Annotated in this window: 199 protein-coding genes, 3 tRNA genes, 1 other RNA gene, 4 pseudogenes and 1 riboswitch (1 of these 208 only partly in view); of the genes and pseudogenes, 134 read left to right on the top strand and 73 right to left on the bottom strand. The window is 72.5% G+C overall.

Annotation, left to right across the window (positions count from 1 at the left end; genetic code table 11):
* Positions 1-652, top strand: partial view of a PTS ascorbate transporter subunit IIC gene (locus ABZ840_RS04125; protein WP_361552966.1) — the end only. 911 nt of this gene lie to the left of the window's left edge; the window shows 652 of its 1,563 coding nt (coding positions 912-1,563); its start codon lies beyond the left edge, outside the window; it ends in the stop codon at positions 650-652.
* 102 nt (positions 653-754) lie between these two features.
* On the opposite strand, the gene ABZ840_RS04120 is transcribed toward ABZ840_RS04125, so the two are convergent.
* The 4 genes from ABZ840_RS04120 to ABZ840_RS04105 form a co-directional block, all read right to left on the bottom strand.
* A complete protein-coding gene (locus ABZ840_RS04120; RefSeq protein ID WP_361552963.1) occupies positions 755-1,765 on the bottom strand; it encodes a PP2C family protein-serine/threonine phosphatase in 1,011 nt (336 codons plus the stop codon).
* A gap of 250 nt (positions 1,766-2,015) precedes the next feature.
* Positions 2,016-3,059: a hypothetical protein gene (locus tag ABZ840_RS04115; protein WP_361552960.1), complete on the bottom strand. Its 1,044-nt coding sequence runs from the start codon at positions 3,057-3,059 to the stop codon at positions 2,016-2,018.
* Between the two features lie 109 nt (positions 3,060-3,168).
* A complete protein-coding gene (locus tag ABZ840_RS04110; protein ID WP_361552957.1) occupies positions 3,169-3,753 on the bottom strand; it encodes a GNAT family N-acetyltransferase in 585 nt (194 codons plus the stop codon).
* 22 nt (positions 3,754-3,775) lie between these two features.
* Positions 3,776-5,269 carry an alpha/beta fold hydrolase gene (locus ABZ840_RS04105; RefSeq protein WP_361552954.1) on the bottom strand — a complete coding sequence of 498 codons (1,494 nt, stop codon included), beginning with the start codon at positions 5,267-5,269 and terminating at the stop codon, positions 3,776-3,778.
* A gap of 159 nt (positions 5,270-5,428) precedes the next feature.
* Here ABZ840_RS04105 and ABZ840_RS04100 point away from each other — a divergent pair, with 159 nt between their 5' ends.
* The 10 genes from ABZ840_RS04100 (at position 5,429) to ABZ840_RS04055 (ending at position 17,107) form a co-directional block, all read left to right on the top strand.
* Entirely contained in the window at positions 5,429-6,685 is a 1,257-nt protein-coding gene (locus tag ABZ840_RS04100; RefSeq protein ID WP_361552951.1) for an ATP-grasp domain-containing protein, read from the top strand.
* Positions 6,682-7,560 (top strand): DUF364 domain-containing protein, encoded by an 879-nt coding sequence (locus tag ABZ840_RS04095; RefSeq protein ID WP_361552948.1) that lies wholly within the window; start codon positions 6,682-6,684, stop codon positions 7,558-7,560. Before ABZ840_RS04100 ends, ABZ840_RS04095 begins: the two co-directional genes overlap by 4 nt.
* A complete protein-coding gene (locus ABZ840_RS04090; protein ID WP_361552945.1) occupies positions 7,557-8,663 on the top strand; it encodes a pyridoxal-phosphate dependent enzyme in 1,107 nt (368 codons plus the stop codon). The genes ABZ840_RS04095 and ABZ840_RS04090 overlap by 4 nt, the downstream gene beginning before the upstream one ends.
* Positions 8,660-9,760, top strand: a complete 1,101-nt coding sequence (locus ABZ840_RS04085; protein WP_361552942.1) for a dipeptide epimerase — start codon at positions 8,660-8,662, stop codon at positions 9,758-9,760. The genes ABZ840_RS04090 and ABZ840_RS04085 overlap by 4 nt, the downstream gene beginning before the upstream one ends.
* A gap of 17 nt (positions 9,761-9,777) precedes the next feature.
* Entirely contained in the window at positions 9,778-11,025 is a 1,248-nt protein-coding gene (locus ABZ840_RS04080) for an MFS transporter (protein ID WP_361553893.1), read from the top strand.
* Between the two features lie 20 nt (positions 11,026-11,045).
* A complete protein-coding gene (locus ABZ840_RS04075; RefSeq protein ID WP_361552939.1) occupies positions 11,046-11,867 on the top strand; it encodes a class I SAM-dependent methyltransferase in 822 nt (273 codons plus the stop codon).
* An 89-nt stretch (positions 11,868-11,956) separates the two neighbouring features.
* Positions 11,957-13,549: an ABC transporter substrate-binding protein gene (locus ABZ840_RS04070; protein ID WP_361552936.1), complete on the top strand. Its 1,593-nt coding sequence runs from the start codon at positions 11,957-11,959 to the stop codon at positions 13,547-13,549.
* Positions 13,546-14,550 carry an ABC transporter permease gene (locus ABZ840_RS04065; RefSeq protein ID WP_361552933.1) on the top strand — a complete coding sequence of 335 codons (1,005 nt, stop codon included), beginning with the start codon at positions 13,546-13,548 and terminating at the stop codon, positions 14,548-14,550. Before ABZ840_RS04070 ends, ABZ840_RS04065 begins: the two co-directional genes overlap by 4 nt.
* Positions 14,547-15,431 (top strand): ABC transporter permease subunit, encoded by an 885-nt coding sequence (locus ABZ840_RS04060; protein WP_361552930.1) that lies wholly within the window; start codon positions 14,547-14,549, stop codon positions 15,429-15,431. The genes ABZ840_RS04065 and ABZ840_RS04060 overlap by 4 nt, the downstream gene beginning before the upstream one ends.
* Positions 15,428-17,107: an ATP-binding cassette domain-containing protein gene (locus ABZ840_RS04055; RefSeq protein WP_361552927.1), complete on the top strand. Its 1,680-nt coding sequence runs from the start codon at positions 15,428-15,430 to the stop codon at positions 17,105-17,107. The genes ABZ840_RS04060 and ABZ840_RS04055 overlap by 4 nt, the downstream gene beginning before the upstream one ends.
* Before the next feature lie 75 nt (positions 17,108-17,182).
* On the opposite strand, the gene ABZ840_RS04050 is transcribed toward ABZ840_RS04055, so the two are convergent.
* Positions 17,183-17,449, bottom strand: coding sequence for a hypothetical protein (locus tag ABZ840_RS04050; RefSeq protein WP_361552924.1), 267 nt, complete (start codon positions 17,447-17,449; stop codon positions 17,183-17,185).
* A 465-nt stretch (positions 17,450-17,914) separates the two neighbouring features.
* Positions 17,915-18,526, bottom strand: a complete 612-nt coding sequence (locus ABZ840_RS04045; RefSeq protein ID WP_361552921.1) for a DUF4232 domain-containing protein — start codon at positions 18,524-18,526, stop codon at positions 17,915-17,917.
* 136 nt (positions 18,527-18,662) lie between these two features.
* Between ABZ840_RS04045 and ABZ840_RS04040 the strand changes: the two genes are divergently transcribed.
* Positions 18,663-20,051: a tryptophan dimethylallyltransferase family protein gene (locus ABZ840_RS04040; RefSeq protein ID WP_361552918.1), complete on the top strand. Its 1,389-nt coding sequence runs from the start codon at positions 18,663-18,665 to the stop codon at positions 20,049-20,051.
* 5 nt (positions 20,052-20,056) lie between these two features.
* Positions 20,057-21,364, top strand: coding sequence for a pyridoxal phosphate-dependent aminotransferase (locus tag ABZ840_RS04035; RefSeq protein WP_361552915.1), 1,308 nt, complete (start codon positions 20,057-20,059; stop codon positions 21,362-21,364).
* Here ABZ840_RS04035 and ABZ840_RS04030 read toward each other — a convergent pair.
* The 6 genes from ABZ840_RS04030 to ABZ840_RS04005 form a co-directional block, all read right to left on the bottom strand.
* Positions 21,353-22,849: a cytochrome P450 gene (locus ABZ840_RS04030; protein WP_361552912.1), complete on the bottom strand. Its 1,497-nt coding sequence runs from the start codon at positions 22,847-22,849 to the stop codon at positions 21,353-21,355. The two genes, ABZ840_RS04035 and ABZ840_RS04030, sit on opposite strands and share 12 nt — an antisense overlap.
* A complete protein-coding gene (locus tag ABZ840_RS04025; protein WP_361552909.1) occupies positions 22,846-23,469 on the bottom strand; it encodes an ATP/GTP-binding protein in 624 nt (207 codons plus the stop codon). Before ABZ840_RS04025 ends, ABZ840_RS04030 begins: the two co-directional genes overlap by 4 nt.
* Positions 23,450-23,824, bottom strand: coding sequence for a DUF742 domain-containing protein (locus ABZ840_RS04020; protein ID WP_361552907.1), 375 nt, complete (start codon positions 23,822-23,824; stop codon positions 23,450-23,452). Before ABZ840_RS04020 ends, ABZ840_RS04025 begins: the two co-directional genes overlap by 20 nt.
* Entirely contained in the window at positions 23,821-24,207 is a 387-nt protein-coding gene (locus tag ABZ840_RS04015; protein ID WP_361553890.1) for a roadblock/LC7 domain-containing protein, read from the bottom strand. Before ABZ840_RS04015 ends, ABZ840_RS04020 begins: the two co-directional genes overlap by 4 nt.
* Positions 24,208-24,261: 54 nt before the next feature.
* Complete coding sequence (locus tag ABZ840_RS04010; protein WP_361552904.1) at positions 24,262-25,764, bottom strand: ATP-binding protein; 1,503 nt, start codon at positions 25,762-25,764, stop codon at positions 24,262-24,264.
* A 617-nt stretch (positions 25,765-26,381) separates the two neighbouring features.
* Positions 26,382-26,469: transfer RNA gene (locus ABZ840_RS04005), tRNA-Ser, on the bottom strand.
* Positions 26,470-26,588: 119 nt separating this feature from the next.
* Here ABZ840_RS04005 and ffs point away from each other — a divergent pair.
* The 10 genes from ffs to ABZ840_RS03955 all read left to right on the top strand — a co-directional run bounded on the left by ffs (position 26,589) and on the right by ABZ840_RS03955 (position 38,018).
* An RNA gene (ffs, locus tag ABZ840_RS04000) (signal recognition particle sRNA small type) lies at positions 26,589-26,687 on the top strand.
* 174 nt (positions 26,688-26,861) lie between these two features.
* On the top strand, positions 26,862-29,552 hold the full coding sequence (locus ABZ840_RS03995) for a DNA polymerase III subunit gamma and tau (protein ID WP_361552901.1): 2,691 nt from the start codon (positions 26,862-26,864) through the stop codon (positions 29,550-29,552).
* A 250-nt stretch (positions 29,553-29,802) separates the two neighbouring features.
* The gene (locus ABZ840_RS03990) at positions 29,803-30,162 is read left to right on the top strand and encodes a YbaB/EbfC family nucleoid-associated protein (protein ID WP_361552898.1); all 360 of its coding nucleotides are present in this window, start codon (positions 29,803-29,805) and stop codon (positions 30,160-30,162) included.
* Positions 30,163-30,363: 201 nt separating this feature from the next.
* Positions 30,364-30,963 (top strand): recombination mediator RecR, encoded by a 600-nt coding sequence (recR, locus tag ABZ840_RS03985; protein WP_030615727.1) that lies wholly within the window; start codon positions 30,364-30,366, stop codon positions 30,961-30,963.
* A complete protein-coding gene (locus ABZ840_RS03980; RefSeq protein WP_361552894.1) occupies positions 30,956-31,615 on the top strand; it encodes a DUF5063 domain-containing protein in 660 nt (219 codons plus the stop codon). The genes recR and ABZ840_RS03980 overlap by 8 nt, the downstream gene beginning before the upstream one ends.
* A 454-nt stretch (positions 31,616-32,069) precedes the next feature.
* The gene (locus ABZ840_RS03975) at positions 32,070-33,341 is read left to right on the top strand and encodes an aspartate kinase (RefSeq protein WP_361552891.1); all 1,272 of its coding nucleotides are present in this window, start codon (positions 32,070-32,072) and stop codon (positions 33,339-33,341) included.
* Between the two features lie 17 nt (positions 33,342-33,358).
* Entirely contained in the window at positions 33,359-34,453 is a 1,095-nt protein-coding gene (locus tag ABZ840_RS03970; RefSeq protein WP_361552887.1) for an aspartate-semialdehyde dehydrogenase, read from the top strand.
* A gap of 593 nt (positions 34,454-35,046) precedes the next feature.
* Entirely contained in the window at positions 35,047-35,622 is a 576-nt protein-coding gene (locus tag ABZ840_RS03965; protein ID WP_361553887.1) for a SigE family RNA polymerase sigma factor, read from the top strand.
* Positions 35,619-36,920 carry a hypothetical protein gene (locus ABZ840_RS03960; RefSeq protein ID WP_361552884.1) on the top strand — a complete coding sequence of 434 codons (1,302 nt, stop codon included), beginning with the start codon at positions 35,619-35,621 and terminating at the stop codon, positions 36,918-36,920. The genes ABZ840_RS03965 and ABZ840_RS03960 overlap by 4 nt, the downstream gene beginning before the upstream one ends.
* A gap of 189 nt (positions 36,921-37,109) precedes the next feature.
* Positions 37,110-38,018 carry an SURF1 family protein gene (locus ABZ840_RS03955; RefSeq protein WP_361552881.1) on the top strand — a complete coding sequence of 303 codons (909 nt, stop codon included), beginning with the start codon at positions 37,110-37,112 and terminating at the stop codon, positions 38,016-38,018.
* Positions 38,019-38,333: 315 nt separating this feature from the next.
* Here the strand turns inward: ABZ840_RS03955 and ABZ840_RS03950 are convergent, their stop codons facing one another.
* A complete protein-coding gene (locus ABZ840_RS03950; protein WP_361552878.1) occupies positions 38,334-40,136 on the bottom strand; it encodes a prolyl oligopeptidase family serine peptidase in 1,803 nt (600 codons plus the stop codon).
* Between the two features lie 279 nt (positions 40,137-40,415).
* Here ABZ840_RS03950 and cbiE point away from each other — a divergent pair, with 279 nt between their 5' ends.
* Both cbiE and cobM read left to right on the top strand, forming a co-directional pair.
* Positions 40,416-41,660, top strand: coding sequence for a precorrin-6y C5,15-methyltransferase (decarboxylating) subunit CbiE (gene cbiE, locus ABZ840_RS03945; protein ID WP_361552875.1), 1,245 nt, complete (start codon positions 40,416-40,418; stop codon positions 41,658-41,660).
* Positions 41,657-42,406 (top strand): precorrin-4 C(11)-methyltransferase, encoded by a 750-nt coding sequence (cobM, locus tag ABZ840_RS03940; protein ID WP_361552872.1) that lies wholly within the window; start codon positions 41,657-41,659, stop codon positions 42,404-42,406. The genes cbiE and cobM overlap by 4 nt, the downstream gene beginning before the upstream one ends.
* A 93-nt stretch (positions 42,407-42,499) precedes the next feature.
* On the opposite strand, the gene ABZ840_RS03935 is transcribed toward cobM, so the two are convergent.
* Positions 42,500-43,696 (bottom strand): cobalt-precorrin-5B (C(1))-methyltransferase, encoded by a 1,197-nt coding sequence (locus ABZ840_RS03935; protein ID WP_361552869.1) that lies wholly within the window; start codon positions 43,694-43,696, stop codon positions 42,500-42,502.
* 11 nt (positions 43,697-43,707) lie between these two features.
* Between ABZ840_RS03935 and ABZ840_RS03930 the strand changes: the two genes are divergently transcribed.
* Positions 43,708-44,487, top strand: coding sequence for a cobalt-precorrin-6A reductase (locus ABZ840_RS03930; protein WP_361552866.1), 780 nt, complete (start codon positions 43,708-43,710; stop codon positions 44,485-44,487).
* 138 nt (positions 44,488-44,625) lie between these two features.
* On the opposite strand, the gene ABZ840_RS03925 is transcribed toward ABZ840_RS03930, so the two are convergent.
* From ABZ840_RS03925 to cobG, 3 genes are all read right to left on the bottom strand, one after another.
* A complete protein-coding gene (locus tag ABZ840_RS03925; RefSeq protein ID WP_361552863.1) occupies positions 44,626-46,173 on the bottom strand; it encodes a precorrin-2 C(20)-methyltransferase in 1,548 nt (515 codons plus the stop codon).
* Entirely contained in the window at positions 46,170-46,817 is a 648-nt protein-coding gene (locus tag ABZ840_RS03920) for a precorrin-8X methylmutase (RefSeq protein WP_361552860.1), read from the bottom strand. Before ABZ840_RS03920 ends, ABZ840_RS03925 begins: the two co-directional genes overlap by 4 nt.
* A 67-nt stretch (positions 46,818-46,884) precedes the next feature.
* Positions 46,885-48,501, bottom strand: coding sequence for a precorrin-3B synthase (cobG, locus tag ABZ840_RS03915; protein ID WP_361552857.1), 1,617 nt, complete (start codon positions 48,499-48,501; stop codon positions 46,885-46,887).
* A gap of 103 nt (positions 48,502-48,604) precedes the next feature.
* A riboswitch (cobalamin riboswitch) is annotated at positions 48,605-48,680 on the top strand.
* 88 nt (positions 48,681-48,768) lie between these two features.
* On the opposite strand from cobG, the gene cobN reads away from it, so the two are divergent.
* Positions 48,769-52,485: a cobaltochelatase subunit CobN gene (cobN, locus tag ABZ840_RS03910; protein WP_361552854.1), complete on the top strand. Its 3,717-nt coding sequence runs from the start codon at positions 48,769-48,771 to the stop codon at positions 52,483-52,485.
* A gap of 35 nt (positions 52,486-52,520) precedes the next feature.
* Here cobN and ABZ840_RS03905 read toward each other — a convergent pair whose 3' ends face one another.
* Positions 52,521-53,912 carry an MFS transporter gene (locus ABZ840_RS03905; RefSeq protein ID WP_361552851.1) on the bottom strand — a complete coding sequence of 464 codons (1,392 nt, stop codon included), beginning with the start codon at positions 53,910-53,912 and terminating at the stop codon, positions 52,521-52,523.
* Positions 53,913-54,013: 101 nt separating this feature from the next.
* Between ABZ840_RS03905 and ABZ840_RS03900 the strand changes: the two genes are divergently transcribed.
* Both ABZ840_RS03900 and ABZ840_RS03895 read left to right on the top strand, forming a co-directional pair.
* Positions 54,014-54,934, top strand: a complete 921-nt coding sequence (locus ABZ840_RS03900) for a LysR family transcriptional regulator (RefSeq protein ID WP_361552848.1) — start codon at positions 54,014-54,016, stop codon at positions 54,932-54,934.
* A gap of 85 nt (positions 54,935-55,019) precedes the next feature.
* On the top strand, positions 55,020-55,664 hold the full coding sequence (locus tag ABZ840_RS03895) for a TlpA disulfide reductase family protein (RefSeq protein WP_361552845.1): 645 nt from the start codon (positions 55,020-55,022) through the stop codon (positions 55,662-55,664).
* Between the two features lie 330 nt (positions 55,665-55,994).
* On the opposite strand, the gene ABZ840_RS03890 is transcribed toward ABZ840_RS03895, so the two are convergent.
* From ABZ840_RS03890 to ABZ840_RS03880, 3 genes are all read right to left on the bottom strand, one after another.
* Positions 55,995-56,068, bottom strand: a tRNA-Pro gene (locus ABZ840_RS03890).
* Between the two features lie 12 nt (positions 56,069-56,080).
* Entirely contained in the window at positions 56,081-56,866 is a 786-nt protein-coding gene (locus ABZ840_RS03885; protein WP_361552842.1) for a Pr6Pr family membrane protein, read from the bottom strand.
* A gap of 191 nt (positions 56,867-57,057) precedes the next feature.
* Complete coding sequence (locus ABZ840_RS03880; RefSeq protein ID WP_361552839.1) at positions 57,058-57,984, bottom strand: metallophosphoesterase; 927 nt, start codon at positions 57,982-57,984, stop codon at positions 57,058-57,060.
* Between the two features lie 268 nt (positions 57,985-58,252).
* On the opposite strand from ABZ840_RS03880, the gene ABZ840_RS03875 reads away from it, so the two are divergent.
* Positions 58,253-58,717, top strand: a complete 465-nt coding sequence (locus ABZ840_RS03875) for a GatB/YqeY domain-containing protein (RefSeq protein WP_361552836.1) — start codon at positions 58,253-58,255, stop codon at positions 58,715-58,717.
* Between the two features lie 92 nt (positions 58,718-58,809).
* Here the strand turns inward: ABZ840_RS03875 and ABZ840_RS03870 are convergent, their stop codons facing one another.
* Positions 58,810-61,029 carry a transglycosylase domain-containing protein gene (locus ABZ840_RS03870; protein ID WP_361552833.1) on the bottom strand — a complete coding sequence of 740 codons (2,220 nt, stop codon included), beginning with the start codon at positions 61,027-61,029 and terminating at the stop codon, positions 58,810-58,812.
* Positions 61,030-61,628: 599 nt separating this feature from the next.
* Here ABZ840_RS03870 and ABZ840_RS03865 point away from each other — a divergent pair.
* Positions 61,629-61,970, top strand: coding sequence for a WhiB family transcriptional regulator (locus ABZ840_RS03865; protein WP_361552830.1), 342 nt, complete (start codon positions 61,629-61,631; stop codon positions 61,968-61,970).
* A gap of 627 nt (positions 61,971-62,597) precedes the next feature.
* On the opposite strand, the gene ABZ840_RS03860 is transcribed toward ABZ840_RS03865, so the two are convergent.
* Complete coding sequence (locus tag ABZ840_RS03860) at positions 62,598-63,986, bottom strand: ArsA family ATPase (RefSeq protein ID WP_361552827.1); 1,389 nt, start codon at positions 63,984-63,986, stop codon at positions 62,598-62,600.
* Entirely contained in the window at positions 63,983-64,960 is a 978-nt protein-coding gene (locus ABZ840_RS03855; protein WP_361552824.1) for an ArsA-related P-loop ATPase, read from the bottom strand. The genes ABZ840_RS03860 and ABZ840_RS03855 overlap by 4 nt, the downstream gene beginning before the upstream one ends.
* A 160-nt stretch (positions 64,961-65,120) precedes the next feature.
* Between ABZ840_RS03855 and ABZ840_RS03850 the strand changes: the two genes are divergently transcribed.
* From ABZ840_RS03850 to ABZ840_RS03835, 4 genes are all read left to right on the top strand, one after another.
* On the top strand, positions 65,121-65,282 hold the full coding sequence (locus tag ABZ840_RS03850; protein ID WP_003975360.1) for a DUF4177 domain-containing protein: 162 nt from the start codon (positions 65,121-65,123) through the stop codon (positions 65,280-65,282).
* Positions 65,279-65,743 (top strand): RidA family protein, encoded by a 465-nt coding sequence (locus ABZ840_RS03845; RefSeq protein ID WP_361552821.1) that lies wholly within the window; start codon positions 65,279-65,281, stop codon positions 65,741-65,743. Before ABZ840_RS03850 ends, ABZ840_RS03845 begins: the two co-directional genes overlap by 4 nt.
* Positions 65,744-66,046: 303 nt before the next feature.
* Entirely contained in the window at positions 66,047-66,964 is a 918-nt protein-coding gene (locus ABZ840_RS03840; RefSeq protein ID WP_361552818.1) for an NUDIX hydrolase, read from the top strand.
* Positions 66,961-67,791 carry an MBL fold metallo-hydrolase gene (locus ABZ840_RS03835; protein ID WP_361552815.1) on the top strand — a complete coding sequence of 277 codons (831 nt, stop codon included), beginning with the start codon at positions 66,961-66,963 and terminating at the stop codon, positions 67,789-67,791. Before ABZ840_RS03840 ends, ABZ840_RS03835 begins: the two co-directional genes overlap by 4 nt.
* Positions 67,792-67,903: 112 nt before the next feature.
* Here ABZ840_RS03835 and ABZ840_RS03830 read toward each other — a convergent pair whose 3' ends face one another.
* Entirely contained in the window at positions 67,904-68,578 is a 675-nt protein-coding gene (locus ABZ840_RS03830; protein WP_030260115.1) for a Crp/Fnr family transcriptional regulator, read from the bottom strand.
* Between the two features lie 476 nt (positions 68,579-69,054).
* Here ABZ840_RS03830 and nth point away from each other — a divergent pair, with 476 nt between their 5' ends.
* The 3 genes from nth (at position 69,055) to ABZ840_RS03815 (ending at position 72,198) form a co-directional block, all read left to right on the top strand.
* Positions 69,055-70,143, top strand: a complete 1,089-nt coding sequence (nth, locus tag ABZ840_RS03825; protein ID WP_361552812.1) for an endonuclease III — start codon at positions 69,055-69,057, stop codon at positions 70,141-70,143.
* Positions 70,144-70,205: 62 nt separating this feature from the next.
* Entirely contained in the window at positions 70,206-70,985 is a 780-nt protein-coding gene (locus ABZ840_RS03820) for a CoA pyrophosphatase (protein ID WP_361552810.1), read from the top strand.
* 13 nt (positions 70,986-70,998) lie between these two features.
* A complete protein-coding gene (locus ABZ840_RS03815) occupies positions 70,999-72,198 on the top strand; it encodes a MarP family serine protease (RefSeq protein ID WP_361552807.1) in 1,200 nt (399 codons plus the stop codon).
* A gap of 117 nt (positions 72,199-72,315) precedes the next feature.
* On the opposite strand, the gene ABZ840_RS03810 is transcribed toward ABZ840_RS03815, so the two are convergent.
* From ABZ840_RS03810 to ABZ840_RS03780, 7 genes are all read right to left on the bottom strand, one after another.
* Complete coding sequence (locus ABZ840_RS03810; RefSeq protein WP_110944252.1) at positions 72,316-72,513, bottom strand: hypothetical protein; 198 nt, start codon at positions 72,511-72,513, stop codon at positions 72,316-72,318.
* A gap of 161 nt (positions 72,514-72,674) precedes the next feature.
* Complete coding sequence (locus tag ABZ840_RS03805) at positions 72,675-73,628, bottom strand: alpha/beta hydrolase (RefSeq protein WP_361552804.1); 954 nt, start codon at positions 73,626-73,628, stop codon at positions 72,675-72,677.
* On the bottom strand, positions 73,625-74,095 hold the full coding sequence (locus tag ABZ840_RS03800) for a phage holin family protein (protein ID WP_361552801.1): 471 nt from the start codon (positions 74,093-74,095) through the stop codon (positions 73,625-73,627). Before ABZ840_RS03800 ends, ABZ840_RS03805 begins: the two co-directional genes overlap by 4 nt.
* Before the next feature lie 42 nt (positions 74,096-74,137).
* A complete protein-coding gene (gene nhaA, locus ABZ840_RS03795; protein WP_361552798.1) occupies positions 74,138-75,535 on the bottom strand; it encodes a Na+/H+ antiporter NhaA in 1,398 nt (465 codons plus the stop codon).
* Positions 75,536-75,840: 305 nt separating this feature from the next.
* Complete coding sequence (gene acs, locus ABZ840_RS03790) at positions 75,841-77,802, bottom strand: acetate--CoA ligase (protein ID WP_361552796.1); 1,962 nt, start codon at positions 77,800-77,802, stop codon at positions 75,841-75,843.
* Positions 77,803-78,005: 203 nt separating this feature from the next.
* Positions 78,006-80,348 carry a SulP family inorganic anion transporter gene (locus ABZ840_RS03785; protein WP_361552793.1) on the bottom strand — a complete coding sequence of 781 codons (2,343 nt, stop codon included), beginning with the start codon at positions 80,346-80,348 and terminating at the stop codon, positions 78,006-78,008.
* A 383-nt stretch (positions 80,349-80,731) separates the two neighbouring features.
* Complete coding sequence (locus ABZ840_RS03780; protein WP_361552790.1) at positions 80,732-81,724, bottom strand: ATP-binding protein; 993 nt, start codon at positions 81,722-81,724, stop codon at positions 80,732-80,734.
* 101 nt (positions 81,725-81,825) lie between these two features.
* Here ABZ840_RS03780 and ABZ840_RS03775 point away from each other — a divergent pair, with 101 nt between their 5' ends.
* Complete coding sequence (locus ABZ840_RS03775; RefSeq protein ID WP_361552787.1) at positions 81,826-82,647, top strand: oxidoreductase; 822 nt, start codon at positions 81,826-81,828, stop codon at positions 82,645-82,647.
* A 403-nt stretch (positions 82,648-83,050) separates the two neighbouring features.
* Here ABZ840_RS03775 and ABZ840_RS03770 read toward each other — a convergent pair whose 3' ends face one another.
* Positions 83,051-83,908: an HAD-IB family hydrolase gene (locus ABZ840_RS03770; protein WP_361552784.1), complete on the bottom strand. Its 858-nt coding sequence runs from the start codon at positions 83,906-83,908 to the stop codon at positions 83,051-83,053.
* A gap of 464 nt (positions 83,909-84,372) precedes the next feature.
* On the opposite strand from ABZ840_RS03770, the gene ssd reads away from it, so the two are divergent.
* The 7 genes and pseudogenes from ssd to ABZ840_RS03735 all read left to right on the top strand — a co-directional run.
* Complete coding sequence (ssd, locus tag ABZ840_RS03765; RefSeq protein ID WP_361552781.1) at positions 84,373-85,551, top strand: septum site-determining protein Ssd; 1,179 nt, start codon at positions 84,373-84,375, stop codon at positions 85,549-85,551.
* 137 nt (positions 85,552-85,688) lie between these two features.
* Positions 85,689-86,888, top strand: a complete 1,200-nt coding sequence (locus ABZ840_RS03760; protein WP_361552779.1) for a TadA family conjugal transfer-associated ATPase — start codon at positions 85,689-85,691, stop codon at positions 86,886-86,888.
* Positions 86,885-87,886, top strand: coding sequence for a type II secretion system F family protein (locus tag ABZ840_RS03755; protein ID WP_361552776.1), 1,002 nt, complete (start codon positions 86,885-86,887; stop codon positions 87,884-87,886). Before ABZ840_RS03760 ends, ABZ840_RS03755 begins: the two co-directional genes overlap by 4 nt.
* Before the next feature lie 268 nt (positions 87,887-88,154).
* Entirely contained in the window at positions 88,155-88,736 is a 582-nt protein-coding gene (locus ABZ840_RS03750) for a type II secretion system F family protein (protein WP_361552773.1), read from the top strand.
* Between the two features lie 474 nt (positions 88,737-89,210).
* Positions 89,211-89,375, top strand: coding sequence for a DUF4244 domain-containing protein (locus tag ABZ840_RS03745; RefSeq protein ID WP_361552770.1), 165 nt, complete (start codon positions 89,211-89,213; stop codon positions 89,373-89,375).
* A 79-nt stretch (positions 89,376-89,454) separates the two neighbouring features.
* Entirely contained in the window at positions 89,455-89,781 is a 327-nt protein-coding gene (locus ABZ840_RS03740) for a TadE family type IV pilus minor pilin (protein ID WP_361553884.1), read from the top strand.
* Positions 89,756-90,100 (top strand): annotated as a pseudogene (locus tag ABZ840_RS03735) (Rv3654c family TadE-like protein); the annotation flags it as partial. The gene ABZ840_RS03740 and the pseudogene ABZ840_RS03735, both read left to right, overlap by 26 nt.
* Before the next feature lie 47 nt (positions 90,101-90,147).
* On the opposite strand, the gene ABZ840_RS03730 reads toward ABZ840_RS03735, so the two are convergent.
* Complete coding sequence (locus tag ABZ840_RS03730) at positions 90,148-92,640, bottom strand: DEAD/DEAH box helicase (RefSeq protein WP_361552767.1); 2,493 nt, start codon at positions 92,638-92,640, stop codon at positions 90,148-90,150.
* 55 nt (positions 92,641-92,695) lie between these two features.
* Between ABZ840_RS03730 and bldG the strand changes: the two genes are divergently transcribed.
* From bldG to ABZ840_RS03700, 6 genes are all read left to right on the top strand, one after another.
* Complete coding sequence (gene bldG, locus ABZ840_RS03725; RefSeq protein WP_052866070.1) at positions 92,696-93,037, top strand: anti-sigma factor antagonist BldG; 342 nt, start codon at positions 92,696-92,698, stop codon at positions 93,035-93,037.
* Positions 93,038-93,147: 110 nt separating this feature from the next.
* Entirely contained in the window at positions 93,148-93,606 is a 459-nt protein-coding gene (locus ABZ840_RS03720; protein WP_361552763.1) for an ATP-binding protein, read from the top strand.
* A gap of 877 nt (positions 93,607-94,483) precedes the next feature.
* Positions 94,484-96,880: a sodium-translocating pyrophosphatase gene (locus ABZ840_RS03715; protein ID WP_361552760.1), complete on the top strand. Its 2,397-nt coding sequence runs from the start codon at positions 94,484-94,486 to the stop codon at positions 96,878-96,880.
* 213 nt (positions 96,881-97,093) lie between these two features.
* Positions 97,094-97,666 (top strand): small secreted protein, encoded by a 573-nt coding sequence (locus ABZ840_RS03710; protein ID WP_361552757.1) that lies wholly within the window; start codon positions 97,094-97,096, stop codon positions 97,664-97,666.
* 121 nt (positions 97,667-97,787) lie between these two features.
* Positions 97,788-99,380, top strand: coding sequence for a methyltransferase (locus ABZ840_RS03705; RefSeq protein ID WP_361552754.1), 1,593 nt, complete (start codon positions 97,788-97,790; stop codon positions 99,378-99,380).
* A gap of 127 nt (positions 99,381-99,507) precedes the next feature.
* The gene (locus tag ABZ840_RS03700; RefSeq protein ID WP_361552751.1) at positions 99,508-99,705 is read left to right on the top strand and encodes a hypothetical protein; all 198 of its coding nucleotides are present in this window, start codon (positions 99,508-99,510) and stop codon (positions 99,703-99,705) included.
* Between the two features lie 35 nt (positions 99,706-99,740).
* Here the strand turns inward: ABZ840_RS03700 and ABZ840_RS03695 are convergent.
* Positions 99,741-100,061, bottom strand: a pseudogene (locus ABZ840_RS03695) (DUF2752 domain-containing protein); the annotation flags it as partial.
* An 857-nt stretch (positions 100,062-100,918) separates the two neighbouring features.
* On the opposite strand from ABZ840_RS03695, the gene topA reads away from it, so the two are divergent.
* The 7 genes from topA (at position 100,919) to ABZ840_RS03660 (ending at position 112,994) form a co-directional block, all read left to right on the top strand.
* Positions 100,919-103,741 carry a type I DNA topoisomerase gene (gene topA / locus ABZ840_RS03690; protein ID WP_361552748.1) on the top strand — a complete coding sequence of 941 codons (2,823 nt, stop codon included), beginning with the start codon at positions 100,919-100,921 and terminating at the stop codon, positions 103,739-103,741.
* A 101-nt stretch (positions 103,742-103,842) separates the two neighbouring features.
* Entirely contained in the window at positions 103,843-107,238 is a 3,396-nt protein-coding gene (gene tmk / locus ABZ840_RS03685) for a dTMP kinase (protein WP_361552745.1), read from the top strand.
* Between the two features lie 277 nt (positions 107,239-107,515).
* Positions 107,516-108,748: a DNA polymerase III subunit delta' gene (locus ABZ840_RS03680; protein ID WP_361552742.1), complete on the top strand. Its 1,233-nt coding sequence runs from the start codon at positions 107,516-107,518 to the stop codon at positions 108,746-108,748.
* 275 nt (positions 108,749-109,023) lie between these two features.
* Positions 109,024-110,616, top strand: coding sequence for an alpha/beta hydrolase (locus ABZ840_RS03675; RefSeq protein ID WP_361552739.1), 1,593 nt, complete (start codon positions 109,024-109,026; stop codon positions 110,614-110,616).
* Between the two features lie 70 nt (positions 110,617-110,686).
* Positions 110,687-110,760: transfer RNA gene (locus ABZ840_RS03670), tRNA-Thr, on the top strand.
* A 471-nt stretch (positions 110,761-111,231) separates the two neighbouring features.
* On the top strand, positions 111,232-112,116 hold the full coding sequence (locus tag ABZ840_RS03665; protein ID WP_361552736.1) for a PRC and DUF2382 domain-containing protein: 885 nt from the start codon (positions 111,232-111,234) through the stop codon (positions 112,114-112,116).
* Between the two features lie 653 nt (positions 112,117-112,769).
* Positions 112,770-112,994, top strand: a complete 225-nt coding sequence (locus ABZ840_RS03660) for a hypothetical protein (protein WP_361552733.1) — start codon at positions 112,770-112,772, stop codon at positions 112,992-112,994.
* 92 nt (positions 112,995-113,086) lie between these two features.
* Here the strand turns inward: ABZ840_RS03660 and ABZ840_RS03655 are convergent, their stop codons facing one another.
* Positions 113,087-113,326 (bottom strand): chaplin, encoded by a 240-nt coding sequence (locus ABZ840_RS03655; RefSeq protein WP_361552730.1) that lies wholly within the window; start codon positions 113,324-113,326, stop codon positions 113,087-113,089.
* A gap of 357 nt (positions 113,327-113,683) precedes the next feature.
* Here ABZ840_RS03655 and ABZ840_RS03650 point away from each other — a divergent pair, with 357 nt between their 5' ends.
* The 5 genes from ABZ840_RS03650 to ABZ840_RS03630 all read left to right on the top strand — a co-directional run bounded on the left by ABZ840_RS03650 (position 113,684) and on the right by ABZ840_RS03630 (position 116,566).
* Entirely contained in the window at positions 113,684-113,929 is a 246-nt protein-coding gene (locus ABZ840_RS03650) for a chaplin (protein WP_361552727.1), read from the top strand.
* 206 nt (positions 113,930-114,135) lie between these two features.
* Complete coding sequence (locus ABZ840_RS03645; RefSeq protein ID WP_361552724.1) at positions 114,136-114,546, top strand: rodlin; 411 nt, start codon at positions 114,136-114,138, stop codon at positions 114,544-114,546.
* A gap of 329 nt (positions 114,547-114,875) precedes the next feature.
* The gene (locus tag ABZ840_RS03640) at positions 114,876-115,109 is read left to right on the top strand and encodes a chaplin (RefSeq protein ID WP_361552721.1); all 234 of its coding nucleotides are present in this window, start codon (positions 114,876-114,878) and stop codon (positions 115,107-115,109) included.
* Between the two features lie 135 nt (positions 115,110-115,244).
* On the top strand, positions 115,245-115,949 hold the full coding sequence (locus tag ABZ840_RS03635) for a chaplin (protein WP_361552718.1): 705 nt from the start codon (positions 115,245-115,247) through the stop codon (positions 115,947-115,949).
* Between the two features lie 329 nt (positions 115,950-116,278).
* Positions 116,279-116,566 carry a hypothetical protein gene (locus ABZ840_RS03630; protein WP_361552715.1) on the top strand — a complete coding sequence of 96 codons (288 nt, stop codon included), beginning with the start codon at positions 116,279-116,281 and terminating at the stop codon, positions 116,564-116,566.
* A 38-nt stretch (positions 116,567-116,604) separates the two neighbouring features.
* Here ABZ840_RS03630 and ABZ840_RS03625 read toward each other — a convergent pair whose 3' ends face one another.
* Positions 116,605-116,835, bottom strand: a complete 231-nt coding sequence (locus ABZ840_RS03625) for a hypothetical protein (RefSeq protein WP_361552712.1) — start codon at positions 116,833-116,835, stop codon at positions 116,605-116,607.
* 154 nt (positions 116,836-116,989) lie between these two features.
* On the opposite strand from ABZ840_RS03625, the gene ABZ840_RS03620 reads away from it, so the two are divergent.
* Positions 116,990-117,400 (top strand): rodlin, encoded by a 411-nt coding sequence (locus ABZ840_RS03620; protein ID WP_361552709.1) that lies wholly within the window; start codon positions 116,990-116,992, stop codon positions 117,398-117,400.
* A gap of 181 nt (positions 117,401-117,581) precedes the next feature.
* Here the strand turns inward: ABZ840_RS03620 and ABZ840_RS03615 are convergent, their stop codons facing one another.
* Both ABZ840_RS03615 and ABZ840_RS03610 read right to left on the bottom strand, forming a co-directional pair.
* Positions 117,582-117,851: a hypothetical protein gene (locus tag ABZ840_RS03615; RefSeq protein ID WP_361552706.1), complete on the bottom strand. Its 270-nt coding sequence runs from the start codon at positions 117,849-117,851 to the stop codon at positions 117,582-117,584.
* Positions 117,852-117,943: 92 nt separating this feature from the next.
* Complete coding sequence (locus ABZ840_RS03610) at positions 117,944-118,660, bottom strand: hypothetical protein (RefSeq protein ID WP_361552704.1); 717 nt, start codon at positions 118,658-118,660, stop codon at positions 117,944-117,946.
* A 603-nt stretch (positions 118,661-119,263) separates the two neighbouring features.
* On the opposite strand from ABZ840_RS03610, the gene ABZ840_RS03605 reads away from it, so the two are divergent.
* On the top strand, positions 119,264-119,668 hold the full coding sequence (locus ABZ840_RS03605; RefSeq protein ID WP_361552702.1) for a hypothetical protein: 405 nt from the start codon (positions 119,264-119,266) through the stop codon (positions 119,666-119,668).
* Positions 119,669-119,754: 86 nt separating this feature from the next.
* On the opposite strand, the gene ABZ840_RS03600 is transcribed toward ABZ840_RS03605, so the two are convergent.
* Entirely contained in the window at positions 119,755-120,057 is a 303-nt protein-coding gene (locus ABZ840_RS03600; protein WP_361552699.1) for a hypothetical protein, read from the bottom strand.
* 260 nt (positions 120,058-120,317) lie between these two features.
* Between ABZ840_RS03600 and ABZ840_RS03595 the strand changes: the two genes are divergently transcribed.
* From ABZ840_RS03595 to ABZ840_RS03580, 4 genes are all read left to right on the top strand, one after another.
* Positions 120,318-123,494 (top strand): BTAD domain-containing putative transcriptional regulator, encoded by a 3,177-nt coding sequence (locus tag ABZ840_RS03595; RefSeq protein WP_361552696.1) that lies wholly within the window; start codon positions 120,318-120,320, stop codon positions 123,492-123,494.
* 239 nt (positions 123,495-123,733) lie between these two features.
* Entirely contained in the window at positions 123,734-124,624 is an 891-nt protein-coding gene (locus ABZ840_RS03590) for a glycerophosphodiester phosphodiesterase family protein (RefSeq protein ID WP_361552693.1), read from the top strand.
* A gap of 180 nt (positions 124,625-124,804) precedes the next feature.
* Complete coding sequence (locus ABZ840_RS03585; protein ID WP_361552690.1) at positions 124,805-125,983, top strand: acyltransferase family protein; 1,179 nt, start codon at positions 124,805-124,807, stop codon at positions 125,981-125,983.
* A gap of 86 nt (positions 125,984-126,069) precedes the next feature.
* Positions 126,070-126,912, top strand: a complete 843-nt coding sequence (locus tag ABZ840_RS03580; protein WP_361552688.1) for an arylamine N-acetyltransferase — start codon at positions 126,070-126,072, stop codon at positions 126,910-126,912.
* A gap of 34 nt (positions 126,913-126,946) precedes the next feature.
* On the opposite strand, the gene ABZ840_RS03575 is transcribed toward ABZ840_RS03580, so the two are convergent.
* The 4 genes from ABZ840_RS03575 to ABZ840_RS03560 all read right to left on the bottom strand — a co-directional run bounded on the left by ABZ840_RS03575 (position 126,947) and on the right by ABZ840_RS03560 (position 131,298).
* Positions 126,947-127,348 carry a RidA family protein gene (locus tag ABZ840_RS03575; RefSeq protein ID WP_361552685.1) on the bottom strand — a complete coding sequence of 134 codons (402 nt, stop codon included), beginning with the start codon at positions 127,346-127,348 and terminating at the stop codon, positions 126,947-126,949.
* Positions 127,349-127,392: 44 nt separating this feature from the next.
* The gene (locus ABZ840_RS03570) at positions 127,393-128,253 is read right to left on the bottom strand and encodes a DeoR/GlpR family DNA-binding transcription regulator (protein ID WP_361552682.1); all 861 of its coding nucleotides are present in this window, start codon (positions 128,251-128,253) and stop codon (positions 127,393-127,395) included.
* A gap of 158 nt (positions 128,254-128,411) precedes the next feature.
* The gene (locus ABZ840_RS03565) at positions 128,412-130,088 is read right to left on the bottom strand and encodes a bifunctional 3'-5' exonuclease/DNA polymerase (protein ID WP_361552680.1); all 1,677 of its coding nucleotides are present in this window, start codon (positions 130,086-130,088) and stop codon (positions 128,412-128,414) included.
* Positions 130,089-130,155: 67 nt separating this feature from the next.
* Positions 130,156-131,298 carry a winged helix DNA-binding domain-containing protein gene (locus ABZ840_RS03560; protein WP_361552677.1) on the bottom strand — a complete coding sequence of 381 codons (1,143 nt, stop codon included), beginning with the start codon at positions 131,296-131,298 and terminating at the stop codon, positions 130,156-130,158.
* A gap of 158 nt (positions 131,299-131,456) precedes the next feature.
* Between ABZ840_RS03560 and ABZ840_RS03555 the strand changes: the two genes are divergently transcribed.
* Positions 131,457-132,230: an alpha/beta hydrolase gene (locus tag ABZ840_RS03555; protein WP_361552674.1), complete on the top strand. Its 774-nt coding sequence runs from the start codon at positions 131,457-131,459 to the stop codon at positions 132,228-132,230.
* A 46-nt stretch (positions 132,231-132,276) separates the two neighbouring features.
* Here the strand turns inward: ABZ840_RS03555 and tatA are convergent, their stop codons facing one another.
* The 3 genes from tatA to rpmB form a co-directional block, all read right to left on the bottom strand.
* Positions 132,277-132,504 (bottom strand): Sec-independent protein translocase subunit TatA, encoded by a 228-nt coding sequence (gene tatA, locus ABZ840_RS03550; protein WP_361552671.1) that lies wholly within the window; start codon positions 132,502-132,504, stop codon positions 132,277-132,279.
* A gap of 170 nt (positions 132,505-132,674) precedes the next feature.
* Complete coding sequence (gene rpsN / locus ABZ840_RS03545) at positions 132,675-132,980, bottom strand: 30S ribosomal protein S14 (protein ID WP_361552668.1); 306 nt, start codon at positions 132,978-132,980, stop codon at positions 132,675-132,677.
* 1 nt (position 132,981) lies between these two features.
* Positions 132,982-133,218: a 50S ribosomal protein L28 gene (rpmB, locus tag ABZ840_RS03540; RefSeq protein WP_361552665.1), complete on the bottom strand. Its 237-nt coding sequence runs from the start codon at positions 133,216-133,218 to the stop codon at positions 132,982-132,984.
* A 62-nt stretch (positions 133,219-133,280) separates the two neighbouring features.
* Between rpmB and rpmG the strand changes: the two genes are divergently transcribed.
* The 5 genes from rpmG (at position 133,281) to ABZ840_RS03515 (ending at position 135,651) form a co-directional block, all read left to right on the top strand.
* Positions 133,281-133,445 carry a 50S ribosomal protein L33 gene (rpmG, locus tag ABZ840_RS03535; RefSeq protein WP_030260286.1) on the top strand — a complete coding sequence of 55 codons (165 nt, stop codon included), beginning with the start codon at positions 133,281-133,283 and terminating at the stop codon, positions 133,443-133,445.
* 8 nt (positions 133,446-133,453) lie between these two features.
* Positions 133,454-133,744, top strand: coding sequence for a type B 50S ribosomal protein L31 (locus ABZ840_RS03530; RefSeq protein ID WP_361552662.1), 291 nt, complete (start codon positions 133,454-133,456; stop codon positions 133,742-133,744).
* A complete protein-coding gene (locus ABZ840_RS03525) occupies positions 133,744-134,898 on the top strand; it encodes a GTP-binding protein (RefSeq protein WP_361552659.1) in 1,155 nt (384 codons plus the stop codon). The genes ABZ840_RS03530 and ABZ840_RS03525 overlap by 1 nt, the downstream gene beginning before the upstream one ends.
* Before the next feature lie 94 nt (positions 134,899-134,992).
* Positions 134,993-135,229, top strand: coding sequence for a 30S ribosomal protein S18 (gene rpsR / locus ABZ840_RS03520; protein ID WP_031058550.1), 237 nt, complete (start codon positions 134,993-134,995; stop codon positions 135,227-135,229).
* 182 nt (positions 135,230-135,411) lie between these two features.
* Positions 135,412-135,651, top strand: a complete 240-nt coding sequence (locus ABZ840_RS03515; protein WP_361552655.1) for a DUF397 domain-containing protein — start codon at positions 135,412-135,414, stop codon at positions 135,649-135,651.
* 148 nt (positions 135,652-135,799) lie between these two features.
* Here the strand turns inward: ABZ840_RS03515 and ABZ840_RS03510 are convergent, their stop codons facing one another.
* Positions 135,800-136,351 carry an ATP-binding protein gene (locus ABZ840_RS03510; RefSeq protein ID WP_361552652.1) on the bottom strand — a complete coding sequence of 184 codons (552 nt, stop codon included), beginning with the start codon at positions 136,349-136,351 and terminating at the stop codon, positions 135,800-135,802.
* A 324-nt stretch (positions 136,352-136,675) separates the two neighbouring features.
* Here ABZ840_RS03510 and ABZ840_RS03505 point away from each other — a divergent pair, with 324 nt between their 5' ends.
* The 4 genes from ABZ840_RS03505 to ABZ840_RS03490 all read left to right on the top strand — a co-directional run bounded on the left by ABZ840_RS03505 (position 136,676) and on the right by ABZ840_RS03490 (position 140,468).
* Positions 136,676-137,539 carry a helix-turn-helix transcriptional regulator gene (locus ABZ840_RS03505; RefSeq protein WP_110944247.1) on the top strand — a complete coding sequence of 288 codons (864 nt, stop codon included), beginning with the start codon at positions 136,676-136,678 and terminating at the stop codon, positions 137,537-137,539.
* A 63-nt stretch (positions 137,540-137,602) separates the two neighbouring features.
* Positions 137,603-139,060 (top strand): aldehyde dehydrogenase family protein, encoded by a 1,458-nt coding sequence (locus ABZ840_RS03500; RefSeq protein WP_361552649.1) that lies wholly within the window; start codon positions 137,603-137,605, stop codon positions 139,058-139,060.
* A 128-nt stretch (positions 139,061-139,188) separates the two neighbouring features.
* Positions 139,189-139,770, top strand: coding sequence for a DinB family protein (locus tag ABZ840_RS03495; protein ID WP_361552646.1), 582 nt, complete (start codon positions 139,189-139,191; stop codon positions 139,768-139,770).
* A 47-nt stretch (positions 139,771-139,817) separates the two neighbouring features.
* Positions 139,818-140,468, top strand: coding sequence for a PadR family transcriptional regulator (locus tag ABZ840_RS03490; protein ID WP_361552643.1), 651 nt, complete (start codon positions 139,818-139,820; stop codon positions 140,466-140,468).
* A 16-nt stretch (positions 140,469-140,484) separates the two neighbouring features.
* Here the strand turns inward: ABZ840_RS03490 and leuE are convergent, their stop codons facing one another.
* The gene (gene leuE / locus ABZ840_RS03485) at positions 140,485-141,147 is read right to left on the bottom strand and encodes a leucine efflux protein LeuE (RefSeq protein ID WP_361552640.1); all 663 of its coding nucleotides are present in this window, start codon (positions 141,145-141,147) and stop codon (positions 140,485-140,487) included.
* A gap of 202 nt (positions 141,148-141,349) precedes the next feature.
* Here leuE and ABZ840_RS03480 point away from each other — a divergent pair.
* From ABZ840_RS03480 to ABZ840_RS03470, 3 genes and pseudogenes are all read left to right on the top strand, one after another.
* Positions 141,350-141,598 (top strand): annotated as a pseudogene (locus tag ABZ840_RS03480) (TipAS antibiotic-recognition domain-containing protein); the annotation flags it as partial.
* A gap of 180 nt (positions 141,599-141,778) precedes the next feature.
* Positions 141,779-143,044 (top strand): VTT domain-containing protein, encoded by a 1,266-nt coding sequence (locus ABZ840_RS03475; RefSeq protein WP_361552637.1) that lies wholly within the window; start codon positions 141,779-141,781, stop codon positions 143,042-143,044.
* 220 nt (positions 143,045-143,264) lie between these two features.
* Complete coding sequence (locus tag ABZ840_RS03470; protein WP_361552635.1) at positions 143,265-144,956, top strand: threonine/serine exporter family protein; 1,692 nt, start codon at positions 143,265-143,267, stop codon at positions 144,954-144,956.
* A gap of 144 nt (positions 144,957-145,100) precedes the next feature.
* Here the strand turns inward: ABZ840_RS03470 and ABZ840_RS03465 are convergent, their stop codons facing one another.
* Positions 145,101-145,595, bottom strand: a complete 495-nt coding sequence (locus ABZ840_RS03465) for an inorganic diphosphatase (RefSeq protein ID WP_030260327.1) — start codon at positions 145,593-145,595, stop codon at positions 145,101-145,103.
* An 86-nt stretch (positions 145,596-145,681) separates the two neighbouring features.
* On the opposite strand from ABZ840_RS03465, the gene dacB reads away from it, so the two are divergent.
* From dacB to folE, 6 genes are all read left to right on the top strand, one after another.
* A complete protein-coding gene (gene dacB / locus ABZ840_RS03460; RefSeq protein ID WP_361552633.1) occupies positions 145,682-147,280 on the top strand; it encodes a D-alanyl-D-alanine carboxypeptidase/D-alanyl-D-alanine-endopeptidase in 1,599 nt (532 codons plus the stop codon).
* A gap of 88 nt (positions 147,281-147,368) precedes the next feature.
* Complete coding sequence (locus ABZ840_RS03455) at positions 147,369-148,511, top strand: zinc-dependent metalloprotease (RefSeq protein WP_361552630.1); 1,143 nt, start codon at positions 147,369-147,371, stop codon at positions 148,509-148,511.
* 260 nt (positions 148,512-148,771) lie between these two features.
* On the top strand, positions 148,772-149,785 hold the full coding sequence (gene tilS / locus ABZ840_RS03450; RefSeq protein ID WP_361552627.1) for a tRNA lysidine(34) synthetase TilS: 1,014 nt from the start codon (positions 148,772-148,774) through the stop codon (positions 149,783-149,785).
* A gap of 77 nt (positions 149,786-149,862) precedes the next feature.
* Positions 149,863-150,402 (top strand): hypoxanthine phosphoribosyltransferase, encoded by a 540-nt coding sequence (hpt, locus tag ABZ840_RS03445; RefSeq protein WP_031058519.1) that lies wholly within the window; start codon positions 149,863-149,865, stop codon positions 150,400-150,402.
* 278 nt (positions 150,403-150,680) lie between these two features.
* Positions 150,681-152,705 (top strand): ATP-dependent zinc metalloprotease FtsH, encoded by a 2,025-nt coding sequence (ftsH, locus tag ABZ840_RS03440; RefSeq protein WP_361552625.1) that lies wholly within the window; start codon positions 150,681-150,683, stop codon positions 152,703-152,705.
* 169 nt (positions 152,706-152,874) lie between these two features.
* Positions 152,875-153,480 carry a GTP cyclohydrolase I FolE gene (gene folE, locus ABZ840_RS03435; protein WP_361552622.1) on the top strand — a complete coding sequence of 202 codons (606 nt, stop codon included), beginning with the start codon at positions 152,875-152,877 and terminating at the stop codon, positions 153,478-153,480.
* Positions 153,481-153,672: 192 nt separating this feature from the next.
* On the opposite strand, the gene ABZ840_RS03430 is transcribed toward folE, so the two are convergent.
* Entirely contained in the window at positions 153,673-154,770 is a 1,098-nt protein-coding gene (locus ABZ840_RS03430) for an alpha/beta hydrolase-fold protein (protein ID WP_361552619.1), read from the bottom strand.
* A gap of 147 nt (positions 154,771-154,917) precedes the next feature.
* Between ABZ840_RS03430 and ABZ840_RS03425 the strand changes: the two genes are divergently transcribed.
* From ABZ840_RS03425 to ABZ840_RS03400, 6 genes are all read left to right on the top strand, one after another.
* A complete protein-coding gene (locus ABZ840_RS03425) occupies positions 154,918-156,765 on the top strand; it encodes a phosphatidylglycerol lysyltransferase domain-containing protein (RefSeq protein ID WP_361552616.1) in 1,848 nt (615 codons plus the stop codon).
* Between the two features lie 165 nt (positions 156,766-156,930).
* Positions 156,931-157,812 (top strand): dihydropteroate synthase, encoded by an 882-nt coding sequence (gene folP / locus ABZ840_RS03420; protein WP_361552613.1) that lies wholly within the window; start codon positions 156,931-156,933, stop codon positions 157,810-157,812.
* Positions 157,813-157,949: 137 nt separating this feature from the next.
* Positions 157,950-158,438, top strand: coding sequence for a nuclear transport factor 2 family protein (locus ABZ840_RS03415; RefSeq protein WP_030260354.1), 489 nt, complete (start codon positions 157,950-157,952; stop codon positions 158,436-158,438).
* 285 nt (positions 158,439-158,723) lie between these two features.
* Positions 158,724-159,083, top strand: a complete 360-nt coding sequence (folB, locus tag ABZ840_RS03410; protein WP_030260356.1) for a dihydroneopterin aldolase — start codon at positions 158,724-158,726, stop codon at positions 159,081-159,083.
* The gene (folK, locus tag ABZ840_RS03405) at positions 159,080-159,673 is read left to right on the top strand and encodes a 2-amino-4-hydroxy-6-hydroxymethyldihydropteridine diphosphokinase (protein WP_361552610.1); all 594 of its coding nucleotides are present in this window, start codon (positions 159,080-159,082) and stop codon (positions 159,671-159,673) included. The genes folB and folK overlap by 4 nt, the downstream gene beginning before the upstream one ends.
* A gap of 116 nt (positions 159,674-159,789) precedes the next feature.
* Positions 159,790-160,272, top strand: a complete 483-nt coding sequence (locus ABZ840_RS03400; RefSeq protein WP_361552607.1) for a DUF3180 domain-containing protein — start codon at positions 159,790-159,792, stop codon at positions 160,270-160,272.
* Between the two features lie 205 nt (positions 160,273-160,477).
* Here the strand turns inward: ABZ840_RS03400 and ABZ840_RS03395 are convergent, their stop codons facing one another.
* Positions 160,478-161,641, bottom strand: a complete 1,164-nt coding sequence (locus ABZ840_RS03395) for a betaine/proline/choline family ABC transporter ATP-binding protein (RefSeq protein WP_361552604.1) — start codon at positions 161,639-161,641, stop codon at positions 160,478-160,480.
* A gap of 183 nt (positions 161,642-161,824) precedes the next feature.
* Here ABZ840_RS03395 and ABZ840_RS03390 point away from each other — a divergent pair, with 183 nt between their 5' ends.
* From ABZ840_RS03390 to ABZ840_RS03370, 5 genes are all read left to right on the top strand, one after another.
* Complete coding sequence (locus ABZ840_RS03390; RefSeq protein ID WP_361552601.1) at positions 161,825-162,619, top strand: ABC transporter permease; 795 nt, start codon at positions 161,825-161,827, stop codon at positions 162,617-162,619.
* Positions 162,620-162,622: 3 nt separating this feature from the next.
* Entirely contained in the window at positions 162,623-163,348 is a 726-nt protein-coding gene (locus tag ABZ840_RS03385; RefSeq protein ID WP_361552598.1) for an ABC transporter permease, read from the top strand.
* A gap of 96 nt (positions 163,349-163,444) precedes the next feature.
* Entirely contained in the window at positions 163,445-163,603 is a 159-nt protein-coding gene (locus ABZ840_RS03380; protein WP_361552595.1) for a hypothetical protein, read from the top strand.
* Positions 163,604-163,631: 28 nt separating this feature from the next.
* Complete coding sequence (locus ABZ840_RS03375; RefSeq protein ID WP_361552592.1) at positions 163,632-164,594, top strand: ABC transporter substrate-binding protein; 963 nt, start codon at positions 163,632-163,634, stop codon at positions 164,592-164,594.
* 163 nt (positions 164,595-164,757) lie between these two features.
* The gene (locus ABZ840_RS03370) at positions 164,758-166,074 is read left to right on the top strand and encodes a hypothetical protein (RefSeq protein ID WP_361552589.1); all 1,317 of its coding nucleotides are present in this window, start codon (positions 164,758-164,760) and stop codon (positions 166,072-166,074) included.
* Between the two features lie 248 nt (positions 166,075-166,322).
* On the opposite strand, the gene ABZ840_RS03365 is transcribed toward ABZ840_RS03370, so the two are convergent.
* Entirely contained in the window at positions 166,323-167,465 is a 1,143-nt protein-coding gene (locus ABZ840_RS03365; RefSeq protein ID WP_361552586.1) for an NADH-quinone oxidoreductase subunit D, read from the bottom strand.
* Complete coding sequence (locus ABZ840_RS03360) at positions 167,462-168,571, bottom strand: SAM-dependent methyltransferase (protein ID WP_361552584.1); 1,110 nt, start codon at positions 168,569-168,571, stop codon at positions 167,462-167,464. The genes ABZ840_RS03365 and ABZ840_RS03360 overlap by 4 nt, the downstream gene beginning before the upstream one ends.
* A gap of 121 nt (positions 168,572-168,692) precedes the next feature.
* Between ABZ840_RS03360 and ABZ840_RS03355 the strand changes: the two genes are divergently transcribed.
* The 3 genes from ABZ840_RS03355 to ABZ840_RS03345 all read left to right on the top strand — a co-directional run bounded on the left by ABZ840_RS03355 (position 168,693) and on the right by ABZ840_RS03345 (position 171,119).
* Positions 168,693-169,898, top strand: coding sequence for a sensor histidine kinase (locus tag ABZ840_RS03355; protein ID WP_361552581.1), 1,206 nt, complete (start codon positions 168,693-168,695; stop codon positions 169,896-169,898).
* Positions 169,899-169,973: 75 nt separating this feature from the next.
* On the top strand, positions 169,974-170,657 hold the full coding sequence (locus ABZ840_RS03350; protein ID WP_361552578.1) for a response regulator transcription factor: 684 nt from the start codon (positions 169,974-169,976) through the stop codon (positions 170,655-170,657).
* Between the two features lie 36 nt (positions 170,658-170,693).
* Positions 170,694-171,119 carry a DUF1992 domain-containing protein gene (locus ABZ840_RS03345; RefSeq protein WP_361552575.1) on the top strand — a complete coding sequence of 142 codons (426 nt, stop codon included), beginning with the start codon at positions 170,694-170,696 and terminating at the stop codon, positions 171,117-171,119.
* 37 nt (positions 171,120-171,156) lie between these two features.
* On the opposite strand, the gene ABZ840_RS03340 is transcribed toward ABZ840_RS03345, so the two are convergent.
* On the bottom strand, positions 171,157-172,269 hold the full coding sequence (locus tag ABZ840_RS03340) for a DUF5937 family protein (RefSeq protein ID WP_361553880.1): 1,113 nt from the start codon (positions 172,267-172,269) through the stop codon (positions 171,157-171,159).
* Between the two features lie 146 nt (positions 172,270-172,415).
* Between ABZ840_RS03340 and ABZ840_RS03335 the strand changes: the two genes are divergently transcribed.
* Positions 172,416-172,718 (top strand): hypothetical protein, encoded by a 303-nt coding sequence (locus ABZ840_RS03335; protein WP_361552572.1) that lies wholly within the window; start codon positions 172,416-172,418, stop codon positions 172,716-172,718.
* Here ABZ840_RS03335 and ABZ840_RS03330 read toward each other — a convergent pair.
* A complete protein-coding gene (locus ABZ840_RS03330) occupies positions 172,629-173,783 on the bottom strand; it encodes a beta-eliminating lyase-related protein (protein ID WP_361552569.1) in 1,155 nt (384 codons plus the stop codon). The two genes, ABZ840_RS03335 and ABZ840_RS03330, sit on opposite strands and share 90 nt — an antisense overlap.
* 210 nt (positions 173,784-173,993) lie before the next feature.
* On the opposite strand from ABZ840_RS03330, the gene ABZ840_RS03325 reads away from it, so the two are divergent.
* The 10 genes from ABZ840_RS03325 to ABZ840_RS03280 all read left to right on the top strand — a co-directional run bounded on the left by ABZ840_RS03325 (position 173,994) and on the right by ABZ840_RS03280 (position 182,335).
* A complete protein-coding gene (locus ABZ840_RS03325; protein ID WP_361552566.1) occupies positions 173,994-174,923 on the top strand; it encodes a DUF2520 domain-containing protein in 930 nt (309 codons plus the stop codon).
* Positions 174,920-176,068: a pantoate--beta-alanine ligase gene (gene panC, locus ABZ840_RS03320; protein ID WP_361552563.1), complete on the top strand. Its 1,149-nt coding sequence runs from the start codon at positions 174,920-174,922 to the stop codon at positions 176,066-176,068. The genes ABZ840_RS03325 and panC overlap by 4 nt, the downstream gene beginning before the upstream one ends.
* Before the next feature lie 16 nt (positions 176,069-176,084).
* A complete protein-coding gene (locus tag ABZ840_RS03315) occupies positions 176,085-177,797 on the top strand; it encodes an L-aspartate oxidase (protein ID WP_361552560.1) in 1,713 nt (570 codons plus the stop codon).
* Positions 177,794-178,837 carry a carboxylating nicotinate-nucleotide diphosphorylase gene (nadC, locus tag ABZ840_RS03310; RefSeq protein ID WP_361552557.1) on the top strand — a complete coding sequence of 348 codons (1,044 nt, stop codon included), beginning with the start codon at positions 177,794-177,796 and terminating at the stop codon, positions 178,835-178,837. The genes ABZ840_RS03315 and nadC overlap by 4 nt, the downstream gene beginning before the upstream one ends.
* Positions 178,838-178,940: 103 nt before the next feature.
* Positions 178,941-179,738 carry a type III pantothenate kinase gene (locus ABZ840_RS03305; protein WP_030621709.1) on the top strand — a complete coding sequence of 266 codons (798 nt, stop codon included), beginning with the start codon at positions 178,941-178,943 and terminating at the stop codon, positions 179,736-179,738.
* A gap of 113 nt (positions 179,739-179,851) precedes the next feature.
* A complete protein-coding gene (locus ABZ840_RS03300; RefSeq protein ID WP_361552554.1) occupies positions 179,852-180,511 on the top strand; it encodes a hypothetical protein in 660 nt (219 codons plus the stop codon).
* A 47-nt stretch (positions 180,512-180,558) separates the two neighbouring features.
* Positions 180,559-180,738 carry a hypothetical protein gene (locus ABZ840_RS03295; RefSeq protein ID WP_361552551.1) on the top strand — a complete coding sequence of 60 codons (180 nt, stop codon included), beginning with the start codon at positions 180,559-180,561 and terminating at the stop codon, positions 180,736-180,738.
* A gap of 166 nt (positions 180,739-180,904) precedes the next feature.
* Positions 180,905-181,318, top strand: coding sequence for a BlaI/MecI/CopY family transcriptional regulator (locus tag ABZ840_RS03290; protein WP_361552548.1), 414 nt, complete (start codon positions 180,905-180,907; stop codon positions 181,316-181,318).
* A gap of 9 nt (positions 181,319-181,327) precedes the next feature.
* Entirely contained in the window at positions 181,328-181,846 is a 519-nt protein-coding gene (locus ABZ840_RS03285) for an amino-acid N-acetyltransferase (protein WP_361552545.1), read from the top strand.
* A 156-nt stretch (positions 181,847-182,002) separates the two neighbouring features.
* On the top strand, positions 182,003-182,335 hold the full coding sequence (locus ABZ840_RS03280; RefSeq protein WP_030621700.1) for an Lsr2 family protein: 333 nt from the start codon (positions 182,003-182,005) through the stop codon (positions 182,333-182,335).
* Here ABZ840_RS03280 and ABZ840_RS03275 read toward each other — a convergent pair.
* On the bottom strand, positions 182,266-183,033 hold the full coding sequence (locus ABZ840_RS03275; RefSeq protein ID WP_361552541.1) for an SCO3374 family protein: 768 nt from the start codon (positions 183,031-183,033) through the stop codon (positions 182,266-182,268). The genes ABZ840_RS03280 and ABZ840_RS03275 overlap by 70 nt on opposite strands.
* Positions 183,034-183,521: 488 nt before the next feature.
* On the opposite strand from ABZ840_RS03275, the gene ABZ840_RS03270 reads away from it, so the two are divergent.
* Positions 183,522-186,047, top strand: a complete 2,526-nt coding sequence (locus ABZ840_RS03270; RefSeq protein WP_361552538.1) for an ATP-dependent Clp protease ATP-binding subunit — start codon at positions 183,522-183,524, stop codon at positions 186,045-186,047.
* 105 nt (positions 186,048-186,152) lie between these two features.
* Here the strand turns inward: ABZ840_RS03270 and ABZ840_RS03265 are convergent, their stop codons facing one another.
* Together ABZ840_RS03265 and ABZ840_RS03260 are read right to left on the bottom strand one after the other, a co-directional pair.
* Positions 186,153-188,801: an NACHT domain-containing protein gene (locus ABZ840_RS03265; RefSeq protein ID WP_361552535.1), complete on the bottom strand. Its 2,649-nt coding sequence runs from the start codon at positions 188,799-188,801 to the stop codon at positions 186,153-186,155.
* Between the two features lie 49 nt (positions 188,802-188,850).
* Positions 188,851-191,997 carry an NACHT domain-containing protein gene (locus ABZ840_RS03260; protein WP_361552532.1) on the bottom strand — a complete coding sequence of 1,049 codons (3,147 nt, stop codon included), beginning with the start codon at positions 191,995-191,997 and terminating at the stop codon, positions 188,851-188,853.
* A 497-nt stretch (positions 191,998-192,494) separates the two neighbouring features.
* Between ABZ840_RS03260 and ABZ840_RS03255 the strand changes: the two genes are divergently transcribed.
* Complete coding sequence (locus ABZ840_RS03255) at positions 192,495-193,205, top strand: M23 family metallopeptidase (protein WP_361552529.1); 711 nt, start codon at positions 192,495-192,497, stop codon at positions 193,203-193,205.
* Between the two features lie 19 nt (positions 193,206-193,224).
* On the opposite strand, the gene ABZ840_RS03250 is transcribed toward ABZ840_RS03255, so the two are convergent.
* Positions 193,225-193,803, bottom strand: a complete 579-nt coding sequence (locus ABZ840_RS03250; RefSeq protein ID WP_361552526.1) for a helix-turn-helix domain-containing protein — start codon at positions 193,801-193,803, stop codon at positions 193,225-193,227.
* 156 nt (positions 193,804-193,959) lie between these two features.
* Between ABZ840_RS03250 and ABZ840_RS03245 the strand changes: the two genes are divergently transcribed.
* The 3 genes from ABZ840_RS03245 (at position 193,960) to ABZ840_RS03235 (ending at position 196,692) form a co-directional block, all read left to right on the top strand.
* Positions 193,960-195,555, top strand: coding sequence for an MDR family MFS transporter (locus ABZ840_RS03245; protein ID WP_361552523.1), 1,596 nt, complete (start codon positions 193,960-193,962; stop codon positions 195,553-195,555).
* Positions 195,556-195,702: 147 nt separating this feature from the next.
* Positions 195,703-196,098, top strand: a complete 396-nt coding sequence (locus tag ABZ840_RS03240) for a helix-turn-helix transcriptional regulator (RefSeq protein ID WP_361553877.1) — start codon at positions 195,703-195,705, stop codon at positions 196,096-196,098.
* Positions 196,099-196,230: 132 nt separating this feature from the next.
* Complete coding sequence (locus tag ABZ840_RS03235) at positions 196,231-196,692, top strand: VOC family protein (protein ID WP_361552521.1); 462 nt, start codon at positions 196,231-196,233, stop codon at positions 196,690-196,692.
* A gap of 16 nt (positions 196,693-196,708) precedes the next feature.
* On the opposite strand, the gene cseC is transcribed toward ABZ840_RS03235, so the two are convergent.
* The 5 genes from cseC to ABZ840_RS03210 form a co-directional block, all read right to left on the bottom strand.
* Complete coding sequence (gene cseC, locus ABZ840_RS03230; protein WP_361552518.1) at positions 196,709-198,016, bottom strand: two-component system sensor histidine kinase CseC; 1,308 nt, start codon at positions 198,014-198,016, stop codon at positions 196,709-196,711.
* Between the two features lie 7 nt (positions 198,017-198,023).
* Positions 198,024-198,737 (bottom strand): two-component system response regulator CseB, encoded by a 714-nt coding sequence (gene cseB / locus ABZ840_RS03225; protein WP_361552515.1) that lies wholly within the window; start codon positions 198,735-198,737, stop codon positions 198,024-198,026.
* Positions 198,738-198,745: 8 nt separating this feature from the next.
* Positions 198,746-199,453: a hypothetical protein gene (locus ABZ840_RS03220; RefSeq protein ID WP_361552512.1), complete on the bottom strand. Its 708-nt coding sequence runs from the start codon at positions 199,451-199,453 to the stop codon at positions 198,746-198,748.
* 66 nt (positions 199,454-199,519) lie between these two features.
* A complete protein-coding gene (locus ABZ840_RS03215; protein ID WP_361552509.1) occupies positions 199,520-200,071 on the bottom strand; it encodes a SigE family RNA polymerase sigma factor in 552 nt (183 codons plus the stop codon).
* 518 nt (positions 200,072-200,589) lie between these two features.
* Positions 200,590-201,639, bottom strand: a complete 1,050-nt coding sequence (locus tag ABZ840_RS03210; protein WP_361552506.1) for an A/G-specific adenine glycosylase — start codon at positions 201,637-201,639, stop codon at positions 200,590-200,592.
* A gap of 293 nt (positions 201,640-201,932) precedes the next feature.
* On the opposite strand from ABZ840_RS03210, the gene ABZ840_RS03205 reads away from it, so the two are divergent.
* The 3 genes from ABZ840_RS03205 to ABZ840_RS03195 all read left to right on the top strand — a co-directional run bounded on the left by ABZ840_RS03205 (position 201,933) and on the right by ABZ840_RS03195 (position 205,506).
* Positions 201,933-202,430, top strand: coding sequence for a pyridoxamine 5'-phosphate oxidase family protein (locus tag ABZ840_RS03205; RefSeq protein ID WP_361552503.1), 498 nt, complete (start codon positions 201,933-201,935; stop codon positions 202,428-202,430).
* A 116-nt stretch (positions 202,431-202,546) separates the two neighbouring features.
* Positions 202,547-204,562, top strand: a complete 2,016-nt coding sequence (locus tag ABZ840_RS03200; RefSeq protein WP_361552500.1) for an aconitate hydratase — start codon at positions 202,547-202,549, stop codon at positions 204,560-204,562.
* A 125-nt stretch (positions 204,563-204,687) separates the two neighbouring features.
* Positions 204,688-205,506, top strand: coding sequence for a hypothetical protein (locus ABZ840_RS03195; protein ID WP_361552497.1), 819 nt, complete (start codon positions 204,688-204,690; stop codon positions 205,504-205,506).
* Positions 205,507-205,581: 75 nt separating this feature from the next.
* Here the strand turns inward: ABZ840_RS03195 and disA are convergent, their stop codons facing one another.
* Both disA and radA read right to left on the bottom strand, forming a co-directional pair.
* A complete protein-coding gene (gene disA, locus ABZ840_RS03190; RefSeq protein WP_361552494.1) occupies positions 205,582-206,706 on the bottom strand; it encodes a DNA integrity scanning diadenylate cyclase DisA in 1,125 nt (374 codons plus the stop codon).
* 213 nt (positions 206,707-206,919) lie between these two features.
* A complete protein-coding gene (gene radA / locus ABZ840_RS03185) occupies positions 206,920-208,362 on the bottom strand; it encodes a DNA repair protein RadA (RefSeq protein ID WP_361552491.1) in 1,443 nt (480 codons plus the stop codon).
* A 245-nt stretch (positions 208,363-208,607) separates the two neighbouring features.
* On the opposite strand from radA, the gene ABZ840_RS03180 reads away from it, so the two are divergent.
* A complete protein-coding gene (locus ABZ840_RS03180) occupies positions 208,608-210,374 on the top strand; it encodes a sigma-70 family RNA polymerase sigma factor (protein WP_361552488.1) in 1,767 nt (588 codons plus the stop codon).
* A gap of 55 nt (positions 210,375-210,429) precedes the next feature.
* Here the strand turns inward: ABZ840_RS03180 and ABZ840_RS03175 are convergent, their stop codons facing one another.
* Positions 210,430-211,293 carry a hypothetical protein gene (locus tag ABZ840_RS03175; RefSeq protein ID WP_361552486.1) on the bottom strand — a complete coding sequence of 288 codons (864 nt, stop codon included), beginning with the start codon at positions 211,291-211,293 and terminating at the stop codon, positions 210,430-210,432.
* 45 nt (positions 211,294-211,338) lie between these two features.
* On the opposite strand from ABZ840_RS03175, the gene ABZ840_RS03170 reads away from it, so the two are divergent.
* From ABZ840_RS03170 to ilvD, 4 genes are all read left to right on the top strand, one after another.
* A complete protein-coding gene (locus tag ABZ840_RS03170) occupies positions 211,339-212,280 on the top strand; it encodes a Ppx/GppA phosphatase family protein (protein ID WP_361552483.1) in 942 nt (313 codons plus the stop codon).
* Positions 212,281-212,405: 125 nt separating this feature from the next.
* Positions 212,406-213,230 carry a sugar phosphate isomerase/epimerase gene (locus tag ABZ840_RS03165; protein ID WP_361552480.1) on the top strand — a complete coding sequence of 275 codons (825 nt, stop codon included), beginning with the start codon at positions 212,406-212,408 and terminating at the stop codon, positions 213,228-213,230.
* A 71-nt stretch (positions 213,231-213,301) separates the two neighbouring features.
* Positions 213,302-213,859 carry a TetR family transcriptional regulator gene (locus ABZ840_RS03160; protein WP_361553874.1) on the top strand — a complete coding sequence of 186 codons (558 nt, stop codon included), beginning with the start codon at positions 213,302-213,304 and terminating at the stop codon, positions 213,857-213,859.
* Between the two features lie 234 nt (positions 213,860-214,093).
* Positions 214,094-215,947: a dihydroxy-acid dehydratase gene (gene ilvD, locus ABZ840_RS03155; protein WP_361552477.1), complete on the top strand. Its 1,854-nt coding sequence runs from the start codon at positions 214,094-214,096 to the stop codon at positions 215,945-215,947.
* 66 nt (positions 215,948-216,013) lie between these two features.
* Here ilvD and ABZ840_RS03150 read toward each other — a convergent pair whose 3' ends face one another.
* A complete protein-coding gene (locus ABZ840_RS03150) occupies positions 216,014-218,392 on the bottom strand; it encodes a serine/threonine-protein kinase (RefSeq protein WP_361552474.1) in 2,379 nt (792 codons plus the stop codon).
* Between the two features lie 196 nt (positions 218,393-218,588).
* Here ABZ840_RS03150 and ABZ840_RS03145 point away from each other — a divergent pair, with 196 nt between their 5' ends.
* From ABZ840_RS03145 to ABZ840_RS03130, 4 genes are all read left to right on the top strand, one after another.
* On the top strand, positions 218,589-218,900 hold the full coding sequence (locus ABZ840_RS03145) for an SH3 domain-containing protein (protein ID WP_361552471.1): 312 nt from the start codon (positions 218,589-218,591) through the stop codon (positions 218,898-218,900).
* 61 nt (positions 218,901-218,961) lie between these two features.
* The gene (locus ABZ840_RS03140) at positions 218,962-219,522 is read left to right on the top strand and encodes a hypothetical protein (RefSeq protein ID WP_361552468.1); all 561 of its coding nucleotides are present in this window, start codon (positions 218,962-218,964) and stop codon (positions 219,520-219,522) included.
* A gap of 91 nt (positions 219,523-219,613) precedes the next feature.
* The gene (sigJ, locus tag ABZ840_RS03135) at positions 219,614-220,513 is read left to right on the top strand and encodes an RNA polymerase sigma factor SigJ (protein ID WP_361552465.1); all 900 of its coding nucleotides are present in this window, start codon (positions 219,614-219,616) and stop codon (positions 220,511-220,513) included.
* 91 nt (positions 220,514-220,604) lie between these two features.
* Positions 220,605-221,702, top strand: a complete 1,098-nt coding sequence (locus tag ABZ840_RS03130) for an FAD-dependent oxidoreductase (protein WP_361552462.1) — start codon at positions 220,605-220,607, stop codon at positions 221,700-221,702.
* A 17-nt stretch (positions 221,703-221,719) separates the two neighbouring features.
* On the opposite strand, the gene ABZ840_RS03125 is transcribed toward ABZ840_RS03130, so the two are convergent.
* The 3 genes from ABZ840_RS03125 to ABZ840_RS03115 form a co-directional block, all read right to left on the bottom strand.
* The gene (locus ABZ840_RS03125) at positions 221,720-223,141 is read right to left on the bottom strand and encodes a M1 family metallopeptidase (protein ID WP_361552459.1); all 1,422 of its coding nucleotides are present in this window, start codon (positions 223,139-223,141) and stop codon (positions 221,720-221,722) included.
* A gap of 145 nt (positions 223,142-223,286) precedes the next feature.
* Positions 223,287-224,957, bottom strand: coding sequence for a SulP family inorganic anion transporter (locus ABZ840_RS03120; RefSeq protein ID WP_361552456.1), 1,671 nt, complete (start codon positions 224,955-224,957; stop codon positions 223,287-223,289).
* Between the two features lie 268 nt (positions 224,958-225,225).
* Complete coding sequence (locus tag ABZ840_RS03115; protein WP_361552453.1) at positions 225,226-225,633, bottom strand: hypothetical protein; 408 nt, start codon at positions 225,631-225,633, stop codon at positions 225,226-225,228.
* Positions 225,634-225,950: 317 nt separating this feature from the next.
* Here ABZ840_RS03115 and ABZ840_RS03110 point away from each other — a divergent pair.
* The 3 genes and pseudogenes from ABZ840_RS03110 to proC all read left to right on the top strand — a co-directional run.
* A pseudogene (locus tag ABZ840_RS03110) lies at positions 225,951-226,661 on the top strand (ABC transporter ATP-binding protein); the annotation flags it as partial.
* 249 nt (positions 226,662-226,910) lie between these two features.
* Positions 226,911-227,648 carry an ABC transporter permease gene (locus tag ABZ840_RS03105; RefSeq protein WP_361553871.1) on the top strand — a complete coding sequence of 246 codons (738 nt, stop codon included), beginning with the start codon at positions 226,911-226,913 and terminating at the stop codon, positions 227,646-227,648.
* 147 nt (positions 227,649-227,795) lie between these two features.
* Positions 227,796-228,605, top strand: a complete 810-nt coding sequence (gene proC / locus ABZ840_RS03100; RefSeq protein WP_361552450.1) for a pyrroline-5-carboxylate reductase — start codon at positions 227,796-227,798, stop codon at positions 228,603-228,605.
* Positions 228,606-228,650: 45 nt separating this feature from the next.
* On the opposite strand, the gene trpS is transcribed toward proC, so the two are convergent.
* Positions 228,651-229,643: a tryptophan--tRNA ligase gene (gene trpS, locus ABZ840_RS03095; RefSeq protein ID WP_361552447.1), complete on the bottom strand. Its 993-nt coding sequence runs from the start codon at positions 229,641-229,643 to the stop codon at positions 228,651-228,653.
* Positions 229,644-230,055 lie beyond the last annotated feature (412 nt).

The following is a 230,055-nucleotide window of genomic DNA, read 5'->3' as shown; positions in this document are numbered from 1 at the left end:
GTTCCAGGGCATCGCCAAGAAGGTCGTGCCCGGCGCGCTGCCCTCGCTGGACGCGCCGATCGTCTTCCCGTACGCGCAGAACGCCGTCCTCATCGGCTTCCTGTGCAGCTTCCTCGGCGGCCTGGTCAGCCTCGCGCTGCTGTCCGCGCTCTTCCACCCGTGGTTCGGTCTTGCGCTCGTCCTGCCGGGCCTGGTGCCGCACTTCTTCACCGGCGGTGCGGCCGGCGTCTACGGCAACGCGACGGGCGGCCGGCGCGGCGCGGCCCTCGGCGCCTTCGTCAACGGCGTCCTCATCACCTTCCTGCCCGCGCTGCTCCTGAAGGTGCTGGGCGCGTTCGGCGAGGAGAACACCACCTTCGGCGACGCCGACTTCGGCTGGTTCGGCTCGCTGATCGGCAACGCGGCGAAGGTGGGCGGCGCGGGCGCGGTCGTCCTGATGCTGGCCATCGGCGCGGTGGTGCTGGCCGGCGCCGTGGTGGTGCAGAAGCGGGTGGTGGAGACCGGCTGGGACCCGGGTGCCCGCCGGGACGCCGTACTGCCGCGGACCGAGGCGCCCGCAGCGGCGGCCCCGGCCACCACCACGACCGGGTACGCGAAGATCGCCCCGCCGGCCGGCGCGCCCACCCCGCCCCCGCCGCCGGAGTCCGACTGAACGACCGAGGCAGGACGGCCGACCGGCAGTCCGGCGCCCGGCTGAACGGCCGGCGTCGGGCCGCCCGTCCGCCAGCCCGCACGGGCGTTCGCTGTCCGCGGTTCAGCCGGTGTGCTGTTGCTGCAGCGGGCGCATCAGGAGCAGCATCGCGTCGTCGCGGCCGCGGGAGTCCCGGTGGCGCGCCAGGTCCGCTTCGAGCGCGTCCAGGACGACGGTCGGTTCGTGGCCACAGAGCGAGGTGAGGCGCTCGGCCAGGGGGTAGAACTCCCCGTCCTGGTTCCGGCATTCGGCCACCCCGTCCGTGCAGAGCAGCAGCCAGTCGCCGGGCGCCGGGCGCACCACCGTGGTCGGGCAGCGGTCCGCCACCATCCGCATCAGGCCGAGCGGGGCCGTCGCGTCCAGGCCGTCGAGCCACTGCGCCCGGCCGGCGCGGATCAGCAGGGGCGGCGGGTGGCCGCAGTTCAGCAGCTCGATCCGGCCGTCGTCGTGCACGTTGATGAGCAGCGCGGTCACGAAGCCGTCGTGGTGGTGGATGCGGGTGACGGAGGTGTCCATCCGCAGCGCGATGCCCGCCAGGCTGGGCTCGTGGTGGGCGAGCTCCCGCCAGATGTGCAGCGTCTCGGCGGCCGTCGCGACCACGTCCAGGCCCTTGCCGGACACGTCGCCGATGAGCAGCCGTACGCCGAAGGGGGTGCGCTCGGCGCCGCAGATGTCGCCGCCGACCGTGGCGCCGGGGGTGGCCGCGAGGTAGCGCGCCTCCAGCCGGACCCCGCCGACCCATTCGGGCGGCCGGGGCAGCACCGCCGCCTGGGTCACCTGGGCGAGCCGGCCGAGGCAGGCGATCTTGGTCTCCTGGCGGCGGCCGCGGCGGGCGGCGGCCCGGACCAGCGCGGTCACCGAGAGGACGCCCGCCAGCGCCACGGCGACGTTCAGCGGCCGGGCGCCCCAGCCCAGCGCCGCCACGCCCGCGAGCGCGGCGGCGCCCGCCCACAGCACCGACCGCCCGCTCGGCCGTCCGATGGCGGGCAGCGCGGCGACGGCGGGCATCAGCGGGAGGAAGAGCGGGGCGAGGTCCAGGGTGCGGCCCAGTGCGACGCAGAGCGCCGCAAGCAACAGCGGAAACGTTCCTCGAACCAGCCTCACGGGTCTTCCGGGCGGCGGTGCGGCCGGAACGCAGGACGGGACGCGTTCGGCCGGCGGAAGCTTCGGCATGAGGACCTGCCCGCTGAACGGCTGAAGCTCCTCAGCTTAGCCAGCGCACGATGCACAGGTTGTGCATATCGTTGAATTCGCAGGTGAGAGCGGTGTGTGAAGATCCCTTAGGAGTCGGGGCGCGCGCTGCGCGGGGCAGGAGCCGCAGGCCTCAGGAGTGATTCACCGCCCACGCCAGGAAACGGTTGGTGACCGCGCGCTCCTCATCCGACCGGGCCAACTGCTGCCGTCCGTACGCCCGGGTCACGCGCCGCATCCGGAAGACGGTGGTCTCGGCGTCGTCCGGCACCGGCTCGATCAGCGACTGCCACGTCAGGCCCGTGAAGGCCGCGGCGAGCGGGCCGGGCGGGAGCCGGTGGTCGCCGCACACCTCCAGCACGTGGGACAGCTCGAAGCCGCCGGGGAAGACGCTGCACCGCGCCCAGAGCAGCTGCTCCTGCGCCGTGCAGAGGCGGCGGCTCCAGCCGAGGGAGTCGCGCAGCGTCCGGTGGCGGCCGGGCAGGCCGGGTGCCGAGGCCGGCAGGTCGAGGGCGTCCTCGGGCCGGGCGAGGCGGGAGAGGACGTCGTCCGCCGAGTGGTGCCCGAGCTGGTCCGCCGCGATGAGGACGGCCAGCGGCAGGCCCTCCACCAGCGCGCAGATGCGCCGGACCGTGTCGGGCGCCGGCTCGGCGCCCAGCCGCCGCGCGTGCGCCTCGAACAGCCCGGCCGCCTCCTCCGGCGGGAGGGGCGGCAGCGCGTACAGCCCCGGCGTCTTCAGCGGGGTGCGGCTGGTGGCCAGGATGTGCAGGCCGGGGCAGGCGTCGACGAGTTCGGTGAAGACCTCCGTGCCCGGCGCGGCCAGGTGCTCGCAGGTGTCCACGACCAGCAGGGCCGGGCAGTCGCCCAGCGCTTCGGCGAGCGCGGTCAGTTGGGGCTTCCCGGGACAGCCGTCGAGGCGCAGCGCCCGGGCCAGCCGGTGCGGCACCAGGCCGGGATCGCCGAGCGAGGCCAGGTCGGTACGGCCGACCACCGCCTCCGGGGCGAGGGCCGACCGCCGGGCCACCGCGCCGGCGAGTGCGCTCTTGCCCACGCCGCCGGGCCCGGTCAGGGTCACCAGGCGGGTGTGCCGGAGCAGTTCCTCGACCTCTGCCAGTTCCCTGTGCCGCCCGGCGAACGTGCGCGGGCCGCTGTACTCCGAGTACTCCGATTCCTGCATGGGTCCCGCCTCCGAAGGTGACCTTCCGGAGGCCCGTCTCCGGAAGAGGGGCCCAGCCTTTCCGGTGGGGCGGGCTACCGGCATCGGTGACCGGCCGGTGTAGGTATACCTAAGGCGTCCGCCGCGGCATCGGGATCTCGAAGTGGACCGTCTCGACGCCCGGGCCGTGTTCGCCCGTCGCGCGGGCGTCGAAGACCTCCGTGGCCAGGCTGCGCCAGAAGGCGCCGCTGCCCTCGACCTTGACGTTGGTGTGCAGATAGATCCGGGCGTAGCCGGGGGTGCCGGCCACGAAGTCGCAGGCGTGCCGGACCATCGTGCGGGCCAGGCCGTGGCGCCGGTGGGCCGGGTCGACGTAGACGCGGACGAGCTGGGCCGTGGAGCCGGACGGGTAGCGGTCGGCGAGCCAGCGGGGGTGCGGCGGGTGGGCGGGGCCCGCCGACCGGATGCCGGTGGTGCCCACCACCTCGCCGTTCTGCACGGCGACGAGCAGCAGGTGGCGCGGGTCGTCGAGGTAGGTGCCGGGGATGTCGACGATGTCCTGGTGCCACTGCGGCACATAGCCGTAGTCGAACTCCCGGTAGAGCGTGTCGAGCATGACGCGGCGTGCGCCGGGCACGTCGGCGGGGGTGGCGGCCCGGACGGTGTACGCGGGAGTGCCGGGGGTCGCTGCGTGCGGGGTGACGGTGAGAGTCATGGTGCTCCGTGCTTTCCGGTGGTCAGGGGGTCGGCAGGCCGGGGCCGGTGCAGTGCAGGTCGGCCGACGGTACGGTCCCGGCGTCCAGGTACGCGGCCGCCGCGCCGTCCACGCAGGCGTTGCCCCGGCTGGCGAACACCCCATGGGAGTAGTCGTCGTGCAGGGTCACCAGCCGGGAGCCGGGCAGCCGCCGCTGCAGCGCGCGGGCGCCCGCGATCGGGGTGACGGGGTCGTGCTCGGAGGCGATCAGGAGGACGGGCGGCGCGGCGGGGCTGCCGAGCGCGGTGCGGTGGGCCGGCCGGTGGTGCCAGTACGCGCACACCGGGGCCTCCATGCCGGTGAGCACCGGCTGCGGGTCCAGGCGGCGCATCCGCCGCAGGTCGGCGATCACCCGGGCGGGCGTGGGCCCCGGCCCGTCCGCGCACTTGACGGTGCGGTTGGCGGCCTCGTACGTGCGCGATGCGGCGCCGTCGAAGGGGTCGGCCGGGCGGAGCCCCTCGACGCTCCGGTTCCGCAGGTACGCGCGGATGCCGTCGGCGAGGCCCGCCCAGCGTTCGGTGCGGCCGAGCGCCCGGTACACGGTCCGGTCGAATTCCGCGGCGCCGAAGCCGGCCACGGGCCCGGCGGCGAGGCCGTCGCGGGCGCGCAGGTAGGCGGCGCGGACCTCGGTGGCGCTGCCGCCCAGCCCGAAGCGCTTATCGTGCGCGGCGGCCCAGCCGAAGAAGGTGTCGCGCTGGCGCAGCAGGGCCCGGCTCTGCCGGAGGTCGAAGTCGTACCAGTCCTCCGGGCCGACGACGCTGTCCAGCACCATCCGGCTTGTTCGATGGGGGAATTGCGCGGCGTAGGCGGCGCCCAGGTACGTGCCGTACGACACGCCGAGGTAGGCGATGCGCCGCTCGCCGAGGGCCGCGCGGATCGCGTCCATGTCGCGCGCCGTCTCGGTGGTGGAGAGGTGCGGGAGGGCGGCGCCGACGCCGGTGGCGCAGTCGTCGGCGGTGCGGCGGAGGGAGTCGAGGTAGCCGTGCTCGGCGGCGGGGGTCAGCGGCACGGGGTCCTGCCCCGGCGCGTCGAAGAGGCCGCCCATCGGGCCGCAGTCGGCGGGTGCGCTGCGCCCCGTGCCGCGCGGGTCGAACCCGATCACGTCGTACGAACGCCGCACGCTCTCGGGGAGTTTGGCGCGTTTGGTGACAGCGTACGGGAGGCCGGAGCCGCCGGGGCCGCCCGGGTTCACTAGCAGGACGCCGCGCCGCTCGTCGGCCGGCCCCGAGGCCGGTACGCGCGAGACGGCGATGCGTATGTGCCGGCCCTCGGGGCGGTCGTGGTCCAGCGGGACGCTCAGCTCGCCGCACTCGACGCGGTCGGGGGCCGGCGGGTCCGGCACGGAGTCGGGGCAGGCGCCGAAGTGCAGGCCGGCTGCCCGGGGGGCGGCGGCGTGCGCGGGGGCGGCGGGCAGCAGCGCGGCGGCGGTGGCCGCGAGGGCGCACAGCAGGCCGGAGCGGTGGACGGCGGTGGTCACAGGTCTCGCATTCAGGGCAGTGGCGGGGGCATCGTCCCTTCGGGGATGACTTGAAAATGATTATCGTTTACAGTGTGGGGCGGTCAAGCCGGACGGCTCCGTCAGGACGCGTCCCCGGCTCGGCCGACGACCGCAACACACCGCCGGAGAAGGGGAATCGTGGCTCATCTGCTGATGGTCGAGAGCTGGGTCGGAGCGATGAGCAGGCTGCTGCCGCGCGCGATCCGCGAGGGCGGGCACGAGTTCACCTTCCTCACCCGCGACCTGCACCACTACCTGCGGAGCGCGCCCGAGGGCGCCGCCCATCCGCTGCTCGGCGCCCGCAACGTGCTGACCGCCGACACCAACGACCTGGACACGCTGCTGCCGTACGCCGAGCGGCTGCACGCCGCGCTCGGCTTCGACGGCGTGCTCACCTCCTGCGACTACTACCTGCCCACCGTCGCCCGGATCGCCGGGCACCTGGGCCTGCCGGGCCCGGCGCCGGAAGCGGTCGAGAGCGCCTGCCGCAAGGACGCCACCCGCCGGGTGCTCGCGGACGCCGGGCTGCCCCAGCCGCGCTTCGCCGTCTGCGCCGACCGGTCCGAGGCGGCCGCCGCCGCGGCGGAGATCGGCTACCCGCTGGTCCTCAAGCCGGTGGACCTCTGCGCCGGGATGTTCGTACGGGAGGTCGCGGACGAGGCGGAGCTGCAGCGCGCCTACCGTGCCGTCGAGGACTTCCCCGTCAACGCGCGCGGCCAGCGCCGGGCGCCCGTCGTCCTGCTCGAAGAGCTGCTCATCGGCCCCGAAGTCAGCGTCGAGACCGTGACGCACGCCGGCAGCACGCACGTCATCGGGGTGACCGACAAGAGCGTGGGCGGCGCGCCGGCCTTCATCGAGACCGGGCACATGTTCCCCGCGGCGCTCCCCGTCGCCGACGCGGCGGCCGCCGCCGACACCGCCGTACAGGCCCTCAAGGCGCTCGGCCTGGACGACGTCGTCGGGCACACCGAGATCAAGCTGACGCCCGGCGGGCCGCGCGTCGTCGAGGTCAATCCGCGCCCCGCCGGCAACCGCATCACCGAGCTGATCCGCCACGTCACCGGCATCGACGTGGCCGCCGCCTGCGTGGACGTCGCGCTCGGCCGGCGGCCCGACGCGACCGTACGGGACACCGGGCTGCGCAGCGCCGCGATCGGCTTCCTCGTGCCCCGGGAGGCGGGCGTACTGACCGGCATCGACGGCGGTGACACCGTGCGCGAGGCGGACGGCGTACTGGAACTCCAGCTCGCCGAGGCGGGCAAGGACGTCAAGGCGGCCGGCAGCAACAACGAGTACCTCGGCCACGTCATGGCCGGCGACCCGGACGGGCCGGGCGCCCGCGCCCGCGTCGAGGGCCTGCTGTCCGCGCTGCGCCCGCGGGTGGCGGCCCGATGAGCCCCGCAGCCGACGGCCCCTGTACCGACGGGACCTCCTACGACGACCTGGTGGCCCGCGTCCTGGCGGGCGCGTACGGCCCCGACCCGGCCGGCCTGCGGATCTCCGTCGCCTTCAGCACCCGGCAGGCGGTACGCCACGCCGGACGCAGCGGCGGCTACCGCAACGAAGTGCTCAGCCTGCGGCTGGGCGCGGCGGTCGGCTCGTGCGCGGTGGAGCCCGGCGCCCTGACCGACGCGGCCGTCGAGGCGTGCGTCGGCGCGGACATCGCGGGGCTGCTGGCGCACGAGCTGCTGCCCGTACGGATCGCCGCCCTGGACGCGTACCTGATGCACGTCCTGCCCCACGAAGCGGCGCCCGGCGCCCGGCCCTTCCCGCTGCCCGCCGGCAGCTCGCTGGAGAAGTCCCGGGCCCGCGCCCGGGCCGTCGTCGAGCTGCTCGACGTGGCGCCCGGCGCCCGGGTGCTGGTCGTCGGCGTCGTCAACTCGCTGCTGGAGGCGCTGCGCGAGCGCGGCCTCACGTACGTGCCGTGCGACCTCAAGGGCGGGACGACCGAGTGGGACGAGCCGGTCGCCACCGACGCGCTCGCCGAACTGGACCGCTGCGACGCGGTGCTGGCGTCCGGCATGACGCTGGGCAACGGCACCTTCGAGGCGCTGCGCGCGCACGCCGCCGCGCACGGCACCCCGCTGGTGATGTTCGCGCAGACCGGCAGCGCCGTACTGCCGCGGTTCCTCGGGGCCGGGGTGAGCGCGGTGTGCGCCGAGCCGTACCCGTTCTTCTGGCTGGACGGCGGGCCGGGCACCGTCCACCGGTACCGCGACGCCGGGACCGCCGCTGCTTCCGGCCGCCGTACCGCCGGGGCCGCCGCATGACCGCGGCCGTCCTGCACCCCACCGCCAACCCGCAGCTGCTCGGCCTGCTGGGCCGCTCCCCGCTGGCCCGGATCACCGCGGACCTGCCCTGCCCGCACCCCGGCTTCTGGGCCAAGCTCGAAGGGCTCGCCCCGGGCGGCATGAAGGCGCGGGCCGCCGTGTCCATGCTGCTGGGCGCCAAGGAGCGCGGCGAACTCCGGCCCGGCGCACCCGTCGTGGAGTCCACCTCCGGCACGCTCGGCGTCGGCCTGGCCTTCGCCGGACAGGCCCTCGGCCACCCCGTGGTCCTCGTCGGGGACACCGAACTGGAGCCGTCCATGAGGCAGTTGCTGCGCACGTACGGCGTCCGGCTGGAGCTGGTGGACCGCCCGGCGGCCGAGGGCGGCTGGCAGGCCGCGCGCCTCGCCAGGCTGCGGGCACTGCGCGCCGAACTGCCCGACGCGTACTGGCCCGACCAGTACAACAACCCCGACAACATCGCCGGATACGCCTCGCTCGCCGCCGAGATCGCCGCCGACCTGGACCACCTCGACGTCCTGGTCTGCAGCGTCGGCACCGGCGGCCACAGCGCGGGCATCATCGGCCCGCTGCGCCGGCACTGGCCCGGCCTGCGGCTGATCGGCGTCGACGCCACCGGCTCCACGATCTTCGGGCAGCCCGCCCGGCCACGGCTGATGCGCGGCCTGGGCAGCAGCATCCACCCGCGCAACGTCGCCTACGACGCGTTCGACGAGGTGCACTGGGTCGGCCCCGCCGAGTCCGCCGACACCTGTCGCCGGCTGGCCGCGGGGAACTTCGTCAGCGGCGGCTGGAGCACCGGCGCCGTCGCCCTGGTCGCGGCCTGGGCGGCCCGCGTCCACCCCGGCGCGGTCGTCGCCACCGTCTTCCCCGACGGGCCGCAGCGGTACCTCGGCACCGTCTTCGACGACGACTTCGCCGCCGCGCACGGGCTCGACCCTGCCACCGCCGCCACCCGCCCCGTCGAGATCCCGCACCCGCGGGCCGCCGAGGCCACGGGGTGGACGCGCTGCCGGGCGGTCGCCGGCCCGCTCGCCGCCCCGCTCCCCGCCATCCGACCCGCTCCCTGGGAAGGGACCCCGTGAAGTTCAGCCAGCGCACCGTACGGCTCCGGCTCACCGAGCCGCTGCGCATCTCCCGCTCGACGATGGCGGCCCGCGACGCCGTCTGGCTCGCCGTCGAACACCAAGGTCAGCGCGGCTACGGCGAGGCCGTGGCCAGCGTCTACTACGGCCTGGACGCCGCCACCATCGGCCGGCTGTTCCGCGAGACCGCCCTGGAACTCGCCCGCTTCGACGGCCCCGAAGCGGCGCTCGACGCGCTCCGCGCCGGGGAGCTGCCTGCACCGGGCACCCCGCCCGCCGTGACCGCCGCCGTCGAGTCGGCCCTGCTGGACCTCATGGGCAAGCGCGCCGACGTCCCCGTGCACCGGCTCCTCGGGGCCCAGGAGCCGCCCCGGGCCGCGACGGCGCGTACCCTCGGCATCGGCTCCCGTCGGCAGGCGGCGGAGGAGGCCGGCCGGCTGGCCCGGCACGGCTTCTCCGTCCTCAAGATCAAGGCCGGCTCGCCCGACCCGGAGGACGACCTGGAACGGGTACGCGCGGTGCGCGAGGCAGCGCCGTACGCCCGGCTGCTGCTCGACCCCAACGGCGCCTGGACCGCCGAACAGGCCCGCGCCCTGCTGCCCCGGTACGCCGACCTCGGCGTCGAGGCCGTCGAGCAGCCGCTCGCGCCCGGCGATCCCGAGGCGCTGGCCCGGCTCGCCGAGCGCTCCCCGCTGCCCGTCATCGCCGACGAGGACGCGGTCTCCTTCGAGGACGCCCGGCGGCTGGCCGGCCGGGTGCACGGCATCAACGTCAAGCTCGCCAAGTGCGGCGGCGTGCACGCAGCGCTGCGCATCGCGGGCCTGATCGAGGGCAGCGGCACCGACCTGATGCTCGGCTGCCTGACCGCCAGTTCCCTCGGGCTCGCCCCCGCCGTCCACCTCGCCGACCGCGCCCGCTGGACCGACCTCGACGGCCACCTGCTGCTCTCCCACGACCCCTGGACCGGACTCGGCGGCACGGACGGCACCGTACGCGCCGGCCGCGGCCCCGGCCTGGGCGTCCGCCCGGTACCCGGCGCCGACCTGCCGCGCCCGGACCCCGATCCGGCCGGCCTGCTCACGGAGGTGCCCCGGTGACGAAGATCTGGCACGAGATGCGCGGCTTCCCGCTCGCCATCCGCCTCCTGCTGGTCAACCAGCTCGGCGTCAACACCGGCTTCTACCTGCTCATCCCGTACCTCGCCGTGCACCTGGGCGAGGACCTGGGGATGTCGGCCGCCGTCGTCGGCATCGTGCTCGGCGTCCGCAACCTCAGCCAGCAGGGCCTGTTCCTCATCGGCGGCTCGGCCGCCGACCGGCTCGGCGCCCGCGGCGTCATCATCGCGGGCTGCGCCCTGCGCACCGTCGGCTTCGCGCTCTTCGCGCTCGGCGACGGACTGGCCGTGCTGCTCGCCGCCTCCGTGCTGAGCGGACTGGCCGGCGCGCTGTTCAACCCGGCCGTGCGCGCCTACCTCGCGCAGGAGGCGGGGGAGCGCAAGGCGGAGGCGTTCGCGCTGTTCAACGTGTTCGCGACCACCGGCGCGCTGGTCGGCCCGCTGCTCGGCTCCGCCCTGCTGCTGGTGGACTTCCGGGCCTCCGCGCTCACCGCCGCCGCGATCTTCGCCGTACTGACCGCTGCCCAGGCGGCCGTCCTGCCCGCCCGCTCCGTCGTCCCCACGAAGAACTCCGTCCTCGGCGACTGGCGCGAGGTCGTCGGCAACCGCACCTTCCTGGCCTTCGCGCTCGCCATGGTCGGCATGTTCACCATGGAGAACCAGCTGTACCTGCTGCTGCCCGACGGGGCCCGCCGGGCCACCGGCTTCGACGGCGCCGCCGGCATCGTCTTCCTCGTCGGCACCGTCGCCAACCTCAGCCTCCAACTGCGCCTGACCCGCGTCCTGAAGGAGCGCGGCAGCCGCGCCCGCTGGATCGCCGCCGGGCTCGGCCTGATGGGCCTGGCGTTCGTTCCGCCGATGGCCGTCGCGGGGCTGTCCGGGCCGCCCGGCTCCCTCGGTGCCGCCGCGCTGCGCGCCCTGCCCGTCCTGCTCGGCGCCCTGCTGCTCTACCTCGGTGTCATGGTCGCCCAGCCGTTCGTGATGGAGCTGATCCCCGACTTCGGCCGCGCCGAGCTGACCGGCACCTACTTCGGCCTGTTCTACGTCGTCTCCGGCATCGCGGCCGCCGCCGGCAACGCCGTCGTCGGCTGGGCCATGGACACCGGCGGGCGTACCGGGGCCGACTGGCTGCCCTGGGCCTGCTGCCTGGCGTTCGGGCTGCTCTCCGCCGCAGGGGTGGCCTGGCTGCACCGGCTGCGCGGACTGCCCGCCCGTACGCCCGCCGAACCCGTGGCGGTGGCCGCGTGACCACCCTGGAAGGAACCACCGTGAGCACCGGCATACCGGTGGCCGACGCCCCGTCGGCCCGCAATCTCCTGACCGACAACCCGGAGCTGTACGAAGCCCGGTTCCCCGACGACGAGCGGCTGGCCGGCCGCTGGACCGAGGACTGCCTGCTCCGCCACGGGGCGGGCCCGCGCGTCCTGGACATCGGCTGCGGCACCGGACGCGACGCCGCGCACCTGTACCGGGTCGGGCGGTCGGTCGTCGGCGCCGACCTCTCCGAGGCGATGCTGGCGTACGCCCGTACGCACCACCCCGGGCCCTCCTACGTACGGGCCGACCTGCGCCGCTTCCGTTTCCCCGCGCGCTCCTTCGACGCCGTGGTCTGCCTGGACAGCGCCCTGCTGTACTGCCACACCAACGACGACCTCGACGGCTTCCTCGCCTCCTGCCGGCGGAGCCTGGCGCCGGGCGGCCTGCTCGTCGCGGAGATGCGCAACGGCGCGTTCTTCCTCGGCCGCACCGAACTCCTCGATGCCCCGGCCACGACCGGCTTCACCTGGCAGGGCACCACCTGGACCGCGACCACCACCCTCACCGTCGACCGCGCCGCACAGCTGCTGCGCCGCACCCGCGTGTGGACCGCCGACGACGGCACCCCGCCGCACGAGCAGCGCTCCGCGTGGCGGCTGCTCTTCCCCCAGGAGCTGCGCCACCTCCTCGCCGCGCACGGCTTCGAGGTTCTGGCCCTGCACGACGGGCCGGGGCCGCGCACCGAACCCGCCTGGCTGGAGGGCGACGGGCCGGGGCGGCGCCTGGACGCGGACCGGCTGCACGTCGTCGCCCGCCTGACGCAACCCGTCTGATGCGCCCCGTCCGCTGATGCCCACCGCCTGACCGCATCCGCTCGTACCCGTACGCCGTACCGCGCACCTCGTACCCGAAGGACACCGTCATGCCCCCTGCTCCCCTCGACGACTCCCGCTTCCCCGGCCTGCGCCGCCGCGGATTCCTCGCAGCCGCCGGCGGCGCGGCCGGGCTCGGCGCGCTCGCGCTGGCGGGCTGCGGCGGCCCCGGCGGCTCCGGTGCCGCCGCGGGCGGCGACGGCAAGCCCCGGCGCGGCGGCACGCTGCGGGCCGCGTTCGCCGGCGGCGGCGCGAGCGAGACCCTCGACCCGCACCGCACCAACCTCTTCGCCGACGCCGCCAGGGCCAAGGCCCTCTTCGACAAGCTCGCCGACTACGGCAACGACCTCTCGGCACAGCCGCGCCTGGCCGCCTCCTGGGAACCCAACGACGGCCTGGACCGCTGGCGCGTGAAGCTGCGCAAGGCCACCTTCCACGACGGCAGACCGGTGACCGCCGACGACGTCCTCTACAGCTACCGCCGCATCGCCGACCCGAAGGAGGGCTTCCGCGCCAAGGCGTCCCTGGAGCCCATCGACCTCAAGGCGAGCCGGGCCGTCGACCGCCGCACGGTCGAGTTCGTCCTGAAGCGGCCCACCGCCGAATTCCCCAACGTGCTGGCCGCGTTCGGCGCGTACATCGTCCCCGACGGCGCGACCGAATTCGACAGGAAGCCGGTGGGCAGCGGCCCGTTCCGCTTCGTCTCCTTCACGCCCGGCCGCTCCACCGTCGTCGAGCGGTACGACGACCACTGGGACGGCGCGCCGCACCTGGACCGGCTGGAGTTCCTCGTCGCCAACGAGGAGTCGGCCCGCGTCAACTCCCTGCTGGGCGGACAGGTCGAGTACGCCCACGAACTGACCCCGACCACCGCCCGCGCCCACGAGGGCAAGGGACAGATCGAGATCATCAGGCTGCGCAACAGCGCCATGCAGGCGTTCGCCATGAAGACCGACCGCGCCCCGTTCGACGACAAGCGGGTCCGCGAGGCGTTCTTCCTGATCGCCGACCGCAAGGAACTGGTCGAGGGCGCCCTGTCCGGCGCCGGCGAGATCGGCAACGACCTGTTCGGCAAGGGGTACGAGTACTACGCCGACGGCCTGCCGCAGCGCACCCAGGACCTCGACAAGGCCCGCCACCTGCTCAAGAAGGCGGGCGCCGAAGGGCTGAAGGTCACCCTGGACACCTCCGACGTCGCCTCGGGCTTCACCGAGGCCGCGTCCGTCTTCCGCGACCAGGCCGCCAAGGCCGGGGTGCACGTGAAGGTGCGCACGGGCAGCAAGGACACCTTCTGGGCCGACACCCTGGACTCCGGGACGCTCGCCAGCTACCGCTCCGGCGCCATGCCCATCGAGTCCCACTTCTCCCAGCGCCTGCTCACCGACTCCACCACCAACGCCACCCAGTGGCACCACAAGGACTTCGACGCCCTCTACCAGCAGGCCCAGTCGACCAAGGACAAGAAGGAACGGGCCGCCGTCTACGGACGCATGCAGCGCCGCCTGTACGCCGAGGGCGGCTTCCTGGTCTGGGGCTTCGCCGACTGGATCCTCGGCACGGCGAAGAACGTCCGGGGCGTCACGCACGAAGCGCCCGCCAACACCCTGGACTGGGCCCGCTTCGACAAGGTGTGGCTGGCGTGACCGCCACCGGAGCCCCGAGGGCCGCGCGCCTCGCCAAGGGAGCGCGCGGCAGCGGCCTGCGGGCCTGGGTCGTCCGCAGGCTGCTGCTCGGCGCCGGCCAGACCGTCGCCGTCGTCCTGCTGGTCTTCGCCCTCACCGAGGCGCTGCCGGGCGACGCGGCCGTGGCCCTCGCCGGCGACCAGCCCGACCCGGCGCGCATCGCCGCGATCCGCGAGGCCCTGCACCTGGACCGGCCCGCGCACGAACGCCTCGCCGCCTGGGCCACCGGCCTCCTGCACGGCGACTTCGGCACCTCGCTCACCTCGGGGCGCCCGGTCGCCACGTACCTCGCGAACGGCGTCGGCCCGACCGTGCTGCTCGCCGGCCTCACCGTCGCCCTGCTCGTACCGCTCTCCCTCGGCCTGGGCGTCCTCGCGGCCCGCCACGAGGGCCGGTTCGCCGACCGCGTCATCAGCGCGGTGACGCTGGGCATCTACGCCGTACCGGAGTTCGCCTTCGGCGTCCTCCTCGTCACGGTCTTCGCGCTGCGCCTGGGCTGGCTCCCGCCGACCGCCGTCGGCTACGGCAGCGACCTGCTCGCCCACCCCGCCGCCCTCGTCCTGCCGGTGCTGGTCCTGCTCGCCCGGCCGGTCTGCTCGCTGGTCCGGCTGGTCCGCGCCGGCATGATCGACGCGCTGGCGTCGCCGTACGCCGCACAGGCCCGCCGGTACGGCATCGCCGGCGCGCGCATCCGGTACACGCACGCCCTGCCCAACGCCGTCGCGCCCGCCGCCCAGCAGCTCGCCCGCACCATCGACTGGCTGCTGTGCGGCGTCATCGTCGTGGAGGCCCTCTTCGTGATCCCCGGGCTCGGCACGGTCCTGATGAACGCCGTCGCCGAGCGCGACGTCCCGGTCATCCAGGGCCTGGCGGTGGTCTTCGGCCTCACCGCCGTCGTCCTGAACCTCGGCGCGGACCTGGTGGCCCGCCGGTTCGCGCCCCGGGCGGGGGTGGCCGCGTGAGGACGCCCGTACTTCGCCGCGCTGCCGGGCGGACCGCACGTCGCCTCCGCCCGGGCCGCTTCCTCCTCGGCCTGCTCCTCGTCGCCGTCCCCCTGCTCCTCGCCCTCCTCGGCCCGCTGCTCGCGGGCGAACCGGGTCCCCGCGCCGCCTCCTTCACCCTCGGCGGCGGGCACTGGGCGGGCACCGACTTCGTCGGCCGGGACGTCTGGCGGCAGGTGTTGCTCGGCGGCCGCACCGTCGTCCTCACCGCGCTCTGCGCGACGGCACTGGCGTACGCGGTGGCCCTGCCGCTCGGCCTCGCCGCCGCGCTGACCCACCGCAGTCGGCTCGAAGACCTCCTGATGCGCCCGCTGGACGTGCTCCTCGCGATCCCGTCCCTGCTGCTGATCCTGCTGGTCGCGGCCGTCTTCTCGCCCGGCGCCGTGGGCCTCGCGCTGCTCGTCGCGCTGGTCAACATCCCGGACGCCGCGCGCATCATCCGCGCCACCGCGGCGGAGGCGGCCGCCCGCCCGGCGGTCGAGGCGCTGCGGATGCAGGGCGAGAGCTGGTGGCGGATGGCCGTGGGCTACGTCGGCCGCTCGGCCCTGCGTACGCTCGCCGCCGACGCCGGCACCCGGCTGACCGGCGTCCTCTACCTCGTGGCCACCGCCGCCTTCCTCGGCGTCGGCGTGGCCCCGGACGCCGCGGACTGGGCGGTCATGGTCGACCGCAACCGCACGGGCCTGTTCGTCCAGCCCTGGGCCGTCGTCCTGCCCGCCGTACTGATCGTCGCCCTGACCATGGGCACCAACCTGCTCTTCGACGCGGCACTGACGGGCCGGGCCCGACGCCGGACACCTCTCCGCGCGCTGCCGCGGCCCCGGAAGGAGAAGCACGCGTGAACGGCACCGAGCCCACCTCCCTGTACGCCGCGGCCACCCCGGTCGCGGAGATCGTGGACCTGCGGGTGGCGATGCCGGAGAGCGGCAGGGCCGACGAGTACGTGCCCGCGGCCACGGGAGACGGCAGCTCCGTGCCCTCGACTCCCTCCGCCCGCCCCCTCGTCGACGGCGTCTCCCTCCGCCTCCACGCCGGCCGGATCACCGCGCTGGTCGGCGCCTCCGGCAGCGGCAAGACGACCACCGGGCTGGCGCTCCTGGGCGAGTACCCGGCGGGCGCGCAGGTGACCGGCGAAGTCCGCGTACCGGACGGCCTCGTCGGCTACGTCCCCCAGCACCCGGCCGCCGCCCTCAACCCCGCCCGCCGGGTCGACGCCCTCCTCCGGGACATCGCCCGCGCGCAGGTGCGCGACCTGCCCCGCCGCGACCGCCGCGCGGCCGTCACCGAACGGGTCCTGCGCGCCTGCGCCGACGCCCAACTGACGGACGCCGAAGACCTGTTGTCCCGCTACCCGCACCAGCTCTCCGGCGGCCAGCAGCAGCGCGTCGTCCTCGCCCAGGCACTCCTCACCGGGGCCCGGGTGGTGATCGCCGACGAACCGACCACCGGCCAGGACGCGCTCACCAAGCGCCGCATCGTCGATCAGCTCGCCGCGGTGGCCCGCCGGGGGATCGCCGTACTCCTCCTCAGCCACGACCTGGACGTCGTTCGCGCCCTGGCCGACGACCTCCACGTCCTGCGCGCGGGCCGCATCCTCGAATCCGGCCCGACGGACCGGCTGTGGCAGGCCCCTCAGCACCCCTGGACCCGCGAACTCCTCGCCTCCGAAGCCACTCCGCCCGGCACCTCGGCGGAAGCCTCGGCGGGATGCCCCTCCGACGCGACCTCAGAGGTCCTCCCAGCTCCCGAAGCCCCCCTCCTCCACATCCCCTCACTCACCGCCCACCACCACCGCACCCCCGTCCTCAGCCTCTCCGGCCTCTCCCTCCGCGCCGGTGAGTGCCTGGCCGTGGTCGGCAGGTCGGGCAGTGGCAAGACGACCCTCGGCCGCTGCATGGCCGGCCTGCACCGCACCTACGACGGCGAGATCCGGCTCGACGGCGAGGTCCTGCCGCGCAGCCTCCGCGCCCGCACCCCCGCCCAACTGGCCGCCGTCCAGTACGTCTTCCAGGACGCCCGAGCCGCCTTCGACGAACACCGCCCCGTACTGGACCAGGTCGCCCGCACCGCCGTCCGGCTGCGTGGCGTCCCCACCGCCGCAGCCCTGACCGAGGCGGACGACACCCTCGCCGCCCTCGGCCTCCCCGCCGACCTCGTCCGCCGCCACCCCCAGCGGCTCTCCGGCGGCGAACTGCAGCGCGCCGCCCTGGCCCGCGCACTCCTGGCCCGCCCCCGCGTCCTCATCTGCGACGAGATCACCTCGGGCCTGGACACCCTCACCCGCCGCTCCCTGCTGGCCCACCTCACCGGCCTGCTCCGCACCCGCCCCGACCTGGCCCTGGTACTGATCACCCACGACCGCGACACCGCCGCCCTCGCCCACCGCACCGCCGTCCTCGACAACGGCCGCCTGGCCGAACACGGCCCCACCCCCCACCTCCTCGACTCCCCCACCCACCCCACCACAGCAGCCCTCCTCCAACCCCCGGACACCTGGGCGCCGGGGGTGTCCGTCTGACCGTCCCGCCGCCCGCCCATGACGAGGGGCCCGCACCTCGTGGTGCGGGCCCCTCGCCACGAGCAGAGCAGGCCGCTACGTGCTCGCGGGCTCCTGCTCCTGTGCGTGTTGGTTGGGGCCGGCGGCCTTTTCCTGGGAACGGAGCATCTGTGCCAGTGCCTCAAGGCTTTGCGCTGCGGCTGTGCCGCCACCGCAGGTCAACGAGGCGATGAGGTTGCCGAGCAGGCCTGCCCGGTCGGCGACTATGCGTACCTGGCCGATTTCGACGACGAGGCCCAGCAGGTTCAGTCGCAGTCCCTGCGGGATGTTGAGTACGACGCACTCTTGAGGCGGTGTTGTCATCCGAGTCTCCCCCTCTGAAGGACCAACCGCGCTCCGGTACCCCTCGCGGGACACCCCATACGCGCCCGCACGCCTGCTTCTCAGGCCTCTTCGGGTGCCGGTGACTCGCGCCGGACCGGTGGGGGCGCGCGGCGTGACAGGGGGCCGTTCCCGCGGTATGGAGGCCGGTGTCCGGGGGAGCTGCCTGCGGGTTCGGCGGGTGGCTGTCGCACGGGGCCGTACGCCGGTCGCGGGCATGTGGAGCTGCGCGGGCCGGGCGTACCGGGGAGGGGCGGGCATTGCGGGGGAGGGGGCGTACGCGGTGCCGACCGGGCTTTTCGGCGGGTACGTCCAGGCGGGCATGGGGCGGAGGGCCGAGGGAGCGTGGGCGGGGTGGGCCGGGGTTCGGAGTGCGTCGGGGCGAGGCCCGGTACGGCGAAGGCCCCGACGTGGTCCGCCGGGGCCCGGGGGCCGTTGCTGGTGCCGTTACTTGCCGGCGCCGACCGGGTCGACCGTGATGGCCGGCGTGGCGCTGTCGGAGGCCGGGACGTTGATGGTGAGGGGCAGGGAGTGCGAGTGGGTCTCACCGGGCGGGGTGACGATGAGGGACGTGAAGGTCACGCCGCTGCCGCCGGAGTCGTTCATCGGGTGGTGAAGGGTGAAGCGGGTCTCCTCGCCGGGCGCGACGTCGACCTTCGTCGGGCCGATCTTGCTGCGGGTGGCGCTGGTCGTGCCGTCCTTGCCCTTCAGGTCCACGCCGGGGAAGCCCTGGAGGCTGCAGGTGGCGGACCCGGTGTTCTTGAGGTTGATGAGCGTCGTGCCCTCGCTCATGCCGTGGGAACTGCTGAAGTCGAGCTGCGAGGTCTTGCAGGAGCCGGAGCCCGATGCGCCGCTCTCGCCGGAGCCGCCGCCGCTCGAACCGGACTCCGAGCCGGTCGCGTTGTCGTCCGCGGGCGCGCTGCTGCCCCCGGAACCCTGCGACGCGGAGCTGTCGTTGCCGCTGCCGCTCGCTGAGGTGCTGTCCCCGCCCTGGCAGGCGGTGAGCGAGAGGCCGGCGGCGACCGCCACGGCCAGGAGGGACAGCTTCTGCGCGCGCATTGTTTCTCCTTGGGGGGATGTGTGGGGGAGTGCCCACTCCTCGCGAGTGAGCCTTGCCGGTCTCTGGGACCCGGCCGACGCCGGAGGCGTTGCGCATGATCATCTCTTAATACGTGGTCGTGACAAACAATTCCGGATGGTGAGACCAGCCCCGTCCCTCTGGGTGACAGCGTGCACATTCGTCCGACATGGGCGCGTGGCACTGTCGGTGGACACCCACGCGAGCCCCCCGCGCGCCGCTGTTGAGGCGGAAGAAGCTTCGTTATTTGTGAAGGGGCCCCGGATTTCAGGGAAACGGCGACAGTCGTCGCTCCCCGAGTCATGCGGCATTCAGGGGTATCCAACCCTCTTGGTACTGGCCGATCGGCCGGCGAAGCAAGCGCACGGTACGGCGAAACCCGGTGAGCGGAGGAATTTCGTGGTGGTACTGCGTACGGAATCGAGGGCGCCTTCCGGCGCGTCATTCATGGATTACGGGGTTTCCACCCTCGCGCGTCTTCTGGACAGCGCGGGGATGGATGTCGAGTACGGCACAAGGGTACTGCGCGGGATGCTCACGCCATGGGGCGGAGAGCGGATAGGCGAGCGACCACATTGGCATTCCGACGTATGCGCCGACGGGTCGCCGATCGAGTTCTCCGCAGCCTTTTCGAGGCACTGCCGAGAGGTCCGCGTGCTGGTCGAGGCCCTTCCGGATCGGCTGACCACACCGGCCGCACAGGAATCGGCGACCGAGCTCACCCGGATACTCGTCCAGGACTTCGGCGCGGACGGCGACCGGCTGGCGAAAATAACGGACCTGTTCCTCCCGGACGAGGAACCGACAGGGTTCGCCATGATGCACGCAGTGGTCTTCACGCCCACCGGGCAACCCGAGTTCAAGGTCTATCTGAATCCGAACGCTTCCCGCAGCATGTCCGCCGTCGAGCGGACGCACGAGGCGCTGGACCGGCTGGGATTCGGAAAGGCATGGACGGCCATCGCCGACTATGCCGACCGGGGATTCGACCTCGACCGGATCGTCTACGTCAGTCTCGACCTGGCCGACGGGCCCGAGTCGCGCGTGAAGGTGTATTTCCGGCACTACGACGTCACCCCGGAATACCTCGACACCCGCATGGAGATATCGGCTCAGCACGAGAAGGGATTCCTCGGGGAATTCTGCCGCCAGGTGACCGGCCGGACGGGAGAGGTGCGGAACCAGCCGCTCGTCAGCAACCTGACCTTCGCCGCCGCCGGCGGGCATCTCCCGGTGTCCGCGACGCTGTACGTCCCCCTGTGGGTGCACGCCGAGAGCGACCTGACCGTACGCGACCGCATCAGCGCGGTCATGGCCGGCCTGGGCCTCCCCGACAGCGGCTACCGGGCCCTGCTGGACCATGTGGCACGCCGTCCGCTCCCGGACGGGCGGGGAATCCACACGTACGCCTCGGCACGGGTGCAGCACGGCCTTCCCCGCGTGACCACGTACTGGTCCTCGGAGCTGTACGACCGGTATCCGCCCGCCCGTTACCAGCGGGGCTGAGCGCCATGCCGCTCTACGAGGTGGAGCATGCGGCGCGCCACGAGGCGGCGCGCGACGAGACGCACGGTACGACGCGCGAGGCGATGGGCTCGCTTTTCGACGACGCGCACGTCCGGCCCGGTCTGCTCCGGAACCGTTCGCACATACGGTGGGGCGCCTATCCGCCCGATGTCATTCCGCTGACCGCAGCCGAACCGGATTTCCCCGGCCCGCAGGTGGTCACCGACGCCATGATCTCTGCGCTGGCCGACGGCTACTTTCCCTATGCGTCACCGGAGGGACTCGACGAACTCCGGGAGACGTTCGCCGAGGTGGCCGAGGAACGTTACGGGATAAGCGCACACCCCGACCGCGTGGTGCCGGCGCCCGGCACGGCCGCCGCACTCTGGGGCGTGGTGCATCTGCTCTGCGGGCAGGGCGACGAATGCATATTGCTGGATCCGGTGGACCTGCTCTTCGGCCAGGCCATAGACGCCGCGGGGGCCCGCCGTGTCCATTACCCCGTCGACAAGAGGACGGGGCAGCTCGACCCGGACCGGCTCGCCTCCCTGATCACCCCGCGCACCGCACTGATCTGTATGTGCAACCCGCACAACCCCCTGGGCACGGTCTTCCCCGCGGAAACCCTCCGAGCGGTGGCGGAAACGGCGGGCCGGCACGGCATCCCGGTCCTTTCCGACGAGGTCTGGAACGAAATCGTGTACCCGCCCGGCGCGCACGTCAGCATGGCGAGCCTGGACACGGAGACCGGCCCGCGCATCCACACGGTGACCGGACTCTCCAAGACCTTTGCCCTGCCCGGCCTTCGGATGGGATTCGTGATCGCCCCGAATGCGCGCGAGGCGAACGGCCTCCAGCGCATCTTCCAGCGACTCGGCGCCGCGTACAGCCTGACGCCTTTCACCCAGGCCGGCGCGCTGGCCGCGCTGCGCCACGGCTGGCCCTGGCGGAACGCGTTCCTGGCCCATCTGCGGGAGACCCGGGACTACTGCGTGGCACGGCTGAACGCGATTCCGGGAATGTCGTGCGGCCGCCCGGACGGCACATTCGTGCTCTTTCCCGATGTATCAGCCACCGGCCTGAACAGTCGCGCGATGGGCGAATTCCTCCTGGCGGAAGCCCGGGTGGCGGTGGTGGCCGGTACGACGGAGTGGTTCGGCCCCGGCGCCGAAGGCAACATCCGCATCAGCTACGCCACGTCCCGGGCGGTGATGGAAGAGGCGCTGAATCGCGTGGAAAAGGCCGTGACCGGGCTTTCCGTACCCGCGCGGCCCCTCCCACCACGAGCCCTCCGGACCTCCTCATCCCCGTAGCCATGCCTTCAGCGAGCCCCACCAGGACCTGCGACGCCGGGGGACCGGCACCGGCGGGGGCGGGAACGGGGGAGCGGGGTGAACCGGGAGACCGGCGGCGGGCCTCGGGCCGGTCACCGCCGACGCGCCCCCGGCGTCACCCACGGTCCCGCCGGGCGCCGGCACGCTCCCCGCCGCATCGTCTGGCAGGGCGGGGGAGCGCCGCCGGGCCGCGGTGAACGTCACCGGCAGACTGGCCAGATGGCGCGTCATCCAGCCCGACGTCCAGCGCAGGTCCTCCTCGGGGATGCTGAGCCGGATGTCGGGCAGCCGCGCCAGCAGCGCGTCGATGCCGGTGTCGGCGATGGCGCGCCCGATGTTCTGGCCGGGGCACTCCTGCGGGCCGCTGCTGAACGCCAGATGGCCGCGGTTCCCGTGCAGCGGGGTCGAGGGGTCCGGCCGGACGGCCGGGTCGTAGTTACCGGCGGCCAGCCCGAGCAGCAGCATGTCGCCCGCCGCCACCTTCTGACCGCCGACCTCCGTGTCCACGGCGGCCCAGCGGCCGGGGATGGTCATCAGCGGCGGCTCGCTCCAGAGCACCTGCTCCACCACGTCCGGCAGGGTCATCTGCCCGCCGGCCAGCGACGCGTGGCAGCGGGGGTCGGTCAGCACCATCCGCAGCGTGCTCTTGAGCAGGTTGACCGTGGTCTCGTTCGCCGCGATGAGGATGACCCGCAGGTGGTTCCACACCTCCTCGTCGGTCAGCCCGGAGGAGTGCTCGATCAGCCAGGACGTGATGTCGTGGCCGCGGTCCTTGCGTTTGCGCCGTACGAGATCCGCGAGCGTCTCCACGATGAACTCGTTGCTGGCCACGGACGTCTCGGTGCCCGCCACCATGTCCCGGCTGGCCGCGACCAGCCGCGGCCCGAACTCGTCGGACATGCCCAGGAGCTGCGTCAGGACGAGCATGGGCAGCTGTTCGGCGAACTCGCCGGCCAGATCGGCCTCCCCCCGCTCCGCGAAGCCGTCGGCCAGCTGGTGCGTGAAGCGGGTGATGTGCCGCCGGATACCGCGCCGGTTGAAGCGCTCCAGGCTGTCGGTGACCGCCAGCCGCAGCCGGTCGCGCTCCGCCCCGTCCAGGAACAGGCAGACCGGCTGCCAGGCGATCATCGGGAGCAGCGGGGAGTCCGGCGGGACCTTCCCCTCCTTGAACCAGCGCCACGTACGGGAGTCGCGGCTGAACCGGCCCGGCGTACCGGCGACCTCCAGGATCTCCCGGTAGCCGAGCACGATCCACGCCGGCAGATCGCCGTCGAGCAGGACGGGCGCGACGGGGCCGTGCTCGGCGCGCAGGCGCTCGTACAGGCCCATGGGGTCCGCGGCCGCCTCGGGGCCGAAGAGCCGCGCCAGCCCATCGGCACTCCCGGACCCGGCGTGCGCCGGACACTCCGGAGGCGGCCCGGGCAGCGACGTGAGGCGGGTCTGGTCGGGGGAGGAGGAGGTCACCGTGGCTCCGTGGTCGTGGTGGTGAGGGCGTGCAGATAGCGCACGAGGGACAGCAGGCCGTCGCGGCTGGAGGTGCGTTCGCGGGCGTCGCAATCGATCACCGGCACCGCGTCGGGGATGTCCAGGGCCTCCCGGAGGTCGGACACCGGGTAGGAGGGCGCGTCCGGGAAGGAGTTGATGGCGACGATGAAGGGCACCCCGCGCTCCTCGAGCCGGCCCATTACGTCGAAGCTGTCCTCCAGCCGCCGGGCGTCGACCAGGACCACGGCGCCGAGCGCGCCTTCGAAGAGGCCGTCCCACAGGAACCAGAAGCGCTGCTGTCCGGGGGTGCCGAAGACGTACAGGACCAGTTCGTCGCTGAGGGTGATCCGGCCGAAGTCCATCGCCACGGTCGTCTCGCTCTTGCGCTCGACGCCGGCGATGTCGTCCACCCCGGCCCCGGCCTGCGTCATGGTCTCCTCGGTGGTCAGCGGTCTGATCTCGCTGACCGATCCGACGAGGGTGGTCTTCCCGACGCCGAAGCCGCCGACGACGACGACCTTCACCGCCGTGGTGACCGATTCCGGCAGGACGTCTTCGGACCGAGGACCGACGACGGGCTCAGAGATTCTGTAGTCCATGCATCACCGCCTCCAAGAGTTCGACATCGGGCATCGACTTGGCGGGGATCGACGCCCGGGCTTCCACGTGGCCGCTCTCCAGCAGGCCCGTGAGCAGAACGGTGACCACGCTGACCGGCAGCTTGAGATACGCGGAGATCTCGGCGACGGAGAGCGGGTAATCGCAGATGCCGACGATGGCGGCGCGTTCGGGCTGCATGCCCGAGCCGGCTTCGCTGCGGCTCACGATCAGCGTGACCACGTCCAGGGGGACGCGCTTCTCGGGCGGATTCCGGTCGGCGGACGCGAGGATGTAGAGCCGCTCGGGTCCGCCCTCTTCCCAGGGCCGGAGTTCCGCCTGTTCCGGGTCCTTCATGGCAGCTGCCGGTCGGACCGCGGTGGGCTGGTGAGGTGCTGTCCGATCCGGGCGACCAGGTCCCGCATGCGCTGCCCCATGAGTCCGGCGTCCACGTCGTCGTCGGCCAGTACCGCCAGATATGCCCCGGCGCCGGCCGCCATCAAATAGAAGAAACCACCGTCGACCTCGACCACGACGAGTTTCATGCGCCCGTCGCCGTGCGGGAATTCCGCCGCGATGGCCGCCGAAAGGCTCTGCAGTCCGGCGCAGGCGGCGGCGAGGCGATCAGCCGCGTCGCCGTCCGTACCGAATTGCGCCATGCACAGGCCGTCCGAGGACAGCACCACGATATTTCGGGTCTGCGGGACACTGGAAGCCAATTCCTCCAGCATCCAGTCCATATTGAGCCACTGCTTTGTCGCCACGTGCTTACTCATCCTTACCTCATGGCTCTGTTACTGCTCGGACTCTTCATCGCTCGGGCCATCGGGACGAGACGCGGGGGAATCGGCTCGGGATTCGCCGGAGACACCTTCGAGGAAGGCGGACATCCACAACCCGGCCTGCGGTGGCCCGCCGGCCGACGCCGAGGACCGGGAGTCGGCGGTGGAGGCCGCCTGCTGCGGCGGCCGCTGATGGGGGGAGAGGGCGCGGGTACGCCGCCTGCGCTGCGGGAGGCCATTGGCGGTGCGCCGGGCGTTGCTGGGCGACGGCTCCTGGAGGGCCGCCTGGGAAACGGGCTTGCGGCCGTAGCTGGAGGGCTCGCGGGGCGGCGGCAGGCTGGGTGCCTTGGCCAGGGCCCCGCCGGGCACCGGAGTCACGGTGACCAGGTCGGGCGGGACGATCAGTACGACGCGTACGCCGCCGTACGCGGAGACCCGCAGGGACACCTTGAAGTGGTTCGTGTGCGACAGCCGGCCGACCACCGCCAGGCCGAGCCGCGGCGACTCGCCCAGGTCGTCCAGGTCCAGCCCGCTGGCGGCGTCCTGGGCCAGGGCGTGCTCGGCGCGGATCCGGGCCTCGTCGGTCAGCCCGAGTCCGGCGTCCTCGATCTCGACGGCCACGCCGGACTGCACCTCGGACGCGGTCAGATGGACCCGGGTCTGCGGCGGGGAGTAGCGGGTGGCGTTGTCCAGGAGCTCGGCCACGGCGTGGATCAGGGGCTCGGCGGCGCGGCCGAGAATGCCGACGTCCGCCACCGAGTGCAGGTCCACCCGGCGGTAGTCGGTGATCCGGGACATGGCGCCGCGCAACACGTTGAACAGCGGGATGTCCTTCTGCCACTGACGCCCCGGCCGCGCCCCGCCCAGTACGGCGATGCTGTCCGCGAGCCGGCCGATCAGCGCGGTCCTGTGGTCGAGGTGCAGCAGGTCGTTGAAGACCTCGGGGTCCTGACCGTGCTTGTCCTCCATCTCCCGCAGTTCCAGAGCCTGTTGGTGAACGATGGCCTGGACACGGCGGGCGATGTTGACGAAGGCCCGCTGGGCGGAGTCGCGCAGGTCCTCCTCGGCCTCCACGGTCTGGAGGACGTAGCGCAGGACACCGTGGTGCGCGGCCTCGAAGCGGGGACTGACGCGGGACACCGTGCTGGTGGTGCGCAGTACGTCCTCGACCGAGTTGCCCTTCTGCAGCCGGGCCATGGCCGCGGGCAGCGTCTCCTTGGCCATCCGTACGGTCTCGGTCTCCTGCTCGGCCAGCTGCCGTTGCAGGAACTCCTCTCGCGCGGCGTACTGCCGGCGGAGTTCGTCGATGGTGCGGCCCCGGCGGGCCGCCGACGCGGCCGCGACGGCCACCGCCGCCGTCGCGACGATGCCGATCCAGACGGCGTAGGGGCGGGCCGTCGGGGGCACCGACGAGGCGGCCACGGCCGTACATATGGCCAGTAGTGCGGGCGGCAGCAGCCACATCGTGGTGGCGGCGGGCCCCGGCCTTCCGGGTGACGCATCAGCACGGACCATCGGCATCCTCAGAGCACTAAGGGAAGGAATTGGGCGTCATGCACGGCATTCACGGGCCCGGGAAAAGGGCTGGGAACAACAGAAGACCGTCGGGCCACGCGCACCGGAAATCGGTCGCAGCACATGACTAATCGGCATTCCGCGCGGAGCTGGGTCCCCAGGACGCCCGAGCCCTCGTGCGGTGGGCGGCATCACCGCAGCCAGCAGCGACGCGTTGTTTCCGTCGCAACTCGCTGCGCGGCAATGAGCATAGCGGTGTGGGATTAGCTCCGTGGGGCGAGTGCATATAACACATGAATGCACTCACGTACGAAATTCAGCAGAATCGTTTGGTGCTGGCCATTCGCTGAAATCTTCCGGTCCCTTATTCACGGCCGGCGACCGGCGCAAAGGGACGGGTGCACGATTATGTCCGAGTCACGCGGCTTGCACGCCATATGGCGCGAAGACGCAGCAAACCGGTCGCCTTGTCGGAGTGCCCCCTGGTCGAGGGGGGCTTGAGTGAGCGGGCTCACAACAGCCGGTGGGTGAGGCGGAAGCGCCGCCACCGTCACAAGAACGTCGAAGGGCCCCACCGCGAACGGTGGGGCCCTTCGACATCGTGCCCGGTGAGGCACTGGCGGAGGATACGAGATTCGAACTCGTGAGGGGTTGCCCCCAACACGCTTTCCAAGCGTGCGCCCTAGGCCTCTAGGCGAATCCTCCGCTGGAGACATTACATGACGTGGGGGAGTGCTCGCGAACTCGATCCCCGGGTGGGATCCACCCGGGTCGGGGGGTGGGGGTGAGGGTCGTTTCGGGGGCGCTGGATCAGGTACTGTGGGCGCAGCCCCTCACGTGGCGCTATCTGACTGAACTCCCCCAGGGCCGGAAGGCAGCAAGGGTAGGTCGGCTCTGGCGGGTGCGTGGGGGGCGTTTGCGTTCCCGGGGCCCGGCGGGCGGGCGTGCCCGCAGGAAGGGCAGCCGTAGGAAGGCAGCCCGTAGGGCGGGCGGTCGGGTCGGCCGGAGGCGCGGGGCCGGGCGCCTTCGCTCCGGGGGTGGCCGCGGGACATCGTCGGCGGGGCCGGTTGTCGGTGCGGGCCGATATCGTCGTATGCGTGTCATCCCTTGCGCTGTACCGCCGCTACCGCCCCGAGACCTTCGCCGAGGTCATCGGGCAAGAGCACGTGACCGACCCGCTGCAGCAGGCCCTGCGGAACAACCGCGTCAACCACGCGTATCTCTTCAGCGGACCCCGCGGCTGCGGCAAGACGACCAGCGCGCGGATCCTGGCGCGCTGCCTCAACTGTGAGCAAGGTCCCACTCCGAACCCCTGCGGGGAGTGCCAGAGCTGTGTCGACCTCGCGCGCAACGGCCGCGGATCGATCGACGTCATCGAGATCGACGCCGCGTCGCACGGTGGTGTGGACGACGCGCGCGAGCTGCGCGAGAAGGCCTTCTTCGGGCCCGCCAGCAGCCGGTACAAGATCTACATCATCGACGAGGCACACATGGTCACCTCGGCGGGCTTCAACGCCCTGCTGAAGGTGGTCGAGGAGCCGCCGGAGCATCTGAAGTTCATCTTCGCGACCACCGAGCCCGAGAAGGTCATCGGGACGATCCGGTCGCGTACGCACCACTATCCGTTCCGGCTCGTGCCGCCCGGCACCCTGCGCGAGTACCTGCACGAGGTGTGCGGCCGGGAGGAGATCCCGGTCGACGAGGGCGTGCTGCCGCTGGTCGTACGGGCCGGCGCCGGCTCCGTGCGTGACTCGATGTCGGTGATGGACCAGCTGCTGGCCGGCGCCGGTGCCGACGGTGTGACATACGCCATGGCCACGGCCCTGCTGGGGTACACGGACGGGTCGCTGCTGGACTCGATCGTGGAGGCGTTCGCCTCCGGGGACGGCGCGGCGGCCTTCGAGGTCGTGGAGCGGGTGATCGAGGGCGGCAACGACCCCCGGCGGTTCGTCGCGGACCTGCTGGAGCGGCTGCGCGACCTGGTGATCCTGGCGGCCGTGCCGGACGCGGCGGAGAAGGGGCTGATCGACGCCCCGGCCGACGTCGTGGAGCGGATGGAGGCCCAGGCGTCCGTCTTCGGCGCCGCGGAGCTCAGCCGCGCCGCCGACCTGGTCAACTCCGGTCTGACGGAAATGCGCGGGGCCACCTCGCCGCGGCTGCAGCTGGAACTGATCTGCGCGCGGGTACTGCTGCCCGCCGCGTACGACGACGAGCGCTCGATGCAGGCCCGGCTGGACCGCCTGGAGCGCGGGGTCGGCGTCGCGGCCCTCGGCGGCGGCATGCCGGGCGGCGCACCGACCGCGGCCGGGATGCCGGTCATGCAGCCCGGCGGCGAGCCGGCCGCGGGGTACGTGCCCGGGCCCGACACCCATGCGGCGCCGGGCGCGCCGGCGGGGCCGAGCGGCCCCGCGGCGGCACGGGCCGCGGTGCGCGGCGCCATGGGCGGCCCGGGCGGCGGCGCCGGAGGCGGTACGGGGAACGGTCCGGCGGCCGGAGCGGCAGCCGCACCGGTCGGTGGTCAGGCAGGTGGTCCTGCGGGCGGCGGTGCCGGGGAGGCGCCCGGTGCGGGGAGCGCGCCGGGGGATGGCTCCGGCGCGGCGCCCGTACCCGGCGGCAGCGGTGGCGCCCCGGCGGGCGCGTGGCCTTCGGGCGCGCAGCAGCCGGGCCGTACGCCGGGTGACGGCGGGCAGCCCGCGGGGGCCGGCGAGGAGGCCGGTGCCGGGGAGCGCCGGCCGGGCGCCTGGCCGGGCAGCGCGAGCGGGCCCGGCGGTGCGGGCGGCCCCGGTGGCGCCGGTGAGGAGTCCGGGCAGCGGCCCGGGGCCTGGCCGTCGGCCGGCGGTGCCGGACCGCAGGGCGGATCTCAGGGCGGACCGGCGGCGGGTGGTGCCGAGGGGGGCGCGGCCGGTGGCCGGCGGCCCGGCGGCTGGCCGACAGCGGCCGCGCCCGGGAGCCAGCCGGGCGGCGGCCAGGGCGGCGCCCCCGTACAGCAGTCCGGCGGGCAGCCGTCGTACGCCCCTCAGCCGTCCGCACCGCAGCCTGCGGCCCCGCAGCAGCCCGCGGCCCAGCAGGGCGGGGGCGCGCCGGGGGCCGGTGGGCAGAGCAATGCCCAGGGGACTCAGCAGGTACGGCAGATGTGGCCGGACATCCTGGAGGCGGTGAAGGGCAAGCGGCGCTTCACCTGGATCCTGCTCAGCCAGAACGCCCAGGTGGCCGGGTTCGACGGCACGACGCTGCAGGTCGGCTTCCCCAATGCCGGCGCGCGCGACAGCTTCGCGAACGGCGGCAGTGAGGACGTGCTGCGGGAGGCGCTGGCCGAGCGGTTCGGCGTGCAGTGGCGGGTCGAGGCGATCATCGACCCGTCGGGCGGCGCCAACCCGCCGAGCGGCGGCCCGGCCCCGCGCGGCGGCGGCTTCGGCGGCAGCGGTGCGAGCGGTGGCGGCTTCGGCGGAGGCGGCGGTGGTTTTGGTGGCGGCGCCCCGGCCGGGCCGCCGCAGCCCGCGGCGGCGCCCGCACCGCCCGCGCAGGGCGGGCCCGACCGGAGCGCCGGCGCGGGCGGCGGCCAGGGCGCGCAGCGGGCGCGGCAGGCCGTGGCCTCGACCGGAGCCACGCAGGCGCCGGGGCCGGCCGCCGAGCCGGCGTACCGCGAGCCGGAGCCCTCGCCCATGTCGATCGAGGAGGACATGCCGGCGGAGGACGACGCCGACCTCGTCGACTCGGCGCTGAGCGGCTACGACCTCATCGTCCGCGAGCTGGGCGCGACGGTCATAGAGGAGTACAACAACGAGTGACCTCGTAGGACAGCAACGAGGGACCTCGTACGAGGGCCCGGTATGGCGGCGACGAGTGACCTCGTGCGACAGCGACGAGTGAACGAGTGACTGCGTCGCTTTTTGTCGCTTTCCGTCATCGCCGCAGGCGCGCCGCTGCCCGGTGCAGGCGCACATCCGTGCTCCTCCCCGCGACGTAGGGCGTCACGCCCCCGGAGCACGTAGGCTCGGGCTACCGCACCCATTTGTAGTCGTACGGCAGGAGTCCGCAGTGATCCCCGGTGGTCAGCCCGATATGCAGCAGCTGCTCCAGCAGGCCCAGAAGATGCAGCAGGACCTCGCGGCGGCCCAGCAGGAGCTGGCGCAGACGCCCGTGTCGGGGTCTGCGGGCGGTGGTCTCGTCAAGGCGACGGTGAACGGCGCCGGCGAGCTGAAGGGCCTGGAGATCGACCCCAAGGCGGTGGACCCGGAGGCGGCGATGCCCGAGGAGACGGCCGAGACCCTCGCGGATCTCGTCATCGCCGCGGTCCAGGACGCCAACGCCGCGGCCGCCAAGCTCCAGCAGGACAAGCTGGGCCCGCTCGCGCAGGGTCTCGGCGGCGGCAGCGGCATCCCCGGCCTCCCCTTCTGAGGCCGCCCTTTCCGACGGGAGCCGGTCCGGTTCCGTAAGGGGCCGGGCCGACCGGGTTCCCGCGGGGAAGAACAGAAGAAGACCGGACGGCCGGCAGGCCAAGAGTTCCGGCAGGTTCCCTCTTCAGGGGGCCGAGACCTCCCTTTCGGACGGGAGGGCAACTAGCGTACGGAGCAGGGCGGACAAGGGAGAGAGCGTTCCGTGTACGAAGGCGTGGTCCAGGACCTGATCGACGAGCTGGGGCGGCTGCCCGGCGTCGGTCCCAAGAGCGCGCAGCGGATCGCCTTCCATGTCCTCCAGGCCGAGCCGACCGACGTCCGTCGGCTGGCGAACGCGCTGATGGAGGTCAAGGCGAAGGTCCGGTTCTGTGCCGTGTGCGGCAATGTCGCGCAGGACGAGCAGTGCCAGGTCTGCCGTGACCCGCGCCGGGACCCCTCGGTCATCTGCGTGGTCGAGGAGCCCAAGGACGTCGTCGCCATCGAGCGGACACGGGAGTTCCGCGGCCGGTACCACGTACTGGGCGGGGCGATCAGCCCCATCGAGGGCGTGGGCCCGGACGATCTGCGGATCAGGGAGCTGCTGGCCCGGCTCGCCGACGGCACCGTCGGCGAGCTGATCCTGGCCACCGACCCGAACCTGGAAGGCGAGGCCACCGCCACGTACCTCGCGCGCATGATCAAGCCCATGGGACTGAAGGTGACGCGCCTGGCCAGCGGCCTGCCGGTCGGGGGCGATCTGGAGTATGCCGACGAGGTCACGCTCGGGCGGGCCTTCGAAGGACGGAGACTTCTCGATGTCTGATCCCACGCTGCACAACGCGACGCAGAACCCGGACGACTTCGCGGTACAGGTCGCCGACTCCATCGACAGCTTCATCGTCGCGGTCACGGAAGTGGCCCGCGGCGACGAGCCGGACAGCGCCGTGCCCTTCCTGCTCCTGGAGATCTCCCAGCTGCTGCTCACCGGCGGCCGGCTGGGCGCCCACGAGGACATCGTCCCGGACGAGCGGTACGAGCCGGACATCGGTCCCGAGCCGGACGTGGACGAGCTGCGGGAGCGGTTCGCGACGCTGCTGGACCCGGTGGACGTCTACAACGAGCTGTTCGACCCGTACGTCCCGCGCAGCGCGCCGGTGGCCTGCCGGATCTCCGACGACCTCGCCGACATCATCACCGACCTGCGGCACGGCCTCGCGCACTACCGGGCCGGGCGGATCACCGAGGCCCTGTGGTGGTGGCAGTTCTCGTACCTGTCGAACTGGGGCCCCACCGCGAGCGCCGCGCTGCGCGCCCTGCAGTCGCTGGTCGCGCACGTACGCCTGGACCAGCCGCTGGACGAGCTGGACGGCCTGGACACCGACACGGGCGCCGACGGCAGTGGCGACCTGGAGGAAGAGGCCGGGAAGGTGATGGCGGCGGAGATCGCCGGCCCGCTCGGCCTGCGCCAGGGCTGAGCGCCGGGGACGAGCGCCGGGCGCTGGGGCGCGCGGGCAAGGCTCGGCGTGCCCTTGGGCGCCGTCGCGTAACACCGCGCGCCTTGTGAGCTGGCTTACGTTTCCGGGTGGTTTCCGTGTGCTCTTGGCCGGAGCGGGCAGGTGGCCTGCCGAGCGGGCGCGACGGAGCGCCACGCCGGCCGTTTCGGGAGATACTCGGAAAGAAAGACACGGGACGGCTCGTACCGGGTCAGGGCGGTGGGTGCGGCGGTCGGACGCGACCGGCATGCCGACCGTTTCGATCAGGTTGCGAGCAATGTGTCTCACGATGTGGTATTGGCGAGGCGGATTCCGCCTGCTCGATAGACTGAGCCGACCGCATGGCCCCTGAACCCGGGGGTCCGGAAACAACCGCAGACCTGCGGAATCCGCAGGCCACGGGGATCCGACAGACAGTTGCGAGGAGCGAGCACACGTGGGCCTTGTCGTGCAGAAGTACGGCGGCTCATCCGTTGCGGATGCCGAGGGCATCAAGCGCGTTGCCAAGCGAATCGTCGAGGCCAAGAAGAACGGCAACCAAGTTGTCGTAGTGGTCTCCGCGATGGGCGACACGACGGACGAGCTGATCGATCTCGCGGAGGAAGTTTCCCCGATTCCTTCGGGCCGCGAGTTCGACATGCTGCTGACCGCCGGAGAGCGGATCTCCATGGCCCTGCTGGCGATGGCGATCAAAAACCTCGGACACGAGGCGCAGTCCTTCACGGGCAGCCAGGCCGGTGTCATAACGGACTCCGTGCACAACAAGGCACGGATCATCGATGTCACGCCGGGCAGGATCAAGACGTCCGTCGACGAGGGCAACATCGCGATCGTCGCCGGCTTCCAGGGTGTGTCCCAGGACAAGAAGGACATCACCACCCTGGGCCGCGGTGGCTCGGACACGACCGCCGTCGCGCTGGCCGCCGCGCTGGACGCGGACGTCTGTGAGATCTACACCGACGTCGACGGTGTCTTCACCGCCGACCCGCGGGTCGTGAAGAAGGCCCGCAAGATCGACTGGATCTCCTTCGAGGACATGCTGGAGCTGGCCAGCTCCGGTTCCAAGGTGCTGCTGCACCGCTGCGTCGAGTACGCACGCCGTTACAACATCCCGATCCACGTCCGGTCCTCTTTCTCGGGGCTTCGGGGTACGTGGGTCAGCAACGAACCGCAAGGGGACGAGCCGATGGAGCAGGCGATCATCTCGGGTGTCGCGCACGACACCTCCGAGGCGAAGGTCACGGTCGTCGGCGTACCGGACAAGCCGGGCGAGGCCGCGACGATCTTCCGGGCGATCGCGGATGCCGAGATCAACATCGACATGGTCGTGCAGAACGTCTCGGCCGCCTCCACCGGTCTGACCGACATCTCCTTCACGCTGCCGAAGACCGAGGGCCGCAAGGCCATCGCGGCGCTGGAGAAGACCAAGCCGTCCGTCGGCTTCGACTCGCTCCGCTACGACGACCAGATCGCCAAGATCTCCCTGGTCGGCGCCGGCATGAAGACCAACCCCGGCGTCACCGCCGGCTTCTTCGAGGCGCTGTCCAACGCGGGCGTGAACATCGAGCTCATCTCGACCTCCGAGATCCGCATCTCGGTCGTCACCCGCGCCGATGACGTCAACGAGGCCGTCCAGGCCGTCCACAGCGCGTTCGGTCTCGACACCGATTCCGACGAGGCCGTGGTCTATGGCGGCACCGGCCGATGACATCGGCTGATGGGCCGATGTCATCGGCCCAGGCGGGGCGCGCGGACGACCGCGCGCCCCGTAAGCCGAACCTCGCCGTCGTCGGCGCCACCGGCGCCGTCGGCGGCGTACTGCTCGGCATCCTCTCCGAGCGTGCCGACATCTGGGGCGAGGTACGGCTGATCGCCTCCCCCCGCTCGGCGGGGCGCAAGCTGACCGTGCGCGGCGCGGAGACCGAGGTGCTGGCGCTCGCCGAAGAGGCCTTCGACGACATCGACATCGCGCTCTTCGACGTGCCGGACGAGGTCTCGGCTAAGTGGGCGCCGATCGCCGCCGCCAAGGGCGCGGTGGTCGTCGACAACTCCGCCGCCTTCCGGATGGACCCGGACGTGCCGCTGGTCGTACCGGAGGTCAACGCGCACGCCGCCCGCGCCCGGCCGCGCGGCATCATCGCCAACCCGAACTGCACGACGCTCTCGATGATCGTCGCGCTGGGTGCGCTGCATGCCGAGTACGGGCTGAGCGAGCTGATCGTCTCCTCGTACCAGGCCGTCTCCGGCGCGGGCAGGGCCGGCGTCGACGTCCTGCGCAGCCAGCTCTCCGAGGTGTCCGGCACTGAGCTGGGCACGACGCCCGGCGACGTACGGCGGGCCGTCGGGGACGACCTCGGGCCGTTCCCCGCGCCGATGGCGCTGAACGTCGTGCCGTGGGCCGGTTCCCTGCAGGAGGACGGCTGGTCCTCCGAGGAGCTGAAGGTCCGCGACGAGTCCCGCAAGATCCTCGGGCTGCCGGACCTCCGGGTCACCGCGACCTGCGTCCGGGTACCGGTGATCACCACGCATTCCCTGACCGTGCACGCGCGCTTCGAGCGCGAGGTCACGGTGGCGGGGGCGCACGAGATCCTGGCCGCCGCGCCCGGTGTGGTGCTGTGCGACGACCCCGGGGAGGGCGAGTTCCCGACGCCCGCCGATGTGGTCGGTACGGACCCGACCTGGGTCGGCCGGGTACGCAGGTCCCTGGACGACCCGCTCGCGCTGGAACTCTTCGTCTGCGGCGACAACCTCCGCAAGGGCGCGGCCCTGAACACCGCGCAGATCGGCGAGCTGGTCGCGGCGGAGCTGACGGGGCGCTGAGTCGCCGGGCGCCGGCGGAGAGCGAGCGGGGCCGTGGGCGGCCGGCGCTTCCTGGTGGTGGGTGGCCGGCGCTTCCGGGACGTGGGTGGCCCTGATTGCTTGAACGTCGAAGAAACCCACTCCCCAAGATGTTCCCCGGTGGGTAATAATTCGAGGACTACTTGTGAAAGTCCTGTGAGCGGACGATCGACCCCGGTCGCTTGAGCTGGGTCGATGGCCCGTTCGACTATTCGCTCCCCGCCGAGCTGCAACCGCAGCCGCGCGGGGAGCGTCTTTGTCGCCGCCCTTCCTGGGCGTTCGGCACGGCACGGTTCGGCGACGCGCCCTCACGGCGCACGGCGAAGGCCCCACAAGGGCCGCGGTAAGTGCGCAATACCGCCCATAGGGGCACGGGCAATATGGGGCATCAAGGAAGAGCTGGTACGCATGAGGGCATTCAACGCATCGCCAAAAACGGTGCCTTGCGCGTACAACCCTGACGGGGGGAAGCGTGTCCAACAGGCGTGGCAGAGGTACTCGGCATCGCGATCGGCCCGGCGGGCGCAGGCGGCACAGCTGTGGCGCGGCCGCCGCGTACTCGCATCCCCGGTGGCATGCCGGTGATCGCGCCCTGGCCTGCCGCGCGTCCCTCGCAGGCACCGTCCCCGCACGGGAACGCTGACGAGGCGATGGCAGCGGGCACCACAGTCGACCACCTCACCGAGACCTACAGAGCGCACTACCGCTCCCTCCTCGGTCTCGCCGCGCTGCTCCTGGACGACACCGCGTCCTGCGAGGACGTCGTCCAGGAAGCGTTCATCCGTGTGCACTCCGCGCGCAACCGTGTGCGCGACCCCGAGAAGACCCTCGCCTATCTCCGGCAGACGGTCGTCAACCTCTCCCGCTCCGCGCTGCGCCGCCGCATCCTCGGACTGAAGCTGCTGTCCAAGCCGATGCCCGACATGGCGAGCGCCGAAGAAGGCGCGTACGAACAGCTGGAACGGGACCAATTGATCAAGGCGATGCGCGGTCTGCAACGGCGCCAGCGCGAAGTCCTCGTGCTGCGTTACTTCGCCGACATGACCGAGGCGCAGGTCGCCGAGACGCTGGGCATATCGCTCGGCTCGGTAAAGGCGTACGGCTCACGGGGTATCGCGGCGCTGCGCGTCGCCATGGAGGCTCCGGCATGACCAGCAAGCGGTACGGCCCGCACGAGCCCGACTCCGAAGGCTCGACGGGCCGGCACGAAACGGCGCGCCCGGAGGGCGGGGCGCCGGAGGGCGAGATGCGCCCCGAGGGCGAGATGCGCCCGGAGACCGGGCCGCCGGAGGGCGGCACGCGTCCGGGTGCGCGTACGCCGGATGACAACGATGACAACGGTGCCATGGGCGGCGGCCCCGGTGGCTTCGACGGCCCCGGTGACCCCGGTGACCTCGGTGGTCTCGGTGGCCGTGATGGTCTCGACGGTCGCGGTGGTGAGGAGGAGCTGCGGAACCTCCTCCAGTCCGCCGTCCGCGACCTGGAACCGTCCCCCGACTCCCTCGACCACCTCCGCCGCGCGGTACCGGCCCGGCGCAGGCGCCGCCGGCACGCCGTGGCAGGCGCCGCCGCCGTACTGCTCTTCGGCGGTACGGCCATGCCCGCCATGCTGCACGTCGCCAACGGCGGGGGCGACGACGCCGACCGCCAGGCCAACGCCGCCAGCAGCTCCCGGGCGCACGTCACGACCGGCGGCACGCACGGCGGGCCCGCCGGGCACCACACCGACCGCCCGGCCGGCAAGGACGGCAAGAAGGGCGACAAGGACGACGAGAAGACCGACAAGGACAAGGGCCGGAGCGAGGGCGGCAGCACCGAGCAGCCAGGCGACCCCGCCGCCGACCCGGCCGCCACGATGGACGTCACCTCCCCGGCCTGCCTGCGCGCACAGCTCGGCAACGGCAGCGCCAGCGTCGCCGCCCCCGACGCCGAAGGCCGCGTCTACGGCGCCCTCAAGGTCGTCAACGTCTCCACCACGGCCTGCTCCGTCGACGGCGGCGGCAGCGTCGTCGCGGTGGCCCAGGGGAGTGCCGACCCGAGCCGCGTCCAGGTCGTCGACCACACGTCGGGCGACGCCGCGCCCGGACTGCCGGACCCCGCAGCGGCGCCCGGTCAGCTCGTGCTCAAGCCCGGCGAGGCGTACGAGGTGAAGTTCGCCTGGATCCCGGCGCAGGGCGGCGGCCCCTCGGGCTGTGCCACAACCGGTACGCCGACGCCCGGCACGTCGGAGGGGGCGGGCGGCGGCGAGCCGGCCAACACCTCCTCCGCCGAGGGCAACGGCGACGAGGCCGGCGGCGGCAGCGAAGGCCCCGGGGACGGCGGTACGCAGGCGGCGAGCATCGCGGTCAGCCACACCCCGGAGGCCGGTGAGCCGTCCGCTGCCTCCACCACGCTCAACGAGGCGTGCGCGGGCACGGTCTACCGCACGGGCGCACTGCCGGCGCAGTAGCGACCCCGAGGTGTTCCAGTCGACGGGGTCTTCTGGTCGGCAAGGTGTTCCAGTCGACGGGGTCTTCTGGTCGACGAGGTGTTCTGGTCGGCGAGGTGTTCTGGTCGACTCGGGCCACCGAGGCGCTGCGGGCCGGCGGATACGGGCCCGCCGTCCGGGTACGAGGCACGTGCCCGTACCTTTGATGGTGTGTACCGGTTCCTGCTCACCCCGCGATGGTGGGGAATCAACGTCTTCGTCCTGCTGGCGATCCCCGTGTGCATCTTCATGGGCAGCTGGCAGCTGAGCCGCTTCGAGGACCGCGTCGACAGCCACCAGCAGCAGGAACACCGGGCGGCCGACGCCAAGGCCGCGGCCGCCCGCCCGGTGACCCAGTTGCTGCCCGTCGACCAGAACACCTCGGGCCGGAGCGCCACCGCGACCGGGCACTACGACACCGGTCACCAGATGCTCGTCCCCGGCCGGAAGCTCGGCGAGCGGACCGGCTTCTACGTGCTGACCATGCTGCGTACGGACGGCGGCAGGGCGCTGCCCGTCGTACGCGGCTGGCTGCCGGGCGACGCGGACTCCAAGGCCGCCACGGCGAAGGTGCCGGCGCCGCCGGGGGGCAAGGTCACCGTCACCGGCGCCCTCCAGGCCTCGGAGAGCCAGGGCACGCAGGGCGTCCAGACCGGCGGCGGCCTGCCGCAGGGCCAGCTCGGCATGATCAGTGCGGCGTCGCTGGTCAACATCGTGCCGTACGACGTGTACGACGCCTGGATCACCGTCTCCGACGCACAGGCCCCCCTGAAGGCCGTACCGCCGGCCGCGGCCGAGGGCAGCGGACTGGACCTGAAGGCGTTCCAGAACCTCGGCTACACCGGCGAGTGGTTCGTCTTCGCGGGCTTCGTGATCTTCATGTGGTTCCGCCTCTTCCGCCGCGAATCCGAAGCAGCCAGGGACGCGGCGCTGGGGATCCCTACGGATGAGCTGGGCGGCCCGGCGGGGGGCCCGGGTGCTCCGACGCCGGGGTCGGACCTTCCGCCGTCGGGTCCGGACACTGCACCGGAAGGGGAGTCGGCGGGGGCGGGCGAGGCGAAAATCACCTCACGGTCCTGAGACGCAAGGGGGGCCTCCCCCCCCGCCCCCCGCCCCCACCCCACCCCTCCCCGCCTCGAACTCAGCTTGGATCTCGGGCTCGGCCCAAGGCTTGAGCACGGCCCAGGCCTCGGGCTCGCGTCAGGCCTCGGGCTCGGCCCAGGGCTCGGGCTCGCGTCAGGCCTCGGGCTTGGCCCCGCACCCGTGCCACCAGTCCCGGCCCTGCTCCGGCCCTGGTCGTTCGCCAGCCCCGGCCGCTCCGTCCCCCTCCCCCCCCGGCGGCCATGGCGTCCCAGGCCGCAGGGGGAGCGGGCTCTTTGTCACCTCAGGTGTTGGTCAGCCGACCTCCAGGTGGCGGCGGGCGAAGTCGAGTTCCAGGCGGAGCTGCTTGATGCGCTCCTCCACTACGAGGGAGCCGTGGCCCGCGTCGTAGCGGTAGACCTCGTGCGGGTGGGCGCGGGCCTTGAGGCGGTCGACGTAGTTCTCCACCTGACGGATGGGGCAGCGCGGGTCGTTGACGCCTGCGGAGATGTACACCGGGGCGCGGACGGCGTCCACGTACGTCAGGGGGGAGGACGCCTCGAAGCGCTCCGGGACCTCCTCCGGCGTGCCGCCGAGGAGCGTGCGGTCCATCGCCTTCAGGGCCTCCATCTCGTCGTGGTACGCCGTGACGTAGTCCGCGACGGGGACGGCGGCCAGGCCGAGGGCCCAGGACTCGGGCTGGGTGCCGAGGCCGAGGAGGGTCAGGTAACCGCCCCAGGAGCCGCCGGAGAGAACGAGCTTGTCCGGGTCGGCGAGGCCGGACTCCACCGCCCAGTCGCGGACGGCGGCGATGTCCTCCAGCTCGATCAGGCCGACGCGGTGCTTGAGCGCGTCCGTCCACTCGCGGCCGTATCCCGTCGAGCCGCGGTAGTTGACCCGTACGACGGCGAAGCCGTGGTCCACCCAGGCGGCCGGCGCCGAGGCGAAGGCGTCGCTGTCGTGCCAGGTCGGGCCGCCGTGGATGTCGAAGACGGTCGGGAAGGGGCCGTCTCCGGCGGGCGTCTGGACCAGGGCGTGGATGCGGCCGCCGGGGCCCTCGACCCAGGTGTCCGTCACGGGGACGGAGCCCGGGGCCTTCATGCCGGGCGGGTCGAGGACGACCGCGCCGCTCGTGGAGCGGACCTCCGGGGGCTGGGCGGCGGAGGACCAGAGGAACTCCACGGTGCCGTCGGGCCGGGCGGTGGCGCCCGAGACCGTGCCCGTCGGGGTCTCGACGCGGGTCAGCTCGCCGTCGGCGGGGGCGTACCGCCACAGCTCGCCGCGGGCCTGGAACTCGTGCTCCACCAGCAGCGCCGAACCGTCGGGGTACCAGTCGGCGCCGACGTCGCCGGGCAGGTCGATGGCGAGCGCGGTCTCCTCGCCGGTCAGCGGATCCCAGATCATCGGCTCCCAGCGGCCGCGGCGCTGGTGGCCCACCAGCAGCCGGGTGTCGCCGTCGACCGGCGCGAAGCCCATCACGGACAGGCCCAGCTCCTCGGTGCCGCCCTTGGTGTCGTCCAGCTCGGCGACGGTGGAGCCGTCGGCGCGGACGACGCGGATCGCGGAGTGCATCGCGTCACCGTGCTCGGTGTGCTCGATGGCGATCAGGGAGCCGTCGTGGGAGAGGGCGCCGACGCCGGCCGACTCGCGGTGGCGGTAGATCTCCACCGGGGCCTGGCCGGGCCGGACGACGTGGACGGTCGAGCCCTCCTCGTCGGTGGAGCGGCCGATGACGGCCGAGCCGTCACGGCCGAGGGCGAGCCCGCCCGGGTAGGAGGGGGCGAGGCCGGGCGCGGCCGGCTCGTCCTCGCCGCCGCCGAACGGCTGGCGCATCCAGACGCCGAACTCGTCGCCGTCGGTGTCGGAGAACCACCAGATCCACTCGCCGTCGGGGGTGAGCGTCCCGTCCGTCGTGCCGTTCGGCCGGTCCGTGACCTGGCGCTGCGCACCGCCGGCCCGGTCCCACGCGTACAGCTCGAAGGTGCCGGTGGCGTTCGACACGAACAGGGAGCGCTCGGGGGCGTCCTCCGCCCACTCGGGCAGCCCGACGCGGGGGGCCCGGAAGCGCTTCTCCCAGTCCGGGATGGACTCGGTGGTGGCAGTGGTCTCGTCAGTCATGGGACCCATTCTGCGCCCGGCGCGGGAGATCTCGTCGGGCCGTCCGTTCGCCTGTGGAAAACTCTCGGCAGGGGCATGTCAGGCGTCGGCCGGGCCGGGCCGGGGCAGGGGCCCGGGAGGCGGCCAGCGGCCTGCCGTCTGCGGCCAGTAGAGTGCGGCTCCGAACCCGCTCGAACTCCGAGGTAGCCGGCTGTGACCCCCGCCACGTCCCCACCCCCCACACCACCGGCCGTGACCGTCGTCGGGATCGGAGCCGACGGGTGGGCGGGGATCCCGGCCATGTCGCAGTACGTGCTGCGGGACGCGGACGTCCTCATCGGCGGGCCGCGCCAGCTGGACCTGCTGCCCGCGGAGTGCACGGGGCGCCGGGTGTCCTGGCCGTCCCCGCTGCGGCCCGCGGTGCCCGCACTGCTGGCGGCGCACGCCGGCCGCAAGGTCGCCGTGCTGGCCAGCGGCGACCCGATGTTCTACGGCATCGGGCGGACGCTCACCGAGGTGCTCGGCGACGGGGCGGTCGGCACCGACGCGCTGCGCATCCTGCCGCACCCCTCCTCCGTCTCCTACGCCTGTGCCCGGCTGGGCTGGCCGGTGGAGGAGACCGAGGTCGTCACGCTCGTCGGCCGGCCGCCCGCGCAGCTGTCCGTCGCCCTGCACGAGGGGCGTCGGCTGCTGGTCCTCAGCGCGGGCCCGGGCACGCCGGCCGAGGTCGCCCGGCTGCTGGGTGAACAGGGCTTCGGGCCGACGCGGATGCGGGTGCTCGAACAGCTCGGGGGCGAGCGGGAGCGCGTCCTGACCGGTACCGCCGAGGACTGGCCGCACCCGCCCGGGGACGCGCTGAACGTCATCGCCCTGGAGTGCCGCCGGTCACCGGACGCGCTGCCGCTGGGCGCCGTGCCCGGACTGCCCGACGCCGCGTACGAGCACGACGGTCAGCTGACGAAGCGTCATGTGCGGGCGGCCACGCTGGGCGCGCTGGCTCCGGAGCCGGGCGAGCTGCTGTGGGACATCGGCGGCGGCTCGGGCTCCATCGCCATCGAGTGGATGCGGACCCACCGTTCGTGCCGCGCCGTCTGCGTCGAGCGCGACCCCGTACGGGCCGAGCGCATCGGGCGCAACGCCGACCGGCTGGGCGTACCGGCCCTTCGGGTGGTCACCGGTCCGGCCCCCGAAGCGCTGGCCGAACTGCGCTCCCCGGACGCCGTCTTCATCGGCGGCGGGCTGACCACCCCCGGCCTGCTCGCGGCCTGCTGGGCCGCGCTGCCGCCCGGCGGCCGGCTGGTCGCCAACACCGTGACGCTGGAGTCCGAGGCGCTGCTCGCCGACTGGTACCGGAGGCACGGCGGCGAACTGGTGAGGCTGGCCGTCTCGCACGCCGTACCGGTGGGCGGGTTCACCGGCTGGCGGCAGGCGATGCCGGTCACGCAGTGGGCCGTACGCAAGGACCCCGGCCGGCCGGGAGACGGGCCCGGCCACGGGCCCGAAGGTGACGACGACTACGAAGCACTTCCAGGAGACGACAGATGACCGTGTACTTCATCGGCGCGGGCCCCGGTGCGGCCGACCTGATCACGGTGCGCGGTGCCCGTACGCTCGCCGGCTGCCGGGTCTGCCTGTACGCGGGCAGCCTCGTGCCGCGTGAACTGCTCGCCGAGTGCCCGCCGGACGCGCGTCTGGTGGACACCGCGCAGCTGAACCTGGACGAGATCATCGCCGAGGTGCTGCGGGCGCACGAGGCCGGGCACGACGTGGCCCGGCTGCACTCCGGCGACCCGTCGGTGTTCTCCGCGGTCGCCGAGCAGATGCGGCGGCTGGACGCGGCGGGCGTGCCGTACGAGGTGGTGCCCGGCGTCCCGGCGTTCGCGGCGGCCGCAGCCGCGCTCAAGCGGGAGCTGACCGTGCCGACGGTCGGCCAGACGGTGATCCTCACCCGTATCGCGCAGCAGGCCACCGCGATGCCCGAGGGCGAGGACCTGGCCACCCTCGGGCGCAGCGGCGCCCTTATGGTGCTGCATCTGGCCGCCCGGTACGCGGACCGTGTCGTGGCGGAACTGCTGCCGCACTACGGGGCCGACTGCCCGGCCGCGGTCGTCGCGATGGCCAGCCGGCCCGACGAGGTCGTGCTGCGCGGCACGCTGGAGGACATCGCGGACCAGGTGAAGGCGGCCGGGATCGTCCGCACGGCGGTCATCATCGTGGGCCGCACGCTGGCCGCCGAGCAGTTCCGCGACAGCCACCTGTATTCGGCGGAGCGCGACCGTCACGTGTGCTGAGACGGAGCGCGACCGCCACGTCTGCTGAGACGGGGCGCCTCGTGTGCTGAGACGGGCGGCTCTTCGTGCGGTGGGCCGAGGCCAAGAGGGTGGCTAGCGAGGGCTGCTGCGCCCCACCACGTTGCCCGCGCGGTCGATGCAGATGACGTCGACGGCCACGGGGGCGCCGCGCAGCACCTCAAGGGCCTGGTCCCGGGCGGTGGCCGCCACGAGGTCGCCCAGCGGGACCCCGGCCGCCGTGCACAACTGAAGTGCCGCGAGCCCGGTGTTGGCCTCCGCCACCTCCGCCGCCAGCGCCTCGTCCGCGCCGCCGCGGCGCGCCAGGCCGGCGAGGAAGCCCTTGTCGACCTGGGAGCGGGCGGAGTGCAGGTCCAGGTGGCCGGCGGCCAGCTTGGAGAGCTTGGCGAAGCCCCCGCAGACCGTCAGCCGGCCCACGGGGTGGCGGCGGATGTACTTCAGTACCGCGCCCGCGAAGTCGCCCATGTCCAGCAGCGCGTCCTCGGGCAGCCCGTACTCGGCCACCACCGTCTTCTCCGACGTCGAGCCGGTGCAGCCGGCCACGTGTGTACGCCCGGCCGCGCGGGCCACATCCACGCCGCGCCGGATGGAGTCGATCCACGCCGAGCACGAGTACGGCACCACGACGCCGGTCGTCCCGAGGATCGACAGCCCGCCCAGGATGCCGAGCCGCGGGTTCCACGTGGAGCGGGCGATCTCCTCGCCGTGGTCCACCGAGACGGTCAGCTCGACGTCCGCCGCGCCGCCCCCGTGGCGCGCGGCGACCTGCGCCAGATGGTCCCGCATCAGCCGGCGCGGTACCGGGTTGATGGCCGGCTCGCCAACATCGAGGGGGAGGCCCGGGCGGGTCACCGTCCCCACTCCGGGGCCGGCCTTGAAGACCACCCCGGAGCCGGGCGGCAGGGCCCGTACGGTGACGCGGACGAGCGCGCCGTGCGTGACGTCCGGGTCGTCCCCCGCGTCCTTGACCACCCCTGCCGTAGCGCGCCTCCCGGCGGGCTCTCCAGGCCCGCCCTCGGCCCCGGCCCCGGCCCCGGCCTGGGTCCCGGCCCCGGTGCCGGTCCCGGCTTCGGACAGCTCCTCGACCGCGAGCGCGAATGCCGGGGTCTGCCCCTTGGGCAGGGTGATCGTCACCGGGTCGGGGAAGTCGCCGGTCAGCAGCGCCGTGTACGCGGCGGTGGCCGCAGCGGTGGCACAGGCACCGGTCGTCCAGCCGGGCCGCAGACCGGTGTGCTTGAGTTGGGCGCTGCGCCCGCCGCTCGCCTCAGTCATGGAAGGACCCGATGCACGCCACGCACGTACTGATCCTCGGCGGGACCACGGAGGCCCGCCGCCTCGCCACGGCGCTGGCCGACGGCCCGCTCGCCGGCGGTGTACGCGTGACGACCTCGCTCGCGGGCCGCGTCGCCCGTCCCGTGCTGCCGCCGGGCGAGGTACGCATCGGCGGCTTCGGCGGCGCCCAGGGGCTGGCCCAGTGGCTGCGCGCGCACCAGGTGGACGTGCTCATCGACGCCACCCATCCTTTCGCCGGAAAGATCAGTTTCAACGCGGCGACGGCCGCGGGCATGGCCCATGTTCCCCTGCTGGCGCTGCGCCGGCCCGGCTGGGTCCCCGGCGCGGGCGACGACTGGCACCCGGCCGGCTCCCTGCAGGAGGCCGCCGCGCTCCTTCCGGAGCTGGGCCGCCGGGTCTTCCTCACCACCGGCCGGATGGGCCTGTCCGCCTTCGCGGACCTGACGGACCTGTGGTTCCTCATGCGGTCCGTGGACGCGCCCGAAGGACCGTGTCCACCGCACATGGAGGTGCTGCTCGACCGCGGCCCGTTCACCCTGGAGGGCGAGCGGGCGCTGCTGCACGAGCACCGGATCGACGTCGTGGTCACGAAGGACAGCGGGGGAGCGGCCACCGCCCCGAAGCTCACTGCCGCCCGTGAGGCCGGCGTCCCGGTGGTCGTCGTCCGCCGCCCGGCGGCCCCGGCCGGCGTCCCCGTCGCGGACGGCCCCGAACAGGCCGTCCGCTGGCTGACGGACCACCTGGGCGAGGCCCTCCGTACGGAGGCGTGACCCCGGAGGCATGACCCCGGAGACGTGCCCCCCCGGAGGCGCGCCCCGGGGCCACACCCCCGTCAGCCCTCCAAGTACCGCCGCGGCATCAGCCCTCCGGGTACCGCCGGCATCAGCCCTCCAAATACCGCCGCGGCATCAGTCCTCCGGATACCGCCGAGGTGTCCAGACGATCTGCTCGTCGTTGCCCCGCCGTACCGCCTGTGTCTGGGAGGAGCCGACGATCAGGAGGGTGCGCATGTCGACCTCGGACGGGTCCAGGTCGGCCAGCCGCACGATGCGGACGCTCTCCTCGGGGCCGCCGATGTCGCGGCCGAGCACCACCGGGGTGTCCGGCGCGCGGTGTTCGAGGAGCAGCTCGCGGGCCTTGCCGACCTGCCAGGTACGGCTGCGCGAACCGGGGTTGTAGAGCGCCAGCACCAGGTCGGCCGCGGCCGCGGCGCGCAGCCGTTCGGCGATGACCTCCCAGGGCTTGAGCCGGTCGGACAGCGAGATCGTGGCGTAGTCGTGGCCGAGCGGGGCGCCCGCGCGGGCCGCGGCCGCGTTCGCCGCCGTCACGCCCGGCAGCACCCGTACGGGCACCTCCGCGTACTCCGGCTGCGCGGCCGCCTCCAGGACCGCCGTGGCCATCGCGAAGACGCCGGGGTCGCCGCCGGAGACGACTGCCACCCGCCGCCCGCGGCGCGCCAGGTCCAGGGCGAACTCGGCGCGCTCGGACTCGACCTTGTTGTCCGACCCGTGCCGGAGCTGTCCGGCCCGTACCGGCACCCGGTCCAGGTACGTCGTGTAGCCGACCAGGTCGGTGGCGTTGTCCAGGGCGCCGCGCGACTCGGGCGTCAGCCACGGTGCCCCGGCGGGCCCCGTACCGACGACGGTCACCTCGCCGCGCTCCGGGGACGCGGGGCCGCTGTCCACTCGGGACGGCAGCACGGCCACCGAGAAGTACGGCACCGACTCCGGGTCCACGTCCGCCAGCGCCGCCGTGCGCTCGCCCTCCATGTAGGCCCGCTCCACGTACCGCGCGTCCGCCAGCCGGCCCGCGCGCTCCAGGGCGCGGCGCACGGTCGGGAACGTACGGCCGAGCTTCATCACGACCGCCGAGTCGGCGGCGGCGAGCCGGGCCGTCAGCTCGTCCTCCGGCAGCGTGCCGGGCACGATCGTCAGGGTTTCCTCGGCCTCGACGAGCGGGGCGCCCAGCCGGGCGGCAGAGGCGCTGACCGAGGTGATCCCGGGGACGACCTCGGTGGGGAAACGGTGCGCGAGCCGCTTGTGCATGTGCTGGTACGAGCCGTAGAAGAGCGGGTCGCCCTCGGCGAGGACGGCGACCGTGCGGCCCGCTTCGAGGTGCGCCGCCAGCCGGGCCGAGGCCTCCTCGTAGAAGTCGTTGAGCGCGCCCCGGTAGCCGCCGGGGTGGTCCGTCGTCTCGACCGTGACCGGGTAGCGCAGCAGCTCCTCGATGTGGTCGGGGCGCAGGTACCGCTCGGCGATCGCCCGGGCGCGGGACCGGCCGTGCCGGGCGCTGTGGTACGCGACGACGTCCGCCTCGCCGATGGCCTCGACGGCCCGCAGGGTCAGCAGGGACGGGTCGCCGGGCCCCAGCCCGACCCCGTACAGCTTCCCGGTGTTCCCGGCCTTCTCGGGGCCGCCTGCGCCCTCGGCGGCGCCGCTCTGCGTGATGGTGCTCATTCCGCGGTGCTCGCAATCGCGTTGACGGCGGCCGCGGCCATCGCGCTGCCGCCGCGCCGGCCCCGCACCACCAGGTAGTCCAGGCCCAGCGCGTTGGCCGCCAGGGCGTCCTTCGACTCGGCCGCGCCGATGAAGCCCACCGGTATGCCGAGCACGGCCGCCGGGCGCGGCGCGCCCTCCGCGACCATCTCCAGCAGGCGGAACAGGGCGGTCGGCGCGTTGCCCACGGCCACCACCGAGCCCTCCAGCAGGCCCCGGTCGCGCCACAGTTCCAGCGCGGCGGCGCTGCGCGTGGTGTCGAGCTTCGCGGCCAGCTCCGGTACGCCCGGCTCCGACAGGGTGCACACCACGTCGTTGTCCGCGGGCAGCCGCTTGCGGGTGACGCCGCTCGCGACCATCTGCGCGTCGCACAGCACCGGCGCGCCCGACTCCAGCGCGGCGCGGGCCCGGCCGATCACCTCCGGGCTGAAGGCGAGGTCGCGGACGAGGTCGGTCATCCCGCAGGCGTGGATCATCCGGACCGCGACCTGGGCGACGTCCGCGGGCAGCCCCGCGAGGTCCGCCTCCGCGCGGATGGTGGCAAAGGACTGGCGGTAGATCTCCGCCCCGTCCTTCTCGTAGTCGAACACTCTGCTCTCGCTCATCTCGTCGCTGTGGTCGCGGTGGTTGCGGTGGTGTCGCGGTGATTGCGGTGGTCGGGGACCGCTGTGGTCACGTGGTGGCCGGGGCCGCTGCGCTCGTACGTGCTGCCGCCACGGCGACGGCAAGGTCCGCCGGTGTCCGCCCGTCCGCGGGCCCGGGAGCACCCGCGGGCCCGGGAGCGCCCGTGGGTGCGGGCACGTCCGTGGACTCGCTCACATCAGATACATCTGAAGACCCGTTCATGTCTGCGGTGTCGGTCACGACAGTACGCAGGCGATCGCCGTGCTCCGTGACCCGGTACCCGTCGACCTCGTAGCCCTCGGGGGTGGCGACCACGTCCACCCAGTCGCCCTGCGGGTGGCCGCAGCGGCGCGCGCAGCCCGACCAGTACACGGGCAGCCCGCCGCCCGCGCCGAGGGCGGTGGCCGCGTCCGCCCGTACGTCGGCCAGCGACTTGGCGCAGCCGGGGCGGCCGATGCAGGCGCCCACGCCGTGCCAGGGGGAGGCCGGGTCGGTGATCAAGCCGGCTGCGGCCAACTCCCGCAGCCGGGCGTCGGCCGACTCCTGGCACAGCCCGGGGACGACCACGCCGCGCCATGGGGTGAGCCGCAGTTCGCCGGCGCCGTCCTTACGGGCCACGTCGGTGAGCAGCCTCCACTGCGCGGCGGTCAGCGTCCCCAGAGGGGCGAGGACGGACAGCGCCCGAAGGCCGCCGGGGCCCTCGATGATCCCGGGGGCGGGCGGCGCAGCTCCCGTGGGCGGCGAGGTCCGCTCCGTATCCGTAGCCGTAGCCGTGGCGGCATCCGTAGCCGTGGCGGTCTCCGCATACGCGCAGGGAATGCCCGCCGCGTCCAGCCGTCGGGCCGTCTCGCGTACCAACACGTCCGCGCCGTCCGGCAGATCGCGTACCCGCCAGGTGCGGGGCCGGCTCTCCACCGCAGCGCTCGACCGGCTCTCCACCGCAGCGTTCGACCGGCTTTCCGTCGCAGCGTTCGACCGGCTTTCCGCCGCCGTGTTCGACCGGCTCTCCGCCGCCGCGTCCAGGAAGACCTCGGCGGCTGTCAGCGCGGCCCGGGGGCCGTCGGCGGCGCGCACCCGAAGAGCGCCGTCCGCCGCACCCACGTGCAGCAGGGCACCTCCGTCCAGGGCATCACCGCCGCCGAGGGCGATCAATGTCACATCCGCGCCCAGCGCCGCCACGTCCGCGCGCCCGTCGTCCAGCGCGAACAGGAAGCGCCCCGAGAGTGCCGTCGCCGCGTCGCTCGCGCACAGCAGCCCGTCGAGGCCGCGCAGCCAGTCCCGTACGTCCGCGTGGCCGGCGCCGTCCAGCCCGGACAGCGGCGAGGCGACGATGTTCCGTACCCGTTCGTGCCGGTACGACGGCAGCAGTCCGGCCGCGTCGAGCAGGCCCGCGAGGGCTGCGCCGCAGTCGCCGTCCAGGCCGCGCAATTGCACATTCCCGCGCGAGGTGAGATGCAGCGAACCGTCCCCGAGCCGGAGCGCCGCATCGGCCAGCGCGTCCGCCTGAGCGGCGGTCAGTACGCCGCCGGGCACCCGGACGCGGGCCAGGGCACCGTCGTCCGCGCTGTGCAGCCGCAAAGTGCCCGGGCAGGCGTCGAGGCGAACCGGTATGGGAGGTTCGTCCCGGGGTGGTGGGTTGGTCGCCGTGGGCATGGCGGCGAGCATACCGATCCCGCCCCGGCCGTCCGCCCCGCGCCGGGGAGGTGGCCCTTACTATGACCACGGCGGACCACCCGGTCCGTCACCATCGCCGGCGACGGCGACAGGGGAGGAAGCCCGGTGCGAATCCGGCGCGGTCCCGCCACTGTGAGCCCGGCCCCTGCGGCCGGGTGAGTCAGGAACTCCCTTTCCTCCGCTCTCGGCTCTGCCGGAGCAGGGGAGATCCATTCCGACACCGCCCGGGGCGCGGACCCCGAGGAAGGCCGACGCCGCATGCTGCCCACGTCCGGTGAGCCCACCCCGCAGCCGGGGAACCTCCAGTCCGAGGACCCGCAGTCCGGGGAGACCCCCCAGTCCGGGGAGAACGCCCCCCGTCAGATCCTGCTCCTGTCGACCTCCGACACCGATCTGCTCAGCGCCCGCGCGGCCGGCGGCCCGGTCGGTTACCGCTTCGCCAACCCCTCCCGGCTGGACCTCGAAGAGCTGCCCGCCCTGCTGGACGGCTGCGACCTGGTCGTCGTACGCCTCCTCGGCGGCATCCGCGCCTGGCAGGAGGGCCTGGACCAGCTGCTCGCCGACGGCCGCCCGGTCGTCGTGCTCACCGGTGAACAGGCCCCCGACGCCCAGCTGATGGCCGCCTCGACCGTGCCGGTCGGCATCGCCGCCGAGGCGCACGCCTACCTCGCGCACGGCGGCCCGGCCAACCTGGAGCAGCTGGCCCGCTTCCTCTCCGACACCGTGCTGCTCACCGGCCACGGCTTCGAGCCGCCCGCCGCGGCGCCCTCCTGGGGCCCGCTGGAGCGCACCCCCCGTACGGTCGCCGCGGCGAGCCACGATGCGCCGACCGTCGCGGTGCTCTACTACCGCGCCCACCACATGAGCGGCAACACCGCCTTCGTGGACGCTCTGTGCGGCGCCGTCGAGGACGCCGGCGGCCGTCCGATGCCGCGGTACGTCGCCTCGCTGCGCGCGCCCGAGCCGGAGCTGATCGACGAACTGCGTGCCGCCGACGTGATCATCACCACCGTGCTGGCGGCGGGCGGCACCAAGCCGGCCACCGCCTCGGCCGGCGGCGACGACGAGTCCTGGGACGCGGGCGCCCTCACCGGCCTCGACGTACCGGTCCTCCAGGCACTCTGCCTGACCTCCTCGCGCGCCGACTGGGAGGAGAACGACGAGGGCGTCTCGCCGCTGGACGCGGCCAGCCAGATCGCCGTGCCCGAGTTCGACGGCCGCCTGATCACCGTCCCGTTCTCCTTCAAGGAGATCGACAAGGACGGCCTCCCGGCGTACGTCGCCGACCCCGAGCGCGCCGCGCGGGTCGCCGGCACCGCCGTACGCCACGCCCGGCTGCGCCACATCGAGCCCGCCGACAAGCGCGTCGCGCTGGTGCTCTCCGCGTACCCGACCAAGCACTCCCGCATCGGCAACGCGGTCGGCCTGGACACCCCGGCCTCCGCCGTCGAACTGCTGCGCCGGCTCCGCGCCGAGGGCTACGACTTCGGGCCCGAGGAGGAGATCCCCGGCCTGGTCTCCGGCGACGGCGACGAGCTGATCCGCGCGCTCATCGAGGCCGGCGGCCACGACCAGGACTGGCTCACCGAGGAGCAGCTGGCCCGCAACCCCGTCCGTATCCCGGCGGCCGACTACAAGCGCTGGTACGCCACGCTGCCGGAGGAGCTGCGCTCCGCGGTCGAGGAGCACTGGGGCCCGGCCCCCGGCGAGATGTTCCTGGACCGCAGCCGCAATCCGGAGGGCGACATCGTGCTGGCGGCCCTGCGCCGCGGCAACCTGCTCATCCTCATCCAGCCGCCGCGCGGCTTCGGCGAGAACCCGATCGCGATCTACCACGACCCCGATCTGCCGCCCTCGCACCACTACTTGGCGGCCTACCGCTGGATCGCCGCCGCGCAGTCCGACGGCGGATTCGGCGCCGACGCGATGATCCACCTGGGCAAGCACGGCAACCTGGAGTGGCTGCCCGGCAAGAACGCCGGCCTCTCCGCCGCCTGCGGCCCGGACGCCGCCCTCGGCGACCTGCCGCTGATCTACCCGTTCCTGGTCAACGACCCGGGCGAGGGCACCCAGGCCAAGCGCCGCGTGCACGCCACCCTCGTGGACCACCTCGTCCCGCCGATGGCCCGCGCCGACTCCTACGGCGACATCGCGCGCCTGGAGCAGCTGCTCGACGAGTACGCGCAGATCTCCTCCATGGACCCGGCCAAGCTGCCCGCGATCCGCGCGCAGATCTGGACGCTCATCCAGGCCGCCAAGCTCGACCACGACCTGGGCATGGAGGACCGCCCGGACGACGACGGCTTCGACGACTTCCTGCTGCACGTCGACGGCTGGCTGTGCGAGGTCAAGGACGCACAGATCCGCGACGGCCTGCACGTACTCGGCGGCGCGCCGACCGGCGCCACCCGCGTCGACCTGGTCCTCGCCATCCTCCGTGCCCGGCAGATCTGGGGCGGTACGTCAGCGCTGCCCGGCCTGCGCGAGGCGCTCGGCCTGGACGAGTCCGCGGCGACCCGCACCACCGCCGACGCCGCCGAGGAGCAGGCCCGCGCCCTGGTCCAGGCGATGGAGGACGCGGACTGGGACCCGGCGGCGGTGGCGTCCGTCGCCGAGGGCCGCTCGCAGCAGGTCGCCGACATCCTCGACTTCGCCGCCCGCGAGGTCGTCCCGCGCCTGGCCGGCACGACGGCCGAGCTGGACCACGTCGTGCACGCCCTGAAGGGCGGCTTCGTACCGGCCGGCCCCTCGGGATCGCCCCTCCGCGGCCTGGTCAACGTCCTGCCGACCGGCCGGAACTTCTACTCCGTCGACCCGAAGGCGGTCCCGTCCCGCCTCGCGTGGGAGACCGGACAGGCGCTCGCCGACTCCCTCCTGGAGCGGTACAGGACCGACAACGGCGACTGGCCCACCTCCGTCGGCCTGTCCCTGTGGGGCACGAGCGCGATGCGCACCGCCGGTGACGACGTCGCCGAGGCCCTCGCGCTGCTCGGCGTCCGCCCCGTGTGGGACGACGCCTCGCGCCGAGTAACGGGACTCGAACCCGTTGGTCTGGAGGAGCTGGGCCGCCCCCGTATCGACGTCACGCTCCGCATCTCCGGCTTCTTCCGGGACGCCTTCCCGCACACCATCGGCCTGCTGGACGACGCGGTCCGCCTGGTCGCGGGCCTCGAGGAGCCCGCCGAGCAGAACTTCGTACGGGCCCACGCGCAGGCCGATCTCGCCGAGCACGGCGACGAACGCCGCGCCACCACCCGCATCTTCGGCTCCCGCCCGGGGACGTACGGCGCGGGCCTGCTCCAGCTGATCGACTCCCGCGACTGGCGCACCGACGCCGACCTCGCCGAGGTCTACACGGTCTGGGGCGGCTACGCGTACGGCCGCGGTCTCGACGGCTGTTCGGCCCGCGAGGAGATGGAGACGGCGTACAAGCGCATCGCCGTCGCCGCGAAGAACACCGACACCCGCGAGCACGACATCGCGGACTCGGACGACTACTTCCAGTACCACGGCGGCATGGTCGCCACCGTACGGGCGCTGCGGGGCACGGCCCCCGAGGCGTACATCGGCGACTCCACCCGCCCCGAGACGATCCGCACCCGCACCCTCGTGGAGGAGACCTCGCGCGTCTTCAGGGCGCGCGTCGTGAACCCCAAGTGGATCGAGGCGATGCGCCGCCACGGCTACAAGGGCGCCTTCGAGCTCGCCGCCACGGTCGACTACCTCTTCGGGTACGACGCCACCACCGGCGTGGTCGCCGACTGGATGTACGACAAGCTCACCGAGACCTACGTCCTGGACCCGGAGAACCGCGCGTTCCTCCAGGAGGCCAACCCCTGGGCCCTGCACGGCATCGCCGAGCGCCTCCTGGAGGCCGAGTCCCGCGGCATGTGGGCCAAGCCCGACCCCGCGGCCCTCGAAGCGCTCCGCGAGATCTTCCTGGAGACCGAGGGCGATCTGGAGGGCGAGGACTGAGCGTCGCCTGACGCCCGACGGCTCCCGGGACCCGGCTACCGCGCCGGGACCCGGGAGCCGTTCGCGCGATTGAGGAAGGCGAGCAGGGCGCAGCACAGCACCGCCAGTGCCGCCGCCGCGGCCAGCAGCCGGGTCATCGGGACGGCGGCGCCCAGCGCGCTGAGCAGCAGGGGAGCGAACATCCCCAGGTAGGCGAGGCTCCAGAAGTACGACGTGAGGCGGGCGAGCGCGGCCGGGGTCGCGAGGGCCGCGGTGGTGGCGAGGCCGTAGGTGAGGGCGAGCCCGTATCCGGCGCCCAGCACCGCCCCGGCGAGCAGTGCGAGCACCGGCTGCCGGTACGCGACGGCCGGTACGGCGAGCGCGAAGCCCGCGGCCATCACCAGCAGGCCGACGGCCCCGGTGAGCAGCCGGCTGCGACCGCTCAGCCGCCGGGCCAGCGGCTGCACCGCCACCCCCGAGCCGGGCACGACCGCGGTCGCCACCCCCGCGTACACCACCTGCCAGCCGGTGAGACCGCCGTCCACCAGCCCCGGCAGGGTGGCGAACCCGACCGTCGGCGCGGCGAAGACCCAGGGGGCCAGGGGCAGCACGGCACGCCGGAATCCGGCGGTACGGGCGGTGGCGCGGGATCCGGCGGTACGAGCGGTGGCGCAGGGATCTTCGGTTCGACTGGTGGCGCGGGGTCCGGCGGTACGGTCAGCGGCGCGGGGATCGCCGGTACGGCCGGTGGCGGCGCGTCCGCCGACGGGCCGGTGCTCAGGGATACGGGTAGCCGCGGCGGCGCCGCGCGCGCCGGTGGGCCGGGTCTCCGGGCCGCCCAGGGCGAGGCAGCCGGCGAGCAGCGCCAGTGCCACGTGGGGCAGGTACGCCAGGACCATCGGCCAGGGCGCCCACTGCGCGATCAGCGAGGCCGACAGCCCGCCCGAGGCGAAGCCGAGCGAGACGAAGATCCCCGAGCGCCGAGCGGCCACCGTCTCCGTACCCGTGGGCGCGTACGGCGGCGAGGAGAGCTCCTTCACCCACGCGCCACCGGCCGCCAGCAGCGCACCGGCGCTGATCCCGGTGAGCAGCCGGCCGGGCGCCAGCCAGAACGTCGTACCGGCGCCGAGCATCAGCAGCAGCGTGGCGGCCAGATTGAGGGCCAGCGCGGTGAACGCCACGGGGCGCCGGCCGTAGCGGTCGGCGAGCGGCGCTGCGGCGAGCAGCCCGGGTATCAGCCCCACCGCGTACACCGCGAGCAGCGCGTTCACCGCGGCGTCCGGGAGTCCGGCGGCGCGGTAGGCGCCGAGCAGCGCGGCGAACTGGTTGGCGCTCCAGCCGGAGGCGGTCATCATCAGCGCTGTCCGCAGGCCGTACCGGCGCGGGGCGGGCGGTGTGCGGGGCGTGGGGGAGGGACGGGTCGGCAGCAGTCCGGCGGTGTCGGTCACCAACCCGTTGTACGGGCCACAGGCCCCTCCCCGCCGCCCGCATTCACGATTCGTTAACGGACATACGCGCAGATAGCGGCTGCGTCGTACGCTGGACAACCATGGACCTCCGGCTGCTCCCGTCATTCCTGGCCGTGGTCGAAGAACAGCACTTCGGCCGTGCGGCGGCCCGCCTCTTCCTCACCCCGCCGGCGGTCACCCAGCACATCCGCCGGCTGGAGAGCGAGCTCGGTACCCCGTTGCTGCACCGGAACCCGGTACGGCCGACCGCCGCCGGGGCACGCCTCGCCGAGCACGCCCGCGCCCTCCTGGCCGCGGCGGACGCGGCGGTCGAGGACGTGCACGAGGTGGTGCGCCGGGACCGGGAGCGGACCACGCGCCCGCTGCGCATCGGGATCATGGGCCACGGCTCGGCGGAGATCACCCCGGCCGCGGTGAACGCCTACCGCAGGGCGCGCCCCGAGACGCCCGTCGAAGTGATCCAGCTCAACTTCACCGAACACGTCACCGCGCTGGTCGAGGGCCGGGTGGACCTGGCCTTCATCCGGCCGATGCCCGACGACGACCGGCTGGTCGGCGACGTGCTCCTCACCGAGCAGCGCATCGTGGTCGTCCCCGAGTCCGACCGGCTCGCCGATGCCCGTACCGAGGGCGTGCACGTCGCCGACCTCGCCGACCTGCCGATCTTCCGGGTGCCGGACCACACGCCGTCGATATTCAAGGACTACCTCTACTTCCACAACGAGGCCGCCCGCCGCGGCCGCAGCGTCGCCCTCTTCCCGCAGGAGGTGCTCACCGGCGTCCTCACCGGCCACGGCGCCGGCTCCGGCCTCCGCTCCTTCGCCCGCTACTACAACTGGCCCGGCGCGGTCTTCGTCCCGGTCCTGGACGCCCCCCTGGAGTCCAGCCACCTGGCGGCACGCGCCGGCGACACCGACCCCGAGGTCGCCATATTCCGCGCCCTGGCCACCACCCTCGCCCGCGAACTCGCCCCGCGCATCAACGCCATGCCCCTGCCCTGACCCGGCAACGGGCCACGCGGGGGGGAAGAGAACGAGTACGAGTACCGACCGGAGCAGCGCCCAAGTCCCGTGCGAAACTCCCAAGATGACCTTCAGGAGCCGCCCCGGTACCGGTACCGGGACCCGCCCGGCCGCCCGCAGAACTGCGGCACTCCTCGCCGTACTGCTGTCCGCCTGCGCCGCCGCATCGGTCCTCAGCGGCTGCACGGACGAGGACTCGGACTCCGCCGGGAACGCCCGTCCCGGATTCGTCAGCGGCAAGAACGGCTTCGACACGGTCCCCGTCTCCGACCGCGAGCCGGCCCCCGACATCAGAGGCCGGACAACACACGGCAAGAAGCTCGACATTGACGACTACAAAGGCAAGGTCGTCGTGCTCAACATCTGGGGCTCCTGGTGCGGGCCGTGCGATGCCGAGGCGCCCGACTTCGCCAAGGTCGCCGGGGAGAGCCGGGCCAAGGGCGTGCGGTTCGTCGGCATCAACACCCGCGACAGCAACACCGCACAGGCCCGCACCTTCGAAGAGCAGCACAAGATGCCGTACCCCAGCCTGTTCGACCCGGCCGGCAAGCTCCTGCTGCGCTTCCCCAAGGGCAGCATCAACCCGCAGTTCATCCCGTCCACCGTCGTCATCGACCGCCAGGGCCGCCTCGCCGCCCGCGCCATCGGCCCGGTCGGCGCGGAGCAACTACGCAAGATGCTCAAGCCCCTGACCACAGAGAGCCTTTGACCCCGCAGACAGCCTCCGATCTCGCAGATGATGCGAGGCCAGGGAATGCTCAGTCGCGCAACCAGCGGGCGACGACCGTTGCCCCCGGGGCCTCCGCGGCCCGCCCGGCGCTCGGCACTCGATGCGGGCCGCGATGTGTCCTACCTCACGCATGTCCACACTGGATGATCTCTGCGGAAGCGCCTGACGGGGCGTCGGCAGCGGATCGCCGGGAGACGGATTCGAAGATGTCGAAGATCTTCTCCCAGGCGTCTCCCAATAGGACCCCAGAAACCACTCAGCCCTGGTCTTCCTTACCGGAAGACCAGGGCTGACCTGGTGTTTCTTCAGTCGGGGTGGCGGGATTTGAACCCACGACCTCTTCGTCCCGAACGAAGCGCGCTGCCAAGCTGCGCTACACCCCGAAGCAACGAGCTCTACTTTAGCGGACCGATCCGCGAACGTGAAATCCGGTATCCGGGGCGCGGGGGAGCGGGCCTGAACTGGTCGATTGCGAGGAGAGCCAGGGCGAGGGCGAAGAACGCCAGACCGTAGAGGAGGGCGTTGACCAGGACACCCGCGTACCCGTGGATCTCGACGTCCAGGAAGGGGTACGGGTAGCGGCCGGCCGTGCCGGGAGTGATCAGGGCGCCGCGGACCAGGGCGAAGGCCAGGTAGAGGAGCGGGTACGCCAGCCACTGCCAGGTGTGGCGCAGCCGGAAGTGGCGCGGGGTGGTCAGGAAGAGCCAGTCCAGCACGGCGGCCAGGGGCGTCACGGTGTGCAGGAGGTGGTTGGCGACCGTGCCGGTGGTGCCGCGCGCCGCGGCGCCGGTCATGGCGAAGTGGGTCGCGTCGCCGGCCAGGACGAGGTGGTACACGAGGCCGGTGATCACCATGTAGAGCACCACGGCGCCGGTGATCCGGGGCGAGACGGGTCGGCGGCCGGTGGCGGTCCGGTAGGCCGACCACGCGGCGCAGACGGCCAGCACCGCGTTGCTCTGGATCGTGAAATAGGACGCCAGTCGGGGCAGGTCCGTGGAGAGGGAGATCTCCAGGGCGATGCCGGTGGCGGCGGCCGCGGCGATCAGCAGCCGGAGGACGGCGGCGAGCGGGCGGGGGCCGTGCGGCGCTACCGCCGAGGACGGGGTGAGCGCCGAGGCGCCGGCCGGGCCGGTCGCGTAGTGCGAGGAACGGGTGGGGTCGGACCGGGTCGGGTCGATCATCCCTCCACGCTAGACGGGATGCGTGGGGATCGGGGGCGGATCGGGGCGGCACTGGGCTTGAAGCGGAATCTGAGGTTTCCGAGAAGGCAGAGGTCGAGGGGGAGCCCGGAGCGGATGCCGGGGAACCCGGGGCCTGCGCGCGCCGGTGAGTGGCGCGCGCAGACCCCGGATTCGGAACCGGTCGGCGGCCGCTAGGCGCGTTCCGTCAGGGTCAGCAGGGTTGCCTCGGGCGGGCAGGCGAAGCGGACGGGGGTGTAGCGGTTGGTGCCGCAGCCCGCGGAGACGTGCAGATACGAGGTGTGCTCGCCGGCGGTGTGGGTGGAGAGGCCCTTCACGCGGCCGGTGTCCAGGTCGCAGTTGGTGACCAGGGCGCCGTAGAAGGGGATGCACAGCTGGCCGCCGTGGGTGTGCCCGGCGAGGATCAGCGGGTAGCCGTCGGCGGTGAAGGCGTCCAGCGAGCGCAGGTACGGGGCGTGCACGACGGCGAGCGAGAGATCGGCGCCGTCCTCGGGGCCGCCGGCCACCTCGGCGTACCGGTCGCGCTTGATGTGCGGGTCGTCCAGACCGGTCAGCGCGATCTCGAAACCGTCGAGCTTCAGCCGGCCGCGGGTGTTGGAGAGGCCGACCCAGCCCGCCGTGTCGAAGGCGTCCCGCAGCTCTTCCCACGGGTTGTGGATGGCGCCGACGACGGGCGCGTTGCCGTTGAGGCCGTGCCGGCCCTGGACCTTCTCGATCAGGTAGCGGGCGGGATTGCGCAGCTTCGGCCCGTAGTAGTCGTTCGAGCCGAACACGTACGTACCGGGGAACTCCATCAGCGGGCCCAGCGCGTCCAGCACCTCCGGCACCCCTTCGGGGTCGGAGAGGTTGTCACCGGTGTTGACGACGAAGTCGGGGCGGAGGCCGGCCAGGGACTGCAGCCAGCGCCGCTTCTTGTGCTGCCCGCTGACCATGTGGATGTCCGACACCTGCAGCACCCGCAACGGCCGCATGCCGCGCGGCAGTACGGGGATCGTCACCCGGCGGAGCCGGAAGGACCGGGCCTCGATGCCGGCGGCGTAGGCGATGCCGGCCGCGCCGACCGCCGTGAGGGAAAGGGGTACTCCGTATCGCGCGCGCATGGCCCCATCGTGGCAGAGAGCGGGGCGCGGAGGCATCACGGGGAGGGATGATCATGCTGTCGTACGGGTGTCGCGCCGAGCGCGGGCCGGGTACGCATCGGGCGCGGGCCGGGTACGCGTCTGCCGTCGGACGGGTACGTATCGGGCGTCGAACGGGTACGCGCCGGGCGTTCGCCGGGTTCCGGCGGCCGGGCTCACGGGGGCCGGGGAAGCCGTTCCGGCCCGATAACTCCGCGCGGTAGCGGGCGGGCCCTGGCAAACTTGGGTCATGACCACGCTCAAGACGAAGCTGCAGGACGACCTCACCGCAGCGATCAAGGCGCGCGACGAGCTGCGCTCCTCCACCCTCCGCCTCACGATCACCGCGATCCAGAAGGAGGAGGTCGCGGGGACCGAGGCCCGCGAACTGTCGGACGGCGAGGTCGAGAAGATCATCGCGCGCGAGGCGAAGAAGCGACGCGAGGCCGCCGAGGCGTTCGACAAGGGCGGCCGGGCCGAGCAGGCCGCGCGGGAGAAGGCCGAGGGCGAGGTGCTCGCCGACTACCTCCCCAAGCAGCTCACCGACGCGGAGCTGGAGAACATCGTCGCCGAGGCGGTGGCGGAGGCCGTCGGCAGCGGCGCCGAGGGCCCGAGGGCCATGGGCGCGGTCATGAAGATCGTGAACCCGAAGGTCGCGGGCCGCGCAGAGGGCGGCCGGGTGGCCGCCACGGTGAAGAAGCTGCTGGCGGGCTGATTCCGCGTACTGACGCACTGACGCGTGAAGGGGCGCCTCCCTGAGGGGAGGCGCCCCTTTCGCCATGCTTCACGCGGTCCGGCGCGCCGCGCTCACCCGTTGTGCCCCCGGCCGTTCCCGCCGCCCGGCCAGTTCCAGCCGCCGTCGCCGCCCCCTATGACGTCGGGCAGGTCCGGCAGGTCGGGGAGGTCGACGCCGCCTCCGCCGGGCTTGTTGTCGTCCGTGCGGGCCGGCGGCTTGGCGCGGTTCTTCTTCTTGCTCTTCGGGTCGCGGATCGGCACCGTGTGGAAGCCCGGCGCGGGCTTGCCCGCGAGCGCCCCGGCCATCGCGTCCCGCCAGATCGGGCCCGGTACCTCGCCACCGAAGACCTTGTCGTGCGGGTGGCCGCCGATGGTGATGTCGACCATCCGCCGCTTGTGCTCGGGGTCGCCGACCCACACCGCGCCCGCCATGTTCGGGGTGTAGCCCACGAACCAGGCGGCGTAACGGCCGTCCGTCGTACCGGTCTTGCCCGCGCTCGGCCGGCTGTTGAGCCCGGCCTCCTTGCCGGTGCCGTCCTCGACGACGCCCTGCAGGAGGGTGTTTATGGTGTCGGCCGTCTTCTCCGACATGGCCCGGCGGCAGCTGGTCTGCGGGACCTTCATCGCCTTGCCGTTCGGGCCGGTGATCGACTCGATGGCGACCGGCGGGCAGTACTCGCCGCGGTTGGCGAACGCGGCGTACCCCGCGGCCATGGTCAGCGGCGACATCTCCTGGGTGCCCAGGGTGATCGACGGGACCTGGTCGATGTCCTTGCCGTCGGCGCGCTTGATGCCCATCTTGTCGGCCATCTTCGTGACCGGGCAGATGCCGACGTCGCTGATCAGCGACACGAAGTAGGTGTTGACCGACTTCGCGGTCGCCTCCTTCATGCCGTACGGGCCCTTCTCGCTGCGGTTCTCGTTCTCCACCGGAGCGCTGCCGTTCCACATGCCCTTGCAGGTGGAGACCGGGCTCGGGTACTGCATGCGGTACGGGGAGGGGTAGACCTTGTTCGGGCTGACGCCCTGCTCCAGCGCGGCCGCCGCGATCACCGGCTTGAAGGTCGAGCCGGGCTGGTAACCGGCGCCGCCGCCCATGTCGCCGTCCACCGACAGGTTCATCTGGGTCTGGTGCGCCTTGAAGCCGTACGGCCGGGACTGGCCCATGCCGCGGATCTTGCCGCTGCCCGGCTCGACCAGCGCCGCCGCGGTGGCGACCGGGTCCGAGTCGTACACGTGATCGCTCACCGACTTCTGCACGGCCTTCTGGGCCTGCGGGTCCAGCGTCGTACGGATCGTCATGCCGCCGCGCTGCCAGCGGGCCAGCCGGGCCTTGGCCGTCTTGCCGAAGACCGGGTCGTTCAGGAACGCCTCGCGGACGTAGTCGCAGAAGAAGCCGGCCCCGTCGACGGCGGTGATGCAGCCGTTGCGCGGGGTGCTGACGTGCAGCTCGATCGGCTTCTTCGCGGCCGCGGCGGCCTGCGCCCGGGTGATGTCGTGGACGTCGGCCATCCGCTGGAGCACGGTGTTGCGCCGCTTGGTGGCCTCTTCGGGGTCGTTGACCGGGTCGTACCGGCTCGGCGACTGGACGATGCCGGCCAGCAGCGCGGACTCGGCGAGGTCGAGGTCCTTGGCGGGCTTGCTGAAGTAGCGCTGGGCCGCGGCCTCGACGCCGTACGCCTGCTGTCCGAAGAAGGTGATGTTCAGGTAGTTCTGCAGGATCTTCTTCTTGCCCAGCTCCTTCTCGACCTGGATCGCGTACTTCAGTTCGCGGACCTTGCGGCCGATGGTCTGCTGGGTGGCCTCCGCGACCTTGTCCTGGTCGTTGCCCGCCTCCTCGACGAAGACGTTCTTCACGTACTGCTGCGTCAGCGTCGAGGCGCCCTGGGAGACCCCGCCGGACTGCGCGTTCTTGTTGACCGCGCGCAGGATGCCCTTCATGTCGACCGCGCCGTGCTGATAGAAGCGCGAGTCCTCGATGGCGACGATCGCCTTCTGCATGTACGGGGAGACGTCCTTCAGGTCCACCACCGTGCGGTTGCGGAAGTAGACCTTGGCGATCTCGCCGCCGTTGGCGTCCAGGATCGTCGTCCGCTGACTCAGCGGTGGCGTCTTCATATTGGACGGGATGTCGTCGAACCCCTCGACCGTCCCCTTGGCGGCGAGGCCCAGCGCGCCGGCGGCGGGGAGTGCCAGGCCCGCCAGTACGGCTCCGGCCAGGACGCTCACGCCGAGGAACTTCGCGGCCTGCTGGGTTGCGGTGAGGCCGCCACCGTCGCGCTTCTTACCCATGAAAGCACCCTAATCCGTTGGCAAGGACGTTCCGAGGCAGCGGGTGCCTCCCGGGATGTTCGAGTACCGGATCGTGACATCGGGGGCGTCCGGGTGGGCTATGCCATAAGGAGTAACGGTGGGCCGTCCCGGGCCGAGGAGGAACTGTTCGACGGTGAGGGGGGACGGCTTCATCGTGCGGGCAGTTCGTCGTGGTGCCCCGGCAACGTGAGGCGCGTAGGTTCTCAATCACCGGACAGGGGCGCATCTGTTCGCATACTCTGTTCACGCCTGTCACTCGAACGTGGTTCCGCACCAGCACATCGCCGCTTTCCGCCGCGAGGCCGGTGACCGGATTGCCCGTACGCGTCGTCCGCGCTCGTTCGTGGCTCGTGTGAAACACCCTGAACTGTCCTGGCCTGCCAGAAAAGCGACGTATGCCCTGCGCTCACTCCGTTGGGTGATCTGCCGCATACGCATAGTCCGTTCGGACCATTCAAGATTGGGCCCGAAGGGGGTGTTGCGCCCTGCCTGCCTTCCGTAACGTCCTCAACTGGCAACGGTGAATATGCCGCTTGCCGCCGTGGGGGAGCCTCGATTCGGGAGAGGACGGCGCCAGCATGAGCTGGGTAACCGACTGGAGTGCACAGGCAGCCTGCCGCACGACCGATCCGGATGAGCTGTTCGTTCAAGGGGCAGCCCAGAACCGCGCCAAGGCGGTCTGCACCGGATGCCCCGTGCGAACCGAGTGCCTTGCCGATGCCTTGGACAACCGCGTCGAATTCGGCGTATGGGGCGGGATGACGGAGCGGGAGCGGAGGGCGTTGCTGCGCCGCCGCCCGACCGTCACCTCGTGGCGTCGGCTGCTGGAGACGGCTCGTACGGAATACGAACGCAGCGCGGGAATCCTCGTGGACTGCGAAGAAGAAGTGGAGTACGACAACTTCGCCGCGGTCGGCTGAGCCGGCCGGTGGTGCCCGGCGTCGGCCGGGGAAGGAACACCCGGTGCAGGACCGGCCGGGCAGGGTGAGCGCTGACTGCGGCATGGCCGCCGGCGCTTGGGTCGGTGCGCGATCGCCGCGTGCATGAGCGCGGTGGAAGTGCGGCACGTGACGGTGGCTTCGGCCGCCGTCGTGCACCGTCCCACGGAGGTCGGCGCGGGATGCGCCGCTTTGCGCCACGCCGCCCGTGCCCGAGTCGATGCCGTGCCGGGTTGCGCTGCCGTGTCGGCTCTCGACTCTCTGCGTGCGCCTACGCGAGGTCTCCCTGCTCGTCTCCCCGTCGGCCCATCGGCATGACCTGCAGCCGTACAGCTACCGCCGTACCGCTGCCACCACCCCGCCTGGTCTCCCATGCCTCCGCGACGTTCCGCGTGGCCTTCGCGACGGTTCCGCGCGTCGGCAGGCGATCGGTCCGTGCCGACGGGTGCCCGGGATGCTCAGCCCCATGCCCGTTGGGGCCGAGGAGCGTGCCCGAGCGGGCGCACGCCCGGACAGGCACGCGCCCGAAGGGGCAGGCCCGTGTAGTCACGGACGGAGCCGGCGTACGTCAGGCCGTCCGCATCGTGCGGCGTGCAGGCAGGCGCGCTGTCAGCTCGCGCCCTCGGACGCGTCGTCGTGCGCCTCGTCCGTGTGCCCGGACGCGAGGCGGTCGGCGATCTCGCGCAGTCCCGAGACGTCATGGACGTCACCGGGCAGCGCGGCGATCTCGGCCACCGGTACTTCCGGGTGCAGCGCGGTGAAGCGGTCGCGGGTGCGCCGCTCGCGCGCCAGAACCTGCATCCGTTCGGCGTGCAGGGTCAGCAGGCCTGCGGCCAGACGGGCCGATCGGGCCTCGGGGGACTGCTTCGATTCGGGAGTTACGGAGGGGTCTTGCCGGTGCAGCGCCGGCGCAGCGGGGGAGGAAGCGTCGGCGGTACGTGATCCAGCCTTCCCGCCTCCGAGATCCACAATTCCGTCCTCGCCAAGATTTTCGGCGTCTTCCTCGTCCACCGAACCGGAGTTCCCGGCTCCGGCCAGGTCGGTCAGCGCTTCGGCCGCCGCCAGCGCCCGCTCGGCGCTCAACTGGTCGGCCCCGCTGCCGTGTACGCGGTTCAGCACCAGGCCGGCCAGCGGCATCTGCTCGGCGGCCAGCCGCTCCACGAAGTACGCCGCCTCGCGCAGCGCGTCCCGCTCCGGCGCGGCCACCACCAGGAAGGCCGTACCGGGCGCCTGGAGCAGCCGGTACGTGGCGTCGGCGCGGGTGCGGAAGCCGCCGAACATGGTGTCCATGGCGGCCACGAACGTCTGGACGTCCTTGAGCAGCTGGCCGCCCATCAGCTTGCTGAGCGTGCCGGTCATCATCGACATGCCGACGTTGAGGAACTTCATCCCGGCCCGGCCGCCGACCTTCGCGGGCGCCATCAGGACCCGGATGAACTTGCCGTCCAGGAAGGACCCCAGCCGCTTGGGCGCGTCCAGGAAGTCCAGCGCGGACCGGCTCGGCGGGGTGTCGACGATGATCAGGTCCCACTCGTCGCGGGAGCGCAGCTGGCCCAGCTTCTCCATCGCCATGTACTCCTGCGTGCCGGCGAACCCGGCCGACAGGGACTGGTAGAAGGGGTTCTCCAGGATCGCCCTGGCCCGCTCCTTGTCCGCGTGCGCCTCGACGATCTCGTCGAACGTGCGCTTCATGTCCAGCATCATCGCGTACAGCTCGCCCCGGCCTTCGGGGCCGCTGACGTCCTTGACCTGCCGCGGGACGTTGTCCAGTTCGGAAATGCCCATCGACTGCGCGAGCCGGCGGGCCGGGTCGATGGTGAGGACGACGGCCCTCCGGCCGCGCTCCGCCGCACGGACGCCGATCGCGGCCGCCGTGGTGGTCTTCCCGACGCCGCCCGCGCCGCAGCACACGATGATGCGGGTCTGCGGGTCGTCGAGCAGCGTGTCCACGTCCAGATGCGGAGCCGAAGCGTCCAAGGTCGTGTACTCCGATGTCATATCGGTCCCTGTGTCCGCAGGTCCCGGGCCAGCCGGTAGAGCCCCGCGAGGTCGACTCCCTCGGGGAGCTGTTCCAGTTCGTACGTGGGCAGCCCGAGGCCGGTGATCTCGGTGTGTTCCGCGCGCTCCAGCGCGACCCGCTCGGCGTGCTCGCGGGCCTGTTCCAGGAGCGGGTCGATGAGCCGCTCGGCGCGGCCGCCGCGGCGCGCTCCGCCGAGCCCCGCGCTGGAGAGTGCCGCGGCGATGCCCGCACGGGCGCCGTTCGCGGCCAGGTCCACCTCGTCGGGGTCGAGGACGGGCGGCCGGAGCATGTTGATGACCACGCCGCCCACCGGGAGACCGGCGGCGCGCAGTTCGGCGACGCCGTCCACGGTCTCCTGTACCGGCATCTCCTCCAGCAGCGTCACCAGATGGACGGCCGTCTCGGGCGACTTCAGTACCCGCATGACGGCCTGCGCCTGATTGTGGATCGGCCCGATCTTCGCGAGCCCCGCGACCTCGTCGTTGACGTTCAGGAAGCGGGTGATGCGGCCCGTGGGCGGCGCGTCCATGACGACCGCGTCGTACACGAAGCGCCCGTGCTTGTCCTTGCGGCGGACGGCCTCGCAGGCCTTGCCGGTCAGCAGGACGTCCCGCAGTCCCGGCGCGATGGTCGTGGCGAAGTCGATCGCGCCGAGCTTCTTCAGGGCGCGGCCGGCACCGCCGAGTTTGTAGAACATCTGGAGGTAGTCCAGCAGCGCGCGCTCGGCATCGATGGCCAGCGCGTGCACCTCGCCGCCCCCTGGGGATACAGCGATCTTGCGCTCTTCATAGGGAAGCGCCTCGGTCTCGAACACTTGGGCAATGCCCTGCCGGCCCTCGACCTCGACCAGGAGGGTGCGCCGCCCCTCGGTGGCCAGGGCGAGGGCGAGGGCGGCGGCGACCGTGGTCTTTCCGGTACCGCCCTTGCCGCTGACGACATGGAGCCTGCTCACGCCATGGAGCCTAACCAGTCCGCCTCCCGGCTACGCACGAGACGCCGGTCCTGTCGCGTATGCCTCGGTCGGCGGCGCGCCCACGGGCCCCTGGAGGCGCGTACGGGGGCGCCGAGGACGCGCGTCCTCGGCCACCCTGTACAGGCATTACGCTCGCCCCATGACGAAGTGGGAATACGCGACCGTGCCGCTGCTGGTGCACGCGACGAAGCAGATTCTGGACACCTGGGGCGAGGACGGCTGGGAGCTGGTCCAGGTCGTGCCCGGCCCGAACAACCCCGAGCAGCTGGTTGCCTACCTGAAGCGGGAGAAGCAGGCATGAGCCAGGTCGAGGACAAGATCGAGTCGCTCGGCCTGAAGCTCCCCGCTCTCGTGCCGCCGCTGGCCGCGTACCAGCCGGCCGTGCGTACCGGGAACTACGTGTACACCTCCGGTCAGCTGCCGATGGTGGACGGCTCGCTGCCGGCCACCGGCAAGGTCGGCGCCGAGGTCGGTGCCGACCAGGCCAAGGAGCTGGCCGCCGTCTGCGCGCTGAACGCGCTGGCCGCCGTGAAGTCCGTGACCGGCGACCTGGACAAGATCGTCCGGGTCGTGAAGGTCGTCGGCTTCGTGGCCTCCGCGCCGGACTTCACCGGGCAGCCCGGCGTCATCAACGGTGCGAGCGAGCTGCTCGGCGAGATCCTCGGCGACAAGGGCGTGCACGCCCGCTCCGCCGTGGGCGTGGCCGTGCTGCCGGTCGACGCGCCGGTCGAGGTCGAGATCCAGGTCGAGATCGCGGACTGAGCGTCCGGCCGGACGGCATCATCCGAGGGGCGGTACGGTCCGCGGCACGCGCTGCGCATCCGTACCGCCCTTCGCGTCTTCGGGGGCGGCGACCGCTGCCCCTGGGGCGCTCGTCCCCGCTGCCCTTCGCGTCTGCGGGCCTTTGCGGCGCTCGCGGCTGCGGGCCCTCGTGTCCGCCGTCCCTCGCGTCTTCGGACCTCGTGCTCGCCGCCCCTCGTGTGCCCCTGCGTGCGGCCTCTCCGAGGGGCGTGAGGGGGCCGGGGCCCCCTCGAACATCCGCGCGTGAGCGCATAGCATCCGGCCATGTCGACGACGACCAATGGCCAGTGGTACCCGCCCGAGTGGCCGGACCGGATCCGGGCGCTCGCCAGTGGGGAGCTGACGCCGGTCACGCCCCGTAGAGCGGCGACCGTCATGCTCCTGCGCGACTCCGGCCAGGGACCGGCCGTCCACATGCTGCGTCGACGCGCCTCCATGGCCTTCGCGGCCGGCGCTTACGCGTACCCGGGCGGCTCCGTCGACCCGCGGGACGAGCGGCCGGTCGCCTGGGCCGGGCCCTCGCGCGCAGAGTGGGCCGCCCGGCTGGGCGTCGAGGAGGCCGTGGCGCAGGCGGTGGTCTGCGCGGCGGTCCGCGAGACCTTCGAGGAGGCGGGCGTGCTGCTCGCCGGGCCGTCGGCCGGCACCGTCGTCGCCGACACCACCGGGGACGACTGGGAGGCCGACCGTGCCGCCCTGGTGGCCCGTGAGCTGTCGTTCGCCGACTTCCTGGAGCGCCGGGGCCTGGCGCTGCGGAGCGACCTGCTGGGGGCCTGGGCGCGCTGGATCACCCCCGAGTTCGAGCCGCGGCGCTACGACACGTGGTTCTTCGTGGCCGCCCTCCCCGAGGGCCAGCGCACGCGCAACGCGTCCACGGAGGCCGACCGTACGGTGTGGACCCGGCCAGCCGAGGCGGCGGCCGGCTACGACCGCGGCGAGCTGCTGATGATGCCGCCGACCATCGCCACGCTGCGCACCTTGGCGCCGTACGGCACCGCCGCCGACGCGCTCGCCGCGGCGGCCCGGCAGGACCTCACCCCCGTACTGGCGCGCGCCGAGCTCGTCGAGGGGGAGATCGTGCTCAGCTGGCCGGGCCACGAAGAGTTCACCAAACACATCCCCTCGGGCGCGGCGGCCGGCCACGACGGCACCGCGTCCGGCTCCCCCGAAGGGCCTGCCGCATGACCGACGCAGCCGCACTCCCCGGCCAGCCGCGCGGCGGTGTCCTCTCCGGCGCCGCGACCGCCCGCGCGTACTGCGTCCTGGCACCGAACCCGTCCGCGATGACCCTGGACGGCACCAACACCTGGATCGTCGCCGAGCCGGACTCCGACCGCGCCGTGGTCATCGACCCCGGGCCGCTGGACGAGAGCCACCTGAAGACGGTCCTCGACACCGTCGAGCGGGCCGGCCGGCGTGTCGCGCTCACCCTGCTCACCCACGGGCACCCCGACCACGCCGAGGGCGCCGCCCGCTTCGCCGAGCTGACCCGTACGCCGGTACGGGCCCTGGACCCCGCGCTGCGCCTCGGGGACGAGGGCCTGGCCGCAGGGGACGTGATCACGACGGGAGGCCTGGAGCTGCGCGTCGTGCCCACTCCGGGGCACACCGCCGACTCGCTCTCGTTCCACCTGCCGGCCGACGCGGCCGTGCTGACCGGGGACACGATCCTCGGGCGCGGCACGACGGTGGTGGCGCACCCGGACGGCCGGCTCGGCGACTACCTGGACTCGCTGCGGCTGCTGCGCTCCCTGACGGTCGACGACGGCGTGACCACGGTCCTGCCGGGCCACGGGCCGGTGCTGAACGACGCGCAGGGCGCCGTGGAGTTCTACCTCGCGCACCGGGCCAAGCGGCTCGCCCAGGTGGAGACGGCCGTCGAGGCGGGCCACCGTACGGCCGCCGACGTCGTCGCCCACGTGTACCGCGACGTCGACCGCTCCCTGTGGCCGGCGGCTGAGCTGTCCGTGCGGGCGCAGCTGGACTACCTGGGCGAGCACGGGCTGGTCTAGCCGAAGAACAGCCCGTCCGGCGTTCGAGGACCCGGGGGCCGGGGCGGAGCCCCCACGCGAAAGGCCCCGCACGGATGCGGGGCCTTTCGGTACGCGCGCTGACGCGCAGTGGTCAGCGCGACCGCTTCGCGAGGCGCTCGACGTCCAGGAGGATCACCGCGCGGGCCTCCAGACGCAGCCAGCCACGGCCGGCGAAGTCCGCGAGCGCCTTGTTGACCGTCTCACGGGAGGCGCCGACCAGCTGGGCCAGCTCTTCCTGGGTGAGGTCGTGGACGACGTGGATGCCTTCCTCGGACTGCACGCCGAAGCGGCGCGAGAGGTCCAGGAGGGCGCGCGCCACACGACCGGGCACGTCCGAGAAGACCAGGTCGGACATCTGGTCGTTGGTCTTGCGCAGCCGTCGGGCGACGGCGCGCAGCAGGGCCGTGGCCACCTCCGGGCGGGCGTTCAGCCAGGGCTGGAGGTCGCCATGTCCCAGACCCAGCAGCTTCACCTCGGTGAGCGCGGTGCCCGTGGCCGTGCGCGGGCCCGGGTCGAAGAGGGACAGCTCACCGATCAACTCACCCGGGCCGAGGACGGCGAGCATGTTCTCGCGGCCATCGGGGGAGGTGCGGTGCAGCTTCACCTTGCCGTCGGTGACCACGTACAGGCGGTCGCCCGGGTCCCCTTCGTGGAACAGGGCGTCACCACGGGCAAGCGTGACCTCGGTCATCGAGGCACGCAGCTCGGCAGCCTGCTCGTCATCGAGCGCCGCGAAGAGCGGTGCGCGCCGCAGAACGTCGTCCACGAGTTCTCTCCTTGTCGACATGCTCCGGGTGACGTAGGTCCCCATCATGCCGGAATGCAAAACAGTGCGATCAATCACAAGGATGCCGGACAGGTGTCCGCCGCCATAAGGCAGGGGGCCGATTGGGGGCGCGATTCCTGGCGATCGGGCCGGATGTCGGTGGGTGGCCGTAGTCTGGCCGAGTGTCCAATACGCCGGTGAGAGCACAGGACAAGGGGGCCGGACGAGTGAGCGCAGGCCGCGATTCTGCTGTGGGCGAACAGGCGGGCGCGAATGCCGCGAAGCCCTCGAAAGCGGACTCGGAGCTGGTGGGGTCCGTTACCGCCAAAAGGGCTCCTGCGGCGGAGAAGGCCGGGGTGACGGAGGTGTCGGACGCCTCCGCGCCAACCACCGCCGACCCGGATTCGGGCAGGGCACGTACCCGTAGGAAACCGGCCACCACGAGGCAGCCGGCGGCGACCGCGGAGAAGAGCACGGTGACGGCGAAGAAGAGCACGTCAGAGGCGAAGAAGGCCGAGCGGGCCGGGCAGCGGACGGCCGCGGCGGCGAAGAAGTCGGCCGCCCCCGGGAAGGCCTCCGGAAGCACCTCCGAAAAGACCGCGAACGCGAAAAAAACCACCGCGGCGGAGAAGACCGCGGCCGGGAAAAGCGCGGCGAAGAAGACCACCGCGAAGAAGACCACCGCGAAGAAGACCGCCGCAGTGAAGAAGACCGCGGCGAACAAGAGCACGGCGAAGAAGACCGCAGCGAAAAAGACCGCCGCACCCGAGACGCCCGCCGTCCGTAAGGCCGAGTCCCGCGTCGCCCTGGTCCGCCGGGCCCGCCGGATGAACCGCGAGCTCGCCGAGGTCTATCCGTACGCCCACCCCGAGCTGGACTTCCGCAACCCCTTCGAGCTGCTGGTCGCCACGGTCCTGTCGGCGCAGACCACCGACCTGCGGGTCAACCAGACCACCCCGGCCCTCTTCGCCGCGTATCCGACGCCCGAGGACATGGCCGCCGCCGACCCCGAGGCGCTGGAGGAGCTGATCCGCCCGACCGGCTTCTTCCGGGCGAAGGCGAAGTCCCTGCTCGGCCTGTCGGCCGCGCTGCGCGACCGGTTCGGCGGCGAGGTCCCCGGCCGGCTGGAGGACCTGGTCACGCTGCCCGGCGTGGGCCGCAAGACCGCCAACGTGGTGCTGGGCAACGCCTTCGGCGTCCCGGGCCTCACCGTCGACACGCACTTCGGGCGGCTGGTCCGCCGCTTCGGGTGGACCACGCAGCAGGACCCGGAGAAGGTCGAGGCGGAGATCGCCGAGATCTTCCCCAAGAGCGAGTGGACGATGCTCTCGCACCGCCTGATCTTCCACGGCCGCCGCGTCTGCCACTCCCGCAAGCCCGCCTGCGGGGCCTGCCCCGTCGCGCCGCTGTGCCCGTCGTACGGCGAGGGCGAGACCGACCCGGAGAAGGCGAAGAAGCTGCTCAAGTACGAGATGGGCGGCAAGCCGGGGCAGCGGCTGCGGCCCCCGGCCGGCTTCCCCGGCGAGCCCGCGCCGCCCCTGGCGGCCCGCGTGACGGCCGGATGACGGAGGGCGGCCCCGGAGCCGGGACGTCGTGACCATCGCAGCGAGGGCCTGAGGGGGCGCGTATGACGAGAGCACAGGAGACGGCACGAGGGGCGTACGACCAGGACGCCCACGGACGGCGGACGGACGGGCGGACGGTGTACGGACAGCAGGTGGCCGGCGCGGGGGCGGCCGCCGGGGACGTGCGCGTCACGACCGAGGGGCTGCCGGCGTGGCTGCGCCCGGTGGCCGACGCGGCGGCGACGGTCGAGCCGCACCAGCTGAGCCGCTTCCTGCCGCCCGCGACCGGCGGCCGGCAGTCCGCCGTGCTGATCCTCTTCGGCGAGGGCGCCCGCGGCCCCGAGCTGCTCCTCATGGAGCGCGCCGGGACCCTGCGCTCGCACGCGGGCCAGCCCTCCTTCCCGGGCGGCTCGCTGGACCCGGAGGACGGCGATCCGGACGGCGACGGTCCGCTGCGCGCGGCGCTGCGCGAGGCCCGGGAGGAGACCGGCCTGGACCCGGCCGGTGTGCAGCTCTTCGGTGTGCTGCCCCGGCTCTACATCCCGGTGAGCGGCTTCGTGGTGACGCCGGTGCTCGGCTGGTGGCACGAGCCCAGTCCGGTCGGCGCGGTCGACCAGGCGGAGACGGCCCGGGTGTTCACGGTTCCCGTGGCCGATCTCACGGACCCCGCCCACCGTGTGACGTCCCGCCATCCGAGTGGCCACGTCGGCCCGGCCTTCACGGTCGAAGGGGCCCTGGTCTGGGGTTTCACCGCCGGTCTCATCGATCGGATCCTGCATTACGCGGGGTGGGAAGTGCCCTGGGACCGGGACAAGCAGGTCCCGCTCGACTGGCGCTCGTGAGACGGTGGCGGGCGTGAACGTCCTGGACATCCTGCTGTTGGTCGCCGCCGTGTGGTTCGCCGTCGTCGGTTATCGCCAAGGTTTCGTCGTCGGCATCCTGTCCGTGATCGGCTTCCTCGGCGGCGGACTGATCGCGGTCTACCTGCTGCCCGTGATCTGGAACGAAGTGACCGAGGACGCCACACCGGGCTCCTTCGCCGCCATCGCGGCGGTCGCCATCGTGATCGTGTGCGCCTCCGTGGGGCAGGCGCTCACCACGCATCTGGGCAACAAGCTCCGGAGATACATCACCTGGTCACCGGCGCGCGCCCTGGACGCCACGGGCGGCGCGCTGGTGAACGTCGTGGCGATGCTGCTGGTGGCCTGGCTGATCGGTTCGGCCCTCGCGGGCACCTCCCTGCCGACGCTCGGCAAGGAGGTGCGCAACTCCAAGGTGCTGCTCGGCGTCTCCCGGGTGATTCCGGCGCAGGCCGACACCTGGTTCGCCGACTTCTCCTCCGTCCTCGCGCAGAACGGCTTCCCGCAGGTCTTCACGCCGTTCTCCAACGAGCCGATCCAGGAGGTCGAGCCGCCCGACCCGGCGCTGGCCGGCAGCCCGGTCGCGGCCCGCGCCAAGCAGAGCATCGTGAAGGTCGTCGGCACGGCCACCGGCTGCGCCAAGGTCCTCGAAGGCAGCGGCTTCGTGTTCGCCCCGCACCGCGTCATGACCAACGCGCACGTCGTGGGCGGCGTGACCGAGCCGACCGTACAGATCGGCGGCGAGGGGCAGCGGTACGACGCGAAGGTCGTGCTCTACGACTGGCGGCGCGACATCGCCGTACTGGACGTCCCCGAGCTGCAGGCGCCCGCGCTGCGCTTCACGGACCAGGACGCGCGGAGCGGCAACAGCGCCATCGTCGCGGGCTTCCCCGAGAACGGCGGCTACGACGTCCGCTCGGCCCGTGTCCGCGGCCGTATCCAGGCCAACGGCCCGGACATCTACCACCGCGACACGGTGGCCCGCGATGTGTACTCCCTGTACGCCACGGTCCGGCAGGGCAACTCCGGCGGCCCGCTGCTCACCCCGGACGGCAGGGTCTACGGCGTGGTCTTCGCCAAGTCCCTCGACGACAACAGCACGGGGTACGCCCTGACGGCCGACGAGGTCCGCACCGACATCGAGCGGGGGCGTACGGCCCGGCAACCGGTCGACAGCCAGGGCTGTGCGATGTGAGAAGGGGCCCGGGGCGGCCGCTGCCGCTTCGGGGAGCCCGTACGGGCCGTCCGGGGCATCCGCCGTCCGCCAGCCCTTCCAGCGGGCTCCTGGCGGCGTGACCCCGGCCGTCCGGGGTCAGCTCCGCGGATGGCGGAGCCGCGCGGTCATCCAGCGCGCACGGCGGCGCAGGATGCGCGGAATGCCGAGTGGATCGGCCAGCTCATGAGGTCCGCCCGCCCGGAGGTCCGGGGCGCTCCTCTCCTTGGTGCCCAGCGCAGCGGCGTTGCTGCGGCGGTTGCGTGCCACGTCACGGTAGTCGTGCGTCCAGCCCATACCCTCGTCTCTGCCCGTGCCCCGCGGTCCGTAACCGCACCGGTGTCGGTCAATTGGCGTATGCGCCAGGCAAGTGGCTGTTCGTCAGACGGGCGTTCGTATCCGTTCGGCGGGGCGTCACTTCCGTCACCGGAACCCCGCTGACGAGGGCGTCCGCGAGGTCACCGGTCCGGCTCGGAATCCTTCAGCCAGTTGATGAGCTCGGTGGTGAAGCCGACCGGATCCTCCTCGTGGGGGAAGTGCCCCAGGCCGTCGAAGAGCCGCCAGCGGTAGGGCGCCTCGACGTACTCACCGGAGCCGGCCGCGCTGCGGGTACGCATCACCGGGTCGAGCGAACCGTGGAGGTGCAGCGTCGGCACCCGCACCGGCCACTTCATCCGGCGGTTGAACTGGATCCCGTCCGGTCGCGCCATCGACCGCACCATCCAGCGGTAGGGCTCGATCGAGCAGTGCGCCGTGGACGGGATGGTCATCGCCCGCCGGTACGCCTCGACCGCCTCGTCCTCGGGCAGCCGCGGCCCGGACCAGTCCCGGATCAGCCGTCCGACCAGCGCCGCGTCGTCCGCCACCAGGGCCCGCTCGGGCAGCCACGGCCGCTGGAAGTTCCAGATGTGCGAGGAGCGGCGGCTCTGCTTGACGTCGGCGAGCATGGCCGAGCGCCAGCGCCGCGGATGCGGCATCGAGGACACCACGAGCCGCCGTACGAGCTTCGGCCGCATCACCGCGGCCGTCCAGGCCAGGTAGCCGCCCAGGTCGTGCCCGACGAGCGCGGCGTCCGGCTCGCCCAGCGAACGCACCACGCCGGTGATGTCCAGCGCGAGGTTGGCCGGGTCGTAGCCGCGGGGCGTGCGGTCGCTGCCGCCCACGCCCCGCAGATCCATCGCCACCGCCCGGAAGCCGGCCTCGGCGAGCGCGGGCAGCTGGTACCGCCAGGTCCACCAGAACTGCGGGAAGCCGTGCAGCAGCAGTACCAGCGGCCCGTCGCCCATCTCGGCGATGTGGAAACGCGCGCCATTGGCCGCGACGTCCCGGTGGGTCACCTCCTGGCCGCCGGGCAGGTCGAGCCGTACGACCGAGGCGGGCGAGGGAGCCGGCGAGGATTCGGAAGCCGTCATACGGCCGAGCGTGTCACACTCTCGACCGCCGGGTGCTCCTCCACGGCCGGGCGCGGGTGCGGCTTGACGTTCCCCAGCACGGCCGCGGTCTGCTTGGCCGACGCGACGGTCTTCTGGGGGCCCTTGCCCGCCTTGGCCTTCTTGAAGAACACCAGGGCGATCAGGCCCAGGAATCCGGCGACCAGCACGTTGGCCGCGAAGGAGAGCAGGAAGCAGACCGAGAGGTGCCAGCCGCTCCAGGCCTGGATGCCGTAGGCCAGCGCGAAGCTGAGCATCGGGAGCGAGAACAGCAGCACGATCGCCGCCGCCCCGCCGGCCAGTCCGCCGACGCCGGCCCGCTTCACGTCGTTCCGCAGCTCGGCCTTGGCCAGCGCGATCTCGTCGTGGACCAGCGCGGACACTTCGGTGGTGGCGTGGGCCACGAGCTGCCCGAGGCTGCGGTCCGCGCCGTCGTCTGCTGTGCTCATCGACTGCTCCCGTTCTCTGTCTCCCGGTGATTACCTCTCAGATCATGCCGGACCATCCTGCCCGGAGTCGGAGGCGGCGGCCACATCGGCCCGTCGTCGGTGTTCGGCCGCCTTCGCTTCGAGGAGCGCGGCCATCCGGAGGTGGTAGTCGGCGGTGCCCTCTTCGTAGATGTCCGGGATGCCGTCCCGGTCCTCGTCGCGGTTCTCTTCCTCGTACAGGCGCCGGTACTTGGCGTTGCGGATCTTCAGCAGCACGGTGGCCAGCACGGCGGCGGTCAGGGACCCGGCCAGCACGGCGGCCTTGATCTCGTCGGCGAGCGCCGGGTCCGAGGAGAACGCCAGCTCGCCGATGAGCAGGGAGACCGTGAAGCCGATGCCGGCCAGCGCCGACACGGCGAAGACGTCCGGCCACTTCAGCTCGGGGCTGAGCGAGGCCTTGGTCAGCCGGGTGGTCAGCCAGGTCCCGCCGAAGATGCCGAGCGTCTTGCCGAGGACCAGGCCGAGCACCACACCGAGCGTCTCCGGCTCGGTGAAGACGTCGTGCAGCGCGCCGCCGGAGACGGACACACCAGCCGAGAAGAGGGCGAAGAGCGGGACCGCGAGACCGGCCGACAGGGGGCGTACGAGGTGCTCGATGCGCTCGCCGGGGGAGTGCGACTCGCCCTCGCGCCGGTGGCAGCGGAGCATCAGCCCCATGGCCACGCCCGCGATGGTCGCGTGTACGCCGCTGTTGTACATCAGGCCCCAGATGACCAGCGCGAGCGGTACGTACACGTACCAGCCGCGCACCCCCTTGCGCAGCAGTACGTAGAAGACCGCCAGTCCGGCCGCCGCGCCGCCGAGCGCCCAGAAGTTGATCGTCGAGGTGAAGAAGACCGCGATGATCAGGATCGCGAACAGGTCGTCGACGACGGCCAGGGTCAGCAGGAACGCGCGGAGCGCCGAGGGCAGGGACGTACCGATGACGGCCAGTACCGCCAGCGCGAAGGCGATGTCCGTCGCGGTGGGCACCGCCCAGCCGGCCGGTGAGCCGCCGCCCGTCGTGCTGACCACGGTGTAGACGACCGCGGGCATGGCCATGCCGCACAGCGCCGCGACGACCGGCAGCGCGGCGGCCTTGGGGTCGCGCAGCTCGCCCGCGACCAGCTCGCGCTTGAGCTCGATGCCGGCCACGAAGAAGAAGACCGCCAGCAGGCCGTCGGCCGCCCAGTGCTCGACGGAGAGGTCGAGGCCGAGGGAGGCCGGGCCGAGGTGGAAGCCGCGTACCGTTTCGTAGCTGTCGCCGAGCGGGGTGTTGGCCCAGACGAGCGCGATCACCGCGGCGGCCAGCAGCAGGACGCCGCCCACGGTCTCCGTGCGGAGCAGGTCCGTGAGGTGGTTCCGCTCGGGCAGGGACAGCCGTCCGAAGAGGACGGAGCGGCGGGGAGCGGGCGAATTCACGCGGTGACCTCCGGGCGACGGCAGCTGAGCATGGCTGTGCAGTTGCCGACCAGACTTCCCGGCGCACCCTGAGTGTTTCGCGCTTTTCTTGACGCGTTCTTCACTGTACCCGGGTGGCGCACAAACGATCCAGCGATCTTCGGCGTGCGGACGTAGGGGGCATTACGGGCGTGCCGCGGGGTGCCGCGGGGGCCCGCGAGCCGGGCGCGCCGCGGGGCGGCCGGTCGCTTCCGAGCGCGGCCCCGCGCACGCACAGGGGAGCCCCGCCGGTGTACGGCGGGGCGCCCCTCTGAGGTGCGTACCGGTCAGTCCTCGCTCGGCGCGCTCGACAGCTGGGACTGGATCAGCCCCATGACCGAGGAGTCGGTCAGCGTCGAGACGTCGCCCATGTCACGGTTCTCGGCGACATCGCGCAGCAGTCGGCGCATGATCTTGCCGGAGCGGGTCTTGGGCAGCTCCTGGACCGGCAGGATGCGCTTGGGCTTGGCGATCGGGCCCAGGCTCTGCGCGACATGCGCCCGCAACTCGTTGACCAGCTCCTCGTCCTGCTCGACGCCGCCGCGCAGGATCACGAAGGCGCAGATGGACTGGGTGGTCTGGGGGTCGGTGGCGCCGACGACGGCGGCCTCGGCCACCTTCGGGTGCGAGACCAGCGCGGACTCGACCTCGGTGGTGGAGATGTTGTGGCCGGAGACCAGCATGACGTCGTCCACCCGGCCCAGCAGCCAGATGTCGCCGTCGTCGTCCCGCTTCGCACCGTCGCCCGCGAAGTACTTGCCCTCGAAGCGGGACCAGTACGTGTCGAGGTAGCGCTGGTCGTCGCCCCAGATGGTGCGCAGCATGGACGGCCAGGGCTCGGTCAGGACGAGGTAGCCGCCGGCGCCGTCGGGCACCTCGTTGGCGTCGTCGTCGACCACGGTGGCGGAGATGCCGGGCAGCGGCACCTGCGCGGAGCCGGGCTTCGTCGCCGTGACGCCGGGCAGCGGGCTGAGCATGATGCCGCCGGTCTCGGTCTGCCACCAGGTGTCCACGACCGGGGTCCGGTCGGCACCGATGTTCTTGCGGTACCAGACCCAGGCCTCGGGGTTGATCGGCTCGCCCACCGAACCCAGCACCCGCAGGCTCGACAGGTCGAACTTGGCGGGGATGTCGTCGCCCCACTTCATGCAGGCGCGGATCGCGGTCGGCGCGGTGTAGAGGATCGTCACGCCGTACTTCTGGACGATCTCCCACCAGCGGCCCTGGTGCGGGGTGTCGGGCGTGCCTTCGTAGAGCACCTCGGTCGCGCCGTTGGAGAGCGGGCCGTAGGTGATGTACGAGTGGCCGGTCACCCAGCCGACGTCCGCGGTGCACCAGTAGACGTCGGTCTCCGGCTTGAGGTCGAAGACCGCGTGGTGGGTGTACGAGACCTGGGTGAGGTAGCCGCCCGTGGTGTGCAGGATGCCCTTGGGCTTACCCGTCGTGCCCGAGGTGTACAGGATGAACAGCGGGTGCTCGGCATCGAAGGCCTGCGGGGTGTGCTGGTCGCTCTGCTGCTCGACCAGCTCGTGCCACCAGACGTCGCGGCCCTCCATCCAGGCGGTGTCCTGGCCGGTGCGGCGGACCACGAGGACGTTGCGCACGTTCTCCGTGCCGGGCTTGGTCAGCGCCTCGTCGACGGCGGGCTTGAGCGCGGAGGGCTTGCCGCGGCGGTAGCCGCCGTCGGCGGTGATCACGACGCGGGCGTCCGCGTCGTTGATGCGGGTGGCCAGCGCGTCGGCGGAGAAGCCGCCGAAGACCACCGAATGGGGCGCGCCCAGACGGGCGCACGCCAGCATGGCGATGACCGTCTCCGGGATCATCGGCAGGTAGATCGCGACCCGGTCGCCGGCCTCGACGCCCAGCGACGTCAGCGCGTTGGCGGCCTTGGAGACCTCGCGCTGCAGCTCGGCGTAGGTGATCGAGCGGGTGTCGCCGGGCTCGCCCTCGAAGTGGATGGCCACCCGGTCGCCGTTGCCCGCCTCGACGTGCCGGTCGACGCAGTTGTACGCGACGTTGAGCTGGCCGTCGGCGAACCACTTCGCGAAGGGCGCGTTCGTCCAGTCCAGCGTCTGGGTGGGCTCGGTGGCCCAGGTCAGACGCTTCGCCTGCTCGGCCCAGAAGCCCAGCCGGTCCGCCGCGGCCTGCTCGTACGCCGCAGCCTTGACGTTGGCGTTCGCGGCCAGGTCAGCGGGCGGAGCGAACCGCCGCTCCTCCTTCATCAGGTTGGCCAGGCTCTCGTTGCTCACGGCATCTCCCAGTCTCAGGGCGTCCGGTGTGTACCAAGCCTTAGCTCATCAGCCGATGGGGCGCTCTGACAAGGGCTGTTGATAAAAATTGGTGTAGACCTTTTGGTGTTCTTGGGGACCGGCGGGCGAATCCGGCACGGTCCGCGCGGGACGAGACCGCCGCAGGTCACGGCGGTCCGCCCGGCGATCGGGGGCTTCGGACGCTACGCGGTGACCGGTGCCGCCTCGGGGCGCACGGCCGAGAACCGGTCGGAGCCGTGCTCCAGGACGTACGCCTGTGCCTCACCCACGTGGAAGTACATGCCGTACAGGGCCAGCGAACCCTCGGCCACGCGGCGCGCCACGCACTGATGCGACATCAGGTGGTCGAGCTGCTGCATGACGTTGACGAGCGCCAGCCGCTCCAGATCGTCGGCGACCGGCCGGTCCGCCAGCCGGACGGTCGCGCCTTCCGGCCGCTCCATCCGGTCCAGGCTCGGGTGACCGTGGCGCAGCCACCGCGCGAGCGGGGTCTGCGCCCCGGGCTCGTTGCGGTGCGAGCTGAGCAGCGCCTGCATCGCGCCGCAGCCCGAATGCCCGCACACGGTGAGCGAGCCGACCTTCAGTACCTCGACGGCGTACTCGATGGCGGCGCCCACGGAGTCGCAGGCGGCCTCCGTGCCCGGCGGCGGCATCAGATTGCCGATGTTGCGCACCGTGAAGAGGTCGCCCGGCCCGCTCGACGTGATCATGCTCGTGACGAGCCGGGAGTCGGCGCACGTCAGAAAGAGGTTCGTGGGCCGCTGCCCCTCTCGGGCGAGCCGCGCCAGCTCCTCCCGGACGAGCGGAGCGGTGTTCCGCTGGAAGGCGCTGACCCCGCCGAGCAGCTGGCCGCCGCCCAGCAGCTGGACCTCGTCCGTACCGGTGGGCGGCGCGGGGCGGGTGCAGTGGTGGTTGCGCCACGGCGTCCAGGGGCGGCAGGCGTGTGTGCCGCCCGGCTCGCCGATCGGGCGGCCGCCACGCCCGCCCACGGTGACCTCGCCGCCGCGCGCCCGGTGGGCACTCGACCAGGACCGCAGCGCTTCGTAGGCGGCGTGGTCCATGAACGAGCCGTGCAGCTCGATGACCGCGTGGGCCTCCGCCGGTACCTGTGCCAGCGCCCGGGTCAGCCGCGGTACGGCCAGGAACGTCAACTGGCCGGTGACGCGCACCCGGTGGTGCGTGCCGTCCTCGATGACCGAGACGCGGGTGTGGGTGAGCCGGTGCATCGCCAGGAAGACGGCGACCGCGATACCCAGGCCCACGCCCTGCAGTACCCCGAAGACCACCACGCCGCCCAGCGTGACGGCGTAGACGGGGAACTCGCGGTGCCGCTGCACGTGCCGGATGTGCGCGAAGCTCACCATCCGTACGCCCACGAGCATCACCAGCGCGGCGAGCGCGGCCAGCGGGATCAGCTCCAGCGCCCCGGCGAGCAGTCCGGAGCAGAGCACCACCCACACGCCGTGCAGCACCGTCGACGCGCGGCCCGTCGCGCCGGCCTTCACGTTCGCCGAGCCGCGCATGGCGCCGCCGGCGATCGGCAGGCCGCACAGCATCCCGGAGACCACGTTCGAGACGCCCTGACCGGCCAGCTCACGGTCCAGGTGGGTGCCTCCGGAGCGGGTACCGGGCTGTTCGGCGGCCAGCTTGTCGACCGCGACGGCCGACAGCAGCGACTCCATGCTCGCCACCAGCGTGACCGTCAGCACGGCGGCGATCAGGCCGAGCATCGGCGTGTCCGGGAGGGTGGGCAGCGTCGGCGCGTCCCACGAGGGCAGCTCGACGCGCGGCACTTCGAAGCCCGCGCTCAGGGCGGTGGCCACGGCTACGGCGGGCAGCGGCGCGGGAACCTTGCGCAGCGCGTGACCCGCCCGCCCGGGCAGTCGGGGCCAGCCGGCCAGGAGGGCGACGGTGAGCGCGGCGATCACCACGGAGGCGCCGTGCAGGCCCGCCAGCTGGCCCGGCAGCTCCGCGATGTTGGTCAGTGAGGAGCTGTGCGCGTCGCCGCCGAGCATCACGTGCAGCTGGCCGAGCGCGATGGTCACACCGATGCCGGCGAGCATCCCGTGCACGATGGCGGGGCTGATCGCGAGCGCCGCGCGGGCCACCCGGAGCGCGCCCAGGAGGAGCTGCGCGAGTCCGGCCAGCACGGTGATGGCGCAGGTGGTCCGCCAGCCGTACCGCTGCACGAGGTCGGCGGTGACGACCAGGAGGCCGGTGGCGGCGCCGCTGACCTGGAGCGGGGCGCCGCCGAGCAGGCCCGCCACGAGGCCGCCGACGGCCGCGGCGATGAGGCCGGCCTGCGGCGGCGCGCCGATGGCGAGCGCGATGCCCAGCGAGAGGGGAATGGCGATCAGGAAGATGACGAAGGAAGCGCCCAGATCGCGGCGCCAGTCCTCGCCCGAGGAGCGGCGGAGCGACCGGAACGGTCCCCCGGAGCCCTGCTGTCTGTCGTGGTCCTGCTGCTCGGTACGCGGGTCCTGGGACCCTGGCGTGGCCGGCTCGGATGCGTAAGGCTGCGGCATTCCCGTCTCCTCCGGGGCGACGCGGCCGCGCTCGGGGCGCGGTCGTGGGCGGCGGTGTACTGCGGGGCTGAGCCGGCCGGGATGCGTCGCGGTGGGTGACGGTCCGGTGACTCTTCGGCTTCGGTAAAGAGATCGTAATGACGCGTCAGGTCCCCACGAAGCCGTGACAGGCAAACGGGCTGATTGTTCCGCCCATCAGGTGAACGTCCGCGCCGGCTGTCGGCGTGTGCGTTGCCGCGCGGCCGGGGCGCGGTCGGCCGGGAGCCGCAGTGTCGCGGCGGCCGACGGGGGCCGTGGGTCCGTCGCTGAAGGCGTGGCGGAGGGGTTCTGCCGGCCGGCGGTGCCCCGGTGGGCCGATCCCGGGGCGAGCCGCCGTACGGCCGTCAGGCGGGCTGTGGCGCGGCCGTGGCCGGCGCTTCGGAGAGTACGAAGCCGGGGTCGACCTGGTCCGTCAGATCGGCTCCGGTCTTCCCGTTGCCCCAGCTCTCGGCGTTCTTCAGATGGAAGTGCACCATCTGCCGGGTGTAGCGCTCCCAGTCGCGCCCCTCGTACGCGGCGTCGGCGGTGGTGTGCAGCGTGCGCAGCGCCTCCTGGTTGGCGCCCTCCAGCTCCACGAAGGGTGCCGGCCGGCCCTTCTCCATGGCGCGGACCCAGTCGGACTGGCCGAACGTCACCAGCAGGTCGTCGCCCACCTGGTCGCGCAGGAAGGCGAGGTCGTCCGGGCCCTGCACCTTGTTGCCGACGACCTTCAGCCGGACCCCGAAGTCCCGTGCGTACTCCTTGTACTGGCGGTACACGGCGATGCCCTTACGGGTCGGCTCGGCGACCAGGAAGGTGACGTCGAAGCGGGTGAACATGCCCGAGGCGAACGAGTCCGAGCCCGCCGTCATGTCGACGACCACGTACTCCTCGCGGCCGTCCACGAGGTGGTTCAGGCACAGCTCCACGGCGCCGACCTTGGAGTGGTAGCAGGCCACCCCGAGGTCGGACTCGGTGAACGGGCCGGTGGCCATCAGTCGGACCGCATGGCCGTCGAGGCGTACGTCCCGGGCGCAGGCGGCGTACACGGGGTTGTCCTCGACGACCCGCAGCAGCCGGGAGCCGGCGCCCGGCGGTGTCGTCTTGATCATCGTGTCGGCGGACGCGATGCGCGGGTTGGTGCCGCGCAAGTAGTCCTTGATGAGCGGGAGATGGGCGCCCATCGCGGGGAGCGCGGCGGCCTGGCTCTCGTCCAGGCCGAGCGCGGCCCCCAGGTGCTGGTTGATGTCGGCGTCCACCGCGATCACGGGGACGTCGGTGGTGGCGAGGTGACGGATGAACAGCGAGGACAGCGTGGTCTTGCCACTTCCGCCCTTGCCTACGAAAGCGATCTTCATGTTCACGAAGAGTAATTGCGACATTGCCTTGCGTGAGGGGTTTACGTGAAGAAGACCACTCCAACGAGGGGTCCGTCCTTGCGGTGCGTAGGGTCGTCCTCATGAGTACGACAGCCGACCCGCTCGCGACCCTTGCCTCGCTCCCCGGTGTCGCCGACAGCGTGGACTCCGTACGCAAGAGCATCGACCGGGTCTACGGGCACCGGATCATGCGCCGTCGCAGCAACGAGGTCACCGGTGAGGCCGCGCTGCGCAGTGCGCGCGGTTCGGCGGCCCTGTCCGGTGCCGACTGGGCGCTGGAAGAGGTGCGCAGGCGCACGGACTTCAGTGGCGACGAGGAAGCGCGCATCGTAGGCGCGGCGCTGCGGCTGTCGGCCGAGGCGGGGCAGCTCCTCAGTGTGTGGCGGCAGTCGCCGCTCCGGGTGCTGGCGCGGCTGCACCTGGTGGCGGCGGGCGGCGACGCGCCCGATGAGAGCGTGGGCCGGCCGCGGCTGGCCGGCGAGGCCGTGGACGAGCCGCTGGTCGAGCTGGAGCTGCCGGACGCCGACGAGGTGGCCGGGCGGCTGGACGGGCTGGCGCGCCTGCTGCTCTCGGGGACGCAGGCCCCGGCCCTGGTCACGGCCGCCGTGGTGCACGGTGAGCTGCTCGCGCTGCGGCCCTTCGGGTCCTGCAATGGCCTGGTGGCGCGTACGGCGGAACGTATCGTCCTGGTCGGCAGCGGTCTCGACCCGAAGTCGATCTGTCCCTCGGAGGTCGGCTACGCGGAGCTGGGCCGGGCGGCGTACGTGGCCGCTCTGGAGAACTACGTCTCCGGCACTCCGGAGGGGATGGCGGCCTGGATCGCCCACTGCGGGCGCGCGGTCGAGCTGGGTGCACGGGAGAGTACGGCGGTGTGCGAGGCGCTTCAGAGGGGCGCTGCGTAAGCGCTCACAGAAGTGCCGGGCCGCGCGGGCCCGGACAAAGGGTTGCGGCGGTACCTGGTCCTGCTCGGTACCGCCGCGCTGCACGTTCGTCGGGTTACCAAGCGTGCTCGATAGTTGCCGACAGGTCGGAGTCTTTGTCCGTCACCTGATGCGGCTGGCCCGTAATCGACGGGTCGGCGTCGCGTGGGTGCCTGGCGTTCGTGCGCGGTCCGTGGGCCTTACTGCGTTACAGGTTTTCCTCTCGGAGATCCTTGGTCTCGCGGGCCGTTAATTCCTTTGTACTCCTGCAGCCCGGCAAGCGGAACCCCTCGCTGCACATCTTTACTTTTGCCTTCAAAAGAGGGCGATTCGGGCGCGTGTTCCGGGAGTGCGGTGCCGGGGCTCCCGTGAGGGGCGGCCGCGCTCAGGCCGAGAGGGCGCGCGCCGGCGTACCGCGGCGCCGGCTGGCGTACCAGACCAGACCCGCCGTGGCGGCCGCGGCGCCCACCGCGACGGCGACCAGCGCCGGGCGCGCCGGCATGGCAAGCGACGGGATCCGCTGCTTCAGCCGGACCGGCCGGTTGAAGGTGAGGACCGGCCAGCCGCGGGCGGCGGCCTCCCGGCGCAGCGTCCGGCCGGGGTTGACCGCGTGCGGATGGCCGACCGCCTCCAGCATCGGGACGTCGGTCGCCGAGTCGCTGTACGCGTAGCACCGCGCGAGGTCGTACCCCTCGGACGCGGCCAGCTCCCGGATCGCCTCGGCCTTGGTGGGGCCGTAGGCGTAGTACTCGATCTCGCCCGTGAAGCGGCCGTCCGCGCCGACGACCATGCGCGTGGCCACCACCCGGTCGGCGCCCAGCAGTTCGCCGATCGGCTCGACCACCTCGGCGCCCGAGGAGGAGACGATGACGACGTCGCGGCCGGCGGTGTGGTGCTCCTCGATGAGGGAGGCCGCCTCGTCGTAGATGAGCGGATCGATCAGGTCGTGGAGGGTCTCGGCGACAATCGCCCGTACCTGAGCCACGTCCCACCCACGGCAGAGCGCGGAGAGGTACTCCCGCATCCGCTCCATCTGGTCGTGGTCCGCACCGCCCGCGAGGAAGACGAACTGGGCGTACGCGGTGCGCAGCGCGGCCCTCCGATTGATCAGGCCGCCTTGGTAGAACGACTTGCTGAAGGTCAGCGTGCTCGACTTAGCAATGACGGTCTTGTCCAGGTCGAAGAACGCGGCCGTACGGGGAGCCGAGTGGGGTGCTGAAGGAAGCGAGCTTCGGATTTCCACAAGGTGAGCATAGGGGGGCACCATTCGGCGTAAGGTGTGGCGCGTGGGTTTGCCTGAGAAGGCTCTCGGGTACACCATGGAAGTCACGGATCGTTCGCGACCGTGCTAACCCGGCCCGGCTCCTCCCCCCCCGAGTCGGCCGTGGAGACGACCCCCGCTCTCCCCCCCGGCGGGGGTCGTCGCATGTCCGGACGCATTTCCGGGCCTCGGGGGCCTCTTTTTGATCTTCCTTCGGCGATCGGTCGCCGCGTCTCGTCGCGCACGTCGTTCGTAACTTACCGTAATCATAAGGATGCTCTCAGGAAGTTTTCCATAGTCGCTGGTATAGGTGACCGGGATATTCACAGCCTCAGTAGTTGTCCACAGTTTTCGACCAAGATCCACGAGATTTTCCGGATCGCTGCACCGTGAAAGTCCGCGAAGTTCGCGGATGTGCGAGTTGTGTAGCGACAGGGGGACAGAACGTGGTCGGAAGCAGCGATTGGGGCGGTACGAAGCGGGACGCGCAGGAACCCGGTCCGTTGATCGTCACGGAGGACGAAAACCTCCTCGACGATCTTCTGAGGCTCTGCGCGGCGGCGGGCACGATGCCGACCGTGTCGCACGCCGGGGGAGCCGGCGCGGCCGGCTGGGACACGGCCCCGCTGGTGATCGTCGGAGAGGAGTGTGTCCACCGGCTGCGCGGCGCAGGGCGCCGGCCCGGCGTCGTCCTCATCGGACAGCATCCGGACGACACCCGCGTGTGGCAGCAGGCCGTGGAGATCGGCGCCGAGCGGGTCCTCGGGCTGCCGGGCGGCGAGAGCTGGCTGGTGGACCGCATCGCGGACGCGGTGGAAGGAGACCGGAGCCCGGCCCTGACGGTGGGCGTCCTCGGCGGCCGGGGCGGCTCCGGCGCGAGCACCCTCGCCTGCGCTCTGGCCGTGACGGCAGCGCGGCAGGGCCACCGGACGATACTGATCGACGCCGATCCACTGGGCGGCGGCCTCGATGTCCTGCTCGGCGGCGAGCGGGAGAAGGGGCTGCGCTGGCCCGCCTTCGCCGAGTCCCGCGGCCGGGTCGGCGGCGGTGCCCTGGCCGAGTCCCTGCCGCGGCTGCACGAGCTGCGCGTGCTGAGCTGGGACCGCGGCGAGTCCGTGACGATCCCGCCGCAGGCCATGCGCGCGGTGATGGCGGCGGCACGCAGGCGCGGCGGCGTCGTCGTGGTCGACCTGCCGCGCCGCCTCGACGGAGCCGTCGCGGAAGCGCTCACCCAGATCGACGTGGGGCTGCTGCTGGTCCCTGCCGAACTGCGTGCGACGGTCGCGGCCGAGCGCGTCGCCGCCTCGGCCCGGACTCTCCTGCGCGACCTGCGCGTCGTGGCCCGCGAGGTGCCGGGGCCCGGCCTGCCGGACGGCGAACCGGCCCGGCTGCTCTCCCTGCCCCCGGTCGGCACCCTGCCCTGGGACCCGCAGCTCGCGGATGCCCTCGGCCGCGGCATCCCACCGGGAGCACATCCACGGTCACCGCTGAGCCGCTTCTGTACGGAGTTCTGGGCGCGGGTGCTGGACGGACGAGAGGCGGCGAGCCCCCGCTCCGAGGGGCGTGACGTACTGGGTGCGGGCGCCGGCCGCCGCTCCCGGCACGAAGAGGGCGGCCTCTCATGAACGGCCTCGGCACTCGGCTCAGGGGCCCGGGGGCGCCCCGGAGGGCGACGCCGACCGCCACCACGCAACGCTCCGCGGAGCTTTCCCGCGGCGCGACCGAGGCCGGCATCAGCAGCGCCGTGCGGGACGGGAGGCCTGTGGAGCAGGCCGCGACCACTTCCGGCGGCACAGGACAACAGCTCCTGGAAGCCGTGCGGCTGCGGCTCGCCAGGGCCGGTGCCGAACCGACGCCCGCCCGCGTGGCCGTGGCGCTGCGCGAGGAAGGACGGCTGCTCGGGGACGCCGAGGTGCTCGGCGTCGTGACGGCGCTGCGCTCCGAAATGACCGGCAGCGGCCCCTTGGAGCCACTGCTCGCCGCACCGGAGGTGACGGACGTACTGGTCACCGCGCCCGACGAGGTGTGGGTGGACCGCGGCGGCGGACTCCACCGCGCCGACGTGCGCTTCCCCGATGCCGCGGCCGTCCGCAGGCTCGCCCAGCGGCTGGCGGCGGTGGCGGGCCGGCGACTGGACGACGCGCACCCATGGGTGGACGCGCGCCTGCCCGACGGGACCCGCCTGCACGCTGTGCTCCCGCCGGTGGCCGTCGGCTCGACCTGCCTCTCGCTGCGTGTGCTGCGCCCGAAGGCGTTCACGCTGGACGAGCTGGTCGCGGCGGGCACGGTCCCGCCCGGCGGCGACCGCCTGCTCCGTTCGGTCCTCGCCGCCCGGCTGTCCTTCCTGATCAGCGGCGGCACCGGGAGCGGCAAGACCACGCTGCTCAGTGCCCTGCTGGGCCTGGTGGGCACGGAGGAGCGGATCGTCCTCGCCGAGGACTCCGCCGAGCTGCGTCCCGACCACCCGCACGTCGTACGGCTGGAGACCCGCCCGGCCAACCAGGAAGGCGCAGGTCTCGTCACACTCCGGGATCTGGTGCGCCAGGCGCTGCGCATGCGACCGGACCGGCTGGTCGTGGGCGAGGTCCGCGGCCCGGAGGTCACCGACCTGCTGGCCGCGCTCAACACCGGCCATGAGGGCGGCTGCGGCACGGTGCACGCCAATGCCGCCGCCGATGTGCCGGCCCGTCTGGAGGCGCTCGGCTCGACCGCCGGGCTGGACCGGGCGGCCCTGCACAGCCAGTTGGCCGCCGCGCTCTCCGTCGTGCTCCACCTCGTACGCGACCGTACGGGCCATCGCCGCATCGCCGAGATCCATGTCCTCGACCGCGCCCCCTCGGGCCTGGTCACCACCACACCCGCCGCGGTCTGGCATCCGGCCGGCTTCCGCCGGGCCGAAGGCTGGCCCCGCCTCGCCGAACTCTGCGACCGGGGGAACGCGCAGAACGGGGGAGCGCCATGACCGCGCAGCTCACGACGGACGCGATGACACCGGTGTGCGCGGCGCTGCTGTGCGCGGGGGCGGGCCTCTGGAGGATCGGCGGCCGGGACAGCTCCGTACGCCGCGCCCGTCTGCTGTTGGCAGGCGGCGAGACGTCCGGCCCCGGGTTCGCGGTACAGCAGTGGGGCGCCGGGGACGGGCCTCGGAGTGGTGCCGGGGGCCGGCCTCGTCGCGGCCGACTTCGGGCGTACGGGGAACGCACGGTCCTGAGGTGCCGATCCTGGACGGCCCGCCTGGTGCGACTGGGCCACGCGTGGTGGTGCCTCCCGCTAGGTGCCGGACTGGCGCTGCTGGGCCAGTCGTTGCTGCCGCTGATTCTCGGGGCGCTGGCTGTGCCGGTCGTCCACCGCCGACTGTGCGCTCGCGCGGCCCAGCGGGAGCGTCACCGACGTCGCGACCACGTGATCGCGCTCTGCGCCGCGCTCGCCGCCGAACTGCGCTCGGGGCGGCAACCGGGACAGGCGCTGCTGCTCGCCGGTACGGAGGCGGCGTCGGACGCGGGCCCGGAGGGGCTGGGGGAGCCGGGGGCCGCGGTGCTGGCAGCGGCGCGGTACGGCGGGGACGTGCCGGCCGCGCTGCGGGAGGCGGCGCGCTTACCGGGTGCCGAGGGGCTGACCGGTGTGGCCGCCTGCTGGCAGGTCGCGGTCGAGGGCGGTGTGGGACTCGCGGCGGGCGTCGAACGCGTCACGGCGGGACTTCGGGCGCAGCGGCATCAACAGGCAGACCTGAACGCCCAGTTGACGGGCGCCCGGACGACCGCCCTGATGCTCGCGCTCCTCCCGGCGTTCGGACTGCTGATGGGCAGCGCGCTGGGAGCGGACCCGCTCCACGTGCTTCTGCACACTCCGGTCGGCTGGGGGCTGCTCGCGGTCGGCGGACTGCTGGAGTGGGCCGGCGTGCTCTGGACGGTCCGTATCGTCCGCGCGGCCGAGGGACGGCGGGCCGATGGTGACCGCTGAAGTTATCCACAGCCTGGGGATTGTTTTCTCGCCCGCCACTACCGTGATCTGTCTCGCCACTCCTGCGATCTGTACGGCGATCGGCACGACCTCGGCCCTTCGGCAGGCCGTCCACGCGCGTGCTGTCCGGCGGCGCGCGACCCGTATCTTCTCAGCCGCGAACCCGGAAGCTGTCTTCTCGGCGAGGCGCGGTGCGTCTTACCGAGGGCCGGAGGGGCGGGTCCGTGCCGAGCGGCGGACCGCGGCCGTTCGGGAGTGGACCGTGGTTGTGGCCGCTGCCGTTACCGGCTTCGTCCTGGTCGGCGGGGCGGTCGGCGCCGCACTGGGAGTCGTGGCCGCGTACGCCACGCGACGCCGACGGCGTCAGGTGCGCGCCCGGTCCGCCGCCCGTGCGGTGGAGGCGGCCGTACGCGAACAACTGGCTTCCGCGGCCGATTTGCTGGCCGGCTGCCTCGCGGCGGGTGCGAGTCCCGGCGAGGCGGCGGCCGCGGTGGGCGAGTCTTTAGGCGGCCCGGTCGGCGAACGCCTGCGGCACACCGCTGCGGAACTCCGCCTCGGGGGCGAAGGGGCGGCGAGCTGGGGGCGGTTCGCGGAGCTGCCCGGCGCACGGGAGCTGGGGCGTTGCCTGGCGCGCGCGGACATATCCGGTGCGCCGGCGGTCGAGTCGGTCGCGCGCATCGCGGCGGACCTGCGGTCCGAGTGGGGTCGCACGGCGACCGAAGCGGCGCGCAAGGCGGGGGTGCTGGTCACCCTGCCGCTGGCGGTGTGCTTCCTGCCGGCCTTCCTGACGCTCGGGGTCGCCCCGGTGCTCGTGGGGCTGGCCCAGGGGCTGCTGAGCCCGACGAACTGAACACCCGTCACCACGTATCAAAACATCCATCACCACACATCAACGGCATTGCCTACAGGGGCCTACAGGGGCCTACAGGGGGATCTCATGACGACAGCAGCGTGGAAGCAGCCCGGAGCGACGGCAGAGGAAGTGACGCACGGGACATCGAGCGAATCAACGGGCGAGACAACGAGCGGGACAACGAACGGGACAACGAGCGAGAGGGCGAAGGGGGGCGCGACGGGAGTGGCGGAAGTGCCGCATACGGCTGTGCCCGAGTGGGCGGCTGCGGCCGGTGGTGTCGCACGTAGGGCGCGGGCAGCGCGGGCAGTGGCTGTGGCCGGGGGCCAGGAGCAGGTGACCGTCGCGGGAGGGCCCGCCGGCTGGGCCGCATGGGCCGTCGCTCGCCTCACCTTCGGGAGGGTGACGCGACGGCTGGCGAGGAGGCGCCGGGCGGCGCGTAACGGGAGCGAGTGCAGCCGGCGGTGGGCGGTGCTGCGGAAGCGTGCGGATCGCGGGATGACGACGGCCGAGTACGCCATGGGCACGTTGGCGGCCTGTGCGTTCGCCGCGGTGCTCTTCAAGGTCGTGACGAGCGGGTCGGTGAGTTCGGCCCTGAGTTCATTGATCGGCAGGGCACTCCATGCTCCGGTCTGACACGGCCGTCTTCGTGAGAGCGAACGTCGTCCCCGCGAGGGCGAGAGCCGTCTCGGCGAAGGCGTCGGCGGACCGGGGGATGGTGACGGCCGAGGCGGCGGCGGTGATTCCGACGCTGGTGCTGCTCGTGGCGATGCTCCTGTGGGGGCTGATGGCGGCGTGCGCGCAGATCCAGTGCGTGGACGCCGCCCGCGCCGGGGCCCGGGCGGCGGCGCGAGCGGAGGCCGAGGACAGCACGCTGGCGGCCGCCCGTGCGATCGCCCCGCGGGGAGCGCGGGTCGCGCTCGAACGGGAGGGCGACCTGGTCCGCGTACGGGTTGCGGCGGCGGTGCCGGCGCTGGGGCCGCTGAACATGACGCTCAGAGGGGAGGCGGTCGCTCTTGCTGAGGAGACGGCGGGGCGGTGAGCCGCGGGGGCGCAGAGGTGATGAAGGGGCTGCGACGGTCTGCGCGGCGGTGAGTGCGATGGCGCTGTGCGCGGTGTTCGCCGTAGTGCTCACCCTCGGGCAGGCGGCGATCGCCCGTCACCGGGCGGGCGCGGCGGCCGATCTGGCGGCACTCGCCGCCGCGGGGCGGAGCCTGTACGGGGAGGCCGAGGCGTGCGAAGCGGCCCGGCAGGTCGCGGCGGCGCAGCACGCACAGCTGGTGCGGTGCTCCGTGCGGGCCGAGATCGCCGACGTGGCGGCGGAGTCCCGCGCGGGACCGTTCGCCCCGAGGATCCGCTCCCGAGCGGGCCCCTCGGACGCCCCCTCACAGGTCCGCCCCGTGCCGGTTCACCCCGCCTCTCCGGCGGCCTCGGGCGACCCCGCGGGCCGGGGGTTCGACTCCGCCGCGTCCGCTCCTCGCAGCAGTTCGGTCAGCAGGCGGATGGCGCCTCGCTTGTGGAGTGGTTCGTTGCCGTTGCCGCACTTGGGGGACTGGATGCAGGACGGGCAGCCGGCGTCGCACTCGCAGGAGGCGATGGCCTTGCGGGTGGCGGCGAGCCAGTCGGCGGCGGTGTGGAAGGCGCGTTCCGCGAAGCCCGCGCCGCCCGGGTGGCCGTCGTAGACGAAGACCGTCGGAAGGAGGGTGTCCGGATGCAGGGGCACGGAGACGCCGCCGATGTCCCAGCGGTCGCAGGTGGCGAAGAGCGGAAGGATGCCGATGGAGGCGTGTTCGGCGGCGTGCAGGGCGCCGCCCAGCTGTTCCGGATTGACCCGGGCCGCGTCGAGCTGGTCCTCGGTCATGGTCCACCACACGGCGCGGGTGCGCAGCGTACGCGGCGGGAGGTCGAGTTTGGTCTCGCCGAGCACCTCACCGGTGATCAGTTTGCGGCGCAGGAAGGAGACGACCTGGTTGGTGACTTCGACGGAGCCGAAGCACAGGCGCCCGTCGCCCCACGGCACCTCGGTGTCGGTCTCCAGGACGGAGATGGCGGTGGTGTCCCGGGCGGCCGTGGAGTAGGGCGGCGTGGCCTCCTCGACCAGGGCGACGCTGTCCTCCAGGTCCAGGTGCTTCACCACGTACGTGCGGCCCTGGTGCAGGTGGACGGCGCCCTCGTGGACGGTGGAGTGCGACGCGGCCTCGTCGACCGTGCCCAGGAGCCGGCCCGTGGCGGCCTCCACGACCTGGACGGGGGAGCCGCCCTGGCCGCGGATGTCGGTGAGGTCGGCGGCGCGTTCGCGGCGGGTCCAGTACCAGGACCTGCCGCGGCGGCGCAGCAGCCGGCGGCGCTCCAGGCCCGCGAGGACGTCCGGAGCCTCCGGGCCGAAGAGGGCCAGGTCCTCGGGGCCGAGCGGGATCTCCGCGGCGGCGGCGCACAGGTGGGGCCAGAGCACGTACGGGTTGTCGGGGTCGAGGACGGTCGACTCGACCGGCTGGTCGAAGAGGGCTTCGGGATGGTGGACGAGGTAGGTGTCCAGGGGGTCGTCGCGGGCGACCAGCACGGCGAGGGCGCCCTGCCCGGCGCGCCCGGCGCGGCCGGCCTGCTGCCACAGGGACGCGCGGGTGCCGGGGTAACCGGAGATGAGGACGGCGTCCAGGCCGGAGACGTCGATACCCAGTTCCAGTGCCGTGGTGGCGGCGAGGCCGAGCAGATCACCGGTGTGCAGGGCGCGCTCCAGGGCGCGGCGTTCTTCGGGGAGATAGCCGCCCCGGTACGCCGCGACCCGGCCGGGGAGGGAGCGGTCGATCTCGCTCAACCGCTCCTGGGCGATGAGGGCGATCAGCTCGGCGCCGCGCCGGGAGCGGACGAAGGCGACGCTGCGGACGCCCTGTACGGCGAGGTCGGTGAGGAGGTCGGCGGTCTCGGCGGTGGCGGTGCGGCGTACGGGCGCGCCGTGCTCGCCGTGCAGTTCGGTGAGCGGCGGCTCCCACAGCGCGAAGACGACCTCACCGCGTGGCGAGGTGTCCTCGGTGATCTGCACGACCGGCGCGCCGATGAGCCGCCCGGCCGACTCGGCCGGCTCGGCGGAGGTGGCGGAGGCGAGCAGGAAGACCGGCTCGGAGCCGTAGCGCGCGCAGACCCGGCGCAGCCGGCGTATGACCTGGGCGACGTGCGACCCGAAGACACCGCGGTAGGTGTGGCACTCGTCGATGACCACGTAGCGCAGCGCGCGCAGGAAGGAGGACCAGCGGGGGTGGGCCGGGAGGATGCCGCGGTGCAGCATGTCGGGGTTGGTGAGGACGTAATTGCCGTACTGGCGCACCCATTCGCGTTCTTCGACCGGCGTGTCGCCGTCGTACACGGCCGGGCGGATCGCGGTGCCCAGCGGGGCGGCCAGATTGCGGACGGCGCGCCGCTGGTCGGCGGCGAGGGCCTTGGTGGGGGCGAGGTACAGGGCGGTGGCGCCCCGGCCGTTGGGGGCCTCGGAACCGTCCAGCAGTCCGGACAGCACGGGGGCGAGGTACGCCAGCGATTTTCCCGAGGCGGTGCCGGTCGCGACGATGACCGATTCGCCGTGCAACGCGTGTTCCGCCACACGGGCTTGGTGCTTCCAGGGGCGCTCGATGCCCGTGGTACGGATGGCGTCGATCACTTCCGTACGGATAGATGCGGGCCAGTCGGCATGGCTGCCGATCCGCGGGGGCAAGTGCTCCGTATGAGTGATGCGCGTAGCGCGGATCTCTCCCCTGGCGAGACGGTCGAGGACCATGCCCGGGGAGGGGCGCGCACCCGCATCCGGCGGAGGTTGATTGGAGGCCATCGGCACCGAGTGTGTCACCGGTGTGACGGACAATGCTCTTAAGGCGTCGTGCGCGCCTGCTGGTAAGTGATTGAATGCCATCGCGGCTGCCGATCCATGGGGGGCGACCGCTCGATAGCAAGGTGCTGGAGGATCCGTGGACCTGTCCCTGTCGACCCGTACCGTTGGCGACCGTACGGTCGTCGACGTCGGTGGCGAGATTGATGTATACACCGCGCCCAAGCTGCGGGAGCAGCTGGTCGAGCTCGTGAATGACGGCAGCTACCACCTCGTGGTGGACATGGAGCGCGTCGACTTCCTCGACTCCACCGGGCTCGGCGTTCTGGTGGGTGGCCTGAAGCGGGTGCGTGCCCACGAGGGCTCGCTGCGCCTGGTCTGCAACCAGGAGCGCATTCTCAAGATCTTCCGTATTACCGGACTGACGAAGGTGTTCCCGATTCACACCTCGGTCGACGAGGCCGTCTCGGCCACCGACTGACAGCTGTCCGGTGCCCCGCGCCGCGTGCGCGGGGGCAGGAAGCAGTGGGGGGTACCGGGCGACGCGTCCGGCCCCCTGCCTAGCACGCCCGCATACCGAGGGGGATGGCAATGGCCACCGTCGAACTTCGTTTCAGTGCCCTTCCCGAGCACGTCCGGACCGCGCGCCTGGTCGCGGCCGCCGTGGCACGACGGGCCGGGGTGGACGAGGCGGTGCTCGACGAGGTGCGCCTCGCCGTCGGTGAGGCGTGCAGTCGTGCCGTCGGTCTGCACCGCAGCAATGACGTCGCCGCGCCGATCACGGTCATGCTGATCGAGGACGAGAAGAAGTTCTCCATCGAGGTCGGCGACGAGGTACCGGGGTCGGCCGCGAGTTCCGTGCCGGGTGTGCAGCACGCGGCGGACGGTGATCCCGACGGCGCCGAGTCCGCGGCCGTCGACGAGGCCGAGGACGAGATGGGCCTCGCGGTGATCAGTGGTCTGGTCGACGACGTCGAGGTGTCCTCCAGCGACAACGGCGGCGTCATCCGGATGAGCTGGCCGACGGTTCCGGACCCGGTCCTGCCGTAACGAGCGCGTCCGCCGGTCCGAGAACGAGCGCGTCTCTGCCGGTCCGAGCGCCGGCCGATCACGCCGCCCCGCCGCCACCCGGCGAGCCCCGGCCGACCGAGCCCCGGCCGACCGAGCCTCGGCCGATCCCCGCGGCTCCGCTGCGCCATGCCCACTCGGCGCCTTGGTCGATCCCTCGCGGCGGCCGCTGTTGCCGTGCGCGCGCCTGGGCTCCCGCCCGCGCGCACCCGCCGCCACGCGCCGATCGAGCCCCGAGCGGCCCGTTCACGCCACAATCCCCGCCGTAGCCCGTACCGGGACCTCCCGCCCGCAACCTCGGCCTGAGGGCCGCGTCGTGGCCCCCGAGACCCGACCATCCGCGCCGCAGGCCCCCCGCCTGACCCCGGCGGCCTCCACCCGGCCCTGCCCGGTCTCTCCCCGCCCCCGCCCCCTCCTACCGTCGCCGTACCGTCCCGCACGCTGTTCGGCCGGGACCGGGGGTGGGGGCGGGTGTACCGGTGGGGCTACGCCTACGCCTACATGTTCGTACGCGTACGCACACGCGGGTCGTTCCGTCAGCGCCGCGCGCCGCAGCGGAGGGTGCGGCTCCGCGGCGTGCCCCGTACCGCCTGCGCGAAAAGGATCTCGCGCTCGCCTCTGAGCAGCGGCGTTCAATAGGACAGCGAGATCATCCGTGCGCGGTCAGCGAATTTGCTGCATTCCGTCGTACGGGCGAATTCTCGGAGCGATCACCTATTGATCTTCGCGGCTGCAGGCGAATTCCCTTTGACGCGTACTGTTTTGATCTAGTGCGGCTCCCTACAATCCGTCCACATCTTTGCTCAGGACGCCTGAGCGTGCATTCGCGCGCCCATGTGCCAAACGTCAAGGAGGACGAATGGCGGGGCCTTACACCCCTCAGATGCTCGACACCCCCACATACCTGGCCGAGCCATCACTGACGAGCGGCAACCGCGGCATCGTGCTGGTGATCGCCGTCGTGGCCCTGGCGGCGCTCGCCGTCGCGGCCGTGCTGGTACGGCAAGTGCTCGCGGCCGGCGAGGGCACCGACAGTATGAAGAAGATCGCCGCTGCCGTGCAGGAAGGCGCGAATGCCTATCTCGCGCGGCAGCTGCGCACCCTCGGCGTATTCGCCGTCGTGGTGTTCTTCCTGCTCATGCTGCTGCCCGCGGACACGTGGACGCAGCGCATCGGGCGCAGCGTGTTCTTCTTGATCGGCGCGGGATTCTCCGCGGCCACCGGCTATATCGGCATGTGGCTCGCGGTGCGCAGCAATGTGCGCGTGGCCGCGGCCGCCCGGGAAGCCACCCCGGCCGAAGGCGATACGGCGCCCCGTGATCTGACGGCCGTTTCGCACAAGGCGATGAAGATCGCTTTCCGCACGGGCGGGGTCGTCGGCATGTTCACGGTGGGCCTCGGCCTGCTGGGCGCCTCCTGCGTCGTCCTGGTCTACGCGGTCGACGCGCCGAAGGTGCTGGAGGGCTTCGGCCTCGGCGCCGCGCTGATCGCCATGTTCATGCGAGTCGGCGGCGGCATCTTCACCAAGGCGGCCGACGTCGGCGCCGACCTCGTCGGCAAGGTGGAGCAGGGCATCCCCGAGGACGACCCGCGCAACGCCGCGACCATCGCGGACAACGTGGGCGACAACGTCGGCGACTGCGCCGGCATGGCGGCCGACCTGTTCGAGTCGTACGCCGTCACCCTGGTCGCCGCGCTGATCCTCGGCATGGCCGCCTTCGGTGACTCGGGCCTCGCCTTCCCGCTGCTCGTACCGGCCATCGGCGTGGTCACGGCGATGATCGGCATCTTCGTCGTCGCGCCCCGGCGTTCCGACCGCAGCGGCATGACCGCCATCAACCGCGGCTTCTTCATCTCCGCCGCCATCTCGCTGGTCCTGGTGGCGATCGCCGCCTTCACGTACCTGCCGTCCACCTACGCGGGCCTGACCGGCGTCACCGACGAGGCGATCACCGGCCGGGCGGGCGACCCGCGCATCCTGGCCCTGGTCGCGGTCGCCATCGGCATCGTGCTCGCCGCGCTCATCCAGCAGCTGACGGGCTACTTCACCGAGACCAACCGGCGCCCCGTACGGGACATCGGCAAGACCTCGCTGACCGGCCCCGCGACCGTCGTGCTGTCCGGCATCTCCATCGGTCTGGAGTCGGCGGTCTACTCGGCCGTGCTGATCGGCCTGGCCGTGTACGGCGCGTTCCTGCTGGGCGGCACGTCCATCATGCTGGCGCTGTTCGCCGTCGCGCTCGCCGGTACGGGCCTGCTCACCACGGTCGGCGTCATCGTCGCCATGGACACCTTCGGGCCGGTCTCCGACAACGCGCAGGGCATCGCCGAGATGTCCGGTGACGTGACGGGCGACGGCGCGCAGGTCCTCACCGACCTGGACGCCGTCGGCAACACCACGAAGGCCATCACCAAGGGCATCGCCATCGCGACGGCGGTGCTCGCGGCGGCCGCGCTGTTCGGTTCGTACCGCGACGCGATCGCCAAGGCCGTGGGGGAGGTGGGTGACGCCGCCACGGGCATGGGGCTGAGCCTGGACATCTCGCAGCCGAACAACCTGGTCGGGCTGGTCCTGGGCGCCGCGGTGGTCTTCCTCTTCTCCGGACTGGCCATCAATGCCGTGTCCCGCTCGGCGGGTTCGGTGGTCTTCGAGGTGCGCCGGCAGTTCCGGGAGAAGCCCGGGATCATGGACTACACCGAGAAGCCGGAGTACGGCCGGGTCGTCGACATCTGCACCAAGGACGCGCTCCGCGAGCTGGCCACCCCCGGCCTGCTGGCGGTGCTCACGCCCATCGCGGTCGGCTTCTCGCTCGGCGTCGGCGCGCTCGGCTCCTTCCTGGCGGGCGCGATCGGCACCGGCACTCTGATGGCGGTGTTCCTCGCCAACTCCGGCGGTGCCTGGGACAACGCCAAGAAGCTGGTCGAGGACGGCCACCACGGCGGCAAGGGGAGCGAGGCGCACGCGGCCACCGTCATCGGTGACACCGTGGGCGACCCCTTCAAGGACACCGCGGGCCCGGCCATCAACCCGCTGCTGAAGGTGATGAACCTGGTGGCGCTGCTCATCGCGCCCGCCGTGGTCAAGTTCAGCTACGGCAACGACGCGAACATGGGCGTACGGGTCACGGCCGCGGTCCTCGCGCTGCTCATCATCGTGGTCGCGGTGTACCTCTCCAAGCGCCGCGGAATCGCCGTGGGTGACGAAGACAACTCCGGCAAGGTCGCTCAGACGGCCGACCCGGCGGTCGTTTCCTAGCGGACGGCGGCACAGCCCCTCAACGGGCGGGTGGTCGAGGCGTTTTGTGCGCCTCGGCCACCCGCCCGTCCGTATGCCGGGAGCGAGAGGTATCGGTCACCGTCCCTTGGTGCAAATGGCTTCAATGCGGGTCGTACGGGATGCTCGTCTCATGGTCAAAGCCTGTTGGGCGTGTATGTTCCGGGGCCGAGAGCCATGGAAGGGACCAATCCGGTGAACAAGAAGCTTGCGGCTGCACTGTCCGGCGGTGCGGCACTGGTGCTCGCGCTGACCGGCTGCAGCGACGACAGCAACAAGAAGCTCGATGACTGGGCCAAGCGTTTCTGCGATCCGGCGCAGGCTCAGTTCAAGCAGATCCAGGACGCCAACGCGTCGATGCAGACCGCGGACGACGGGACGACCGACTCCAAGAAGGTCCAGCAGACCGACTCGCAGGCGTTCCAGCGCATCTCGGACGCTTACGGCTCGCTGGCCAAGTCGCTGAGCAAGGCGGGCGCCCCGCCGGTCGACGGCGGCGCCGCGGACCAGAAGAACGCGGTCAAGGAGCTGAAGGGCCTCTCCTCGGGCTACGCGGACCTCAAGAAGGAGGTCGACGGCCTGGACACCAAGGACAAGCAGAAGTTCGCCGACGGGCTGCGCTCGCTGTCGGACGGCATCAACAAGCTCAACAAGAAGAGCGAGGCCGCCTTCAAGAAGCTGGAGTCCGGCGACGTCGGCAAGGCGATGTCGGGTCAGAAGGGCTGCCAGACCCAGAAGGCGTCGACCTCGCCGCAGAAGGGCTCCTGAGCGGTAGCCGTACGCACGGCGGCGGCCCGGCCCTCCTGACGGTTCGTCCGTACGGGACCGGCCGGGCCGCTGCCGTCGTGCCGGTGGTTCGCCGTCGGCGGTTGCCCTGACAATGGGGAGTGTGAGTACGCACCTCCCCGTCGCAGACGACCGAGACCCCCAGTCCGCCGCCCGCACCGCCCGGCTGCGGGAGGCGCTGCTGGCCGCCGGCTTCACCGCCGACGGCCTGCTGGAGCTGCTCGGTGCCACCGCCTACGCCGCGCTGGCCCGCAGCGAGACCGTGCCGGCCCTGCGCGCCACCAGAGGCGAGGGCCCGCTGCCGGCTTTGGTGCGGCTCTTCCTGCTCCAGCAGCCGGTGCAGGCAGCCCGCGCGGGCGCCGCGCTGCCTCTGGACGACTGCCTCGCCGACGGCTGGCTCGTCCGGGACGGCGACGAGGTACGCGCGACCGTGGACGTACGCCCGTACGGCGGCCCCGAGGGCCAGGACTGGTGGATCGTCTCCGACCTGGGCTGCGCGGTCGGCGGCGCGGGCGGCATCGGCCGCGGCCCGGCCGGCGTGGACCGCGGCGAGCTGGTGCTCGGCGTGGGCGGCGCGTCCACCACGCTCGCGGGCCTCATGCTGCGCCCCCAGGCCGGCGCGCCGGCCGCCGGGCCGCACTTCGACTCCGTCCTCGACCTCGGCACGGGCTCCGGCGTCCAGGCGCTGCACGCCGCCGAGTACGCGACCCGCGTCACCGCGACGGACCTGAACCCGCGGGCGCTGCGCATCGCAGCCCTCACCCTCGCGCTCTCCGGTGCCCGGCCCGCCGACCTCCGGGAGGGCTCGCTGTTCGAGCCGGTCGGCGAGGAGAGGTACGACCTGATCGTCTCGAACCCGCCCTTCGTGATCTCCCCGGGCGCCCGGCTCACGTACCGCGACGGCGGCATGGGCGGCGACGACCTGTGCCGCACGCTGGTGCAGCAGTCGGCCGGCCACCTGAACGACGGCGGGTACTGCCAGCTGCTGGCGAACTGGCAGCACGTCGAGGGCGAGGACTGGAAGGACCGGGTGCGCTCCTGGGTGCCGCGCGGCTGCGACGCCTGGATCGTGCAGCGCGAGGTGCAGGACGTCACGCAGTACGCCGAGCTGTGGCTGCGGGACGCCGGCGACCACCGGTCGGGCCCCGAGGAGTACGCCGCGCGGTACGAGGCGTGGCTGGAGGAGTTCGAGGCGCGCAAGACCAAGGCGATCGGCTTCGGGTGGATCACACTGCGCAAGTCCGGCGCCGACGAGCCGTCGATCACGATCGAGGAGTGGCCGCACCCGGTCGAGCAGCCGCTCGGCCCCGCCGTCCTCGGCCACTTCGCGCGGCAGGACTTCCTGCGGGCCACGGACGACGCTGCGCTGCTGGCCGGGCGGTTCAAGCTCGCCCCCGAGGTCGTGCAGGAGCAGGTCGGGCTGCCGGGCGCGGAGGACCCGGAGCACGTGGTGCTCCGTCAGAACCGGGGCATGCGGCGGGCCACGAAGGTCGACACGGTCGGCGCGGGCTTCGCCGGGGTCTGTGACGGCTCGCTCCCGGCCGGGCGCATCCTGGACGCCATCGCGCAGCTGGTCGGCGATGACCCGGTACTGCTGCGGGACCGCACGCCCGAGGCGATCCGCATGCTGGTCGAACAGGGCTTCCTGGAGCCGGTCGGCGGCCCGGCGGACGACGGGGACCCGGCCGCGGGCTGACACGGGCCGGCGGGGGCGGACGTGAAGCCCTCGGGGAGGCCGTGGGGAGCAGCCCGTACGGGGGAGGGCGCGCGCGTGTTCATCCGGCGTTCGCCGGGCGGACGCGCGGGGCTGCCAGGCTGCGGCCATGGAAAGTGGACCCGCGCTGTTCTCCGGTGCTGCCTTCACGCTCTTCGGCGGCGGACTGCTGCTCTGGCTGGTGGCGCGCCTCGGCCTCCACGCCCCGGTCGCTCACGGGGTCAGCCGCCCGCTCGCGGTGACCATGACCGCGCTCTTCGGCACGCTGTTCCTCGCGGTGGGCGGCTGGCTGCTCTCGGCGGCCTGACGCGCCGGGAGCCCCCGGTTCTGGATCCGGCGCCCTCAGCCCGTCAGGTTCCGTACGACGCCCCAGACGGCCGCGACGGCCAGGGCGACGGCGAGCGTGCGTGTCCTGGGCCGGACACGGTAGCGACGTCCCCGCAGCCCTTCGTAGAGCAGCCGTCCGCCCACGTAGGCGGCGAGCGGCACCCCGAGGACCAGCAGCGCCGCGTTGTCGTGGAACGCCGCGGACAGGTCGCCGTGCAGCAGGTCGTACGCCATGCGGGTGCCCCCGCACACCGGGCAGAGCAGCCCGGTCATGACGTTGAACGGGCAGCGCGGCAGCAGCTGTCCCGGCCGGTGCGGGTCGGTGTGCCACAGATACGCGCAGGCCGCCGTGGTGAGACCGGTCACCGCCAGCGCCCCGAGCAGCGTCGTCCGCCGCACCCGTCGCGGGTCGGCCCGCTCCCGGTCGTCCGGCTTTCCGTCGGCCTGCTCCCCGCCGTCCGGTGCTGCGTACGGCGACCCACTGGGTGCCGCGTACGACGGCTTACCGGGCGCTGCGTACGGCGACTCACCAGGTGCTGCGTACGGCGCGGCTTCCGAAGGGGCGGCCGGTGACGCGCCCGGAGTGGTGTGCGACGGCGCGCCCGGGGTGGCGTGGGGCGACGCGCCCGAAGGGGCGGTCGGCGACGCGCCCGGAGCGGGCGGGGGCGTCGGTGTCGCCGCCCCCGGTACCGCATGTGCGTGGCCGCCGTGCTGCTCCGCCATGGCCGGCGCCCCCGAAGACGTATGAGTGTGTGACCGGCCACCCATCCTGCCAGCCGCCCCGGCACCGGGTGCCGGCCCCTGCCCCGCACCGCTCGAGACCCGCTTCCCGGCGCGGTGCCGGGCCGGAAACGGAATTTCCGCCGGACCCTTCCGCCCCAGCCGGGCGGAGTGCGCGGAGTCGAATCCGGAGCGTCTCCTTCCGTGCCGTCCCGACCCCCGGCGCGCCTCGTGGCGGCCCCTTCCGCGGCCCCCGTAGGGCACGTGATCACGCAGTGTGCCCAGACCGGCGGAGCGTGGTCCGGGCGGCACGAAGGGCTGGACTCGGGTTACCGTTCGAGTGGCGTTGTGGGCTTTTTCCGTTTGACACGGGGGCGGGATGTACCGTCACACTCCGCAGCGTCACCGCAGAGTCGCCCTCGGGAGTTCCGTCCCGGGGTACCCCCCAGCGTCGACCGGAGAGAAGAGCGAAGTTGTCCCCGACCAGCGACACCGCACAAGGCGGCGGCCGCCGACTCGTCATCGTCGAGTCGCCTGCCAAGGCGAAGACGATCAAGGGCTACCTCGGCCCTGGATACGTCGTCGAAGCGAGCGTCGGGCACATCCGTGACCTTCCGAACGGCGCGGCCGAGGTCCCGGCGAAGTACAAGGGCGAGTCCTGGGCGCGTCTCGGCGTGAACGTCGACGCCGATTTCCAGCCGATCTATGTCGTGAACAGCGACAAGAAGGACCAGGTCAAAAAGCTCAAGGAGCTGTTGGCCGAGTCCGACGAACTCTTCCTCGCCACCGATGAGGACCGCGAGGGCGAGGCCATCGCCTGGCATCTCCAGGAGATCCTCAAGCCCAAGGTCCCCGTCCACCGCATGGTCTTCCACGAGATCACCAAGGACGCCATCCGGGACGCCGTGGCGAACCCGCGCGAGCTGAACAAGAAGCTCGTCGACGCCCAGGAGACCCGCCGCATCCTCGACCGCCTCTACGGCTACGAGGTCTCGCCGGTCCTGTGGAAGAAGGTCATGCCCCGGCTGTCGGCCGGCCGCGTGCAGTCCGTCGCCACCCGCCTCGTCGTCGAGCGGGAGCGCGAGCGCATCGCCTTCCGCTCCGCCGAGTACTGGGACCTGACCGGCACCTTCGCCACCGGCCGCGAGGGCGACGCGAGCGACCCGGGCACCTTCGGCGCCCGCCTGACCACCGTCGACGGCCGCCGCGTGGCCCAGGGCCGCGACTTCGGCGCCGACGGCCGGCTCAAGAGCGACCAGGTGCTGCACCTGGACGAGGCGAACGCCCGCGCGCTCGCCGCCGCCCTGGAGGACACGCGCTTCGCGGTCCGCTCGGTCGAGTCCAAGCCGTACCGCCGCTCCCCGTACGCCCCGTTCCGTACGACGACGCTGCAGCAGGAGGCCAGCCGCAAGCTGGGCTTCGGTGCGAAGTCGACCATGCAGGTGGCCCAGAAGCTGTACGAGAACGGCTTCATCACCTATATGCGTACGGACTCCACGACGCTGTCGGACACCGCCATCGCGGCGGCCCGTACGCAGGTCACGCAGCTCTACGGTGCCGACTACCTCCCGGAGAAGCCGCGCTCGTACGCGGGCAAGGTCAAGAACGCGCAGGAGGCGCACGAGGCGATCCGCCCCTCCGGCGACCGCTTCCGCACGCCCGCCGAGACCGGTCTGACCGGCGACCAGTTCAAGCTGTACGAGCTGATCTGGAAGCGCACCGTCGCGTCGCAGATGAAGGACGCCACCGGCAACAGCGTCACCGTCAAGCTCGGCGGCACGGCGAGCGACGGCCGGGACGCCGAGTTCAGCGCGTCCGGCAAGACCATCACCTTCCACGGCTTCCTCAAGGCGTACGTCGAGGGCGCCGACGACCCGAACGCCGAGCTGGACGACCGCGAGCGCCGGCTGCCGCAGGTCGCCGAGGGCGACCCGCTGACCGCCCGCGAGATGTCGGTCGACGGCCACGCCACCAAGCCGCCGGCCCGCTACACCGAGGCCACGCTGGTCAAGGAGCTGGAGGAGCGGGAGATCGGCCGTCCGTCGACGTACGCGTCGATCATCGGCACCATCCTGGACCGCGGCTACGTCTTCAAGAAGGGCACGGCCCTGGTGCCGTCCTTCTTGTCCTTCGCCGTGGTCAACCTCCTGGAGAAGCACTTCGGGCGGCTCGTCGACTACGACTTCACCGCCAAGATGGAGGACGACCTCGACGCCATCGCGCGCGGCGAGGCCCAGTCCGTGCCGTGGCTGCGCCGCTTCTACTTCGGCGAGGGCGAGGCCGAGGGCGCCGCCTCCGAGGCGGGCAACGGCGACGGCGACCACCTGGGCGGCCTGAAGGAACTGGTCACCGACCTGGGCGCGATCGACGCCCGCGAGGTGTCCTCCTTCCCGGTCGGCGACGGCATCGTCCTCCGGGTGGGCCGCTACGGCCCCTACGTGGAGCGCGGCGAGAAGGACACCGACAACCACCAGCGCGCCGACGTGCCGGACGACCTGGCACCCGACGAACTGACCGTGGAGTTCGCCGAGGAACTGCTGGCCAAGCCCAGCGGCGACTTCGAGCTGGGCACGGACCCGGAGTCCGGCCACCAGATCGTGGCCAAGGACGGCCGGTACGGCCCGTACGTCACCGAGGTCCTGCCCGACGGCACCCCGAAGACCGGCAAGAACGCGGTCAAGCCGCGCACGGCCTCGCTCTTCAAGTCGATGTCCCTGGACACGGTCACGCTGGCGGACGCGCTGAAGCTGATGTCGCTGCCGCGGGTGGTCGGCCAGGACGCCGAGGGCGTGGACATCACCGCGCAGAACGGCCGCTACGGCCCGTACCTGAAGAAGGGCACGGACTCGCGCTCCCTGGAGAGCGAGGAGCAGCTCTTCACCATCACGGTCGACGAGGCGCTGGAGATCTACTCCAAGCCCAAGCAGCGCGGGCGGGCCGCCGCCAAGCCGCCGCTGAAGGAGCTGGGCACCGACCCGGTCAGCGAGAAGCCGGTCGTGGTCAAGGACGGCCGCTTCGGCCCGTACGTCACCGACGGCGAGACCAACGCGACGCTGCGGCGGGACGACGACGTCGAGTCGATCACTCCCGAGCGCGGGTATGAGCTGCTCGCCGAGAAGCGCGCCAAGGGCCCGGCCAAGAAGAAGACCGCGGCGAAGAAGACGACGGCCAAGAAGGCGCCGGCGAAGAAGACCGCCGCCAAGAAGACGGCCGCGAAGAAGACGACGGCCAAGAAGACGACCGCGAAGAAGACCGCGGCCAAGAAGACGGCCAAAACCAGCCCGTCCGGCGAATGAGGCCGGCGCCCGGCGGGCGTCCCTCGGAGCAGGACCGCCAGGTCCGCTCCTATGTTCGGGCAGGGACCCGGTGTGTCACCGGGTCCCGCTAGGCTGGCGGAATGACGCGTACCGAGCAGCCAACGGTCGTGACCCCCACATCCGGCGCCCTCGCCGCGGATTCCCGCGAGCGCGCCGTGCGAGCCCTGTTGCGCTTCCCTCCGCTCAAACGGCTGTGGAGCGCCCAGTTCGTCGGTGGCATCGGTGATGCCCTCGGCGTGCTGGTCCTGGTGCTGCTCGCGCTTCAAGCGGCGGTCTTCACCCCCCACGGAGGCGCCGCGGCCTTCGGTGGCGGATACCGGGGCGCGGCCTTCGCGGTCGCCGCCGTCCTCGGTGCCCGCCTGCTGTCGACGTTGCTCTTCGGTGCCGTGCTGCTCGGCCCGCTCTCCGCGCTGACGGCCCCCGACGGCCCGCTGGACCGTCGCTGGACGATGATCGCCGCGGACGGCGTACGTGCCCTGGCGCTGATCGTCGCCCCCCTGTGGATCGACTGGCTCCCGGGCAACGCCCTGGCCTGCGTGCTGATCACGGCCTTCGTGACCGGCGTCGCCGAGCGCTTCTGGACGGTGTGCCGGGAGAGCGCGGCGCCCGGGCTGCTGCCCGCGCCTCCCGCCGAGGGCGACGCCGTGAGACCGCAGCCGGACCACCACGACGCGCTGCGCCGGCTCTTCCTGCGCACGGGCTTCGTGTCGCTGCCCATCGCCGCCGCCGGCCTCCTGGTCGTCACCCTCATCGGCAACGCCCTGGGCGCGGGCATCGAGTGGTTCCACACCCACCAGGCGGCCCTCGGCTCGTACGTGGCCGCCGGCCTGTTCGCCGCTTCCGTCTCGATCCTGTACTTCCTCGCGTTCCCCGGCTCCCGTACGCCGCGTCCGCGCTCGCCTCTTGAGGGGCTGCGCCGCCCCAAGAGCGGCACCGGCGTCGACAAGGGGCGCACGGGCGCGATCCCGCTCCTCGTGCTGGCCTGCGCGGCGGTGGCCGCCGCGATCGCCGCCGCCGTCGCCGTCAGCGTCCTGCACGTGCGCGACCTCGGGGGCGGCCCGGTCGGCTTCGGCCTCTTCGTGCTGGCACTGAGCGGCGGCCCGGTCGTCGGCATCCGCAGGGCCCGCAAGATCCTGCCCGGCTTCTCCCGCCGCCGGCTGCTCGCCCTCTCCGTCGCCGTCACCGGCCTCGCGCTGCTGGCCATGGGCCTGGTCCCCGACCCGACCACGGTCCTGCTGCTGGCGCTGCTCGCCGGGGTGAGCGCCGGTGTCGCGGCCAACACCGGGCACGTCCTCCTCGACCAGGAGGCCGAGGAGTTCCGTGCCTCCCGCACGACCGAGCACCTGCACGCCGTCGTACGGCTCGCCGTCGCGCCCGCCGCGATCATCGGCCCGCTGCTGGCCGCCGGCATCGGCCCGCACCACCTCGGGAACGGCTCGTTCGTCTTCGCGCACGGCGGCGCCGCGTTCACGCTCATGCTCGTCGGCGCGCTGCTGCTGCCGGTCGCCGCGTGGGTCCTCGGCAAGACCGACGACCGGCAGGGCGTACCGCTCCGCCGCGACCTGCGCGAGGCGCTGCGCGGCGGCGACCCGGAGCAGGCCCCGGCGTCGACCGGCTTCTTCATCGCCCTGGAGGGCGGCGACGGGGCCGGCAAGTCCACCCAGGTCGAGGCGCTCGCCGACTGGATAAGGGCCAAGGGCCACGAGGTCGTGGTGACCCGCGAGCCGGGCGCCACCGCCATCGGCAAGCGGCTGCGCTCGATCATCCTGGACGTCTCCACCTCCGGCCTGTCCGACCGGGCCGAGGCCCTGATGTTCGCCGCGGACCGCGCCGAGCACGTGAACAGCGTGATCCGGCCCGCCCTGGAGCGCGGCGCCGTCGTCATCACCGACCGGTACATCGACTCCTCGGTGGCGTACCAGGGCGCGGGCCGCAACCTCGCCCCCACCGAGATCGCCCGCATCTCCCGCTGGGCCACCGACGGCCTCGTCCCGCACCTCACGGTCCTGCTGGACGTCTCCCCGGAGACCGCCCGCGAGCGCTTCACCGAGGCGCCGGACCGGCTGGAGTCCGAGCCCGCGGAGTTCCACGAGCGGGTGCGCAGCGGCTTCCTCGCGCTCGCCTCCGCCGACCCGGCGCGCTACCTGGTCGTGGACGCCGGGCAGGAGCCCGAGGCCGTCACCACGGTCGTACGGCACCGCCTGGACCAGGTGCTGCCGCTGTCCGAGTCCGAGGTCGAGGCCCAGGCCGAGGCGCGCAAGGCCGCCGAGGAGGAGGCGCGCAGGAAGGCCGAGGAAGAGGCCGCGCGCAAGGCCGAGGAGGAGCGGCAGGAGCGCGAGCGCCAGGAGCAGCTCGCCCGGCTGCGCGCCGAGGAGGAGGAGCGCAAGCGCCGCGAGATCGAGGCCGCCAAGGCGCGCGAGGCCGCGCGGCAGGCGGAGGAGGCCCGGCAGCGCGCCGAGGAGGCCCGCCGCCAGGCCGAGGAGGAGCGCCGGCGCCGGGAGGCCGAGGAGGCCGCCCGCCAGGCCGAGCAGGAGCGGCTGCGCCGGCAGCACGAGGAGGAGAAGCGGCTCCGCCAGGAGGCCGAGGAGCGCCGCCTGGAGAAGCAGCGCAAGGCGGAGGAGGCGCTGCTCCGCGCGGAGCAGGCGCGGATCGCCGCCGCCTCGGCGGCCGAGGGCGTCCACGACGCCGACGCGCCGACCACCGAGACGCCGGTCTTCAGCATGCGCAAGCAGTACGTGGAGGACGCGCAGGGCTCCGCTTCGGACGCGGCGGAGACCGTGCCCGGCGGGACGCCGCGGGTGGACATGCACAAGGAGGCGGCGCCCGGCTCCGGGAACGCGCCCCGCTCCGGTGCGGAAGCCGGGGACCGGGACGCCCGGAGCGGCTCCGACCCCGAGGAGACCGCAGTGCTCCCGCAGCCCGAGCCGGCCCAGGACGACGACCGGCCCGAGTCCGGCCGGCGGACGTCCCCCGCGGGCTCCGGCGCCGCCGATGAGACCGCCGTGCTGCCGTCCGTGCGGCCGGAGGACGCGGAGCGGGACAGTGCGGCCGACGAGACCGCCGTGCTGCCGCCCGTGCGGCCGGAGGAGACGGAGCGGAGCCGGGCGGCCGACGAGACCGCTGTCCTGCCGCCCGTGCGGCCCGAGGGCCCGGAGGACCGGGTGCCGTCGTGGATGTTCCGCCCGGAGGAGGGCGGCACGCGACGGCAGGCGGCCGAGTCGAGCACCGAGCGCACCGCCGAGCTGCCGCAGATCGACCCGGCGACCGGCCGGCCCGCCGGGCAGTCGCCGTACGAGTCGTACGCGCCGCAGCAGCCGCATCCGCAGTACGAGCAGCAGGCGCGGCCGGCCGGCCGCCGGCGCCCGGAGTGGGCCGAGGAGACCCCGCTGGACGACCTCCCGACCCTCGCGGACGAGCTGCTCGGCCCGCGCGACACGGAAGAGGAGGAGCAGCGGGGCCGCCGCGGCCGCCGTTGATCTTCCCTGTTTCCTGACCCCCGGCCCCCGGTACGTGCGTACCGGGGGCCGGGGCGTTTTCGGGGTGGGTGGGTGCCCCCGGCACCGGGAGGGGCTGCCGGTCCGCCGTGGCGGCCTGCCGGTGCGGCCTCCCGCCCCACTTCCGCCCCGGGGTTTTCCACAGGCGGTCGGGAGTGTCGGTGCCGTCCACCACAATGGGATGCGACGGACCGCCCGGGCGCGGCAACGGCACGGACGGCGACGGCACGGCAGACACGGACAGGACGGCGGAGCGGCAATGGCGGTGTGGGACGACCTGGTGGGCCAGGAGCGGGTGACGGATCAGCTCGCCGCCGCGGCGCGCGACGCGGACGCCCTGGTCACGGCCGAGGAGGCGGGCCAGGCCGCGTCCGGGGAAGCGCCGGCCTCCATGAGCGCGTCCAGGATGACGCACGCCTGGCTCTTCACCGGCCCGCCCGGCTCGGGCCGGTCCACCGCGGCCCGCGCCTTCGCGGCGGCGCTGCAGTGCGTCGGCCCCGACCGCGCCCTGGGCGGCACCCCGGGCTGCGGCTTCTGCGACGGCTGCCACACCACGCTGGTGGGGACGCACGCCGACGTCGAGGTGGTCCGTACGGATCTGCTGTCCATCGGCGTGAAGGAGACCCGCGACCTGGTCCGCAGGGCCTCCATGTCACCGGCCGGCGGACGCTGGCAGGTGATCGTCCTGGAGGACGCCGACCGCCTCACCGAGGGCGCGGGCAACGTCCTCCTGAAGGCCGTCGAGGAGCCCGCGCCGCGTACGGTCTGGCTGCTCTGCGCGCCCTCCATCGAGGACGTGCTGCCCACCATCCGCTCGCGCTGCCGCCTGCTGACGCTGCGGACGCCCGCCACGTCGGCCGTGGCCGACATGCTGATGCGGCGCGACGGCATCGAGCCGGCCGCCGCCGCTGCCGCCGCCCGCGCCACCCAGGGTCACATCGGCCGGGCCCGCCGACTGGCGACGGACGAGCGGGCCCGAGCCCGCCGCGCCGCCGTCCTCAAGCTGCCGCTCCGGGTCGACGACATCGGCGGCTGCCTCAAGGCCGCGCAGGAGCTGATCGACGCGGCGGGGGAGGACGCCAAGCAGGTCGCCGAGGAGGTCGACACCAAGGAGACCGAGGAGCTGCGGGCCGCGCTGGGTGCCGCGGCCGGCACCGGTGGGCGGCTGCCGCGCGGTACGGCGGGCGTGATGAAGGACCTTCAGGACCGGCAGAAGCGCCGCTCCACCCGTACGCAGCGCGACAGCCTGGACCTCGCCCTCAGCGACCTGACGGGCTTCTACCGCGACGTCCTGGCGCTCCAGCTCGGCACCGCCTCCGAGCTGGCCAACGAGGACGTACGGGACAGCGTCCAGCGCATTGCCACGGGCTCCACGCCCGAACGCACGCTGCGCCGCATAGAAGCGGTGCTCGCCTGCCGCCAGGCCCTGGACCGCAACGTGGCCCCGCTCCTCGCCGTCGAAGCCATGACCGTCGCCCTGCGAGCGGGCTGACCGGCCCTCCGACCCGCGCCCACCGCCCCGCGACCGTCGGCTGCGGGGAGCAGTCCACCGCCCGGTGGCCGAGGGCCTCCTCGGCCACCCGGCACCCCGCCGGCTTGGCCGAGCCGTGCCCACCAAGCGGCTGAAGTCACTCGGACGAGGGCAATAGGCCGGGCGCGGGCGCACCGGTACGGATACGCTCCCCAGAGCTGTCGCCAACTGTCACCATTGGTCACGAACAGTCACGAGCCGAGCGCCGCCACCGCCGCCGACCGAGGGACCGCCCCATGGACACCAGCCGTCTGTTTCGCACCTCCGGCGCCGTGCTCGCGGCCGCCGCGCTACTCGTCTCCTGCAGCTCGTCCGCGAGCAAGGGAGGTGACACCGTCGCCTCCCCGGCACAGAACGGCCCCGACGCGCGCCCGGACAGCGACAAGGCGACCAAGGTCCTCGACCCGCTGCCCGCGGCAGTACCGGCGGCCCTGCGCCCGTACTACGACCAGAAGCCGGCCTGGCGCTCCTGCGGGCCCAAGGGCTTCGAGTGCGCCACCCTCAAGGCCCCGCTCGACTACGCGAAGCCCAGCCGCGCCACCGACCTGAAGCTCGCCGTCTCCCGCAAGAAGGCCACCGGCCCCGGGAAGCGGCTCGGCTCCCTGATGGTCGACCCGGGCGGCCCCGGCGCCTCCGCGATCAACTACCTCCAGCAGTACGCGCCGGAACCGGCCGCCGTGAAGGCCCGCTACGACATGGTCGCGATGGACCCGCGCGGCGTCGCCCGCAGCGAGCCGGTGCGCTGTCTCTCGGACCAGCGGATGGACGCGTACACGCAGGTCGACCAGACCCCGGACGACAAGGCGGAGCAGAAGAAGCTCACCACCGCCTTCAAGAACTTCGCGGACGGCTGCAAGGCCCGCTCCGGCAAGGTGCTCGGCCACGTCTCGACCGTCGAGGCCGCGCGCGACATGGACATCTTCCGGGCCGTCCTCGGCGACCGGAAGCTGACCTACGTGGGCGCCTCGTACGGCACCTTCCTCGGCGCGACGTACGCGGGCCTGTACCCCTCCCGCGTCGGCCGGCTCGTCCTGGACGGCGCGATGGACCCCTCGCTCACCTCGCGGCAGCTCAACGAGGACCAGACCGCCGGCTTCAACACCGCCTTCACGTCCTTCGCCGCCGACTGCATCAAGAAGCGCGACTGCCCGCTGGGCACCAAGAGCACCGCGGACGCGGGCAAGCAGCTCTCCGCCTTCTTCCGGCAGGTGGACGCGCGCCCCGTCGCCACGGGGGAGTCCCGCAAGCTCACCGAGTCCCTGGCGACCAGCGGCGTCATCGCCGCCATGTACGACCAGACGGCCTGGCCGCTGCTCCGCGAGTACCTCGGCAAGGCGAAGAAGGGCGACGGCAGCGGCCTGCTCGCGCTCTCCGACTCCTACTACGAGCGTGACCCCGACGGCAGCTACGCCAACCAGATGTTCGCCAACCCCGCGGTGAACTGCCTCGACCTCCCGCCCGCCTTCTCCTCGCCCGCGCAGGTCGAGGCCGCGCTCCCCGCCTTCCGCAAGGCCTCCCCGGTCTTCGGCGACAACTTCGCGTGGTCCCCGCTGAACTGCGCGTACTGGCCCGCCAAGGCCACCGGTGAGCCGCACCGCATCGAAGCGAAGGGCGCGGCCCCGATCATGGTCATCGGCACCACCCGCGACCCCGCGACCCCGTACCCCTGGGCCCGCGGCCTGGCCTCCCAGCTCTCCTCGGGCCGCCTGCTGACGTACGAGGGCGACGGCCACACCGCGTACGGCCGCGGCAGCGACTGCGTCGACACCGCCGTGAACACCTACCTCCTGGAAGGCACCCCGCCGGCCAAGAACAAGCGCTGCTCCTGACCTCGGAGCCCGCCCCCAAAGCCGATTACGAACCACCCCTCCGCCATGTGTAAACTGGGCCGCGCACCACGCCGCCTTAGCTCAGTCGGCCAGAGCGACGCACTCGTAATGCGTAGGTCAAGGGTTCGATTCCCTTAGGCGGCTCCGTGAAAGGGCCAGGTCAGAAGCTTCTGACCTGGCCCTTTGGTGTGTGCGGGGAAGGTGCGGCACAGCCTTGCCGGTGGGGAGGTTGTGGAGTGGTGCATCGACGTTCCGGGGTCGTGGGCTCCGGCCCGGCAGGTTCCGTTGGGGGACCCGGACCCGCGGCACCCGGCGGCGGGGTGGCCGGCCCTCGCCGTCCGTGCACGTGACCCGATGTGGACTGCTCCTGGTGCGGCTTCGCGTGGACGGGTGGCGTCCGGGGCCGGTCGCGGACGGTGGCCGGAAGCGTGCGAGCTGGGCGGATGGAGCGACCGGCGGCGTGCTGGCGGCTACCTGGGCACGGCTGAGCGCGGTCGGCTGCGAGGGCGACGGAACAGTGGTTCCGGATGCGGGCGTTTCGGTCCGCGCTGACCGGTTTCCGGCCTGCGGCCCCGGCTACGCGGATGCGGTCACGCCAAGCCGAGGAGGGTGAAAGTGATCACCCAGGAACAGATACCCGTTGTGCTGGAGCACCCGGTCTACGACGCCGAGGGCAACAAGATCGGCGACGCCAAGCACGTGTTCTTCGACGACCTCACGGGGCGGCCCGACTGGGTCACCGTCAGGACCGGCCTGTTCGGCACGAAGGAGACCTTCGTGCCCACCCTGGAAGCCACCGTCGTGGAGGACCACCTGGAGGTTCCGTACCCCAAGAGCACGATCAAGGACGCCCCGCACGTCGACGTGGACGCCGGCGGACATCTGTCCCAGTCCGACGAGGAGCGGCTGTTCGCGCACTACGGCCTCGTCGACGAGGAGCGGAGCGCGGCGCCCACGACTTCCGCGCCGGGAGCCATCGCCGAGGAGCCCGGGGCCGCAGAACCTGCTCCCGGGCCTGCTGCCCCCGGGCCCGTGGCCGCGGGAGAGCATGCCGACGACGCGATGACGCGTTCCGAGGAGCGGCTGCGTACCGGTACCGAGCGCCGTGAGGCGGGCCGGGCACGGCTGCGCAAGTACGTGGTCACCGAGGAGGTCCAGCAGACCGTTCCGGTGCGGCGCGAGGAGGCCCGTATCGAGCGGGAACCGATCACCGAGGCCAACCGGGACGCGGCGATGGCCGGTCCGGACATCACCGAGGCCGAGCACGAGGTGACGCTGCACGAGGAACGGCCGGTGGTGGAGACCGAGGCCGTACCGGTGGAGCGGGTCCGGCTGACGACCGAGGAGCGCACCGACGAGGAGACCGTCCGGGGCGAGGTCCGTAAGGAGCGGATCGAGACCGACCTCCCTGAGGAGCGCGACCGTACCGAGCAGGCCGATCGGACCGGCCGGGACGACGAGCCCCGTCAGGCCGGCGGGCCCGGCGAGCGCGAGCGCTGAGGGGCCGGCTGCCCGGCCGGGCTGTGGGCCGGGCAGCGGCAGGCTGTCGTGAATGAGGCTGTCCGGGGGCGGGGTGGAGGTTCTAGCCTCGGACCGTACGGAAGTCCCGTACCGGCAGGTGGAACAGCACGTACCGGTACGGCGTGCAGCCATGGATCTCCGAGCCCCCGAGATCGTCACCCGGGCCCATGAGCGGCCGGAGATCCGCTGAGTCTGCGGCGACGTCGCGGTCTTCCGGCCCCGCCCTCCCGGACTTGTCCCGCCGGGGTCATTCCCGCGCTCCCGGCGGCCGGTGACGGGCGAAACCAGCGCCAGAAGACGCGGACGGGGAGCCACGCCTTCTCGCGCACGGTCGCCGCCGGAGCCGACTCACGTACCCGGCGGCGACCCCTCGCGGGCGTCCCGTGCCCCGATGCCGCGGGGATTTTTTTCTTTTCCGGTCCGGTCGGCCGACCGGGTGCCGCATTCGGCCGTTCGATTGAATAATCAAACGACTGTGGCTCGCGGGGCACCGTAACGCCGGGGTGCCGGGCACGCGAGAATGCGGCCGCCGGATTCCCCCACCGGGGTTATTAGTAGGGCTGGGCGAGCGCCTGGCGGGACGCGACTGTAATCATTCTTGTGTCCCACTTCTGCGCAAAAGGAGAGAAACCATGCGCAAGTTCATCGGACGCTTCGCCGCCACCGCCGTGCTCACCGCGGCAGCCGTTGTCCCGCTCTCGGGTGTGGCCTCGGCGCAGTCGCAGGAGGCTGCTGCCGCACCGACATCCGCCTCGGCGGCCGGGCCTTGCTGGTTCGGCAGCTGCTGGGGTGGCTGGGGCCACAATCACTACTACTCCGACAACGACGTCGTCAATCTCGGCGGAATCCTCCTCTGACGGAGGAGCGCGCCGGTAGTCACGGGGGAAACGGAAAGCGGAAGGGCCTCGCTCTCGCGGGGCCCTTCCGCCGTTACTGCCGTCCGCGAACGTCAGTCGTTCACGCAGGTGTTGCCGAAGGCGGGGTTCAGCAGACCGATGACGTTGATGGTGTTGCCGCAGACGTTCACCGGAACGTGCACCGGAACCTGGACGGCGTTGCCGGAAAGCACACCGGGCGAACCGACGGCGGCACCGGAAGCGCCGCTGTCGGCCAGCGCGGCACCGGAAGCGGCACCCGTGGCGAGGCCGGCAGCAGCCAGGACCAGAGCGGCCTTGTGGGCATTCTTCATGGGGAATCCCTCCAGGGATGGTTACCGCGGCTCCGGACGGGCGCCGCACCGTGCTGAACGCAGTTCCGGTCGATCGGCTACGGGCAGCCGCCGATAAACCTTCGATCGGCTCAATGCGCTGAATGTGCGGGGCCGACCGACCGCGCTCCGAATTCTGGCCGGTGCGGCACGCGGGAGCGCGCAACGCTTGCCCGAGAGCACCTTCGGCGTGTTGCGATCCGCACACCTGACCAGCGGTTCACCCGATCGAAACCGCACCCGTCGACCTGTTGATGCGTTGATCGGTTTGTTAGCCCAACTGGGCGACGGAAATCGAAGCCGACGTTACTGTCCGCTGTTCAGTGAAGAGGTACTTCTATGTCGCGCGTTGCCAAGACCGCCCTGCTCACCGCCGTGGCCGGTGCCGCCGTACTCGGTGCGTCCGGTATGGCCTCCGCCACCTCCGGTTCGGGTGCGTTCGGTGCCGCCGAGAACTCCCCGGGCGTCGGTTCCGGGAACCTCGTCCAGGCCCCCGTGCACGTTCCGGTGAACGCCTGCGGCAACACCGTCACCGTCATCGGCGCGCTCAACCCGGTTTTCGGCAACCCCTGCGTCAACCAGTGACGGCAGCGCCGGGCGGGAGGAGTTGAGCCGACCGGCGGTACGGCTGCGGACCGTTTTCCTGCGGCGCGGTGGCCTGATGTCCTTGCGGACGTCAGGGCACCGCGCCGTTCCGCGTTCATTCGAGTGACAGCACGCAACCAAACTCACCCCATCCCGTTGTCCAGTTCGCTCCGACTACGGGCATTCCGTATTGAGAAGGGTGAATCGTGTTCAAGAAGGTTCTTGCCACGGGTGCCGTGGCGGCGTCCATTGTGGGTATGTCGGCGGCGGCTGCTCCGCAGGCGCTGGCGCTCGGTGACGACGGGGGTGCCACGAACGCGAGCGGGAACGGCGCTTCGACGTCGTTCGGTAACCAGACGACGGCCGGTCACATGAGCACCCAGCTCGGGCTGGTCCAGGGCACGCTGAACAAGCCCTGTGTCGGTCTGCCGCTCAAGGCGAACGTCGGCGCGCTCATCGGCCTGATCCCGATCGCCGTCCAGGACATCAACGTCCTGTCGAACCCGCAGAACCAGCAGTGCGCCGACAACTCGTCCCAGAACAAGGGCGACGAGCCGCTGTCGCACATCGTGGACGGTGTTCCGGTGCTGTCGGCCAACGGTTCCGGCAACGGCTGATCACAACGGCTGTGAAGGCCCGGACCGCCAGTCCTCTCCTCCTGGGCGGTCCGGGCCTTTCCGTGTCTCCGAATACCCGCCCCGAGTGCCGGTCCTATCAACCGAGTTGAGTACCGGAGAGGCGTCCGGAAGAAATTCCTACAAGCATTCCTTCAGGCCGAGTCGTTGGGTCATTAGGGGGTGTTCCGGGGAAAGTTCCGGAGATGTGGTTTCGATTCTCCGGGGTGCTCGTTACCAGTCACGGCAGCGTAGTTACGGGCGATCTGGATAGCGCTCGTGCGGCACGAAGGTCGTGACCGTTTCGTACTCCGCTGCAGAAAGGGCTGAAAGTGAAGTACACGAAGGTCGCCGCGGTCGCCGCTGGAACGCTGATGGCTGCGGGCGTTGCCGCGCCGGCGTTCGCCGACTCGGGTGCCAGCGGTGCCGCCAACAACTCTCCGGGCGTGCTGTCCGGCAACGTCGCCCAGATTCCCGTTCACATCCCCGTGAACGTCTGCGGCAACACCATCGACGTCATCGGCCTGCTGAACCCCGCCTTCGGCAACACCTGCGTCAACGACTGACGTCCGCACGCACGCTGGTGCGAGTTCGACCCGGACGGCCTCGGGACGCATGCCATGCGCCCCGGGGCCGCCTTGTGATTACGGGCGTACGGGCAGCAGGCCCCTACGCGACGGCAAGCGAAGACAGGAAGACCAATGCGACAGGTCCTGGCAAAGGGTCTCCTCGCCGCCGCGGCCACCACCGGTGTACTCGGGGTGACCGGAGGCGCCGCGTTCGCGGACGCGGGGGCGAGCGGCGAGAGCGGGAACTCCCCGGGCGTGCTCTCCGGGAACACCGTCCAAGCGCCGGTGGAGCTGCCCGCGAACGCCTGCGGAAACAGTGTGGACGTCGTCGGCGGACTCAACCCCGCCTTCGGCAACGGCTGTGCCAGTGACGGGGGCGGCGACAACGACAACGGGCATGCGCAGGGCGCACACCAGGAGCGCACGGGGGGCGGCAGCAGCAGCGACGGGAACGGCGCGAGCGCGACCGGCTCGGCACAGAACTCCCCGGGCGTCGGATCGGGCAACAACGCCCAGGCGCCCGTCGACGTGCCGGTCAACGCCTGCGGCAACTCCGCGGACGTTGTCGGTCTGCTGAACCCCGTCTTCGGCAACAGCTGCGACTCCTCGACGGGTGAGAAGCAGCACGCCGAGGAGGCCGCACCGCACCCCGTGACGCACACGCGTCCGGCGCAGCAGGAGCAGCCCGCCGCACCCCGTGCCGCCGAGCCCGAGGTCATGGGGACGCAGCTGGCCCACACCGGTACGGCGCAGCTCGGTGCGGCGGCCGGCACCGGCGCCGCGCTGGTGCTCGGAGGGGCGATCCTGTACCGCCGGGCGCGTACGGCCGGGCGCTGAAGCCCGCTGCCCGGCGTCGCCCACCCGGTCTCCGCGGCGGCGCCGGGCGGTGCGGTGGGCGGACTGCCCGTACCGCCGGGAAGTAATTCAGATTTCCGTATGGATGGGTGTGCATAACGCCGGGTGAGCTTCTCCCGGGTGCGCAGGGAAAACCACGGAATCCCCGTCGTTCGAGTGGTACGGGAAAAAGGAAGCGGGCCCGCAGTTTCCGCGCGGGAACCGGGTCGTTACGCATGACGACAGCGGCGGTACGTACGGCACGCCAAACTGCCTGCGCGACGCGCAGGGCGTCCTTGTCGCCCTCGCCGCTGCGGAAAGGAACGCTGAAGATGAAGCTCGCGAAGACCGCGGCGATCCTCGCCGGCTCCGTGGTGGCGCTGGGGGCCGCGACCCCCGCGTTCGCCGCACCCGCCCCGTCGACCTCGCCGAGCATGAGCCTGAACGCCGGGCTGAACGACGCGCTCGAAAACGCCGGCAAGGCCGAGGTCGACCCGCTGGTGGAGCGCGCGCACCACACCACGCACGCGCTGGCCGCCGGCGACGGCGAGGGGCTGCTGGAAGGCGTCACCGGTGTCGCGGGAAACCTTCCGCTGGCCGGTCTGCCGCTCGGGAAGTAACGCCGCCGCACCGCCGGGCGGCCGATCCGGCGCAAGGATCAGCCGCCGTGCAGCGGGACGGCGTACGGCCCGTCCGGGCCCGCGACCGCGAGGACGGTTCCAGGATGAAGGGGATCGGAATCGCCCCCGCTGATCGGCCGCTCGATCAACATACCTTGCTCCGGTCCGTTATCCGGCACACCGGAGAATTTACCGTCGAACGGCGCATTCGGGCCGTCGCGCCGTTTTCCCTGAACAGTGCGCGGAATTCCCGGATCGTACATGCGCACGCGCGTTGCGCATTCCACCGTACGGCCGTTCCGGAACGGTGAATTCGAAGACCGCACGAAGAACCATATGGGTGAAAGTGCAAAACCAAACCCGCTGAGAAGAGTTGGGCAGAGCGCTCCGGATGCGGGCATTCAGTAACAAGAAGGGTGAATCGTGATCAAGAAGTTCATGGCCTCGGCCGCAGTTGCGGCGTCCATCGTCGGTGTCTCGGCCGCAGCCGCCCCGCAGGCGATGGCTGTTGGTGACGACGAAGGTGCCACCGCCCTCAGCGGCAACGGCGCGTCGCAGTCGTACGGCAACTCCACCACCCACGGCAACATGAGCCCGCAGATCGGCCTGATCCAGGGCTCCCTGAACAAGCCCTGCATCGGCCTGCCGGCCAAGGCCAACATCGGCTCGCTCATCGGTCTGATCCCGATCGCGGTCCAGGACATCAACGTCCTCTCCTCCCCGCAGAACCAGCAGTGCACCGAGAACTCCACCCAGAACAAGGGTGACGAGGCGCTGTCGCACCTGCTCGACGACATCCCGATCCTGTCGGCGAACGGTGCCGGCAACAACTAAGTGCCGGCGGGAACCCGGGTCGTTCACCCCTCGCGGGGTGCGGCCCGGGTTTCCTGCTGTCCGGCCGGTGCGCGGGCGTATCCCGGGCGGACACGGCGACGTCCCCGGGCGCCGCGGGTGGGCGGCGGCCGGGGCAGTCCGTACGAACGGCCGTGGTCCCTACGGTGCGGAGGCCGTACGGTCAGAGTTCGTACGGCCGCTGGCGGGGCGGCCGGGGCCGCGGCGGGTCGGGCACCCGTGGCGCCCGGAGCGGCGGCCGGTCCGGGCCGGCCTGCGGCTCGGCGTCGTCGGGGAGTTCGCGGCGGGGCGGGAACGGGCCCCGCGCGTGCCACTCGGCCAGCAGCCGGTCGTAGATCGGCGTCGGCTCCTCCCGCACCCAGCGGCCGGGCCGGGGCACGCGCGGCGGTTGCCGGTCCGCGTGCTCGTCGTCGTCCATCATGTCCACGTCCACGTACAACCGACGGTCACGGCCGCGGGTTATGCCGGGTGTGGGCCGAAGGAGTTAGCCCGGGTGCGGGAGGAGCCGGGCAGGGCCGGCGACGCTCAGTAGTCCACGTCCGGTGTCTCGCCGGCCGGCGGCCGGGAGTACGGCGACTGCTGGGGCATGCCGGACGCGCCGGGCGCCTGGCCCCAGGGCCGCTGGACGTTGCCGAGGATGGTCTTGGCCAGGTCGCTGGTGGCGAAGACGGTCTCCTCGGCGGCCGTCGCGAGGTCCTCCCGGTCGTTGGACCCGAGGGCCGCCACCAGGCCGAGAAGCTTGTGGTGCAGGACGCCGATGGCCTGCTCCTGCGCGCGCTGCGGGGCCGGCACCTGGCTTTCGGGACGCGCCGGGGCTCTGGTGTCCGCCCCGGAGTGGTCGGTGCGGGCGTACGGGGCGGCCTGGGCGTAGATGTCGGCAGGCGCGTCGCTGCCGGTCAGGCCGGACTGGTCCGCGGGGTAGTCCGGGGTGGACATCAGGTCGCGGCCCTGGAGCCTGGACAGCTCGCCGGCGATGGCCTGGGCCTCGGTCTTGGTCTGCGCGGCGGACTTCTTGTCGTCGGTCTTCAGCGCGTCCCCGACCACGTGGAGCACGTCGGAGAGGGCGCCCAGCAGGCCGCCGGAACTGCTGCTCTGCGGGGTGTCGGCGCCGGGGGCCGGGGCGGTCACGTCGGGGGGCGCGGCGGTCCGTTCGGTGGCCGCAGCGGTGGCCGGGCCGGCCGTGCCGAGGACTAGGGCGCCGCAGACGGCGGAGGTGACGACGAGTCCGGGCTTCCGGGGCATGCGCATGGGGGTCCTTTCGGGTGACCGGTCGAGGCGGTCGGCGGTGGGCAAGGCGGTACCTGCGAAGGGCACTGCCGAGCGGTGCGTCGGGGACGCCGAGATACCGTCACGGTGCAAAGGGCGGTCGCCACGCGCAATTCATCGACTACCGACTGTGTGGGGCAGTTGCTCCCGGTCACATTGTCTGACCTGCCGTTTCGCGCGGAGCGGCGGAAGCGGCGGGGCTGCGGCCATTCGGGGCGCGCGGCGGACGGCCGGTGCGGGCGGTGCGTACGGCCGGTCGGCTCGCCGGCGTGTCCGGCCGGGTGGCAGCGGGCCCGGAGTCATTACCTCCCGGCCCGCACGGCGTTGCACTGGGTGTGGCGGAACGTGTCACCGGCCGTGATGCGTGGGCCTTCGCGGGGCGGTGCCGTCCTCACCCTCCGGCACCGCCCCGCCTCCCGTACACAGCAGGCCTGTTCGGAGGCGCTGGAACGTATCTTCATGCCGTCCCCGGTCCAGGCGTATTCGGGGCCCGGTCCGGGGTCGGGCCGCAACCTCCGGCCATGGCTTCGAGTTGGTCCGGGCGTGGAGCTCTTTCTCGAAAGACAGCGCCCCGGAGCCGTGCCGCGCCCCGGGATGGAGCCGACCCCGATCTACGACCGGCTGCTCGCCGAGTGGCGGGCGGGCACCGTCCGGCGGCCCGCCGCTGCCGGCTGGCCGCACGAGGACACGGTGTGCGGTACCGGCCAGGGGCCCGGCGGCCCCGGCCGGCCCGGCGGTCCGCCCGGTACGCGGCTGCCCGCCGTGGTGACGGGACCGGCGAGGGTGCCCGCACGGGGCGCGGCCCCTGTGCGGGGCGCGGCGCCGGTTCCGGTGGCGGCCCCGGCGCGCGCCGGGGCTCCGGCACGCCCCGGCATGCCCGTACGCGCCGCGGTGCCGGCCCGGACGGCGGCGCGGGCGCCCATGGCACGGATGGGCCGGGTGCCCGTGGCGCCGCGCACGGTGTCCACCTCGCACCCGCTGTGAACTGCTCCCGGGCGTCCTGAGCCGGTGCCCGGCGGGGCGAGGCGGGGAGGGCAGGCGGTCGGCGCCTTTCCTCGGCTTCTCGGCGCTCAGCGCCGGGTGTTCGTACGGTCCGTCGGGGCACCGCGCGGCCGGGGGATGGCCGGTCCGAAGGACAGCGCCTGGCGGACGACTTCCTCGGCGCTGGGCGGCACGTCGGGCCAGAAGATCAAGTCGCTGATGTAACGGCAGCGCAGGGCCTGCTCCAGCCAGTCCAGGTGGGCGTAGAGCTCGGCCTCTCCCTCGTACGCGCGGTCCAGGATCTGCTGGACGAGGGCGACGGCTCGCTGCCGCACGGCCTCGTCCGGGGCGGTACCGCAGTCGTCGTCGCTACCGCTGTGGTCGCTTTCCACGCGAGGCTCCCTGTCGAGGCTGACCGGTCCCCCAGAGACTGTCACTCTTCGGCCGCCGTCAAAACCTCCCGGACAGCGGCCGGACAGCAGCCGTACTGCCGCGGATCCGGCTCGGCGGTTGCGCTCCCCCGACGGACGGTGTGCGCGCCGGCGCACCGACGGGCCGGATCCGATGTGACGATCTCATCGGACGGGTCCAACGGCTGACTAACATGTGGCCAACCATGGGGCCAACGGGTCGGTCTGTACGGAGGAGCAACATGCGGTTCGGCCTGCTGGGCCCGTTGACGGTGGACGACGGTGCGGGCGGCGCCCGGCCGTTGAACAGTGTGAAGGGCCAGGCGCTGCTGGCCGCCCTCCTGTTGCGCGCGAACCGCGTCGTACCGGTCGAGGTGCTCAAGGAGGCGCTGTGGGGCGCGCGGGCCCCCGCCTCGGCCAACGCCTCGCTCTACAACCACGTCACACGGCTGCGCCGCACGCTCGGCGCGGACGGCGACGGCCGGCTCCGCTCGGTGGCGCCCGGCTATCTGCTGCGGGTCGGCGCCGGTGAGCTGGACAGCACCGAGTTCACCGCGGCCGTGGGGCGGGCCCGGGAGGCGTACACCCAGGGGGACTGGGCCGAGGTGCTCCGGGAGGCCGCCGGGGCGTCGGCCCTGTGGCGCGGCCGGCCGCTGGACGGGCTGCCCGAGGAGGTGCACGAGGCGCTGGACACGCAGCCCTTCGTGCGCCAATTGGAGGAGGAACGTCTCCAGTTGCTGGAGTGGCGGTACGACTCCGAGCTGCGGCTGGGACGGCACGGGGGACTCGCGCCCGAGCTGTCGCGGCTGGTCGCCGAGCATCCGCTGCGCGAGTCCTGCCACCGGCAGCTGATGCTGGTACTGCGGCGCACGGGGCGGCAGGCGGAGGCGCTCGCGGTCTTCCACACGCTGCGCCGGCGGCTGGTGGAGGACCTGGGCGTCGAGCCGGGCGCGGCGGTACAGGAGGCGTACCAGGAGGTGCTGCGGGACGACCCGGAGCCGGAGACGAGCACCGCTGGCCGACGAGAGGCGGGCATCCCCGGCCGACGAGAGGCGAACATCCCTGGCCGACGGGCGGCGCAGGAAGGCGCCCTTGAGGGCGACCACGAACGCTGCGTACCGGACGCGGCGCACGACGGGGCCCCGCCCGTCGGCACGGCAGCCGGCACCGGGCTCAGCACGGAAGCCGCTGCCGGGCCGAGCACGGAAGCCGCTGCCGGGCCGAGCACGGACGCCGGTGCCGGGCCGAGCACGGACGCCGGTGCCGGGCCGAGCACGGACGCCGGTGCCGGCCCCGCGCCCCGGCCCGCCCAACTCCCGCCGCCGCCGACCCCGTTCCTGGGTCGCGACGCGCAGGTTCGGGCCCTGTACGAGGCCCTGGCGCCGCACACCGACCGGCCCGCCACCGCCGTCCTGAGCGGCATGGCCGGGGTCGGCAAGAGCGCGCTGGCCGTGCACGTCGCCCACGGGCTGCGCGACCGCTACCCGGACGGGCAGCTCTTCCTGAACCTGCGCGGCGCCAACCCCGGGGGCGCGCCGATGACCGCGCTTCAGGGGCTGGAGGCGCTGCTGCGCGACCTCGGCGTACCGAGGGGCCGGGTGCCGGACGACGTGCACGCCGCCGCGGCGCTGTTCCGCTCGACGCTCGCCGGGGCCCGGGTGCTCCTCGTCCTCGACGACGCCGCCGGCGCCGCCCAGGTGCGCCCGCTGCTCCCGGCGGATCCCGGCTGCGCGGTGCTGGTCACCAGCCGGTCGCCGCTGGCGGCGCTGGACGGCGCGGTGCACCTGCCGCTGGCCCGGCTCACCGAGCGGGACAGCGTGGACCTGATCGGCCGGGTCTCGGGGCAGGGCAGGGTGCCGCCCGGCAGTCCGGCGGCGCGGCGGCTGGCGGAGCTGTGCGGCCAGCTGCCGCTGGCGCTGCGGGTGGTCGCGGCGCGGCTGGCCGCCCGCCGTGCGCTGACCGTCGAGGCGCTGGTCGAGCTGCTGGACGGGCAGGACGGGCGGCTGGACCACCTGGAGTACGACGACCTGAGTGTGCGGCGTCCGCTGGCCGTCGCGTACGACGCACTGGTCGCCTCGGAGCGGTCGGCCGACCGGGACGCGGCGCTGGTGCTGCGCCGGATGGGGACGCTGGACCTGCCGGAGTACGAGACGGAGCTGACGGCCCGGCTGATGGACGCCGGTGTCCGGCGGGCCTGTGCCGCGCTGGACCGGCTGGTGGACGTGGCGCTGCTGGAGGAGGTGGCCTTCGGCCGGTACGCGCCGCACGACCTCGTTCGGGACTTCGCGCGCGAGGTGGCCGCGCGGCACGAGGAGGCCGCGGAGCGGGCGGCGGCGGTACGGCGCGGCGTGGAGTGGTTCGCGGCCCGGGCCGCGCAGTCCGTCCGGGTGTTCCTGCCGGCGACGCGCTTCCGTGAGGTGCGGCTGGCGGGCGAGCCGGCGGAGGGGGCCGCGCCCTTCGCGGTCGGCGAGGAGGCGTGCGCCTGGGGCGACCGCGAACTGGCGGTGATGTGCTGCCTGGTGACCCGGCACATCCGTACGGAACACGCCCGGGACGCGGCGGTGACGCTGGTGCGGATGCTCGCGCCGTATCTGCAGGGCCGCGGCCGGGTGCGGGAGTTGACCGAGCTGAGCGGCCTGGCACGCACGGCGGCGCGGGAGTCGGGGGACGCGGCCGCGGAGCTGGTCGCGATGAGCGACCTGGCCGGCGCGTACTTCATGTCGGGGCGCTACGAGAAGGCGCTCACGCTGATCGACGAGGCGATCGCGAAGTCGCGGCTGCTGGGCGACGACGAGTGGCTCCAGCGGGCGCTCGGCAACCGCGGGCTGCTCCTGTACGTGCTGGGACGGCCCGAGGAGTCGGCGGCGGCGCAGGAGGAGGCGCTGGCGTACGCGCACCGGCTCGGCGACGACCACGCGGTGGCGGTCTGCCTCAGCAACCTGGGGAACCTCTTCGAGCTGACCGACGCGCGCAAGGCCATCGAGTTCCACCGGCGGAGCCTGGAGACGGGCGTACGGCTGGACAGCGCACCGTTGCAGCAGACGGCGCGCTGCAACATCGGCTGCGCCTACCTCACGCTCGGCGAACCGGAGGAGGCCATCGGCCACTTCGAGGCGGCGCTGCACTCGCCGGAGGACGCCACCGACTGGCACACGGTCTCCGAGAGCCGGCTCGGGCTCATCCGCGCGCTGCGACGGCTGACGCGGGCGGACCGCGCGGCGCGCGAGTGCGAGGAGCTGCTGGCCCTGGCCGAAGTGCGCGGCGACGCGTACACCTCGGGGAAGGCGCGGTACGAGTACGGGCATGTGCTGCGCGCACTGGGGCGCGGCGCCGAGTCCGGTGCGCAGTGGCGGCTGTCGCTGGCCGCGCTGGACGGTACGGACGCCGATGTACTCCCGGAGTTGCGGTCCCTCGTGTGACGTGTGGGGAACGCGCAGGCCGAGCGTTGGCCAATCAATTACTCAGCGTCTTTTCGCCATGTCCCGGCCCTCTTCCGGCCGGTTTGCCGGGGGTGGGTAGCCCGCCTGGCGCACAGGAATGGGAAAACGGATAAACTGGTGCAATTGTGGTGGGAGTTGTCATGGGCTCTCCGGCGCCCGGCAGGGGTGGTCCGCCCTGTCCGGCGTGCGAGGCCCGCCGCCAGCGTCCAGGAGGCCCCATGCTCCGAAGCGCCGTCCGCAGCGCCGCAGCCGGTTTCGTCCTTCTCTTCGCGGCGGTGCTCGCCGCCGACGCGGGTGCCGGGGGCGGTGGTGCCGCCGCCCCGCCGGCCCCGGTCCATCTGGTCTCCGCCCAGAAGGGGCTGCCGCTCGACGGCCCCACGGTGGTCGCGCACCGGGGGGCCGCGAAGTACGCACCCGAGAACACCCTCGCCGCCGTCGACGAGGCCGACCGGCGCGACGTCGAGTGGGTCGAGAACGACGTACAGCGCACCAAGGACGGCAAGCTGGTCGTCATCCACGACGCCACGCTCACGCGGACCACCAACGCCAAGAAGGTCTTCCCCAAGCGGTCGCCGTGGCGGGTGGGGGACTTCACCGCCGCCGAGATCGCCAAGCTGGACGCCGGGAGCTGGTTCGGCAAGAAGTACGCGGGCCAGCGGGTGCCCACCCTCGCGTCCTACCTCGACCGGCTGGACAGCAACGGCCAGAACCTCCTGCTGGAGATCAAGAATCCGGAGAAGTACCCCGGTATCGAGAAGCAGGTGCTCACGCAGCTGCGGAGTTCGGGTTGGCTGGACCCGGCACATGTCATGGACGGACTCGTCATCCAGAGCTTCGGCGTCGACGCCGTCCGCAAGGTGCACGCGCTCCAGCCGGACGTCCGTACCGCGGTGCTCGGTACGCCGAGCCGGGCCAAGCTCCCGGAGTACGCCCGGTTCGCGGACTGGATCAATCCGCCCTTCAAGGACCTGAGTTCGACCTATGTGTCCGCTGTGCACAGCCTGTGGGGTCCGCACGCCGAGCGGCTCGAAGTGCACACCTGGGGCGTGTCGGCCAATCAGGCCAAACGGGCGTTCTCCGCCTTCGGAATCGACGGCGTCATCCTCTGACCTGCGCATTCCGCTTACCCGCCCGGCGTGTGACGTACATGGCATGTGAAGCATGTGAGGAGAGGATTTACGGGATTCGGCGTGCCGGGCTAGGGTGCCTCTGATGTTCTCAGCTGCCTCGCTCCCCGCAATTCCGGTAAGACGGAGAATTCTCTCCCTGGGTTGCCTGGGGGAGGGGACGTGAACAATCTCGCGCAGTCGCAGAGTGAGCGACGCACTCCCCTTCCTCCTACCCGGTCCGCACCGGGGGCCGCGGACACCGCGGTCAAGGACCACGCGGTCACCGGTGGCGGCCAGCAGACCGGCCGGAAGCGGGACACGCAGGCGAAGAGCGGCAAACAGCGCGACGCCTTCTTCGACAACGCCAAGTACCTCGCCATCGTCCTCGTGGCGATGGGGCATTCGTGGGAACCGCTGCGGGACGGCAGCCGGTCGGCGGCCGCGCTGTACATCACCGTGTACGCGTTCCACATGCCGGCGTTCATCATCATCTCCGGTTACTTCTCGCGCAGTTTCGACATGCGCAAGGACCGGCTGCAGCGGCTGATCACCGGCGTCGCCGTGCCGTACATCCTCTTCGAGACGGCGTACACGCTGTTCAAGCGGGTGGCGGACGACGACCCTTCGTACCCCATCAGCCTGCTGGACCCGTGGTACCTGACCTGGTTCCTGGTCGCGCTGTTCGTCTGGCGGCTCACCACGCCGATCTGGAAGATCGTGCGCTGGCCCGTCCCGCTGGCCCTGGCCATCGCCGTCCTGGCGTCCGTCTCGCCGGACATCGGTGACGACCTGGACCTCCAGCGCGTGCTGCAGTTCCTGCCGTTCTTCGTCATCGGCCTGTGCCTCAAGCCCGAGCACTTCCTGCTGGTGCGCAACAAGCGCGCCCGCATGCTGGCGGTGCCGGTCTTCGCGGCCGCGCTGGTCTTCGCGTACTGGGCCGCGCCCCGGATGAACGCCGCGTGGTTCTACCACCGCGACAGCGCCCAGGAGATGGCCGCCCCGTGGTGGTCCGGTGCGGTCATGACGCTGGCGATGTTCGGCTGCTCGCTGGTCCTGGTGGCGTGCTTCTTCGCCTGGGTCCCGGGCCGCAAGATGTGGTTCACCGCGCTCGGCGCCGGCACCCTGTACGGCTACCTCCTGCACGGCTTCCTGGCCAAGGGGTCGCGCTTCTGGGACTGGTACGACGCCCACTGGATGCACACCCCGCTCGGCGCGATCGCGCTGACGCTGATCGCCGGTTCGATCATCACGGTGCTGTGCACACCGCCGGTGCAGCGGATGTTCCGGTTCGCCATGGAACCCAAGATGACCTGGGCGTTCAAGAAGGACGCCGCCGAGGTGGCCCGCCACCGGAAGTGACATGACGGCCAGGCAGAATCGCCTGTGCCATCCGGGGCCCGGTTCGCGCGCGGACCGGGCCCCGTCGTCCGTCCGGAGGAGACACCATGTCCGAGTCGGCCTGGTCCGGTGAACAGCTGGACCTGGACGCCTACCTGGCGCGCATCGGGTACGCGGGGGACCGCGCGCCCACCCTGGAGACGCTGCGCGCGGTCCAGGCCGCCCACGTCACGGCCATCGGCTTCGAGAACATCGACGTGCTCCTCGGCCGGCCGGTGGCGCTGGACGTGCCGAGCCTCCAGGACAAGCTCGTCAGCGGCGGCCGCGGCGGCTATTGCTACGAGCACAACCTGCTCTACGCCGCAGCGCTGGAGCGGCTCGGGTTCGCCGTCTCCGGGCTCGGCGCCCGCATCCGGATGGGCGACGACAGGATCCGCCCCACCACGCACGCGCTGCTCAAGGTCCGGCTGGACGGCGAGGACTGGATCACCGACGTCGGCTTCGGCGGCGAGGCGCTGCTCGCGCCGCTGCCGCTGCGCGCCGGGTACCAGGAGCGGCAGGGCGGCTGGACCTTCGGCATCGACCGGGTCGACGCGGCGGACCCGGACGGCGAGCGCACGTGGGTCGTGCGGTCGCTGCACCCCGAGGGCTGGTTCGACCTGTACTCCTTCGGGGCGGAGCCGCGGTACGCCGTCGACTTCGCCGTCTTCAACCACTACATCGCGACCCACCCGCGGTCGCCGTTCGTTCAGCGCCTCGTGGTGCAGCGCCCGGACCACGGCCTGCGGCGCACCCTGATCGGTACGGAGCTGACGCTGACCGGTACCGACTACTCCCGCGACGTGCGGGAGGTCGGCGCCGCCGAGCTGCCGCGGGTGCTCGGCGAACTCTTCCGGATCACGCTCACGGACGCCGACGAGAAGACGCTGGTGGGCTGGTACGGCCGGTGAGGGCCGGCAGCCGGCGCCGCGCGGCCGGGCGTGGTCAGGAGACGACCGCGATGCCCTCGATCTCGACGAGCGCGGCCTCGTCCCACAGGCGGGTCGTGCCGATCACGGCCATCGCGGGGTAGTCCGTGCCGACCAGTTGCTTCCACACCCGGCCGATCGCGGCGGCGTTGCGGCGGTAGTCGGCCACGTCCACCGCGTACACCGTCAGCTTGCCCAGGTCCCCGGGGCCGGCCCCGGCCGCCTCCGCGGCGGCCAGCAGGTTCGTCAGCGCCTGCGCGAACTGCTCGACGACGCCCGTGCCGACGATCCGGCCCGCGCCGTCCAGCGCCGTCTGCCCGGCGAGCAGGACGAGCGTCCCGGGAGCGGCCCGCACGGCGTGGCTGAAGCCGGTCGGCGGGGACAACTGCGCCGGGTTGATCCGCTCCAGCTCACTCATGCACCGCTCCGTCCCGTGGTCCGCGCACGTCCGCCGCCTCCGCCTCAGCCGTCGGTCGCCACCAATTCGTAGCGCACACCCAGCGATTGAAGCGCCTCCTGCTCCTCCTGCGGAAGATCCTGGTCGGAGATGACGAGATCGAAGTCGGCCAGCGGGGCCAGCTCGTACAGCGCCTGGCGGCTGAACTTGGAGTGGTCCACCAGCAGCACCTTGCGCCGGGCCGCCGCCATCAGGGCCCGCTTGACCAGGACGTTCTCCTGCGCCTGGTGGTAGCAGTGGCCGTTGTCGACGGCGGAGGTGGACAGGAAGGCGACATCGGCGCGGAAGCTGCGCGCGATGTCCGCGGTGGACATGCCGAGGAAAGCGTTGAACGCGGCGTGGTACTCGCCGCCCAGCGCGATCACCCGGATGTCGGGCTCGTCGGCCAGCTCGTTGATCACCTGCAGGGAGTTGGTGATCACGGTGTACGCGCCGCGTCCGGAGAGCGAGCGGGCCAGCGGCAGGGCCGTACTGGAGTCGTCGATGATCACCGCCTGGCCGGGCTCCGCGATGGCCAGCGCGGCCGCGCAGATCGCCTCCTTCGCGGCGACGTGCTCGCTGCCGCGCCAGCGCGCGTTCGACTCGAACAGGGCGTTGGGCGCGGCGGTGGCGCCGCCGCGCACCTTCCGCAGCCAGCCCTGGTGCTCCAGGGTGTCCAGGTCACGGTGGACGGTCATCTGGCTGACGCCCAGCTCCCTGACCAGATCCTCGATGCTGACCTGGCCCTCCGCCAGCACCCGGTCCGCGATCCGCTTCCGGCGGTCCTTGGGGCTGAGCTTGGCCGGGGACGCGGCGTCGTCGGCCGGAGGCACGGCGTCAGGAGTCCCCTCGGCAGTGCCGTCGGCTGTCCCTTCGGTACCGGTCAACGCTGGTCCTCTCCCGGATGGCGGTCATCGACGTCCTCACGGCCCGGCCGGCCGCACCGGGGCCTCCTCGGAGTTTAGAGCCTGTACGGGCGCCGTCCCCCGGCTCGTACGCGGCCCCGTGCCGGGCGGTACGGTGCCCCGCCCGGCCGCGCCGCGCCTCATTTCGCGTCCGCGTAGCACTCCACCACCGCCGTGGTGAACGGGAAGCGGACCGGGGTGGCCCCGAAGGCGATGCGGCCCGCCAGATCGGCCGCCGCCGCGATGGCCCCGGCGACCGCGGGCGCCTCCTCCTCGGGGCAGTGCACGATCACCTCGTCGTGCTGGAAGAAGACCAGCTCCGCCCGCATGCCGGACTCGTGCAGCGACCGGCGGAGCGCGGCCAGCACCAGCAGCGCCCAGTCGGCCGCGCTGCCCTGCACGACGAAGTTGCGGGTGAAGCGGCCGCGGGCCCGGTCGCCCGCCGTGCTGCCGTACGAGGCCGGGGCCTCCTCCTGCGGCAGGCCCGCCTCGTCGGGCAGCGCCACCGAGGCGGGCGTGCTCGTGCGGCCGAGCCAGGTGCGCACCAGGCGGCCCTCCTCGCCCGCCCGCGCCGCGTCGTCCACGTACGCCACCGCTGCCGGATAGCGGCGCCGCAGGTCCGCCATGTGCTTGAGCGCGTCGCCCGAGGTCTGGCCGTAGATCGCGCCGAGCAGCGCCAGCTTGGCCTGCGCGCGGTCCCCGCCGAAGGCCCGGACCGCCAGGTCCGCGTACATGTCGCGGCCGCTGCCCGCCACCTCCATCAGCCCGGGATCCCGGGAGACGGCGGCCAGCACCCGCGGCTCCATCTGGTCGGCGTCCGCGACCACCAGCCGCCAGCCGGGGTCGGCGACCACGGCCCGCCGGATGACCTTGGGGATCTGGAGCGCGCCGCCGCCGTTGGTGGCCCAGCGCCCGGAGACCGTGCCGCCGGGGAGGTACTCCGGGCGGAACCGGCCCTCGTGCACCCACTGCTGGAGCCAGGACCAGCCGTGCGCCGTGTGCACGCGGTAGAGCCGCTTGTACTCCAGGATCGGGGCGACGGCCGGATGGTCGAGGGCCTGCAGCGCCCACTTGCGGGTGGAGGTCAGCTTGATGCCGGCCTGCCCGAAGGCCCGGACGATGTCGGCGGGCAGGTCGGGGCGGACCCGCACGCCCGCCCCGAAGGCCCGGGACACCTCGTCCGCCAGCTCCGCCAGCCGCTGGGGCTCCAGGCCGCCCGGATAGCGCTCGCCGAGCAGCTCGTCCAGGAGCGCGCGGTGCACGTCCGCGCGCCAGGGCACCCCCGCCCGCCGCATCTCGGCGGCGACCAGCATCCCGGCCGACTCCGACGCCAGCAGCAGCCGCATCCGCTCCGGCCGCTCGGTCTTCTCCGTACGCGCCAGCTGGCCCGCGTACACCTCCAGCAGCGCCGAGAACTCGTCCGTGCCCGACGGCAGCGGCACCGGACCCGCCTCGAAGAGCGACGGCTGGGTGTCCGCGCTCCGCACGGGCGGGTCCTCGGGCACCGGCAGGCCGCGCAGCCGCGCCCAGGCCGCCGCGAGCGACCGCGGCTGGCCCGACTGCCCCTCCTCGTGCCCGATGAGCAGCGCCTCGGCGGCCTCGACGTCGTAACAGCGCTCGACCCGCACCCCGGCCGCCAGCAGCTTCCGGTACGACTCCGCCGTGGACCGCCACACCCAGCGCTCCACCTCGGGCCGCGCCCGCACCGCCGCCACCAGATCCGGCTCCTCGGCCACCGGCCCGGCGGGCTGCCCCGCCCCGTCCACCGCGCACAGCCGCACACCCCCGCTCCCGGAAGCACCCACCACCCACCGCATACGCCCGAGTTTCGCACCGGGGTCCGACAATCCCCCTCGGCGACGGTTCCCGCCGCCCGCCCGGCCCTCAGATCACCCGGACGGACACCGGGCGGTCCACGCCCGTGCAGCGCGCCAGATGCGCCGCCTCGGCCGCCAGGCCCTCGTCCGGCACCGGCCCGCGCTCCGCCGCGTGGTCCTTGAAGAGGGCGACGTCCACGGCGGCGTCGGAGAAGGCCCAGACGCCCGCGACCCGCCCACCGTGCACGACGACGGGGGAGATCCACCCGGCCGTACGGCTGACCTCCTTGCGGTACTGCGCCGGGACGAGCCGGGAATCGGCCGTGCCGGGCCCGAGGACGTACTGGTCGAAGCCGGCCAGCAGCCGCACCTCGCGGGAGGGCCGCGCGGCCGCCAGCGCGTCGGCGTCCTCGCTGCGCACGTACGCGCCGGGCACCCCGTCCACCTCGACCGGCGTGAGCGCGTCCCCGAGCGCCGCGAACCAGCCCCGCAGCACCGCCTTACGGGTCGCGCCGCGCAGCAGCCACGCGTCGAAGGCCGCCGGCGTGGCCGGGCCGTGCGCCCCCAGATACGCGGCGAGCACCGTGCCCGACGCCGTCTCGGGGTCCGGCACACCGGCCCAGTCCGGCACCCAGGACCGCGGCGCGGTGAAGGTCACGTTCCGTCCCCGGGGCGGGCCCTGGCACAGCCGGCCGGTCCACGCCAGCGGCTTGAGCACCGCGCTCCACCCCGAGGAGAGCTGCTCGCCGAGCCCGGACAGGCCCTTGCGGGAGCAGACGGCCGCCACCAGCTCCTCTCGGGTCAGCTGCCGCCCGTCCAGCTCCTCGTCGACCGCCTCGCCCAGCGCCGCCACTTGCCGCGGGCTCACCCCGAACGCCTTCTCCCAGGCCGGCTTCTCCCACGTACGGGCGGCGCCGAGCAGCGAGAGGTACGAGCCGAGCACCGGGGCGGGCAGCAGGTGCAGCGTCCCGCGCATGGCCCAGGTCCTGACCACCGAGCGGTCCGCGAGCGCGGCGTCCACGGCGCCGGCGGCGGGCCGGCGGCGGCGGACGGCGACGGCCAGCTCGGCGGACGAGGCGACCTGGGCCTGCACTCCGGCCAGCCGCCCGGCGAGCGCGGCGACGGACGCGGTACCGCGGGGCACGAGACTCTGCTGCCGCAGCCGCCAGGCCAGCACCTGGTCGTGGGAGACCCTGAGCGTCGGTGTCATGGCTCCATTGGACCGCAGGCCACCGACAGCCGCCCGGTACGCAAGTCACCCCGGTGGCATAGGTGTTCGTGACGGTCTGCGTCTGTGCCGGGGCCGCGGAGGGCGGGACCATACGAGGCGAGCACCACGGGACCGGCCGTCTATGAGGGAGCCGCCGCATGACCAGAACCGAGCAGTCCGTCACCCACCGTCTCGTGGGCTCCGGCCCGCGCCACGTCATCGTGCTGCACGACTGGTTCGACACCTGTGCGGCCTGGGGCACGGCACTGGAGTACCTCGACGGTGACGCCTTCACGTACGCGCTGCTCGACTACCGCGGGTACGGCGAGCGCAAGGACGTGCCCGGCCGCTACGACCTGGGGGAGATCGCCGACGACGTGCTCGCCCTCGCGGATCAGCTCGGCTGGGACCGCTTCGCGCTGGTCGGGCACTCGATGGGCGGGAAGGCGATCCAGCAGGTGCTGGTCCGCGCGCCCGGCCGGGTGACCCGCCTGCTCGGCCTCGCCCCCGTGCCCGCAGGGCCGTACCCGATGGACGAGCCGACGCGGGCCCTCTTCTACGGCGCGTCCGAGGACCCCGAGAAGCGCCGTACGATCCTCGACCTCGTGACCGGCCACCGCACGGGCCGGGTGTGGCAGCAGCGGATGATCAGCCACTCGATGGCGGCCTCCCGTACGGAGGCGCACGCCCGCTACCTCGCCAGCTGGCACACGCTGGACCTCTCGGAGGCGGTGCGCGGCAACCCCGTCCCCGTACGCGTCGTGGTCGGGGAGCACGATCTCGCCCTGACCGCCGACGTCATGCGGGCCACGTGGCAGGCCTGGTACCCGAACGCCGAGGTGATCACCCTGCCGGCCACGGGCCACTACCCGATGCACGAGACGCCGGTGATGCTGGCGTCGGTCATGGAGGAGTTCCTCTGGACCTTCTGACGGCCCTTCGGCGCCCGCCCGGGTCGGGCCCGGGCGGTGCGGGCCGTCACTCCCGGCCGGCGTCCACGGTCGCCCGGGCGCGCTCGGGGCCCGCGGTCCCGTCCGCCTCGGACTTCGTGGCCTCGGACTTCATGGCCTTGGTCTCGGACTTCAGGATGCGCATCGACTTGCCGAGGCCGCGGGCCATGTCGGGCAGCTTCTTCGAGCCGAAGAGCAGGACGAGGACCGCGAGGATCAGCACCAGGTGCCAGGGCTCGAGGGCATTGCGGAACATGGGGGCTCGCTCTCGTAGGGGTGCGTTCCCGTGGGGTGCGCGGCCGCGCCTCCGTGAGCGCGGTACGGAATAGGGCGTTCCGCTCAGTATGCCCCGTACAAGGGTACGAAAGGGAAACCGGGGCCGAGGGGCGTGTGAACGCGGCCCCGGCCCCGGCCCCGGCGGGTGGTCTACCAGCTGGACTTCGTCACGCCCGGCAGGTGGCCGGCGTGCGCCTGTCCGCGCAGGTTGACGCGGGAGAGGCCGAAGGCGCGGAGGTAGCCGCGCGGCCGGCCGTCGATGCTGTCCCGGTTGCGGACCCGGGTGGCGCTGGCGTCGCGCGGCTGGCGGGCCAGTTCGCGCTGGGCACTGAGGCGCTCCTCGTCCGCCGTCTTCGGGTCGCGGATGATCGCCTTCAGGGCGGCGCGGCGGGCCGCGTACCGGGCGACGACGACGCGGCGCTTCTCGTTCTTCGCGATCTTGCTCTTCTTGGCCATGTCAGACGCGCTCCCCTCGGGCACGGATGCGGGCGACGGCGGCTTCGACGCCGATGGTGTCGACGGTCTTGATCGCCCTGGCGCTCAGCCGCAGGCGTACGTAGCGGTTCTCGCTCGGCAGCCAGTAGCGCTTGCGCTGGATGTTGGGGTCGAAGCGGCGGGACGTGCGCCGGTGCGAGTGGGAGATCGAGTTGCCGAAGGCCGGCGCGCGGCCGGTCAGCTGGCAGTGGGCGGACAAAGTGAGCTACCTCCTGCTGAGCTCTTAATGAAAATGGAAACCGTTTCTGTATAGTAGCCCGTATGGCCCGCAACGAACTACGTCCCGTGATCAAGCTCCGGTCCACCGCCGGCACGGGCTACACGTACGTCACCCGCAAGAACCGCCGTAACAACCCCGACCGACTGGTGCTGAAGAAGTACGACCCGGTCGCAGGGCGGCACGTCGACTTCCGAGAGGAGCGCTGAGCAGCGTCATGAAGCCTGGAATCCACCCCGCGTACGGGCCCGTCGTCTTCCGCGACCGGGCCGCCGACTTCGCCTTCCTCACCCGGTCGACCGCCACCAGCGACAAGACGGTCGAGTGGGAGGACGGCAACACCTACCCGGTGATCGACGTGGAGATCTCCTCGGCGAGCCACCCCTTCTACACGGGGACGGCGCGCGTACTGGACACCGCGGGCCGCGTGGAGCGCTTCGAGCGCCGGTACGGCACCCGGACGCCCGGCGGCCGGCGCGCGGCCGGCGACGAGCGCGGGGACCGCTGATGGACCGCGACCGGCTCTCCGTGGTGATCGTCGGCGGGCTGCACGCGGAGGCCCGCCGGGCCGCCGTCGAGCAGCTGCTGCGCAAGGTCCCCGGCAGCGTCGCGCTCCACCACGACCTCGCCACCGCCGCCGACGGCCGCGTGCGGCGCACCGTACGGGACGCCACCGGGCTGCTGGACAGTGGCGAGGCGCCGCTGGTCAACGACTGTGCCTGCTGCGCGCTGCGCGAGGACCTGGTGCCCGAGCTGGAGCGGCTGGCGGACGGCCGGACCTGCCGGCTGGCCGTCGTGGAGCTGTGGGACTCCGTCGAGCCCAAGGCGATGGCCGAGGTGCTCGACGCCTGCGGCAGCGAGGCGCTCGTGCTGACCGGCGTCATGACGGCCGTCGACCCGGCGCTGCTGCTGCCGTACCTCGGGTGCGGTGACGACCTCGCCGAGGCGGGGCTGGCGGCCGCCGCCTCCGACCAGCGGACCGTCGCGGACACCTGGGCGCGTCAGCTGGAGTACCCGTCGGCGCTGGTTCTCGCGCCCGGTGAGGAGCCGGGCGACGAGTCGGATCACGCGCTGCTGACGCAGCTGCACCCCACGGCGCTGCGCATCCCGGTGGAGTCGCCGGAGCTGGTGGCCGCGGCGACGGCGGGCTTCGACGTGGCGGCCGCCGCCGCGCGCCAGCACCCGGCCTGTGCGCTGCTGCCGCAGGAGGCCGAGGACGAGGACGTCTCGACCCTGGTCTGGCACCGCTCGCGGCCGTTCCACCCCGGCCGGCTGCACGCTGCGCTGGAGGACCTGTGCTGCGCCGCCGCGCGCAGCCGGGGCCGCTTCTGGCTGGCCGACCGGCCGGACACGCTGCTGTCCTGGGACGCGGCGGGCGGTGCGCTCTGCGTGGAGAACACCGGGCCGTGGCTTGCCTCGCTGCCGGACGCCGCCTGGGAGATGGTGCCGCCGGTGCGCCGGGCCGCGGCCGCGCTGGACTGGGACCCCGAGCACGGGGACCGGGCGCAGCACCTGGTCTTCACCTCGCCGGGCCTGGACCGGGAGGGGCTGACGGCGCTGCTGGAGTCCTGCCTGCTCACCGACGAGGAGTACGCGCGGGGGCGGGACCACTGGCGGCGGCTGTCCACCGCGTTCGACGCGCTTCTCGACCCGGTGCCGTAGGGCGCGTCCGTCAACCGCCATACGGGTGCGTCATGCAACTACATCAATTCTCAGTCGTCTTTTGACCGTACGAGTTCGTAAGGAAATGTCTGCCATGCCCCGTCGCCCCGATCCGCGCAAGAAGAGCGCGCCGCGTCCCAACCCGCTCGACGCGGCCGGGATCACGTACGTCGACTACAAGGACACCGACCTGCTGCGGAAGTTTCTTTCCGATCGCGGGAAGATCCGCAGCCGCCGCATCACCAGGGTTTCTGCGCAGCAGCAGCGGCAGATCGCCGCGGCGATCAAGAACGCCCGGGAGATGGCGCTGCTGCCGTACGCCTCGCGCTGACCGTACTCCGCCGGGCATGGGGGAGGGGGTGGTGGGGAAGGCGTCCGGCGGACACGAAGGGGCTCGACGAGCTGTGACGGGCTGGCCACCCGCTGTCGTGCACGTGCATCTGCGCGAGCATCGGCATATGAACAGAGTTATGATCCCGGGCAGTTGACACCATTTCTCACCGGGAGAGACCTGTGCCCCACGCGTACAACGGCATGGCCGCATCGGATCTCGTCGGAGTGGTGTGGCAGAAGAGTCGGCACAGCAACTCGCAAGGCTCTTGTGTTGAGTTCGCCAGGCTGGCAGGCGGTGACGTCGCCGTGCGCAATTCCCGTTTCCCCGACGGGCCCGCGCTGGTCTACACGCCGGCCGAGATCGAGGCGATGCTGCTCGGCATCAAGGATGGTGAATTCGATCACCTCATGCGGGACTGACCGCAGTCGTCCCGAGAGGCGGGTTACCGGCCCGTACGAGGGTGATTGAGGGGTCGCGCGGGAGGGGTTGTCACCGCGGAAATGGCCGCTGCGCCTGCATGCGATATCTGCACGTGCATATATCTGTGCGAATGGCGCCGGGAGTTCCTCAGCTCGCCTGGGACGCGGCCGCCTGAGCCGGTACCTGAGGCAGCTGGAAGAGCGCCCAGACGACCTTGCCGTGCGCGGCGTCCTCCAGCCGGTGCCAGCCCCAGCTGTCGCTGAAGGAGTCCACCAGGTAGAGCCCGCGCCCGGATTCGGCGGAGAAGTCCGCCTCGCCCTCGATCGGGGAGGCGTCACTGCTGTCCCGCACGGCACAGACCAGCCGGCCGGCCCAGCGGATCAGGTGCAGTTTCGGGGGAGCCGCGTCGGCCGCTCGGAAGACCTCTTCGTACGCCGCGCCTTCGACCAATTCGCCGGGTTCCGGGGCCGCGTGCCGCAACGCGTTGGTGACCAGCTCGGAAACGACGAGCGCGACGCTGTCGAAAAGCTCGTCCATGTTCCAGCGCTGGAGCGTTTCCCTGGTGAACTGGCGCGCGCCGCGCACGGATTCGTACTGCGGTCGCAGGGTCCAGGTGACGGCGCCCGATATGGCTGCGGGGTCGACTGGCGGAAGCCCCTGCCATAACGGCGCGAGCATGGTCGAAACCTTGGTCCCCATGCGAGGCACTCCTGGCGTTCGCGGACGTCACGATCCAGACGGGTGTGCCCAGATCTCGCGGGTCTTTCACGAGCGTGCATGTGTGCGAGGTCCATGGTTCCGAATGCGTACGGCAGATGCAAGGGCAGATGCACGTGCAGACGTCCACTTTGTGTATGGCCGTAGGCATTGCGGCGTAATTCTTCCTACGCCCTCTTGTCCAGCTCTTTACCGGCGGTGCCAGAAGGGGCTCATATCCGTAACCGGCCGAGCACGCAACGGAGCCCGGACGTGGCAGACTGCCGCTCACTGTTGGACGGGGTGGGCCACGGGAGGGTCTGAGTTGTGACCGCAAGTGAGTCGAGCGGATCTGTGGTGCGGCGCATCCTGCTGGGGTCGCAGCTGCGGAGGCTGCGAGAGTCCCGCGGGATAACACGTGAGGCTGCCGGCTACTCGATCCGCGCTTCGGAATCGAAGATCAGCCGCATGGAGCTGGGTCGCGTGAGCTTCAAGGCGCGGGACGTGGCGGACCTGCTCACCCTCTACGGCGTCGGTGACGAGGCCGAGCGTGACTCCCTCCTCGGGCTGGCCCGTGAGGCCAATGTGGCGGGGTGGTGGCACAGTTTCGGCGATGTGCTTCCCGGCTGGTTCCAGACATATGTGGGACTGGAAGGAGCCGCGTCGCACATCCGCACCTATGAAGTGCAGTTCGTGCACGGTCTTCTGCAGACGGAGGGGTACGCCCATGCCGTCGTCAGCCGTGGCATGCCCGACGCCGCCGCCTCGGAGATCGACCGTCGGGTCGCGCTGCGCCAGGAGCGGCAGAAGCTCCTCATAGCCGAGCGGGCGCCGCAGTTCGACTGCGTGCTGGACGAGGCGGCGCTGCGCCGCCCCTACGGAGACCGCACCGTCATGCGCGGCCAGCTCCAGCATCTGATCGACATATCCGAGCGTCCGAACGTGCGGCTCCAGGTCGTGCCGTTCAATTTCGGCGGGCACGCGGGCGAGAGCGGTGCCTTCACGATGCTGCGTTTCCCCGAGTCCGATCTCTCCGACATCGTCTATCTGGAACAGCTCACCAGCGCGCTGTATCTGGACAAGGCCGAGGAGGTCGGGCAGTACGAGCGGGTGATGAGCAGCCTGCAGGAGGAGAGCCTCGATCCCTCCCGCACCCGGGATCTTCTTCGCGGTCTGCTCCAATTGACGTGACTCGTCAGTAGAATGACGTCGGATCAGCCACCCCACAGGCGCCCGCACAGAGTAGGAACGACCATGTCCTTCTTCTCCGACCTGGCCTACCAGTTCATCGACGGTGAGTGGCGGGTCGGCAGCGGCTCGTGGGACATCATCGATTTCAATCCGTACGACCAGGAAAAGCTGGCGTCGGTCACCGTCGCGGGCGTGGACCAGGTCGACGAGGCCTACCGGGCGGCCGAACGCGCACAGCGCGAATGGGCGCGGACCAATCCCTACAGCCGCCGGCTGATATTCGAGAACGCGCTGCGCATCGTCCAGGAGCGCGAGGACGAGATCATCGAGGCGATCGTCGTCGAGCTCGGCGGTACGCGCGTCAAAGCGGCCTACGAAGTGCGTACGGCGCAGGAGTTCCTGCGCGAGTCGGTGCAGCTCGCGCTCCGCCCCGAGGGCCGCATCGTGCCGTCCCCCGTGGAGGGCAAGGAGAACCGCGTCTACCGCCTCCCCGTCGGCGTCATCGGCGTGATCAGCCCGTACAACTTCCCGTTCCTGGTCACCCTGAAGTCCGTGGCGCCCGCGCTGGCGCTGGGCAACGCCGTCGTCGTCAAGCCCAACCAGAACACCCCGGTGGTCGGCGGCGGCCTGATCGCCAAGATCTTCGAGGACGCCGGGCTGCCGGCCGGCCTGCTGAACGTCCTGATCACCGACATCGCCGAGATCGGCGACGCGCTCATAGAGCACCCCGTGCCGCGCGTCATCTCCTTCACCGGCTCGGACAAGGTCGGCCGCCACGTCGCCGCCGTCACCGCGGGCCACTTCAAGCGGGCCGTCCTCGAACTGAGCGGCAACAGCGCGCTGATCGTGCTGGACGACGCGGACATCGACTACGCCGTGGACGCCGCGGTCTTCAGCCGCTTCGTGTACCAGGGCCAGGTCTGTATGGCCGCCAACCGCGTCCTCGTGGACCGCAAGGTCGAGCAGGAGTTCACCGAGAAGTTCGTGGCCAAGGTCAAGAAGCTGCGGACCGGCGACCCGCGCGACCCGGACACCCACATCGGCCCGCTCATCAACAGCTTCCAGGCGGAGGCGCTGACCGCGCTGGTGGAGCGGGCGGTCGCCGAGGGCGCCACGCCCCTCGTGCGCGGCCGTACGCAGGGCAACCTGGTCGAGCCGACCGTGCTGTCCGGACTGCCCGCCGACTCCGTGCTGTACACGCAGGAGATCTTCGGGCCCGTGGTGCTGCTCCGCTCCTTCGACGGCGAGGACGAGGCGGTACGCATGGCCAACGACTCCCCGTACGGGCTGAGCGGCGCCGTGCACACGGGCAACGTGGAGCGCGGCGCACGAGTGGCGCGCCAGATCGAGACCGGCATGATCCACATCAACGACAGCACGGTCCACGACGAGCCGCTGGTCGCCTTCGGCGGCGAGAAGGCGTCCGGCGTCGGCCGCCTCAACGGGGAGTCGACGGTGGAGGCCTTCACCACGCAGAAGTGGGTGTCGATCCAGCACGAACGGACCATCTTCCCGTTCTGAACGGCTGCGGCACGCCGCCCCCGAAGGGCCGAGGAGTTGCGGACAGAACCTGACCGCAAGGGCCCGTAGCTTCTGCGGTGTCGGGAGGAATCCTCCCGACACCCCCGAAGTGACGAAAGGCGGCTGCCATGCCCACTCACGTACTTGCCGAGGCCCGCGGTGACGAGCGCGGCGCGCTTCTGCAGTTCCTGGCGGCCCAGCGCGGCGGGCTGCGCCGCGCGCTGCTCGGGCTGACCGACGAGGCGGCCGCGAGCCGCCCCAGCGCCAGCGAGCTGTCCCTCTCCGGGCTGCTCAAGCACGTCGCGGAGACCGAGCTGAACTGGCTGGACATGGCCAAGCAACGCCCGTCCACCATCGAGCCGGACGAGACCACCTGGCACCTCGGCTTCCGGCTGGCGGAGGACGAGACGGTCGCCGGCATGCTCGCCTTCTACGACCGGGTGGCGGAGGAGACCGAGGAGTTCATCCGCTCGGTGCCGAGCCTGGACGACACCTTCCCGCTGCCCGAGGCGCCGTGGTTCCCGCCGCAGGCCGTGCAGTCCATGCGCTGGCTGGTGCTGCACCTCATCGAGGAGACCGCGCGGCACGCCGGCCATGCCGACATCATCCGCGAGTCCCTGGACGGCAGGACCGCCTTCGGCCTGGTGGACGAGGAGCGGGCGCTGCGCGAGAAGGAGGGGCAGCAGGGGGCGGGCGCCGCCGGGCAGTAGCGTGCTCACCGGAAGGTCACGTCCGGGGACGAGGAGAGCGCGGAGCGATGTCGGCGATCCGGCTGCTGGTACTGGGAGCCGTGCGGCAGCACGGCCGGACCCACGGCTACCAGGTGCGGAACGACCTGGAGTACTGGGGCGCCCATGAGTGGTCCCACGCCAAGCCCGGCTCGATCTACCACGCACTGAAGCAGATGGCGAAGCAGGGCCTGCTCCACGCGCACGAGACGGCGCCGAGCACGGCCGGCGGCCCGCCGCGCACGGAGTACGAGCTGACGGACGCCGGTGAGGCGGAGTACTTCGCGCTGCTGCGGGCCGCGCTCTCCCAGCACGACCAGAAGCTGGACGTGCTGAGCGCCGGCATTGGCTTCATGGTCGACCTGCCTCGCGCGGAGGCGGCGGCCCTGCTGACGGAGCGGGTCCGGGACCTGGAGGCCTGGCGCGCCGAGGTCACCGGGCACTACGTCCCCGAGGACGGCCCGGAGCAGCTCGGCCACATCGGCGAGATCATGAACATGTGGGTGCACGCCGCGGATACCGGGGTGGCCTGGGCCCGCTCCCTGATCGCCCGTATCGAGGGCGGCGCGTACGTCTTCGCGGGCGAGGGCGAGCCGTTCGTCGGCGTCCTCCCCGAGGGCACGGAGAACCCGTTCGCGGACAAGCCGCCCTTCCCCGGGGGCGGCTCGCCCGCTGCCTAGCCGTCGGCCGTACGGGTCAGCCCGTACCGGCCATCGAGAGCTTCGCGGCGAACCCCAGGAACGCCGCCCCGGCGCCCGCGGTCAGCCCCGCGGTCAGGCGCCGGCGCTTGCGGAAGGTCGCCGCCAGGTACGTACCGCTGAAGATCAGGATTGACAGGTACGTGAGGCTGAACGCCTGGGCCCACGCGCCGAGCGCCAGGAAGGACAGCGCCTGGTGCGCGTAGTGCGGGTCGACGAACTGCACGAAGAAGGAGATGAAGAACAGGATCGCCTTCGGGTTGAGCAGGCTGACCACGAAGGCGCGGCGGTACGGCCGCTCGTTCTCCTCCTTGGGGCGCGCCGCGGCGCCCTCCTCCGTGGCCTTACGGGCCTCCCGGCCGCGCCAGAGCGCCACCGCGCCGCGCAGCATCCCGAAGGCCAGCCACGTCAGATAGCCCGCGCCCGCGAACTTCACGATCCCGAAGGCCAGCGGGCTGGCCTTCAGCAGCGACGCCACACCCCCCGCCGACAGCGTCATCAGCACCGTGTCCCCGCAGAGCACCCCCGCGGCCGCGCGGTAGGCCACCTTCGGGCCGCGCCGCGCCGCCACCGAGACGACGTACAGCGAGTTCGGTCCCGGCAGCAGGATGATCAGCGCCAGTCCGGCGAGATACGTAGGAAGATCCGTTATCCCCAGCATGGGCGAAGGATGCCATTGGTTGTATCCGCCCTCCACTTTCTTCCGGCATACGGACTTGCACCTCACGCGACGTGAGGACCCATCGTGAAGCGCGTACCGGGAAGGGAGCGGAGATGACGTACTCGGTGGGACAGGTCGCCGGGTTCGCCTGGACGACCCGGACGCGGATCCTCCCCAAGCTCTTACGAGCAGGGGGCACCCCCAGCACCTGCGGCGTCAGCACGACCTGCTGACCGCCCGGATTTCCAGGCTCCAGGAGATGGCGGCGGCCGAGGAGCACCGCCGGTTCATCAGCCGGCACCACTACGACTGCGCGTACGAGAGGCATGCCGGCCTCGGCGAGATGTACGTCGCGGACGAGCGGTTCACCGCCACGTACGAGGCGATCAGGCCGGGGCTCGCGGTCTGCATGCGGGACGCGATGCCGGCGAACGCGGTCCGCCACTCCTGAGGGCGGGCGCCGGAACCGGACAGCGGACCGTCCGGTTCCGGCGCTCGGACGGGCGTACCCCACAGCTGGAACCAAGGGGCGTCATGAGGCGTTGATAGCTTTGGGCCGCACAATGCGCCTGTACCCCGCATTCCGCGTACTGCCCGACCCGGCGCCCTCGACCCAGGAGCCCTGCACACCGTGAACACTCTCGCGCTCGGCCCCCAGTGGCTGGACCCGGACTATCTGATCGGCACCTTCGGCCTGATCGGCGTGCTGGTCATCGTCTTCGCGGAGTCCGGCCTGCTGATCGGCTTCTTCCTGCCCGGCGACTCCCTGCTGTTCACGACGGGCCTGCTGGTCACGGCGGGCAAGCTGGACCGGCCGCTGTGGCTGGTCTGTGTGCTGATCGTGCTGGCGGCGGTCCTCGGCGACCAGGCGGGCTATCTCTTCGGCCGGAAGGTCGGGCCGTCGCTCTTCAAGCGGCCCGACTCCAAGCTGTTCAAGCAGGAGAACGTCGAGAAGGCGCACGAGTTCTTCGAGAAGCACGGCCCGAAGTCGCTGATCCTGGCGCGTTTCGTACCGATCGTGCGGACGTTCACGCCGATCATCGCGGGCGTCAGCCGGATGAACTACCGCTCCTTCATCACCTACAACGTCATCGGCGGCGCCCTGTGGGGCGCGGGCGTGACGTTGCTGGGCGCCGCGCTCGGCGGCATCGAGTTCGTGCACAAGAACATCGAGGCGATCCTCGTCCTCATCGTGCTGATCTCCGTCGTCCCGATCGTCATCGAGTACCTCCGCGGCCGCAGCAAGTCCAAGAAGGCGGCCGCGGCGGGCGAGGACACCCCGGCGGCCGGCCCGGCCGCGGGCGGCCCCGCGGACGCCACCCAGCCGATGCCGCGCATCGGGCAGGACGAGGACCACGCGCCGTACGGCGCCGCGGGCGGGCAGCAGCGCGCTCCGTACGGCGGCCAGAACGGCCGGGGCGGTCACGAGGCCCCGTACGGCGGCGGCCAGGAGCGGCCCCCGTACGGCCACCAGCAGCAGCCGTACGGCCGTCAGGAGCCCCCGTACGGCCAGGGGCAGGCCCCCTACGGCCAGGGCCAGGCACCGTACGGTCAGGCGCAGGCTCCGTACGGCCAGGACCGTGGGCAGGCTCAGGAGCAGCCCCCGTACGGCCGCCAGGAGCAGCCCTCCTACGGACAGCAGCCGCAGCAGCCGCAGTACGGCCGTCAGGAGCCGCCGCGGGCGCCCTACGGACAGCAGCCGCAGCACCCCCAGCAGCCCCCGTACGGCGGGCAGTCGGGAGACGCTCCGTACGGCGGTCCCGGGCAGCAGGAGGCCGGGCCGGAGCAGTATCATTCACCTTCGCAGCAGCCTCAGCAGGGGCCGCGGCAGCCGCACCCGCAGGACCCTCAGCAGCCCCCGGGCGACGGCCGCCGCGGCCGCCACGCCAAGCGCTGACCGGCTGCGCAACCCTTCACCCCGTACCGCACCGCCCTCCGGCGTCCCTTCCGTTCCGCACCGCCGCGGAACGGCCCAGGGGCGCCTTCGCGGCGTCCAGGGCGGGTACTCACCCCCCAAAAACCGCCTTGCGAACCCCCCGCCCCGCGCGCCAAGGGCGGCGATCAGGCATGGTGGCACTTGACGACGGACGGCAGAGGCGCACGAGGAGCGAGGAGCAGTGGCGTCGGACGCGGAGTCCCCCGAGGACCGCAAACCCCAAACGGACGAGGCGCGGAGCGCGTTCACCCCGCCGCTCGGCATGCCCTACACCCCGCTGCCCGAGGACGAGCACCCCACCTCCGAGTTCACCGTGCCGGAGGGCATGCGGACCGAGGCGCCCGTCGAGCCGGAGGGGTCGGCCTTCGCGCCGCCGGGCAGCAGCACGAACGGCAGCAACGGCTCCACCACGGGCACCCACCCGCTGCCGACGACGCCCGCCGGCTGGCCCGCCTTCACCCCGCCGCACGGCATACCGGCCATCAGCCTCACCAAGGACGTGCCGTGGCAGGACCGGATGCGCACGATGCTGCGGATGCCGGTCACCGAGCGCCCGGCTCCGGAGCGGAGCGAACGCGCCGACGAGACCGGGCCCGCCGTGCCGCGCGTGCTCGACCTCACCCTTCGTATCGGCGAGATCCTGCTCGCCGGTGGTGAGGGCGCCGAGGACGTCGAGGCGGCGATGTTCGGTGTGGCGCACGCCTACGGGCTGGAGCGCGTCGAGCCCACCGTGACCTTCACGCTGCTGTCGATCTCGTACCAGCCGTCGCTGGTGGACGACCCGGTGACGGCCAGCCGTACGGTCCGCCGGCGCGGTGTGGACTACACCCGGCTCTCGGCCGTCTTCCGGCTGGTCGACGACATCACCTCCGAGGGCATCACGCTGGAGGAGGCCTACCGCGGCCTCGCCGAGATCCGCCGTAACCGCCACCCGTTCCCCAGCTGGGCGCTCACCGTGGCGTCCGGACTGCTGTCCGGCGCGGCGAGCATGCTGGTCGGCGGCGGTCTGACGGTGTTCATCGCGGCCGCCATAGGGTCCATGCTCGGCGACCGGCTGGCCTGGCTCGCCTCCGGGCGCGGGCTGCCGGAGTTCTACCAGTTCGTGGCCGCGGCGATGCCGCCCGCCGCGATGGGTGTGGCGCTGAGCATGGTGAACACGGGCGTGCAGGCGTCGGCGGTCATCACCGGTGGCCTCTTCGCACTGATCCCGGGACGGGCGCTGGTGGCGGGCGTGCAGGACGGCCTGACGGGTTACTACATCACCGCGGCCGCACGCCTGCTGGAGGTCGGCTACCTCATCGTCGGCATCGTGATCGGCGTGCTCGGCGTGCTCTATCTGGGCGTCCAGCTCAGTGCCCACACGCTGAACCCGGAAGAGGCGCTGGGCACGTACGACGAGCCGGTGGTGCAGATCATCGCCTCGCTGCTGCTGGCGCTGGCCTTCTGTGTCCTGCTTCAGCAGGAACGTCACACCGTGCTGTTCGCGACGTTCAACGGCGGCGTCGCCTGGGTGGCGTACGGCGTCCTCGTACAGGCCAACGTCAACCCGGTGGTCGGCACGACGATCGCGGCCGGTCTGGTCGGCCTCTTCGGGCAGCTGCTGTCGCGGTACCGCTATGCCTCGGCACTGCCGTACGTCACGGCCGCCATCGGCCCGCTGCTGCCCGGTAGCGCGACGTACTTCGCGCTGCTCAACTTCGCCCAGGGCAATCTGAACGAGGGCATCTCCTCGCTGATCAAGGCGGTCTCGCTGGCGCTGGCCATCGCGGTCGGCGTGAACCTCGGAGGCGAGGTGGCCCGCCTCTTCATCAGGGCCCCGGCCGGCGAGGACGCCGCCAACCGCCGCGCAGCGAAGCGCACACGCGGCTTCTGAGACGCCGGGAACCAGCCGGTGAAATCAAGCCTGTCCGGCGATTGAGGACATCTTGTACGCCGATGGGCGGACACCCGCGGGTGCCCGCCCATCGAAATCACCGGCCAGGGACCGGCAGTGGTCGGAAAGCCGAGCCGATCAGGCTCAGTGCTTGCCGCCCTGCGCCTCCAGGCGCTTGAAGGAGGCCTCGATCTCGGCCTCGGCCTCGCTGCGGCCCACCCAGTTGGCGCCCTCGACCGACTTGCCCGGCTCCAGGTCCTTGTAGACCTCGAAGAAGTGCTGGATCTCCAGGCGGTCGAACTCCGACACGTGGTGGATGTCGCGCAGGTGCTCCACGCGCGGGTCCGAGGCGGGGACGCACAGCAGCTTGTCGTCGCCGCCGGCCTCGTCGGTCATGCGGAACATGCCGATGGCGCGGCACTTGATGAGGCAACCCGGGAAGGTCGGCTCGTCCAGGATGACCAGCGCGTCCAGCGGGTCACCGTCCTCGCCGAGAGTGTTCTCGACGAAGCCGTAGTCCGCCGGGTAGCTGGTCGAGGTGAAGAGTCGACGGTCCAGGCGGATCCGACCGGTCTCGTGGTCCACCTCGTACTTGTTCCGCGAACCCTTCGGGATCTCGATGGTGACGTCGAACTCCACGGGTGGCTCCTCCATGATCAACACATACGTCTGGTGATTAAGTGTCCCCCACGCAGGTGTGTGGTGGCGAAAGGGGCTGGTCCAAAGTGCCGGAGACCAGGTCGTGGCAGGTCAGGTGGGTCGGCGGGTGCCGGTCCTGCATACGGGCGACAGCCGGTGCGGGCCGGGGCGCCGCGCAGTTCGTGGCCGACGAGTGGTTCTTCGCCCGCCAGTGGTGGCGAAAGACCCCTGTCCAGCGGAAACGGACATGGCAGCTGTCGGCCGGCTCCGCCGTCGCCGGTCTCGCGGTGGCGGCCGGCGCGGTTGCGGCGGCCGGTCCTTGGGACTCCGGTCAGACTACGGCCGAACGGGCCCGCGCGGCCCGCTGGGACGGCAGGGGTGGTGAGCATCACGGCGACGGCCCCGCGGCCCCGGGCGCCGCACCCGTACTGGCGGCCCTGGGCGCCCCTGTGAAGGGCGGCGGGGACGGCGCGCCCCCGCCCACCGGCAGCGGCCTCGCGGACGCCCTGGCGCCCCTCCTGAAGGCTCCGGCGCTGGGCCCGGTCCGGACCGCCTCGGTCATGGACGTCGCCACCGGCCGCGAGGTCTTCGCGAGCCGCGCCGACCGGACCGCGACCCCCGCCTCCACGATCAAGCTCGGCACCGCCGTGGCCGCCCTCACCGCCCTCGGGCCCGACCACCGCTTCACCACGAAGGCCGTCCAGGACGGCCGCACGAAGGACGGCACTCCCCGGGTCGTCCTGGTCGGCGGCGGCGACCCCACCCTCACCGCCCGCACCCCGAAGAGCGGGACGCCGGCCGCCGAGCGCCCCGCCGCCCTCGGGGACCTCGCCGCCGACACCGCCCGCGCCCTCAAGAAGCGCGGCGCGAAGAAGGTCACCCTGCGGTACGACGACTCGCTGTACGAGGGGCCGGCCCTGCACCCGATCGGCCCCAACGAGAACCTCGCCCCCATCACCGCCCTCACCGCCGACGAGGGCCGCCTGGACGACAGCGGCCACGGCCCCGCGCCCCGCGCCACCGACCCGTCCGCCGCGGCCGCCCGGGCCTTCGCCGACGACCTGCGCGCCCACGGCATCGAGGTCACCGGCGGGACCGGGGACACCGACGCCCGGCGCGCGGCCACCCGGCTGGCCACCGCGTCCTCCCTGCCGCTCTCCTCGATCGTCGAGCGCATGCTCACCCACAGCGACAACGACATCGCCGAGCAGCTGGCCCGCCAGACCGCCGTGGCCACCGGACAGCCCACGACCTTCAAGGGCGGCGGACGCGCCGTACAGCGCACTCTCGGACAGCTCCGCATCCCCGTGGCGAAGACCGACTTCGAGGACGGCAGCGGCCTGGACCGCGACGACCGGGTCTCGGCCCGCCTGCTCTCCCATGTGCTGCTGCTCGCCGCGGCACCGGACCACCCGGAGCTGCGCCCGGTCCTCACCGGCCTCCCCGTGGCCGGTTTCACCGGCACCCTGGAGAGCCGGTACGCCGACGAGGCCGCGGGCGCCGGTGCCGTACGCGCCAAGACCGGCACCCTGACCGGCGTGAACACGCTCGCCGGCACGGTCGTCGACGCCGACGGCCGCCTGCTGACCTTCGCCTTCATGACCAACGGCGCGGGCGATGGAGCCGCGGCACAGCAGGCCCTCGACCGGCTCGCCTCGGCGGTGGCCAACTGCGGCTGCCGGTGAGGCCGGCGCCGCCGTACGGGACGGCCGGGTACCGCCGCTCGCCGCGAATCGGCTACCCCCCGGCCGGGCGCACCCGTACCGTGAAGTCATGACGAGCATCGGTGGTGCCGAGATGGTCGACTGGAATCTCGCGGTGACGACCGCTTCCCGCTTCGTAAGGCCGGGGCCCGAGGTGAGCCGGGACGAGGCCCGCGCGGTCGTCGCCGAGCTGCGCCGGCACGCCAAGGCCGCCGAGGAGCACGTACGGGCGTTCACCCGCATGACGCCGCCCGGCGGCGCGGACGCGCTCCACGACACGCCCGTACTGGTCGTGGACCGGCCCGGCTGGATCCGCGCCAACGTGGCCGGCTTCCGCGCCGTACTGAAGCCGCTGCTGGAGAAGATGCAGGAGCGCCGCTCCTCGCTCCCCGGTGGCGCGGTGATAGGCGCGGTCGGCGGCAAGGTCACCGGCGTGGAGCTGGGCATGCTGCTGTCGTTCCTGGCGTCCCGCGTGCTCGGCCAGTACGAGACGTTCGCGCCGCCCACCAGGGACCTCCCGGCGGGTGCCAAGGGCGGCCGGCTGCTGCTCGTCGCGCCGAACATCGTCCACGTCGAGCGCGAGCTGGACGTGGCGCCGCACGACTTCCGGCTGTGGGTCTGCCTGCACGAAGAGACGCACCGTACGCAGTTCACCGCGGTGCCGTGGCTGCGCGACCACATCGAGGGCGAGGTGCAGGCGTTCCTCGCCGAGACCGAGATCGACCCGGGCACGCTCCTGGAGAGGCTGCGCGAGGCCGCCCAGTCGCTCGCCGGGGCCCGCCCCGAGGGCGAGGCGGGCGAGGACGGCGGACGGAGCCTCGTCGACCTCGTGCAGACCAGGGCGCAGCGCGAGATCCTCGGCCGGCTGACCGCCGTGATGTCCCTGCTGGAGGGGCACGCCGACTACGTCATGGACGGCGTGGGCCCGCAGGTCGTGCCGTCGGTGACGGAGATCCGGGAGAAGTTCCAGCAGCGCCGGGCGAGCGGCGCGGGACGCCTGGACCAGGCGCTGCGCAAGCTGCTGGGCCTGGACGCCAAGCTGCGGCAGTACCGGGACGGCGAGCGCTTCGTGCGGGCCGTCGTCGACGAGGTCGGCATGGACGGCTTCAACCGCGTGTGGACCTCGCCGAACACCCTCCCCACCAAGCAGGAGATCGCCAAACCGGCGGACTGGGTCGCGCGGGTGCATCGCAAGGCGGACGGTGCGCCGTAGGAAGGCGGCGCGGCGCGGGCGCGCCGTAGGACAGACGAACGCCCCCTCAATCACCCTTCTGAGGGACCGTGGCTCGGGGAGAGGCGTGCAATGCTCGGGTAACTGCTCATCTCTGTCACCATCGAGACACTCTGAGTGACCGCCCCGGGGGTCGCCCGGCGCGATCCCCCCGGCGCTCGCTCCCGAGATGCTCCCGGTGGGCCGGACGGCCACGCGCCGCCCGGCCCGTGGCTCCCCCAGCTGAACGATTGGAAACGGACATGGGTCCCCATCCAGCGGTCGCCGCAATACGCCTGGCGGTCCGCCGCGTACTCCACGACGTCCTGACGTCCCACAGCCGGCGGTCCGGTCCCGATGCTCCGCCGCCCCTGGTGCTCGCCGCCTGCTCCGGCGGCGCCGACTCCATGGCGCTCGCCTCCGCACTCGCCTTCGAAGCCCCGCGCCTCGGCGTCCGCGCGGGCGGCGTCACGGTCGACCACGGCCTTCAGCACGGCTCCGACGCCCGGGCGGCGGAGGTGGTCCTCCGGATGCAGGCGCTCCGGCTGGACCCCGCCGAGGCCGTCTCCGTCGAGGTGGGCAGGGACGGCGGCCCCGAGGCGGCCGCCCGCGAGGCCCGTTACGCCGCTCTGGACGACGCCGCGCGACGGTACGGCGCGGACGCCGTCCTCCTCGGCCACACCCGTGACGACCAGGCCGAGACCGTCCTCCTCGGCCTCGCCCGCGGCTCCGGGACCCGCTCGCTGTCCGGCATGGCCGCCGTCTCCGGCTCCGAAGGCCGGTACCGCCGCCCGTTCCTCGGGATCGACCGCCAGACCGCCCGCAAGGCCTGCCTGATCCAGTCGCTGCCCGTGTGGGACGACCCGCACAACACCGACCCCTCGTACACCCGCTCCCGGCTCCGCCACGAGGGCCTGCCCGCCCTGGAGAAGGCGCTCGGCAAAGGCGTCGTCGAGGCCCTCGCCCGTACGGCCCAGCTCTCCCGCGACGACGCCGACGCGCTGGACTCCTGGGCCACGGAGGCCGAGCACGGTGTGGCCGATGCCACCGGCGCGCTGGACGTCGCCGCGCTCTACGCACTGCCCGCCGCGGTCCGCCGACGGGTGCTCCGCCGGGCCCTGTTGCGCGCCGGTTCACCTGCGGGTTCGCTCTTCGCCCGGCACATCGAGGAAGTCGACCGGCTGATCACCGCCTGGCGCGGTCAGGGAGCGATCGACCTCCCCGGGCTGGTGGGTGTGCGACGGCAGGGTGGCAAACTGGTCATCCGGCAGGGCTGAGCCGCGCGGGACCGCCCGGCCGGACGAGTCACATGACACCGAACCGAGCGAGAGTGGCACGGGTGGACGACAAGGACATGGGTTCCGACCTTCAGTCGGTGCTCATCACCAAAGAAGAGATCGACGCGAAGCTGGCCGAGCTGGCCGCGAAGATCGACGCGGAGTACGCGGGCAAGGAGCTGCTCATCGTCGGCGTTCTGAAGGGCGCCGTGATGGTGATGGCGGATCTGGCGCGTGCGCTGTCCACCCCCGTCACGATGGACTGGATGGCCGTGTCGTCGTACGGCGCGGGCACCCAGTCCTCGGGCGTGGTCCGGATCCTCAAGGACCTGGACACCGACATCAAGGGCAAGCACGTCCTGATCGTCGAGGACATCATCGACTCCGGCCTGACGCTGTCCTGGCTGCTGTCGAATCTCGGCTCGCGCGAGCCGGCCTCGCTGGAGGTCTGCACGCTGCTGCGCAAGCCCGAGGCGGCCAAGGTCGACATCGACGTGAAGTGGATCGGCTTCGACATCCCCAACGAATTCGTCGTGGGTTACGGCCTGGACTTCGCCGAGAAGTACCGGAACCTGCCGTTCGTGGGCACGCTCGCGCCGCACGTCTACGGCGGCTGACGCCCCGTCGGAAGCGACGGAAGGGCCCGGAGAACCCCGGAAAGCCCCTCGCGCCGGACGGCGGGAACCCTTTGCGGCCTCCCGCCGTTGGAGCAGGGAGGGCGGAATCCAAGCCGCATTGTTCACCACGGGCAGCGGCGTCGGGTGACAATGCTGGGGTACCGTCCGAAGGTCAGTCTTTTTCGGGCCAGTAATACACCGTACGCACGACCAGACCTCCCCGAGGGCTGGAGTGCCTCACTGTGGCAGGAGGGACGGGGCCTCAAGGCTCCGTATGGATGGACGTGAAGCGATACTTCCGTGGGCCGGTCATGTGGATCGTGCTGGCCGTCCTCGCCGTGGTCGTGTTGATGCAGGTCGTCAGTTCGTCTGGCGGCTACAAAACGGTGGACACCGGTCAGGTCGTCAAGGCGATCACTGACAACAAGGTCAAGTCCGCCGAGCTGACCACCGGCGACGAAATGAAGGTCAAGGTCGAGCTCTCCGGCAGCAACAAGGTCGAGGGCTCCGACAAGATCCAGTCGAGCTACATCGGCGACCAGGGCGTCGAGCTCGCCAAGACCCTGCAGGCCAAGTACCAGACGGGCGACATCAAGGACGGGTACACCGTCTCGCCGCAGAAGCAGAGCCCCTTCGTGGGCATGCTGCTCTCGCTGCTGCCGTTCGTTCTGATCGTCGTCGTCTTCCTGTTCCTGATGAATCAGATGCAGGGCGGCGGCTCCCGGGTCATGAACTTCGGCAAGTCCAAGGCGAAGCTCATCACCAAGGACACCCCCAAGACGACCTTCTCGGACGTCGCGGGGTCGGACGAGGCCGTCGAGGAGCTCCACGAGATCAAGGAGTTCCTGCAGGAGCCGGCGAAGTTCCAGGCCGTCGGCGCCAAGATTCCCAAGGGCGTACTGCTGTACGGCCCGCCCGGTACGGGCAAGACGCTCCTCGCGCGCGCCGTCGCGGGCGAGGCGGGCGTGCCCTTCTACTCGATCTCCGGCTCCGACTTCGTCGAGATGTTCGTGGGTGTCGGCGCCTCGCGTGTCCGTGACCTCTTCGAGCAGGCCAAGGCGAACGCCCCGGCGATCGTCTTCGTCGACGAGATCGACGCCGTCGGCCGGCACCGCGGTGCGGGTCTCGGCGGTGGCCACGACGAGCGCGAGCAGACGCTGAACCAGCTGCTCGTCGAGATGGACGGCTTCGACGTGAAGGGCGGCGTCATCCTGATCGCCGCCACGAACCGGCCGGACATCCTGGACCCGGCGCTGCTGCGTCCGGGCCGCTTCGACCGGCAGATCGCCGTCGACCGCCCCGACATGCAGGGCCGTCTGGAGATCCTCAAGGTTCACCAGAAGGGCAAGCCGGTCGCGCCCGATGTCGATCTGGGTGCGGTCGCGCGCCGTACGCCGGGCTTCACGGGTGCGGACCTGTCGAACGTGCTGAACGAGGCCGCCCTGCTGACGGCTCGCAGCGACAAGAAGCTGATCGACAACCACTTCCTGGACGAGGCGATCGACCGGGTCGTGGCGGGACCGCAGAAGCGGACCCGGATCATGTCGGACAAGGAAAAGAAGATCACCGCGTACCACGAGGGCGGACACGCCCTGGTCGCGGCGGCCTCACCGAACTCCGACCCGGTCCACAAGATCACGATCTTGTCCCGGGGCCGTGCCCTCGGCTACACGATGGTGCTCCCGGACGAGGACAAGTACTCCACCACGCGCAACGAGATGCTCGACCAGCTGGCGTACATGCTGGGCGGCCGCGCGGCGGAGGAGCTGGTCTTCCACGACCCGACGACGGGTGCGGCGAACGACATCGAGAAGGCGACCGCCACGGCGCGCGCGATGGTCACGCAGTACGGCATGACCGAGCGGCTCGGTGCGATCAAGTTCGGCTCCGACAACTCCGAGCCCTTCCTGGGCCGCGAGATGTCCCACCAGCGCGACTACTCCGAAGAGGTCGCGGCGCTGGTGGACGAGGAGGTCAAGAAGCTGATCGAGACCGCGCACAACGAGGCGTGGGAGATCCTGGTCGAGAACCGCGACGTGCTCGACAACCTGGTCCTGGCGCTCCTGGAGAAGGAGACCCTGGGCAAGGAGGAGATCGCCGAGGTCTTCAAGCACATCGTGAAGCGCCCGGCCCGCCCCGCGTGGACCGGCTCCTCGCGGCGTACGCCGTCCACCCGCCCGCCGGTGCTCGCTCCCAAGGAGCTGGCCGCGGCCAACGGTGCGGCGTCCGTGACGCCGACCGTCTCCACGGAGAAGGTCGAGCTTCCGGAGGATTCCTCCGGAAGTGGAAGCAGCGAGGGGTGACGTCAGGGGTGACGGTCGGGCCTCGGCCCGACGGAACCCCCGGTCGCCACGTGACCGGCCCGCCGGTAGCCACACCGGCCCCGGAATGAATGCCGCGCCCCCCAGGTTCTAGCCTGGGGGGCGCGGCATTTCGCGTTCGTAGCGGAATGAAGAAGGAACGAGGCACCAGATGACCGACCCGGTGACGCTGGACGGCGAAGGCACGATCGGCGAATTCGACGAGAAGCGTGCCGCGGACGCCGTGCGCGAACTCCTGATCGCGGTCGGTGAGGACCCGGACCGCGAGGGCCTGCTGGAGACGCCGGCCCGTGTGGCGCGGGCGTACAGGGAGATCTTCGCGGGCCTGTGGCAGAAGCCCGAGGACGTCCTCACGACGACCTTCGACCTCGGTCATGACGAGATGGTGCTGGTCAAGGACATCGAGGTGGTGTCCTCCTGCGAGCACCACCTGGTGCCGTTCGTGGGCGTGGCGCACGTCGGATACATCCCGTCGTCCGACGGGAAGATCACGGGGCTGTCGAAGCTGGCCCGGCTGGTGGACGTGTACGCGCGCCGTCCGCAGGTCCAGGAGCGGCTGACCACGCAGATCGCGGACTCTCTGATGCAGATACTGGAGCCGCGCGGCGTGATCGTCGTGGTCGAGTGCGAGCACATGTGCATGACCATGCGGGGGGTTCGTAAGCCGGGGGCGAAGACGACGACGTCCGCGGTGCGGGGGCAGCTGCGGGATGCGGCTACTCGTGCGGAGGCTATGAGCCTGATTCTGGCGCGGTAACGCCTTTCGCTGTTGTGGGTGCCCCGCCGTTGCGCCTGCCGCGGGCGATATCGCTTGCGCGGGGCGTGACGTCCGGTGCCGGGCCTCCGCGGGTGGGGTACCGGACTGCTTCGCTTTACGTCCGGTACCCCACCCGCTGCGGCCCGTCCCCTCCCGTCGGTGGTGGGTGAAAAGACTCGGGTGCGGGTCTTTTTATGCGCTCAGGCGGGTGCTCAGCCAGGTGAGGGCCGGGGGGATTTCTCGGCGCCACGTGTTGAAGTTGTGGCCGCCGCTTTCGAGGACGATGGACGAGACCCGGGTGGGGGCCTTGGCCTGCTGTATGAAGCGCATCGTGTCGGCGTAGTTGGTTTCGCCCTGCTTGCTGGTGGTGACCAGCAGGTTCACCGGCGGGGGCGGGAGGTGGCGCTGGCGCCAGAGCAGGTCGTTCTCGCGCTGGAGCCGGGGGTCGCCGGCGAAGAGGTCGCCGGTGGTGGGGTCGAGCGGGGCCTTGTAGTAGCCGGAGAGGGCGGCGCCCGCCGAGAAGGCCTCCGGGTGGCGCATGGTCATCTTGAGCGCGCAGTAGCCGCCCGTGGAGTCGCCGATGATGCCCCAGTTACGGGCCTGGGTGCCGGTCCGGTAGTGCGCCGCGATGTCCGCGCGGAGTTCCTTGGTGAAGAAGGTCTCGGTCTGCGGGCCGCCCGGTATGTCCATGCATTCCGTGTCGCGGGGCGGGGCGACCGTCGGGCGCATCATGACCAGGATCGTCGGCTGCATCTTGCCCTGGGAGACCAGGCGCCGCTGGGTCTGGGGGTAGTGCAGTTTGGTGTAGAGGGCTTCTGCCGTGCCGGGGTAGCCGGTGAGGACTACCGCTGTGGGGAAACGCTTCTGCGCGTTCTGGGGCTGGAAGTATTCCGGCGGTAGGTAGACGTATGCGGGGCTGGTGATGCCGGTGTTCTCGCCGCGTATGAGGACCTTGTCGAGCCGGCCTGCGACGTCCGCCCGTCGGTTGTCCTGCGGGAGGCCGGTCCGTTCGATGCCCTGGCGCTTGGTCGAGTGGTCGACCACCACTCCGGTCTCGGTCTCCTGGCCGAAGAGGTCGGCCCAGGACGCGTAGAAGCCGAAGGCGTTGTTGACCACGAGTCCGACCGCGGCGAAGAGGGTCAGCTGGGTTGCCAGCAGCAGGCCGATCCGGCCGGTCACCGCGCGCCAGGTGCGGCTCGCGAGCCGCGGCCAGAGGAGCACGGTGGCGGCGAAGAGTGCCACCGCGACCAGCACGGTGAGCAGCAGAACGGTCTTACTGGTGAGGTCCATGTCCACTTCCTGCTGGGCGGCCGGACGGCCGGACCGGCTGATGGAACCCGGGGCCCTGAAGCGCCGTCCTACAGGGCGCGAATTGTCCAGGTAACTGCTCCACATTCTGGAGATCAGGCGACCTGAGGAGCGGGCGACGGGAAAGTGATGTCTGACAGGCTAGATGGCGAAAAGTCCGGAGTGGTTGCGTGGCGTCGCGCACGCTGGGTGCGGGGTCCGCGCCCGGAGTCGGTGCCCACGGCCGTCGGTACGGCCTGCACGCTGATCGGTCTGCTGAACGTGGCGGCCGGCGTCTTTCCACGCTTCCGGCACAGCCGTATGCACGCACTGGCGGAGGTGCTGCCGGGCGCGGTGAGCCCGCTGGCCGCGGCCGCCTCGATCGTGGTGGGCCTGCTGCTCCTGCTGCTGGCGCACGGGCTGAAGCGGCGCAAGCGGCGGGTGTGGGTCGCGGCCGTCGCGCTGCTTCCGGCGGGAGCTGTCGCGCAGTTCGCGTACCGCCACTCCGTTTTCGGAGCGGTGCTCTCGCTGGCGCTGCTGGCCTATCTCGTGCGGCACCGGCGCGAGTTCGCCGCGCTGCCGGATCCGCGCAGCCGCTGGAAGGCGCTGCTGAACTTCGTCGTGCTGGGCGGCGTGAGCATCGCTCTCGGCATGGTGATCGTCAACTCCCACCCGCACCGCACCGTCGGTGACCCGTCGGTCTGGGCGGAGCTGCAGCACGTCGTGGTCGGCCTGTTCGGCTTCGAGGGCCCGGTGGCCTTCACCCACCACGTCGACTACACCGTCGGCTACTCGCTGGGCGCGCTCGGCCTGCTGACGCTGGGCACCACCGCGTACCTGGCGTTCCGGCCCGAGCGGCCCGTCGCGCGGCTCACCGAGGAGGACGAGGAGCGGCTGCGGGCGCTGCTGGCCAAGCACGGCCGCCGGGACTCCCTCGGCCACTTCGCGCTCCGCCGCGACAAGGGCGCGGTGTTCTCGCCGAGCGGCAAGGCGGCCGTCTGCTACCGCGTCGTCTCCGGCGTGATGCTGGCCAGCGGCGACCCGATCGGTGACGTCGAGGCGTGGCCCGGCGCGATCGAGCGCTTCATGGAGGAGGCCAGGGCGCACTCCTGGACGCCCGCGGTGATGGGCTGCTCCGAGACCGGCGGCGAGGTCTGGACCCGGGAGACCGGGCTGGACGCGCTGGAGCTGGGCGACGAGGCCATCGTGGACGTGGCGGACTTCACGCTCTCCGGACGCGCGATGCGCAACGTACGGCAGATGGTCAAGCGCATCGAACGCAACGGCTACGAGACCAAGGTCCGCCGGGTGTCCGAGCTGTCCCCCGAGGAGGTCGAGGCGGTCCAGCGGGCCGCCGACGGCTGGCGGGGTACCGACACCGAGCGCGGCTTCTCCATGGCGCTGGGCCGGATCGGCGACGAGCGGGACGGCGACGCGGTGATCGCCACCGCGCACCGCGCACCCGAGGAGGGTGAGGCGCCGGGCCCGTACGGGGACCTGAAGGCCGTGCTGCACTTCGTGCCGTGGGGCACGGACGGCATGTCGCTGGACCTGATGCGCCGCGACCGGAGCGCCGACCCCGGCATGAACGAGCTGCTGATCGTCGCGGCCCTGGAGGCGGCGCCGAAGCTGGACGTGGAGCGGGTGTCGCTGAACTTCGCGATGTTCCGGTCGGCGCTGGCCAGGGGCGAGAAGCTGGGCGCGGGGCCGGTGCTGCGGACCTGGCGCGGGCTGCTGGTGTTCCTCTCGCGCTGGTTCCAGATCGAATCGCTGTACAAGTTCAATGCGAAGTTCCGGCCCCGCTGGGAGCCGCGCTTCGTGGTCTTCCGGCACACCCGTGACCTGCCGCGGATCGGCTTCGCGGCGATGCAGGCGGAGGGCTTCGTGCAGCTGGGGCTGCCCCGGCTGCTGCGCCGGCGGAGTGCGGAGCCCGCGGCCCGTCCGTGTGCGCACCAGCACACGGCGCTCCGTGGCACGTCGGTCGAGCGGGCCGCCTGAGAGGCGGGCGGCCACGATGACGTCCGGAAACGGCCTTTACGGGGGCGGGCCACGCTGCGTACTCGTGGCCAGACAGGCGTACGTGTGTGCCCATACGTCCGCGTTCGCCCAGGTACGCGGGGTGCACGGGGCGAGCGGACCGGCCACACCGCCTAGGCTGGAAGTATGAGTACCTTGCGTGGCCGGGTGGCCGGTCTGCCCGAGTGGGACCGGTGCGCGGTCATGGGCGTGGTCAATGTGACCCCCGACTCGTTCTCCGACGGCGGCGACTGGTTCGACACCGAGCTCGCGGTCAAGCACGGCCTGGACCTGGTGGCCCAGGGGGCCGACCTGGTGGACGTGGGCGGCGAGTCGACCCGGCCCGGCGCCGCGCGGGTGGACGAGGCCGAGGAGCTGCGCCGGGTGATCCCGGTCGTGCGCGAGCTGTCGGCGGCCGGTGTGGTGGTCTCCGTGGACACCATGCGGGCCTCCGTCGCCGAGCGGTCCCTGGAGGCCGGCGCGCAGCTGGTCAACGACGTCAGCGCGGGCGCCGCCGACCCGGCGATGATCCCGGTGGTGGCGGCCGCGCACGCGCCGTTCGTGGTGATGCACTGGCGCGGCCAGTCCGTCGACATGAACGACCGGGCGGTCTACGGCGACGTCGTCGGCGAGGTCGTGGCCGAGCTGCGGGCCGCCATGGAGCGGGCGGTGTCCGGGGGGATCGACCCGGAGCGCATCGTGATCGACCCGGGGCTGGGCTTCGCCAAGGCCGCAGAACACGACCTCGCGCTGGTCGCGGGCCTGGACCGGCTGCGCGACCTGGGCCGGCCGCTGCTGGTGGCCGCCTCGCGCAAGCGGTTCCTGGGGCGCGTACTGGCCGGTGCCGGCGCTTCGGCCTCGGTGCCGCCCGCCCGGGAGCGGGACGCGGCGACGGCGGCGGTCACCGCGCTGTCTGCGCGCGAGGGCGCCTGGGCGGTCCGCGTGCACGAGGTGCGGGCGAGCGCCGACGCGGTACGCGTGGCCCGGGCCGTGGAGGCCGCGCGTTCCGCGGCCCCCGGCGCGGCGTAGAACGGGGCCGGGCAGGGCACAGGGCAGCCAGGCGGCTTACGGGGCGCCCGGTGCCCGCCGCAGGCACGTATCCGTGCGCGTGCCTGCGCACGTCCAGAAATACGCACGAGGACCACGACAGGAGCGGTGTGAGCGGATTGAGCCCACGTACGGACATCGAGCTGGTGGAGCAGGCGAACACCGCGTTCTACGAGGCCATCGAGCGCGGTGATCATGAGGCGATGTCCGAGCTGTGGCTGGACGGCCAGGTGAGTGTCGTGCATCCTGGCTGGCCGGTGCTGCGCGGCCGCAGCGAAGTGCTGCGCTCCTATGCGCTGATCATGGCGAACACCGAGTACATCCAGTTCTTCCTCACCGACGTGGAGATCGACGTGGTGGCCGACACCGCGCTCGTGACCTGTACGGAGAACATCCTCAGCGGCGGCCCCGCCGAGGAGGACGGCTCGGTCGGGCCGCTGATCGGCCAGCTGGTCGTGGCCACCAACGTCTTCCGGCGCACGGAGGACGGCTGGCGCGTGTGGTCGCACCACGGGTCGCCGGTGCTCGCCGACCGGGACGACGAGGACGACGAGGACGGCCCGGAGGACGAGGACGACGGCGTCGGCGGACTGCCGGGCGGGCTGTGAGGCCGGTACCGGGAGTCAGCGGCCGGGGTCAGCGGGGTGACCGCTGGCGCACTCGTTCGAGCCAAGTCGTACCCGGGTAGGGGTGGGGCGCGGGGCGGCGGGGTAAGTGGCCGCGCGGGCGGGGACTCGGCTGTGCGGCAGCTGTGCCGGGTGCCTGTCCAGGGCCCCCGTGAGCGAGTGCTGTCAGTGCTCGCAGGTAAATTCGATGACTGGGCGGAGTTCCGGACGATGTCCGGCACGTGCCCGTTCATCCAACGATCAGTGGTACCAGTGGGAGTGATTCGCGTGGACCGTGTCGCGCTGCGCGGGCTGAAGGCCCGGGGACACCACGGTGTGTTCGCCCAGGAACGCGAGGCGGGCCAGGCGTTCGTCGTGGACCTGGTGCTCGGTCTGGACACCCGTCCCGCGGCGGCGACCGACGACCTCGCGAAGACCGTGCACTACGGAATCGTGGCGGAGGAGGTCGTGGCGATCGTCGAGGGCGAGCCCGTCGACCTCATCGAGACGCTCGCCGAGCGGATCGCCGCCCAGTGTCTGAAGCACCAGGGGGTGGAGGAGGTCGAGGTCGTGGTCCACAAGCCCGACGCCCCGATCACGGTCCCCTTTGACGACGTGACCATCACCATCACCCGGAGCCGAGTATGACCAGCAGTGACCCGACCGTACAGCCGGTGCCCGCTTCCGTGGTGGCGCAGGTCGACGCGGCGGACGTGACGCTCACCAACCCGAAGCGCGCAGTGATCTCCCTCGGGAGCAACCTCGGCAACCGCCTGGAGACGCTCCAGGGGGCCGTCGATGCCCTGGAGGACACCCCCGGGGTGCGGGTGAAAGCCGTCTCGCCGGTGTACGAGACTGAGCCGTGGGGCGTCGAGCCGGGCACCCAGCCGTCGTATTTCAACGCCGTGGTGATCGTGAAGACGACGCTGCCCCCGGACTCGCTCCTGGAGCGCGGGCACGCGATCGAGGAGGCCTTCGAGCGGGTGCGGGACGAGCGCTGGGGTCCGCGCACGATCGACGTGGACATCATCGCGTACCAGGACGTCGTCTCCCAGGACCCGGTGCTCACGCTGCCGCACCCGCGGGCCCATGAGCGCGCCTTCGTCCTCGTGCCGTGGCACGACATCGACCCCGAGGCCAAGGTGCCCGGGCACGGCGCGGTGGCCGAGCTGCTGGACGAGCTGGGCCGGGGCGGCGTCGCGGCCCGCGCCGACCTGGAACTGCGGCTGCCCGAGTGATCGTTGTCCGTACGGCCCGCGAGGGCTCGTAGCGGGATGATGGTCCGGTGGACATGATGGCCGCCGCGCCCGGCGCGGCGCGGGCGGCCGGGACGGTGTGAGGGGCGAAAAGCTCGGTGAAGCAGCTAAAGATCAAGGTGCTGGTCGGGCTGTTCGTGGTGGCGGGCGTGCTGGCATGGGCCGGCGCCCGCCTGTGGGACGCGCTCGGCAGCCTGCCCAGCGTGCCGCTGGCGGCTCCGATCGTGCTGGCGCTGATCGCCGCGGTGCTGGCCGCGACGGCCCTGTCGCTGCGCAGCCGCCTGAAGGCCCAGCGCGAGCGGGTGCAGGGCGCCAAGGGCGTCGAGCCGATGATGGCGGCCAGGGCCGTGCTGTTCGGTCAGGCGAGCGCGCTGGTCGCCTCGCTCGTGAGCGGGTTGTACGGCGGCGTCGCGGTTTTCCTGCTGACCTCGGGTTCGGCGGGCCTGGGTCGTACGGACCAGACGGTGTACGCCGGCCTGTCGGTGCTCGCGGGCATCGCGGTGGTCGCGGCCGCGGTCTTCCTGGAGCGCGTCTGCAAGCTCCCGGACGATGACGACGAGGCGGGAGCCGCGGCGGCCTGACGCTGGGGCGGTACGGGGCCGGAGGCCCGTGGGACCGCGGGGCCGGGGCCGTGAAGCCGCCCCGCCCTGGTCCGGTCCGGTCTTCGGCGTCTCTTTCGAGTGCACTCGGCGCGGCGCGGGTGCGTCGGCGGCTGCCCCTGGGTAACCCCCGAGGTGGGGGAGTGGGGAGCTGCACCAGTAAGCGCAGCGCCCCGCCCGTCGTGCGTCAGGCGTCCAGCACCGTCTGGAGTTCCACGTCGGCGCGGGAGATGTTCGCCGCGTCCGCCGTCGTCGAGCGGCGCAGCGCTTCGTGCAGGCGGCCCGGGGTGAGGACGCCGAGGAAGCGGTCGCCGTCCAGGACCGCGATCCAGCCCGCGTCGTGCTGCAGCATCGTGCTGAACGCCTGCTTCAGGGGCGCGCCGACCGGCAGCCAGGCCTCCATGCGCCGGGCGTGCTCGCGGACCGTCCCGTCCTCCGCCGCCTGCCCGAGGACGTCGGCGGCGACCCAGCCGTGCAGCCGGTCCTCGTTGTCCAGGACGACCGCCCAGCGCGCGCCGTCCGCCGCCATCCCGGCCAGCGCCCGCCCCACCGGGTCGTCCAGGTGGATCACCGGGGGCTGCTCCAGGTCGCCGGTCTCGATCGGCGTGACGGACAGCCGCTTCAGACCCCGGTCGGCGCCGACGAACTCCGCTACGTACGGCGTCGCCGGCGCGCCCAGCACCGTCGCCGGAGTGTCGAACTGTTCGATGCGTCCGGAACCGTAGACGGCGATGCGGTCCCCGAGCCGTACCGCCTCCTCGATGTCATGGGTCACGAAGAGGACCGTCTTGTGGAGCGAGGACTGCAGGCGCAGGAACTCGGTCTGCAAGTGCTCGCGGACGACCGGGTCCACGGCGCCGAACGGCTCGTCCATGAGGAGCACGGGCGGATCGGCGGCGAGCGCGCGGGCCACGCCGACACGCTGACGCTGGCCGCCGGAGAGCTGTTCCGGGTACCGCGAGCCGTACACCGACGGGTCCAGGCCGACCAGGTCGAGCAGCTCGGCGGCCCGGGCGCGGGCCTGCTTGCGCGGCCGGCCGAGCAGGTGCGGGACCGTGGCGGTGTTGTCGAGCACGGTCTTGTGCGGGAACAGCCCGATCTGCTGGATCACGTAACCGATGCGGCGGCGCAGCTCGACCGGGTCGACCGTGGCGATGTCGGCGCCGTCCAGGAAGATGCGGCCTTCCGTGGGCTCGATGAGCCGGTTGACCATCTTCATGGTCGTGGTCTTGCCGCAGCCGGACGGGCCGACGAGCGTGACGAGCTCGCCCTCCGCGACCTCGAAGGAGAGGTCGTCGACGGCGGTGGTGCCGTCCGCGTAACGCTTGGTGACGTGCTCGAAACGGATCATGCTTCCCCATTGTCGTCGGTCCGCCCGGGGCGGGATGAACGGGATGTTGCGAGTCGATGGCGGTCCGGGCCGATTGTCAGTGGCGGGGGATAGGGTCGCAGACAGTCACCGGATTTGTGAGCGAGCGGACGGGGGAGGTGACGTGGCGTGAGCACGCCCTTGAGTACGTACCCGAGTACGGCCATGAGCCAAGCAGCGGGCCCGCGGAACTGTCTGCAGGCCAATGACTGGATCTGCGGCGAGTATCTCCACAGTCGTGGCCAGGAGCTGGTGGACGCCACCGTCCAGCACGTCTGGATCACCGTCGCCTCGGTGGTCATCGGACTGCTGATCGCCTTCCCGCTGGCGCTGCTCGCCCGGCAGCGGCGCGGCGCGGCCGGCCCGGTGCTCGGCCTGACGACGATTCTGTACACGGTCCCGTCGCTGGCCATGTTCGCGCTGCTGACCCCGGTGTTCGGGGTCTCGGCCGCGGTGGTCGTGACGGGCCTGGTGCTCTATTCGCTGACGATCCTGGTGCGCAACATACTCGCGGGGCTGCAGGCGGTCCCCGAGGAGGTGCGCGAGGCGGCCCGCGGGATGGGGTACGGCCCGCTGCGGCTGCTCTTCCAGGTCGAACTGCCGCTGGCACTGCCCGCCATGATGGCCGGTCTGCGGATCGCCACGGTCTCGACGGTGGCGATGACGACGATCGGCGCGGTGGTCGGCTTCGGCGGCCTGGGCAACCTCATCGACAGCGGGATGCAGGGCTTCTTCAAGGCGGAGGTGCTGACCGCCTCGGTGCTGTGCGTGCTGCTCGCGCTGGTCGCCGACCTGCTGCTGGTGGGGCTCCAGCGGGCGCTGACGCCCTGGACCCGGGCCGGCCGGGCGGGGTCCGGCGGCGCGGGAGCCGGGGGCAGGGACACGGACGGCGAGGGCGGCGGGCGCCCGGGGGCCGGCCGGACGCGGGGGTTCGGGCGCGAGCGGAAGGCGGTGGCCTGAGCGGTGGACGCGATCACGGGTGCGTGGGGCTGGCTCGGCTCCGCGGCCAACTGGGCCGGTGAGAACGGCGTCTGGCACCGCCTCGGGCAGCACGTGCAGCTGAGCGTGGTGTGCCTGGTCATCTCCTGTCTGCTGGCGCTTCCGGTGGCGCTGTACCTGGGCCACATCGGCAAGGGCGGGGCGCTGGCCGTGAACCTCGCCAACGTCGGCCGCGCGGTGCCGACGTTCGCCGTGCTGGTGCTGCTGACGCTCAGCCCGCTGGGCAAGGCGGGGGACTGGCCGACGATCGTGGCGCTGGTGCTCTTCGCGGTGCCCCCGCTGCTGACCAATGCGTACGTCGGCATGCGGGAGGCGGACCGCGATGTGGTGGAGGCGGCCCGGGGGATGGGCATGTCCGGCTGGCAGCTGCTGCTCCGCGTCGAGCTGCCGCTCGCGTACCCGTTGATCATGACGGGGCTGCGGTCGGCTTCGGTGCAGGTGGTGGCGACGGTCACGCTGGCCGCGCTGGCCGGCGGCGGCGGCCTGGGCCGGATCATCACGGCGGGCTTCGGCAACTACGACACCCCGCAGGTGGTGGCCGGCGCGGTGCTGGTCGCCGGGCTGGCGCTCCTCGTCGAGGCGGTGCTGGTGGCGGTGGAGCGGCTGTGCGACCCGATGCGCGGCAAGCGGCCGGCGCGTACGGGCCGCCGCGCCATACGGGCGTCCCGCAAGGAAGCGGCGGCCGCCTGAGCGGGCACCAGGTACGGCCTTCGGCAGGTGAGTAGGGTCGCCGGGCCCGGGCCGGCGTGGGGCGTGACCCGGTGTCAGTGTGCTCCGGTGCCGGGTGTGGTGACGTCTACCGCCCCACGTGCGAACATCCGTCCGCTCCCTCTGCTGTACTCCCTGCTCGACCTTCGCAACCTGCCCGGCCTTCGCAACCCGCTCGACCTTCTCGGCCTGCTCGACCCGCTCGACTTCAACGACCCGCCGGTGTCCGACCGGTGACCGCATGGACGACTGGATGGTGAAACCGATGAACAGCACGTCGCGTACCGCGCGGACGGCCCTCGTCGCGGGGACGGTGCTGGCGCTGGCCGCGGGGCTCTCCGCGTGCGGCGGCCAGAGCCTGGAGGAAAAGGGCGGCAAGAGCGAGGGCGGGAAGGGCGCGATCGTCGTCGGTTCCGCCGGATTCACCGAGTCGCAGGTGCTCGCCGAGCTCTATTCCAAGATCATTTCCAATGCCGGGTACAAGGCGTCCGTACAGACGCTGAAGAATCGCGAGCTCTACGAACCCGCCCTGGAGAAGGGCGAGATCGACGTCGTTCCGGAATACGCCTCCACGCTCGCCGATTTTCTCAACGCCAAGAAGAACGGCGCCAAGGCGGAGTCGGTCGCTTCCAACGACCCGGACGAGACCGTCGCGGCACTCAAGAAGCTCGCCACGCCGCGCGGACTGAAGGTTCTCCCGCACGGCCCCGCGGCGGACCAGAACGCCTTCGCGGTCACCAAGGAATTCGCCGCGAAGCACAAGCTGAAGACCCTCTCCGACCTCGGCAGGTCCGGGGAGAAGGTGAAGCTCGCGGCGGGCGAGGAGTGCGAGACACGGCCGTACTGCCTGCCGGGCCTGAAGAAGACGTACGGCATAGACGTCACAGGCATCGACCCCAAGGGCGTGGGCACGGTGCAGGCCAAGCAGGCCGTCAAGGACGGCACGGACCAGCTCGTGCTGACGACCACGACGGACGCCACGCTCGGCGACTTCGGACTGGTGCTGCTCAAGGACGACAAGCACCTGCAGAACGCCGAGAATGTGCTGCCGGTGGTGAATGCCAAGAGCGCCGGGGACAGCGCGCTGGCGAGTGTGCTCGGCAAGCTCACGAAGGTGCTCACCACCAAGGACTTGATCGAGCTGAACCGTCAGGTCGATGCCGACCGGCGCAAGCCGGCGGATGTCGCGGAGGCCTATCTGAAGGAGAAGGACCTGCTCAAGAAGTAACCAGCGGGAAACGGATTGGCGGGCGGGGCCCCACCGGCCTCGTACGCACGGTAAATTTCAGGCCATGCCACGAGGACGCCACCGCCATTCCCCACCCCTGCACAGGCTTCTTCCCCCTGCGACGGTCGCCGGTGCGTCAATTGCCTGCGCCGCCGGTGCCTGGTTGGTCGGCGACGCGCTCGTGCTCAGGGTCCTGGTCGCCGCCGCGGCAGTGGCCGCGGTCGGCGGCGCCGTGCTGGCCCGCCGTTGGGACCGTACGGCCGGCAAGCGGGTCGCCGACCTCACCCGCGCCCGGGTGCGCGACGAGTGGAGGACCGAGGAGCGCATAGCCGAGCTGGAGACGGACGTCGAGGAGGGCCGGGAGATCCGGACCGCTCTGGAGACGAAGCTGCGCGCCAAGCGCGCGGAGCTGGCCCGGCTGCGCAACGAGCACGCCGCGCTGCTGCGCCGGTACGCCACCGCGGAGACCGAGCGGGCCACGGCCCTGGAGGGCCGCCGCCGGCTCGCGATCGATGCCGCAGCGCCGGCTCGCGAGCTGACCGCGGGCGGCGCGGTACCGGTACCGGGCCTGACGGCCGTCGCTCCCGCGGCGGTCGCCCCCGTCGCCGACGGCACGGCCGCGGCCGACATCGCCCCCGGTGCGCCGGGTGCCGCGGCCCGCACCGCCCGCACCGCCCCCACGGCCCCGGCGGGCCGTGGCCCCGCGCACGCGGCCCCCGCTCCGGCTCCCACCGCCGCCGACTTCCGCAAGGCGGACGAGGCGCTGCTGCGGCTGAACGAGAGCGCCGTACGGCAGGAGGCCGCCCGTCAGGAGGCCGCCCGCCGCGCGGAGCGGGAGCGTGCCGAGCGGCAGCGCGCCGCCGAGCAGGCCAGGGCCGCCGCGCAGGTCCGCGGGGCCTCAGCGGGCGTTCCCGCGCTGCGTCCGGTGCCGGCCGCGGCGGTCGCGCCGCTCGCCCCGCAGCACCGGCCCGCTTCGCGGGCGACCGGCGGCTTCGACTTCTTCGGCACGGGCACGGCAGCGCCGGACACCGCCGGTACGGACACGGTCTCCGCCTCGGGCACGGTCGCCGTGCCGAAGGAGGCCCCCGCGGCGCCGCTGGAGGAGGATCTGGCGGACGTGGTGGGCGACGAGGCGGTGGCCGAGCAGTCGGCCCGCGCCACGGCGGCCCCACGCCCCGCGCAGCCGCTGGAAGGCCCCGCGCCGGCCGCTCAGGAGGCTGCCGAGATTTCCCGCGAGGCGGAGCCCCGGCAGGAGCCCGCAGCGGCGGAGAACGGGGCTGAGGCCGCAGCCGGGGCGGAGCCCGGGACCGACGAGCGCACCGCCGAGTCCGACACCGCTGCCGAGTCGGAGTCCACGGCCGGCGCCGAGTCCGGGTCCGGTTCCGGTGAGCGTGCCGCCGGTGAGGTCATCGACCTGACCGCGCACGATGAGACGGAGCAGTTCGACGTCGCGGAGCTGCGGAGCGCGGCCGCGCAGTAAGCGGCGGCAGCAGCAACAGGCAGAGCGAACGAAACGCCCGCGCCGGTCACCGACCGGCGCGGGCGTCGTCGTTCGCACTGAAAGGCCGCAGTCCTGAGAGGCCGTCGTCCTGGTCGGCCGTCCGGGGGCGTGGCCGTCCTGGGGCGAAAAGTTATCCACAGCCTGTGGATTGCCCTGTTGGTGTTGGCCCGGGCGACACTCCGCGTACAGCGGACCGCGCCCCGCCCATCACCGGCGGCCCGCGCGCCTCACTTGTCGATGTCGCCGACCACGAAGAACAGCGAGCCCAGGATCGCGACCATGTCGGCGACCAGGGTGCCGGGCAGCAGCTCCGTCAGCGCCTGGATGTTGTTGAACGAGGCGGAGCGCAGCTTCAGGCGGTACGGCGTCTTCTCGCCCTTGGAGACGAGGTAGTAGCCGTTGATGCCGAGCGGGTTCTCCGTCCAGGCGTACGTCGCGCCCTCGGGGGCCTTGAGCACCTTCGGGAGCCGCTGGTTGATCGGCCCCGGGGGCAGCTCGGCCATCCGCTCCAGGCAGGCGTCGGCCAGGTCCAGCGCATTGTGGGTCTGCTCCAGCAGCACCTCGAAGCGGGCCAGGCAGTCGCCCTCGGAGCGGGTGACGACCTTCAGGGTGTCCTGCAGCTCCCCGTAGGCCAGGTATGGCTCGTCGCGGCGCAGGTCGAAGTCGACGCCCGAGGCGCGGCCGATCGGGCCGGAGACGCCGTACGAGTGCACCGCCTCCGGGGTCAGCACGCCGACGCCGCGGGTCCGGCCGCGGAAGATCTCGTTGCCCAGCACGAGGCGGTCGAAGACGTCCATGCGGGAGCGGACCGCGGCCACCGCGTCGCGGGCGCGGCCGAGCCAGCCGGCCGGCAGGTCCTCCTTGAGGCCGCCGACGCGGTTGAACATGTAGTGCATCCGGCCGCCGGAGATCTCCTCCATGACGTTCTGCAGCTCTTCGCGCTCGCGGAAGGCGTGGAAGACCGGGGTGATCCCGCCCAGCTCCAGGGGGTAGGAGCCGAGGAACATCAGATGGTTGAGCACGCGGTTCAGCTCGGCGAGCAGCGTACGGGTCCAGACGGCCCGCTCGGGGACCTCCATGCCGAGCATCCGTTCGACGGCCATCACGACGCCGAGCTCGTTGGAGAACGCCGACAGCCAGTCGTGGCGGTTGGCGAGCACGATGATCTGGCGGTAGTCGCGCGCTTCGAAGAGCTTCTCGGCGCCCCGGTGCATGTAACCGATCACCGGTTCGGCATGGCTGATGCGCTCGCCGTCCAGTACCAGGCGCAGCCGCAGCACTCCGTGCGTGGAGGGGTGCTGGGGCCCGATGTTGAGCACCATGTCCGTGCTCTCCGCCGCACCGCCAATACCGACCATCGTCTCCGTCATGGGAACAGTCTGACAGCTCCGGCAGGCAGCCCGACCGGCTGGACCAGCCACTGGAAGGCCCCCAGGCCGCCCGGATCGGTCAGCTCGGCGGCCTCACCGGCGCCGCTGAGCGCCCGCAGGTAGGCGGCCGGGTCGGTGGACGCGAGGGACAGCGGCGGCCGGCCGCCGTCGACACCGAGGGAGCGCAGCGCGGCCCGCTGGGTCAGCAGCAGCGCCCCGGTGCCGCCGGCCGCCGCGCAGGCGTCCAGCGCGACGTGGGAGGTGATGTCGCAGCCGCCGTCCGGTACGGGGGCCACCTCGCGGCCGTCACGGAAGCCGGTGAGCGTGCCGTACGGGGGGCGGGCGTCCCGTACGTGCGCGTAGTCCGCGGTCACGGCGAATCCGCGGCGGAGCGTCCCCACCGCGCGTGCCCAGGCGGCGTCCCGCGGCCGTCCGATCTCGGCGCGCGTGCCCGGCCCCTCGGGGCCCGCGCCCCCGGCCTCCGAAGCGGCGTCCGCCGCGTCTCCTTCCTTCGAAGCGCCGTCCGTCGCGGTGCCCGAAGGCCACCACTCCGCCAGCCAGGCGGCGTCCTCGCCCGTCACGGGATCGCCGAGCCGCTCTGCGCCGTCGGCGGGCCGGACGAGTACGTGGCGCGGTATGCCCTCGGAGTCCGTCTCGGTGACGTCGACCGGTACGTTGTCCAGCCACTCGTTCGCGAAGACCAGACCGGTGAGCGTCCCGGGGGCCGGCAGCTCGTCGTGCCAGGTGATCCGCGGGTCCAGCCCTTCGGGGCGGGGCGCCTTCTCGACGGCGTGCGCGTGCAGCCGCTCGGGCAGGCCGCCGGCCGCCGGCTCGCCGGGGGCCGCGTCCAGGGCGGCCAGCACGCCGCTCAGCAGCTCGCCACGGCCCGCGCCGATGTCCAGGACGTCCAGCCGCTCCGGACGCCCCAGCGCCTCGTCCACGCGCTCCAGCAGCCGCGCCACGGCGCCCGCGTACAGCCGCGAGGCGTGCACCGAGGTGCGGAAGTGCCCGGCGGGCCCGGGGCCGTCCGCGCGCGTGTAGAAGCCGCCGGGCCCGTACAGCGCCCGTTCCGTCGCGTCCCGCCAGCCGTACCACTCGTTCGTCACGGCTTCACCGTACGGGCGGCCCGGGCGCTCCCCGGCATCCACCTTGGGGAGTACGGAGCGCGCACAGGATCGCCCCTTCGGTTGACCCGTACACCTATCCGCGCTGCCTACGCTGGGTTACGTGCAGCGTCTCTACGACTTCTTCCGCAGGCACCCGACAGGTGTGGACACCTTCTGGGCGCTGCTGCTCCTCGGGTTCGCCGGGCTGTGGCTGATGTCGGACCTGCTCCGGGGTTCCCTCCAGTACACGGTCGCGGTGGTCGTCGTCCTGTCGCTGTGCACGGTGGTCGCGCTGCGTCGCCGGGCACCGGTGCAGATGCTGCTGCTGGCGACCGCCGCCGGCCTCGCGCAGATGGTCTTCGACGTGGAGCCGAACCCGGCCGACTTCGCCATGCTGGTGATCATCTACACCGTCGCGTGCGGCAACGTCCGCTGGGCCTCCCGGTACGCGCTGATCGGCGGCGTCCTCGCCCCCTTCCTGTCCCGGCTCCGCTGGCACCAGCCCGACCCGTACACCACGCTCTGGCAGGACGTGGTCGTCACCGTCTTCCTGGCCGTGCCCTTCGTGCTGGCCTGGGTGATGGGCGACTCGCTGCGCACCCGCCGCGCCTACTGGGCGCAGCTGGAGGAGCGCGCGGCCCGCCTGGAGAAGGAGCGCGAGACGCAGTCGCGGATCGCGGTGGCGGCGGAGCGCGCCCGCATCGCCCGGGAGCTGCACGACGTCGTCGCGCACAACGTGTCGGTGATGGTGGTGCAGGCCGACGGCGCCGCCTACGTCCTCAAGTCCGCGCCCGACCAGGCCCGGCAGGCGCTGGAGACCATCTCCGGCACCGGCCGGCAGGCGCTCGCCGAGATGCGCCGCCTGCTGGGCGTGCTGCGGACCGGTGAGGGTGCCGAGGGCGGCGAGTACGTGCCGCAGCCCGGCGTCGAGCAGCTCGCCGACCTCGTGGAGCAGGTGCGCGGCGCGGGCCTGTCCGTGGAGTTCACGGTCCACGGCGAGGAGCGGCCGCTGCCCAGCGGCGTCGAGCTGACCGCGTACCGCATCGTCCAGGAGGCGCTGACCAACACCCGCAAACACGGCGGCCCCGGCGTCGGCGCGACGGTCAGCATCGTCTACGGGGAGCAGAACCTCGAACTGCTCGTCGAGGACGACGGACGCGGCGCGCAGCACGAGCTGTACGAGGACGGTGGCGCCGACGGGCTGGGCCACGGCCTGATCGGCATGCGGGAGCGCGTCGGTATGGTCGGCGGCAGTCTGGACGCGGGGCCGCGGCCGGGCGGCGGCTTCCGTATCAGTGCCGTGCTGCCGCTCGCTCCGGTGCGCTGACGGGCGCGCCACTACGGACGCGCCGGCCGGCGTGTCCTCTTGTTGACCGAAGCCCCGAAGGGACGGACCCCTGCCATGACCATCCGCGTGATGCTCGTCGACGACCAGGTGTTGCTGCGCACCGGCTTCCGGATGGTGCTCGCCGCCCAGCCGGACATGGAGGTCGTCGCGGAGGCGGGCGACGGGGTGGCCGCCCTGGAGGCGCTGCGCGCCACCCGGGTCGACGTGATCCTGATGGACGTCCGGATGCCGAACCTGGACGGCGTGGAGACCACCCGGCGGATCTGCGGGAACGGCACGGTGGAGGACGCGCCCAAGGTGCTCATCCTGACCACCTTCGACCTGGACGAGTACGCCTTCTCCGCGCTCAAGGCCGGGGCCAGCGGCTTCATGCTCAAGGACGTGCCGCCGGACGAACTGCTGGCGGCGATCCGCGCCGTGCACAGTGGCGACGCGGTCGTCGCGCCCTCCACCACCCGCCGGCTGCTGGACCGCTTCACGCCGATGCTGCCGTCGGCCACGCCGCAGGAGGGCCGCCCGGAGCTGGGCCGGCTCACCGAGCGGGAGCGCGAGGTGCTGCTCCTCGTGGCGCAGGGCCTGTCCAACGGGGAGATCGCCGCGCGTCTCGTCCTCTCCGAAGCCACGGTCAAGACGCACGTGGGCCGCATCCTCACCAAGCTCGAACTGCGCGACCGTGTGCAGGCCGTCGTGCTGGCCTACGAAACGGGCCTGGTACGGGCGGGCGGCGGCGCATCATAGAAGGACCGCTGTCTCCTACTTTCCGAGGAGCGCACCGTGACCGACCGCAAGCCGCCGGGCGTCAGCTTCGAGACCTGGGTCGACCGGCAGATCAGGGAAGCCGCCGAGCGGGGTGAGTTCGACGACCTGCCCGGCGCCGGGAAGCCCCTCACGGGCCTGAACAAGCCGTACGACGAGCTGTGGTGGGTGCGGGACAAGCTGGCTCGGGAGGGCGTGTCCTACCTCCCGCCCACGCTCGCGCTGCGCAAGGAGGCCGAGGACGCGCGGGCCGCGGCGCGCGCCGCCCCGTCCGAGCGCGAGGTGCGGCGGATCGTCGCGGACATCAACGCGAGGATCCGGGAAGCCCTGAAGAACCCGCCTCCGGGGCCGCCGCTGGGCATCGGGCCGCTCGACCCCGAAGAGGTCGTCGGGGAGTGGCGCGCCGATCTCCGGGAGCGGGTCCGCAAGCGCGACGCCTCCTGAGAGCCGGCGGCCTCGGCGCTTCGGAGGCCGCGGCCCGTCAGCGCAGTACGCCCTCCAGGAAGTCGCTGCCGAGCCGGGCGACGACCGGGAGGTCCAGCTGGTGCAGCACGTACCGGCCGCGGCGCCGGGTCCGGATCAGGCCCGCCTTCTTCAGGATGGCCAGGTGCCGGGAGACCTCGGGCGCGGTGATGCCGTGCTCGGAGGCCAGCTCCCCGGTGGTGAACGCGGTCCTGGCGAGGTTGCGGCAGATCCGGACACGCATCGGGTGGGCCAGCGCCTCCAGACGCTGCTGGAGCAGTTCCACGGAGGCCGTGCCGGACAGCTCGGGCCTGGCCACCGGGTAGTGGATCACCGGCCGCCAGCCCGGCGCGTGCAGCACCATCAGATGCGGCCAGCCCAAGGTCGACGGCACGAACGTCAGGCCGGCGCCGACCGCGGGATTCACGGCGGTGGCGCGCCCGTTGCTGAGCTTGTCCACCGTGATGCGGCGCTGCTCCTCGTCCAGGGAGAGGGCCGCTGACACCTCGGACAGCGCGTCGGCCAGCCCCTTGTGGCGCAGCACCTCCGCCTTGTGCCGCGCGTCGGCCGCCAGTTCCACGCGGACCCGCTGCCACACGTCCCCGAAGAACGCCGCGTCGCAGTCCTCGAAGAAGCGGCGCAGCCAGGCTCGTACGGCGGGCGGATCGGCCAGCAGCCGCCGGGCGAACTCCGCCTGGCGCGGCCCGCGCGCCATCGCCCGCTCCAGCGCCTGTGCCCGCGCCTCGGCGTCGACCAGCGGGGACGGCCCGCCGCGGCTGTAGAGGCTGGCGCAGGAGATCTCCAGCGCGGCGGCGACGTACAGCTCGTCGTCCAGCCGGTCGAGCAGGTCCAGGTCCTCGGCGAGCGTCGCGCCGGGCAGCCCCTGGGTGTCGGCGAGCGCGGCGAACGGCAGCGAGATGTCGGAGAACGTCGGGCCCCACAGGAAGTCCGCCTCGTGCAGCCGGTCCGCCAGGTCCGGCTTGAGCGCGGCGCAGGTCGCCGTCGTCCAGCCGTGCAGCCCCGGGTGGTGGCCCGGCTCGGTCAGCGCATGCAGGGCGGTGCCGAGCTCCGCGAGGGGGGAGGGGGCGAAGACGATGCGCTCCTCCGGCAGGCCGGTGATGTCGATCTGGATGCCCATGCGTCCTCCCCGCTTCGTACGCGCCGTCCCCCGGCCCCGTACGCCCATCATGCGTGACCTGCGGAGCATCGCGGACGACGGTTGACGGCTCCCGTCAATCCACGTGCCTCCGCCGGCGCCCGCCGCCCACCGTTGAGGACATGAACGCGATGCAGCAGCACATGCTCGATGCCTACCGCGCCGCGCAACGGGGAGAGACCGCACCGCCGTTGCCGGGCACCGGCGACGTACGGGCACTGCGCGCCGTACGGGACCGGCGGCGCTTCGAAGCCGTCGTCACGGCGCCCGCCGACCGCCTGCCGGCCCGGCTCCGGCGCGCCGTACGGAGCCTCCTGAGCCCCCTGACGGCCGGCTCAGCCCCCGTCGGCCACCGTCCGCACCCGGGCGAGGAAGTCCGCGAGAACGTCCCGCACATCGGCGGCAGTCCAGCCCAGTGCGGCTGAGGCCACGTGCACCTCGGTGACCGCCAGGCCCGGTACGCCCCCGTCGCGCCAGCGGCGGAAGAGCGCCGTACGGGTCTCCTCGGCCAGCCGCAGGCCCGCCTTGTCCAGCACTTCGGGGGAGTACGGCAGCCACACCTGGAAGTCGTGGGTGTGCGGCGGGTCCGGGTGCACCCGGAACCACGGCACGCCGTGCTCCGCCAGGCCCTCGTTCAGCGCCGCAACGACGACCTTCGCGTGGGCGACGTACTCCGGGAGCCGGGGCAGCTCCCGGTCCAGCCCCGACAGTGCGGCCAGCGCGGCAGGCCACTGCTGGAAGGGCAGCCCGCCGTACCGGTGCCGCCACGCCCGCGCCTCGGCCACGAAGTCCTCGGCGCCGGCCAGCGCGGCCCCCGATATCCCGCCGAGGGATTTGTAGAACGACACGTACACGCTGTCCGCAAGCTCGGCGATCTCCCGGAGCGGCCGCCCGAAGTGCGGTGCCGACTCCCACAGCCGCGCCCCGTCGAAGTGCACCACGGCGTCCCGCTCCCGTGCCGCGTCCACCACGGCGACCAGCTCGTCCCACGAAGGCAGCACGAGCCCGGCGTCCCGTAGCGGCAGCTCCAGCGCGAGCGTCCCGAAGGGCTCGTCCAGGGCGCTCACCTCCTCGGCGGTCGGCAGCCGCGGCTCCCGCGTCGGATGGATCATCCGCAACCCGCTGACCACGGCGTACGCGTCCCGCTCGTGCAGCTCCAAGTGGGAGAGCGGGTGCCCGGCCACCGTGGCGTTCCCCGTGCGCCCCGCCCAGCAGCGCAGCGCGACCTGCTGCGCCATCGTGCCGGTGGGGAAGAACGCCGCGTCCTCGGTGCCCAGCAGCTCCGCCGTGCGGCGCTCCAGGACGCCGACGATGCCCTCCTCGTCGGCGTAGAAGTCGACGGGGCCGTCCAGGTCGTGGCTCTCGGCGCCCTCCGCCGTGAGGCGCCGCAACCGCTCGGCGAGGGAGTCGTCGGTGACGCTGCGCGTCAGCATCCGCTCGCAGCCGCGCCATGCAGCCAGCCGCCGCGTCTGCTCTTCCTGGTCGGTCATCCGCTGCCCGCCTCCCGGCCTCGCCCGCGCACTGCCCGTACAGGGGCCCGATCATCCCGTACCGTCCCCCTGGCGGCGACCGGCTTTTGCGCGATCACGAGACGCCCGTCTCACCTGTCCGCCGTCCCTCGGGCCCGCAGGGAACACCGCGTAGCATGACCAGGAAACGTCCGGTACCCCCCGCGGACTGGAACGGAAGGCCATCGCCGCGTGAATGACATCCCCTCGACAGAAGCGCAGGACCGCCCCGCCCGGCTCACCGTCGGCGTCGTCGGGGCCGGCCGCGTAGGGCCCGCGCTCGCCGCGGCACTGCAGCTCGCCGGGCACCGTCCGGTCGCCGTCTCGGGCGTCTCCGAGGCCTCCAGGCGGCGCGCCGCCGCGCTCCTGCCCGACGTGCCGCTGGTGCCGCCGGAGGAGGTCCTCGCGCGCGCCGACCTGGTGCTGCTGACGGTCCCCGACGACGCCCTGCCCGGCCTGGTCGCCGGACTCGCCGAGACCGGCGCCGTACGGCCCGGACAGCTGCTCGTGCACACCTCGGGGCGGTTCGGCGCCGGCGTGCTGGACGAGGCCACCCGGGCCGGCGCGCTGCCGCTGGCGCTGCACCCCGCGATGACGTTCACCGGCACGTCCGTCGACGTCCAGCGGCTGGCCGGCTGCTCCTTCGGGGTCACCGCGCCCGAGCAGCTCCGGATGGCCGCCGAGGCGCTGGTCATCGAGATGGGCGGCGAGCCGGAGTGGATCGACGAGGCCGCCCGGCCGCTGTACCACGCGGCCCTTGCCATGGGCGCCAACCACCTCGTCACGCTGGTCGCGCAGTCCCTGGAGCTGCTGCGCAAGGCCGGGGTCGAGGCCCCGGACCGGATGCTCGGCCCGCTGCTCGGCGCCGCCCTGGACAACGCCCTGCGCTCCGGTGACGCGGCGCTGACCGGCCCGGTCGCCCGCGGCGATGCCGGTACGGTCGCCGCGCACGTCACCGAGTTGCGCAAGCACTCCCCGCAGGCGGTCTCCGGTTACCTCGCCATGGCCCGTACGACGGCGGACCGGGCGCTCGCGCAGGGCCTGCTCAAGCCGGAGCTCGCCGAGGACCTGCTCGGCGTGCTCTCCGATGTCGCGGACCGCACGGAGGGAGGCACCCGATGAACACCACGGCACACCACCCCGCCGGTACGGAGGCCCAGGTCCTGCCGACGGCGCCCGCTCCCGCTCCGGCCGGCCCCCGGCTGGTGGGCACCGCCGCCGAGCTGCGCGCCCTGCCGCGCCGCGGCCGCCGCGCCGTCGTGATGACCATGGGCGCGCTGCACGAGGGCCACGCGACGCTGATCCGTACGGCGCGCGACCATGTCGGCCCCGAGGGGCAGGTCGTGGTCACCGTCTTCGTGAACCCGCTGCAGTTCGGGGCCGGCGAGGACCTGGACCGCTACCCGCGCACGCTGGACGCCGACATCGCGATCGCCGGCGAGGCCGGTGCCGACGCGGTCTTCGCGCCGTCGGTCGAGGAGGTCTACCCGGGCGGCGAGCCGCAGGTGCGGATCGCCGCGGGCCCCATGGGCGACGTGCTGGAGGGTGCCTCGCGCCCCGGGCACTTCGACGGCATGGCCACCGTGGTCGCCAAGCTGCTGCACCTCACGGCGCCGGACGCGGCGTTCTTCGGGCAGAAGGACGCGCAGCAGCTCGCCATCGTGACGCGCATGGCGCGCGACCTGAACTTCCCCGTGCGGATCGTCGGCGTGGAGACCGTGCGGGAGGACGACGGCCTGGCGCTCTCCAGCCGCAACCGCTACCTCTCCGCCGCCGAGCGCAGGACCGCGCTGGCCCTCTCCCGGGCGCTGTTCGCGGCCCGCGACCGGCTGGCCGCCGAGGAGACGCTGCGCGCCCGGGCCGGCGCCGGCAGCCACTCCGAGGCGCGCGCCGCCGGCCTGGCCGCCATGGGCGAGGACCGGGCGGCGGCCGACGCGCACGCCCTCGCGTACGCGGCGTCCGCCGGCACCCCGCAGGGCCCCGCTGTGGCCCGCGCGGCCGCCCACGCCGTCCTGGCGGACGCGGCCCGCCTCGACCCGCCGCTGGAGCTGGACTACCTGGAGCTGGTCGACCCGGGCACCTTCACGCCGATCCCGGACACGGAGCGCGCTCCGGAGGACGGGCCGTACAAGGGCGGGTACGAGGGCGAGGCGGTGCTCGCCGTGGCCGCCCGGGTCGGAACCACCCGTCTCATAGACAACATCCGCCTCACTTTCGGGCCCGCCGTACCGCCGAGCGGACCCCCGTCAGCAGGAGAGCCACGATGACCGCAGGAGCACTCCGATGACCGGGGCGGCCGGGCCCGGCATACGTCTCGACGCCCCCGCGCCCGGCTGGGCCATCGACGCGGACGTCGTCGTGGTCGGCTCCGGCGTCGCCGGGCTGACCGCCGCACTGCGCTGCGCGGCGGCCGGCCACCGTACGGTCGTGGTCACCAAGGCCCGGCTGGACGACGGCTCGACGCGCTGGGCACAGGGCGGCATAGCCGCGGCCATCGGCGAGGGCGACACCCCGGAACAGCACCTGGACGACACCCTCGTGGCGGGTGCCGGGCTCTGCGACGAGGAAGCCGTACGGACGCTCGTCACCGAAGGTCCGGGCGCGGTGCGCCGCCTGATCGCCGCCGGCGCGCGCTTCGACGCGGGCGAGGACGGCGAGGGGATCGCGCTGGCCCGCGAGGGCGGCCACCACCGGCGACGGATCGCGCACGCGGGCGGCGACGCCACCGGCGCGGAGATCTCCCGCGCCTTGGTCGAGGCGGTGCGTTCCCAGGGACTGCGCACCATCGAGAACGCGCTCGTCCTGGACCTGCTCACGGACGCCGAGGGCCGTACGGCCGGCGTCACCCTGCACGTAATGGGCGAGGGGCAGCACGACGGCGTGGGTGCCGTGCACGCGCCCGCCGTGGTGCTCGCCACCGGCGGCATGGGCCAGGTCTTCTCGGCCACCACCAACCCGTCCGTCTCCACGGGGGACGGCGTCGCGCTGGCCCTGAGGGCCGGCGCCGAGGTCTCCGACCTGGAGTTCGTGCAGTTCCACCCGACCGTGCTCTACCTGGGCCCGGAAGCGGAGGGGCAGCAGCCGCTGATCTCCGAGGCGGTGCGGGGCGAGGGCGCGCACCTCGTGGACCGCGACGGTGAGCGCTTCATGGTGGGGCAGCACGAGCTGGCCGAACTGGCGCCGCGCGACATCGTCGCGAAGGGCATCATGCGCCGCGCCCAGGAGCAGGGCACCGAGCACGTGTACCTGGACGCGCGGCACTTCGGGGCGGAGATGTGGGAGCGGCGCTTCCCGACCATCCTGGCCGCCTGCCGCAGCCACGGCATCGACCCGGTCACCGAGCCGATCCCGGTGGCGCCCGCCGCGCACTACGCCTCCGGCGGCGTCCGCACCGACCTGCGGGGCCGGACGACCGTGCCGGGCCTGTACGCGTGCGGCGAGGTCGCCTGCACCGGTGTGCACGGCGCGAACCGGCTCGCTTCCAACTCCCTCCTGGAGGGCCTGGTCTTCGCCGAGCGGATCGCCGACGACATCGGTACGCGGCCCCTCCCGCGGCCCGGCGAACCCCGGCTGCCCGACGGGCCGCCCGTACCGCTGCTCCCGCCCGAGGCGCGCTTCGAGGTCCAGCGCCTCATGACCGCGGGCGTCGGAGTCCTGCGCTCCGCGGCGAGCATGGCCGAGTCCTTCAAGGGCCTTGTCCGGCTGGCCTCCAGGGCCTCGGCCGAATCCTCCGGGGAGGACAAGGCCGCCGAGCCCGGCGTGGAAGCATGGGAGGCCACGAACCTCCTGCTGGTCGCGCGTGCCCTGGCCGCCGGTGCCCGGGCGCGCGAGGAGACCCGCGGCTGCCACTGGCGGGAGGATCACCCCGAACGGAACGACGAGGTCTGGCGCCGCCACTCCGTGGTGACGTTCCGCCCGCCGCACACGGTGGAATTCCGGGCCACGGACTCCGCCGACTTCCCCGCCACCCATCCCGAAACGGAGCCGAACCCGTGAGCACGCCCGACGACCTCCCCCTCCTCCAGATCGGCACCCCGGGCCAAAGCACGGACACCGGAGGCTGCGGCGACGGCTGCGGCTGCGGCGCGGGCGACGGCTTCGAGCTGGACCCGATGGAGTGCGGCCTGGACCCGGATCTGGCCGCGCTCCTGGTGAACGCCGGGCTGGACCCGGTACAGGTCGAGGACATCGCGCACATGGCCATCGAGGAGGACCTCGACCAGGGCGTGGACGTCACCACCGTCGCGACCATTCCCGAAGACGCCGTCGCCACGGGCGACTTCACCGCCCGCGACGCCGGTACGGTCGCGGGCCTGCGGATCGCCGAGGCCATCCTCTCGGTGGTCTGCACCGACGAGTTCGCGGTCGAGCGGCACGTCGAGGACGGCGACCGGGTCGAGGCCGGGCAGAAGCTGCTGTCGGTCACCACCCGCACCCGTGACCTGCTGACCGGCGAGCGCAGCGCGCTGAACCTGCTCTGCCGGCTCTCCGGCATCGCCACCGCCACCCGCGCCTGGGCGGACGCCCTGGAGGGCACGAAGGCCAGCGTGCGCGACACCCGGAAGACGACGCCGGGCCTCCGCGCGCTGGAGAAGTTCGCCGTGCGCTGCGGCGGCGGCGTCAACCACCGCATGTCCCTCTCGGACGCGGCGCTCATCAAGGACAACCACGTCGTGGCGGCGGGCGGCGTCGCCGAGGCGTTCAAGGCCGTACGGAACGAGTTCCCGGGCGTGCCGATCGAGGTCGAGGTGGACCGGCTGGACCAGATCCCGCCGATCCTCGCCGAGGGCGCCGACCTGATCCTGCTGGACAACTTCACGCCCGAGCAGACCCGGGAGGCGGTGGAACTGGTCGCGGGCCGCGCGTTCCTGGAGTCCTCCGGCCGCCTCACCCTCGGCAACGCGCGCGCCTACGGGGAGACCGGCGTGGACTACCTCGCCGTCGGCAGCCTCACCCACTCCTCGCCGATCCTCGACATCGGCCTCGACCTGCGCGAGGAGACCGCCGCCGAGTCCGCCGGGGAGGCGCGGGCCTGATGCTCCTGACCATCGACGTCGGCAACACGCGCCCTCCCGTCGCCCCACCCACCACCCCCATCGGCAGCTGTGTGCGCGACGTGACCCCGAGGCGGTGCGGAACATGCTCCTGACCATCGACGTGGGTAACACCCATACGGTGTTGGGCCTGTTCGACGGCGAGGAGATCGTCGAGCACTGGCGGATCTCCACCGACGCCCGCCGGACCGCCGACGAACTGGCCGTGCTGCTCAACGGCCTGATGGGCATGCACCCGCTGCTCGGTGAGGAGCTGGGCGACGGCATCGAGGGCATCTCCATCTGCTCCACCGTCCCCTCGGTCCTGCACGAGCTGCGCGAGGTCACCCGCCGTTACTACGGCGACGTGCCGGCGGTGCTCGTCGAGCCCGGCGTGAAGACCGGCGTGCCGATCCTCATGGACAACCCCAAGGAGGTCGGCGCCGACCGGATCATCAACTCGCTCGCGGCCGTGGAGCTGTACGGCGGACCCGCGGTGGTCGTGGACTTCGGTACGGCCACGACCTTCGACGCGGTCAGCGCGCGCGGCGAGTACGTCGGCGGCGTGATCGCCCCGGGCATCGAGATCTCGGTGGACGCCCTCGGCGTCAAGGGCGCGCAGCTGCGCAAGATCGAGCTGGCCCGGCCGCGCAGCATCATCGGCAAGAACACCGTCGAGGCCATGCAGTCCGGCATCCTCTACGGCTTCGCCGGCCAGGTCGACGGCGTCGTGCAGCGGATGGCGCGGGAGCTGGCCGAGGATCCCGAGGACGTGACGGTCATCGCCACCGGCGGGCTGGCCCCGATGGTGCTCGGCGAGTCCTCCACGATCGACATGCACGAGCCCTGGCTCACTCTTATCGGGCTGCGCCTGGTGTACGAGCGGAACGTCGGGCGGCAGTGACGCCCCGCGCATACGCGGCGCTCTGGAAGGGGCGTCGCGCATGCGCCCCGGGCGCCGCACCCGGGAATTTCAAATAACGGGGATTTTGTCCGTTTAGTAATTAAAGTCGGGCCATGCCCACGCCTTACGGATTCCGCGGCGGCATGGCGTTCAGCGCGGACGAACTGCGCGTGCTCCGCCGCGCCCTCGCCACCGCCCTTCAGCCCCTCCCCGCCCCCGGCCACGCTCCGGCCGGCTCCGTACCCGCGTCCCGCGACCCGCGGCGCACCGAAGAGGTCCAGGAATGCCTCCGGCTCACCGAGGCCCTGGACGAGGCGGTGCACGAGGGCGCCCGGCTGCGCGCCTTCCAGCTCGCCGACCTCGCCCGGCACCGCGAGGCCCTCCCGGGCTCCGCGTACGGCTACCTGGGACGCCTCCAGGAGGCCCTGGCCGCCGGTTACGTGCCGGGCCCGGACGATCTCGCCGCGCTCCGGGTGCTGCGCTCGCTGGCCGTGGGCCCGGCCGAGCGGGACCGTCGCACCGCCCTGCTGCGCCGCTGCGAGCGGGCCGCCGGGCTCTCCGTACGGACCCCGCTGCGCGCGCTCCCCGGTGGCCGGTCGGCCGACGAACCGGAACGCCCGGCGGAGCCGCAGCCGCAGCCGGCCCCGAAGCCCGGCCGGCCCGGTCCCGCGGGGCCGCGGCCCGACCGCCGTGACCGGCCCGTACCCACGCCCGGCGAGGTCTTCCCGCCGCGCCGCAGGCCCACTCCGCCCCCCGCGGCCCGGACCGCCTGAGCCCGCCGCGTACTCTGGAAGCCTCGTCGCACAAGGAGGCCTTCGTCATGGACTACGTGTCAGCTCTGCTTCCCCCCGTCGTGATGGCCGTCGCCTTCACCGGGGTCATCGTGACGATCGTCAAGAGCCAGGGCGGCGCGAACAAGGCCAAGGAGGACGCGGCCGTGGACGCGGTGCTCCAGAGCGCCGAGGCCGCCCGCCAGGAGCCGAAGGCGCACGGCGCCTGAGACACGTGCGGACCCGCGGCGGTCCGCACCGGCCCACGGGCCTCACGAATGCCGACGTATGGCCTGGGATTGCGCATCCCGGGCCATACGCCTTTTTCTGCGAGGAATCGGTCCCGCGCCCCTGTCAACACGCGGCATTCTGGACATCTCCCACTATTGTTCTCGTGTGCCGAGACGTTTGGGTGAACTGGAAGATGCCGTCATGACGCGGGTCTGGCAGTGGAACCGGCCGGTAACCGTTCGGGAAGTCCTGGAAGATCTGCAGAAGGAACGATCGATCGCGTACACCACCGTGATGACCGTATTGGACAACCTTCACCAGAAGGGCTGGGTGCGGCGAGAAGCGGAAGGCCGCGCCTATAGATATGAGGCGGTCTCCACTCGCGCCGCCTACTCGGCCGCACTGATGAACGAAGCGTGGTCGGTCAGCGACAACCCCGCCGCCGCCCTCGTCGCCTTCTTCGGGATGATGTCGCAGGAACAGCGACAGGCCCTCCGCGATGCGATGCGCGTCGTACAGGCGGTAGGGCCCGAGGAAGTCACGGAACCCGGCGCGGGACCCCCGGAGTCGGAACGATAGCGTCCTTGCATGCCACCACTATCGAATGGCGTCACCGTCCGCCGGGCCCGGACCGCTGATGTGCCCGCCGTACGCCGCCTCATCGACTCCTACTCGCGTGACGGGATCCTGCTCGACAAAGCGACCGTCACGCTTTACGAGAGCATCCAGGAGTTCTGGGTGGCCGAGCGCGACGAGGACGCCGAGGTGGTGGGCTGCGGTGCGCTGCACGTGATGTGGGAAGACCTCGCGGAGGTCCGTACCCTCGCCGTGGCCCCGCAGCTCAAGGGCGCCGGAGTGGGTCATCAGGTCCTGGACAAGCTGCTCCGTACAGCAAGCTGGCTGGGAGTGCGCCGTATTTTCTGTCTGACCTTCGAAGTCGACTTCTTCGCCAAGCACGGCTTCGTGGAGATCGGCGAGACTCCGGTCGACGGTGATGTCTACAGCGAGCTGCTGCGTTCCTATGACGAGGGCGTCGCGGAGTTCCTCGGTCTCGAACGAGTGAAGCCCAACACCCTAGGCAACAGCCGCATGCTTCTGCACCTGTGATCAGCGTTCTATGTCCGAATCGCGCCCCTATCTCATAGCTGTCGAACCCGACGTTCCCCGGAGCTGCCGCATCTGAACCCGACCCGGGGGTTTGTGTTTTTCCCGGAAAAGCGGTTTGCTTTCCGTCGTAATCCACATTCGATGAAAGGGAAACCGGTGGCACAGAAGGTTCAGGTTCTTCTTGTCGACGACCTCGACGGTGGCGAGGCGGACGAGACCGTGACGTTCGCGCTCGACGGTAAGTCCTATGAGATCGACCTCAGCACCGGCAACGCGGAGAAGCTGCGCGACGCCCTTGAGACGTTCGTGAAGGCCGGCCGCCGTACCGGCCGTGCCGCGAGCGGCCGTGGCAAGGCGCGTGCCGCTTCCTCCGGCAACAAGGACACCGCTGAGATCCGTAAGTGGGCCAAGGAGAACGGTTACGAGGTCAACGACCGCGGCCGCGTCCCCGCGACGGTCCGTGAGGCGTACGAGAAGGCCAACGGCTGATCACAGCGGAAGCCATCCGTTCGACCTTTTCCTGCGCGCAGCAACCGGGCCCGGTGGCATTCCGTTGCCGCCACGCTCACGAGCCGTACGAGGTCGGGGGCGCGCCCCATACGTGACGTACGGGGAACCCCACCACCGCCCCCGAGGCCTGCCCCGCTCCCCGTGGAGGGCAGCGTCGCCTCGACATCGCAGCCCGGCTCCGGAGGCCGTACCCACGCTCCTCGCGGACCGGTCCCCGCAGGCAGCCCGGGCCCCGCTGCCGGTACCGGCGCCGCCCCGCCGTGCGCGGCCGGCGTCCACGGCGCAACGGGCGGGGGTGCGGGCATCAGGTCACCGGAGCCGAGAGCGGTCAGCTCAAGGTCCACCGAGCCCCACTCCAGCCACTCCAGTACCCCTGGCAGCTCCTCTGCCGCGCCTGCGGCCACCAGGAAGCGCAGGACCGGTTCTCCGGGCCTCTGGGAGCCGTCTGCGGGCTTCTCGCTCCTGCCGAGCGCGACGGGGCCCGTACGGCCCGCACGGCGCAGCGTGGCGAAGCCGGCGTCCGCGGGCATCTCCAGGACGTCGAAGCGGATTCCGGTACGCAGCCCGAGCCGCGTGCCGCCGTCCGTCGGCCAGCCCAGCGTCTGCTCGTACCACCGCCGCGCGCCGGAGTCTGCGGCGTGCAGCGGTTCGCGGGGGCGCGGGAGCGCGATGGCCATGACCGGTGCAACTGCCTAAATGCTCAGAAGTTACGCTGGGTTGAGCCTCGGATACGTACCGTGCTCGCCGGGTGGGTATAGGACGGGCGTGCGGACGCGCTGAACGGCGCAAGGGTGTTCGCCCGTAGCGGAGCAGGGCGGGCCGCGCGGATGGACTGTCAGAGGCAGCGGGTAAGACTTTTCGCGAGGGGAGGGACGATGAAACGCAGCGATGAGCGGGATGTTCGCGATACCCGCGCCATGGGCGCGGGCGTGTCGGGAGCTGCGGCGTTCGCCATGGGCGTACTGGCATGGGGCGTATATGCCTGGCCTGCGGGAACATCGTCTCGCACCATCGGGTTGGAGCAGATGTCGGCTGTTCGGGGCAGGAGGCCAAGGACGGGTGTCGGCAGTTGGAATGAGCTGTCCCGCCCCGCGGGACTAGCATGCGGAAGGACAGGGAGGGGACCGACCCCTAACTGCCTGACCGCTCTGAGGAGCGATTAACGATGTTCGAGAGGTTCACCGACCGCGCGCGGCGGGTTGTCGTCCTGGCTCAGGAAGAAGCCCGGATGCTCAACCACAACTACATCGGCACCGAGCACATTCTCCTGGGCCTGATCCATGAGGGTGAGGGTGTCGCCGCTAAGGCCCTGGAGAGCCTCGGGATTTCGCTCGAGGCGGTCCGCCAGCAGGTGGAGGAGATCATCGGCCAGGGCCAGCAGGCCCCGTCCGGTCACATTCCCTTCACTCCCCGTGCCAAGAAGGTCCTGGAGCTGTCGCTCCGCGAGGCCCTTCAGCTCGGCCACAACTACATCGGCACCGAGCACATCCTGCTCGGCCTGATCCGCGAGGGCGAGGGCGTCGCCGCCCAGGTCCTCGTGAAGCTGGGCGCCGATCTGAACCGGGTGCGGCAGCAGGTCATCCAGCTGCTCTCCGGCTACCAGGGCAAGGAGACGGCCGCCGCCGGCGGCCCCGCCGAGGGCACGCCCTCGACCTCCCTCGTCCTGGACCAGTTCGGCCGCAACCTCACGCAGGCCGCTCGTGAGTCCAAGCTCGACCCGGTCATCGGGCGCGAGAAGGAGATCGAGCGGGTCATGCAGGTGCTGTCCCGGCGTACGAAGAACAACCCGGTCCTCATCGGCGAGCCCGGCGTCGGCAAGACGGCGGTCGTCGAGGGCCTGGCCCAGGCCATCGTCAAGGGCGAGGTGCCCGAGACCCTCAAGGACAAGCACCTCTACACCCTCGACCTGGGCGCCCTGGTCGCCGGTTCCCGGTACCGCGGTGACTTCGAGGAGCGCCTGAAGAAGGTGCTCAAGGAGATCCGCACCCGCGGCGACATCATCCTGTTCATCGACGAGCTCCACACCCTGGTGGGTGCGGGTGCCGCCGAGGGCGCGATCGACGCCGCCAGCATCCTGAAGCCGATGCTGGCCCGCGGTGAGCTGCAGACCATCGGTGCGACCACGCTCGACGAGTACCGCAAGCACCTGGAGAAGGACGCGGCCTTGGAGCGCCGTTTCCAGCCGATCCAGGTCGCGGAGCCGTCGCTGCCGCACACCATCGAGATCCTCAAGGGCCTGCGCGACCGCTACGAGGCCCACCACCGGGTCTCGATCACGGACGAGGCGCTGGTCCAGGCCGCTCAGCTGGCCGACCGGTACATCTCCGACCGCTTCCTGCCGGACAAGGCGATCGACCTGATCGACGAGGCCGGCTCCCGGATGCGCATCCGCCGGATGACCGCGCCGCCGGACCTCCGCGAGTTCGACGAGAAGATCGCCGACGTGCGCCGGGAGAAGGAGTCCGCGATCGACTCGCAGGACTTCGAGATGGCCGCGGGCCTGCGCGACAAGGAGAAGCAGCTCCTTGCCGCCAAGGCGAAGCGGGAGAAGGAGTGGAAGGCCGGCGACATGGACGTCGTCGCCGAGGTGGACGGCGAGCTGATCGCCGAGGTGCTGGCCACGGCCACGGGCATCCCGGTCTTCAAGCTCACCGAGGAGGAGTCCTCGCGTCTGCTGCGCATGGAGGACGAGCTGCACAAGCGCGTCATCGGCCAGAAGGACGCCATCAAGGCGCTCTCGCAGGCCATCCGGCGTACGCGTGCCGGCCTGAAGGACCCGAAGCGCCCCGGCGGCTCGTTCATCTTCGCGGGCCCGTCCGGTGTCGGTAAGACCGAGCTGTCCAAGACGCTCGCCGAGTTCCTCTTCGGCGACGAGGACGCGCTGATCTCCCTCGACATGTCGGAGTTCAGCGAGAAGCACACGGTCTCCCGGCTCTTCGGTTCGCCCCCCGGCTACGTGGGCTACGAAGAGGGCGGCCAGCTGACCGAGAAGGTCCGCCGCAAGCCGTTCTCCGTGGTCCTCTTCGACGAGGTCGAGAAGGCGCACCCGGACATCTTCAACTCCCTGCTGCAGATCCTGGAGGACGGTCGGCTGACCGACTCCCAGGGCCGGGTCGTGGACTTCAAGAACACCGTCATCATCATGACGACGAACCTCGGCACCCGGGACATCTCCAAGGGCTTCAACCTGGGCTTCGCCGCCCAGGGCGATGTGAAGACCGGCTACGAGCGGATGAAGAACAAGGTCAACGAAGAGCTGAAGCAGCACTTCCGGCCGGAGTTCCTCAACCGTGTCGACGACACGGTCGTCTTCCACCAGCTCACCGAGGAAGACATCATCCAGATCGTCGACCTGATGATCGCCAAGGTGGACGAGCGCCTCAAGGACCGGGACATGGGCATCGAGCTCAGCACCGAGGCCAAGTCGCTGCTCGCCAAGCGCGGATACGACCCGGTGCTGGGCGCCCGCCCGCTGCGCCGGACGATCCAGCGCGAGATCGAGGACGCCCTGTCGGAGAAGATTCTCTTCAGCGACCTGCGTCCGGGCCACATCGTGGTCGTCGATGTCGAGGGCGAGGGGGAGAACGCCAAGTTCACCTTCCGCGGCGAGGAGAAGTCGGCCCTGCCCGACGCCCCGCCGATCGAGTCCGCCACCGGCGGCTCGGGCCCGAACCTGAACAAGGACGCGTAAGCGCGAGCCCCGCCCGCTGCCCCGGAACCACCTGGTGGTTCCGGGGCAGCGGCGTTTTCGGGGAAGGCCGCCGCCGAAGACCGGCAGCCGGGGGCCGTACGGGTCCTACAGCTCCACGACCTCGATGCCGTCGGGGACGCCGGACGGGCGGGGGAGGCGGCTGCCGATCAGCAGCGTGTCCAGGTTCGGGAAGGCGGTCAGCCAGTCCATCGGGACGCCCAGGTCGTAGGAGAGCCACAGCCGGGTCAGCGGCCCGGCGGCGATGCCCTCGATGAGCTGGTCGGGCGTGAACCGGCCGGCGATCTGGAGGTGCGGCCGGCCGCCCAGCCGGCGCAGCGCGTGCAGCTCCTCCAGGTCGGAGACCGGGAAGTACAGCTCGGTGTCGTCGAGATGGGCGATGATCTCGCGGGCGTACCGCTCGGTGTCGTACTTCCGCCAGGCGCTCGCCAGCTGTGCCCGGACGTCCAGGTGGGGCCGCTCGCGCAGCCCGGTGAGGTAGTCGATGGCCATGTCGTCGCCGATGGAGGTGGCCGTGAGCGCGAGGAGGTACGCCTCCGCGTCGTTGGCCGCGGCCGGGTCCGGCAGCATCTCCAGGACGATCGGCCCGATCCAGCCCAGCGCACGCGCCCCGGCGGGCGTGGTCGGCCGCATCATGTCGCGGGTGAAGCGCTGCACCCGCCACCGGACCTCCGGGTCCAGCTCGGTGGCGTGCTCCAGGCAGGCGGCGGCCAGCAGTTTGCGGTGCCGGGCTTCCGCGGCCTTGACGCCCGGATGCGGCGCCAGCAGGCCGTTCAGCAGCTGGGCGCACTCGTCGGGCCGGGCGAGGGCGACGGCCATCCGGATGACGTCCTCCCACTCCGTGTGGTGCGCGTGGTCCAGCAGCAGCGCGAAGTCGTGCTGCTGCACGGTGGCCCGCGCGGCCAGGTAGTCCTGGAACGTGCGGTGCACGAAGTCCACCGTGCCGGGCGTCGTCTCGCGCAGCAGCCCCGTACGGTTCAGCAGGTGCCGGTAGACGTCCTCGGCGTCGCCCTGCCGGGAGGCGTCGGGGATGGCCGGCAGATGCCGGGCGAGGGTCTCGACGGCCGCGTCCCGGCCCATCTCGGACCGCCCGTTGACCAGCATCCAGTGGGCCAGCTTCTGCAGCAGCTGGACCTTCGGCCGGCGCGGCAGGTCGATGGCGTCGGTGGGGACCATCGCCCGTTCCCGGTCCCGCCGCTCCAGCAGCATCGACAGGCCCGCGTCGTACAGCTCCTTGCGGCCGTTGGGCAGATAGCCGCGCCGGTCCCGGTGGAGCGCGCACAGCAGCCCGCACATCAGCGGATTGGTCGCCAGCCGCCCCAGGTCCCGGGTGATGCGTACGGCGTTCAGCAGCGTGCGTTCGTAGTGGCCGAGCCGGTCCAGGTCGGCGGGCGACTGCTGGGCGGCGGCCCGGTGCCAGCGCTGGATGAACGCCGCGACATCCTCCCGGCTCATCGGTGCCAGCCGCAGCTCGGTGAAGCCGTCGGAGGCCAGCCAGTCCTCCGGTACGGCGGACGGCCGGGAGGTCACCACCCACACATTGCCGGGGTACCGGGACGTCCACTCCCGCAGCCGCGTCCGCAGCAGCTCGCGGTCGTCCTCCGGGGCCTCGTCCACCCCGTCGACGAGCAGCAGTCCGCGGCCCGCCCGCAGCACCCGCTCCGCCCAGCCGGCCGGCTGCGCGTCCGCGCCCGGATGTCCCATGGTGTCCAGGAAGCCGTCCGGTGACGGTATGCCGGAGTGCGAGGCGAAGCGCCGTACGGGCAGCAGGAACGGCACCCGGCCGGCCAGCTCCGCGCTCAGCGCCGGCGGCAGCTCGTCGCGGGCCGTGCCGACCGCGAGCCACTGCAGCAGGGTCGTCTTGCCGGACCCCGCGACGCCCCGTACGAGCACCCTGTCCAGCCCGGCCAGTGCCTGCTCGGCGGGGACGGGCGGGGCCTGCGGGCCGGGGTCCTGCCGATCGCGGGCGGGCGGGCCCGGCAGCTCCGGCTGGCCGCGCTCGCACTGGAGACCCAGGTACGCGGCGTCCAGCGGCCAGCTGTCCGGGGAGTGCGCGAGGTCGATGCCGAAGATCGTGAGGTGGTTGTGGAGCACGGCGACGTCCCGTGCGTACCGCGCCTCGAAGGCGGCCTCGTCCGGGGCCGCCCCGGCCGGGAGGGGCCCGTCGCCGGGAAGGGCCTCGTGGAGGACGGGCCCGTCACCCGCGCCGGGGCGGTCCTGTCCCGCCGCCAGCTCCGCCAGCCGCCGCGTCTCCTCCACGAGGGTGCGCGCCACGAAGTCCGACCGCCGGGTGAAGAAGTGCAGGATGTGCACGGCCACGATGTCGAGCACGGCGCGGTACAGGGCGCGGCGGTCGTCGCTCAGCCCGTGCTCCACGTCCGGCACGGCGGCCCGCATCCGCTGCGCGAAGTCGCCGGGCCGCAGCCGTACGGCCTGCCAGTCGTCCAGCTCGGACGCGGCGAGCGCGGCGAGCGTACGGGCCAGCGCGCCGGCGACAGGCAGGAGCGCCGCCTCGTCGGGCTCGGCGGGCTCCAGGAGACGCTCCGCCAGGCGTTCGAGGTCCTCGTCGGTGAGCGCGGGCTTCTCCCCGCGGAAGACGACGAGCCGCGCCACGGGCACCGGCCGGTCGTCCGCCACCCCCGCCGCCGGATCCTCGTCCGCGCTCACGAACAGCGTTCTGACGAGCGGCCCGACGTGTCCGGGCACGAGGCGGGCGGCGGCGGTCGTGGGATCCATGAGGTGGTGTCCCCCGGTAACTGGTGGGCGTCTGCAACGCGGTTGGGGCTCAGGGTAGGGGAGCGGGACGGGATTGTGAGGGGCCCCGGACGTCGCCGGACGGTACGACGACGTCGAGCGCTTCCAGGCCGGGGAAGTGGCGCGCGACGGCTTCCCGGCCGGTGAACGCTCCCGTGGGATCGAAGAGCCGGAGAGTGAGCAGGCCGGGGAGCGCGAGCCCGGCCGGGCAGGTGGCGAGGCCGTCGACGTCCATGCTGAGGTGCGTCAGCGACTCCAGTGCCGCGATCGCCTCCCAGCCCGCGGCGTCCCGGGGGCAGGCCCGGGAGTCGAGCAGGAGCCGCCGCAGCCCTGGCCACGCCCGTACGACGAGCGGCCCCGACCAGTCGCGGGAAGCGGTGCCGCCCAGCCGCAGACGCTGGAGCGGAGCGTCCTTCGGCAGGTCGTCGGGGCCCCAGGCGATGTCCGGCAGATGGACCGTCAGGTTGGTGAGCCCGGACAGCGAGGCGAGGGGGCGCAGCTCCCGGAGCCCGGAGAGGTGGAACAGGCCGAGGCGCTGCAACGGCAGTCCGGCGAGCGGCGAGAGGTCGCTGATGCGCGGGGCGTCGTAGAGGATCAGCTCGGCGAGCCGGGGGGTGTCGCGCAGGAACCCGAGGTCGTGGATGTCGTTCGCCTCGATCCGGAGGAAGCGGGCGCCGAACTCACGGGCGTAGGACGCAAGCGCCTCCTGGGTGACCCTGCTGCGGATGTCGAACTGCTCCCGGCCCCCGGCCTCCCGCAGCAGCCGGAGGTGTTCGTCGGTGTGGACCGAGAACATCAGATCGTCCGGGGTCAGGTGCCGGACGACCTCCTCCGCGTACCGTTCCGCGTCGAAGCGGTGCCAGGCCCACACCAGCTGTGAGCGGACCCGCAGCGCCGGGTGGTCCCGGAATCGGGCCAGTACCGGCATGGCCCGTTCCGACTCCACGTTCGAGGCCGCGATCGTGACGGCGACGGCCTCGTCCTCGGTCAACCCTTCGGGCCCCGGCAGGAGTTCCAGCACCAGAGGGCCGGCGGCCGCCAGTTCGCGGGCCTCCTCCGCCGAGCGGGGCGGCAGGAGTTCCGCCGTACGGTCCTCCACGGCCCTGCGGACCGCCGGGTCCAGTTCGGAGGCGTGTTCCAGGCAGGCCAGGGCGAGGAGCCGGATGCGGATGCGTACCGGGCGTTCGTCCTCGCCGTTCGCCGCGTCCGCGCGGGCCAGCAACTCGCGGAGGATCTCGGCGCGTTCGCGCGGCCGTCCGTGCGCGACCGCCATCCGGATCACGTCCTCCCACTGGGAGTCGTGCGCGTGGGCGGTCAGGAGGCCGATGTCCCACTCCTCGACGGCGGCCCGCGCGCCCAGGTAGTCCTGGAACGTGCGGTGCACGAAGTCGACGGCGCCGGGGGTGGATTCGCGCAGCAGGCCACTGCGGAGCAGCAGGTGCCGGAAGACCGCGCCGGCGTCCCCCTGGGCGGCCGCCGCCGGCACGGCGGGCAGCGCGTCCGTGATGATGCGCTCGGCGTGCTCCCGGTCCAGCTCGGCGCGGCCGTTCCGGATGAGCCAGTACGCGAGCCGCTGGAGCAGCTGGATCTGCGGTTCGTCGCTCAGCTCGATGCCGTCCGGGCCGTTCATGTCGCGTTCCCGGTCGCGGCGCGACAGCAGCATCGTGAGCGCCGCGTCGTACAGCTCCTTGCGCCCGTGCGGGAGGTAGCCGCGCCGGTCGCGGTGGAGGGCGCAGACGAGTCCGCACATCAGGGGGTTGGTCGCCAGCCGCCCCAGGTCCTGCTTGGTGCGTACGGCGTGCAGCAGCGACTGCTCGTACGCGGCGAGCCGGTCCTCGTCCGCGGGTGCGTCGGCGCGGGCGGCGGCGTGCCAGCGCCCGATGAACGCGGCCACGTCGTCCCGGCCCATCGGGGCGAGCGTCAGCTCGGTGAAGCCCTCGGCCGCGAGCCAGTCCTCGCGGACGGCGGAGGGGCGCGAGGTCACCATCCACAGGTTGTGGGGGAAGGCGTCGAGGAGGTCGCGCAGCCACTGCCGGGTCCGGTCTCGCTCCCGCTCCGGTATCTCGTCCAGCCCGTCCACGAGGACCAGCCCGCGGCCGCTCGCCAGTACCCGGTGCGCCCAGCCGGCCGGCTGCGCGCCGGACACCGGGCAGCCGACGGCCGCGAGGAAGCGGTCCGGCGTGGGGAGGCCGTCCCCGGCGCGCTGGAGGGTGCGCAGGGGGAGGACGAAGGGGACGCGGCCGTAGAGGTGCGGCAGGGCGGTGGCGTCGCCCGCCGGGGTGCAGGTGACCGCGAGCCACTGCACCAGCGTGCTCTTGCCCGAGCCCGCGACGCCGCGCAGCAGGATCCGGTCGTGCCCGGCCAGCGCGTGGTCGGCGCGGACCGGCGGGGCGGGCGGTGCGGGGACGTCCGGCAGGCCGTCGTACGCGTCCTCGGCGTCCCGGCCGGGGCCCTGCGGCGCGTACGTCGCGCGCAGGCTCAGGTACGCCGCGTCCAGCGGCCACCGGTCCGGCGAATGCGCCAGGTCGATGCCGTAGATCGTCAGCCGGCCGTGCTTCTTCCCGAGGTAGGCGAGGTAGTCCCGCTCGAAGGCGGTGTCCGCGGCCCGCGGCGAGGGATTCCGTGCGATCAGCTCGTCCGTCAGTGCGATGAGCCGGTCCAGGCTGCGGCTCTGGTCGACGAGGGTGCGCGCGACGAACGTCGACCGTTGGCTGAAGAAGTGCACGATGTGCAGGCAGGCGGCGCCCAGCAGGGCGTCGTACAGCTGCTCCGCGTCCCGTGAGAGGGCGCTCAGCGGCGTCCGGCGGGTCTCCTGCCGCAGCCGGCCGGCGAGCGCCGGGGCGCCGAGCCGGACGGCCTGCACGTCGTCCATGTCCAGCGTGCCGAGGCCGTACAGGGTCCGCGCGAGCGCGTCGGCGACGGCGCCCTCCTCATCTGCGGGTACGGGCCGCTCGCCGGGCCCCGCGGCCCGTACCGCGCGGGCCACCAGCTCCTCGGCGATCTTCCGTAGGTCGCCCTCGGTGAGCGTGCGCTTCTCGCCCGTGAACGACACCAGCGCCGAGACCCGTACCGGCCGCTCCACGAGCCCCGCGCCGGGCCCCTCCTTCACGAAGAGCTTCTTCACGAGCGGCGCCACGGCGGACGACGCCAGCCGGGCCCCCAGTGCCGCCGGTTCCATGCCGGGCTCCCCCTCCTGTGCCGGCCGAATGCGCCTTTCAGGTTACCGGGGTCACAGGTCCTTGGTCCCGAAACGGACATACCAAGGGCCTCGCCCAAAGCGCGCGTAACGGGGGGTTCGGTGACATGACGCACAGCGGATTTCGGGCCTACTAAAGGAGATAGGAAAGGCGGCGGCCGGTTTCGCGGGGCGCAGTTCCTCCGTGCCGCGGGACTTTCGGCAGGGGGGTGGCAGGGTCCTGCGGCAGGGAAGTCGAGGATCAAGGGAATCGCTGGTGGGGGCCGAATTCGGCGCCGGTGAGCGGCTCCGGAAAGAAGTTGGCGGGGATGTTTTGAAGCGAATGGAGGGGGTAGCGCAAGGGGCTGATTCCCGCAGCTGTTGATACGGCGTGCGGTAGTAGAAAGGGCCCTTGGCAGGTCTGCGGGTGGGGGTTACCAAGGAATGGCGATCCCGGTTGGTCCCGGCCGGGAGTCTTTTCTTTCGGAGGTAATTCCCGCATGTCGAAGTTCTCCCTCACCCGGTATTCGAAGAAGCCCGCCCTGCGTACCCGCGCCACTGTTCTGGTGGCAGGCATGGGCGCCTCCCTCGCGCTGGGTGCCGGTGCTGCTTCGGCGATGGACGGCGGCGCGGTTTCGCTCCAGGGCCTCTCCACGGACGTGGGGAGCACGGTGAGCGCGCAGGCCGACGCGCAGAAGAAGGCGATCGACGCGGAGAAGAAGGCCAAGGCCGACCGCGCCAAGGCGGCCGCTGACCGGCACGAGCGTGCCCAGCGCCAGCTGCAGAAGACCAACGGCTGGGAGAAGCCGGTGGACAAGTACGGCATGGGCGAGAAGTTCGGCCTGGCCGGCAGCCACTGGTCGCACGGCCACAGCGGCCAGGACTTCGTGGTGCCCACCGGTACCGAGGTGAAGGCCGCGCACGAAGGCACCGTCGTGAAGGCGGGCCCGAACGGCGGCGGTGACGGTCCCGCGTACGGCAATGCCATTGTGATCAAGCACGGCGACCGCACGTACACCCAGTACGCGCACCTTTCGAAGATCCAGGTCCAGGTGGGCCAGAAGGTCTCCGCCGGTACGCAGATCGCGCTTTCCGGCAGCACCGGTAATTCCACCGGTCCGCACCTGCACTTCGAGGTCCGTACCAGCCCGAACTACGGCTCCGGTATCGAGCCGGTGGACTTCCTGCGCGGCGAGCACGTGAACCTCTGAGCCGCCGGAAGAGCGGAACTCAGGATGCCGCGGGATGATTCGCCGCGGTGACCAATTCGAGGGCGACCTCGAGGATGGCCTTGCGCTTCTCCTCGGGGTCGCCCTCGACGTTCTGCATGGCGAACATGCCGGCGTGCAGCGACACCAGCGCGGTGATGCAGCGTGCCTGGTCCGTCAGCTCGGCCTCCGGCTCCTTGAGGAGGCCGACCATCGTCAGCATGCGTTCCTTGAACGACTCGCCGATGCTGAGGTCGCGGACGGTGGCCTGGTTCTCCTGCATGAAGCGGAAGAGCGGGGCGGCGTCGCGCAGTGCTTCGCTGTAGCGGCGGACGACCTCCTGCTTCGTCTCCAGCGTGCGCGGCCGGCCGGCGGCCCACTCGATCAGCTCGTCGCAGGGCCTGGCCAGGTCCTCGAAGAGGCTGATGACGATGTCTTCCTTGGTCTTGAAGTGGTAGTACAGGGCGGCCTTGGTGACCTCCAGCCGCTCGGCGATCTCCCGCAGCGAGGTCTTCTCGTACCCCTGCTGGGCGAAGAGGTCCAGGGCCACGTCCTGAATGCGCTGCCGGGTGTTGCCCCTGCGCGCGTGTCCTGTGCCCATGGTGCTCTCCTACCTCGTCGGTGCCGGTCCCGCAGGCTATCCCTGGTCAGGCGGGGCGGAGCAAAACTTACTTGACGCCCGGCTAGTTTCTCTCTTACCGTCCTCATCGTAAGCAAACTTGCCGGGCGGCAAGTAAGTACCTTGAACGGGGGAGTGATGGCCGCAACCCAGGCCGCCGCGCCGACGGACACCGGTGGCAGACAGCCCGCGAGCGTCCGTGTGGTGCTCTTCGCGCTGATGATCGCGATGCTGCTCGCGATGCTCGACAACATGATCGTGGGCACGGCCATGCCGACGATCGTGGGCGAGCTGGGCGGCCTCGAACACCTCTCGTGGGTGGTCACCGCCTACACCCTCGCCACCGCCGCCTCCACGCCCATCTGGGGCAAGCTCGGCGACATGTACGGCCGCAAGGGCGTCTTCCTCGCGTCCATCGTGCTGTTCCTGATCGGCTCGGCGCTCTCCGGCATGGCCCAGGACATGGGCCAGCTCATCGCCTTCCGCGCCGTCCAGGGCCTGGGCGCCGGCGGTCTGATGGTCGGCGTCATGGCGATCATCGGCGACCTGATCCCGCCCCGGGAGCGCGGCAAGTACCAGGGCATGATGGCCGGCGTCATGGCCGTCGCCATGATCGGCGGCCCGCTCGTCGGCGGCACGATCACCGACCACCTCGGCTGGCGCTGGAGCTTCTACATCAACCTGCCGCTCGGCGCGATAGCCCTGGTCATGGTCACGGCCGTGCTGCACCTGCCGAAGAAGCGCACGCAGGCCCGCATCGACTACGTGGGCGCCGCGCTGCTCACCGTCGGCATCACCGCGCTCGTGCTGATCACCACCTGGGGCGGTACCGAGTACGACTGGCTGTCGGCGCAGATCGTCGGCCTCGGCGCGCTCGGCCTGGTCTCCCTCGTCGCCTTCGTGTTCGTCGAGCGCAAGGTCAGCGAGCCCGTCCTGCCGCTGCACATCTTCCGCAACGGCAACTTCTCGCTCGTCACCCTGATCGGATTCCTGGTCGGCTTCGTGATGTTCGGGTCGATGACCTTCCTGCCGCTCTTCCAGCAGTCCGTCCAGGGCGCCTCGGCCACCAACTCGGGCCTGCTGCTCCTGCCGATGCTGCTGGCGATGATGGCCGTCTCGCTGGTCGCGGGCCGGATCACCACGAACAGCGGCCGGTACAAGATCTTCGTGGTGGGCGGCGGCGCGCTGATCACCGCGGGCCTCTTCCTGCTGTCCCTGATGGACACCGGCACCAGCCGCTTCACCTCGGGCGCCTACATGGCCGTGCTCGGCGCCGGCATGGGCTTCCTGATGCAGACGACCATGCTGATCGCGCAGAACAGCGTCGAGATGAAGGACATGGGCGTCGGCTCGTCCTCCGCCACGCTCTTCCGCACCATCGGTGGCTCCTTCGGTGTGGCGATCTTCGGTGCCCTCTTCACCCACCAGGTGCAGAACACCATGACCGAGCGGGGCGGCGCGGCCGCCGGCAAGGCCATGGAGGGCGGCGCGCAGCTCGACCCCGGCGGCCTCGCGCAGCTCCCGGCCCCGCTGAAGGACGCGTATCTGCACGCGGTCGCGGACGGCACCCACCTGGTCTTCCTGTGCGGCGCCGCCATCAGCGTCATCGGCTTCCTCGCGGCCTGGTTCCTCAAGGAGGTGCCGCTGCGCGGCGGCCCGGCGGACAAGCCGGCCGACGGGGAGCCGCAGGACGCCGCCCCGGTCGCGAAGGAAGCGCTTCCGCAGGGCGTCTGACCCGGTACGACGCGACGAACGGCCCCGGCACCGGTGAACGGTGCCGGGGCCGTTGTCAGTGGCGCGTGTCAGCATCGGAACGTGGACAACGCACCCGGCACGGCGCACCTCGCCCATCTGCGGCAGCTGCGCCTCGCCAAGGACGCGATGGACCGTGACTGGGCCGAGCCGCTCGACCTGGACGCGGTGGCCGCGCACGCCGGCTACTCCCGCTACCACTTCGTCCGCGCCTTCAAGGCGGTCTACGGCCGCACCCCCGGCCAGTACCTCAGCCGGCGCCGCATCGAGCGCGCCGAGCAGCTGCTGCGGACGGCCGACCTGTCCGTCACGGAGATCTGCACCCTGGTGGGCTTCACCAGCCTCGGCACCTTCTCGGCGACCTTCAAGAAGCAGACCGGGCTGTCGCCGAGCGCGTACCGCAGCCGGCACGTCGGCCGCGGCTCCGCGCTCATACCGGGCTGCTACGCCCTCCTGTGGTCCGGCGGCTTCAAGAGCCCGGCCGGCCACGGCCCGGAGGACCGCAATTCCGGAGAAGCGCGGTAGCGGGCGGCCTGCCTACGGTGACGGGGACGGGCGGGGCGGCCCGGACGGCCCGCCGGGAGCGGTCGCGGCCCGCCCGCTCCCACTTCTCTCATCCCGCCCAGGCAGCTCTCTCATCCCACCCAGGAGCACATCATGATCAAGGGTCTCGCCATCACGACCGTCTGGGTCCTCGACCAGGACCGGGCGAAGGAGTTCTACACCGAGAAGCTGGGCCTCGAGGTCCGTACGGACATGCGGATGGGCGGCGAGGACGGCATGCGCTGGCTGACCGTCGGCGCCAAGGACCAGCCGGACCTGGAGCTGACGCTGATGGTCCCGGGCGCGCCCGGCCTGGACCCGGAGTCGGCCGAGGCGATGAAGAAGCTGGTCAGCAAGGGGGTGCTGGGCGCCGGGGTGCTGCGCACGGACGACATCCGGGCGGAGTACGCCGCGCTGAAGGCCAAGGGCGTGGAGTTCCTCCAGGAGCCGCAGGAGCGCCCGTACGGCACCGAGGCGATCTTCCGCGACGACTCCGGCAACTGGTTCTCGCTGACCCAGCCCAGCGAGCGGCTGGACATGGACAAGAGCTGGGGCGACTGCGTCGAGGGCGGCTGACGGCCGGCCCGGCGGGTCAGTCCTCCGTGCCGGGCAGCTGGATCACGGGGAAGCTGCCGGTGGCGGTCGGGGCGTTCTCGGGCAGCCAGAGGACGGCGACGGCGCCGCTCGTGCCGTCCACCGCGGCCTCCGCGTTGCGGAAGGTCAGCCGGGCCCCGAGGACCCGGGCCTGGCCGGCCGCGATGGTCAGGCCCAGGCCGTGGCCGCGGCCCGCCCGGTCGCTGCTGCCCGTACGGAAGCGGCTCGGCCCCTCGCGGAGCAGCGCCTCGGGGAAGCCGGGCCCGTGGTCGCGGACGCGGATCACCCGGCCCTCGACCGTGACCTCGACCGGCGGCTTGCCGTGCCGGGAGGCGTTGGCGATGAGGTTGCCGAGGATCCGCTCCAGGCGGCGCGGGTCGGTGCTGACCTCGGCGTCCCGCAGCACCTCGATCCGGATGTCCGGGCCGAGCGCCCGCACCCGTCGGCGGACGAACTCCCCGAGGTCGACGTCCTGCAGCTCGGCGCGCTCCGCGTAACCGTCCAGGCGGGCCACCTCCAGCACGTCCTCGACCAGCGTGCGCATGGCCTGCGCCCGGTCCCGGACCAGCTCGGTCGGGCGGCCCGGGGGCAGCAGCTCCGCCGCGGTGAGGAGTCCCGTGACCGGCGTGCGCAGCTCGTGCGCGATGTCCGCCGTCACCCGCCGCTCGGCCTCGATACGGGTCTGCAGCGCGTCCGACATGGCGTCCATGGCGTGCGCCAGCTCGTCCGTCTCGTCCCGTACCCGGCCGGGGAGCTGGTCCCGTACGCGGACGGACGTGTCGCCCTCGGCGAGCTTGCGGGCCGCCGCTGCCGCCTTCCGGAGCCGCTTGGAGAGCCGGCCGCCGACCAGGACGCCCAGCGCGCAGCCGGCCGCCACCACCGAGATGGACCCGATGAACAGCGCCTGGTCCAGGTCGTCCAGGACGGTGAAGCGGTCGGGGAAGTCGTTGTGGAGGGAGAGCACCCGGCCGTCGTCCAGCGGGGCCGCGGCCCACACCTCAGGCGCGGCCTCGCCGTTGTCCTCCAAAAAGGTGGCGCGCCGGCCCTCGGCGACCTCGGCGCGCAGGTCCTTGGGGAGCTTCGGGTCGTCCAGCCGGGCGCCGAACTGGAGCCGACTGGTGGTCTCGTAGATCCGCTGGGTGAAGTTCAGCCGCTCGATCTGCACGTCGCGGCTGTTGTCGAGCATGGAGACCCGGGCGGCGTTGTGCACGACGAGGCTCAGCGCGATCGCGACCAGCGCTCCGACGAGCGCGATCGCCGCACTGAGCTTCCAGCGCAGTCCCGTACGCAGAGGGAGTCCGACCACGCCGCGGTCAGCCTCTCAGCTTGTAGCCGAAGCCGCGGACCGTCTCGATGCGGTCCTGGCCGATCTTGCCGCGCAGCCGCTGCACGTGGACGTCCACGACCCGGGTGTCGCCGCCCCAGCCGTAGTCCCACACGCGCTCCAGCAGCCGGTCGCGGGAGAGCACCGTGCCCGGCGCGTCGGAGAACTCCAGCAGCAGCCGCATCTCGGTCGGCGTCAGCGCGACCGGCTCGCCGGCCCGCCGCACCTCCATGCCCTCGGTGTCCACCTCCAGGTCACCGAAGCGCAGCAGCCCGTCGTCCGCCGCGGATGCGGTCTCCTTGCCCGCGCCGCTCCGGCCGTCGGGGCCGCTCGCGTGCCCGAAGCGGCGCAGCACCGCCCGTACCCGGGCGACCAGCACCGCGCCGTCGAAGGGCTTGGTGACGTAGTCGTCGGCGCCCGCCTCCAGGCCGAGCACCACGTCGATGGAGTCGGCGCGCGCCGACAGCATGATCACCGGGACCGTGGACTCGTCCCGGATCCGCCGGCACAGGCTGACCCCGTCCAGGCCCGGCACCATCACGTCCAGCAGAGCGATGTCGGGCCGGTCGGCACGGAACGCCTCCAGGCCCGAGAGCCCGTCGGGCATGGCCGTCACCGTGAAGCCGTCCCGCTCCAGGGCGAGTTGGGTGGCCTCGCGGATGACGTCGTCGTCCTCGACGAAGAGCACATGGGTCTCGGCCATGCGGGTTCTCAATCCTCCGATGGTGTCGCGCTGGGCCCGGTTCCGTCGCCGGTCTTGCTGTAGTCGGTGTAGTAGTGGGAGTACTCACGGAAGCGGTCCTTCTTCCAGTGGTACGTCATCACATCCTCACCCGTGGGGCAGCAGACCGCGTCGTCGGTCTTGTACGTCTGCTTGGTGATCTCCAGCTCGCCCTTGCTGACCGCGGCGTACACCGGCGGCTCCTCGCTGGTGAAGACGTTCTCGTAGCCCTTGGCGCCCTTGCGGTACACATACGACCCGATGCCGACGGAGTCCGCGCAGGTCATCACGTTGACGATGACGTCGGCCGTCTTGTTGCCGGTCAGCGGCGCGTACGTGACGTCGATCGGATACTCGTCGGCCGTGCAGGGCTTGGCCAGCGTCTTCTTCACCTCGGCGCCGACCTCGGGGTCCTTGCGCAGCAGCGCCCGCGCGTCGACCTTCTTGTACGTCACCGACGACGAGGGGGAGGGCGACGGCGCGTCGCTGCGGGCCCGGGACGGCACCGGCGAGTCGGCGGCCGAACCCTCGGACCGCACCCCGTCGCCGGTCGTCTCGCACCCGGCCAGCAGCAGCGCGATCGCGGCGATCCCCGCGAGGGCCGTGCCGGTCGCGCGCCACAAGGTCGCGGGCAGGCGCGAAGAAGCGGCCGGCCGCTTCCCGGCCGGTCCGCCGTCGGCTCCGCCGCCTCTGGTCACACCGCTCCTGCTCACCATGTGCCTGTCACCCGTCGCCGGCCCGCGGACCGGCGGTGCCGCCGCCGGTCAGGCCGCGCACCGCTCCCGCCCCTGGCCGTCACGCTCCAGTACGCGTGCGTCGACCTCACGGTTCACCAGCTCCTGGCGCAGCCGGGCCAGCGCCCGGTGCAGCGTGCTCTTGACCGTCCCCGTGGACATGCCCAGCGCCGCCGCGGTCTCCTCCGTACTCATCTGCTCCCAGTGTCGCAGCACGACGACGCTGCGCTGCTTGGGAGCCAGTACCGAGAGGATGTCCATCAGCAGGGCGCGGTCGGCGCGCTGCTCGGTGCCGTCGTCCACGCTCGCGTCCGGGAGCTGCTCGGTGGGCACCTCCTCCAGCTTGCGCGCCCGCCACCACTCGGTCCGCGTGTTGATCATGACGCGGCGCAGGTAGGCGTCGGCGAGGGACTTGTCGGCGATGCCGTCCCAGCGGCCGTACGTCCGCACGAGTGCCGTCTGGAGCAGGTCCTGGGCGTCGACCGGGTCGGGTACCAGACGCCGGGCGCTCCGCAGCAGGGCATCCTGCCGAGTGCGCACGTACTCTTCGAAGTCCAGTACCTTGCCGCCGCTGGTCGCCATACCGACGCCTCCGTTCCTCCGCCTGCGTTCCCCACGTTGTCCGTGCCGGTGGTCGCGGGCCGGGCGCCGTACGTCTGTCGGCGCGGCCCTCATCTCCAGCACGGAAGAGGACGCTACGGAGGGGGTGTTGCGGCGTCATGCGCGGCTGCCCCACAGCGAACGCACGGGAATCCGTCGGTTGTGTAACAACGGCGGCGGGCTCCTCCTCGCGGGGGACGGAAGCCGCCGGAACGTCATCCCCCAGAGGGAGGACGGGCCCGCCGGGCGGCGGGTTCCACGGAACGCGGCATTCGCCGGCAATCCGGTGCGGTCCGGACCGGCCGGATCGCATCGGACCGGCCGGATTGCCCGGACCGACGGAGCACGCCGGACCGGGCCGCGTCGTACCGGAAGGGGTCCGTACCGGAAGGGATCCGTACCGGAAGGGACCCGGACCGGAAAGGGGCCGGAACGTACCGGCAGGGATCCGGAACGTACCGGCAGGGATCCGGACCAGACCGGAAGGGATCCGGACCGGATCAGGTCAGCGGGAGCCGGTACAGGCCGTCCGGGAGGGGCTCCACCAGGCCGTCGGCGACCAGCCCGTCCAGGGCGCGCGCACGCTGGACCGGCTCGTGCCACACCGCGTCCAGCCGCGCCTGCGGCACCGGCGCGACCGCCTCGCGCAGCACGGCCAGCAGCTTGCCGCGCACCTGGCGGTCGGTGCCCGCGTACGTCTGGACGCGCCGCGGCGGGCCCTCGTGCTCGGGACAACCGGCCAGCCGCCAGGCGCACTGCGCGGCGACCGGGCAGCGCACGCACTCGGGGCTGCGCGCCGTGCACACCAGTGCGCCCAGCTCCATCGTGGCCGCGGCCCACTTGGCGGCGGTCGCCTCGTCCTCGGGCAGCAGCGCGCGGGCGAGCTTGCGTTCGGCGGCGGTGGTGGCGTTCGGCGGGTACTGGCGGCCGGTGACCGCGCGGGCGAACACCCGGCGGACATTGGTGTCGAGGACCGCGTGCCGCTGCCCGTACGCGAAGGAGGCCACCGCCGCTGCGGTGTACTCGCCGACGCCGGGCAGCGCCAGCAGCTGGGAATGCTCGCGCGGCACGTCGCCGCCGTGCCGCTCCTTTATCGCGGAGGCGGCGGCGTGCAGCCGCAGGGCGCGCCGCGGGTAGCCGAGCCGGCCCCAGGCGCGCACCGCCTCACCGGACGGCTCGGCGGCCAGGTCGGCCGGGCGGGGCCAGCGGGCGAGCCACTGCTCGTAGACGGGCAGCACCCGGTTGACGGGCGTCTGCTGCAGCATGAACTCGCTGACCATCACGCCCCAGGCACCCGCCTCGGGGCGGCGCCACGGCAGATCGCGGGCGTGCTCGTCGAACCAGTCGTTGACCGGCTCGTGCAGCCGCCGGCCGGCCCTGTCGGCGGCGTCGGCGGCATCCGTGGCGATGCCGGTGGCGGAGGCGGCGGCAAGGGCGGAGGCGGCGGCGAGCTCGGCGGGGCGCGGCGCCGGGGTTCCGGCGGTGCGTCCGTTGCCGGGCTCCACGGCGGCGTCGCCGGCGGGCTGGGCGGGGGCAGGAGTGGAAGTCATGGCACCGTCGATCCTGACACGGTGCCGCGCGGCGGTGAAACGACCCGGCCCCGTGCCGCCCGTTGTGCACCTGCACGTGGTACGCCGACTGCTGCAACGGGGCGTGCGCGGGACCGCCGGACGTGGCGGCCGGGCCGGGGGTGTGGGCAGGTCGGGGGCGCGGGGTGCGGCGGCGGGGCGTGTGCGGGGTGACCGGGGGTGCCGCGGGCGTGGCGGCCGAGGGCCGCGCGGGTGGCGGCCCGGAGCCGCGGGGTGCCGCTTCCGCCGCCCGGCCGGCGAGCGAGGATGCTCCCATGAACCAGAGCGCGCCCCCGGACCGTCCCTGCCCGCCCGAGATCCTGCTGGCCCTGGCCGACCACACCACCATGACGCTCGCCTACACGGACGAGGACGGGCCGCAGGCCTGCGCCGTCCTGTACGCCGCGACCGACGGCCCGGACCCCGTCCTCCTCTTCGTCACGTCGGAGTCCACCCGGCACGGCCGGGCCCTGGCCGCCGCGCACCCGGCGGCCCCGGTCGCCTTCACCGCCCAGCGCGACGACCAGGAGTGGTCGGGCCTGACGGGGGTTCAGGGGCGCGGCACATGCCGCCGTCTGGAGGGTGCGGAACGCCGGCGGGCGTGGCGCGCGTACGCCGACCGCTTCCCGTACGTCGCGCTCAGCCCCAAGCTGCGCAGCGCCATGGACCACACCGCCTTCTGGGAACTCCGCCCCACCTGGCTCCGCCTGATCGACAACGCCCGGGGCTTCGGCCACAAGGAGGAATGGACCGCCGCCGGATTCGGCCAGTAGGCGCGCGGCGCTCCCGTACGAGGGGCACCTCGGGACGAACGGGTACTCAGGGTCCGACAAACGGGTACTCAGGGTGCGACAGCGGACGAAAAGCGCGCGCACTGAGGGAGGCGGGCATGGCAGCGAGCGGCCACGCGACGAACGGCAGCCTCGCGCACCGGCTCATCGCGGACCACCTGGTGGACGGCGAACCGGAGCCGGGCAGCGAGATCGGCCTGCGCATCGACCAGACCCTGACGCAGGACGCCACGGGCACGCTGGTCATGCAGGAGCTGGAGGCGATCGGCCTGGACCGGGTGCGCACCGAGCTGAGCGTCCAGTACGTCGACCACAACATCCTCCAGGCCGACGGGCGCAACGCCGAGGACCACGCCTTCCTCCGCTCGGCGGCCCGCCGCTTCGGGCTCTGGTACTCCAAGGCGGGCAACGGCGTGTCGCACCCCGTCCACATGCAGCGGTTCGGGATCCCCGGCCGGTCGCTGGCCGGCTCCGACTCGCACACCTGCGCAGCGGGCGCGCTCGGCATGCTCGCCATCGGGACGGGCGGACTGGAGGTCGCGCTCGCCATGGCGGGCCGCCCGCTGCGCCTCACCATGCCGGAGATCTGGGGCATCCGGCTGACCGGTGCGCTGCCGGAGTGGGTGAGCGCCAAGGACGTGGTGCTGGAGATGCTGCGGCGGCACGGCGTGAAGGGCGGCGTGAACCGGATCATCGAGTACCACGGCCCCGGCCTGGCCGGGCTGTCCGCGATGGACCGCCATGTGATCGCCAACATGGGGGCCGAACTGGGCGCGACCACGACCGTGTTCCCCGCCGACGAGGCCGTACGGGACTTCCTGCGCAGCGAGGGCCGGGAGGACGCGTACCGGCCGCTGGCCGCGGACCCGGACGCGCGCTACGACCAGGCGGACGAGATCGACCTGAGCGCCCTCGAACCGCTGATCGCCCGTCCCACGTCACCCGGCAACGTGGTGCCGGTGCGCGAGGTCGCCGGCGAGCGCGCCGACCAGGCGGTCCTCGGCTCCTCCGCCAACCCGGGGCTGCGCGACTACGCGGTCGCCGCGGCGATGGTCCGGGGCCGCCAGACCGCTCCCGGGGTGAGCTTCGACGTGAACCCCACCTCGCGCGAGACCCTGCTGGACCTCACCCGGTCGGGCGCGGTGTCGGACCTGGTCGCCGCCGGGGCCCGCATCCACCAGGCGGGCTGCCTGGGCTGCATCGGCATGGGCCAGGCGCCCGCCGCCGGCCGCAACTCCCTGCGTACGTTCCCGCGCAACTTCCCCGGCCGCTCCGGTACGGAGGACGACCGGGTCTGGCTCTGCTCGCCGGAGACCGCCACCGCGTCCGCGCTGACCGGCGTCATCACCGACCCGCGCGCGTGGGCGGCGGACGCCGGCGCCGACCACCCGTCCGACCTGCCGACGCTCCGCCGCGAGCCGGTCAACAAGGCCATGCTGGAACCGCCGCTGCCTCCGGACGAAGCAGCCCGCGTCGAGCTGGAGCGCGGCCCCGGCGTCTCGGCGCTGCCCGAACTCGCCCCCATGCCCGACACGCTGTGCGGCCCGGTCCTGCTGAAGGCCGGCGACGACGTCTCCACGGACGAGATCTCGCCCGCGGGCGCCAAGGCCCTCCCCTTCCGGTCCGACATCCCGCGGCTGGCCGACTTCACCTTCACCCGCCTCGACCCGGAGTACCCGCGGCGCGCGGCGGAGCACCGGGACCGCGCGGAGCGGGACGGGCAGGACGGCGGGCACCTGGTCGTGGCGGGCGACAACTACGGCCAGGGCTCCTCCCGCGAACACGCCGCCCTGACCCCGCGCTACCTGGGCCTGCGCGCCGTCCTCGCCAAGTCCTACGCCCGCATCCACTGGCAGAACCTGGCCAACTTCGGCGTCCTCGCCCTGGAGTTCGACGACCCCGCCGACTACGACCGCATCCACCAGAACGACGAAATCCGCCTGGAAAACCTCCACAAGACCCTGACCCCGAACGCCGAACCGACCCTCACGGCGATCAACGTCACCCGGAACGAGCGCTACCGCCTGCGGCACCGCCTTCCGCCCGGCCGCCGTACGTCCGTACGAGCCGGCGGCGTGATCCCGGCCCTCGCCGCGGAGGAGTCGGGCCGCTGAAGCCCCCGCTCATGCCCCTTACTTCCGGGGATGACCAGGAAGAACCAGGCAGATGATGGGAAAAGTAGAGGCCCCGTCGGCGGGTACTGGCTGGCATCGGGGCTGATCTCTCGTACAGTTTCCGCGTGGGATCTCTGCGCAATCCGATCGGGCCGCTTCCCTCCTCCATCTACTGGCGACGGAGGGCGGTCGCGCTCGCGATCCTCGCGCTCCTCGTGCTGATGGTGGTGTGGGCCGTCAGCATGAGCAACACCAGTGGTGACGGCGGCTCGAACAACAAGGGGTCGGCCGGCGGTCCCGCCACGTCCATCACGCCGGGCCCCAACGCCACCGACTCCGGCATCAGCCAGAAGCCGGGCGGCCGCGACGAGGCGGGCGACGGCGGCGGCGACGGTGATGCCGACGCGGGCTCCGGCGGCGCCGGGAGTGGCGGTTCGGGCGGTTCCGGCGGCGGTACGCCCATCGGTGAGGGCGGCGGTACCGGTTCCGGCGCGGGTGCCGGCAGCGGTGGCGGCGTCCTGGTGCCGGGTGGCTCCGCGCTCGCCGACTGCCAGGGTTCCGGGGTGGAGTTGAAGCTGCACAGCGTCAAGAACTCCTACGGCCCGGACACCCGGCCGAAGTTCGAGGTGACCGTCAAGAACACCTCGGACAGCGACTGCAAGGTCGACCTGGGACGGAAGTCGGCCGTGCTGACGATCAGTCACACCGACAGCGACGACCATCTGTACGCCTCGGACGACTGCCCGCCGAGCACCGGCGCCGCGCCCCTGAAGATCCCCGCCGGGGCGACGATCACCCGGACCGTCGAGTGGGACCGCAAGCCGACCGCTCCGCAGTGCGCCACCCCGGCCGGCAAGTCCGCCAAGGCCGGCACCTACCTCGCCGAGATCGCCGTCAAGGGACTCGCGTCGGACAGCACGTCGTTCGTCCTGGCCAAGGACTGACACCGGCCGTACCGGCACCCGCTGCACTGATTCCGCTGTGCGGCCTCCGGGGCCGCACAGCGGTGTACGGACGACTCAGACGTAGCGTTCCAGGATCGAGGATTCCGCGAGGCGGCTGAGGCCCTCGCGGACCGAGCGGGCGCGGGCCTCGCCGACGCCGTCCACCGTCTGGAGGTCGTCGACGCTGGCGGCGAGGAGCTTCTGCAGGCCGCCGAAGTGGTCGACGAGGCGGTCGATGACCGCGCCGGGGAGGCGGGGCACCTTGGCCAGCAGGCGGAAGCCGCGCGGGGAGACCGCGGAGTCCAGGGTCTCGGGCGAGCCGCTGTAGCCGAGGGCGCGGGCCACGATCGGGAGTTCGAGCAGCTCGGTGTGGGAGAGCGCGTCCAGCTCCGCGAGCGCCTCGGCCACCGTGCGGGACCGCTTGGCCGTCGGCTGGGGTACGTAGTCGCGGACGACCAGCTCCCGCTCCGGCTCGACGCCCGCGATCAGCTCGTCCAGCTGGAGGGAGAGCAGCCGCCCGTCCGTGCCCAGCTCGACGACGTACTCGGCGATCTCGGTCGCGATCCGGCGGACCATCTCCAGGCGCTGGGCCACGGCGGTCACGTCGCGGACCGTCACCAGGTCCTCGATCTCCAGCGCGGAGAGCGTGCCGGCGACCTCGTCCAGGCGCAGCTTGTACCGCTCCAGGGTCGCGAGCGCCTGGTTCGCGCGGGAGAGGATCGCGGCGGACTCTTCGAGGACGCGGCGCTCGCCGTCCACGTAGAGGGCGATCAGGCGCATGGACTGGCTGACCGAGACGACCGGGAAGCCGGCCTGGATGGAGACCCGCTGCGCCGTACGGTGCCGGGTGCCGGTCTCCTCGGTGGCGATGGAGGCGTCGGGGACGAGCTGGACGCCCGCGCGCAGGATCTTGGTGATGTCCTTGTCGAGCACCAGCGCGCCGTCGAGCTTGCACAGCTCGCGCAGGCGGGTGGCGCTGAACTCGACGTCGAGGACGAAACCGCCGGTGCACATCGACTCGACGGTCTTGTCGAAGCCGAGCACGATGAGACCGCCGGTGTTGCCGCGGAGGATGCGCTCCAGTCCGTCACGCAGTGCCGTGCCCGGTGCGACCGCGCTCAGCGAGGCACGCATCAGACTGTCACCGCCGGAGCTACCGCCGGACCTTCCGGGGGACGACGCCCGGTCGTTGGCTGCCACTGCACTCCTCCGTCGCAAGGTCTGTCGGTGCCGCAGCCCGCCCGGAGCCGCCGTGGCCGCGTGCGTACGTCGCGGACGCGATCTGCGGCAGGACTGCGTTGACGGGCGAGACCAGGGCAAAGTCTACCGGCGACGCGCCGTTTACCTAGGGGAGTCCCGTCCGGGCGGCGCGGGGCGGCACCCGCCCGGCGCACCGGAGGCGGCCTCCGCGGCTCAGCGGCCGCTCAGCGGGGACGCCTCCGCCTCCTCCGGCGCGCCCTGCTTCCGCGCGGACTCGCGGGGCGGGCGGCGGGGGAGTACGCGCAGCGCCTCGCCGACGTCCGCGACCTCCCGGACCCGCATGCCCGCCGGGATCTTGCCCGGGTCGGCCGGCACCAGGGCGTGGGTGAAGCCCAGCCGCGCCGCCTCGGCGAGCCGGCGCTGTACGCCCGTGACCCGGCGGACCTCGCCCGCGAGGCCGACCTCGCCGATCGCCACGAGGTTCTTCGGCAGGGGCGTGTCGGACGCCGCGCTGGCCAGCGCGAGCGCCACGGCCAGGTCGGCGGCCGGCTCGGACAGCTTCACGCCGCCGACCGTCGCGCTGTAGATGTCCCGCTTGCCGAGCGCGGAGATCCGGCCGCGCTGCTCCAGCACGGCCAGCATCATCGAGACCCGGGAGGTCTCCAGCCCGGAGGTCGTCCGCCGCGGGGACGGGATCTGGGAGTCGACCGTGAGCGCCTGGACCTCGGCGACCAGCGGGCGGCGGCCCTCCAGGGTGACGGTGAGGCAGGTGCCCGGCACCGGCTCGTCGCGGCGGGTCAGGAAGAGGCCGGAGGGGTCGGCCAGGCCGGTGATGCCCTCGTCGTGCAGCTCGAAGCAGCCGACCTCGTCGGTGGCTCCGTACCGGTTCTTGACGCCCCGTACGAGGCGGAGGCGGGCGTGCCGGTCGCCCTCGAAGCTCAGCACGACGTCGACGAGGTGCTCCAGCAGGCGGGGGCCCGCGATGTTGCCGTCCTTGGTGACGTGGCCGACGAGGAGCGTGGACATCCCGCGCTCCTTCGAGGCGCGGATCAGTGCCCCGGCGACCTCGCGGACCTGGGCCATGCCGCCGGGCGCGCCGTCGATCTCGGGCGAGGCGACGGTCTGGACGGAGTCCAGGATCAGCAGCGACGGCTTCACGGAGTCCAGATGGCCGAGGACCGTGGAGAGGTCGGTCTCGGCGGCGAGGTAGAGGTGGTCGTCGATGGCGCCGATGCGGTCGGCGCGCAGCCGCACCTGGCTCGCGGACTCCTCACCCGTGACGTAGAGCGTGCGGTGGTCGTCGCTCGCGGCCTTGGCGGCGACGTCCAGCAGCAGCGTGGACTTGCCGACGCCGGGCTCACCGGCGAGCAGCACCACGGCACCGGGGACGAGACCGCCGCCGAGCACGCGGTCCAGCTCGGCCACGCCGGTGGAGCGGGCCGTGGCCTGCCGGCCGTCGACCTGGCCGATGGGCAGCGCGGCCGTCGTGACCCGGCCCGGCGCCGTCGTGCGGACGGCCGGGCTGCCGCCGGCCTCCTCGACCGTGCCCCACGCCTGGCACTCGGGGCAGCGGCCGAGCCACTTCGCGGTGGTCCAGCCGCACTCGGTGCAGCGGTAGGAAGGGCGGTCCTTGGCCGGGGATTTGCGGGTTGCCATGGGAGCCACCGTAGCCGTGGGGTCCGACAACGCGGCCGGGCACGGTACGGACGACGTGTGGTGAGGGGCAGGAGGCGGGCGATGGTGGATGACACGTTCCGGGTGACAGTGGCCATGGATACGCGTGTGGGGGACGGTACGGATCGGACGCCTGTCCCCTTTTGAGGGAGAACGTCACCCGAAAGAATTAAAAGCCGCCAACCGGCCCTGACCGGTCACCGCCGCCTGTCTACGGTCGCCGGGTGATGAGCAGCAGGCCCGGACATCCGACACAGACCACTGCCGCACCGCTCCGCGCGCCCCGGGCGGAGCGGGACCGACGGCAGGGCCGGGCCGGCCGTGCCGCCCGGTCCGACCGCCACGACCGGCACGACCTGTCCACCGAGCGCTACGAGCCCTACGTGGACGGACTGTTCACGTACTGCCTCTCCGTGCTGTGCGAGCACGGCGCGGCGACCGAGGTGCTCGGCGAGGTGCTCGCGCTCGCCGAGCGGCAGCACGGGCGCCGCCCGTCCGACCCCGCGCTGTACCGCCCGTGGCTGTACGCGCTGGCCCGCTGGGCGTGTCAGCGGCGGCTCGCCGACCCGGACGCGCGCCCGGAGCCCGCGGCCGACGACGAGACCGACCAGCGGCGCGAACTGGCCGCGCTGGCCTGGCCGGAAGCGGCCGGTACGACCCCGGAGCAGCGCGAGGCGTTGGAGCTGTCCGTACGGCACGGGCTCGGCTCCCGCGAACTGGCCGCCGTGCTCGGCATGGAGCCGGTCACGGCCCGCGCCCTGCTCTCCACGGCCGCCTGCGAGGTGGAGCGCACCCGCGCGGCGCTCGCCGTCGTCGAGTTCGGCCGCTGCCCCGACGTGGCCCGGCTGGCCGGGGACACCCGGACGCTGCTGGGCACGGCGCTGCGGCGGGAGCTCGTACGGCACGTCGACGCCTGCGAGGAGTGCCGCCGGACGGCCGAGCGGGCGACGGCGGGCGGGCCCTGGCCCGGGGCCGAGCCGGTGGCGCAGGGGCCGCTGCCGATGGTCACGGCGCCGCGCGCCGCGGCCCGCGTCGCGATGCGCGCGGCCCTGCGGTCGCGGACCGGGCGGGCGGTGGAGCCGCTGGAGAAGGGGGCGCAGGGGCGCACGAAACGGGCGGTCGGCGTAAACGGTTCTGCACCCCGCTACGACCGCGACGGCTTCCCCCTCGGGCCCAAGGACCGGGCGGCCCGCAACGCCCGGCTGCGCAGCCGCGCCCTCACCACGACCGTCGTGGCCACGGTCCTGGCGGCGCCGGTGCTCGCCCTCTGGGCGGCGTACCGGGGTGCTCCGCTGACCGGCGAGACCGACGGCACGTCCGTCAGCGCCGGCGACACCGAGGGTGACCGGCTCGGCGCGCGTCCGTACGAGAAGGCGGGCAGCGCGCAGACCACGCCCGATCCCCGGTTCGGTCCCGGCACTCACTCGCCGGACGTGTCGGTGGAGGTCATCGGCGCGCAGGGCGAGCGGCTGGGGGAGGCCGTGCCGAGCCCCTCGCGGTCCCGCACCGGGCCGGGGCGGCTGACCGTCGCGGCGCAGCCGAGCGGCGACCTCACCCTCATCACGCTGTCCGCCTCCGGCGGGACGCCCGTGCGGTGGGCGGCGCACACCGCTGCGCCGTGGCTCCAGTTCAGTACGACGGCGGGGGTGCTGCAGCCGGGGGAGTCGACGACGGTCAGGGTGTACGTCGACCACGACCGGGAGCCGGCGGGGTACTGGCGGGCCCGGATCACCGTGGACCCGGCGGGGTCGGTGGTCACGATCGAGGGACGCGGCGCGACTCGGCCGGACCCCGGAGGGCCGCGGCCGACGCCCACGCACCCGCCGACGGACCCGACGCCCACGCCGCCCGGCCCGACGCCGTCCGATCCCTCGCCGAGCGACCCGCCGCCGTCGCCCACGCCCACCGAGCCCTCGCCGAGCGAGCCGCCGCCGAGCGAGCCGCCGCCCAGCACGACGCCGCCGCCGTCGGACAGCGGCAGCCCGGCCGGCTGAGGCCCGGAGCCCGGAGCCCGGGGCCGAGCGCCGTCGGGCCCGGGCACCGCCGCCGTCAGGCCTTCGGCACCACCGGCATGGGCAGCAGCACCGGGTCCGCCGGGTGCGGAGCCATCGGGCTCTCCGAGGCCAGGCGTTCCTCGCAGAGTTCCGCGAGGCGGTCGTAGCCCTCCTTGCCCATCAGCTCGATGAGCTCGGGGGCGTACGACTGGTACACCGCCTTCGACGCGCCGTGCGCGGACGTCGCCGAGGTGCACCACCAGTTCAGGTCGTGGCCGCCGGGGCCCCAGCCGCGGCGGTCGTACTCGCCGATGGTGATTTCGAGGATGCGGGTGTCGTCGGGCCGGTCGATCCACTCGTAGGTGCGGCGCACCGGGAGCTGCCAGCAGACGTCCGGCTTGGTCTCCAGCGGCTCGCGGCCCTCCTGGAGGGCCAGGATGTGCAGCGAGCAGCCGGCGCCGCCGGGGAAGCCGGGGCGGTTCTGGAAGATGCAGGAGCCCTTCCAGCGCCGGGTCTGGCGCTCGCCGTCGTCCTCGTCCTCCTCGACCCAGCCGGTCGTGCTGCCCACGTCGTGGAACTGCCAGATGTCCGGTGTGAGCCGCGCCACGTGCTCGGCGACCCGCTCCTCGTCCTCCTCGTCGGAGAAGTGCGCGCCGAGCGTGCAGCAGCCGTCGTCGGCGCGGCCCGCCTCGATGCCCTGGCAGCCGCCGCCGAAGACGCAGTTCCAGCGCGAGGTGAGCCAGGTCAGGTCGCACTTGAAGACCTGCTCGTCGTCGGCCGGGTCCGGGAAGGTGACCCAGGCGCGGGCGAAGTCGAGGCCGACCTCGTCGGTCACCTCGTCGGACGCCGCCCCGCGCGCCTGCTGCTTTTCGAGCTTCTTGAGGGCTTTTTCCTGCTTCGCCTTTTTCGTCTTCGCCACATCCCCAGCCTAAAGGCGTCACGGGGCCGCAGTAGCTTTCTGTGTATGCGACTCGGTGTTCTCGACGTGGGTTCCAATACGGTGCATCTGCTGGTGGTGGACGCGCACCCCGGCGCGCGCCCGCTTCCCGCCTGGTCCCACAAGGCGGAACTGCGGCTGGCCGAACTCCTCGACGAGGGCGGGAACGTCGCCGCCGCGGGCATCGATCTGCTCGTCGCGACGGTCCGTGAGGCGATGCAGGTCGCGGAGGACAAGGGCGTCGAGGACGTGCTGCCGTTCGCGACCTCCGCGATACGTGACGCACCCAACGGCGAGGACGTGCTCGCGCGCGTCGCCGAGGAGACCGGCGTCACGCTGCGGGTGCTCTCCGGCGAGGACGAGGCCCGGCTCACGTTCCTCGCGGCCCGCCGCTGGTTCGGCTGGTCGGCCGGGCGGCTGCTGCTCCTGGACATCGGCGGCGGTTCGCTGGAGATCGCGTACGGCCTGGACGAGGTCCCGGACGCGGCGGTCTCGCTGCCGCTCGGCGCGGGCCGGCTCACCAACAGCGACCTGCCCGGCGACCCGCCGGACCCGGAGGCCGTACGGGCGCTGCGGCGCCGGGTGCGCGCCGAAATCGCCCGGGTGGTGAGCGACTTCACACGCTTCGGGACGCCGGACCACGTCGTGGCCACCTCCAAGACCTTCAAGCAGCTGGCCAGACTCGCCGGCGCGGCCCGCTCGGCGGACGGCCTGTACGTACAGCGCGGGCTGAGCCGGGCGACGCTGGAGGAGTGGGTGCCCCAGCTGGCCACGATGACCGCCGACAAGCGCGCCGGACTGCCCGGGGTCTCCGAGGGGCGGGCCCGCCAGCTGCTGGCCGGGGCGCTGGTGGCGGAGGCCGCGATGGACCTCTTCAAGGTGGACGAGCTGGAGATCTGCCCGTGGGCGCTGCGCGAGGGCGTCATCCTGCGGCGGCTGGACCATCTGCCGAACGGCGAGCCGGGCTGAGCCCCGGAGAGGCCGTGCCCGCGCGGCCCCGGACCGCCAAAAACGCGTCATGAGCGCGTCATGGTGTCGTTCGACATAGCGGACCGCCTGCCCCCGGTACGGCACGGGCCCGTACCCTGTCCTTCGTGACGGAGCCAGTGGTGCGCATCCCGGATGCGAAGGTCGCCCTGTCCACGGCGTCGGTGTATCCGGAGTCGACCGCGACGGCCTTCGAGATCGCCGCACGCCTGGGGTACGACGGCATCGAGGTCATGGTCTGGACCGATCCGGTCAGCCAGGACATCGAGGCGCTGCGCCGGCTGTCCGACTACCACGGCGTGCCGGTGCTGGCTGTCCACGCGCCGTGCCTGCTGATCACTCAACGCGTGTGGTCCACCGACCCGTGGACCAAGCTCCAGCGGGCCCGTAACGCGGCGGAGAAGCTCGGCGCCTCCACGGTCGTCGTGCACCCGCCCTTCCGGTGGCAGCGCAACTACGCCCGGGACTTCGTGCGCGGTGTGTGGCGCATGGAGAACGAGACGGACGTGAAGTTCGCCGTCGAGAACATGTACCCCTGGCGTTACCGCGACCGCGAGATGCTGGCGTACGCGCCGGACTGGGACCCCACGAAGGACGACTACCGGCACTTCACGGTCGACCTGTCGCACACCTCGACCGCCCGGAGCGACGCGCTGCACATGGTGGACCGGATGGGCGACCGGCTGGCCCACATCCACCTCGCCGACGGCAGCGGCTCCAACAAGGACGAGCACCTGGTCCCGGGGCGCGGCAAGCAGCCCTGCGCCGAGCTGCTGGAGCGGCTGGCCGCCACCGGCTACGACGGGCACATCGTCATCGAGGTCAACACCCGCCGTGCGCTCTCCGCCGCCGAACGCGAGGCCGACCTCGCCGAGGCCCTCGCCTTCACCCGGCTCCACCTGGCCTCGCCGAACCGGGTGTACGGCTCGTGACCGCGCCCCGTGCGGGCGCTTCCGGGGCAGCGCCGCGGCGGCGCGGCCGCCCCTCCCGTACGGAGGGCGCGATGGGCCCCGGCGCACGGGAGCGGATCCTCGCCGCGGCCCGTACGGAATTCTCGGAGCGCGGGTACGACAAGACCTCCATCCGCGGGATCGCCAAGGCGGCGGAGGTGGACCCGGCGCTGGTGCACCACTACTTCGGGACGAAGGAGCAGGTCTTCGGCGCGGCCATCGAGGTGTCCATGGAGCCCGCGCTGCACCTCCCCGACGTGCTGGCGCAGGGCGCCGACGGCATCGGCGAGCGGTTCGCGCGGTACTTCCTCGGCATCTGGGAGAACCCGGCGACCCGCGCCCCGCTGCTCGCCGTGGTCCGGTCCGCCGTGACCCACGAGGCGGCGGCGAAGGTGCTGCGCGGCATCGTGCTGCGGCGGATGCTGGAGCGGGTGGCGGCGGAGCTGGCCGTGCCGGAGCCGCGCCTCCGCGCCGAACTGGCCGCCTCCCAGCTGGTCGGCATCGCGATGCTGCGGTACGTCGTCCGGGTCGAGCCGCTGGCCTCGGCCGACCCCGAGGACATCGTGCGGATGGTCGCGCCGACGCTGCAGCGGTATCTCGCGGAGGCGTGAGCGGGCGCGCTGCGCTGCGGTTCGTGGCCGGTTGTGTTCCGTCCCGTCCGCATGGCGATCGGGCGTCTCACATTCCGGAGGGACTGTCCAGATCTTGGATCGGAGGCGTAGTCTCGGATCAGCTGATATGTGACTGCCGTGACGTGACTGCGCCGCAGGCCGGAGGCCCGGCGCAGGGCCCCGCGAGGCGCCTGCGTGGCGGCGAGTCCACCGAATCCCAAGGGAGTGACCATCGTGCCTGAGCTGAGGTCCCGCACCGTTACCCACGGCCGCAACATGGCGGGCGCCCGTGCCCTTATGCAGGCCTCGGGCGTAGCGGGCGCGGACATCGGCCGGAAGCCGATCATCGCGGTGGCCAACAGCTTCACCGAGTTCGTGCCGGGCCACACCCACCTCGCGCCGATCGGCCGGATCGTCTCCGAGGCGATCCAGGAGGCGGGTGGCATCGCCCGGGAGTTCAACACCATCGCCGTGGACGACGGCATCGCGATGGGCCACGGCGGCATGCTCTACTCGCTGCCCTCCCGCGACCTGATCGCCGACTCCGTGGAGTACATGGTCGAGGCGCACTGCGCCGACGCCCTGATCTGCATCTCCAACTGCGACAAGATCACCCCGGGCATGCTGATGGCCGCGATGCGGCTGAACATCCCGACGGTCTTCGTCTCCGGCGGCCCGATGGAGGCCGGCCGGGCCACGCTGGTCAACGGCACGGTCCGCAAGCTGGACCTGATCGACGCGATCTCCGACGCGGTCAACGAGAACGTCTCCGACGAGGACATCCTCCGGATCGAGAACAACGCCTGCCCGACCTGCGGCTCCTGCTCCGGCATGTTCACCGCCAACTCGATGAACTGCCTGACCGAGGCCATGGGCCTGGCCCTGCCGGGCAACGGCTCCGTGCTCGCCACGCACACCGCGCGCAAGGCGCTGTACGAGCGCGCCGGGCGGACGGTCGTGGACATCACCAAGCGCTACTACGAGCAGGACGACGAGACCGTCCTGCCCCGTAACGTCGGCTCCCGCGCGGCCTTCGAGAACGCCATGGCGCTGGACATCGCCATGGGCGGCTCGACCAACACGATCCTGCACCTGCTGGCCGCGGCCCAGGAGGCCGGCCAGGACTTCGGCCTGGACGACATCAACGAGGTCTCCCGCCGCGTCCCCTGCCTCTCCAAGGTCGCGCCGAACGTCGCGCCGCAGGGCACGTACTACATGGAGGACGTGCACCGCGCGGGCGGCATCCCGGCCATCCTGGGCGAGCTGTTCCGCGGCGGGCTGCTGAACGAGGACGTGTCCTCCGTGCACGCCGACTCGCTGGCCGACTGGCTCAAGGAGTGGGACATCCGCGGCGGCTCGCCCTCCCCGGAGGCCGTCGAGCTGTTCCACGCGGCGCCCGGCTGCAAGCGCTCGGCGACGGCGTTCTCCCAGTCCGAGCGCTGGGACTCGCTGGACACCGACGCCGCGAACGGCTGCATCCGCTCCGTGGCGGAGGCCTACTCCAAGGACGGCGGCCTGGCGGTGCTGCGCGGCAACATCGCCGAGGACGGCTGCGTCGTGAAGACCGCGGGCGTCGACGAGTCGATCCTGGTCTTCGAGGGCCCCGCAGTGGTCTGCGAGTCCCAGGAGGAGGCCGTCGAGCGCATCCTGAACAAGGAGGTCAAGGACGGCGACGTGGTCGTCATCCGGTACGAGGGCCCCAAGGGCGGCCCGGGCATGCAGGAGATGCTGTACCCGACCTCCTTCCTCAAGGGCCGCGGCCTGGGCAAGGCCTGCGCGCTGGTCACCGACGGCCGCTTCTCCGGCGGCACGTCCGGCCTGTCCATCGGCCACGCCTCCCCGGAGGCGGCGGCCGGCGGCACCATCGCGCTGGTCGAGGACGGCGACCTGATCAAGATCAACATCCCGGAGCGCTCGATCGAGCTGGCCGTGGACGAGGTCACGCTGGCCGCCCGCCGCGAGGCCCTGAACGGCGTCTACGCGCCGAAGAACCGTGAGCGCAAGGTCTCGCAGGCCCTGCGCGCCTACGCCGCGATGGCCACCAGCGCCGACCGCGGCGCGGTCCGGGACGTCAGCAAGCTCGGCTGACCCCACGACCCACGCGCCCCCGGCATACGGACCTCCGTACGCCGGGGGCGTCCGCGTACGTACCGGCTACCAGCGGCCGGGCTGTGCCGTGTCCACGCCGAAGACCGTGCCGTCCGGGGCCGAGGCGAAGATCCGGCGCGCGGCCGGGTCCAGCACCGGCGACGGCACCGTCTCCAGGAAGCCGCCGCGCCCCGTGGCCAGCCGCGGCCTGGTCTGCCCGAGCATCGCGCCGCGCCGGGTGTCCACCGCCAGCAGCCGCCCGTCGGGCGCGCTGAAGTACAGCCGGTCACCGGCCACCACCGGCTGCGAACCGCGGCTGACGGAGGTCTCCACCGACCAGGTACGCGCGCCCACCGCCTGCAGCGTGCCCCCGTAGGCCAGCAGATAGACCGTCCCGCCGCGCACCACGGCGAGCGCGTCGTCCAGCGGCGCCTGCAGCCGGTACCGGCGCACCGCGCCGCGCTCCGGGTCGTACCGCACCACCGCCTCCGTACGGGAATCCGGCGCGGCCGCGGTCAGGAAGAGCGCGCCGCCGCTGCCCGGCCCTGCCGGGGTGAGCGCCCCGGGCAGCGCCTTCTCCCACCGGACGGCCCCCTTGGCGAGGCCGATCGCCGTGACGAGGGTGCGCCCGCCGTCCTGCACGGTGGCCGTGTACGCGGTGGACCCGCCCCCGTAAGTACGGAAACGGGGCAGCGCGTGCCCCGGGAACGCGCGGCTCCACCGCTCCTCGTGCGTCCGGCTGTCCAGCGCGGTGACGGTGCCGTCGGCGGCCGTGAGCAGCACGGCGTCGCCCACGACGGCGACCTGCCCGCGGTACGCGGAGACGTCCTTGGTCCAGCGGCGGGCGCCGTTGCCGTCCGCCGCGGGGTCGAAGGCGTCCAGCCGCTTGCCGTCGGCGGACAGGGCGTACAGCAGCCCGCCGGAGAACACCGGCGCGGCCGGCGGCAGGTCGGTGTCGGTGGCGGGCCCCGCGGGCAGCCGCCACGTCACGGCGCCGTGCTCCGGCTCCAGGCGCGCGGCCCGCACGTCCCGCTGGGCACAGAAGAGCGCCGGTACGGCCTTCGCGGCGGAGGGCGCGGTGCGCGGCGCGAAGGAGCAGAAGGGCATCTCGGCGGCGTGGCCGGGCGGCCGTTCGAGCAGCGCGGTGCGCCACGGGTGGAACGGTTCGGCCGTGCCCGTCGCGCCGGCCTTCACCTCCGGGGCGTCCGCCGGGAGCAGCGCCCGTACGCCGAGGAAGCCGCCCCCGCCGACGACGACAGCGGCGACCGCCGCCCAGACCGCCCAGCGGCGTGGCCGGCGCGGCGCGGGGGAGCCGGTGGCCGGGGAGGCGTCCGCCGGGGGCGGCGTCACCGGCGGCCTGGCCCGTACGTGGGTGGGGACGGCCTCTGAGGGGGCGCGCTGGGCCGGTATGCGCAGCGCCCCGTCCGGGACGGCGGCGCGCGCCTCGGGAACGGCCGCCTCGGGCACGGCCGCCGCGGCCACCGGCTCGGGCGCGTCGAGGGTCGAGTCGGGCTCCAGGAGCGATTCCGGGCCGTAGAGGGAGCCCGGGCCGGAGAAGGGGCCGGTGGCGAGCGCGGCGGCGGGCGGCTCGTGCAGCGGATCGAGGTTCAGTTCCGTCGGCAGGTCGACGCGGAGCCGGGCCATCAGCTGGCTCGGCGTCGGGCGGTCCGCCGGATCCTTCGCCAGGCAGCTGCGCAGCAGCGGCGCCAGCTCCTCCGGCACGCCCGCGAGGTCCGCCTCGTCGTGGACCACCTGGTACGCGACGAGGTACGGGCTCTCCGAGTCGAACGGGCCGCTCCCGGTCGCGGCGTGCACCAGTACCGAACCCAGCGCGAACACATCCGCCGCCGGTCCCACTTCGCGCGGCCGCTGGAACTGTTCGGGCGCCATGAAAGGCGGCGTCCCGATCAATTTGCCGGTTTCCGTCCGCATTTCACTGTCGGACGGTCGGGAAATGCCGAAATCGATGACTTTCGGGCCGTCCGGCGCCAGCAGGACATTGCTCGGCTTCAGATCGCGGTGCACCACGCCCGCACGGTGGATGTCGCGGAGCGCCTCCGCCAGTCCGGCACCCAGTTTCCGTACCTCGTCCAGGGCCAGCGGGCCGTTCCGCTTCACATGAGAGGAAAGGGTGGGACCGGGAATGTAGAGCGTCGCCATCCACGGGCGTTCGCTGTCGGGATCGGCGTCCACGACCGGCGCCGTGAACGCGCCGCTGACCCGCCGCGCCGCCGCCACCTCCTGGCGGAACCGGCCGCGGAACTCCGGGTCCTGCGCGAATTCCCCGTGCACCACCTTCACGGCGAGCCGCAGTCCGGACGCCGAACGCGCCAGGTGCACCACGCCCATACCGCCCGAACCGAGCAGCTTTTCCAGCCGGTAGTTCCCCGCGTATTCCGGATGCTCCGCTTCCGGTCCGACGCCGGAACTCCGCAGCGGCGGCATCTCCCCACCCCCGTGTATTCGGCCGCACAAACGGCCGCAGATGCGACGCTCGGAGCCTAGTGGATGACGGCTGCGGCCCGGACACCGCTTGCTAGCCTGCTCTCGTTCGAGTCGTCGAGCGGTTCGGCGCGGGTGACCAAAAATCGGCCCCGCAGCCGGGCGGACATTTACACGACATTCCACGGGGGAGTGCGAGATGAGCACGCAGGAGAACACCGTCGACAGCGCGGCCGAAGCGGCCGGCACCGTATCGGCCTACCGCAGTTACCCGGTCGCCCCGGGCTACCGCCTCAACGTCCGCAGCGGCCCGAGCACCGGCGCCGCGGTCGTCCGCACCCTGCCGGCCGGCTCCTCGGTCCCGATCCGCTGCCAGCGCCACGGCCAGCGGGTCATCGGTCCGTACGGCACCAGCGACATCTGGGACTGCATCGGCAGCGGCCAGTACGTCTCCGACGCGTACGTGTACACCGGGAGCAGCGGTCTGGTCGCCCCGGTCTGCGGGAGCTGACCGGCGGGCGCCGCGCCGGGCCGGCCGGGAGAGGCGACGGCGGGCGGGGATAATCGACGGCATGAGCGAGGAGCACAAGCGCCCGGCCGACGATCCGGCCGGGCCCGAGCCGGTCGCCATCCGGTTCTTCGGGACGACCTGGGTCCACCACGACGGCGGCTACGCGCTGCGCCGCGCGGGCGTGGCCCTCGGCGCGCTCGTGCTGGCCGTGCTCGGCGCGTTCGTGCTGCGGTTCGCCTTCGAGGGCCTGGCGGTCGCCGAGGTCGGCTCGCTGGTGAACGTCCTGATCGTGGTCTGCTTCGCGGTGTGCAGCGTGCTCGCCTTCCGCCGTACGTGGGAGGGGTTCGTCCGGCACCGCGAGCCGGCCGCCGACCGCGCCGCCGAGAAGGCCGAGAAGTCCGCGCAGAGCCTGATGATGATCGGTTTCATCGGCTCGCTGCTGGCCTACTTCTGCCGCGCGCTGATCGAGGCGCCCGGCGAGAAGCTGCACCGCGCGGAGTACGAGGCGGCCCGCGAGCGCCACGCCCGCCGGCGCACCGCCCGCACGGGCAACCCGGCCGCCCGCAAGACGGGCGCGAAGAGCGGCGCCAAGTCCGGCGGCAAGGGCAAGAAGCGCCGCTGACCTCCCGGGTGTCACACCTCCCGGCGCCGTTTCGTCCGCAGTACGGGGCCGCCGCGCGCGCCCCGTACGGAGCCGGCACCAGGAGGAGCAGATGGACACCGACCCGCTCGCCGAGTTCGAGACGCACCGGCCCCGGCTGTGGGCCGTCGCGTACCGGATCATGGGCACGGTCAGCGATGCCGACGACGCGGTCCAGGAGGCCTGGCTGCGCTGGCAGTCCCGCCCCGCCGGGGAGGTGGCCAACCCCCGCGCGTACCTGACCACGACCGTCAGCCGTATCTGTTACGACCAGCTGGGCTCGGCCCGCGCCCGCCGCGAGACCTACGTCGGCCCCTGGCTCCCGGAGCCGGTGGTCACCGACGGCGCGGCCCCGGAGCCGCCGGGGCTGCCCGAGGACCGGATCACCCTGGACGAGTCGGTGGGCCTCGCCCTGCTCACCGTCCTGGAACGGCTGACCCCGGCCGAACGCACCGCCTTCGTCCTGCACGACGTCTTCGCCGTGCCCTTCCCGGAGATCGCCGAGGTCGTCGGCCGCACCCCGGAATCCGTCCGGCAGCTGGCCGCGCGTGCCCGCCGCCGGGTACGGGCCGAAGCGCCGCGCCGCACCGTCGACCGCGCCGAACACCGCCGCACCGTGGAGGCGTTCCTCGCCGCCGTGATGGGCGGCGGTCTGGAGACGCTGCTGACCGTGCTGGACCCCGAGGTGGTGTGGCGCTCGGACGGCGGCGGCAAGCTGCCCGCCGCACGCAAGCCGGTGCTCGGCCGCGAGAAGGTCGCCCGCTTCGCACAGGGCCTGGTCCGCGGCTTCGACCGGCGGACCATGCGGGTCTCGCTGCGCGAGGTCAACGGCGCCACCGGCCTGGTCTTCGTCGACCCGGCGCACGGGCGGGCCGCCGTCTTCGGCTTCACCGTCCACGCGGGACGGATCACCGAGGTGGCCGCGGTGGTCAACCCGGAGAAGCTCGCGCACCTGGACTTCGACGCGCTGTGACGCACGCCCCTCCCGGGCCCGTCACACTTCGCTCGCCCGTCCCGTCCCCCTTGTGCCACCGGAACACCGGCCGGAACACCAGGAGGACACCATGCAGAAGCAGCGACCGCTGACCGCACCGCAGGTCGTGGTGCTCGGCGGGGGATACGCCGGCACCCTCGCCGCGCTCCGCCTCGCCCCGCACGCCCGGGTCACCCTCGTCGACCCGGCCGACCGCTTCACCGAACGCGTCCGTCAGCACGAGCTCGCCGCCGGCCGCGCCGACATCACCCACTCCCGTACCGCCCTGCTGCGCGGCACCGGCGTCCGCGCGGTCACCGCCCGCGCCACCGCGCTCGACCCCGAGGCCCGTACGGTCGCCACGGACGACGGCCGCACCCTCGGCTACGACCGCCTGGTGTACGCGCTCGGCAGCGGCACGGGCGCCGCGCCCGATCCCCGGGCCTTCACTCCGGAGACCGCCGCCGAGCTGCACAAACGGCTCCAGGACGGGCCCGGCACGCTGGCCGTCGCCGGCGGCGGCCTCACCGGCATCGAGCTGGCCGCCGAGCTGGCCGAGGCCCGCCCCGACTGGCGGGTCCGGCTGCTGACCGCCGGCGTGCTCGGCGCCGGACTGTCCGCACGCGGCCGGGACCACGTACGGACGGTGCTCGGCCGACTCGGCGTACGGACCGAGGAGGGCCACCGGGTGACCGACGGCACCGACGCCGACGTGCTGGTGTGGGCCGGCGCGATGGTGCCCGCCACCGGTCTGGCGCGCGAGGCGGGGCTCGCGGTCGAGGAGTCGGGCCGGATCGCCGTGGACGCGGCGCTGCGCTCCCGCAGCCACCCGGACATCTACGTCGCGGGCGACGCGGCCGCCGCCCACGCCCCGGCCGCCGGCGCGCTCCGCATGGCCTGCGCCACCGCCCTGCCGACCGGCTCGCACGCGGCCACCGCACTCCTCGCCGAGACCCGCGGCACCGAACCGCCGCCGTTCGGCTACCGCTTCTTCGTCCAGTGCGTCAGCCTCGGCCGGCGCGACGGGCTGATCCAGGCGGTACGCGCCGACGACACCCCGTACGAGCGGATCCTCACCGGCCGCGCCGCCGCCCGCACCAAGGAGACCGTCGTGCGCAGCGCGTACGGCGTCCTCCGGCTGGCCCGCCGCCGGCCGGGCGCGGCGCGGCTGCTGCCCTGGGTCGGCTGAGCGCGGGCGGGCCGGGCTCAGTACGTCCGGTCCGGCTTCCCCGCCCCGTACAGCCAGGTGTCGAACAGGCCCGTCAGGTCCTTGTGCGCGCGCTTCTCGCAGAACGCGATGAAGTCCTTCGTCCCGGCCGTGCGGTGCCGGTACTCGGCGGGCCACTCCTTCAGGATGCGGAAGAACGTCCGGTCGCCCACCGCGTTCCGCAGCTGCTGGAGGACCATCGCGCCGCGCTCGTACACCGGCGTCTCCATCACGTTCTCCGCCTTGCCCGGGCGGCCGGGCGGGAACTCCCACAGCGGGGAGTCGGCCGGCTGCCGGTAATGCCGGTCGAACTCCTGCTGCGGTGACGTGCCCCCGTGCCGCTCCGCCCACAGCCACTCCGTGTACGTCGCGAAGCCCTCGTTGAGCCAGATGTCCTGCCAGGTCTCCGGCGTCACCGAGTCGCCGAACCACTGGTGCGCCATCTCGTGCACCACGGTCAGCTCGTCGGGGGCACCGGAGTAGATCGGCTTGGTCTGCGTCTCCAGGGCGTAGTCCACGCTCTTGGGCGGGTGGTCGACGATGGCCCCGGCGGAGGAGAAGGGATAGCGGCCGAAGACCTTCGACTCCCAGGACACGATCTCCGCCAGACGGCCCAGCGGCGCGGCGCTCTTCCGCGCCTCCTTGGGGTCGACGGCCACGTACAGCGGCAGGCCCTCCTCCGTCCGGCCGGTCCGCACCCGGAACTTCCCGACGGTGGCGGTGGCGAGGTAGGACGCCATCGGCTCGGCGCTGTGCCAGCGGAACGTCGTCCGCGCGCCCGACGTCCGCTTTTGGCTCCGCAGCTCGCCGTTGGCGACGGCGGTGTACCCCTCGGGAACGGTGACGGTGATGTCGTACGACGCCTTGTCGCTCGGGTGGTGGTTGCCGGGGAACCAGGTCTGCGACCCGGCCGGCTCGCCGACGACGAACGCCCCGTCCGCCGTGCGCACCCACCCCTCCGTCGACCCGTCGGGATCGGCGAAGTCCGAGGGGCGGCCCTCGTACGCGATGGTGGTGCGGAAGGTGTGCCCCTTCGCGAGCGGGTCGGCGGGGCGTACCCGCAGCTTGTCGCCCCGCCGGGAGAAGTCGGCGCGCTCACCGTCGACCTGAACGCGCGTCACCTTCAGGCCGTGCAGGTCGAGGGAGAAGGACGCCAGGCGCTGCCGGGCCCGGGAGGTGAGGCGGGCGGTGGCGTCGAGCGTGCCGTGCCGCACGTCGTAGTCCAGGCCCAGGGCGTAGTGGCGTACGTCGTAGCCGCCGTTGCCGAGGGCGGGGAAGAGCGGATCGTCGAGGGTGTCCCGGCCGTCCACGGCCGCGGTACCGGCGGTGCCGGCCGTGACCTCGGAGGTGCAGGAGGACAGCAGGAGTGCCACGGACAGAGCGGCGGTCGCGCCGCAGGCGCGCAGGGGCCGGCGTTTCACGGGAGAGTCCTGGGGTGTGGGGGACGGGAGAGATCGCGCTGACCTTATGGGGTCGTACGGATTCCTGTATCCCCCCGGTGACGGGAACCTGTTCCGCCACCAGGGGGATCTCCCAGGACGAGCGCCCTGCTTCAGGGGTGGCGGGTCAGGAGACCGCGCCGCGCACCGGCATGTGATCGATGCTCACACCGGCCGGCTCGGCGAGCTGACGGCGGCGCTGTTCGGCCCACGAGAGGAGGGCCGCCTCGCAGGCGTGGTCGAGGTGGCGCAGGCCCGAGAGGTCCAGCTGGATCTCCCGGTCGGCGGGCAGCTCCTCCAGCTGGTCGAGGAGGCGCGGCAGCCGCAGGAAGGTGGCGTTGCCGACGGCGCGTACGCGGACCGGCCCGGCGGCCGTGGCGGTGGTGGGCTCGGCGTCCTCGATCGTGGAGGTCGCCACGGACCCGCCACCGGGCACCGACTTGGCCACCACGAGGCTCTGCTGCTCGCGGGCGCCGCCGTCGATGCCGTCGCCGGACACCTCCAGGTGCACGTGCGAGGTCTCCCACGCCGTCTTCGCGACCGCCATGAGCAGACCGATCAGCACGCCTTCGAACATGTTGGTGACCACGATGGCGATCGCGGTCGACGCGAGCACGATGGCCTCGCCGCGGTGCTCACGCCACAGCGGCACGATCTCCTTCAGCGGCATCAGTTTCCAGCCCGCGTGCACCAGGACACCGGCCAGCGTGGCCACCGGGATGACGCCCAGCGCGGACGGGAAGGCGACGGCGAACAGCAGCAGCCACACGCCGTGCAGCACGCGCGAGGCCTTGGTCTTGGCGCCGGCCGAGACATTGGCGGAGCTGCGCACGATCACCGCGGTCATGGGGAGCGCGCCGAGCACACCGCACACGGTGTTGCCCGCGCCCTGGGCCATCAGTTCCTTGTCGTAGTCCGTCTTCGGACCGTCGTGCAGCCGGTCCACGGCCGCCGCGCTGAACAGCGACTCGGCGGACGCGATGAGGGTGAAGGCGAGGACCGTACCGATGACGCCGAACTCCGCGACGCGCGAGAAGTCGTCGGCGCCCGGCGGCTGGATGGCGCCCAGCAGGCCCTGCACCTCGACGCGGGCGACGGGCAGGTCGAAGGCGAAGACGGCGAGCGTGGCGAGGGCCACCGCGGCGAGCGGCGCGGGCAGGACCTTCGCGGCCTTCTTCCAGCGCGGCCACAGGACGAGTACGGCTATCGTGCCGGCGCCGATCGCGACCGCGGCCAGTGCGGAGTTCGAGCCCACGGTGTCGATGAACAGGTCGGGCAGTCCGCCCAGGTTGGCGAGGCCGCTGCCGGGCGCCTTCGCGTCGGCGAGGGCGTACAGCTGGCCCGCGATCAGTACGAGGCCGATGCCGGCCAGCATGCCCTGGACGACCGCCACTGAGATGGCGCGGAACCACCGGCCGAGCTTCAGCGCGCCCATCAGCAGCTGGAGCAGGCCGGCGACGAGGACGAGGATGCCGAGCGCGCCGACGCCGTACTGCTTCACCGCTTCGAAGACCAGCACGGTCAGACCGGCGGCCGGGCCGCTGACCTGGAGGCTGGAGCCGGGCAGGAGGCCGGTGAGCAGACCGCCCACGATGCCGGTGACCAGGCCGAGTTCGGCGGGCACGCCGGAGGCCACGGCGACGCCGACGCAGAGCGGCACGGCGACGAGGAAGACCACCAGCGAGGCGGTGAAGTCGGCGCGGAGGGTGCCGCGTCGGGGGGCGGGGGAGCCCGGCGGTGCGTCGGTGCCCGGGGGGCCGAGACGGGAGTTGAAGATCCGTTCGACGAAATTGCGCATGAGGATGCCTCCAGCTGGTACCCGCCGGCAGTGCGTGCTGCGGCAGGAGCTGTTGCGGATGGATTGCTGGATCCGTACGGAGCGGACGTGGGCACGCCGGGCCGGCCGGAAGTGCCGGGCCGCGCGGCCGGTCGCCGTCAGCCGTCTGTAGGGCGGTGTTTCTGGCGGTCGGTTCCGGTCAGCGGTCGCTTCCGGTCAGATGTGATTGGCGTGGTCACGCCCGTGTGGTGCGGTGCGCGGGCAAGGGGGAAGCCCGTGTTGACATCCCTCAGCAGCGAAAAACACAGAGAGTGAGGGGAATTTGACCGATTCTCTGCAGTGATTTGGCGTGCGAACGCGCCAACGGGACGGCCGGTTCGTGATCGTCGACCGGCGCGGTGCGGCAGCACACGCAGTAGGCACGCGGATCGGGCGGCGTGGGCGGTCCGGCAGAGGTGCGGACGGCCCGTCGCAGGTGACAGGTCTCGGGCCCGATCTCGCCCTTGCCGCTGCCCTCGGCAGCGGCCTTGACGGTCTCGGCGGCCGGCGCGGAGCCGCTGCTCTTGGGTGCGGCGGCCTGGGTGCCTGCGCCCTCGGCGGGCTCGGCAAAGGCAAAACCGGCCGTGGACAGCAGAGTCAGCAGTGCGGCAATGAAGATGACCAGGGCAGGGCGTATCGCGGTACCCGGCTTCCCCATCGTCGCCTCCTCCGGCGTCCGTGGACAGTCACTTCCATTGTGTCCAAAGGCAGCCCCTGTACGGCAAGTCCGTGTGTAACCGTCAAGTTAACGCGGAGTTATCAGAGAGGAACGATCTCCTCCGATCGCTCCGGCGGCCGCCGGGAGTACATGCCGAACCCCCACACGCCGGGCGATCCGAACGTCCGGTTCTCACGGGTCAGGACACGACGCACGTGCATGCACGTGCGCCTTCGTTGAACGGTTGCCCTCCCCCGGCAGGTTCCCTCGCCCCCGATCCTTGACGCCTTGATTCCGCCCGGCGCATTATTCAACACATGATGAATTATGGGCCGGACGGCACGCACGGGCCGGACGCGGCGAGCGGGTCCGAGGAGGGCCGGGCGGTGGGGAGCGCACTACGTGCGGCGAGCGCTCCGGGCGGACCGGATGCGTCCGATGTACCCGGCAACGACCCCGCTCCTGCCGTACGCGCCCGGGGCCTCTCCGTGGTACGCGGCGGCCGCACCGTCCTGGACGCCCTCGACTTCGACGTCGAGCGCGGCCGCGTCACCGGCCTCCTCGGCCCCTCCGGCTGCGGCAAGACCACGCTCATGCGCGCCATCGCCGGCACCCAGGCCCACGTCGACGGCGCGCTCGACGTCCTCGGCCGGCCCGCCGGCGACGCGTCCCTCCGTCCCCGGATCGGTTACGTCACCCAGGCGCCGTCCGTGTACGACGACCTCACCGTCCGCCAGAACCTCGCGTACTTCGCCGAGGTCCTGCTCCCGGGCCGGGCCGCCCACGCCGCCCGCCGGGAGGCCGTCGACCGGGCCCTCACCGACGTCGCCCTGGCCCCGCACGCCGACGTCCTCGCCGGAAACCTCTCCGGCGGTCAGCGCAGCCGCGTCTCCCTCGCGGTCGCCCTGCTCGGCGACCCCGAACTCCTGGTCCTGGACGAGCCGACCGTCGGCCTCGACCCCGTGCTCCGCCGCGACCTGTGGCACCTCTTCCACACCCTCGCCGCCGACCGCGGCGTGACGCTGCTCGTCTCGTCCCACGTCATGGACGAGGCCGAACGCTGCGACCGCCTCCTCCTGATGCGCGAGGGCCACGTCCTGGCCGACACGACCCCGGCGGCGCTGACGACCGCGACCGGGGCCCCGACGGTGGAGGCAGCATTCCTCGAACTGGTCGAAGATCCCGAAGCCACCACGGCTGCGGGCAGCCGTGAGCGGGAAGCCGGCCGGCCCCTCCCGCACCCCGGCGGCGAGCCGCGCCCCGCACCCCGGGCCTCCCTGGCCCGCACCCTGGCCACCACCACCCGCGTCCTCCGCCAACTCCGCCACGACCCCCGCACCATCGCGCTCCTCCTCGTCGTCCCGAGCGTGATGATCACCCTGCTCCGCTACGTCTTCGACAGCACCACCGGAACCGGCACCTTCGACGCCATCGGCGCCTCCCTCCTCGGCATCTTCCCGATGATCACCATGTTCCTGGTGACCTCCATCGCCACCCTCCGCGAACGCACCTCGGGCACGCTCGAACGCCTCCTCGCCATGCCGCTCGGCAAGGCCGACCTGATCTCGGGCTACGCCCTCGCCTTCGGCACGCTCGCCGTCGTGCAGTCGGCCGTCGCCACCGGCCTGGCCCTGTGGGTGCTGGACCTGGACGTCGCCGGCTCCCCCTGGCTCCTCCTCCTGGTGGCCGTCCTGGACGCCCTCCTCGGTACGGCCCTCGGCCTCTTCGTGTCGGCCTTCGCGGCCTCCGAATTCCAGGCCGTCCAGTTCATGCCCGCGGTCCTGATGCCGCAGCTCCTGCTCTGCGGCCTCTTCGCCCCGCGCGACACCATGCAGCCGGTGCTCTCCGCCCTCTCCGACGTCCTCCCGATGTCCTACGCGGTCGACGCCATGAACGAAGTGCTCCGCCACCCCGACGTCACCACCGGCTTCCTCCGCGACATCGCCGTCGTCGCCGGCTGCGCCCTGCTCGTCCTCTCCCTGGGCGCCGCCACCCTCCGCCGCCGCACGCACTAGCCCCGAAACGGTCCGGCGCAGCCGCACCCGACCCGCAACGGTTCACAACGTGAAACGCCCCGGCGACCGGACACCACCGAATGCGAGGATGACGCGGTACCGAGCGCCCGGCGCGCACCACGAAGTCCCACCGGCGAGGTGAACCGCATGTCCCACAAGGTCGCCGTCCTAGGCACAGGAAAGATCGGCGAGGCCCTGCTCAGCGGCATGATCCGCGGCGGCTGGTCCCCGTCCGACCTGCTGGTCACCGCCCGCCGCCCCGAGCGCGCAGCGCAGCTCCACGAGCGTTACGGCGTCGAGGCCGTCAGCAACGCCGACGCCGCCAAGGCCGCCGACACGCTCATCCTCACCGTCAAGCCGCAGGACATGGGCGCCCTCCTCGACGAGCTCGCCCCGCACGTCCCGGCAGACCGTCTCGTCATCAGCGGCGCCGCCGGCATCCCCACCTCCTTCTTCGAGGAGCGGCTGGCCCCGGAGACCCCGGTCGTACGCGTCATGACGAACACCCCCGCCCTCGTCGACGAGGCCATGTCCGTCATCTCCGCCGGCACCCACGCCACCGACGCACACCTCGCGCACGCCGAGGAGATCTTCGGCGGCGTCGGCAAGACGCTCCGCGTCCCCGAGAACCAGCAGGACGCGGCCACCGCCCTCTCCGGCTCCGGCCCGGCCTACTTCTACTTCCTCGTCGAGGCCATGACCGACGCCGGCATCCTGCTCGGCCTGCCCCGCGACAAGGCGCACGACCTGATCGTCCAGGCCGCCATCGGCGCCGCCGTGATGCTCCGCGACAGCGGCGAGCACCCGGTCAAGCTGCGCGAGAACGTCACCTCGCCGGCCGGCACCACCATCAACGCCATCCGCGAGCTGGAGAACCACGGCGTACGGGCCGCCCTCATCGCCGCCCTCGAAGCAGCGCGGGACCGCAGCCGCGCCCTGGCCAACGGCAACGGCTGAGCCCGCCCGGCGGCTGCCCTGCCAGGCAGCCGCCGAGCCGGGCTCTCACGCCAGCAGCCCCACCGCCCGGTAGGCCGCGTCCACCCGCGGCCGGGCCATCCGCCGGGCCCGCTCGGCCCCGGCGCTCAGCACCTCGTCGACGTACGCCGGATCCGCGGCCAGCTCCGCGTGGCGCTCGCGCACCGGCCGCAGTGTCTCCACCACCGCCTCCGCCGTGTCCTTCTTCAAGGCACCGTAGGAGTCGTACCCGTCGGCCAGCGCCCGCGGGTTCTCGCCCGTACAGGCCGCCAGCACATCGAGCAGGTTCGCGACCCCGGGCCGCTCCGCCCGGTCGTAGACCACCTCGCTGCCCGCGTCCGTCACCGCACGCATGACCTTCTTCCGCACCACGTCCGGCTCGTCCAGCAGATAGACGATCCCCGCCGTACGGACGTGCGACTTGCCCATCTTCCGTGTGGGCTCCTGCAGGTCCATCACCCGCGCGCCCACCGCCGGCAGCGTCGCCCTCGGCACCACGAACGTCTGCCCGTACCGCTGGTTGAACCGGACCGCCAGGTCCCGGGTCAGCTCCACGTGCTGCGCCTGGTCCTCACCCACAGGCACCTCATCCGTCCCGTACGCCAGCACATCGGCCGCCATCAGCGCCGGATAGGTGAGCAAGGACAGCCGGACACTCCCGCCCCGCTCGCGTTCCCGCGCCGCCTTCTCCTTGTACTGGATCATGCGCCGCATCTCGCCGTCCGTGGCCGTGCACTCCATCAGGTACGAGAGCCGCGTGTGCTCGTCCACCCGGCTCTGCACGAACAGCGTGCACCGCTCCGGATCCAGCCCACAGGCCAGCAGCAGCGTCGCCGCCTGCCGACTGAGCCGCCGCACCCGCGCCGGATCGTGGTCGACGGTCAGCGCGTGCAGGTCGACCACGCAGAACAGCGCGTCCGCCCGGTACTGGTCCTCAGCGGCCCACCGCCGCATCGCCCCGAGGTAATTGCCCAGCGTCAGGTGCCCCGTGGGCTGCACACCGCTGAAGATCCGCGTCATTCCGGTCCCCTTGCCTGCTCAGTCGCTCCCTTGCGTGGAGCGAGTGATTACGTGGAGACCGCCGCACCGAGCCGACCGGCCGGTCACAGGAGGGAGATACGCGAACGGCCGCCGGAGGCGGCGGCCGTGATCATGCATGCGCTGTGGTCGGCCGCCGTCAGGCGGGCCACCACTGCTGTACGAGCGCACGCGTATGCATGGCCCCAAGGTACGCCGAGGAGGGCCCCCATGCGCGGGTTTGAACGAACCCGGGGCGTCGTGTAGTGTCCTCCGAGTTGCCACGGAGTCATCGGCTCCCGGCAACCACTCACGCCGCTCATGCGGCAACCCACTACTGCACGACCTTCCCTCGGGAACAATTTCGGCATGCCGAAATTCGAACCGGCCGGCTCGATTATGAACCGGCAGCGGA

Origin of the sequence: Streptomyces sp. NPDC047117, assembly GCF_040643545.1 — a bacterium.
Lineage (GTDB): Bacteria > Actinomycetota > Actinomycetes > Streptomycetales > Streptomycetaceae > Streptomyces.
This window is presented reverse-complemented; position numbering and strand designations above follow the sequence as displayed.

Coding starts and splice junctions, on each gene's coding strand:
- ABZ840_RS03720 (WP_361552763.1), top strand. CDS start 93,148: ATGGCCACCGTCGAACTTCGTTTCAGTGCCCTTCCCGAGCACGTCCGG.
- ABZ840_RS03260 (WP_361552532.1), bottom strand. CDS start 191,997: ATGGAACCGGCGGCACTGGGGGCCCGGCTGGCGTCGTCCGCCGTGGCG.
- ABZ840_RS03650 (WP_361552727.1), top strand. CDS start 113,684: ATGTCGCGCGTTGCCAAGACCGCCCTGCTCACCGCCGTGGCCGGTGCC.
- ABZ840_RS03425 (WP_361552616.1), top strand. CDS start 154,918: ATGTCTGACAGGCTAGATGGCGAAAAGTCCGGAGTGGTTGCGTGGCGT.
- ABZ840_RS03875 (WP_361552836.1), top strand. CDS start 58,253: ATGACCACGCTCAAGACGAAGCTGCAGGACGACCTCACCGCAGCGATC.
- ABZ840_RS03850 (WP_003975360.1), top strand. CDS start 65,121: ATGACGAAGTGGGAATACGCGACCGTGCCGCTGCTGGTGCACGCGACG.
- ABZ840_RS03300 (WP_361552554.1), top strand. CDS start 179,852: ATGCCCACGCCTTACGGATTCCGCGGCGGCATGGCGTTCAGCGCGGAC.
- hpt (WP_031058519.1), top strand. CDS start 149,863: ATGGGTTCCGACCTTCAGTCGGTGCTCATCACCAAAGAAGAGATCGAC.
- ABZ840_RS03120 (WP_361552456.1), bottom strand. CDS start 224,957: ATGCGCAATTTCGTCGAACGGATCTTCAACTCCCGTCTCGGCCCCCCG.
- rpmG (WP_030260286.1), top strand. CDS start 133,281: ATGGCCCGCAACGAACTACGTCCCGTGATCAAGCTCCGGTCCACCGCC.
- ABZ840_RS03810 (WP_110944252.1), bottom strand. CDS start 72,513: ATGGGCTGGACGCACGACTACCGTGACGTGGCACGCAACCGCCGCAGC.
- ABZ840_RS03930 (WP_361552866.1), top strand. CDS start 43,708: ATGCACGCCACGCACGTACTGATCCTCGGCGGGACCACGGAGGCCCGC.
- folK (WP_361552610.1), top strand. CDS start 159,080: ATGACCAGCAGTGACCCGACCGTACAGCCGGTGCCCGCTTCCGTGGTG.
- ABZ840_RS03240 (WP_361553877.1), top strand. CDS start 195,703: ATGGACCGTGACTGGGCCGAGCCGCTCGACCTGGACGCGGTGGCCGCG.
- ABZ840_RS03865 (WP_361552830.1), top strand. CDS start 61,629: ATGAGCTGGGTAACCGACTGGAGTGCACAGGCAGCCTGCCGCACGACC.
- ABZ840_RS03700 (WP_361552751.1), top strand. CDS start 99,508: ATGGAAAGTGGACCCGCGCTGTTCTCCGGTGCTGCCTTCACGCTCTTC.
- ABZ840_RS03305 (WP_030621709.1), top strand. CDS start 178,941: ATGCTCCTGACCATCGACGTGGGTAACACCCATACGGTGTTGGGCCTG.
- tmk (WP_361552745.1), top strand. CDS start 103,843: ATGACGCGTACCGAGCAGCCAACGGTCGTGACCCCCACATCCGGCGCC.
- ABZ840_RS03265 (WP_361552535.1), bottom strand. CDS start 188,801: ATGGATCCCACGACCGCCGCCGCCCGCCTCGTGCCCGGACACGTCGGG.
- ABZ840_RS03660 (WP_361552733.1), top strand. CDS start 112,770: ATGCGCAAGTTCATCGGACGCTTCGCCGCCACCGCCGTGCTCACCGCG.
- ABZ840_RS03965 (WP_361553887.1), top strand. CDS start 35,047: ATGCCGGTGATCGCGCCCTGGCCTGCCGCGCGTCCCTCGCAGGCACCG.
- tatA (WP_361552671.1), bottom strand. CDS start 132,504: ATGTTCCGCAATGCCCTCGAGCCCTGGCACCTGGTGCTGATCCTCGCG.
- ABZ840_RS03210 (WP_361552506.1), bottom strand. CDS start 201,639: ATGACTTCCACTCCTGCCCCCGCCCAGCCCGCCGGCGACGCCGCCGTG.
- cseB (WP_361552515.1), bottom strand. CDS start 198,737: ATGGCCGAGACCCATGTGCTCTTCGTCGAGGACGACGACGTCATCCGC.
- ABZ840_RS03285 (WP_361552545.1), top strand. CDS start 181,328: ATGCCACCACTATCGAATGGCGTCACCGTCCGCCGGGCCCGGACCGCT.
- ABZ840_RS03205 (WP_361552503.1), top strand. CDS start 201,933: ATGAACCAGAGCGCGCCCCCGGACCGTCCCTGCCCGCCCGAGATCCTG.
- ABZ840_RS03145 (WP_361552471.1), top strand. CDS start 218,589: ATGAGCACGCAGGAGAACACCGTCGACAGCGCGGCCGAAGCGGCCGGC.
- ABZ840_RS03115 (WP_361552453.1), bottom strand. CDS start 225,633: ATGGGGAAGCCGGGTACCGCGATACGCCCTGCCCTGGTCATCTTCATT.
- ABZ840_RS03595 (WP_361552696.1), top strand. CDS start 120,318: ATGCGGTTCGGCCTGCTGGGCCCGTTGACGGTGGACGACGGTGCGGGC.
- ABZ840_RS03730 (WP_361552767.1), bottom strand. CDS start 92,640: ATGGCATTCAATCACTTACCAGCAGGCGCGCACGACGCCTTAAGAGCA.
- ABZ840_RS03565 (WP_361552680.1), bottom strand. CDS start 130,088: ATGCGGTGGGTGGTGGGTGCTTCCGGGAGCGGGGGTGTGCGGCTGTGC.
- ABZ840_RS04115 (WP_361552960.1), bottom strand. CDS start 3,059: ATGCAGGAATCGGAGTACTCGGAGTACAGCGGCCCGCGCACGTTCGCC.
- cobN (WP_361552854.1), top strand. CDS start 48,769: ATGCTGCCCACGTCCGGTGAGCCCACCCCGCAGCCGGGGAACCTCCAG.
- ABZ840_RS03925 (WP_361552863.1), bottom strand. CDS start 46,173: ATGAGCACCATCACGCAGAGCGGCGCCGCCGAGGGCGCAGGCGGCCCC.
- ABZ840_RS03215 (WP_361552509.1), bottom strand. CDS start 200,071: ATGGCGACCAGCGGCGGCAAGGTACTGGACTTCGAAGAGTACGTGCGC.
- ABZ840_RS03785 (WP_361552793.1), bottom strand. CDS start 80,348: ATGCCGCAGCCTTACGCATCCGAGCCGGCCACGCCAGGGTCCCAGGAC.
- ABZ840_RS03860 (WP_361552827.1), bottom strand. CDS start 63,986: ATGACATCGGAGTACACGACCTTGGACGCTTCGGCTCCGCATCTGGAC.
- ABZ840_RS04070 (WP_361552936.1), top strand. CDS start 11,957: ATGCCCCCTGCTCCCCTCGACGACTCCCGCTTCCCCGGCCTGCGCCGC.
- ABZ840_RS03575 (WP_361552685.1), bottom strand. CDS start 127,348: ATGAGTGAGCTGGAGCGGATCAACCCGGCGCAGTTGTCCCCGCCGACC.
- ABZ840_RS03395 (WP_361552604.1), bottom strand. CDS start 161,641: ATGATCCGTTTCGAGCACGTCACCAAGCGTTACGCGGACGGCACCACC.
- rpsR (WP_031058550.1), top strand. CDS start 134,993: ATGCCCCGTCGCCCCGATCCGCGCAAGAAGAGCGCGCCGCGTCCCAAC.
- ABZ840_RS03455 (WP_361552630.1), top strand. CDS start 147,369: ATGACGAGCATCGGTGGTGCCGAGATGGTCGACTGGAATCTCGCGGTG.
- ABZ840_RS03935 (WP_361552869.1), bottom strand. CDS start 43,696: ATGACTGAGGCGAGCGGCGGGCGCAGCGCCCAACTCAAGCACACCGGT.
- ABZ840_RS03390 (WP_361552601.1), top strand. CDS start 161,825: ATGAGCCAAGCAGCGGGCCCGCGGAACTGTCTGCAGGCCAATGACTGG.
- ABZ840_RS03895 (WP_361552845.1), top strand. CDS start 55,020: ATGACCTTCAGGAGCCGCCCCGGTACCGGTACCGGGACCCGCCCGGCC.
- ABZ840_RS03170 (WP_361552483.1), top strand. CDS start 211,339: ATGCGACTCGGTGTTCTCGACGTGGGTTCCAATACGGTGCATCTGCTG.
- ABZ840_RS03500 (WP_361552649.1), top strand. CDS start 137,603: ATGTCCTTCTTCTCCGACCTGGCCTACCAGTTCATCGACGGTGAGTGG.
- radA (WP_361552491.1), bottom strand. CDS start 208,362: ATGGCAACCCGCAAATCCCCGGCCAAGGACCGCCCTTCCTACCGCTGC.
- ABZ840_RS03525 (WP_361552659.1), top strand. CDS start 133,744: ATGGACCGCGACCGGCTCTCCGTGGTGATCGTCGGCGGGCTGCACGCG.
- ABZ840_RS03180 (WP_361552488.1), top strand. CDS start 208,608: ATGAGCAGCAGGCCCGGACATCCGACACAGACCACTGCCGCACCGCTC.
- ABZ840_RS03950 (WP_361552878.1), bottom strand. CDS start 40,136: ATGACTGACGAGACCACTGCCACCACCGAGTCCATCCCGGACTGGGAG.
- ABZ840_RS03715 (WP_361552760.1), top strand. CDS start 94,484: ATGGCGGGGCCTTACACCCCTCAGATGCTCGACACCCCCACATACCTG.
- ABZ840_RS03140 (WP_361552468.1), top strand. CDS start 218,962: ATGAGCGAGGAGCACAAGCGCCCGGCCGACGATCCGGCCGGGCCCGAG.
- ABZ840_RS03430 (WP_361552619.1), bottom strand. CDS start 154,770: ATGGACCTCACCAGTAAGACCGTTCTGCTGCTCACCGTGCTGGTCGCG.
- ABZ840_RS04090 (WP_361552945.1), top strand. CDS start 7,557: ATGACCGCGGCCGTCCTGCACCCCACCGCCAACCCGCAGCTGCTCGGC.
- ABZ840_RS04095 (WP_361552948.1), top strand. CDS start 6,682: ATGAGCCCCGCAGCCGACGGCCCCTGTACCGACGGGACCTCCTACGAC.
- ABZ840_RS04080 (WP_361553893.1), top strand. CDS start 9,778: ATGCGCGGCTTCCCGCTCGCCATCCGCCTCCTGCTGGTCAACCAGCTC.
- folE (WP_361552622.1), top strand. CDS start 152,875: ATGACCGACCCGGTGACGCTGGACGGCGAAGGCACGATCGGCGAATTC.
- ABZ840_RS03820 (WP_361552810.1), top strand. CDS start 70,206: ATGACGAGAGCACAGGAGACGGCACGAGGGGCGTACGACCAGGACGCC.
- ABZ840_RS03555 (WP_361552674.1), top strand. CDS start 131,457: ATGACCAGAACCGAGCAGTCCGTCACCCACCGTCTCGTGGGCTCCGGC.
- ABZ840_RS03530 (WP_361552662.1), top strand. CDS start 133,454: ATGAAGCCTGGAATCCACCCCGCGTACGGGCCCGTCGTCTTCCGCGAC.
- ABZ840_RS03365 (WP_361552586.1), bottom strand. CDS start 167,465: ATGACGGAGACGATGGTCGGTATTGGCGGTGCGGCGGAGAGCACGGAC.
- ABZ840_RS03610 (WP_361552704.1), bottom strand. CDS start 118,660: ATGCCCCGGAAGCCCGGACTCGTCGTCACCTCCGCCGTCTGCGGCGCC.
- ABZ840_RS03330 (WP_361552569.1), bottom strand. CDS start 173,783: ATGACCGACCAGGAAGAGCAGACGCGGCGGCTGGCTGCATGGCGCGGC.
- ABZ840_RS03350 (WP_361552578.1), top strand. CDS start 169,974: ATGACCATCCGCGTGATGCTCGTCGACGACCAGGTGTTGCTGCGCACC.
- ABZ840_RS03840 (WP_361552818.1), top strand. CDS start 66,047: ATGTCGACGACGACCAATGGCCAGTGGTACCCGCCCGAGTGGCCGGAC.
- ABZ840_RS03130 (WP_361552462.1), top strand. CDS start 220,605: ATGCAGAAGCAGCGACCGCTGACCGCACCGCAGGTCGTGGTGCTCGGC.
- ABZ840_RS03885 (WP_361552842.1), bottom strand. CDS start 56,866: ATGATCGACCCGACCCGGTCCGACCCCACCCGTTCCTCGCACTACGCG.
- ABZ840_RS03740 (WP_361553884.1), top strand. CDS start 89,455: ATGGTGACGGCCGAGGCGGCGGCGGTGATTCCGACGCTGGTGCTGCTC.
- ABZ840_RS03970 (WP_361552887.1), top strand. CDS start 33,359: ATGTCATCGGCCCAGGCGGGGCGCGCGGACGACCGCGCGCCCCGTAAG.
- ABZ840_RS03295 (WP_361552551.1), top strand. CDS start 180,559: ATGGACTACGTGTCAGCTCTGCTTCCCCCCGTCGTGATGGCCGTCGCC.
- ABZ840_RS03870 (WP_361552833.1), bottom strand. CDS start 61,029: ATGGGTAAGAAGCGCGACGGTGGCGGCCTCACCGCAACCCAGCAGGCC.
- ABZ840_RS03755 (WP_361552776.1), top strand. CDS start 86,885: ATGACCGCGCAGCTCACGACGGACGCGATGACACCGGTGTGCGCGGCG.
- ABZ840_RS03275 (WP_361552541.1), bottom strand. CDS start 183,033: ATGGCCATCGCGCTCCCGCGCCCCCGCGAACCGCTGCACGCCGCAGAC.
- ABZ840_RS04035 (WP_361552915.1), top strand. CDS start 20,057: ATGCCGCTCTACGAGGTGGAGCATGCGGCGCGCCACGAGGCGGCGCGC.
- ABZ840_RS03490 (WP_361552643.1), top strand. CDS start 139,818: ATGTCGGCGATCCGGCTGCTGGTACTGGGAGCCGTGCGGCAGCACGGC.
- sigJ (WP_361552465.1), top strand. CDS start 219,614: ATGGACACCGACCCGCTCGCCGAGTTCGAGACGCACCGGCCCCGGCTG.
- trpS (WP_361552447.1), bottom strand. CDS start 229,643: ATGACGCGGATCTTCAGCGGTGTGCAGCCCACGGGGCACCTGACGCTG.
- ABZ840_RS03255 (WP_361552529.1), top strand. CDS start 192,495: ATGTCGAAGTTCTCCCTCACCCGGTATTCGAAGAAGCCCGCCCTGCGT.
- ABZ840_RS03805 (WP_361552804.1), bottom strand. CDS start 73,628: ATGACGGCTTCCGAATCCTCGCCGGCTCCCTCGCCCGCCTCGGTCGTA.
- ABZ840_RS03980 (WP_361552894.1), top strand. CDS start 30,956: ATGTCTGATCCCACGCTGCACAACGCGACGCAGAACCCGGACGACTTC.
- ABZ840_RS03510 (WP_361552652.1), bottom strand. CDS start 136,351: ATGGGGACCAAGGTTTCGACCATGCTCGCGCCGTTATGGCAGGGGCTT.
- ABZ840_RS03200 (WP_361552500.1), top strand. CDS start 202,547: ATGGCAGCGAGCGGCCACGCGACGAACGGCAGCCTCGCGCACCGGCTC.
- ABZ840_RS03780 (WP_361552790.1), bottom strand. CDS start 81,724: ATGAAGATCGCTTTCGTAGGCAAGGGCGGAAGTGGCAAGACCACGCTG.
- ABZ840_RS03960 (WP_361552884.1), top strand. CDS start 35,619: ATGACCAGCAAGCGGTACGGCCCGCACGAGCCCGACTCCGAAGGCTCG.
- ABZ840_RS03800 (WP_361552801.1), bottom strand. CDS start 74,095: ATGAGCACAGCAGACGACGGCGCGGACCGCAGCCTCGGGCAGCTCGTG.
- ABZ840_RS04110 (WP_361552957.1), bottom strand. CDS start 3,753: ATGACTCTCACCGTCACCCCGCACGCAGCGACCCCCGGCACTCCCGCG.
- tilS (WP_361552627.1), top strand. CDS start 148,772: ATGGGTCCCCATCCAGCGGTCGCCGCAATACGCCTGGCGGTCCGCCGC.
- ABZ840_RS04050 (WP_361552924.1), bottom strand. CDS start 17,449: ATGACAACACCGCCTCAAGAGTGCGTCGTACTCAACATCCCGCAGGGA.
- ABZ840_RS03845 (WP_361552821.1), top strand. CDS start 65,279: ATGAGCCAGGTCGAGGACAAGATCGAGTCGCTCGGCCTGAAGCTCCCC.
- ABZ840_RS03560 (WP_361552677.1), bottom strand. CDS start 131,298: ATGACACCGACGCTCAGGGTCTCCCACGACCAGGTGCTGGCCTGGCGG.
- folP (WP_361552613.1), top strand. CDS start 156,931: ATGAGTACCTTGCGTGGCCGGGTGGCCGGTCTGCCCGAGTGGGACCGG.
- ABZ840_RS03635 (WP_361552718.1), top strand. CDS start 115,245: ATGCGACAGGTCCTGGCAAAGGGTCTCCTCGCCGCCGCGGCCACCACC.
- ABZ840_RS03375 (WP_361552592.1), top strand. CDS start 163,632: ATGAACAGCACGTCGCGTACCGCGCGGACGGCCCTCGTCGCGGGGACG.
- ABZ840_RS03655 (WP_361552730.1), bottom strand. CDS start 113,326: ATGAAGAATGCCCACAAGGCCGCTCTGGTCCTGGCTGCTGCCGGCCTC.
- ABZ840_RS03675 (WP_361552739.1), top strand. CDS start 109,024: ATGGACACCAGCCGTCTGTTTCGCACCTCCGGCGCCGTGCTCGCGGCC.
- ABZ840_RS03680 (WP_361552742.1), top strand. CDS start 107,516: ATGGCGGTGTGGGACGACCTGGTGGGCCAGGAGCGGGTGACGGATCAG.
- cobM (WP_361552872.1), top strand. CDS start 41,657: ATGACCGTGTACTTCATCGGCGCGGGCCCCGGTGCGGCCGACCTGATC.
- ABZ840_RS04025 (WP_361552909.1), bottom strand. CDS start 23,469: ATGGACTACAGAATCTCTGAGCCCGTCGTCGGTCCTCGGTCCGAAGAC.
- cbiE (WP_361552875.1), top strand. CDS start 40,416: ATGTCGCAGTACGTGCTGCGGGACGCGGACGTCCTCATCGGCGGGCCG.
- ABZ840_RS03270 (WP_361552538.1), top strand. CDS start 183,522: ATGTTCGAGAGGTTCACCGACCGCGCGCGGCGGGTTGTCGTCCTGGCT.
- ftsH (WP_361552625.1), top strand. CDS start 150,681: ATGGACGTGAAGCGATACTTCCGTGGGCCGGTCATGTGGATCGTGCTG.
- ABZ840_RS03315 (WP_361552560.1), top strand. CDS start 176,085: ATGACCGGGGCGGCCGGGCCCGGCATACGTCTCGACGCCCCCGCGCCC.
- ABZ840_RS03150 (WP_361552474.1), bottom strand. CDS start 218,392: ATGCCGCCGCTGCGGAGTTCCGGCGTCGGACCGGAAGCGGAGCATCCG.
- ABZ840_RS03245 (WP_361552523.1), top strand. CDS start 193,960: ATGGCCGCAACCCAGGCCGCCGCGCCGACGGACACCGGTGGCAGACAG.
- ABZ840_RS03880 (WP_361552839.1), bottom strand. CDS start 57,984: ATGCGCGCGCGATACGGAGTACCCCTTTCCCTCACGGCGGTCGGCGCG.
- ABZ840_RS04015 (WP_361553890.1), bottom strand. CDS start 24,207: ATGGACTGGATGCTGGAGGAATTGGCTTCCAGTGTCCCGCAGACCCGA.
- ABZ840_RS03160 (WP_361553874.1), top strand. CDS start 213,302: ATGGGCCCCGGCGCACGGGAGCGGATCCTCGCCGCGGCCCGTACGGAA.
- ABZ840_RS03900 (WP_361552848.1), top strand. CDS start 54,014: ATGGACCTCCGGCTGCTCCCGTCATTCCTGGCCGTGGTCGAAGAACAG.
- ABZ840_RS03920 (WP_361552860.1), bottom strand. CDS start 46,817: ATGAGCGAGAGCAGAGTGTTCGACTACGAGAAGGACGGGGCGGAGATC.
- ABZ840_RS03590 (WP_361552693.1), top strand. CDS start 123,734: ATGCTCCGAAGCGCCGTCCGCAGCGCCGCAGCCGGTTTCGTCCTTCTC.
- ABZ840_RS03335 (WP_361552572.1), top strand. CDS start 172,416: ATGAACGCGATGCAGCAGCACATGCTCGATGCCTACCGCGCCGCGCAA.
- rpsN (WP_361552668.1), bottom strand. CDS start 132,980: ATGGCCAAGAAGAGCAAGATCGCGAAGAACGAGAAGCGCCGCGTCGTC.
- ABZ840_RS04045 (WP_361552921.1), bottom strand. CDS start 18,526: ATGCGCGCGCAGAAGCTGTCCCTCCTGGCCGTGGCGGTCGCCGCCGGC.
- ABZ840_RS03835 (WP_361552815.1), top strand. CDS start 66,961: ATGACCGACGCAGCCGCACTCCCCGGCCAGCCGCGCGGCGGTGTCCTC.
- ABZ840_RS03235 (WP_361552521.1), top strand. CDS start 196,231: ATGATCAAGGGTCTCGCCATCACGACCGTCTGGGTCCTCGACCAGGAC.
- ABZ840_RS03775 (WP_361552787.1), top strand. CDS start 81,826: ATGAGTACGACAGCCGACCCGCTCGCGACCCTTGCCTCGCTCCCCGGT.
- ABZ840_RS04020 (WP_361552907.1), bottom strand. CDS start 23,824: ATGAAGGACCCGGAACAGGCGGAACTCCGGCCCTGGGAAGAGGGCGGA.
- ABZ840_RS03580 (WP_361552688.1), top strand. CDS start 126,070: ATGTCCGAGTCGGCCTGGTCCGGTGAACAGCTGGACCTGGACGCCTAC.
- ABZ840_RS04040 (WP_361552918.1), top strand. CDS start 18,663: ATGGTGAGACCAGCCCCGTCCCTCTGGGTGACAGCGTGCACATTCGTC.
- ABZ840_RS03630 (WP_361552715.1), top strand. CDS start 116,279: ATGAAGCTCGCGAAGACCGCGGCGATCCTCGCCGGCTCCGTGGTGGCG.
- panC (WP_361552563.1), top strand. CDS start 174,920: ATGAACACCACGGCACACCACCCCGCCGGTACGGAGGCCCAGGTCCTG.
- ABZ840_RS03495 (WP_361552646.1), top strand. CDS start 139,189: ATGCCCACTCACGTACTTGCCGAGGCCCGCGGTGACGAGCGCGGCGCG.
- ABZ840_RS04010 (WP_361552904.1), bottom strand. CDS start 25,764: ATGGTCCGTGCTGATGCGTCACCCGGAAGGCCGGGGCCCGCCGCCACC.
- ABZ840_RS03250 (WP_361552526.1), bottom strand. CDS start 193,803: ATGGGCACAGGACACGCGCGCAGGGGCAACACCCGGCAGCGCATTCAG.
- cobG (WP_361552857.1), bottom strand. CDS start 48,501: ATGCTCGCCGCCATGCCCACGGCGACCAACCCACCACCCCGGGACGAA.
- leuE (WP_361552640.1), bottom strand. CDS start 141,147: ATGCTGGGGATAACGGATCTTCCTACGTATCTCGCCGGACTGGCGCTG.
- proC (WP_361552450.1), top strand. CDS start 227,796: ATGTCCCACAAGGTCGCCGTCCTAGGCACAGGAAAGATCGGCGAGGCC.